The organism is Streptomyces xylophagus (genome assembly GCF_000716435.1).
GTDB lineage: Bacteria > Actinomycetota > Actinomycetes > Streptomycetales > Streptomycetaceae > Streptomyces > Streptomyces xylophagus.
This window is the reverse complement of sequence record NZ_JNWO01000007.1, coordinates 112522-340310: the sequence shown is the minus strand read 5'-3', so window position 1 is coordinate 340310 and position 227789 is coordinate 112522. Positions and strand designations below refer to the sequence as shown.

Below are 227789 nucleotides of genomic sequence, written 5' to 3'. Positions count from 1 at the left end.
CGGGAAGCGGTTCTTCCTCGACGAGTTCGGCATCGAGAACGAGGAGGCCTGGCTGCCCGACACCTTCGGCTTCGCCGCCGGGCTCCCACAGATCATCAAGGCAGCCGGCTCCAAGTGGCTGCTGACACAGAAGATCTCCTGGTCGCAGACGAACAAGTTCCCGCACCACACCTTCCGTTGGGAAGGCATCGACGGCACCCGGATCTTCACCCACTTCCCGCCCGTCGACACCTACAACTGCTCCATGCAAGGTCGCGAAATCGCCCACGCGGCACGCAACTTCAAGGACAAGGGAGTCGCCCGGCACTCCCTCGCGCCCACCGGCTGGGGTGACGGAGGCGGCGGCACGACGCGCGAGATGGTCGCCAAGGCGGCCCGCCTGCACGACCTTGAGGGTTCGGCGACCGTGGCCTGGGAGACCCCGAAGGAGTTCTTCGAGAAGGCCGAGGCGGAATACCCCGAACCCCCGGTCTGGGTCGGGGAGTTGTACCTCGAACTCCACCGCGCCACCCTCACCAGCCAGGCCAAGACCAAGCAGGGCAACCGCCGCAGCGAACACCTCCTGCGCGAGGCCGAGCTGTGGGCGGCCACGGCAGCGGTCCGGGCCGGATTCCCTTATCCGTACGAGGACTTGGACCGGATCTGGAAGACGGTGCTGCTGCACCAGTTCCACGACATCCTGCCCGGCTCGTCCATCGCCTGGGTGCACCGGGAGGCGCGGAAGACGTACGAGGGGCTGGCCGCCGAGCTGAACGGCATCATCGACGCGGCCCAGCGTGCGCTGGCGGGGGAGGGATCGCGGGAGTTGGTGTTCAACTCGGCGCCCCACACCCGCGACGGCGTCCCCGCGGGCGGCGCTCAGCTTCCGGCAGTCCAGGGCGAGACGGCACTCGCGTCACGGGTCGGCGGCGGACACGTCCTGGAGAACGGCCTGCTCCGCGTCGAGATCGATGCCCGCGGCCTCGTCGTCTCCGCCTACGACATCGAAGCCGACCGCGAGACCATCGCCCCCGGCCGGGCCGCCAACCTGCTCCAACTCCACCCGGATTTCCCCAACATGTGGGACGCCTGGGACGTCGACGAGTTCTACCGCAACACGGTCACGGACCTCACGGACGCGGAGGAGGTCGTCGCCGAGGGGACAGCGGTGCGGATCGTACGGTCCTTCGGCGCGTCTCGCGTGACCCAACTGCTGTCCCTCGCCCCAGGGGAGCGGCGGCTGCTCATCGACACCGAGGTCGACTGGCACGAGACCGAGAAGTTCCTCAAGCTCGCCTTCCCGCTGGACGTGCACGCCGAACGGTACGCGTCCGAGACCCAGTTCGGGCACTTTCACCGCCCCACCCACACCAACACCTCGTGGGAGGCGGCCAAGTTCGAGGCCTGCAACCACCGCTTCGTCCACCTGGAGGAGCCCGGCTGGGGCGTCGCCGTCGTCAACGACTCGACGTACGGCCACGACGTGACCCGTACGGTCCGTACCGACGGCGACTCCGGTACGACCACCACGGTCCGCGTCTCCCTCCTCCGCGCCCCGCGCTTCCCGGACCCCGAGACCGACCAGGGCGTCCACCGCTTCCGGCACGCACTGGTACCGGGTGCGGGCATCGGCGACGCGGTGCGCGAGGGCTGGCGGATCAACCTGCCGGAGCGACGGGTCACGGGCGGGCAGGAGGTCGCCCCGCTCGTGAGCGTGGACCGGGACGCGGTCGTGGTCACCGCGGTGAAGTTGGCGGACGACGGGAGCGGGGATGTCGTGGTCCGGTTCCACGAGGCCCATGGGGGACGGGCCAGGGCGACGCTGACGATGGGTTTCCCCTTCGACTCCGTGGAGGTCACCGACCTGCTGGAACGTCCGTCGGCCGATGCCAAGGAGGTGACTCGCGAGGGCGAGCAACTCGCCCTGCGGCTGCGGCCGTTCGAGCTGGTGACGCTGCGGCTCCGACGTTCCTGACCCGGTACGGCTTTCGCCGGCGGCCGTGATCGCCCGATGATGTGGCGATGAGACGAAGAACGGCCGTCGGTCAGGCCTGGGCCTCGCAACCGGATCCGCTACTGGCGCTCGCCCGCCAGGAGTTGGAGTTCTACGCGGGGGCGTGCGACCGGGCGAGGTGGTTGCACTACACGACGGAACTCGGTGCCCTCGCCGCCACGTCCGCGACGGTCGTGGCGGCGGGCCTGCACGCGCCCGCCTGGCTTACCGCCCTCATCGCAGGCGGCGCCGTCTTCTTCACCGGCATGCGCCAACTCTTCAGCCCGGGTTCGCGTTGGGTCCTGGCGGCACAGGCGCGGGAGTCGCTGCGACGGGCGATCGACCACTACCTGTTGCTCCCGCAGGCCGAGCGCGACGCGGATGCGCGGGCCGCGCTGCACCGGGCGGTCGACGAGGTGGGCACCAGCGAACTGCGGGGATGGGCGGAGGTTCAGGGGCAGAGGGGGGAACCGCCGCGGCCTGCCTCCGGCGGTTGAGGGCTGGGGCAGGGCGGATTTCCGCTGCGGGTGTGTGGGGGCTGGTCGCGCCCGCGCGGCGGAGCCGCATATCGATGCAGCCCCGCGCCCCTGGAGGACTCGCCCCTTCGAGGCTCAGTCCTCCAGGGGCGAGTGTTCGCCGTGGGACCGTCACGCCCAGCACGGCCGTATGCCAGGGCGACTGAACCCCGCTCCTAGGGCGCGAGTTGCGCCCGCAGCCACTCCTCGACCTCGCCTACATGCGAAGCCGCCGCCGCCCGTGCCGCCTCCGGGTCGCGTGCCACCAACGCCCGGTGGATGGCGGCGTGTTCGCGGCGGGTGCGGGCGAAGGCGCCCTCCTCCTGGTAGCCGCGCCAGACGCGGGCGCGGAACGTCCTGGACGAGAGGCCCTCCAGGATCGCGGCCATGGTCTCGTTACCGGCCGCGGCCGCGATCTCGCGGTGGAAGGCGAGGTCGTGGGCGAGGATCTCCTCGGGGTCGTCGGTGGCGTTCATCGCCGTGAGGTGCTTCTCGACCTCGGCCAGTTGGTCCGGCGTGATGCGCGCAGCGGCCAGTGCCGTCGCCGTCGACTCCAGGATGCGGCGGACCTCCAGCAGCTCCACCAGACCCGGGCCGCGTGAGAGGTCGGCGACGACACCGAAGGTCTCCAGCAGGTCGCCGGCCTCCAACTGCGTGACGTAGATGCCCGAACCGTGCCGGGCCTCCAGTACGCCCAGCACCGTGAGCGCGCGGATCGCCTCGCGCATCGAGCTGCGGGAGATGCCCAGTTGGGCCGCGAGATCGCGTTCGGTCGGCAGGCGCTGGCCCGGCTCCAGGCGGCCCTCGCCGATCAGCGCCTTGATCGAGTCGATGGCGCGCTGCGTCACCGTGCCCTTCGGCGGAGCGGCCACCGGGTCCGTCTCACTCGGCAGGGTCTCGTCCACGCCACTCCTCCTGTCGCCGGTCCGCGCAGTCTAGTCACGGATGTGGTCGGACCACTACGGCCCGAAACTGCGAATTTTTGGCTCCTGAGGGTGTTGCAGCCCCGAAGTGGTCTGATAAATATTCCGGCAACTGCTCGAACACGCTCGATGAGGAGCCCGACAGATGGCCGGCAGCACAGTGCGGAACGGACGGCAAGGCAGACGACTGACCGCGTGGGCGGTGCGTGCGACGGCAGCGGCCGCGTGCGGCACCCTCGCGCTCACGGCATGCGGCAGCACCAAGGACACCGGTGCCTCCAGCGCCGGCGGCAGCAGTGGTACCGGCAAGGTGGGGGTGATCCTGCCCCTGCTGACCTCGCCGTTCTGGCAGTCGTACAACGACTACGTGCCGAAGATGGCGAAGTCCGAAGGCGTCGACGCGCTCAAGACGGTCAACTCCAACAGCGACCCCTCGCAGCAGATCACCGACATCAACAACGAGCTGAACCAGGGCGTCAAGGGCCTGGTCGTCGCCCCGCTGGACAGTGCCGCCATCGAAGCCGGCCTCGACCAGGCCGAACGCAAGGGTGTCCCGGTCGTCGCGGTCGACGTGGCGCCCGACAAGGGCAAGGTCGCGATGGTCGTACGCGCCGACAACGTCGCGTACGGCGAGAAGGCCTGCGAATACCTCGGGGCGCACATCACCAGCGGCAAGGTCGTGCAGATCATGGGCGATCTGGCGTCCGTCAACGGCCGTGACCGGTCGGAGGCGTTCAGGGCCTGCGTCAAGGAAAAGTACCCGAAGCTCAAGGTCCTGGAGATCCCCGCCAAGTGGGAGTCCGACACCGCGGCCTCCAAGCTCGACACGCTCCTCAACGCCAACCCCGACATCAAGGGCATCTACATGCAGGCGGGCGGCGTCTACCTCGCGCCCACCCTCCAGACCCTCAAGTCCAAGGGCATGCTGAAGACGGCGGGCAAGGCCGGGCACATCGTGATCGTCTCGAACGACGGCATTCCGCAGGAGTTCGACGCGATCCGCAAGGGCGAGATCGACGCCACCGTGTCCCAACCGGCCGACGCCTACGCCAAGTACGGCATGTACTACATCAAGGCCGCGATGGCGGGGAAGACCTTCAAGCCCGGCCCCACCGACCACGACTCCACGATCGTCAAGCTGCCCAGCGGCATCCTCGAGGACCAGTTGCCCGCGCCCCTGGTCACCAAGGACAACGTCGACGATCCCAAGCTCTGGGGCAACACGGTCAAATGAGCAGCCCACTGACCACTCCGCTGGTGGAGGCGACGGGAATCGTCAAGCGGTACGGCCCCACCGTCGCCCTCGCCGACGGTCAACTGACCGTGCTGCCGGGCGAGTCCCACGCCCTCGTCGGCCGCAACGGCGCCGGCAAGTCCACCCTCGTCACCGTCCTCACCGGACTACAGGCCCCCGACGAGGGCACGGTTCGTTTCGACGGCGAGCCGGCGCCCCCGCTCACCGACCGCGACGCCTGGCGCAGCAAGGTCGCCTGCGTCTATCAAAAGCCCACCGTGGTCCCCGAGTTGACGGTCGCCGAGAACCTCTTCATAAACCGTCAGCCGACCTCCCGCGGCGGAATCATCAGCTGGCGCAGGCTCCGCACCGAGGCCGCCGAACTCCTCGACACCTGGGACGTGCACGTCGACCCGGAGGCGCGCACCGCCGACCTCAAGGTCGAGGACCGCCAAATGGTCGAGATAGCAAGGGCGTTGAGCTTCGGTGCCCGGTTTATCGTCCTCGACGAACCGACCGCCCAGCTCGACAACCGGGAGATCGAGCGCCTCTTCACCCGCATGCGCGCACTCCAGGAGTCGGGCGTCACCTTCCTGTTCATCTCGCACCACCTCCAGGAGGTGTACGAGGTGTGCCAGACCGTGACCGTGCTGCGCGACGCCCGTTGGATCACGACCGCACCGGTCGCCGACCTTCCGCGCCAGGCCCTCGTGGAGGCCATGGCGGGGGAGTCGATCGCTGAACTGGAGGTGCAGCTCAGGGAGTTGGACGACGCGGCACCCGTTCTCCTCGACGCACGAGGGCTCACCTCCGAGTCGTACGAGAACGTCGACCTCACCGTCCGTCGCGGCGAGGTGGTCGGACTCGCCGGGTCCAGTGGCAGCGGCAAGGTCGAGCTGGCCGAGTCCTTCACGGGGCTGTACACGCCGACCGCCGGAACTGCCCAACTCGACGGCGAGAAGCTGCCGTTCGGGGATGTGCAGGCCGCGCTCAAGGCCGGTGTCGGGTGCGTACCGCGTGACCGGCACGGGCAGGGGCTGGTCTTCGGCATGTCCATCGGGGACAACGCCACCATGACGGTCCTGGACCGGCTCGGCCGTTTCGGGTTCGTCGGCACCGAGCGCAAGCGCGCGTTCGCCACCGAGCTGATCGACCGCCTCGACATCCACACCGAGGGCCCCGAACAGCCCGTCTCCGACCTGTCCGGCGGCAACGCGCAGAAGGTCGTCATGGCCCGCGCGCTCGCCTCCGACCCGAGGCTGCTGGTCCTCATCAACCCCACCGCGGGCGTCGACGTGAAGTCCAAGGAGTCACTGCTCGCCCGTATGGACAGCGCCCGCGACGACGGCACCGCCGTGCTCGTCGTCTCCGACGAACTCGACGACCTGCGGCGCTGCGACCGCGTCCTCGTCCTCTTCCACGGCCGTGTCGTCGCCGAGCACCCGGCGGGCTGGCGCGACCACGAGCTGATCGCCTCCATCGAAGGAGTGGACCATGGCTGACACCAAGGCGGCCCCGCCGCTCGCCGCCCCCCGCGCCACCGGGGCGGGCTCGGCCCGCACGGTCCTGCTCCGCCGGGCCCGCGAACTCGCCCTCGTACCAGCCCTGTTGGTGCTCCTGGTGCTGGGCGCGATCGTCAACGACTCGTTCCTCACCGAACGGAACCTGATCTCCATCCTGGGCGCCTCCGCCGCGCTCGCGATGGTGGTCCTCGCCGAGTCGCTGATCCTCATCACCGGCAAGATCGACCTGTCGCTGGAGTCGGTGGTCGGCATCGCGCCCGCCATCGGCGCCCTGCTGGTCCTGCCGACGGCCGAGTCCGGCTGGGGCACGGAATGGTCGGCGCCGCTCGCCCTCGTCGCGATCCTCGTCGTGGGCGGGATCATCGGCGCCTTCAACGGCATCCTCGTGGTGAAGTTCAAGCTCAACGCCTTCATCGTCACCCTCGCGATGCTGATCGTGCTGCGGGGTCTACTGGTCGGCGCCACCAAGGGCAAGACGCTGTTCGGGATGCCGGACTCCTTCTTCACCCTGGCCACCAGCACCTTCCTCAACGTCCCGATGTCGGTGTGGCTGGCCGCCGTCTGCTTCGCGGTCGCCGGGTTCGTACTGAAGTACCACCGCGTCGGCCGCGCCCTGTACGCGATCGGCGGCAACCAGGAGGCGGCCCGCGCGGCCGGTATCCGCGTCGACCGGATGCTCCTCGGGGTCTCCGTCGTCGCCGGCGTCCTCGCCTCGGTCGGCGGCATCATGCAGACCGGTTACGTCGGCGCGATCAGCGCCAACCAGGGCAACAACATGATCTTCACCGTCATGGCGGCCGCGGTCATCGGCGGCATCAGCCTCGACGGCGGCAAGGGCACGATGTTCGGCGCGCTAACGGGCGTACTCCTCCTGGGAGTTGTCCAGAACCTCCTCACCCTCGCCCAGGTCCCGTCCTTCTGGATCCAGGCCATCTACGGCGGGATCATCCTGGTCGCCCTCATGATCGCCCGCGTGACGACAGGCCGAGCCCAGGACTAGGACCCCCTCCGGCACCCGCACGGCACCGGATCCCTGTACCCGACCGAAAGGCCTTCCGTGTCCCCGACCCCCGCCCGCGTCATCGCGGTCGACACCTACGACATCCGTTTCCCCACCTCGCGCGAGCTCGATGGCTCCGACGCGATGAACCCGGACCCCGACTACTCGGCCGCGTACGTCGTGCTGCGCACCGACGCGGCCGACGGGCACGAGGGGCACGGGTTCTCCTTCACCATCGGGCGGGGCAATGATGTCCAGGTCGCCGCGATCGGCGCGCTGCGGGACCATGTGATCGGCCGGTCGGTCGACGAACTCTGCGCGGATCCCGGGTCGTTGAACCGCGAGCTGATCGGCGACAGCCAACTCCGCTGGCTGGGGCCCGAGAAGGGCGTGATGCACATGGCGATCGGCGCCGTGATGAACGCGGCCTGGGACCTCACCGCCAAGCGCGCCGGCAAGCCCCTGTGGCAGCTCCTCGCCGACGCCGACCCCGAATGGCTCGTCAGTCAGATCGACTTCAGGTACATCACCGACGCGCTGACGCCCGAGGAGGCGCTGGACATCCTGCGCCGTGGCAGGGCGGGCGCGGAGGGCCGTAGGAAGATCCTGTCGGAGCGCGGCTTCCCCGCCTACACCACCTCCGCCGGCTGGCTCGGCTACGACGACGAGAAGCTCACGCGGCTCGCGGCGCAGGCCGTCGCCGACGGCTTCCGGCAGATCAAGCTGAAGGTCGGCGCCGATCTCGACGACGACATCCGCCGTTGCAGGGTGGCTCGTTCGGTGGTCGGGCCCGACATCCGGATGGCGATCGACGCCAACCAGCGCTGGGACGTGGCCGAGGCGATCCGCTGGACCAAGGCACTCGCCGAGTTCGACCCGTACTGGATCGAGGAACCCACCAGCCCCGACGACGTCCTCGGTCACGCCACGATCCGCGCGGCCGTCGCCCCGGTCAAGGTCGCCACCGGCGAACACGTCCAGAACCGCATCGTGTTCAAGCAGCTGCTCCAGGCCGGCGCCCTCGACATCCTCCAGATAGACGCGGCCCGCGTGGGCGGAGTCAACGAGAACCTCGCGATCCTGCTGCTCGCCGCGAAGTTCGGCATCCCCGTCTGCCCGCACGCGGGCGGTGTCGGACTGTGCGAACTCGTCCAGCATCTCTCGATGTTCGACTACCTCGCCGTCTCCGGCACCACCGACGACCGTGTCATCGAGTACGTCGATCATCTGCACGACCACTTCCTCGATCCGGTGGTGATCCGCGAAGGTCACTACATGGCACCCACCACACCGGGCTTCTCGGCCACCATGCGGCCCGAGTCCATCGCGCGCTACACGTTCCCCGACGGCACCTTCTGGGCCGCCGACCTCGACCGCCAGAAGGGACACGCGGCATGACCGACTTCGAGGGCCTCAAGGCCCTGGTCACCGGCGGCGCCTCCGGCATCGGCCGGGCCACCGCCGAACTCCTCGCCGAGCGCGGCGCATTGGTCGCCGTGCTCGACCTCGACCCCAGCAGCGTCGAGAAGCCGCTGCTCGGCTACCGTGCCGACGTCACCGACGACGCCTCCGTACGGCAGGCGGTGGCGTCCGCCGTCGCCGACCTCGGCGGACTCGACGTGGTGGTCAACAACGCGGGCATCGGCGCCCAGGGCACCGTCGAGGACAACGACGACGAGGAGTGGCACCGCGTCTTCAACGTGAACGTCCTCGGCATGGTCCGCGTCGCCCGGGCCGCGCTCCCGCATCTGCGCGAGTCGTCCCACGCGGCGATCGTCAACACCTGCTCCATCGCCGCCACGGCGGGACTTCCCCAACGTGCCCTCTACAGCGCCACCAAGGGTGCCGTGTACTCCCTCACCCTCGCCATGGCCGCCGACCACCTCCGCGAGGGCGTCCGCGTCAACTGCGTCAACCCCGGTACGGCGGACACTCCTTGGGTCGGCCGCCTCCTCGACTCGGCCTCCGACCCGGCCGCCGAACGCGCCGCCCTCGCCGCCCGCCAGCCCTCCGGCCGCCTTGTCTCGGCGGCCGAAGTCGCGGGCGCCATCGCCTACTTGGCGAGCCCGCTGTCCGGCGCCACCACCGGCACCTCGCTGGCCGTGGACGGCGGCATGCAGGGGCTGCGGCTGAGGCCGGTGGGCCAGTGACCACCCTCGGCGCGAGCGGTGTCGAGGTCGGCGGGCTCGGCCTCGGCGCCGCCCCTCTCGGCAACCTGTTCACCGAAGTCGACGACGAACAGGCGCACAGAGCCGTCGACACCGCCTGGCAGCAGGGCATCCGCTACTTCGACACCGCGCCCCACTACGGCATCGGCCTCTCCGAGCGCCGACTCGGAGCCGCGCTGCGCGACCGCCCGCGCGCGGAGTACACGATCTCCACCAAGGTCGGCCGCCGCCTGGAACCCGTGGACACGGTGACCGGCGACGACCTCGCCAACGGCTTCGCCGTGCCCGCCACACAGCGCCGCGTCTGGGACTTCAGCGCGGACGGGATACGCCGCACACTGGACGCCAGCCTGGAACGGCTCGGCCTCGACCGCGTCGACATCGTCTACCTCCACGACCCCGACGACCATGCCGAACAGGCCTTCCACGAGGGCTATCCCGCCCTGGAGAAGCTCCGCGCGGAGGGCGTCGTCGGCGCGATCGGCGCGGGCATGAACCAGACCGGCATGCTCACCCGCTTCGTCCAGGACACGGACGTGGATGTCGTGCTGTGCGCCGGGCGGTACACCCTGCTCGACCAGAGCGCGCTCACCGAACTGCTCCCGTCCGCCGTCGCACGCGGCAAGTCGGTCGTCGTCGGCGGTGCCTTCAACTCCGGCCTGCTGGCGGACCCGAAACCGGACGCGACATACAACTACGCCCAGGCACCGGCCGAGTTGCTGGACCGAGCCCTGCGCATGAAAGCCGCAGCCGAGCGGCACGGCACGACCCTGCGCGCCGCCGCCCTGGCCTTCTGTGCCGCGCACCCGGCCGTGGCGAGCGTCCTGGTAGGTGCCCGTTCGGAGGCTGAAGTACGGGACTGCGCCGAGCAGTTCGCGGCCCCCGTGCCCGCCGCGTTCTGGCAGGAGCTGCGGGACACGGGCCTCCTGTCGACCGACGCCCCTGTTCCCGATCTCGCCGAGAGACCCTCGGAGGAGCCGTCATGAGAGTCGCCCTGCACACCAAGGTCCGCGCCGACCGCATCGCCGAGTACGAGAGCGCCCATCTCGACGTCCCGAAGGAACTCACCGCCGCGATCCGCGCCGCCGGCGCCACCTCCTGGACGATCTGGCGCAGCGGCACCGACCTCTTCCACGTCCTGGAATGCGACGACTACGCCCGCCTGCTCGCAGAGTTGGACCAGCTCCCGGTGAACGTCGCCTGGCAGGCCCGCATGGCCCAGCTCCTGAACGTGGTGCACGACTACTCCAGCCAGGGCGCCGACGCCGGCCTGCCCGTCGTATGGGAGCTGCCATGACGGTCGACGCCCACCACCACGTCTGGGACCTCTCGGTCCGCGACCAGGACTGGATCACCGGCCCCGAACTCCAGCCCCTGCGCCGGGACTTCACCGTCACCGACCTCGCACCCGAGGCCCGGGCGGCCGGCGTCGACCGGACCGTCCTCGTCCAGACGATCACCGTCGCCGAGGAGACCCCCGAGTTCCTGGCCCTCGCCGACACGCACGACCTGATCGCCGGAGTCGTCGGCTGGACCGACCTCACCCGCCCGGACATCGCCGACGAACTGGCCCGCCTGCGCGAACTCCCCGGCGGGCGTTACCTGAAGGGCATCCGCCACCAGGTGCAGGGCGAGCCCGACCCGAACTGGCTGCTGCGCCCGGACGTACGCCAGGGTCTCGCTGCAGTGGCCCACGCAGGGCTCGTCTACGACCTGCTCGTCCTGCCCCAACAGTTCCCGGCCGCCGTCGAGGTGGCCGCCTCCCTGCCCCAATTGACGTTCGTCCTCGACCACTTGGGCAAGCCACCCATCGCCTCGGGACAACTGGAACCCTGGGCGACATCCCTGCGCTCCCTCGCCGCGCTCCCCAACACGTACTGCAAACTGTCCGGCATGGTCACTGAGGCCGACTGGAAGACCTGGAGCACGGAGGATCTGCACCCCTACGCGGACACCGCACTCGACGCCTTCGGTCCGAGCCGCCTGATGTTCGGCACCGACTGGCCGGTGTGCACCCTGGCGGCAACCTACGGCGAAGTCACCGACACGGCAGGCGAGTTGACCGACGACCTCAGCGCTGCCGAACGCGCCGATGTCTTCGAGGGCACGGCCACCCGCGTCTACGACCTCTGAGTCGCCGTCGCCAACCGCGTGGGCGGCAGATACTCCCGCACGAACGTCCGCTCCCAGCACGCGCCCGTCTCCCGCAACTCCCGCCAACTCGTGTAGCGGTAGCGGAAGAGACGGGCGCGGACATAGTGCGGCGGTTCGTCGGGCGGGAACGGCGAGCGCCGCAGGAGTCGTAGCGTGTCGCGGTCGTTGTCCAGGAGCCGCTCCACCAGGGCGCCGAACCACGGGTCGGCATAACCGGGGGAGAGCGCCGCGAACCACATCATCCAGTCGAGCCGCAGATGGTACGGCGCGAACTGGCGTGGCCAGCGCCGTGGATCGCCGGGCTTGCCCTTGAACTCGTACTCCCGCCAGTCGGAGTCCTCGCGGGGTACGGCGTCGGTCGTGCCCTCGATCACCACCTCGTGGCGGATACGGCTGACGTTGCCGAACGCGCCGTAGGAGTTGACCAGATGGAGGGGGTCGAAGGAGCGGTTCATGATCTGGCGCCGGGAGACCATGTTGCGGACCGGGCGGTGGCTGAGCCACAGCAGCAGGGCGGCGACGGCGAGGACCACGGCCTCGTACCAGAGGGGCGGGCCGGGGACCGGCGGCGGTGTGTGCGGGAACCTGATCGCGGACAGGGCCAGCACGATGGTGATCCAGTTCAGCCAGGAGAAGTTGCCGGACAGGACCAGCCACAGCTGGGTGGCGATCATCAGGGACGCGGCGGCCGTCGCGATCGGCTGAGGGGTGAACAGCAGGACGGGCACGACGAGTTGGGTGAGGTGGTTGGCGGCGACCTCGACCCGGTGCAGCGGCCGGGGGAGGTGGTGGAAGAACCAGCTCAGCGGACCCGGCATCGGCTGCGTCTCGTGGTGGAAGTCCAGGCAGGTCAGCTTCCGCCAGCACGCGTCGCCGCGCAGCTTGATGAGACCCGCGCCGAACTCGACCCGGAACAGGATCCAGCGCAGCAGGAACAGCACGACGACCGGTGGTGCCACCTCGTCGTTGCCGAGGAAGACGGCCAGGAAGCCGACCTCCAGCAGCAGCGACTCCCAGCCGAACGCGTACCAGGTCTGGCCGACGTTGACGATCGACAGATACAGCGCCCACGGCAGCAGCCACAGCAACATTCCACCCCAGAGGGGGAGTTGGGAGTCGAGGCCGGCGGCCAGTGCCGTCGACACCGCGCAGCCCGTCCATGCGCAGATCGCGAAGAAGCGGTCCGTGTAGTGGAGTTGGAAGATGCTCGGGGCCCGCCTGAACGGCATGCGGGCGACGAAGCGGGGGACCGGGAGCATGCCGCGCTCGCCGATCAGCGCGCGGAACTGCAGGGCCGCCGTGAGGAACGCGACCAGATAGACACCGGCCAGCGCCCGCTGGAAGACCAGTCGGCTCAGCCAGTAGTCGGGTGCGGTGAACCACCCCACGACGAACCATCCCACGACGTGCCCTCCTCCCTCCATCGTCGTGCCCCAGTAGACCGTCACTCTCCGCGTTCCATGCCTCCGGTTGCGTAACCCAAGTGGGTGAAGCAGACAATAGTGGCGAATCACCCGGCTTGAGGCGGGAGAACCTGGTGCGCACATCCACCGGAACCATCGCCACGGCCTGCGCGCTGTCGGCGGCACTCCTCGTCGCCGGCTGCGGCGGCGACGGCGGCAAGGACACGAAGTCGAGCGGCGAGGTCTTCCTGCAGCCCGTCGCGGCACAGGGCCCCGACCCGTTCACGGACTCCACGGCCACCGCCGCGAGCGCTCCGCCACGGGTCACCCGAACGCCGCAGTCCACACCCACGCGGACCACCTCCACGCCTCCCGGCCGCATGCGCGCCGTCTCCGGCGCCACGCCCGGCCTGTACGGCGGCACCGCGCGCACCGGCAGTTGCGATGTCGAGCGGCAGATCGCGTATCTCACCGCCGACCAGGCCAAGGGGCACGCCTTCGCGCAGGCCGAGGGCATCTCGCAGGGCGCGATACCCGGCTATCTGCGCGGGCTGACCTCGGTCGTGCTGCGCGCCGACACCCAGGTCACCAACCACGGGTTCCGCGACGCGCAGGTGACCGGCTTCCAGTCGGTCCTCCAGGCCGGTACCGCCGTCCTCGTCGACAACCGGGGCGTGCCCCGGGTCCGCTGCGCCTGCGGCAACCCGCTCAAGGCGGGCGTGGCGAGCGAGGGGACCTCCGGCAAAAGTGGGGGCACCTCCGGCAACAGCGGCCGGCCCTGGTCCGGGTTCCGGCCCGCCAAGGTGGTCGTGGTGACTCCGGCGCCCCAGGTGATCACCAACATCACGATCATCAACGTCGTCGACAACACGTGGATCGAGCGGCCCCTCGGTCATCACGGGCCCCACCACGATCACGTCGTACCCCCGCCGGTCCATGTGACGCCGACACCGGTCCCGAAGCCGTCCCGCCCCTCTCCGCGACCGCACGAGAGCGAGTCCGGCACATCACCCAGCAGCAGTGCGAGCACGTCACCCGGCAGCAGCGCCAGCGCGTCCCCCAGTGACGGCCAGAGCGCCGTCCCGGAGACATCGCCCTCGGACTGCGTCACCCCGACCGTCACCGTCACCCCGGGCGCGATCAGCGCCCCGGCGGCTGCGGTTCCGTCCCCGGGCGCCACGAACTGCCCCGCCGTCACGGCCACCCCGACGACCAGCCCGCCCGGCACCACGCTCACGCCGTCACCGCGCGCCACCACCCCGGGCGCCGGGACGCCCGTACCGGAACCGTCCCAGGACCAGGACTCCCCGGACGAGATCGGCCCGCCGACCGTCCCGGAGACCCCCGACCTGCCCGACGGCGGCGGACTGGTCCCCGACGACACCACCACCGGCAGCATCTTCGACAGCCCCACGAACGTCTTCGACAGCTGATCGCGTCGGGGCGGGCCACAGCCGTCGGACAAGTCGAAGAATCGGGTAAATCCTGGCAAGGTGGGCCGCATGGTTGATCGGGGAGCGAGCGCCCTGTCACTCCCGGACGACTGGCCCGCCCACCCGGACCCGATCCTGGCGCTCAACCGCATGGGCAGCTTCGACTGGGACCTGGACAACGGCCTGTTCCACATGGACGCCCAGGCCCACGAGGTCTTCGACCTGCGCCCCGACGAATACGACGGACACCCCGAGTCCCTGGCGATCCGGGTACCGCCTCCCGAGGGCTACCGGCTCGACGGCATCGTCTCCCAGGCCATGAAGGACGGCAGCGAGAACTACGGCGCCTATTTCCGCATGCGGCTGCGCGACGGCACGCTGCGCTGGACCCACACCCAGGGCTACATCCGGCGCGACGGGACGGGCCGCCCGCGCCGGATCATCGGCATCGTGCGCGACGCCACCCGGGAACTCGCCGAGAGCGCCGCCCGCCGTGAGCAGGCCGCCCAGGACGCGGCCCGGCGCGACCAGACCAACGTCGTCCAGCTCACCACCGCGGCTCTCGCGCACGCCCGTACCGTCCAGGACGTCATCGACGTCCTCATGGACACCCACGGCCTCGTCCACCTCGGCGCGACCAGACTGGTCATGGGGCTGGTGGAGGCCGGCCGGATCCGCCTGGTCGCCGAGGGCAGCGTCGTACCCGGCAAGGAGATCCTCCGGATCGACGAGCCGTACCCGATGACGGAAGTCGTACGGACGCTCAGCCCGGCGTTCATCGAGTCGCCCGAGGAGTTCGCCGAGCGGTACCCGCTGCTGTGGCAGCACATCGCCGAACTGCACATCACCGCGGGCGCCTATCTGCCGCTGATCGCCCAGGCCCGACCGATCGGTGCGATGGGCCTGCTCTACAGCGACCGGCGTGGTTTCTCGGCGGAGGAGCGCAACGTGCTCGTCGCACTCGGCAGCAGCATCGCGCAGAGCCTCCAGCGCGCGATGTTCTACGAGCAGGAGAAGGACCTCGCCCAGGGCCTCCAGCAGGCCATGCTGCCGCGCGCCATCCCCAACGTTCCAGGCGCCGATGTCGCGGTCCGCTACCGGTCCGCCAAGATGGGCCGGGACATCGGCGGCGACTGGTACGACCTGATCCCGCTGCCGGGCGGGCGGGTCGGCGCGGTCATCGGCGACGTCCAGGGCCACGACACGCACGCGGCCGCCGTCATGGGGCAACTCCGCATCGTCCTCAAGGCGTACGCCGCCGAGGGGCACACCCCGGCCACCGTGATGGCCCGCGCCTCCGTCTTCCTCCACGAACTCGACACCGACCGCTTCGCCACCTGCCTCTACGCCGAGGCCGACCTGTCCACCGGAGTGGTCCAGATGGTCCGGGCCGGTCATATCGACCCGCTGGTGCGGCAGTTGGACAGGACGTGCCGTCGGCTGTCCGTCGTGGGTGGGCTGCCGCTCGGTCTTTCCGCCGAGTTCGGGCGGCTCGAGTACCCCGTCTCCACCATCGAACTCGACCCCGGCCAGACCCTGTTGCTGTGCACGGACGGCCTCGTCGAGCAGCCCGGTGCCGATCTCGACGAGGGCATGCAGACCCTCGCCGCGCTCATCGCCTCCGGCCCCGACGACGTGCGCGACCTCGCCGACCTGCTCATCGACGTGGCCGAGGAGCGCGGCGGCGAGGACGACGTGGCGCTGCTCCTGCTGCGCCGGCGCGGCCTCGACGCCCCGCGGTCCGGCGGCCGGCTCCAGCAGCACGTGGCCCCCGGCGACTCCGAGGCCCTCACCCAGGCCCGGCACATGATCCGGGCCGCGGTCCGCGCGTGGGGCGCCGGTGACCGTTCCGACGAGGTCGAGCTGGTCGCCGACGAGCTGATCACCAACGCGCTGATGCACACCGAGGGCGCCGCGATCGTCACCCTCAGGGTCCTCACCGCCCCCGACCGCCGGCTGCGCGTCGAGGTCGAGGACTCCTCCAGCGCCCTGCCGCGCCGCCGGGAGGCGGGCGAGGACGGTGTCTCCGGGCGGGGCCTGCTCCTCGTCGACCTGCTCACGGACGTGTGGGGCGTGGAGGCGCGCGGCAGCGGCAAGTGCGTGTGGTGCGAGTTCCTGGTCCCGAACCGGACCGAATCAAAGCCGCCCTGATCCGACCTGACCCCAGGGGCCTCTGATGGCACCCTGGACGTATGCCGGAACTCCCCGAGGTCGAAGCGCTGAAGGACTTCCTGACCGAACACCTCGTCGGCCACGAGATCGTACGGGTGCTGCCCGTAGCCATCAGCGTCCTGAAGACGTACGACCCTCCGCTCACCGCGCTGGAGGGACACGAGGTGGTGGCCGTGCATCGCCACGGCAAGTTCCTGGACGTCGAGACGGACGGAGGCCCGCACTTCGTGACCCACCTGGCCCGCGCGGGCTGGCTGCACTGGAAGGACCGCCTCCCGGACGGCCCGCCCCGCCCCGGCAAGGGCCCGCTCGCGCTCCGCGTGGCCCTGGAGACCGGCGAGGGCTTCGACCTCACGGAGGCGGGCACGCAGAAGCGCCTCGCGGTGTACGTCGTCGCCGACCCGCAGTCCGTCCCGGGCGTCGCCCGCCTCGGCCCCGACCCCTTGGCCGACGACTTCGACGAACCGCGCTTCGCCGAACTCCTCAAGAACGAACGCCGCCAACTCAAGGGCGCCCTGCGCGACCAGACCCTGATCGCCGGGGTCGGCAACGCGTACAGCGACGAGATCCTGCACGCGGCGAAGATGTCCCCGTTCAAACTCGCCTCGTCCCTGACTCCCGCCGAGACGCACACGCTCTACACGGCCCTGCGCACCACACTCGTGGACGCCGTCGAACGCTCCCGAGGCGTGGCCGCCGGCCGCCTGAAGGCGGAGAAGAAGAGCGGCCTACGCGTCCACGGCCGCACCGGCCAGCCCTGCCCGGTCTGCGGCGACACCATCCGCGAGGTCTCCTTCAGCGACTCCTCCCTCCAGTACTGCCCCACCTGCCAGACGGGCGGCAAGCCACTGGCGGACCGGAGACTGTCGCGGCTCCTCAAGTAGCTACCAAGGCACCCCCGTCCCGTCCCACGACAGGAACCGCCCCGTGGGCCCGTCCTCCGGCAGCAGCGCCAGGTCGACGGCACCCCGCGCCGCCTCCGCCGGGTCCCCGTCGCTCGCGGCGGCCCGTTCGTTGAGGTCCGTCGCGCGCAGGCCGGGAGCAAGGGCGTTGACCTTGAAGCCCTCGGGGGCGAGGGACTGGGCGTAGAAGAGGGTCAGGGCGTTGAGGGCCGACTTCGAGGAGCGGTAGGCGGCGCCCGCCCCGGCGTGGGCGGCGAACTCGCGGTCCGGGTCGGCGCTCCAGGTCAGGGAACCGGTGCCGCTGGAGACGTTCACGATGCGGGGACGCGGCGAGCGGCGCAGCGCGGGCAGGAACGCGTTGGTGACCGCCAGGACCCCGAAGACGTTCGTCTCGTACGTACGGCGGAAGCTGTCGAGGTCGGCCCCCGGCGGGGACTCCCCGCCGACCATGATGCCCGCGTTGTTGACCAGGACGTCCAGGGCGTCCACCTGTCGTGCCGCCGTCGCGATGCTGTCGGCGTCGGTGACGTCGAGGATCAACAGCCGTGCGCTGCCGCCCAGTTCCTCGACCGTCCGCTGTCCCCGGTCCGCATCGCGCGAGCCGACGTACACCGTGAGTCCCTCCGCGACGAGCAGGCGGGCGATCTCTTTGCCGATGCCCTTGTTGGCACCGGTGACCAGTGCTGTGGAATCGTTCATGGGGACGACGATTCCGCAGCCGGCGCCGTCGAACCAGGGACAACCGATCCCTGTCAGCCGGAGGGAGACACAGTGACCGGCAAACAGGAACTGGCCCGATTTCTGCGCGGGCGGCGGGAGCAACTGGTGCCCGCCGACGTGGGGTTGGCGGGTGAACCGTCCCGGCGGACCCTGGGGCTGCGCCGGGAAGAGGTCGCGGAGTTGGCCCACATGTCCGTGGACTACTACGCCCGCCTGGAACAGGCCCGCGGGCCGCGCCCTTCACCCCGCATCCTGGACGCCCTCACCGGAGTGTTCCGGCTCACCCCGGCCGAGCGGACCCACCTGTTCCGGCTGGCCGGGACCCAGGTGACACCTCTCGCGGCGCCGGTGCGGACCGTCCGCCCGCATGTGGCGGCCCTGTTGGAACGCATCCCGGATACCGCGGCCATCGTCACCGACGCCACCTACGACGTCATCGCCTGGAATCCGCTGGCGAGTGCCGTGTTCGGCGGGGATCTCGTCGCGCGGCCGAACCTGGCGCGCCGCCGCTTCCTGGGCCGGCCGCCGGAGAGTTCGAGCGCCGAGGAGTTCGGGCACATCCTGGTCGCCCGGCTGCGCCGTGCCGCCGACCGCTACCCGTACGATTCGGGACTCGCCCGTCTGCTGGCCGAACTGCGCGCCGGCAGCGAGGAGTTCACCCAGATCTGGGAGACCGGTCCGGTGCACGCTCCCGGGCACCGCACCAAGACCGTCACCCACCCGGAGGCGGGCCGGCTGCGGGTGGACTGCGACGTGCTCACCGTCCCGCACGACGACCAACAGGTCGTCTTCGTCACCGCGGACCCGGGGACGCCGTCCGCACGGGCCCTGAGGCACCTGGCCGCAGCGGGCCAGGGCCTCAGTTCGAGGTGAGCCGTACCAACTGCGCTCCGTCCGCCGTCCGCACGTCGTAGTGGTCGATCTCCGCGGGGTGCATGGCCGCGCCACCCTGCATCGTGATCATCGTCGCGTCGTGCGCGGGGACGTTCCAACTCGTCACGGTCTGCTCGGAACCGTCGCGGCCGACGACCACGAGACGACACGAGCGCGGGCCGGCGCCGTCCTTGATCTCGAGGGTCACGTCAGTGCCGTAGTTCTCGTTCGCGGCGGTGACCTGCGCCCACACGCCCGACTTCGGGTCGGTCGCGGAGAGTTGTACGGCCCCGTCGCCGTGCCCGACGAGGGTCGCGACCGCGGGGCCGCCCACGGCGAAGACCACCGAGGCGGCCACGGCGTACAGAAAGCGCCGCCGTCCCGCCCGGTGACGCGTCGCCACCTCGGCGAGCAACCGGTCGAGCATCCGGGGCCCGGGTTGTGCCATGGGGTGCACAGAGCGCGGCGTCGCCCGCCGATACAGCATCAACTGCCGTGAGGCGGGACCGAATTCGGTCACATGAGCCGCGCAGCTAGTGCACTCCATGAGGTGATCCTCGAAGCGGAAGGCCTCCGCCTCGTCCAGCACGCCGAGCGCGTACGCGCCGACGTCGCGATGCCTTTCCAGGGACCTCATGCCGAATCCTCGTGCCGTTAGGTGCGGGTGGGGTTACTCCTTGCTCCCATCGGTACGCACCAGCCCGCCGAATCACTCAAGGCACACACAGAATGGCCATCACGAATTCGTAGCGGTCGGGCCCATGGATTGGTCCCTGTTTCAAAAAAGATGGATGGCGAGATGACCGAGCGGCAGACCCAGCTGCCAGGCGGGCGTCCAGACCTTCGGCCCGTCGTCCTCACCGGTCACCGGACCGCCTCCCGGTACCGCGTCCAGATCCGGCGCGAGCAGCTCGGTCTCCTCCAGCCAGCGCCAGGCGGCCTCCGCCAGTGCCAAGTCCGGTGTGTCCGCGGCGGATTCGAGCGCCTCGGCCGTCAACTTGGACATACGTTCCTCGACCCAGTCCTGCCACGGCTGGTCGTACGCCGTGAGCGAAAGCCAGGTCTCCAACTGGGTGACCACTCGGATACCGGACAATTCGCCGTCCGTGTCGGAGAGGAAGATGGTCAGCGCCAGCGCGTCCCGTCCCGCGCGGAACTCGAAGGACGTCGGCGGCATCAGGTCGCCGGTCCGCAGCAACTCGTCGGCGATGTACTCGGCGTACAACCACGCCATGGGGACGGTGAGTTCACCGCCACCGGTGCCGTCCGTGCTCTCTTGACCTCTGTGCAGCATCCCTTCCTGCCTTCCTCCGGTGCGTGCGCGTCGCCCGGCCCTGGGCTCCGTCAGGAACCCCGAGCCCCCCAGTCCGGAACACGGATGAGGACAGCCGATTACTCAACCAGGGTCCTGAGCAAGGCGCTTTACGGAGGTTTGACTAAGGAGTTGGTTTCACCGCAGGTCGGCCGCATAGCCGGGAAGCACCCGGCGCAGGGCGCGGAGCGCGTAATAGGCACGGGACTTCACCGTACCGGGCGGAATCCCGAGGGCCGCCGCGGCCTCCGCCACACTCGCCCCCTGGAAGTACACGAGCACCAGGACTTCACGGTGCTCCGGAGTGAGAGTCTTCACAGCTTCCCGCACATCGAGCGTCGCCGCCGACCGTTCCGCGTGATCGGCACACACGCGTGCGTTCTCCAGCACCGCGTCCCCGACCTCGGGCGGTCGCGCCTGCCGGGCCCGGCGCGCGTCGATGGCGAGCCGCCGACCTACCGTGAGCAGCCACGGCCGTACGGACTCGAAGTCGTCGGCGCGCAGTGCCTCGGGGTGCTGCCAGGCCCGTACGAGGGTCTCCTGGACGAGGTCCTCGGCGCGCTGGCGGTCGCCGTCGCAGAGCCGGAGCAGCAGCGCGAAGAGCGGCCTGCCGTGCTCGCGCTGCAGTGCGGCGAGCTCGTGCTCGGCGGTCGTTCCGTTGGTGAGCGTGGGTCCGGCCGTCATGGCCGTATGGCATCGCAGGGGGCCGTCCGGGGACAGGGGGCGCACAGGGCACTGCGGCGGACGGTCGATCGCGTCGACGAACGGTGCGACGAACGGTCCGCGTCACCCGGTGTTACCCCGCCCGCGCACACCGGACGGGTCATCAGGTGCGGGAAGTCGTTTGCGGGGGCGGTGAAGTTCATACCTATTGGTGGGTAAATATGACCACAGTGGGGTGAATTGATGATCGCACGCAGACGTCAGGTGGCCGTTGCCCTGGCGGGCATTCTCACCGCGGCCGCAGCCTGCCAGTCCCAGCACCACACCGCGAAGTCCTCCGGCCGTCCGGCACCGCCCGCCGCCCGCGGCTTCACCCTCGTCGCCGCCGGCGACATCCTCCCGCACAGCGCCGTCCTCGACCGCGCCCGCTTCGACGCCGGCGGCACCGGCTACGACTTCCGCCCGATGCTCGCCGGGATCCAACCCGTCGTCTCCCGCGCCGATCTGGCGCTGTGTCACATCGAGAGCGTGTACGGCGACCGCACGGGCTCCCCGGTTTTCGACTCCCCGCCCGAGGAGGCCCAGGGCCTCGCCGCGACCGGCTACGACAGCTGCTCCACCGCGTCCGACCACAGCCTCGACGACGGCGCCGCCGGCATCCAGCGCACCCTCGACACCCTCGACGGGGCCGGCGTACGGCACGCGGGAACGGCGCGCACCGAGGCCGAGGCGCACACGGTCACCCTGCTGCGCGCCGGCCCGGCGAAGGTCGCCCACCTCGCCTACACCGCCGACACGAACCCGGCCCCGCTCCCGCAGGCCGAGCCCTGGGCCGTCAACCTCGCCGACCCCGCCCGCATCCTCGCCGACGCCCGGGCCGCCCGGCAGGCGGGCGCCGACGTGGTCGTCGTGTCCCTGCGCTGGGGCACACAGGGCCAGGACGCGCCCGATCCGCAGCAGTGGGCGCTCGCCGGGGACCTCACCGCCGCCCGCACCGACGGCCGCCCCGACATCGACCTGATCCTCGGCACCCATGCCCACACCCCGCAGGCGTACGAGAAGGTCAACGGCACCTGGGTCGTCTACGGGCTCGGCGACCAGATCGCCGGCGAGATGTACGACAACGCCGGCACCCAGGACCCCGGCGGCAACGAGAGCACCCTCGGCCGCTTCACCTTCGTACCGCCCACCCGCCCCGGCGGCCGCTGGGAGGTGACGAAGGCGGAGTTCGTCCCACAGCTGTTCGACATCGACGCGGGCCGGGTCGTCGACGTCAACCAGGCGATCGCCCAGGGCGCCGAACTGACCGGCGACCGCGACCGCATCCGCGAGGTGGTGCTCAGCAGGGGCGCGGCGAAGGACGGGCTGGTGATGGGGAAGTAGGGAGGGCTCAGTCCACGTCGACGTGGGCGAAGGTGGCGAGCATCTGCGTGAGCACCCGTGCACACGCGCGTACGTCGTCCTCCGTCAGCTCGCCGCCGACCTGCCGCATCAGATGGTGCTCGCGGCCCAGCACGGCGGTGATCGTCGACCGGCCGGTGTCGGTCAGCCGGATCAGGGAGGACCGCTGGTGCGCGGGGTTCGGCACGCTCTCGACCCAGCCGTGCGCCGCCGCGTCGTTGACCATGCGCTGCACGAACTGCCGGCTCAGCGCCTGGTCGCGGCCCATCTGAGGAACCGTCATGGGCCCGTGCAGGCGCAGCAGGTTCAGCACGGCGCGCACGCCCGCGGACACGCCCTCGACCGGTTCGGCCTGCTCCACCTTGCGCGCCGCGCGCCGGTAGAGCGGGCCGACGAGGTCGAACACCTCGGTGAGGCGGTGGCCGAGTTCGTCGGGGGAGAGGGGAGCGGGGCCCGGGGAAGCGGAGTCGTTCACGCGCTCATCATGACACCTGGGTTGCCAACCCTCCTCAAAGATGACACCTTGGTTGTCATGACAGCTGCTTCGGAACTTGCTTCGGAACTGAGCTTCTTCGCATCTGCCGACGGGGACCTTGCCTACCGTGACGTGGGCACCGGCACCCCCGTGGTCCTCCTCCACTCCGGCTTCGCCGACCATCGCGTCTTCGACGACCAGATACCGGCCCTCGCCCGCGACTTCCGCGTCATCGCGCCCGACATCCGCGGCCACGGCTTCTCCGCCAACGCGAGCGGGCCGTTCCGCTGGGCCGACGACCTCGCGGATCTGCTGCGCCACCTGGACCTCGGGCCCGCGGTCCTCGTCGGCCTGTGCATGGGCGCGGCCGTCGCCACCGACACCACGCTGGAACACCCCGAACTGGTCCGAGCGGTCGTAGTGTCGGGCGCCGGCACCAGCGCGTTCGAGTACACCGACCCGCACCTGCTGGAACACCAGGCCCGCGCCGCGCAGTTGCTGGGTGCCGGCGACATCGCGGGCTGGCTCGACCAGTTCACGCGGGGCGTGGCGGGCCCGCGGCGCACGGTGGACGAGGTCTCCCCGTCCGTTCTCCGACGCCTACGTGAACTGACCGCGCACACGCTCTCCAAGCACACACCCGGCGAGCAGGACTGGTACGTCCCCCTGGCCGACCCGTGGTCCCGCGTCCCGAAGCTGGACGTCCCCGTCCTCGCGATCCACGGTGCCCTCGACTGGCCCGACAGCATCGCCATGGCGCAACGCTTCACCGACACGGTCCCGAACGGCCGCGCGGTGACGATCGAGGGGGTCGGCCACTACCCGAACATGGAGAAGCCCGAGGAGTTCAACGAGATCCTCGGGCAGTTCCTGCGCTCCCTCTGACGGCGCCTTGCGGCTCCCGATGGCTCCTTACGGCACCACCGTCACCGGCCACCGCCCCGCCTTCACCAACCGCACCGCGACCGACCCGATGATCCGGTGGCCGGCCTGTTCGGAGGCGCCGACGACGACCGCGTCGGCCTTGAGCTGGTCGGCCGCCTTCACCAGGCCGCCGTACGGGTCGCCGCGGAACGTGTGGAACTCCCAGCGGATGTCGAATATCCCCTTGACCCGCTCGGTCTCCTGACGGATCTGGGCGACGAGGTCCTCGGCGATCTCGTCGGTCGTCTCGGCGACCGGTGCCCCCATGGCCGCGCCCGCCGCCAGCACCGGCTGCACGTACACCATGGCGAGCAGCGCGTGCTGCCGTCGGGCCAGGCCAGCGGCATATGCCGCGGCCCGGAACGAGGACTCGGAGCCGTCCACTCCGGCGACGATGACCTTCGGCCCGTCCGTGCCCCGTTCGAACTGAGTTGAGTGCTGTTCCGTCACGGCTGTGAGGCTATCGGAACCCGCAGGTCCCGGACCCTCCTGGGAGTTCTCGACGGGCGCGCGGACCGCCCTGTTCCTACAGTCGGAAGCATGACTGCCACCGTGGAGGCGCCCGGGTCCAAGGACACCAAGGCTCCGATACGACCGCCCGGCAACGGCTTCCTCAGCAGGGTGCCCGAGGGCTTCGCGACCTTCTTCGGCGCCCTCGGCCTGCTCTGCGTCCTGCTGGCCTTCATCGCCCCGCTGCGCCGCGCCCTGCGCCCCGTGGTCCGCTTCCTGGACCTCCTCATCGTCCCCGTCAGCGCCAACCTCGCCTACGCGGTCTTCCTGTTCCTGCTGGCCGCCGCTACCGGCGCCCGCAAGAAGATCGCCTGGTGGCTGGTCGTCGTCTACCTCGGCCTGCTCGTCCTGACCGACGTCCTCGGCGTGGCCCTCGGCCTCTACGCCGAGTCCCTCCCGTCCCTCGTCGTGTGCGCCCTGCTGCTGGTCCTGCTGATCGTGGCCCGCAGGCAGTTCTACGCCGCGTCCCGCCGCGCGGCCGTACGACGGGCCCTCGCCGTCCTGTTCGCCGGACTCGCCGTCGCGATCCTGGCCGGCTGGGGGCTGGTCTCCCTGTTCCCCGGCACGCTCCCCGAGAGCCAGCATCTGGGCTGGGCCGCCGACCGGGTCTGCGGCGGCCTGGTCTCCGGCCGCTCCTTCAGCGGCCGCACGCCCCGAGCCGTGTCCTTCCTGCTCGGCCTGTTCGGCGCGCTCGCCCTCCTCAACGCGGCCACCGTCCTCTTCCGCTCCCAACGCCTCGAAGCGGCCCTGCACGGCGACGAGGAGGACCGCATCCGCGCCCTCCTGAAGGCCTACGGCGGCCAGGACTCCCTCGGTTACTTCGCCACCCGGCGCGACAAGGCCGTCGTCTTCTCGCCCAGCGGCAAGGCCGCCGTCACCTACCGCGTCGAAGCCGGTGTCTGCCTCGCCAGCGGCGACCCGGTCGGCGACCGCGAGGCCTGGCCGCACGCCATCGCCGCCTGGCTCGACCTGGCCCGCCGCCACGCCTGGGCCCCCGCCGTGATGGGCGCCTCCGAGGACGGCGCCAGAGCCTTCGCCCGAGCCGGACTCGGCGCCCTCCAACTCGGCGACGAGGCCATCCTGCACGTCGCCGACTTCGACCTCGCCGGCCGCGACATGCGCGTCACCCGGCAAGCCGTGGGCCGAGTCCGGCGCGCCGGTGCCACCTGCCGCATCCGCCGCCACGCCACCCTCACCGACGCCGAGATGGAGGAGGTGGTCAACCGCGCCGACGCCTGGCGCGACACGGAGACCGAACGCGGCTTCTCCATGGCCCTGGACCGCCTCGGCGACCCGGCCGACGGCGACTGCCTCCTCGTCGAAGCCCTCGGCGAGGACGGCAAGTTGCTCGCCCTGCTCTCCCTCGTCCCCTGGGGCACCGACGGCGTCTCCCTCGACCTGATGCGCCGCGACCGCACCGCCCCCAACGGCGTCATGGAGTTCATGGTCGCCGAACTCTGCGCCACCGCACCGAAGTTGGGCGTCCACCGCATCTCCCTCAACTTCGCCGTCTTCCGCTCGGCCTTCGAGGAGGGCGCCCGCATCGGCGCGGGACCGGTCCTGCGCCTGTGGCGCCGCCTGCTGCTGTTCTTCTCCAAGTGGTGGCAACTGGAGGCCCTTTACCGCTCCAACGCCAAGTACCACCCCGAGTGGTACCCCCGCTTCATCTGCTACGGCGAGACCGCCTCCCTGGCCCGCATCAGCCTCGCCTCCGGCATCGCCGAGGGCTTCGTCTCCGTACCGTCGCTGCGCCAACTCTGGGGAAAGGGGCACCAGACGAGCGGACAGCGGCCCGCGACCACGGCGGGTCTGCCGTCCTTGTCGGCGCTCGGCCTCGACAGCGAGGACCAGGCCGACGGCCCGGACAGCGGCCTGCCCGAACAGGTCCGCGTCCGGCACCACAAGCTCGACCGCCTCCGCGCCACCGGCACCGACCCCTACCCGGTCGGCATCCCACAGCGCACCCACACCCTCGCCGAGGTCCGCGCGGGGGACCAAGTCACCGTCGCCGGGCGGGTCATGCGGGTGCGCGACCTCGGCGGCATCGTCTTCCTCACCCTGCGCGACTGGTCCGGCGACCACCAACTCGCCCTCACCCGCGCCGAGTCGGGCCCCGACCTCGACCGCTTCACCGCCGACACCGACATCGGCGACCACATCACCGCCACCGGCCGCGCGGGCACCAGCGACAAGGGCGAGCCCACCGTCTTCGTCACCTCCTGGCAGCTCACCGGCAAGTGCCTGCGCCCGCTGCCCGACAAACACCGGGGCCTCACCGACCCCGAGGCCAAGGTCCGCATGCGCTACCTCGACCTCGTCGCGAGCCCCGCCGCGCGCGATGTGGTCCGGGCCCGCTCCACCGCCGTACAGGCCCTGCGTCAGGGCCTGTTGGAGCGCGGGTACCTGGAGGTCGAGACTCCGATGCTGCAACAGATCCACGGCGGCGCCAACGCCCGTCCCTTCACGACCCACATCAACGCCTACGACCTCGACCTCTACCTGCGCATCGCCCCCGAGCTGTACCTCAAACGGCTCTGCGTCGGCGGCATGGAGAAGGTCTTCGAGATGGGCCGCACCTTCCGCAACGAGGGCGTCTCCTACAAGCACAACCCCGAGTTCACGATGCTGGAGGCCTACCAGGCGTACGCCGACTACGACGTGATGCTCGACCTCGTCCGCGAACTGATCCAGGGCGCGGCCACCGCCGCCTTCGGCTCCGCCGTCGCCCGCAAGGACGGCGAGGAGTACGACATCTCGGGCCGGTGGCCGGTCAAGACCGTCCACGGCGCGATCTCCGAGGCACTGGGCGAGGAAATCGACGCCGACACCGAACTGGCCCGCCTGCACCGGCTGTGCGACCGTGCGGGTGTGCCGTACGGCGCCGACGACGGTCGCGGGGACGTCGTACTGGAGATGTACGAGCGGCTGGTGGAGGAGCCGACCCGGCTGCCCACCTTCTACAAGGACTTCCCGACCGACGTCTCCCCGCTCACCCGCCAGCACCGCACCGATCCGCGCCTCGCCGAACGCTGGGACCTGGTCGCGTTCGGCACCGAACTCGGCACCGCCTACTCCGAGCTGACCGACCCCGTCGAACAGCGCCGCCGGCTCACCGCCCAGTCGCTGCTCGCCGCCGGGGGAGACCCCGAGGCGATGGAGCTGGACGAGGACTTCCTCGACGCCCTCGAATACGCGATGCCGCCCACCGGCGGTCTCGGCATCGGTGTCGACCGACTCGTCATGTTCCTCACCGGTCTGACGATCCGTGAGACGCTGCCGTTCCCCCTCGTCCGGCGCCGCTGAGCGCGATAACGCTGGGCCGGGCGGGTGTTTTCCTGCCGCCGCACCGGTGTTGCCGTGGGGCGGCGGTGCCCCGCCGGGCGACTGATGAGTCATGAAGAAGGATCAGTCGCTCACGCGCCGACGGGCCCTGCTCGCCGGCGCCGCTGCCGTCGGGGCGGCCGGCACCGCCGGTCTGCTGTACTCCGGACTCTCGGACGACGCCCCCGTCCGAGCCGCCGCCCCCGCCGCCGGGCCCCCACCGCGCCTCGCACGCAAACCCTCCTCCTACCGCCTCCAGCCCGTGGCCGGATACGGCGCACCCCACGCCGCCCCCGCCCACGTCCCGGTGCGGCACGAACCGTTCCTGCGCATGTCGGGACGCGGCAACACCATGGTCCTGACCTTCGACGACGGACCAGATCCCCGCTACACCCCGCACATCCTGGACACCCTCGCCGAGTACGACGTCCGCGCCACGTTCTTCGTGTGCGGCGAGATGGCCGACTGGAACCGCGACCTGCTGGCCCGCATGTCCGACGAAGGCCACGTCGTCGGCAACCACACCTGGTCGCACCCCCTGCTGACCAAGCTGACCCGTGGTCAGATCCGCTCCGAGATGGAACGGACCAGCGACGTCATCGAGGACGCCTACGGGGAACGCCCGCAGTGGTTCCGCGCCCCCTACGGCGCCTGGAACCGGGCCGCCTTCCAGCTCGGCTCCGAGCTGGGCATGGAACCCCTCGCCTGGACGGTCGACACCCTCGACTGGGACACACCCGGCACCCGCCACATCGTCAACGCGGTCGAGGACGGCGCCGCCCCCGGCGTCGTGGTGCTCTCGCACGACGCCGGGGGCGACCGTTCCCAGAGTGTGCGGGCGCTGCGTGAATATCTGCCGCACCTGCTGGACTCCGGCTACCACATGACGATTCCGCGCCGCCGGACCACCTGACGGATTTTCGCCCGCCCGGTCGGGGAAACGCTCAGCGGACCTCGACCAGGCGGGCGAAGACGACGACGTTCCCGTCGTAGCCGTTCTGCTTGGAGAAACCGCCCCCGCACGTGATGACACGCAGTTCCGGAGTTCCCTTCGAGGCGTAGACGCGGTCTCCGGGGAAGTTGCTCTTCTCGAAGACCTCGATGCCGTAGATCTCGAACACGGCCGTCTTTCCGTCCTTGCGCTCTACCTCGACGCGGTTTCCCTTCTTGAGGGCCCCGAGTCCGTAGAACACGGCGGGGCCCATTTTGTTGTCGACATGGCCGACGACGACCGCCGTGCCCTTTTCGCCGGGGGAGACGGCGCCGGTGAACCAGCCCGCCAGATTCGGGTCCTCCGGCGGCGGCGCGCCGACCCAGCCGTCCGCGTCCAGGCCCACCGGCATGATCGGGGCGTCGACCCGGATCGCGGGAATCCGCACCCGGTCGGCGACGGAGTACGGCAGCGGGGCCGGGACCTTGCCGAACGTGCTGTGGCCGGTCCGGGCGTCCGCGGCGGCGGCCGACGCCGGCTGGGGCGGCCCCACGTCGAACTCTCCCGAACCATTCCGAATGAGCGCGAGACCGGTCAGCAGAACAAGCGCTATCACTCCCCAGGGGGCGCGCTTCTTCTGCCGCTCCTCCTCTTCGGCAAGCTCGGACAGCTCGGACGCAGACATTCGCCATCCCCTCTCGACGCGGCCGTCGCCACGTCAATCGCGCATACGAGAACGCTAAGTCCCGAAGCCGGAACCGGCGACGGGGAAAGCGCGAACGGGTGGCCCGGACATCCTTATGTGCGCCATACGAGTTGACGCTCACAGGAATTTTCTGACGGTCCGTGACCTGCGGCAATATCCGATTGTGCGCTTTTCCCCCGGCGTGTCCTCTCACCAGGACGGACCATTCTCGAAATGCGGGCGCGCGCAAGGCATCTGAGGGTCTGTCTGGGAGGCGTTTTCTCGCCGATCGACCGGGGACGGGTCCCGGGGCGCCTTCCGCGGAGGATGACATGCGTACTACTCGTGCCCTGGCTGCCGCCGGTGCCGCGGTGGCCGTCCTGGGGCTCGCCGCCCCGGTGGCCGTCGCGGACGGCATGGGCGCCAGCCCCAGCAACATTCTGGCCCTGCCCAGCGTGATCGCCCGCGGCGGACAGCTCACCGTCACGGTCGACGGCTGCTTCAGCGGCGGCAACGCCATCGCCACCTCACCGGGGTTCGAACGCCCCGCCAACCTGTCCCTCCTCAACAACTCCGGTACGACGTCCAGCGGAACGGCCCGGATCAGCAGGTCGGCCACCCCCGGCGCGTACAGCATCACGGTCCGCTGCTCCAACGGTTCCTCGCTCACCCGTGACTCCGCCTACACCGTCATCGGCGGTGTCCGCGGCGGTCTCGGCGGCAGCAGCGCCACCGGGGCGACCCCGACCGACATGGCGATCGGCGGCGGCCTGGTCGCCGCGGCCGTCCTGGCCGGCGGGGTGTTCTGGATGCGCCGCCGCACCGAGCGCGGGATCTGACCTCCGCCCCCTTCGGAGATCCGACCGCACGTCCACAGGCCTTCGCCCCGGACCTTTTGGGTTCCGGGGCGAAGGCCTGTGCGGGTGGTGCTGCGGTCAGGCGCCGTCCTCTCCGGTGCGGCGGCGGGAGAAGTGGTACGCCGCTCCCACCGAGCCCGCGATGAGGGCCGCGCCGATGCCGAGTTCCTTGAGGTCGAAGCCGGCGATGCTGCCGCCCTCACCGGCCCGGACCCCTCGGGGCACCTGCTGGGCCGGCTGGAGCGGCTGGATGTTGTTGTTGTTCGTACGGCCGGAGGCGATGGTCAGACCCGTGGAGCCGCTCGCGCCGTCACACGTGAACGTCACCTGGTACACCGCGCCCGGCCTGGCGTCCCAGTCGACCATCGCCGTCGCCGAGGACTGACCCGGCGAGATCCTGACGGTGTCGAAGACTCCGGAGGAGACCGTGGCGGAGCCCTTGCAGCCGCCGCGGTCGCGATCGAGCTGCAGGGTCACCTGGCCGCCCGCCGCGATCGTCGAGGGCAGGACGGTGAAGCCGAACGGCGTGATGTTGTGGTTGCCGTCGCCGTCGCCCTTCGCGACGGCGGTCGGCACGGACAGGGCGAGGGCGCTGATGCCCAGCAGTGCGGCCGAGGCGACGCGTATCGCGCGCATGGTGATTCCTCCGGGTCCCCGAGGAGCAGCCGCGGACCTTTTCCGCTGGCGCCGTAAATGCACCTCGATGTCCGAAACGCTAGGAACATGTGTGCGCTCCCGCGATCCCAGTCGCGCGAATGGGGCAACCATGTAGGCCGCACAGGGGACGCCCGCGGCGTGGCGGGCGTCCCCCGGCAGGCGGCTCCGGTGAGGGGCCGTCAGTCCCCGATGTGCGGGACGAGGTTCACTTGATGTGCGGGAAGAGATTCAGGAACGGCTGCGCCGACGCCGTGATGCCACGGCTGTAGGGCGCGTCGAAGTCCCAGATCAGGAACAGCAGGAAGGCGATCAGCGCCGAGAACAGCCCGGCGAGGATCAGCTCCCGTGTCGTACGCCGGATCTGCAGCGCGAAGACCATGCCGATGGTGATCACGGCCCCGCCGAGCAGCCCGAACCACACCACCAGAGGCATGGTCGCCCCGGTGGAGTTCGAGCGGGCGCTGCGGGCCAGGTCCACCGCGGCGACCTGGTCGACGAGCGGCTGGTAGGCCTGCGCCTGGAAGTCGGTCTTCGGCTGGTAGTCGGTGACGTCCTGGCGGATGCGCTGGAGGAGGTCGGTGCCGTGCTGGGTGAGCTTCTGATGGTCCGCCATCGTCTTCCACTCGACGTCGACGACCTGGGTGACATAGGCCTCGACGTCGGCCCGTACGCGGTCACGTTCGGCCGGCGGATAGACCCGCACCCGCTCCGAGATCTCGTGCAGCGCCTGCGCCTCCGCCTGGACGTGGTCCTGGGCGGCGCTGCGGGCCTCCCAGACACCGGCGATCGCCAGGCCCAGGACGATGGCGTACACCACGCCGATCCACATCGTCATGTACTCGATGACGTCCGGGGTCTCGCCTGGATCCTCGTCCTCGGACGCGGTGCGTTCGCGTAGGAAGGTGATGACGACGACCACGGCACAGGCCGCCACCATCGCGATGACGAGAACAAGCCATTCCGACAAGGGGTTCCTCCGGGGATCAGCGCGGACGCAGCGCGGCGATGGCGACCACCGCGGGCATGGTGATGAGCAGGACGTAGACGACCGCCGGCGTCCGGCCGGTGGCGGGCCGCGGGCGAGGCTGTTCGTGGTACTTCGGATAACTCACCGGGGTCGCCGAGGGATGCGGGGTGGGCCTGGGCGAGGGTTTCGGGGTCGGGGTGGGTGTGGGAGTCGGCGTCGGGGTCGGCCGGGGCAGGGGAGCCGCCGGGGCCGGGCGTGGTGCCCGGGTGGGCGGCGGAGGCACGGGTTTCGGTGTGGGTCGCGGCGTAGAGGTCGGCCTGGGTGTCGGCTTCGGGGTCGGGGTGGGCTTCGGCGGGGGAGGCGGTGTCGGCTTGGGCGGTGGCGGGGTGGGCGTCGGAGAGGGGCAGGGCGGCGGCGGGGTCGGCTTCGGGCAGGCCGGAGGAGTCGGCCAGGAGCCGTCGCCGGCGATCGCCACCGCCTCCGTGCCGTCCGGCCCCGTGGAGGCGTACGCGCAGGCGTCGGCCGCTGCCACGCCCGCCGGCGCGCCCGCCAGCAGCCAGGTGAGCGTCACCAGGGCCAACACCCTTGCGGCGAGGGCGGTTCGGGTCGGTTCGGGTCCATGCACGACCGAGATCATGAGGCCTCGCGGGGCCGTGCACGCGGGAGCGCGAGGGGATTGCCCCGAAGGAGTGGAAGGAGTGATGCGACGGTTTGACGATCCGACCGTCACGCATGGCCGAATGCGCACGACCGTGCGAACCGGGACGCCCGGGTCACAGGGGTCGGAAAGAAATTTGTGCGGCCGTTGAACACTTCCGTGGTCCCCACCCGTACCTAGGACCGTGCGGCGGCACAGACGGGCGCTGCAACATCCAGGTGATTATGGGGAGTTGACGATGAAGACCTCCTGGCGGAGCGCCTCACTCGCGGCGACGGCCGTGTCCGTCATGGCGTTGACGGCGGCGTGCGGTTCGGAAAATGTGACCACACCTTCCTCTGCGGCACAGAACGTCGGTGCCACGGCTGCGGCCGGAGGTTACGGAAGCGTCGGTGCGACGGCCACTGCCAGCACCGGTGCCGGCAACGGCTACGGTGCCGACGGCCAGCAGGCCGCGGCCGCGGAGCCCGCGGGCCAGCTGTCCGTTGCCAACAACCCCGACCTCGGCAAGGTGTTGAGCGACGGTGCGGGTCTCACCCTCTACCGTTTCGACGCCGACACGGCCAATCCGCCCAAGTCGAACTGCGACGGCGACTGCGCCACCGCCTGGCCGCCGGTTCCCGCGAACGACGCCACGGCCGGCGCCGGTATCGACAAGTCCCTGCTCGGCGAGGTGACCCGTACCGACGGCACCAAGCAGCTGACCGTCGGTGGCTGGCCCGCCTACCGCTACGCCAAGGACGTCAACGCCGGTGACGTCAACGGCCAGGGCGTCGGCGGCAAGTGGTACGCGCTCGCCCCCGACGGCAAGAAGGCGACCCTCGCCTCGCTGCCCGGCCTGTCCGTCCGCAAGGACGCGAAGCTCGGCGACATCGTCGTCGACAAGAACGGCCGCACGGTCTACCGCTTCCTCAAGGACAAGGCATGGCCGAAGTCCGTCTCGAACTGCCTCGGCGCCTGCGCCGAGAAGTGGCCGGCGGTCGGCATCGTCTCGGCGAACGACACCAAGGGCGTCGAGAAGAAGGGCCTCATGGGCTTCACCCGGTCCGACGGCGTCAAGCAGATGACCGTCGACTGCTGGCCGATCTACACCTTCTCCGGTGACACAGCGGCCGGACAGACCAACGGCCAGGGCGTGGGCGGCACTTGGTACGCCGTCTCGCCCGAAGGAAAGCCGGTCGGCGCGCCCGCGAAGTAGCGAGAACACCTCCCCAGGGTTGATCGCCTCGCCCACTCGGCAACGAAACGCGGAAGGGAGGGACGCGGGCAAGCGAAGAAGAGTGCCGAACGAAACAGCAGCGCGTACGACCCCAGGTCCGCCCCCTCCGCACCGCACGGAGGGGGCGGACCCCTTTGGCGTCGACCGGGCAGCAATTCCGGCATTCTCCGCGCCTCTCCGCGTGTCCCCGCACGTCAATTCGGCACGTGCCGCAGGCAGTCACCGGGAACGGATGGTCAATTTCCGTTTCCGCTCGCTCCTTTGGCGGGCGATCAGTAGCCTCAGCTCGAACACCGGATCGCCTACGCCTTGGAGAGATACATGGAGCGTCCCGCCTGGGCACCCCGAAGCATCGACATCTCGGTGCCGAGCGTTTCGCGTATCTACGACTACTACCTGGGCGGTTCGCACAACTTCGAGGTCGACCGGGAAGCGGCCCGCAAGGCCATGGAGTTCCTCCCGGGACTTCCCAAGATCATGCAGGCGAACCGGGCGTTCATGCGCCGCGCGGTGCGATTCGCGGCCGCCGAGGGCATCACCCAGTTCCTCGACATCGGCTCCGGAATCCCCACCTTCGGAAACGTCCACGAGGTGGCCCAGGAAGCCAGCCCCGGCGCCCATGTCATGTACGTCGACCACGACCCGGTGGCGGTCGCGCACAGCCAGGCGGTCCTCGCGGGCAACGCGACCGCGGACGTCATCGCGGCCGACCTCCGCAAGCCCCAGGAGATCCTGGCGAGCCCCGAGGTCCAGCGGCTGATCGACGTGAATCGGCCAGTGGCGTTACTTCTCGTTGCCATACTGCACTTCGTGGAAGACACGGACGACCCGTACGGAGCGGTGGCACAGCTGCGCGAGGCCCTCGCGCCCGGCAGCCTGCTGATCCTCACCCATGCCTCGTACGAGGGAATCCCGTTGCCCCCGGAGCGGGCGGAGGGCGCGGTGGACGTGTACAAGGACATTCGCAACCCGCTGATCATGCGCTCGCGCGAGGAGATCGCGCGGTTCTTCGAGGGGTACGACATGGTGGAACCCGGACTGGTGCCGATGCCGGACTGGCGGCCGGACACCGCACCGGAGGACGAGGATCCGTATTCCTTCTCCGGTTTCGCCGGCGTAGGACGCGCGGCGTGATCGCGGAGCCGGACGGGCCGGAGGACAGACTGCGCAGGTTCGCGACCATCTGGAGCCGGGCGGTGTTCCCGGCGACCTCGACCTCGCTGACCCGGCCCGAGTTCGAGGAGCGACTCCTGCCGCTGGCACGGCGGTTGAGCGAGGCGCTGCGGGCCAGGAACCTCGACGCCGAGGAGGGCAAGGCGGTCGGCGCCGCCCTCATCGCCGCGCACTGCACCGACCCCGACGCCCTCAGCCGCACCCTCGAGTGCGTCGACGCCTACCTGGTGCTCTACTGCGGCGGCGACGGCCCCCAGGAGGACCTCAGGATCCGCTCGGCACGGCTCCAGCACGCCATGGCCGCCGGGTTCGCCCAGGCGCTGCGCGAGCGCACCCTGGCCGAGCAGGAGGCCATCTCCGTGGCCGCCCTCCAGGCCCAGGGCGTGGTCGCACAGGCCCTGCACGCGACCGAGGCCCGCTTCCGCGCGGTCTTCGAGGGCGCGGCCATAGGAATCGGCATGGCCGACCTCGAAGGCAACATCCTCCAGGTCAACGGCGCGCTGCTGCGCATGTTCGGCATCACCGAACAGACCATGGGCGGCCGCAACGTCCGCGAGTGGACCCACCCCGAGGACGCGCCCCAGACCTGGACGCTCTACGACGAACTCGTGCGCGGCGAGCGTGAGCACTACCACGTCGAGAAGGCGTTCTACCGACCTGACGGAACGGTCCTGTGGACCAACCTCACGGTCTCCCTGCTGCGCGACGCCGACGGCAACCCGCAGTACCAGCTCGCCCTCATGGAGGACACCACCGAGCGCCGGCTGCTCAATCTGCGGCTGCGCTACGAGGCGACCCACGACGCCCTCACCGGCCTGCCCAACCGCACCCTGTTCTTCGAACGCCTGGAGAAGGCGCTCGGCGCGGGTGACAACCAGCGCTTCGGTCTCTGCTATCTCGACCTCGACGGCTTCAAGACCATCAACGACAGCCTCGGCCACGCGGCCGGCGACCGGCTGCTCGTCGAGGTCGCCGACCGGCTGCAGTCCTGCGCGACCGCGCCCGGCGAGATGGTCGCGCGGCTCGGCGGCGACGAGTTCGTGGCGCTGACCACCGGCCCCGACACCGAGCGCGAGGTCGACGAACTCGCAGGGCGCATCATGAACGCCCTCATCACCCCCGTCAGCATCGACGGCCGTGACCTCACCGTGCGCGGCTCCATCGGCATCGTCGAGGGCCCGGCCGGTGAGCGCGGCCCGGCGGAGGTGCTGCGCAGCGCCGACATCACGATGTACCGGGCCAAGTCGGCGGGCGGCAACCGCTTCGAACTCGCCGACCCGGAGGCCGACGCCCGCGCCATCACCCGGCACGGCCTGACGACGGCACTCCCGGCCGCCCTGGACCGCAACGAGTTCTTCATCGAGTACCAGCCGCTGGTCCACCTCGGCGACGGCAGCGTGCGCGGCGCCGAGGCCCTCGTCCGCTGGCTGCACCCGCAGCACGGCGTCCTCGGCCCCGACCGCTTCATCCCGCTCGCCGAACACACCGGCCTGATCGTGCCGTTGGGCCGCTGGGTCCTCGACCAGTCGGTCCGCCAGGCCAAACAGTGGCAGGAACGACACGGAGGCAACGACGCCACCGGCCCGCTGCGCATCAACGTCAACCTCTCGCCCTGCCAGCTCAGTCACCCCGGCCTGGTGCAGGACACCGTCGACATCCTGGAGCGCGCGGGCGTCCGTCCGGACGCGCTCTGCCTGGAGGTCACCGAGTCCGCGCTCATCGGCGCCGACGACGACCTGCTCAAGCCGCTGCGCCAACTCGCCGAGATGGGCGTCGACATCGCCCTCGACGACTTCGGCACCGGCTACTCCAACCTCGCCAACCTCCGCCGCCTCCCGGTGAGCATCCTCAAACTGGACCGCTCCTTCACCCAGGGCATGCAACAGTTCCCGGCCGACCCCGTGGACCTCAAGATCGTCGAGGGCATCGTCTCCCTCGCCCACAGCCTGAACCTCGCGGTGACGGTCGAGGGCGTCGAGACGGGCGCGCAGGCCGAACAACTCCGCATACTGGGCTGCGACACCGCCCAGGGCTGGTACTACGCCCGTCCGGGCCCGCCGGACCGGCTGCACGAACTGGCGTTGGTGGACGCGACGGGGTGAGGGCGTAAGTCGGTTGCGGGAGGCCCGGGTTCGAGGGTGATCATGTGCGGGTGACTCAAGAAGCGCATGCATCGGACGACGTGAACAAGGCCATCGAGGGCGAACTGGCGCTCATGGACCCGGCCGTCCGCTCCTCCCGCAGCGAGGCCGTCCGCCTGCTGGACCCCGAGTACGTGGAGGTCGGCGACTCGGGTCGGCACTACACGTACGAGCACATGCTGGCTTGGCTGCCGGAGCACGCGGGCAGCGTGACGGACGGTCCCCGCTACCGCCCCTCGGCCATCACGGGCATCGTCCTGGCCCCCGGTCTGGTGCAGCTCAGATACGAGACCGACTTCGACGGCCGCCGTGCCCGCCGCACCTCCCTGTGGCGCAAGCGCGACGAGGAGACGGGCTGGCGGATGTTCTACCACCAGGGGACGCTGGTGCCGCCGGACATCGACTGAGACAGGCCGCGACGCGAAGGAGTCGGACTCCATGAGCACCGAACTGCAGGGCCGCACCGCCGTAGTGACAGGCGCCAGCAAGGGCATCGGACTGGCGGTCGTGCAGGCGCTGGCCGGCGCGGGCGCCACCGTCGTCGCCGGGTCGCGCACCACCACCGAGGAACTGGACGCGCTGGTCAAGGAGTTCCCGGTGACCTGGGTGCCGGTGGACCTCGCGGAGCGCGACGCGGCCGAGCGGCTGGTCGCGGCGGTCGGCGGGCGCGTCGACGTCCTGGTGAACAACGTCGGTACGGCCCCGCCCCGCACCGGCGGCTTCCTGTCCGTGACCGACGAGGACTGGCAGCGCACCCTCGACCTGAACCTCCTCACGGCGGTACGCGTCACCCGCGCCGCCCTGCCGCTGATGCTGGCCGCCGGGCGGGGCTCCGTGATCACGATCGGCTCGGTCAACGCGACCCTGCCCGACCCGCTGGTCATCGACTACAGCGCGGGCAAGGCCGCCCTGGTCGCCTTCTCCAAGGCCCTGTCCAAGGAGGTCGGCCCGAAGGGCATCCGCGTCAATACGGTCAGCCCCGGCCCGGTCGAGACGGAACTGTGGCTCGGCGGCGGGGGAGTGGCCGAGACCGTGTCGGCGGCCACCGGCCTCACACCCGCCGAGGTCGCGGCCCGAGCCGCGGGCGCCAGCGTCACCGGCCGCTTCTCCAAGCCCGCCGAGATCGCCGACGTGGTCCTCTTCCTCGCCGGCGACCGCGCGGCGAACCTGACCGGTAGCGACCTGGTGATCGACGGCGGTTTCATCCCGACCTGGTGAGCCGGCCGGGCGGCGGGGGACGATGAACTCCCTTACGGCGGCGCCCGATTGCCGCTGCTTCCACGACAGCTGCGGCAACCGGCGGTGACGCGGATGGCATCGGCACCTGCGCCCGATTGCTCCCGCCGCACCTGTTGAGACTGGCATCCGCCGCAACGCCGGGGTGAGGTGCTGCGGCGGATGGCATCCGCACCAGGGTCCGCCGAGTTCGCGCGAGGGGACTGCCTCGGGAGCACCTGCTGGACCTGGTGTCCGCACCGCGCTCGGGTGGGCCCGCGAGTCTGGCTGCTTCCGCCGCATCTGCCGCGCCGGGAATCGGCGGCAGCGCCCGGGTGAGGTGCTGCCGCTCGCCCCTCTCCCGGCCTCCGCACCAGGGCTCCGCCGAGTTCGCGGGGTTCACCGCCTCCGCAGCACTGCTGGACCTGGCGTCCGCGCCGGCGCTCGGGGTAGGCGCTGCGACTCACGGCTTCCACGGCATCCGCAGCAGGGCCCCACCGAGTTCGCGGGGGACACTGCTTCCACCGCAGCCGCCGCATCCGGCATACGCGCCCGCCCCTGCCAAGTGCGCGCAGCCCACCGTTTCCGGTGCACCCGGCATCCGCACCAGCCCCACCCGCCGACCCCGCGCAGTTCCCCGCTTCCGGTGCACCCGGCATTCGCACCAGACCCACCCGCCGCCCCCACGCAGCCCACCGCTTCCGTTGCAACCGGACTCCGCACCAGCCCCTCCTCCGACCCCGCGCAGCTCACCTCACCGCTCCAACAACATCCGCTGCAACTCCCTGGCCGCCCGAGGCGGAGCCACATCGCTGCGATGGGCGAGCGCGATCGTCCGGTGCAGCCCCGGCCGCGCCAGCGGCGTCACCCGCAGCCCGCGCCCGGACTTCGTCGCGACCATGCGCGGCACTACGGCCACGCCGAGCCCCGCCCGCACGAAGCCCAGGACGGCATCCATCTCGCCGCCCTCGACCGCGAAGTCGGGTTCGAAGCCCTCGGCGCGGCACGCGGCGACGGTCAGTTCCCGCAGGTCGTAGCCGTGCCGGAACATCACGAGGCGCTCGCCCTCCAGGTCGGAGATCCGCACTGTCCGCCCGCGGCCCGGCGCCGGCGCCTCCGGTGACGAGACGACGACCAGGTCCTCGCGCAGCAGCTCCACCGTGGTCAACGCCGGTGACGGCGTGGGCAGCGGCAGGACCACCAGGGCGAGGTCCAGGGCACCGCGAGCCAGCTCCCGTACGAGATCGTGCGAACCGCCCTCCTCGATCAGCAGCCGGATGCCCGGATAACGGTCGTGGAAGGCGCGCAGCACGTCCGGCAGCAGGCCCGTGCACAGGCTCGGCGTCGCGCCCAGGCGGATCCGGCCGCTGCGCAGCTGGACCAGTTCGAGGACCTCGTGCCGGGCCGTGTCCGCGTCCGCCAGGATCCGCCGGGCCAGCGGCAGCAGCGCCTCGCCCGCATCGGTGAGCGTGATGTTGCCCCGGGCCCGCAGGAACAGATCCGCCCCCAACTCCCGCTCCAGCGCCTTGATCTGCTGGGACAGCGACGGCTGCGCGACATGGACCAGATCGGCGGCCCGGGTGAAGTGCCGGGTCTCGGCGACGGCCACGAAGTACTGAAGCTGTTGGAACTGCATGCAGTCACGATAGTCGTAGCCTATGGAATCCAGGTGGATCATGTCTTGGACCGATCGACCTTCCGGGACCTAACGTCCGTAGACATGGCTCTGGCAACGCGGACGGACCGACGGCCGTCGATGGCGCGCACGGTGTGGGACAGCTCCGTCGGCAAGAAGACAGTGATGGCGGTCAGCGGCCTGATCATGCTGCTGTACCTGGTCGTCCACATGATCGGGAACCTGAAGATCTTCTTCGGCGCGGGGGAGTTCAACCACTACGCCCACTGGCTGCGCACCGTCGGCGAGTCCTTCATGCACTACGAGTGGACGCTCTGGCTGATCCGGATCGTCCTGGTCGTCGCCGTGGTCGCGCACGCCGTCTCCGCGTACCAGCTCAGCCGCCGCGACATCAAGGCGCGCCCCAGCAAGTACGTGCACAGGAAACCCCGGGCGACCTACGCGACCCGCACCATGCGCTGGGGCGGGATCATCCTCGCCCTGTTCATCGTCTGGCACATCCTCGACCTGACGACCGGCACCGTGCACTCCGGCGGCTTCCAGGAGGGCCACCCGTACCAGAACGTCGTGGACACCTTCTCCACCTGGTACGGCGACACCATCTACATCGTCGCGATGCTCGCTCTCGGCCTGCACGTCCGGCACGGCTTCTGGAGCGCCGCCCAGACTCTCGGCGCGGGCAGCCGCAGCCGCGACCGCGCCCTGAAGACCATCGCCAATGTCCTCGCACTGCTGCTCACGGCTGGCTTCATCGCCGTGCCCGTGGGCGTCATGACCGGAGTGGTGAGCTGAAATGGCCCTTGAATACGCGGACTTCACGACCGGGGAACCCGTCACCGACACCAAGTCCCCCACCGGCCCCATCAACGAGCGCTGGGACACCCGCCGTTTCGAGGCCAAACTCGTCAACCCCGCCAACCGGCGCAAGCACACGGTGATCGTCGTCGGCACCGGCCTCGCGGGCGGCTCCGCAGGCGCCACCCTCGCCGAACAGGGCTACCACGTCGTCCAGTTCTGCTACCAGGACTCCCCGCGCCGCGCCCACTCGATCGCCGCCCAGGGCGGCATCAACGCGGCGAAGAACTACCGCAACGACGGCGACTCCGTCCACCGCCTCTTCTACGACACCGTCAAGGGCGGCGACTTCAGGGCCCGGGAGTCCAACGTCCACCGGCTGGCCCAGATTTCGGTGGAGATCATCGACCAGTGTGTCGCGCAGGGCGTGCCGTTCGCGCGGGAGTACGGCGGCCTGCTCGACACCCGCTCCTTCGGGGGCGTGCAGGTATCCCGCACCTTCTACGCGCGCGGCCAGACAGGACAGCAACTCCTCCTCGGTGCCTACCAGGCGCTGTCCCGGCAGATCGCCGCCGGGAACATCGAGATGCACCCGCGCACCGAGATGCTCGACCTGATCGTCATCGACGGGAAGGCACGCGGGATCGTGGCGCGCGATCTCATCAGCGGCTGTATCGACACGTACTTCGCGGACGCCGTCGTTCTCGCCAGCGGTGGCTACGGCAACGTCTTCTACCTGTCGACGAACGCCATGAACTCCAACGCCACCGCCGTGTGGCGCGCGCACCGGCGTGGCGCGCTCTTTGCCAACCCGTGCTTCACACAGATCCATCCGACTTGCATCCCGCGCACCGGCGACCACCAGTCCAAACTCACCCTGATGAGCGAGTCGTTGCGCAACGACGGCCGGATCTGGGTGCCGAAGGCCACGGGCGACCAGCGTCCGCCGAACCAGATCCCCGAGGACGAGCGCGACTACTACCTGGAGCGCATCTACCCGTCCTTCGGCAACCTCGTGCCCCGCGACATCGCCTCCCGCGCCGCGAAGAACGTGTGCGACGAGGGGCGCGGTGTCGGCCCCGGCGGGCAGGGTGTCTACCTCGACTTCGCCGACGCCATCGGGCGGTTGGGGCGGAAGGCGGTCGAGGAGAAGTACGGCAACCTCTTCGACATGTACGCCCGGATCACCGCCGAGGACCCGTACACGGTGCCGATGCGGATCTATCCCGCCGTGCACTACACGATGGGCGGCCTCTGGGTCGACTACGACCTCCAGACCACCATCCCGGGCCTGTTCGCGATCGGCGAGGCCAACTTCTCAGACCACGGCGCCAACCGCCTCGGCGCCTCCGCGCTGATGCAGGGCCTCGCCGACGGCTACTTCGTGCTCCCGGCGACCATCAACGACTACCTCGCCCGGCACCCCGGACATGAGGACATCACCGCCGAACACCCCGTCGTACAGGAGGTGTTGGCCGAGACCGAGGACCGCATCAACCTGCTGCTCGCGGTGGACGGCGACCGCACCCCCGACTCCTTCCACCGCGAACTCGGCGAACTCATGTGGGAGTTCTGCGGAATGGCCCGCACCGACAGCGGACTGCGCAAGGCGCTGGAGCGCATCCCGCAGATCCGCGAGGAGTTCTGGCGGCGGATCAAGGTCCCGGGCACCGGCGAGGAGTTCAACCAGTCGCTGGAGAAGGCGAACCGCATCGTCGACTACCTGGAACTCGCCGAGCTGATGTGCCTCGACGCACTGAACCGCGCCGAGTCCTGCGGCGGCCACTTCCGCGAGGAGTCGCAGACCCCGGACGGCGAAGCGGCGCGCAGGGACGAGGAGTTCAGCTACGCGGCCGCCTGGGAGTTCACCGGCACGGGTTCATCTCCCGTGCTGCACAAGGAAGACCTGGTCTTCGAGTACGTCCACCCCACTCAGCGGAGCTACGCATGAAGCTCACCCTGCGCGTCTGGCGGCAACGCAACGCCGACGCCGAAGGTGCCATGTCCACCTACCAAGTGGACGGAATCTCCTCGGACATGTCGTTCCTGGAGATGCTCGACACGCTCAACGAGGAGCTCATCCTCAAGGGCGAGGACCCGGTCGCCTTCGACCACGACTGCCGCGAGGGCATCTGCGGCGCGTGCAGCCTGGTGATCAACGGTGACGCGCACGGCCCGGAGCGCACCACCACCTGCCAACTCCACATGCGGTCCTTCGAGGACGGCGACACGATCGACATCGAGCCCTGGCGCGCCTCGGCCTTCCCGGTCGTCAAGGACCTGGTGGTGGACCGCTCGGCCTTCGACCGGATCATCCAGGCCGGCGGTTACATCACCGCCCCGACGGGAGCCGCCCCCGAGGCCCACGCCACCGCCGTTCCCAAACCGGACGCCGACTTCGCCTTCGAGCACGCCGAGTGCATCGGCTGCGGGGCATGCGTGGCCGCGTGTCCGAACGGCGCGGCGATGCTGTTCACCTCCGCCAAGGTCAACCACCTCAATGTCCTCCCGCAGGGCGCCCCCGAGCGCGAGACGCGGGTGCTGGACATGGTGGCGCAGATGGACGACGAGGGCTTCGGCGGCTGCACGCTGGCCGGCGAGTGTGCCACCGCCTGCCCCAAGGGCATCCCCCTGGTCTCCATCACCGCCATGAACAAGGAGTGGCTGCGGGCGACGCGCAAGGTCGCCAAGCGCTGAACACCCCTACGAACTCCCTTGGGGGACAAGAACGTTCGCCGACAAGATGCGGACGGGCGGGACCGGGAGTGGTGCTCATCCCCGGTCCCGCCAGGCATCGCGCCCCTCGGTAAGCTGCGCGCATGATCTTCACAGGCAGGGGGCGGGAGCGGTTTCTGGACGCCGTGACGGGGTTCGAGACCGCCGTGCGCGAGCGGGACGGTGAGCGGGCCCAGCGCCTGCTTCAGGACATGTACGGCCGGTTCGACCAGGCGGCGGAGGACGAGCTCGTAGCCGCCGGGCCCCGTCTCGCGGCACTGCTGCATGACATGCCTGAGGGGCCGCGCGCCCTGACGGCAGTCGTGGTCGGCGCCTGTGTCGAGCGGGGCGCGGACGCGACGCTGTGCGATCTGCACGTCCTGGCCGGGCTCGCCACGGCCCTCGGCGCCGCCGGGGAGTTCTGCGAGCGCTGGGCGGCGACCGGGGGAGGAGGCCTGCCCGATCCGGACACGGGTGACCCGGAACCCGCCGTACTCGAACGGGCCGGCCAGGACGCCACCCTGGGCTGGTGGCTGCTGCCCCGCTGGGAGATGGCCACCGTGGCGATGCTGAACCGCCCCTCGGTGCGCACGGGACTCGAACCCGCCCTGCGCGCCGGCCTGTTGGACGCCCTCCGTGCCGTACAGGAGGCCTCCGGCCACGACTTCAAATGCCTGCACTACGCCCTCCTCGTCCTCGACGACGAACCTCTCCTCGCCCTCCACCGCCCCACCGGCACCGGCTACCTGCTCCGCATGACCGGCATCGGCGACAACTTCCAGCTGCACACCCTGCTCGCCGACGTCCTGATCGGCGGCGGACACGTGCCCGGGCAGGCGCCCTCCGCGCAGGAGGCGGCCGTGTGCCGGGACGCCCCGGGGCAGGTGCCGACCACTGGTTCCTTCAACCTCGTGACCCCGGGCGGCGATTGGGTGTGGAACGAGGGAACTCCCACCGACATCCCGATCGTTGAAGGCGTACGGGTGGTGGTCCTCGACCCGCCGCCGTACCAGCGCGGCTGGCCCGCGGGCCGGTTCTTCCCCGGCATGACCGGTGACCTGGTGCTGGAGCGGGTGCTGGGCGCCGACGAGACCCGGGAGTGGCTGGGGCGGTGCGCCCCGCCGAAATGAGCAGCACACCCTGAGGGCCGGGGTGTGAGGACGCCGTTCAACAACCCCACATCCCCCCTCCGGGCACAGGTCACGCGCAGGACGCCCGGCGTAGGAAGAACTGTTGCGACCGGACATACGGAACCGGCCAGCTTGTTCCTTCGCCGAACCCGGCCCGTGATCAGGGAGAGCCATGACCGGCGTTTCCACCCTCGACCGTCCTTCGCAGCCCGCCGCGCCGACCCGCTACACCGTCACGCTCGCCCGCGACGAGGACGATGTACGTGCCGCGCAGCGGCTGCGGCACGACGTCTTCGCCGGGGAGATGGGCGCCCACCTGTCCAGCCCGGAGCCCGGCCTGGACGTGGACGCCTTCGACGCCTACTGCGACCACCTCCTCGTCCGCGACACGGTCACCGGGCAGGTGGTCGGCACCTACCGGCTGCTGCCGCCCGAGCGGGCCGCGGTCGCCGGACGGCTCTACTCGGAGAGCGAGTTCGACCTCGCCCCCCTCGACTCGATCCGCCCGGGCCTCGTCGAGGTCGGCCGCTCCTGCGTCCACCCCGACCACCGCGACGGCGCGGTCATCGGCCTCATCTGGGCCGGCATAGCCCGCTACATGGTCGACCGCGGCCACGAGTGGCTCGCCGGCTGCTGCTCGATCCCGCTGGCCGACGGCGGCGCCCTCGCCGCCGGCACCTGGGACCGGGTCAGCGCCAAACACCTCGCTCCGGAGGAGTTCCGGGTACGCCCGCTGCTGCCCTGGAGCGCCGACGGCGTGACCCGCCCCACCGAGCGCGTCGAACTCCCGCCGCTGCTGCGCGGATACGTCCGCCTCGGCGCCTGGGTGTGCGGCGAGCCCGCCCACGACCCGGACTTCGGGGTCGCCGACCTGTACGTGCTGCTGTCGATGCGCCGGGTCAACCCGCGCTATCTGCGGCACTTCCTCTCGCTCGTCCCGGCCTGATGAGCGTCTGGCTGCCCAGCGCGCCCTGCACCCCCAGGTCGTGCATCGAGTCGAAGGGGTCCGTCACGGCCGTACCGCGCGCGATGCTGCGGTTCGTGGCGGTACTGATCGTGGTGGCTGTCGGGGCCGCACTCACGCCGATCGGCGGGCGCGTCCCCGCCCGCGCCGTGCGCTGGTGGTGCCGGACGATCGTCCGGGCCGCCGGCATCCGGCTCCGCATCACCGGCACCACCACGCCCACCGGCGGGCTGCTGCTGGTCGCCAACCACATCTCGTGGCTGGACATCCCGCTGATGGCCGCCGTACGCCCCGCCCGCATGCTGGCCAAGGCCGAGATCCGGCACTGGCCCGTCGCCGGCACGCTCACCGCCGGCAGCGGCGCCCTCTTCATCGACCGGGACCGGCTGCGTGCCCTCCCCGAGACGGTCGCCTCCATCGCGGGCGCCCTGCGCGACGGGGGAGCGGTCGCCGTCTTCCCCGAGGGCAGCACCTGGTGCGGCCGGGCCCAGGGACACTTCCGGCGGGCCGTCTTCCAGGCCGCGCTCGACGCCGGAGTACCCGTCCAACCCGTCGGCCTGCACTACACGACCGACGGCGGCACGGCCAGCACCGCACCCGCCTTCGTCGGCAGCGACTCCCTGCTCACCTCGGTGTGGCGGGTGGTGTCGACGCGTGGGCTCGTCGCCGAGGTCGAGGTCGGAGAGACCATCGCGCCCGGCAGCCACCCCGACCGCCGCTCCCTCGCCCACGCGGCGCAGACCGGTGTGACGGCTCGGCCCCAGCACCAGGACCACTGCACCTCGGTGGCGCAGGCCCCGCTGAAAATCCGCAGGACGGCGCGGAGGCGTCCTGTTAGCGTTGCGTCCATGAGGATCATCAGGCACACCGGCACCGCGACCGCGCGAGCGACCAGCTCGCCGGCTGCCGACGCCTGACCTCACTGACCTCTCCCGGCGGCCGGAAACGGACCGCCGGGACGTGTCGTTTCCAGCCCCTTCGCAGGCTTCCCCGCGGTTCCTTTCCGGTCCCCACCCGACCTGAAGGACTCACCGCCATGAACACCGACGACACCGTCCGCACGTTCCTCGACTTCTACCGCGAACGCGGACACGAGTTGATCACCGGCAGCACGCTCCTGCCACCGCTGTCGGACCCGGTCCTGTTCACCACCTCCGGCATGCACCCCCTCACTCCTTACCTCCAGGGCCGCCCCCATCCACAGGGGCGGCGCCTGGTCAACGTCCAGCGCTGTCTGCGTACTACGGATCTCGACGAGGTCGGCGACCTCACCCACCTGACCGTGTTCGAGATGCTGGGCTCCTGGTCGTTGGGCGACTACGACCATCCGCAGAGCCTGCGTTGGGGGTACGAGCTGCTGCGGGACGGCTTCGGTATCCCGCGCGAGAAGTTGTACGTCACGGTGTTCGGCGGCGATGAACAGGTGGGCCCCGACCTCGAATCCCTGCGCACCTGGCGGGAGTTGGGTCTGCCGGTGGAGTCGACCCGGGACGAGAACTGGTGGTCCAACGGGCCCGTCGGACCCTGTGGACCCGACTCGGAGATCTTCTTCTGGACCGGTGACGGGCCGCCGGAGGGGAGCCCTACCACCGACTCGCGCTGGGTGGAGATCTGGAATCACGTGCACATGCGGTACGAACGTGGCGATGACGGTGAGTTTGTGCCGCTGAGGCAGGTCAACGTCGACACGGGCATGGGGTTGGAGCGGCTCGTGTCTGTCCTTCAAGGGTGCCCGTCGGTCTACGAGACGGATCTGTTCGAGCCGTGGATGCGGGTTGTTCCGACGCTGTGGGTGCTGGACGAGCGCGACTTGCGGGTCGTCTGTGATCATCTGCGGTCTGGCGTGGTCGTCATCGGGGACGGGGTGCGGCCGTCCAACACCGGGCGCGGGTATGTGTTGCGGCGGTTGATTCGGCGGGTGCTCACGGTTCTGCGCCGGGACGACGACTCGCGTACGTTGTGCGATCTGCCGGGGGAGCTTCTCGGTACCGGGACTGTGCGGGGGGTGTTGCTGGACGAGGAGCGGCGGTTCGGTCAACTCCTCGAGCGCGGGCGGCGGGTGTTGTCTCGGCCGAGGTTTCGGGGGACGTTGACCGAGGAGGACTACGGGTATCTCCATGACACGCATGGGCTGCCGCGTGAAATGGTCGCCGGGTTGATGGAGGACAGGTAGTCGGTTGGGTGCGGGTGCGGGTGCGGGTGCGGGTGCGGGTGCGGGTGCGCGGGGGCTGGGCGCGGTCACGCGGCGGAGCCGCATGTCAACACCTGCCGCTGCGGCTACGACGCTTTACACATGGGTTGTTCCGCTAGGTTTGGACGAGATTGCGGAACGGTCCACCCGTCTGGAGTCAGCCATGAAGCCGAATCGCTCCATCCCCGCGTCGACGGTCATCCCTGTCCTGATCTATCCCGACGTGCGTGCGGCGGTCGCCTGGCTGGGGGCAGCCTTCGGGTTTGTCGAGCGGGTGCGGATCGGTGAGGACCACCGAGCGCAACTCGGGTTCGGTGATGGTGCCGTGATCGTCGGGGATGCGAGCAAGGACCGCCGTCCTCCACGCCCCGGCGAGGTCACGCACTCGGTGATGGTGCGCGTGGATGAGGTGCGCGCCCACTGCGAGCAGGCCCGGCGGCACGGCGCCCGCATCGTCATGGAACCGACCGACTTCGAGTACGGCGAACGGCAGTACGCCGCCGAGGACCTCGCAGGCCACCGATGGACATTCTCCGAGACCCTCGCCGATGTTGCCCCGGAAGAATGGGGCGGGACGTCCGTCACGCCCGACTGACGCCCAAGATCCACTTCTGATGCATGCTCTAGGGGGTTGCCAGCAACCTTCTCAAATAGGGTGCAGTAGCGCTGCCCGCCGCCCTGACCACCTCCCTCGGCGGGCCCGCCGCCAAGATCCGGCCCCCCTCCTTTCCTCCACCCGGCCCCAAGTCGATCACCCAGTCCGCGCCCGCCACCACCGCCATGTCGTGTTCGACCATCACCACGGTGTGGCCGGCGTCGACGAGGCCGTGGAGTTGGCGGAGCAGGACCTCGACGTCGGCGGGGTGGAGGCCGGTCGTCGGTTCGTCGAGGAGGTAGAGGGTGTGGCCGCGTCGGCCGCGCTGCAACTCGCTGGCCAATTTGATGCGTTGGGCCTCGCCGCCGGAGAGTTCGGTGGCCGGTTGGCCCAGGCGCAGGTAGCCGAGGCCGACATCCAGGAGTGTGGTGAGGCTGCGCGCCACGAGCAAGGTGTCCGCGAAGAAGTCCGCCGCGGCCTCCACCGTCAGGTCGAGGACCTCGGCGATGTTCCGTCCCCGGTACGTCACTTGGAGTGTCTCGGGGTTGTAGCGCGCCCCGCCACAGTCCGGGCAGGGCGTGTACGTGCTCGGGAGGAAGAGCAGCTCGACGCTCACGAAGCCCTCGCCCTGGCAGGTCTCGCAGCGTCCGCCCGGCACGTTGAAGGAGAACCGGCCTACGCCGTAACCCCGTTGGCGGGCCTCGTCGGTGGACGCGAACACCTTGCGGACGACGTCGAAGAGGCCGGTGTAGGTGGCCAGGTTCGAGCGGGGGGTACGACCGATCGGTTTCTGGTCGACCGACACCAGGCGTCCCACGCCGGGCAGTTCCTCGGTGATCTCGCCGATGAGCGTGGACTTGCCCGATCCTGAGACGCCGGTTACCGCAGTGAATACGCCCAGGGGGAATTCGGCCGTCACGTCGCGCAGGTTGTGCCGCGTCACCGGGCCCACCTTCAACTCGCCTCGCGGGGAACGGACTTCGCGGGCGGGCGCGGGGGAGTCGTCGAAGAGGAAGCGGGCTGTCGCCGATTCCGTCACCGCCGCCAACTCTGCCACCGGTCCGCTGTGCAGTACCCGCCCGCCGTGCTCCCCTGCCAGTGGGCCCACGTCCACCAGCCAGTCGGCGGCGCGCATGACGTCCAGGTGGTGCTCGACCACGAACACCGAGTTGCCGGCGGCCTTCAGTCGGTTCAGTACCGTGAGCAGGGCCTCGGTGTCGGCGGGGTGCAGTCCGGCGGACGGTTCGTCCAGGACGTAGACCACACCGAACAGCCCGGATCTCAACTGCGTTGCCAGGCGCAGCCGTTGGAGCTCGCCCGCCGAGAGGGTGGGGGTCGCGCGGTGCAGGCTGAGGTAGCCGAGGCCGAGTTCGAGGATGGGGGCGATGCGGGAGTTGAGATCCTCGGTGAGGACGCGGGCCGCCTCCGAGGTGCCGCCCAGCGTGTTCGTCAGTTCCGCCAGTGGTAGCGCGGCCAGGTCGGCGATCGTGCGGCCCGCGATGGTCACCGCGAGGGACTCGGCGCGCAGTCTGCTGCCTCCGCAGACCGGGCAGGGAGCGCTGGTCAGGAAGCGTTCCGCCTTGGTCCGGAGGGTGGGGCTCTTCGTGTCAGAGAAGGTCTTCATGACGTAGCGGCGGGCGCTCATGTACGTGCCCTGGTACGGGCGTTGGATGCGGTCGGCGTCCCGCACGGGATGGACTGTTACGACCGGTTGCTCGTCCGTGAAGAGGATCCACTCCCGTTGTTCGGCGGGGAGTTGGCGCCACGGTACGTCGACGTCGTAGCCGAGTGTGTCGAGGATGTCGCGCAGGTTCTTGCCCTGCCAGGCGCCCGGCCACGCGGCGATCGCGCCCTCGCGGATCGACAGGGAGGGGTCGGGGACGAGAGATGCCTCGGTCGTGCGGTGGACTCGGCCGAGGCCGTGGCACTCCGGGCATGCGCCCGCCGCCGTGTTGGGGGAGAAGGCGTCGGAGTCGAGGCGTTCGGCGCCGGGTGGGTAGTCGCCGGCGCGGGAGAACAGCATCCGGAGTGAGTTGGAGAGGTTGGTGACCGTGCCCACCGAGGAGCGGGAGGTGGGGGTCGAGCGGTTCTGCTGGAGCGAGACGGCGGGCGGCAGGCCGGTGATCACGCCGACCTTCGGCGCTCCTATCTGGTGGATCAGGCGGCGGGCGTACGGCGCCACCGACTCGAAGTAGCGACGCTGGGCCTCCGCGTAGATCGTGCCGAAGGCGAGGGACGACTTACCGGAGCCGGAGACGCCTGTGAACACGGTCAACACGTCCCGCGGGATGTCGACGTCGACGCCCTGGAGGTTGTGCTCGCGGGCGTCGCGGACACGGACGTAGGAGTCGGGGACGTACGAGGCGTAGGGGGCGCGAGGGCTGTGCATGACCCGGCGAGTCTATGCGAGCACGCCGTGTGTCGCCCGGTGACCTGCGGGGGTGCGGGGGCGTCCGCGCTGTGCCACGTTGGAAGGCACGGATGCCAGTCGCCGCCCAGTCGCCGCCCAGTCGCCGCACGGAAGGTCCGTGGTCATGAGCACTCCCGGATTCGGTTTCGGACGCAGCCCCTTCGAGGAATTCGACGAGCTGATGTCCCGGTATTTCGGCGGCTCCGGCCCGGCGGCTCCATCGCGCCGGGCGCAGCGCGTCGACATCGGCAGCCTGCTCTCCGAGCGGGCCCGCGAGCTGGTGGCCCAGGCCCGGGACATCGCCGCCGTGGAGGGCAGCGAGGAACTCGACGCCCGGCATCTGCTCGCCGCCGCCACCGAGCAGGACGCGACCCGTCGGCTGCTCAGCGAGGCGGGCGCCGACCCCGACCGGATCCGGGAGCGGCTGTCCGCCGGGGCCGACGGCGGCCCGAAGACCGAACCCACCACGCTCACCCCGGCCGCCAAGCGGGCCCTGCTCGACGCGTACCGGATCTCCCGCGCCGAGGACTCCTCCTACATCGGCCCCGAACACCTGCTGCGGGCCCTGGCCGCCAACCCCGAGTCGGCCGCCGGACAGGCCCTCGCCGGCAGCGGCTGGGAGAGCGACCGGGTGCCCACCGGTTCCGAGCCCGAGCGCAAGCGGTCCAGTAGGACGCCGACCGTCGACGAGTACGGCCGTGACCTCACCGAGGACGCCCGTGCCGGGCGGCTGGACCCGGTGATCGGGCGGGACGAGGAGGTCGAGCAGACCATCGAGGTGCTGTCCCGGCGCAGCAAGAACAACCCCGTCCTCATCGGCGACCCCGGCGTCGGCAAGACCGCCGTCGTCGAGGGCATCGCCCAGCGCATCGTCGCCGGTGACGTGCCGAAGACCCTGGCGGGCAAGCGGCTCGTGTCGCTGGACCTGGCCGGGATGGTGGCAGGAACCAAGTACCGGGGCGAGTTCGAGGAACGGCTGAAGAAGCTCCTCGACGAGGTGAGCGAGCACAGCGACGAACTGGTGCTGTTCCTCGACGAGTTGCACACCGTCGTCGGCGCGGGCGGTGGTGGCGACGGCGCCCTCGACGCCGGGAACATGCTCAAACCCGCCCTGGCGCGCGGCCAGTTGCACCTCATCGGCGCCACCACCGTCGACGAGTACCGCAGGTACATCGAGAAGGACTCCGCGCTGGAGCGCCGCTTCGCGCCCATCCTGGTCGGTGAGCCGACGGTCGACGACACCATCGAGATCCTGCGCGGCCTGCGCGACCGCTACGAGGCCCACCACCAGGTCCGTATCACCGACGAGGCCGTTGTCGCGGCGGCCGAACTCTCCGACCGTTACGTCACCGCCCGCTTCCTGCCCGACAAGGCCATCGACATCCTGGACCAGGCGGCGGCACGGGTGCGACTGCGCGCCAAGACCCCGCTGCCCGACAACCGCGAGGTCGAGGACCGGCTCGCCGCCCTGAACCGGGAGAAGGACCAGGCCGTCGCCGACGAGGAGTACGAGCGGGCCAGGGAACTCCGTGACCGCATCAAGGACACCGAGGCCGAGTTGAAGGCCGGCGGCTCCGCCGAGGAGCAGGTGCCCAAGGTCACCGCCGAGGACATCGCCGAGGTCGTCTCCCGCACCACCGGCATCCCCGTCGCCCAGCTCACCGAGGAGGAACGCGCCCGGCTGATGAAGTTGGAGGAGCACCTCCACGAGCGGGTCGTCGGCCAGGACGAGGCCATCACCGCCGTCTCCCGCGCGGTACGCCGTGCCCGGGCCGGCATGAGCGACCCGAACCGGCCCATCGGCAGCTTCCTCTTCCTCGGCCCCACCGGCGTCGGCAAGACGGAACTGGCCCGCGCCCTCGCCGCCGCCCTCTTCGGCGACGAGAGCCGCATGATCCGCCTCGACATGAGCGAGTTCCAGGAACGGCACACCGTCTCCCGACTGGTCGGCGCCCCTCCCGGATACGTCGGCCACGAGGAGGCCGGCCAGCTCACCGAGGCTGTCCGCAGGCAGCCGTACGCCGTGCTGCTGCTCGACGAGGTCGAGAAGGCGCACCCCGACGTCTTCAACACGCTGCTCCAACTGCTGGACGACGGGCGGCTCACCGACTCGCAGGGCCGCACGGTCGACTTCAAGAACACCGTCGTCATCATGACGTCGAACATCGGCGCCGACCGCATCCTCGCGGCGGGCGTCGACGACTACGCGAAGGTCCGCGAGTCGGTGATGCCGGTCCTGAACCAGCACTTCCGGCCCGAGTTCCTCAACCGCATCGACGAGATCATCGTCTTCCGGGGTCTCGAACGGGCCCAACTCCGCGAGATCGTCGACCTGTTGCTCGAACACACCCGGCGCCGGCTGCACGCCCAGGACGTCACCCTGGAGGTCAGCGACGCGGCGGCCGACCTGCTCGCGAACCTGGGCTATCAGCCCGACTTCGGTGCCCGCCCGCTGCGCCGCACCATCCAGCGCGAGGTCGACGACCGGCTCGCCGATCTGCTTCTCGCCGGTGAACTCAACGCGGGCGACCGGGCGTTGGTCGACGCGAGCGACGGCGCGATCGAGATCAGGGCAAGTCAGGCGGCCGAGCAGTGAGCCGAGCACTAATCGGGCCGTATTCGCACTCCTACTCCTCTGGGAGACAGGCATGAGCAGTTATCGAGTTGCGCAAGTCGACGCCGCCGGTGGCGAGTTCGAGGTCGTCGAGCGGGACGTGGCGCAGCCGGGACCCGGCCATGTGCGGATCGCCGTGGAGGCCTGCGGGATCTGCCACAGCGACACGTTCTTCGTGAACGCCGGAGTGCCGGGCGTGCGCTTCCCGCTGGTCACCGGGCATGAGATCGCCGGGCACATCGACGCGCTCGGTGAGGGCGCCTCGGACCAGGGCTGGCGGGTCGGCGACCGGGTGGCCGTCGGCTGGTTCGGCGGCAGCTGCGGCTACTGCACCCCGTGCAGGCAGGGCGACTTCATCGTCTGCGAGAACCTCAAGGTGCCCGGCTGGGCGTACGACGGCGGCTTCGCCGAGATGACGGTCGCGCCGGTCGACGCGCTGGCCCGCATCCCCGAGAGCCTGTCGGCCAGTGCCGCCGCGCCCATGGGCTGCGCGGGCGTGACCACGTTCAACGGGCTGCGGCGCAGTTCGGCGGGGCCGGGCGACCTGGTGGCCGTACTCGGACTCGGCGGCCTCGGTCACCTGGGTGTGCAGTACGCGGTCGCCATGGGATTTGAGACCGTGGCCATCGCGCGGGGCGCCGAAAAGGCCGATTTCGCCAAGCAGTTGGGCGCGCACCACTACGTCGACAGCACGGCGGACACCGAGGTCGCGGAGGCGCTGCGGGCCCTCGGCGGCGCCAAGGTCGTGCTGGCCACGGCGGGCAACGCCGACGCGGCCACGGCGACCGTGGAGGGGCTGAGGCCCCGCGGCGAGCTGGTGGTCGTCGGGGCGGACACCGCGCCGTTGGGGATCAGCCCGCTCCAACTGATCATGCCCGGCAAGGTGGTTCGGGGTCATCCGTCCGGCACCGCGCAGGACGTGCAGGACACCCTCGACTTCAGTGCCCTGCACGGTATCCATCCGATGGTGGAGACCGTGTCCCTGGATCAGGCGGGCGAGGCCTATGAGCGCATGCTCTCCGGTGCCGCGCGCTTCCGGATGGTGCTCACGCCATGAGCGAGGCGAGCCGACGGTAGGAGTCCAGCAGCGCTTCGCGGTCGTAGGTGCTGGTGGTGACGAGGACCTCGTCGGCCGCCGTCTCCTTCAGCACCGTCTCCAGCTCGTGGGCCACCTGTTCCTCGGTGCCCGCGAGCTGTCCGGTGAGCCCGGACTCGTAGAAGCCGAACTCCTTGTCGGTCATGGCGAGTTGTTCCACGCGCTCGGCGAGCGGCAGCGGCGGGAAGGTGCCATGGGTGCGCGAGTACGCCATGGACCAGGCTTCCGGGACGAGCAGTCGCCGGGCCGCTTCGGGGGTGGCGGCCACCGCGATCGTGCCGGAGATGACGAGGTAGGGCTGCGGGGCCCAGGCGGAGGGCTGGAACCGGGCGCGGTAGTGGTCGATGCCGCGTTGCATCTTGTCCCGGTTGCGGAGGTCGCCGATCACCATCGGCAGGCCGGCACGGGCCGCAATGTCGGCGCCCTCGCCCATCGCGAGGACGAACGGCGGGACACTGAGGCCTTCCGAGGGCCGTGCGTGCGCCCCTGTGGGGGAAGTGCCCCGGAACCAGTCGAGGAGTTCGTCGAGTTGTACGGCGAAGTCGTCGGCGTCGTCCTTGTCGCGTCCCAGCGCCTTGCGGACGCCGTCGGTGAAGCCGACCGAGCGGCCCAGGCCCATGTCGATCCGGCCGGGGAACAGCGACTCCAGGACCCCGAACTGCTCGGCCACGACCAGGGGTTGGTGGTTGGGCAGCATCACCCCGCCCGTGCCGACCCGGATGGTGCGGGTGGCCGAGGCGACGGCGGCGGCCAGCACGGTCGGCGCGGAACCGGCGACCCCGGGCACGCCGTGGTGCTCGGACACCCAGAACCGGTGATAGCCCAGCTCCTCGACCTCCCGCGCCAGCCGCACGGTGTCGCGCAGCGCCTCGGCGGGCGGGTGCCCCTCGCGGGTGCGGGAGCGGTCGAGGACGGAGAAGGGGGTCGAGGCGATCACAGAACTCACATGAACTTCAACGCCCGGGAGCCCCCGGCATTCCCGGAACCGGTCCCGGCACTCACCGCCGGGACCGGACGCGCGCGTCCCTCGGCGGGTCGATGAACTGCAGTTCCAGCGTGACGGGCGGCTCGGCGACCCCAGGCCCGCCCGCCGCCGCCCACTCCAGCACTTCCTCCGTGCAGTCGTCGTCCATCGCGAACCCGACCCAGGTCGGTCGCCCGCCGGCCCGCCGCCCCGCGGCCGACGGCTGGACCACGATCACGTTGGCCTGGTCGCAGGGGCCCAGGCAGTCCGTCGTACGGACCACGAAGCCGTGCTCGGCGGCTCCTGCGCGCAGTCGTTCCAGCTGCCAGGCGTGGTCCGTGCCGGGGTGTTTGCGCGGGTCGCCGCAGCAGCAGCCCCGGCAGACGACCAGGGTGCAGGGGCGCTCTCGGGCGGCGCCGATCAGGAACGTACGGGGGGCGGGAGCAGCGGCAGACATACAGAGAAGCATGAGGCCAGGGCCCCGGGCGGTCGCCGTCGGGGTGCGGGGGCTGTCTATGGTGGCCCGGTGACAGCTGACAACAGGCGGCCACTCGCCGTGTTCGACCTCGACAACACCCTCGCCGACACGGCCCACCGGCAGCGGTTCCTGGAGAAGAAGCCGCGCGACTGGGACGGCTTCTTCGGCGCCGCGCCGCAGGACCCGCCGTTGGCGGAGGGCATCGCGCTCGCGCTGGAGTGCGCCGAGGAGTGCGAGGTCGTCTATCTGACCGGGCGGCCCGAGCGCTGCCGGCGCGACACGCTCGCCTGGCTGGTCGCGCAGGGGCTGCCCGAGGGGCGGGTCTTCATGCGGCGCAACGACGACCGCAGACCCGCCCGGCGCACCAAGCTGGAGAAACTCAAGCAGCTCGCCCGCGACCGCGAGATCCGGGTTCTCGTGGACGACGACGAGCTGGTGTGCGACGACGCCGAACGGGCCGGGTTCAGGGTCGTACGGGCCCGCTGGACCGCCCCCTCCGCCGCGCTGGAGGCGGCACAGGAGGGGGAGGGCCGGACCTGAGGGCTGTCGTCCTTAGGGCTCTCGCCTCTACGGTGTCAGTCCTCGTCCTCGATGCGGAAGCCGACCTTCAGGCCGACCTGGAAGTGCTCGATCTGCCCGTTCTCGATCTGGCCCCTGACCTGCGTCACCTCGAACCAGTCGAGGCCGCGGAGGGTCTGCGCGGCGCGGGCGACGCCGTTGCGGATGGCCTGGTCGATGCCCTCGTGAGAGGTGCCGACGATCTCGGTGACCCGGTACGTGTGGTTGGACATGCGGGTACTCCTCTCGGCCGTGACGGGCGCGTCACGCGTCACTCCACCGTGCCCCAAGGTGCGGCGGTACGCGAGACGGCCCGTCACCCGCCGTCAGCGCACCACGCTCAGTGACAGCGCGAAGCGCCCCTCCCGGTCGGTCCACCAGTGGGCCAACTCCAGGCCCGCGGTGGAGAGTTCGGTCCGCACGCCCTCCTTGCGGAACTTCGCCGAGATCTCCGTGCGGAGTTCCTCGCCCGCCGCGAAGTCGACGGCGAGATCGAGCGCGGGGATCTTCACGGTCTGGTCCGTGCGGGAGCGCAGTCGCATCTCGATCCACTCGTTGGCGCTGTCCCAGAGGGCTACGTGGTCGAAGGCGCCGGCGTCGAAGTCGGCGCCGAGTTCGCGGTCGACCACGGTCAGGACGTTCTTGTTGAACGCGGCCGTCACCCCGGCCGCGTCGTCGTACGCCCTGACCAGGACCTGCTCGTCCTTGACCAGGTCAGTGCCGAGCAGCAGCGCGTCGCCGGGGGAGAGCAGGGCGCGGAGGCCGGCGAAGAACGTGGCGCGTTCCGCAGGGAGCAGGTTGCCGATGGTGCCGCCGAGGAACGCCAGGAGGCGCGGGCCCGGTGTCTCCGGGAGGGCCAGGGCGCCGGTGAAGTCGGCGATCAGGGCGTGCACGTTCAGGCCCGGGCGCTCCTCGATGAGGGCGTGCCCGGCCTGGGTGAGCGCGCTCTCGCTGACGTCGACCGGGACGTACACGGCCAGGTCGGTGAGCGCGTCGAGCAGGTGGCGCGTCTTGTCCGAGGAGCCGGAGCCCAGTTCGACGAGGGTGCGGGCGCCGGTCGCGGCGGCGATCTCGCCTGCCCGGTCGACGAGGATCTCGCGCTCGGCGCGGGTGGGGTAGTACTCGGGCAACTCGGTGATCTGCTCGAAGAGTTCGCTGCCGTGGGCGTCGTAGAACCACTTCGGCGGGAGTGTCTTCGGGGTGCGGGTGAGGCCCTCCAGGACGTCGGCGCGCAGGGCCGCGTCGGTGGCGTCCTCGGGCAGGGTGCGGGTGAGAAGGAACGGGCTCACGTGCGGGGCTCCTTCGGTGGTGCGAGGTCTTTCAGGGGGGTGAGGAGGACCTCGGTGCGGGTCGCGGTGAGCAGAGTGCGGTCGGGGGCCTCCTGCCAGTGCGGGTCGTCGTCGTAGGGCTCGGAGGCCACGACCGTGCGGCGGCCGGGCTCCGAGAGGTACCAGAGGGTGTCGCCCCAGGCGGTCGCGGCGATCGTCTCGCCGTTGGTGAGAAGGAGGTTGAGGCGGGAGCCGGGGGCCGCATGGGCGACCTCCGTCACCGTGTCGGCCAGTGCCTGGCCCTCCTCGTCGCCCGCCCGGAGCCGGTTGAGGACCAGCGCCCAGACGAACGCCGAGTCGCAGCGGGCCTCCAGGGACAACAGGTCCACCGGTGGCAGGCGTTGGGCCAGGGCCGCGAGCGTGCGGGGCCAGCCGGTGACCGCGCCGTTGTGGCTGAACAGCCAGGGGCCCGTGGCGAACGGCGCCGCCGCGGCCTCCCCGTCCGCACCCGCGAACGTCGCGTCCCGTACGGCGGCCAGCAGCGCGCCCGAGCGGACCACGCGTGCCAGATCGGCGAAGGACTGGTCGCCCCAGATGGGCACGGCCCGCCGGTAGCGGCCCGGCACCGGGTCGCCCTCGGCGTACCAACCCACCCCGAAACCATCGGCGTTGACCGTCCCGTGCTTCTGCCGCCGGGGCTCCCAGGACTGGCGGTACAGGCTGTGCTCAGGGTCCACGAGGAGCCGGCCGAGCGGCTCCTCGGGTCCCAGGTACGCCAGATGACGACACATCAGACGGCCCCCGAGCGGGCCGTGCGGAACCCGGAGAAGATCTGCCGCCGGATCGGATAGTCCCAGTTGCGGAACGTGCCCCGGCAGGCCACCTCGTCCACCGCGAACGAACCGCCCCGCAGCACCTTGTACTCCGGGCCGAAGAACACCTCCGAGTACTCCTTGTACGGGAACGCCTTGAACCCCGGGTAGGGGAGGAAGTCGCTGGACGTCCACTCCCACACGTCACCTATCAACTGGCGTACGCCGAGCGGCGATTCACCCGCCGGATAGCTGCCGGCGGGTGCCGGGCGCAGGTGGCGCTGGCCGAGGTTGGCGTGCTCCGGGGCCGGGTCGGCGTCGCCCCACGGGTAGCGCATGGAGCGGTCGTTGGTCGGGTCGTGGCGGGCCGCTTTCTCCCACTCGGCCTCCGTGGGCAGCCGGCGTCCGGCCCAGCGGGCATAGGCGTCGGCCTCGTACCAGCAGACGTGCACGACCGGCTCGTCGAGCGGTACGACCTCCGTGACGCCGAACCGGCGGCGCAGCCACTGGCCCGCCTCCCGGCGCCAGAACCCCGGTGCCGTAAGGGAGTTGCGGCGGACGTGGGCCCAGCCCTCCTTCGTCCACCAGCGCGGATCGTCGTAGCCGCCGTCCTCGATGAACGCCAGATACGCGCCGTTCGTCACCGGGGTCGTGTCGATGTAGAAGGGGGCCACCTCGCGCCGGTGCGCGGGCTTCTCGTTGTCCAGGGCCCACGGTTCGGTGGAGGTGCCCATCGTGAACGGGCCGCCGGGGACGAGGACTTCGGGCGGACCGGTGTACAGCGGGACCGGCTCCGGGTCCGGAGCGGTCAACGCCTGCGGGCCCGTGCGGAGCTGATGGGTGATCAACATCGTTTCGTCGTGCTGCTGTTCGTGCTGGGCGACCATCCCGAAGGCGAAGCCCAGCTCGGTCAGCCGTGTCCCGCGGAAGGCGTGGCTCTCCAGTACGTCCGTCACCCGGCCGCGCACCTCGGCCGCGTACTGCCGGGCCTCCGCGGGCGGCAGCAGCGGCAGCGAGGGGCGTTCGGAACGCGGGTGCTCGAACGCGTCGTAGAGGCCGTCGATGTCGGGCCGCATCGCGTCCCGGCCGGCCACGGCCCGCAGCAGCCACAGCTCTTCCTGGTTGCCGATGTGTGCGAGGTCCCAGACCAGCGGGGACATCAACGGCGAGACCTGCGCGGTGAGTTCGGGCTCGTCCACGCAGCTCGTCAGGAGCGTGGTGCGGTCCCGGGCCGTGGTGAGGGTGGTCAACGCCCGTTCGCGGAGTGCCTCGATATCGATGTCATCAACGGTGGTGTCGGCGTCGGTCATGTGCGGATGTCCTTCCCGTGCGGGCGGCTGTCCGTGCCCCGCACGCGGTCGAGCAGATCGTCGGCGGGACAGCGGCCCCGGACGACATAGCGGTCGAAGTACGCGCGGACGGCGTCCGTGACCACGGCGGTGGCGCCGAGCCGGGGCAGGGCCTCCAGGGCCGCCGCGAAGCAGACGAGGGCGACCTCGTGCAGCTCCGGGTCGGACAGGCCGTAGCGGGCCGCGTCGATCCACAGCGGATTGTGCGGGGCGGGCAGCCCCTGGGCCCGCTCGGCCAGCGGCTTCACGGCCCGGTAGGCGGTCTCGGCGGCCTCGGGGTCGTCGAACAGCGCCGTCGTCACGGCCAGCGGCACGATCCAGCCGTCGTCTCCGGGCTGCGCGTCGATCATGCGCAGTTCGAGATGGCCACGCGGTCTGACCGGCGGGAACAGCGTCGTGACGTGGTAGTCGAGGTCCTCACGGGTCGGCGGCCTGGGCGCCCCCGACCTGATCCACTCCCGGAAGGTCAGCTCCTCCGGGACGTCCCACGGGCCGGTGTCCTGCCGGATGCACATCACCGGCGAGTCCAGGACGTGGTCGGTCCAGGCGTCGCGCGGTGCCGCGTCCAGTGTCGGTCCGCCCGCCCGGCCGGGGCCGATCTCCATCCAGATCAGCTGCCGGGTGGAGCGCCAGCCGGTGGGGCTGCGGCCGACCAGCGGGGAGTTCGCGAACGCGGCCACCAGGACCGCGCCCAGCTGGTGGGCGAGCCACCAGCGCCGCCCGAGGCCGAGCGGACCCGGCTCCTCGTAGCCGGCGTCCAGACATACCTGCACGGACGCCGAGGTGCACATCATGCGGCGGCCCGCGGTGCCGGTGCGGTCGAGGCAGCGCTCCATCGCGTCGTAGCGCGGCTCGTGCAGGAAGCGGCGCGGCGGGTGCCAGGGATCGTGGCCGATGCCGACCAGTCCCAGGCCGTCGCGGCGCAGCACCGCGCGGACGGTGTCGAGATCCTGGGAGACGGAACCGATGCACTCCATCAGGGAGGTGGCGGGCGACGAGCTGAGTTCCAGCTGGCCGCCGGGCTCGACGGTGAGCGCCGACCTCAGAGGCACGGTCTTCAACGCGGCGTAGGCCGCTTCGAGTCGTTCGGGTGTCACGGGGAGCTGCGGCAGGCGCAGCTCGTGGACGAGCCATTCCACTTCGACCCCGAGCGTGCGGGGCGGACCGGTCTTGAAGCAGATGCCCCTGACCAGGGCCTCCACCTCGGGTTCGGTGACCGCGGTACGGGGCTCCGTACAGTCGCTACAGTCACTTGCCGTATCGGACATGTCGGGATCCTCCTGAGATTCCACCATGCCACCGGCCCGGTCTCGGTTGGGCCCGGGTCGGCACACTCGTACCACCCAAGACCCTCGCGTCGCGTCGCACAAGGGTGCGTATCGGCACGTTCGGGATCGGTAATCTCCGGTTCGCCGGGCGTTCGCGGAGCCCGGAAACTCCGTTGCACCGCACGACCAGCATCGCGCACGATGCCTGTATGAGCACGACGGGGGAGAACACGGGGGAGATCGCGGGGCGCGCGCTCATGGCGTACACGGGGGTTATGCCATGAGCGCGCGCCTGCGCGGCATCGCGCAGCAGACCGAGCAGATCGTCGCGGCCGGCACCTACCGCGCGACGGACGGACGCGAGGTGTCCATCGCCGCGGAGACCGAGGCGGCCCGCGCGGGCACGCGCCTCTTCGGACCGGAACCGGTGCAGATACCACCGTTCCCGCCCGTGGAGACGTTCATCGAGGTCACGGGCGAGAGCAGCCTGGAGGCCGCCCGCCGGCTCACCGGCCCGGTCGCCGTGCTGAACTTCGCCTCGGCCCGCAACCCCGGCGGCGGCTTCCTCAACGGCGCACAGGCCCAGGAGGAGGCCCTGTGCCGCGCCTCCGCGCTGTACACGTGCCTGCTTCAGGCCCGCGGCTTCTACGACCACCACCGCGCCCACCGCGAACCGTTCTACACGGACCGGGTCATCCACTCACCGGCCGTCCCCGTCTTCCGCGACGACAAGGGCCGCCTGCTGGACGAGCCGTACACCGCCGGATTCCTGACCGCCGCCGCACCGAATGCGGGGGTCGTGCTGCGCACGGCACCGGAGCGCGCGGCCGAGCTGCCGGGCGCCGTCGCCGTACGGGCGGAGCGGGTGCTGGAGACGGCCGTGGCGCACGGCTACCGGCGGCTGGTCCTGGGTGCCTGGGGCTGCGGAGTGTTCCAGAACGACCCGGCCCAGGTCGCGGGCGCCTTCCGCACGCTGCTCGGGCCGGACGGACGGTTCGCCGCGGCCTTCGAGCACGTGGTGTTCGGAGTCCTGGACCGCACGCCGGGCGCCACGGTCCGGGACGCCTTCCTACGAGCGTTTCCGGAGCGCCAGCTCCAGAGCTAGCCGCTCAGGTCCGGCAGTACCGGCCGCTCAGGTCCAGCCGTAGCGCTCGTGCAGCCGGTGCCGGACGAGGTTGAAGCGCATCTGGTCGATCGCGCACGCCTCCCTGCGCATGCCCTCCTCGTGCAGGCGCAGGACGCGGTCCACGTCGACCCACGAGTCGCGCCCCGACTTGTCCCACGGGCCGCTGCCGATCGCCACCCACTCGCGGTCGCCGTCGTGCCGCTTGCTGGACAACTGGACGGCGAGCAGGGTCCCGCCGGGCTCACGGGCCACGACGAGCACCGGGCGGTCCTTGCCCCGGCCGTCGTTCTCCTCGAACGGCACCCAGGTCCAGACGATCTCACCGGGGTCCGGGTCGCCGTCGTGCGCGGGGGAGTACTCGGTACGCACCTTGCCGACCTCACGGGGGTCGGCCTCGGTGGTGGCGGAGGGGCCGAAGCGGCCCGGAACGTTCTCATCGGTATACGCGGTCACGGAGGCACCTTAGAACGTGCCCCCGTGACCGCGGACGCCGGGCGCCCGTCAGACGATCACTTCTCGTCCGTCTCCACCGGCACCTTCTGCGACGGCGGTTGCACAGCTCCGTTGAGGGCCGAAGTCCCGCTGGGGGTCTGCCCGTTCTCGTTCATCGAGGCCAGCAGCTGGCGGGCCAGACCGAGTCCCGCACCGCCCATGGTGAGCGCCTTGGCGAGCATCTCCGCCATGCCGTCGGCCCCGTTGAGGACCACCATGTTGTCGACGCTGCCGAACGCGGACGCGCCGGCCTTCACGATCTCCGGCCAGTTCTCGGCGAGTTGCTGCGCGACCACGGCCTCCTGGTTCTCGGCGAGAGCCGCGGCCCGCGCCTTGATGGCCTCCGCCTCCGCGAGCCCCTTGGCCTTGGTGGCCTCGGCCGCCGCGAGCCCCTTCGCCCGCACGGCGGCGGCCTCGGCCTCACCGGTCGCCCTGACCCGGGTCGCCTCGGCGGCGGCAGCCAACTCGGTCTCCCTGGCCCTGGCCTGCGCTCCCGAGATCAGGGCGTCGCGCTCACCCTCGGCGAGGGTGCGCTTCTCGTAGGCCTGGGCGTCCGCCGGCTTGCGGACGTCCACCTGGAGTTGCTGTTCCCGGCGCTGCGCCTCGAGTTCGGCGACCCGGGTCTCCTGGACCACGACCTCCTGCCGGGCCGCCGCGTCCGCGAGCGGACCGGCCTGCTGCGCCTCCGCCGCCGCCTTGTCCCGCTCGGCCTGATAGCCGGCCTGGAGGATCTCGCTGTCCCGGGTGGCCTCCGCCATCCGCGCGAACGAGGCCTGTTCCGCCTCGGTGGCGCGCCGGTTCGCCTCCGCCTGCGCGATCCGCGCGTCCCGCTGCACGGCCGCCGCGTGCGGCATCGCCAGGTTCTTGATGTACCCCGTCGGGTCCTCGATCTCGTGGATCTGCAGCGAGTCCACGATCAGGCCCAGCTTCTCCATCTCGGAGCCGCAGGCGGCCCGGGTCTGTCCCGTGAGCTTGTCCCGGTCGCGGATCATGTCCTCGACGGTCAACCCGCCCACGATGGACCGGACATGACCGGCGAAGACGTTGTGCACCCGCTCCGCCATCAACTTCTGCTGGTCGAGAAAACGCCGGCCCGCGTTGGCGATCGACACGAAGTCGTCGCCGACCTTGAAGATGACCACGCCCCGCACCCTGAGCGGAATCCCCTGGGTGGTCACGCAGTCCACATGCAGTTCTGTCTCGTTGAGGTCGAGGGAGAGCTTGCGCACCGCCTGCACGCCGGGCAGCACCAGCGTGCCGCGTCCCGTGACGATACGGAATCCCATGCCCGGCTCAAGGCCTTCGGTACGGTGTTTGGAGCCCGAGATGATGAGTGCCTCGTTCGGTTCCGCGACCCGCCACATCGACTTGAACAGACCGACCAGTACGAGAACGGCGGCAACCGCCAGCCCCACTACGACGCCGACAACCATCGGCATTCGCCCCCTTGTGATGGTGCCCTTACAGCACCGAACGAAGGGAGTGTGCTCCTGCGCGACACAGGGGTACAGACGCTGACGGATCCTTGTTGCAGTCTTGACGCGAAGAGCCTTGAAACGGCTCTCACCTGCGGGGGAGCATGCTCAACTGTCGTACGCCTCTGTTACGTAGATGGTGCGTGGAGGTAGGTATTCCACCACCATCACCACGGTGCCCCGCTCGATCCGGCCCGTGCCGGTGGCGGCGTACGCGAGGAAGTGTTCGGCGCCCCCGCGCACCCGGACGATCACCTCGCCGACGAGCCCGGGCCCGACCGTCCCGGTGACCCGCCCCATCAGCCCGACCATCGGCACATCGTCCATGGTCACAGAGTACGGGCCCGACTCGGCTATGCCGCTGGAGAATCCGTGACGGCGGGCTCGGGCCACCGCTCGTGCCAGCGCAGGTCCGCCTCCAACTGCGCGGCGAGCGACAGCAGGAGCGGCTCGCTGTTCGCCGGGCCCAACAGCTGGGCGCCGACCGGGAGTCCGCCCGCCACGAAGCCCGCCGGGACGTTGACGCCGGGCCAGCCGAGGATGTTCCACGGCCACGCGTAGGGGCACGCGGCGATCATCGCGCGGTCGGTGGCCAGGCCGCTCAGATCGAGCATCGCGCCAACGAGGGGCGGGGGAGCGGCAGTTGTCGGCGCGAGGACCAGGTCGTACCTCCCGAAGAACGCGCCGAACCGGTCGTGCAGGACCGCCTCCGCGCGCCGGGCCGCCCGCAGCGGGGCCCCGCCGAGCCGTCGGCCCAGACGGGCGGCGTCCAGCGTGCGGCGGTCGAGGAGTTCGGGGTGCGGAGCCTCGCGGACCCGCTCGGCGAGACCGACGGTGGCGCGCGGAATGAAGGTCAACCCGATCTGACCGTACGGCGGATCGTCTTCTACGACCGTGTGCCCCAACTGGTCCAGTTTCTCGGCGAGTTCGAGGACCCTGGCCCGCACCTCCGGTTGGAGCCTGGCGGGCAGCGCGGTGAACGGCGGCTTCAGGGAGAGCGCGATGCGAAGGCGCCCGGGATCGCGGCCCACCGCGTCCGCGAGGGTGAGCGCGGGCGGGCGGTGCGGGTCCTGTGCGTGGTTGCCGCTGGCCGCGTCCAGAAGGAGGGCCGCGTCCGCGACCGTACGGGCGAGGACGCCGTTGACCGTGATGCCCTGGAAGGACTCGCCGCGCGGCCAGGTCGAGATACGGCCGCGCTGTGGCTTGACGCCGATGAGGTGGGTCCAGGAGGCGGGGATACGGACGGACCCGGCGCCGTCCGAGCCGAGCGCGGCCGGTACCAGACCCGCGGCGACGGCCGCCGCCGAGCCGCCCGACGAACCCCCGGGCGTATGACGGGAGTTCCACGGATTACGGGTCTCCCCGAACGCCGGCCCCTCGGTGAACGGCCACTGCCCGAACTCGCAGGTGTTGGTCTTCCCGACGATGACGGCCCCGGCCGCGCGCAGCCGCCGTACCGCCTCGCCGTCCTCCGCCACCGGCGGGAACTCGCCCCGGCAGCCGAACGAGGTCGGCTCGCCCGCCACATCCGTGTCGTCCTTGACGGCGACCGGCACTCCGAGCAGCGGCTTGCGGACTCCGGCTGCCAGTTCCTTGTCCGCCGCGTCGGCCTCGGCGAGCGCCGCCTTCGTCCGTACGACCCGAAAGGCGTTCAGGGAGGCCTGAGTCGACTCGATCCGCGCGAGGGCCTGCTTGACCAGTGCCCGTGCCGTCACCTCCCCGTCGGCCAGCGCGCGGGCGGACTCGGCCAGGCCTGGGGAACGGTCGGGCGTCATGGCGGCACCTCCGGAAGCGCGTTGTCTACCGAACGGTAACGTCCGGGTGCCCGGTGTGGTGCGGATGCGGCAACTTCCGCCGGGGCGTGGGTGGTTCGGCCTGCGCCACAGACGTCCCACAGAGATCGTCCAGCATTGTGCAAACCATTGACGTGCTCCTGCCCCACCCCTACCTTCTGACCGAATTCACGAACTGCGTTCGACATGACGAACGTCCGAGTCTCCGGGAGAGCCGCCCGTGACCACACGTCCCCCCACGCCGTCCCGCCGCGCCCTGCTGCGCGCGATGGCCGTGCTGCCCGCCTCGGCACTCGTCCTGGGCGAGGCCCCCGGACTGCTCGGCACGGCCCTGGCCGCCGCCCCGTCGAGCGGCTACGCCACCCGGTACACCATCGTCCCGTTCCTCAACAGCGACGACGGCACCGTCAACGTCTACCAGTCGGACGACGCCACCGACTTCCGGCTCGTCCAGGCCTCCGCGTACACCCCGCCCAGCAACCGCATCCGCGACGCCAGCGTGTTCAAGCACACCGACGGCTACTACTACCTGACGTACACCACCCACACCTGGGAGGACGTCAGCACCACCATCGGCTTCGCGCGCAGCGCCGACCGGGTCAACTGGACGTTCCTGTACGACTACACGGTCCCGATCACGAACCTGTCCCGCGCGTGGGCGCCCGAGTGGTTCGTCGACAGCGACGGCAGCGTGAACGTCATCGTGTCCTGCTCGACCACCGACGACGAGTGGATCTTCACGCCGTACCGGCTGAAGGCGACCAACTCCGCGCTGACGGCCTGGAGTTCACCGGTCGCACTGTCCGGTATCGGCTCCAACCACATCGACACCTACATCGTGCGGATCGGCTCGACCTACCACGCCTTCACCAAGAACGAGACGGCGAAGTACATCGAGTACGGCACCGCCACCAGCCTCACCGGCCCCTACACGATCTCCAAGACCGGCGACTGGGCCGGCTGGGGCAGCTACCGCGAGGGCCCCTCGGTCGTCCAGCTCGACAACGGCGGCTGGCGGATCTTCTTCGACGGCTACGGCGACGGCAACTACTACTACAGCGACAGCTACGACACCTTCGCCACCTGGTCCGCGCCGACCGCGCTGACCACCCTCTCCGGTACGGCACGCCACTTCACGGTCATCAAGGAGACGGTGTCCGGCGGCCCGAGCCTCGCGACCGGCGTCACCCGCTCCTTCCAGTCCGCCAACTACACGACCCGCTACTGGCAGGAGGTGTCCTCGCTGCTCAACCTGCCGGTGGTGACCAGCTCCAGCACCACCGCCCTGAAGCAGGCGTCCACGTTCACCGTCGTCGCCGGCCTGGCCGACGCGACCGGCTTCTCCTTCCGGGACTCCGCCGGCAACTACCTGCGCCACTACGACTTCCGGGGCCGCTTCGACGCGAACGACGGCACGGCGACCTTCGCCGGGGACGCCACGTTCTACGCCCGGACCGGCACCACCACAGGTGCGATCCGCTTCGAGTCGTACAACTACCCCGGCTACTACCTCCGCCACTACAACTACCAACTCCGGGTGGACCCGACGGACGGCACGGACCTCTTCCGGACGGACAGTTCGTTCGTGCCCGTGACGGCCTGGGCCTGAGAAGGGACTGCGGTTCGCGGAAACGGGGCAGGATGCCTGAGAAATTGAACGGCCATGGCCTGGAGGCGCTGGGCGCATGAGTGGTACGCCAGGAACCCGCATCCGCGAACTGATCGTCACTCCGATCGCCTTCCGTGACCCGCCCCTCCTCAACGCGAACGGCGTCCATGAACCGCTCGCTCTGCGGTGCGTCCTCCAACTCGTGCTGGAGGACGGCACGGTGGGCCTCGGCGAGTCCACGGGCGGTGCCGTCAGGCTGGAGCGACTTGAGGCTGCGGCGAAGATTGTCGCGGGGAGGGACGTCTTCGACACGACGGCCCTCGTCACCGCGATCGACGACGCCCTGCTGCCGACCGTCTCGAGCGCCCACGAACGCGGCTGGACCACCTCGGCGGTCGAGGTGGCCTGCCTCGACGCACAGGGCAGACTGCTCGGACGGCCGGTCAGCGACCTGCTCGGCGGGAAGGTCCGCGACGCCGTGCCCTTCGCCGCGTACCTCTTCTACAAATGGGCCGAACACCCCGCCCTCGACGGCCGCCCCGCGGTGGGCGACGACTGGGGCGAGGCGCTGGACCCCGCCGGGATCGTCGCCCAGGCCCGGCTGATGCAACAGCGGTACGGCTTCCGCTCGTTCAAGCTCAAGGGCGGCGTCTTCCCGCCCGACGAGGAGATCGCCGCGATCAGAGCACTGGCCGTGGCCTTCCCGGGGCAGCCGCTGCGCCTGGACCCCAACACGGCCTGGACGGTGGAGACATCGACGTACGTGGCCCGTCAACTGGACGGAGTGCTCGAGTACTTGGAGGACCCGACCGCCGGCATTCCCGGCATGGCGCAGGTCGCCAAGGAGTCGCCGCTACCGCTGGCCACCAACATGTGCGTGATCGCCTGGGAACATCTGAAGCCCGCGATCGAGCAGCGCGCCGTCCAGGTCCTCCTCACCGACCACCACTACTGGGGCGGGCTGCGCCGGACCCGTGAACTGGGCGCCGTCTGCGAGGTGTTCGGGCTCGGCCTGTCCATGCACTCCAACTCGCACCTGGGCATCAGCCTCGCCGCCATGACCCATGTCGCGGCGACCATCCCCAACCTCGACCACTCCTGCGACACCCACTACCCGTGGAACTCGGCCGACGACATCGTCGTCCCCGGAGTGCTGGAACTGCGCGACGGCGCGGTCGAGGTCCCCACCGGTCCCGGCCTCGGCGTGGAACTCGACCACGACGCCCTCGACCGGCTGCACCGGCTGTACCTGGACTCGGGTGTACGGGGACGCGACGACACCGCGTACATGCGGAAGGTCCGGCCCGACTACGAGCCGGGACTCCCCAGGTGGTGAACTCGCTGTCCCTAGACGCTGGTTGAGGCAGCGCGGCGTCGGGTCTCCGTGAGGTGGATGTCGACCCACCGGGCCATGATCACACCGCTCTGCGGGTCGTCGGCCGGCATGCCGAAGCGCCGGAACAGGCTGATCCCGTCCAGTGCGACGCCCTCGCGGGCAAGGACGAAGACCAGGGTGAGGAACGCGGAGCGGGCGTTGCCGTCGTCGAAGGGATGGAAGAAGCACACGTCGAGAAAGGCGCGGGCGGCACGTGCGGTCAGCGGGAGATGGTGGGCCGGGTCCGGCGCGCTCTCGGCCAGGCAGGCGTCGAGGCGTTCGCGGGTGTCCGGGCCGATGCCGTAGCGCTCCCTGCCCTGCTTGGCGAAGGCCGGCAGGGTCCGGAACGACGGTGGGCGCGGTGTGTTCAGCACATGCTGCTGCCAGCCGCGCAGCAGGTCGAAGTCGAGCGGGGCGCCGCGCGCCGCGTCGGCCCGCACCAGGTCCAGGGCGGTGAGCAGACCCTCCCCGCGAGCGGTGTCCAAGGGGATGTCGAAGGCGCGTATGTATTCCGCCGCGCCGTCGCGCGCCGGGATCACCGGCCCGTCCCCACCGCCGTCCGGCGCCTCCTCCCACGGCACGGTGTCGCGCACCGCGAGCCAGCTCCGCAGATGGTCCGGTACGGGTCCGGGGGCGGGCGGCCGTACGGCGTCGTCGGGGTGCAGTGACCGGGCGAGGCGCTCCGCGACGTCGTCGACCAGCACCCGGTCGGGGCCGGTCCAGCTCTGGAACCGTCCGCCGATCGCCTCGTCGACCAGCTCCAGCGCGACCTCGGGGTCGACGCGCCAGCGGCTGAGGTACCAGCCGAGCACCTGACGGCAGTGCCCGTACCAGCCGCTGCCCGAACCGGTGCGGTCGAGTGCCTGGAAGATCAGGTTCCGGGCGCCGCACTCCCACAGAATCCGCTGGTCGGCCACGGCGGCCAGGTCCAGCGGGTACGCCTCGAACCGGTCGGCGAGCCGCTCCAGCCACTCGCGCCACTCGCACAGCCCGGCGACCACCCGGTCGAGGGTCTCCTCCGGCGCGTGGTGCGAGTGCACGGCACAGCACCAGCTGCCGACCGGTCCGCCGTCGAAGTCCCCCTCGTCGTGCGCCCAGCGCCAGCCCACGGCCCAGCCGCCGAAGCGCTCGGCGAGGGCGTACGACATGGCGTCCGCCCAGGGCCTCGCCACGTCCCAACTCCAGCGGGACAGCACGGGATCGCCGTAGGGGACATCGGGGCGGGCCGGTACCCGCAGGGCCGGTCCGAGCGAGCGCACCACCTGCGCCGCCGACCCGCTGTCGAAGGGAAAACGCGCGGGATCCACCTCGTCCCAGCTCAGCACACCAGGGATCAGTTCCGTCGACACGGCGCAAGCCTGCACATCCGACCGGCGTGCGTTCAACCGAATTACGGCAGGGCGGCGCCCGTCAACGCGGCGGTGTCGACGGCTCGTTCGGGAACATGGCTTGCTGCTTTCGGTCGGCGGTCGCGCGCAGCGTGGGTTCGTTGCGCAGCCGTACGAAGGTGATGAGGAGCGCGACCGCCTGGACGGCGGCGCAACACAGGACGGCCGTGCCCAGGTGCGCCGGCGGGGTGACCGCGACGAGGATGCCGGCGAGCGGGAAGGGCAGCAGGAGAAGCAGCATGGTCAGCGAGAGCGTGGTGCCGAAGGCCGTGGCCGGGATGACCAGCGAGCGCAGGGTGCGCAGCACGACCGTGAGGCCGCCGTCGCCCGCCATGAACAGCGCGATGAGGACCGTGTAGGCGGCGTAGGACGGGGCGTTGGGGAGGGCCAGGCAGGCCGCGGACGCGAACGTCGCGCACACGACGCCCACGCCCCACAGGTCGACGCGGGTCAGGGCGAGCCGGCAGAGCGTGACCGCCAGCAGGGTCGCGGCGGCGGCGCCGGACCACAGGGTGCCGACGTCCGCGGAGGAGCGGCCGAAGTTCTCGACGACGATGATCGGGCTGGCCGACTGGAGCAGGCCGAGGGCGAGATTGGAACAGGCCAGGCCCGCCACCAGCCAGCGCAGGGCGGGCAGTCGGTGCAGCATGCGCAGCCCGGTGCGCAGACCGCCGGGTGTGGGCTCGCCGTCGGGGCGTGCGGAACGCAGCGGGGTGGGCGGGGTCTGGAGTCCGAGTACGGCCGCCAGCAGGGACAGGGCGGTCAGGCATCCCAGCATCCAACCCGGTCCCACCAGCAGCAGGAAGCCCGCGAGCAGCGGGCCGACGAGCATGGCGGTCTGGTCGATGCCGATGAGCACCGACTGCACTCCGTGGGGGCGGTGTTGGGCGCGCCGGGTGACGATCGCCCCCACGGCCTCGTTCGCGACGAAGCTGAACTGGGTGAGGGTGCCGGTCACCGCGGCCAGCACCAGCACGGTCACCGTCTCCGCGGTGCCGCGCGGCAGCATGGCCAGCGCGACGGCCGCCGCCGCCAGCACCACGGACCGCAGCAGTGAGGCGAGGAAACACACGATCGCCGCCCCGCGCCGGTCGACCACCTTGCCGGCGAGTACGAACGCGGCGATCCGCGGCGTCCACTCCAGGGCGAACGCCAGACCCGTCAGCGTCGAGGACCGGGTGATGGCCAGGACCAGCAGCGGCATGGCGTACGTCGACATCGAGAACGCCAGGGCGTCACTGGTGCGAGGCGCGTAGATCCGTCGGAAGAGACTGCCGGACGGAACGGCTGCATGGCGACCGGCCGGCGGCCGGTCCTCGTGCAGGGTGATGGCCACGGAATGAGGGGCTTTCGGTGAGACGTATCGCGGAGGTGGATACAGGTGGTGCCGGCCCGGGACGAAAGGAATTCGGCGGAGGCGAGGGAGAGGGGAAAACGCCTGCGGGCAAAGACAGTTGAGGCGTGAAATATAGCGCAGTCGTGCCATGCGGCATATCCAGCACGCACATCTCCTCAGGGTCTGCGCAAGGGATTCGCGGCATTTCCGATGCCGAAATCGGAAGTGTCCGCAGATTCGTGATGCCGGGACCGGGAGGGGGAGTGGCCCCTCACATCTTCGTCGCCCCCGCCGCCAGGTCCCGCAGGAAGTGCCGGGCGCCGATGAGGAACACGACGATCAGTGGGATCACGCTCATGAGGGCGCCGGCCATCACCACCGCGTAGTCGGTGTTGTAGGCCACGTTGAGGTTGGCCAGCGCGACCTGGAGGGTGAGCCGATCGGGGTTGACCAGGACGACCAGCGGCCAGATGTAGTCGTTCCAGAGGTTGATGAACGTGAAGATTCCGAGGATGGCGAGCGCCGGCCGGAACAGCGGCAACGCCACCTGCCAGTACAGGCGGAAGAAACCGGCCCCGTCGATCCGTCCGGCGTCCAGGAGTTCGTCGGGGAGTGAGTTCTGGGCGTACTGCCGCATCCAGAAGATGCCGAACGCGTTGGCCGCGCCGGGTATGACAAGGGCCTTGAGGGAACCGGCCCAGCCGAACTCGGCCATCGTGACGAACTGCGGCACGAGCGACAGTTGGCCCGGAATCATATATGTCGCCAACAGGACGCCGAACAACAACTTCCGGGCCGGGAACTCGTACTTGGCGAAGGCGAACGCGGCAAGAGAGTCGAGGAACAGCACCAGCGCCGTACCCACCACCGAGACGACGACCGTGTTGAACAGCGAGCCGAAGAAATCGATCCGGTGGATCACCTGCCGCATGTTGTCCAGGAGATGGGTGCCCGGCACCAGCCGGGGCGGGAAGCGCAGGATCTCCTGGGTGGTGATCGAGGCCATCACCACGAGCCAGTAGAAGGGGAACAGCGAGACCAGCACACCGCACAGCAGCAGCACCCGCACACCGACACGGGAGAACCTGCTGCCGGAGCCGATGGCGAGCCCCGCACTGACGCCGGTCGTCCGGTCAGCGGCCATTGCGGGCTCCCTTGCGCCAGGAGATACGGGGACGGTCGTCGCGCTCGGAGCCGGACACCAGCCGCCAGTTGATGATCGCGAAGAGTGCGATGAGAGCGAACAGGGACCAGCCGATCGCCGCGCCGTAGCCGAACTGGTGGTCGTTGAAGGCCTTTTGCCAGAGATAGAGCACGATGGTGAGACCTTCCTGGCCCGGTCCGCCGGTGGTGCCGGGGTCGTCCGAGTAGAAGAGCACCTGCGACTCGGTGAAGATCTGCAGGCCGTTGATGGTGGACGTGATGACCGCGAAGAGGATCACCGGCCGCAACTGCGGTACCAGGACCCGGAACAGGGTCTGCCTGCTGCTCGCCCCGTCGACCCGCGCCGCCTCGAACAGCTCGGTGGGCACGGCCTGCAGGCCCGCGAGGAAGATCAGCGCGTTGTAGCCGACCCACCGCCAGATGATCATGAGCGAGATCGCCGACTTGATCCCGAGCGAGGACGTCAGCCAGCCGACACCGTCCGCCCCGACCGCCTTCAACAGGGAGTTGGCCAGGCCCGCTTGGGCGAAGACCGACCCGAAGACGATGGTCATGGCGACCATCGAGGTCACGTTCGGGATGAAGTACGCGACCCGGTAGGCGGTGGCGTGGCGCACCTGCGCGTTCAGCAGGAACGCGATGACCAACGCCAGGAACAGCATCGGCACCGTCGACATGAACCAGATCTCGAAGGTGTTGAGGATCGAGTGCCAGAACACCGAGTCGCGCAGCAGCCAGCGGTACTGCTGGAGCCCGACGAAGCGCATGTCACCGATGCCGTCCCAGTCCTGGAAGGACAGATACAGCGAGAACCCCACCGGGAACGCGCCGAACACCGCGAAGAGCACGTAGTACGGCGAGACGGCGAGATATGGCGGCACGTGCCGCCGCCAACGCCCGCGCGGCGCACCGGTGTTGACGCGGTGGGTCGCCTCGGCCGCGGACGCCTGCGCCGCTCCCGCCACGGTCGCCAACTCAGCTCACCCCCTGCTGGGACAGCGCGGTCTCGCAGGCGTTCATGGCGTCCCGCCACGCCTTGTCCGGGTCCTTGCCGAGCGTCTCCACGTTTGTCAGCTCCTGGAAGACAGGGGTGTTGGCGATGCTCTCGTAGGGGCTGAAGAAGATGACCGGGGCCTTCTCCGCGGCCGGCCCGAAGACGTCGACGGGTGTCTGACCGCCGAAGAAGGGGTCGGGCCTGCGCATCGCCGGCTTGCTGTAGGCGGCCGGGGTGGTGGGGAACAGAGCCATCTCCTGATAGCTCTTCAGCTGGTTCTCCGGACCGAGCATCCACTTCAGATAGGCGAAGGCGCCTTCGGGGTCACGGCAGTAGCGGGTGATGGTCACGTACGAGCCGCCGTAGTTCGTCGGGCCGTCGGGCAGCGCGGTCAACCGCCAGGCCCCGGAGGTCTTCGGGGCCACGTCCTTGAGGCCGCCGACGGCCCACACCGCCGTGATCATCGAGGCGACCCGGCCCCGGCTCATGGCCGCGTTGTAGTCGGGCGTGCTGTCCAGCACCCGGGCGCTGAGCCCCTGTTGGTAAGTCTCCACCGCCAAGTCCCAGGCGCGTCTTACGTGTTGCTGGTCGCCGATGAAGCGGTTGTCGGCGTCCACGAACTGCTTCGGGCTCTGGTACAGGGCCATCCGGAAGACGTAGCTGATCTGGGAGACCAGGAACGGCTTCTCGGGCGCCTTGGACTTGAGCGTCCGGCCGAGCGCGAGGTACTTGTCCCAGGTGGCGGTCGCCTCCGCGACATCCGCCGGTTCGGTGGGCAGGCCCGCCTTCTCGAAGAGGTCCCGGCGGTAGAAGAGCGCGGTCGGGCCGGCGTCCAGCGGGAAGCCGATCATCCGGCCGGTCGGGCTGATGCCGCTCTTCCACTTCCAGTCCAGGTACTGGTCCTCCAGGGCACCGGCGCCGAGCTTCTTCAGGTCCAGGAACTCCTCCTCGTCGGGGAAGAACACCGAGACGTCGGAGTTCGCGCAGGCCAGGTCGGGCACGTAGGCCCGGGCCGACATGCTGGTGCGCAGCTTCGACTTGTAGTCACCGGCGATCGGCGAGCCCTTCACCTTCAGGCCGGGGACGCCGGGCACACCGCGGGCGGAGACGGCGAGGAGCTTGTAGCTCAGGGCGCCGTTCCAGTACCAGATGCTCAGGTGGTCGGTACCGGCGGAGACGGAGCCGTGGTCGCTCCCGCACCCCGACAGTCCCCACAGGGCGGCACCCGCGCCGCCGAGGGAGGCCCCAAGCAGTCGTCTGCGGGAGATCGTTCGCGTTTCCATGGGGGCGCACTCGCTTTCCGGACATGCTGCGGCCGGGAGAGGAGGAGGGGGGAAGGCGCGGGGGTCGTGAACGTTCACGTGAACGTTGCCGTCGAGTATCGAGGCGGCCGAAAACCAGTGTCAAGACACGTGCACGGAAGTCGTGTTGGCGCTTTCTACGACTGCTTCTACGGCTGCGGAGAGCGGTGCCGGCGTCACGCCGAGGCCCGCACCACCAGTTCGGGAATCACCCAGGCGTCGGCACCGGTCAACGGCTCCTGGCCCGCGCTCAACCGGGCGACCTGCTCGACGGCCAGCCGGCCCAGGCGCCGCTTGTCGATGTGCAGGGTGCTCAGGGCGGGCTCCACCAACTCGCCCAGGGACAACCCGTCGAAGCCCAGGACGGCCAGATCGTCGGGCACCCGCAGACCACGGCGCGCGGCGGCCCGCATCGCGCCGACGGCGATCAGATCGTTGAAACCGAAGACGGCCGTCAACTCGGGCCGGGCGTCGAACAGTTGGGCCATGGCCGCCTCGCCGCCCGCCACGCTGTGCTCGGGACTGGGCACGACCCAACTCCGGTCGACTGCCAGCCCGTGCTGCCGTACGGCGGCCAGAAAGGCCTCGCGGCGGGGTCCCGGAGCGTCGGACCGGTCACCGTCGAGCATGCCGATCCTGCGGTGTCCCGCCCGCACCAGATGGGCCACGCCCTGCTCGACACCGGCGGCGGCGTCGATGCCGACGGCCCCGAACCGGGTCTGGTGCGGCCCGCGTTCGAGCACCACCGTGGGTACGCCGCCGAGGTGCCGGGCGAGTACGTCGTCCGGGTTCTTGAAGTAGCCGACGACCGCGTCCGCCTGATGGGAGAACTTGTCGAGCGCCTGCAACTCCCGGTTCTCGTCGGTGCGGGAGTCCCACACCACGACCTGCCAACCCCGTTCCTCGGCCGCCTCCAGCACACCGGCGGCGACCTCGGGGAAGAACGGGTTCATCAGATCCGGGATCACCAGCCCCGCCGTCACCGCGCCCTTGCGCACGAGCCCCCGCGCGAACCGGCTCGGCCGGTACTCCAAGAGGCGTGCCACCTCCAGGACACGCTCCTTGGTGGCGGGGTCGATCTCACCCTTGTCATTGACCGCCCGGGACACCGTCTGCCGGGACACTCCGGCGAGTTGCGCGACATCGTGGATCGTGGCCCGCCGCCGGGTCCCCTCGGGTCGCGGGGTCCGTTCGCCACGCGGGTCGTGCTCCTGGTTGTCCGCCCACACGCTGTGCACTGTAGCCGGGGTGGGCGGATGCCCGGCAGGGAACGGTACGCGGCCGGCGGTCACCGTCACCACGTCGGTGACCGCCGCTGCATGTCCCCTAGTAGTCGTGTCCGGCCTTCTTGACCTTCCGGGAGACGGTGAAGCGGTCGACCTCGGCGCCGGTCGCGGCCAGCGCCCGTACCGTGAGGGTCGTCGTACGGCCCGGTGCGGCGGGTGCGACGTCGACGCGGATGAACGAGTAGCCGGTGTAACGGACCCTGGACCAGTCGACGTTCTCGGTGACCTTGCCGTCCTTGCCCGTCCAGTACGTCGGCACCGAGTCGACCGCGTCCTCGTGGCCCTCGTAGCTGTCGGCGACCGGGAAGCTGTACACGCTCTCGCCGCCCGCGCCCGCCGTCACGTACACCACACCGCCACGGGCCGGCTCGTGGGTGCCGCCGATCGGCAGGGTCCGTACGGCCCTGTCCTGGACGACCGGGTCGGTGCGCTCGTAGACGTGGTTGTGGCCGTTGACGACGAGGTCCACCTGGTGCTTCTCGTACAGCGGCACCCACTGCTCGCGCACCCCGCCCTCGGAGGCGTGCGAGCTGGTGGTCGAGAAGGCGCAGTGGTGGTGGAAGACGACGATGAAGTCGACGTCCGTGCGGGACCGCAGCTCGCCGAGGCGCTTGTCGAGCCAGGCGGTCTGCTTGCCGCCGGTGTAGCCGATGTTGGCGGGGATCTCGTACGACACGTCGTTCGCGTCGACCGACACCACACCCACGTTGCCGTGGACGAAGGAGTAGACGCCGGGAGCTGACGTGGCGTCAAAACCGTTGCCGGGAAGGGTGAACCGGGCCTCGTTGCCGCCGTATCCGTTCGGGGAGTACCAGGACTCCATGTCGTGGTTGCCGAACGCCACCATCCACGGCACCCGGCTCGACAGCGGCTCGATCTGCGCCAGGAACGAATCCCACTGGCGGGCGTCGTAGTTGCTCGCGTCCCCGGGCAGCCCGTGGCCGGTCTCCTCGGCGTAGCAGATGTCGCCCGCGTGCAGATGGAACGCCGGATTCTGCGCCTGCACAAGGGAGTTGAGCCCGATCGACGTGTAACTCGGGTTCTGGTCACCGAAAGCGGTGAAGGTGAAGGGCCGCGTGCTGTGCGTCCGGGGAGCGGTGGTGAAGGAGTAGATGGTGTGCGCGGCGCCCGCGTCGGCGGGGTCGAAGCCCTCGTGGCCGACGCCGTAGTAGTACGTCGTGTCGGGGCTCAGATTGTCCAGCGCCGCGTGCACGTAGTACTGGTCGATGTCGGCGCTCTTGCCGATCCCGGCGGGCGTGAACAGGTCGCGCACCTCCGCCGGTATGCGGTGGCTCAGGTCGAGGGGACTTCTGCCGATCCGCAGGAACGGCTTGTTCACCGGCAGCGGTACCTGCCACGACACCCGCATCTGCGTCCGCGGATCGGCACCGTAGGCGAGGTGCCGGCCGAACGGCGCCACCAGCGAACCGTGCACGGAGGACGCGGCGGAACCCGTCACCAGCGTGGGCGTCGCCGCCGCCGCGACACCACCGGCGCCCGCGAGGGCGACCCCCGTGGCGGCGACCGCACCACCGCGCAGCAACCCGCGCCGGGAGAAGGCACGGCGGAGGTACTCGTGTTGCTCGGGCATGCTCAGGGTGTCGGCGAGCCGGTCGGGAAGGCCCATACGAGGAGTGTTCATGGGCGCGACGCTGGCAGCGCCGGTTGAACGACCGATTGCCGCCTGCCCATGGACTGGCCATATCCCGCCCATCGCCTGGCTTGTCTCCTACGCCTCGGATGTCCCCGGCGGCCGCGTGAAGTGGTGGGCAGCGGTGAGGACGAGCATCGCGAGCGCGGCCGGTATCGCGTACGCGACCCGGAACTCGCCGGTGGAACCGAGGAGTCCGCTCACCGCGCCGCCGGTGACGACACCCGTGTAGTTGAAGAGGTTCAGCCGGGCCAGGACCGTCTCCGAGGCGGCGGGCCGCAACCGCGCGGCGGAGGCCAGGCACAGCGGACCGAGCACCGACGCTCCCAGCCCCACCACCCCCGCCGCGAGCACGGCGAACGGCCAGTTCGGAGCCGCGGCCACGCCCGCCAGCGCGCCCGCGACCAACAGCGCGGCCGTGCGGACGACGGCGACGGTACCGACCCGCTGCACCAGCCGGTCCACGGCCGCCCGGCCGACGACCGTACCGGCCTGGTACGCCGCGTACGCCATCGGCGCCACCGTGAGCGACGCGCCGAGCGTCTGCCGCAGATACACCGCCGACCAGGCGGACACGGTCGAGTCCACGACGTAGACGACGAGAAGCACCAGCCCGAAGGGGAGCAGCCGCAGCCACAGCCGGCGCCCCAACGGCGGCTGCGCCGACGGTTCCACGGAAGCCGGCAGGTCGTGCGTGCGCAGGCAGACGGCGACGACCAACAGGATGCCCGCCTGCACGGCCAGCCCGTCGCCCACCGGCCGCCCCAGCCGGGCCGCCCCTGCGGTGAGCAGGGCCGCGTACACGCCACCCACGCTCCACGCGGTGTAGAAGGACCCGAAGACGCTACGGCCATAGGCGCGTTCGATCGCGGCGGCCCGGGTGTTGATCCCGACGTCGAGACCGCCGATCGCGAGGCCGAAGAGGACGTACGCGCAGACGGCGGTCTGCGGGCCGGGAGCCCAGCCGATCAGCGTGAGCGCGACGGCCGCCGTCAGCAGGGCGCCGCGCATCGTGGCGACGGGACCGGCGACACGGACCGCGGCCAGCCCCAGGAAGCTGCCGACCCCGGCCGTCAGCGCCACCGCGACCAGCGTGCCGGTCGTCACGAGAGGAGACAGCCGCAGGTGTTCGGTGACGGCGGGGACGGTCGTGTACACGGCGGCGACGGACACGCCCTGCGCGGCGAACGCGAGGGTCGCCACTCTTCTGGCGGCGGGGTGCCCGACCTGCGCCCGGCCCGGAGTACTGACTGACATGCACGGACCGTAGTCAGCGGTCGTGGGACGGATGGAGGACGCCGGGGGCCGTTGAGGGGACCTCGGCGGCCACCCTTCGCGACCGCTGCCGTCCGGATGCTTACGGTGGTGGCCCACGAGGAGGTGAGTGCGATGTTCCCTGCCCCCGCCCCGGCGGACCCGCCCGGGACCAGCCGCAGCACGTCGGCGACGATCCAGCCGAACATCCTGCGCTATCTCGTCGTCGTCGCCGAGGAACGCGGTGTCGATCTACGGCCCCTGCTGGGCCAGGTCGGCCTGGACGAGACGCTGATGCGGTCCGCCGCGCTACGGGTGTCGTACCGGCAGGGCAGTGCGGTGATCCGGCGCGCGGTGGAGCTCACCGGGGACGAACGGCTGGGCCTGAAGGTCGGCGCCGCGCAGCACCTGACCGCGTGGGGCCTGCTCGGCTTCGCGCTGCTGGCCGCCGACACCCTGCGGCACGCCATCGAGACCGGTGTGAGGTACCAGAACCTCTCCGGCGCGATGACCGTGTGGTCGACGTGCGTGGACGAGGACGGCGCCTTCGTCCTGCGCGCCGACCTCCCCGACCCCGCCGTCGACCCGAGCGTGGCCTCCTTCCTCATCGAGGAGGGGCTCGCCTCCGTGGTCACCCTGTCCCGGCTGGCCGTCGGCCCCGACTTCGCCCCGCGCGTGGTGGAGTTCTCCTCGCCTCCACCCCGCCAACGCGACCTCTACGGCGCCCTGTTCGGCTGCCCGGTCCGCTTCCGCGCCCCGGCCGACCGCATCGTCATCGACCCCGCGTGGGCCCGCACCCGGATGCCCGGCCGGGACCCGGTGACGTTCGCCTCGACCCTGGAGACCCTGGACGCCCAACTGGCCTCCCGCACCGACCAGCAGGACCTCCTCGAAGTGCTGGAGGTGTCCGTGGCGCAGAGCCTCCCGGTGATCCCGTCCTTCGGCGAGCAGGCACGACGGCACGCGACGAGCGAACGGACACTGCGCCGCCGGCTCGCCGACTGCGGCACGACGTACGAGGCACTGGCCGAGGGAGTACGCCGGGAGCGGGTCGAACAGCTGCTGCTGCGACCGGAGTTGACGTTGCGTGAGATCGCCCGCCGGGCGGGATTCTCCGACGAACGGGCCCTGCGCCGCGCGGTACGCCGCTGGCACGGCACCTCACCGGTCCAGTTGCGGGAGCAGTTGCTCCGGGCAGCGGCGCACCGCGAGTGATCCGGTCAACGGGTGCGGATCCAGACCGTCTTCTCCCGCGTCCACTGGTCGAAGGCGTTCGTCGACCTCTCCGCGCCGCCGAACCCGGACTGCTTCCAGCCGCCGAAGGGGGTCGTGATGTCCCCCTCGCTGTAGGAGTTGACGGAGACCACGCCCGCCTCGATGCCACGGGCCAAGCGCAGTGCGGTGTCGAGGTCGTGGGTCCAGACGGAGGCGGCGAGCCCGTACTCGGTGGCGTTGGCCATCCGCACCGCCTCGTCCTCCGAGCCGAAGGTCTCGACGGTGACCACCGGACCGAACAACTCCCTTGTGAGTACGGCGCTTTCGGCGGGGGCGCGGGTGATCACCGTGGGCGGGTAGTAGGCGCCGCGCGGAGGCAGCCCGTGGGGGAGTCCCGCGGTGTGGATCTGGGCCCCGGCCGCGCGGGCGGCATCGACGGCGTTCGCGACCCGGTCGAAGGCGGCGCGGTCGATCAGCGGCCCCTGCTGGGTGCGCGGGTCGGCCGGATCGCCGATGACGAGATCCCTCGCGGCGGCCGTGAAGCGCTCGACGACCTCCTCGGCGATGTCGCGGTGCACCAACACCCTTGATCCGGCGGTGCAGTTCTGCCCCATCGTGAGGAACGCGGCCTCGATCATGTCGCCGATGAGCTCGTCGCCGTAGGAGAGCGCGTCGGGCATCAGGATCTGGGGGCTCTTGCCGCCCATCTCCAGGGAGACGCGCTTGAAGTTGCTGTCGGCGGCGGCCTTGAGGATGCGGCGGCCGGTCGCGGTGGAGCCGGTGAAGGAGAGTGCCCGGACGAGGGGGTCGCGGGCGAGGGCCGCGCCGGCTTCCTCGCCGTAGCCCGGGAGGACCGTGAGGACGCCGTCGGGCAGGCCGGCCTCGGTGGCGAGTGCGGACAGGTGCAGGGTTGAACGCGGGGTCGCCTCGGCCGGTTTGACCAGCAGGCAGTTTCCGGCGGCGAGGGCGGGGCCGATCTTCCAACTGGCCATCGCCAGGGGGTAGTTCCACGGGAGGATCGCCGCGCCGACACCGACCGGTTCGCGGGTGACGAGACCGAGGCCGTCGGGTCCGGCCGGTGCGATCCGGCCGAAGACCTTGTCGGCCGCCTCGGCGAACCAGCGGATCGACTCGATCGCGCCCGGCACGTCCCCCGTACGGCACTCCGTGATCGGCTTGCCCGCGTCCTCGCTGTCCAGCCGGGCGAGGATCTCGGCGTCGCGCTGCATCAGGTCGGCGAGGCGGAGCAGTACGGCGGCGCGTTCCCGGACGGGCAGACGCGACCAAGTCCCGGTGTCGTAGGTGAGTTGGGCCTGCTCGGCGGCCTTGGTGACGTCGTCGGCGCTCGCGGCGGGGAGGGTGATGATCGGTTCGCCGGTGGCGGGGTTGACGACGGTCAGCGTCTCGTTCGCGGTCATGCCTCCTCCACCAACTCCCAGCGCCCGTCGGTCTGTCGGGCCAGTCCGCGGCTGCGGAGTTCCTCCAGATAGCGGGCCATGCCCCGGTCACCGCGCTTACGGAACAGCGGGAAGATCCTGGGCAGCAGGTTCGGTACCAGCATCGCGCACCGCACCAGCCGAGACTCGCCGGACCGGGGGTAGGCCTCAAGACGTGGCTTGTCGAGGAGACTCACCACAGCCGCGACGACGTTCGCGGGCTGTTGCGGCTGGTCCTGGAACTGCAGGGAGTTGCCGCCGTCCACGGCCTCCTGGCGCAGCATCCGGGTGTCGGTCGCCGAGGGCAGCACCGACCCGGCCAGGATGCCCTTGCTCCGCAGATCGAGGCCGATGGCGAGCATCGCGCCGCGCAGCCCGAACTTGGACGCCGTGTAGATCGGGGTCTCGCCCAGCGGGAAGATCCCGCCGAGGGAGACCGTGGTGACCACACGGGCGTCCCGGGATGCCTTCAGCAGCGGGATCGCGATCCGGGTGGCGACCAGCGGGGAGGTCAGGTTGAGGGTGATCTCCCGCTCGATGCTCTCCACGCTGCGGACGTCGAAGCGCTCCGAACTGGTCATGCCCACGTTGTTCACCAGCACGTCGAGACGGCCGTGGACATCGGCGACCCGCTCGAACAGCCGCTCCAACTCGGCGCGTTGCATCAGATCGCAGCCGATACCCGTGTGTCCGACGCCGGGCAGTTCCGCGGCGACCTTCTCCGCACGGACCTCGTCGATGTCCACGACGACACAGCGCGCGCCGCCCGCGGCGAAGCGGTGGCACAGCGCACTGCCGATGCCGCCCGCGCCGCCGGTCACCAGCATGACCTTGTCGGTGAAGTCGTACCGCCTCATGCCGTCGCCTCCACGCGTCGCGGGGACCGCACCGGCGGCGCCTGGCCCTCGGTGCGCCAGCCCATCCGCCGTGCGACCTTGCCGATGTACTTCACGAACGCCCCGCTGTCGACATAGCCGGTGTGACGGGGCGAGGCGACGAACGTCAGCCCGCCGGACAGATCGGGGCGGTCGGCACGGATCATCTGCGTGAACCGCTCGGCGTTGGGCAGCCCGTTACGCGCGTCGTTCAAATACCCGGCGATCAACTGCGCCTGCGTGTCGAAGAGTTGGTACGCGCCGGAGTTGGTCTCCACGAACCCGATCCCGAACAGGCCCAGATGCTCGCGCGAGAACGACGACAGATACAGGTCGGGATGCTGCTCGTCGCCGAAGTACCGCTGCGCGACCGGGACTTTGTGGACGTAGCCCGTGGCCAGCAGGATCAGATCGAAGTCGTCGCTCGTGCCGTCCGTGAAGTGCACGGTACTGCCCTCGGCGCGGGCGATGCCGGGCCTGGCGGTGATGTCGCCGTGCTGGAGATGGTGGATCAGCATCGAGTTGATCGCCGGGTGGGTCTCGAAGAGCTTGTGGTCCGGCTTCTGCAGCCCCAGGCGTGTCGGATCGCCGTTGACGATCCGCAGCAGTCCACCGAAGACGCGCTGCGCCAGCCACATCGGCAGATGCGGACCGCTGTTGGCGATGGTGTCCACCGGCCGCCCGAAGAGATGCTTCGGAATGAACCAGTAACCGCGCCGCATGCTGATCACCGCGCGGTCCGCCGTCCGGGCCGCGTCGCACGCGATGTCACACCCGGAGTTCCCCGCACCCACGACCAGCACGCGCTTGCCCCGCAGTTCCTCGGCGCTGCGATAGCCGACGGTATGCCGGACCTCACCGCCGAACTTTCCAGGAATGTCAGGGGTGTTGGGGTGCCACTGCGAGCCCGTGCACACCACGACCTGCCCGTGCAGGCTCTCCCGCCCGTCGGCCCGGACGACCGTCCAGGTGCCGTCCGCGTTCTTCTCGACGCTCTCGACCCCGACACCGAACTCGATCCGGTCCGTGAGCCCGTAGGCGTCGGCGAAGGAGCGCAGGTACGACAGGATCTGCCGGTGCGGCGGGTAGTCCGCGAAGTGGTCCGGCATCGGGAAACCGCCGAAGCCCGACAGGGTCCTGCTGGAGATGAAGTGGGCCGACTCGTACATCGGGGTGCCGGGATTCTCGATGTCCCAGATACCGCCGGGCCCGGTGTGCCGCTCCAGATGCGTGTACGGCAGGTTCCGCTCCGCCAGGGCTCGGGCGACGGCCAGCCCGGCAGGCCCCGCCCCGATCACACACGTGTCCAACTGGCTTTCCGTCACGAGCCTGCCTCCTCTTTCGTCCCGTTCCACGGGTGGTGCAGGAAACGTACGTACTTGCTGAGCTGCGGGAACTGACCCGCGCGGCCAGGGACCGGACCTCAGCGGCCGGGGGCGTCGGGGCCGCGCCGGTTGAAGGTGGGGCAGGTGGAGCGGATGGGAACTCCGGGAAGTGACGGACCGTTACGCGGAGACAGAGCCTTGGGGTGGAGTTGACGAACGCTTCACCCGAGCCACAGGGCCGACCAGTCACCAAGTCACCAAGTCACTGAGTCACCGAGTCCGCCCCACCGCCCGCCCCGCCCCCGCTCACCCCACTTGTCCCCGGAGGCCCGAACGATGACCCGGATCCACCCCCACGCACACCCCCATCCCACCCGGCGTGCCCTGCTCGGCGGCGCCGCCCTGACCGCCCTCGCCGTGACGGTCGGCACCGGCACGGCAAGCGCCAACTCGTCCACAGGCGAGGCGAGTTGGCCGACCGAGTTCGCACTGCCCAACGGCTTCCTCCCCGAGGGCATAGCCATCGGCAGTCGGCCGTACGCCTACATGGGCTCCCGTGCCAACGGCGCCATCTACCGCACCGACCTGCGCACCGGCGAGGGCAAGATCCTGTCCGAGGGCGCCACCGGCCTGGTCTCCGTCGGGCTGAAGCTGGACCACGACGGCCTGTTGTACGTCGCGGGCAGCACCGGAGCCGCGAGGGTCGTGGACTCCCGCACCGGTGAGGTGCTGACGACCTATCAACTCACAGCCGCCACCGGGCACTTCATCAACGACGTCACCCTGCTCGGCGACCGCGCCTGGTTCACCGACTCCCTCGACGCGGTGCTCTACGGCGTGCCCCGAGGCCGTACGGGCGAGGTCGCCGCCCTGCCGCTCACCGGCGACTGGGTGCAGACACCCGGCGTGAACAACGCGAACGGCATCGTCGGCACCCCCGACGGGCACAGCCTCATCGTCGTCAGCAGCACACCCGGCAAGCTCTACCGCGTGTCCCTCAAGACGGGCCACGCCACCGAGATCGCCCTGAGCGGCGCATCGGACGTGGCCAACGGGGACGGTCTGTTCCGGATCGGCCGCACGCTGTACGTCGTCCAGAACCGGCTGAACCGGATCAGTGTGTTCGACCTCGACTCCGAGGTCACCACGGCGACCCTGCGCAGTACGATCACCGACCCGCGCTTCGACGTCCCGACGACCGCCGCCCGTTTCGGGAACCGGCTGTATCTCGTCAACGCCCGCTTCACCAGCCCGCAGACGCCGGACACGACGTTCACCGCCGTCGCCGTCTCCATCTGATGTGACGGGGGGCGGGTCTCCGAGAGGGGCGTGCAAGGTGCCCCTTCGGAGTCCCGCCCGTGGGTGGTTCAGCGGTTCGGCGTCGGATCACCCGCCGTTACGACGGCCGCCGTCGCGGCCTCGGCGGTGTTCCCGCCGGCCACCGCAGCTGTCGTAGACGAAGACGCCTGTCGTGGGCGGAGCAGCAGTACGCACACCAGGGCGGCGAGGAGCGTCAGCGACCCGGCCACGAACAGGCACAGGCGCATGCCGTCGAGGAACGAGTCGCCCAACGCACCCAGCGCGCGCCCGGTGTTCGCGCCGAGGTTCATGTGGGCGACGGCGCCCAGACCGCCGGCGTCGGCGGTGGAGACGATGCCGCGCTGTGTCGCGCCCGTCACCCCGGCGTCGGTGAGGTGGCCGGGCAGGGTGTCGAGCGCCCTGGTGGTGAGCAGGGCGCCCAGGACGGCCGGGCCGAGCGCGCCGCCGACCTGCCGGAACGCGTTGTTGCCGGCCGCGGCCATTCCCGCCTGCTGATACGGCACGGAGGCCACGGCGGTCGCGGTCATCGGCGTCAGGACGGTCCCGATGCCCAGGCCCAGGAGCGCCAGCCGCCAGGCGATGGACGCGAACGAGGTGCCGACGTCGACGCCGGTCAGCGAGAACAGCGCGCCGGAGATCACGAGCAGCCCACCGGTGATCAGGATGCGCGGGGACACCCGGTGCATGAGCCGCCCCACCGGCTGGCCGACCACGATCGCCGCCGCGGTGACCATGAGCAGCCGCCAGGCCGCCTGCAGTGTGTCGAGCTGCTGCACCAGACCGAAGTACAGGCTGAGCAGGAAGAAGAAGCCGATCAGCGCCAGGAAGGTGATCATCGCGACCAGCGTGGTGGCGGTGAACGCCGGGCTGCGGAACAGCGTCAGATCCAGCATCGGGCTGTCGCTGCGCCGTTCGGCGAGCACGAACGCGATCCCTCCGGCCACCGCCGTGAACAGCGCCACCATGACCTTGACGTCCGTGAAGGAACCGGCGCCGCCCTCGATCACGCCGTAGACGAGTGCGGTGATGGAGAGGGTGGCGGTGAGCTGGCCGGGCCAGTCCAGCCTGCGGCCGTGCGGGGCGCGTGAGTCGGGGAGCAGTCGGGCGGCGAAGCCCAACGCGATGAGCGGGACGGGGACGGACAGCAGGTAGATCCAGCGCCAGGAGGTGTGGTCGAGGATGACTCCGGCGATCAGCGGGCCGACGGCCAGCGCGGCCATGAGAGCGGTCGCCCACAGGCCGATGAACTTGCCGCGCTCCCGGTGATCCGGCACCGCGTGGCTGATCAGCGCCAGGGTGGTGGGCAGCAGGGTCGCCGCGCCGAGACCGGCGAGGGCCTGGCCGATCCACAGGACCTGCACCGACTGCGCGGACAGCGCCACGGCGGCACCGGCGGCGGCGAACAGCAGGCCCGCCTGGAACACCTTCTTGCGTCCGTGTACATCGCCGAAGACGCCGGCGGTCAGGATGAACGCGGCCATGGGCAGGACGAACGCGTCCTGGACCCAGGACAGTTGGGCGGTCGACGCGTTCAGCGCCGCCTGGATCGCGGGCAGGCTCACGGCGACCGTGGTCACCGGCAAGTAGGCGACGAAGACGCCGAGGCAGGCCATGACGAGGGTGGCCGCCCGCCGCTCGGGCCGCCCGCTCGCCGGGGTCGTGACGTTCACGGGGAACTCTCCTTCTGGAATGCGCTGCCCTCGAACGGGCATGCGCCCCAGGATCAGCTCCGCCATGGACAATCACCAACGCACGACCGGGAAGCGGCCAGAAACCTCTATCGGTGACACTCTGGATGTCAGACTTCCCTCATGACAGACGAAGTCGACGGGAAAATCCTCCGCGCACTGCAGTGCGCACCGCGCGCCTCGTTCCGGCTGATCGGCGAGGTGGCCGGGGTCTCGGAGCAGACCGCCGCCCGCCGCTTCCACGCCCTGCGCCGGGCCGGAGTGATGCGGGTCGTCGGCTTGGTCGACCCCGCCGTCCACGGCGACGCGCGCTGGGTGGCCCGGATCCGCTGCCGCCCCGACCGGGTCGGCCCGCTCGCCGACGCGCTCACCCGACGGCCCGACATCGCCTACGCGGGCCTCGCGTCCGGCGGTTCGGAGATCATCTGTGTCATCAGCGCGCCGGTGCACGTGCCGCGCGACGACGTCCTGCTCCGCCAACTGCCCAGATCGGCATCGGTGTTGGACGTGAGCATCGACCTGCTCATCCATCCCTTCGGCGCGCACGGCAGAAGCGACTGGACGGGCTACGGCGGCAACCTCACGCCCGATCAGGTACGACACGTCGTGGGCGACCGGCCTGCCGCTCCCACCGGACCACCCGTGCGCCTCACCGACGAGGACACCCCGCTGCTCGGCGCGCTCGCGGAGGACGGGCGCGCCACCCACACCCAACTCGCCGACGTCACCGGCTGGTCCACGGCCCGCGTGGCCCGCCGCCTCGACGCCCTGGAGAGCTCGGGTGCCCTCATCTACGACGTCGAACTGCTCGCCGCGCGCCTCGGGTTCGCGCTCAACACGACCCTGTGGCTGCGCGTCGCCCCGGCCCGCCTCGAAGGTGTCGGCGAGGAACTCGCGGGCCACGACGAGGTCGCCTTCGCCGCCGCCATCAGCGGCGACTCCAACGTGATGGCCGTCGTCATCTGCCGCGACACGGAGGACCTGTACCGCTATCTGACCACCAAGGTCGCCACTGTCCCCGGCATCGACGGCTACGGCGTGAGCATCCACGTCCACCGTTTGAAGCAGGCCACCTCGCTCATCTCACGCGGGCGGCTGGTGCCCCCGGCCTTTGCCTAGGCCGGACGCACCAGGCCGGACCACACGCGAGGGCATGTGATCCGGCCGTAGGTCATGCGGTGCTTGTACGGCGGTGCGTCAGCGCTTCGTGTAGATGAAGCCGACCTTGTCCACCTCGTCGCCGGAACGTCCGTGGAAGCCGGCGATCTGCCAGCCGGACGGGGCGGTGCGGGTCACGCAGTCCGAGGTGGTGGTGCCACCGGCCAGGGTGTTGCCCAGGTTGGTGGTGAACTTGGCGTAGAAGATCCGCGTGGTGTCGTTGTACTTGCTCTCGCACAGGTACGCCGTCGTCACGTACTCGCCGCTGCCCAGCGTCAGCGAGGACGCGGTGCCGCCGGTCCCGCCGTGGGTGAGCGTGGTTCCGTTGGCGAGGGTGATGCCGACCTGGTCGACACGGGAGCCGGAGCGCAGCGAGATCTTGGTGGCGCGGGCGGCGGCCGGGACGCTGTCGATGTCCTGGTAGTAGTCGCCGTGCGGGCCGCCGAACTGCTCGCTGAGCTGGAAGTCCGCGTTCTGCGACCAGGTGAAGCCGACCGTGATCGGGTCGTGGTCGGAGAGCATCAGCCCGTCCGAGGTGAGGAACTTCGCGTGCTCGTTGTTGTACGACGTCGCGTTGAGCGTCACCAGCTTGCTGCTGCGGTAGAGGACCTTGTCCACGACCTCGCAGGTGTTGGGCACGGTGGCCCCGGTCTGGTCGCACACCAGCGCGTCGCTGCCCTTGACCGGCGCCACGCCGCCGCGGATCAGCTTGACCCAGGCGTCGGTGAGCCCGTTGGCCGAGGCGAACTCCGCGATCGTGTCGGCGGAGCGGGTGTAGCGGGTGTTCGTGTCACCCATGACCACGACGGCGTTGCCCGCCGAGTGGGTGCTGATGAACGAGGTCAGCTGGCTCAGGTTGTCCGCGCGGGAGGCCTCGTCGCCGTCGTTCGTACCCGCGTTGGTGTGCAGGTTGTAGAAGTCGACGTACACGCCCTCGGAGAGACGCTCGCGCATGAACGTGAAGCCCTTGGGGGTCAGGCAGTCGCCCGAGTCGATCTGGCAGGAGTTCCAGCCGACCCGCTCGAAGTCGTCGCCGTCCCAGGCGTAGTTGGAGACCGTGTTGAGCCCGCTGCCGATACCGGCGCCGCCGCTGGTCGCGGTGCGGTAGGGGTGGGTGTCGGTGGAGTACAGGTAGGCGTGGTAGTTGAAGTCCTCCTGCACGTTCACGATGTCGTACGGGGCGATGCGCGTGCCGATCGCGGTGGTGCTCGTGTCCCGCGGCGTCGAGGCGCTGGACAACGACTCCGGCAGCCCGGCGACGTTGTACGTGAGCACGCTGAAGCTGCCCGACGTTGCGGCGGCGGCCGGCGTCGCGGCGGCCACCGTGATCCCGCCCAGGGCCGCGGCAGCGGCCGCCAGACAGGCGAGAAGTCTGCGCATGGGGAAGTGCCTCCTGCGGAGTGACAGAGGGGGAGGGTGATGCGGCGGTCATGTCAAAATGTAGCGACAAGCGCTTGCTATGACTCCCCTCCGGCCGCACCGAATCAGGAATTCCGTGTGACGCGGAGATGGCCAAGTCCCGTTGCCCGCCCGTTTGTTGACGGTGCGGGGGGATACGGTCCACAGGAATGGGGGCAGGGGGCATCCACCCCGCCGGCCGGCCCCGCTACGGCCGCGCCAGATGCCGCATCGTCAGCGCCAGTTGCAGCCGCAGCCGGCCCTGCGGGGTGCGTACCGGCCAGCCCAGCAGGGACTCCGCGTGGGTCAACCGGTCCTGGAGGGTGGAGTGGTGGACGTTGATCTCCGCGGCCGCCGCGCGCAGGCTCGTGGTGGCGGCGACGGCGTTCAGAGTGGCCAGCAGCCAGGGCGCGTTCGCCGCCGCCGCTTCCAAGTCGTGGACGTCGGACGGCGGTTCGGCACCCGGTGCGACCAGTTCGGCGAGGAGGGCGATGCCGCCGAGTTCGTCGGCGTGCACGACACGTGGGCCGGGGTCCTGCGCGGTTCCGTCGGCGGTGAAGCGGAGGGCGGTGCGGGCGGCGGCCCAGGAGCGGGGCAGGTCCAGTACCGGGACGGCGGGGCCGACGCCCAGCCGTCCGACGGGCGGTTCGTCGCCGAGGTGAACCGGGGCCGTGTGCACCGGAGTTGTCTGCGGATCGCCGTCCGGGTGCTGGGCGGGTGACACGTGCCGCCCGCTCCCGGACGTACCGGTGTCCCGGGGGGCGACGACTATCCGGGGTGACCCGTCGAGCGGGACGACGACACGGGCCCGGGTAGCGGGGTCGGCCGTGTCGAGGCCGAGGCGGCGGGCCGCGTGCAGCCGGGCCGTCTCGGGGGCCGTGGCGTCGAGCAGCGTCTCGACCAGCTCCGGGTCGTGGGCGGGAACCCGGCCCCGGGTGCGGTCGAGCACGAGTCGTACGGCACCGGCCGCGCGCTCCAGGATCACCGCGTCGACGACACTGGGCGCCGCCTCCGCCGTTCGCTCCAGCCACAGCGCCGAAGCCCCGCCCGGGGTCAGTGCGGCGGACGGCCAGGCGGGATCCGGCGGCGACTCGCTGTCCCTGCGCGTACCGTCCGCCTCGACCCGCACCCGCACCCGCCGCTCGGCGTCGACCAGCCGCGCCGCACACCCGGCCAGCACCGCCGCCCCGCGCACCAGCGCCTCGAGCCCGGCCCGCGACTCGGCGAGCCGATCGAAGTACCCGATGACCCGCACGGCGGCACCGGCGTCCGGATCCAGCGCGGTCAGGCGCCCGGCCAGCTCTTTCATATGCCCATGGTGCGCCATGGAACGGGTGTGCAGGAGCCTGCGGACAAGGTTCCGTCGACGGCGCGGGACGCGGGGGCCGGGCGAGGACGTGCTGAGGCGGCGCGTGGAGGCTCCCGGACGGAACACGCCCTCCCGTTCCCGGACACCGAGCAACGCGAGCCACCGGCGCGGAGGGGAACGTCCGGCCGCGGTACGTGTGCAGGTGGCGGACTCCGATCGTTCTTGCCCGTGGGGCCTCGGCTTCGTGGGGAAGCGGTCTGAACGGCTTGTGCCCGTGCGATCGAGGGCGCTGTACGCGAGGGTGGGGCGGGGGCGCCCTGCACTGCAGCACGGCCAACCGGCCGGTGCCGACGGGGACGACCCGACACGGTACGCGTGCATGGAGCGGGTCCCGGTCGTCCCTGCCTCCGGGGTCCCGGCATCGCGGGGAAGCGGCCTGAACCGTTGTGCTGTACGCGGGGCGGGGCTGGGCCGGAACCGCCGCAGGGCGAATCGCCGGCGCCGGCGGAGACGACCCGCCACCCCGCCCGCGCGCCGACAGCAGACACCGGTCGCACTCGCCCGCCCCGGCGGCCCCCCGGCATCGTACGGAAGCCGCCCCCCTTACGCCGCCAACAACCGCCGCAACCAGCTCACATGCGCAGCCCGCGCCGCCTGCGAAACAGCCGCCTGCGGGGCGAAGCCGTCGAAGCCGTGGAAGCCGCCGGGCCAGACGTGGAGTTCGGCGATGCCGCCCGCCTGCCAGAGGCGGGACGCATAGGTGACGACCTCGTCGCGGAAGGTCTCCGCCGAGCCGACGTCGAGGAAGGCCGGGGGCAGGCCGGTCAGGTCCTGCGCGCGGGCCGGTGCGGCGTAGGGCGACACGTCGGGGCCGCCGCGGCGGTCGCCGAGGAGGGCGGTCCAGCCGGTCTCGTTGGCCGTGCGGTCCCAGACGCCGATGCCGACCATCTGATGTGCGGACGGGGTGTCGTTGCGGTCGTCGAGCATCGGGCACAGGAGGAGCTGTCCGATGGGTCGCGGGCCGCCCCGGTCCCGGGTGAGCAGAGCCAGCGCGGCGGACAGTCCGCCGCCGGCGCTCGCGCCCATGATGACGATCCGCTCCGCGTCGCCGCCGATCTCCTTCGCGTGCTCCGCCGTCCACAGCAGACCGGCGTACACGTCCTCGATCGGCGCGGGATGCGGATGCTCGGGCGCCAGCCGGTACTCCACCGACACCACCACCGCGTCCAGCTCCCGCGCGTACTCCAGTGCCCCGCTCACGCCGACCCGGTTGTCGCCGAGCACCATGCCGCCGCCGTGCACGTGATAAATGACGGGGAGTGGTCCGGCCGTCGCGGGTGCGGTCGGGCGGCAGATCAGCAGGGAGATGTCGGGATCGCCGACCGGTCCCGCCACCTCCCGGTCCTCGATGGAGAAGGCGCCGTCCAGGGTCAGATCCACCTCGGCCAACTGCGTGATCCCCGGGCCCCGGCGGATCTCCTCGATGTCCTCCAGCGACATCCCGGGCGAGATGAACTCCTTGATCAACTCCAGTGCGGCGGCGAGTTCGGGGTCGAACGGGGGCGGGGCGGAAGTCATGCGCTTCTCCTGACGCTGGGCGCGGCGGCTCGTACGGCCATACTCCGCGCGCCTACCCCCGATCCGCCCACCGCCGTACGGCGGAACCTCTCCGCCGTACGGCGGGTGCCTTGTCGGGCCGTTACCTGTTGTTCACTCGCGGGACGTGGAAGGGATCTCCCGCGCAGACAACGATGTCAGAACCCTTGCCGAGCACCGCCTGTATCACCTCATGTGCCAATTCATGTACCAGGAGCACCACCCGTGAACATCTCCCTGACCACCTGGCTGCTGACGATCGCCGCCCTGTGCGCCCTCGTCGGCGTCGACTTCCTCGTCGGTCGCAAGCCCCATGACGTGTCCATCAAGGAAGCCGGCATCTGGACCGTGGTCTGGGTCGTGCTGGCCTGTCTGTTCGGGCTGGGGCTGCTTCTCTACGGCGGGAGCGGGCCGACCGGGGAGTTCTTCGCCGGGTACATCACGGAGAAGTCGCTCAGCGTCGACAACCTCTTCGTCTTCGTGCTGATCATGGGCAAGTTCGCGGTGCCCTCCCAGTACCAGCAGCGGGTCCTGATGGTCGGCGTGCTCGTCGCCCTGGTGCTGCGCGCGGGCTTCATCGCGGCCGGTGCCGCCATCATCTCGACGTTCTCCTGGGTGTTCTACCTCTTCGGCGCCTTCCTGATCTGGACCGCCTGGAAGCTGGTCCAGGACGCCCGCAAGGGCGGACACGAGGAGGAGTACGAGGAGAACAAGCTGCTCAAGATCGCCGAGCGCCGCTTCGGCGTGGCCGACCGCTACCACGGCACCAAGCTGTTCATCACGGAGAACGGCAAGCGCATGATGACCCCGATGCTGGTCGTGATGCTCGCCATCGGCTCCACCGACGTGCTCTTCGCCCTCGACTCCATCCCCGCGATCTACGGCCTCACCCAGGACCCGTACATCGTTTTCACCGCCAACGCCTTCGCGCTGATGGGCCTGCGCCAGCTGTACTTCCTCATCGGCGGCCTGCTGAAGAAGCTGGTCCACCTCAGCTACGGCCTGTCGATCATCCTCGGCTTCATCGGCGTCAAACTGGTGCTGCACGCCCTGCACGAGTCCGGTGTGCACGTCCCGGAGATCTCCATCCCCTTCTCCCTCGGCTTCATCGTGCTGGTCCTGGCGGTGACCACGTTCACCAGCCTGTGGGCGACGAGGGCGGCCGACGAGGAGACCGCCGTCAAGTCGTAGGCGCGGAGGTTGACTTCGAGAGCGCTCGAAGACCTACCGTCACGAGGGACGATGAAGGTCCGGGCGAACTGTGAAACGGAGTCGGACATGCGGGTCGGCGTGCACATCAACCGGTTCAACCATCCCGGAGGGCCGGCGGCGGTCGGGCCCGAGCTGGCCTCGGCGGGCGCCGCGGCCGAGGCGGCGGGCGTCAGCTGGCTCTCGGTGATGGACCACTACTTCCAGATGGAGTTCAACGGCGGCGCCGAGGACGCCATGCTGGAGGCCTACACGACGCTCGGCTTCCTGGCCGGCAACACCTCCACGGTCCGGCTCGGCGCGCTGGTGACCGGGGTGACGTACCGGAATCCGGGCCTGCTCGCGAAGATCGCCACGACGCTCGACGTGCTCTCCGGCGGCCGGGCCACGCTCGGCATCGGGGCGGCCTGGTACGACCGTGAGCACCACGGTCTCGGTGTGGCCTACCCGCCGGTCGCGGAGCGTTTCGAGCGGCTGGAGGAGACCCTGCGGATCTGTCTGCAGATGTGGAACCCGGAGGCGAACGGCCCCTTCGAGGGCAAGCACTACCGGCTCGCCGAGACCCTGTGCGTGCCCGCGCCGGTCAGTAGCCCGCACCCCGAGATCATGATCGGCGGCGGTGGCGAGAAGAAGACGCTGCGCCTGGTCGCCCAGTACGCCGACGCCTGCAACCTGATCGTGTCGTCGCCGGACGAGCTGCGGCACAAGCTCGACGTGCTGCGCGGGCACTGCGACAGGCTGGGGCGCGACTACGACCGTATCCGCAAGACGATCGTCCACACCGGCGAGTCCGTCACCACGGGGGACACCGACGCCTTCCTGCGGGAGATCACCGGCTTCACGAAGCTGGGCATCGACACGGTGATCCTGGGCCCGCGCACCGGCGAACCGGCCGAGTGGATCGAGCGGTTCGTGGCGCCGGCGGTACCGCGCCTGGCCGAACTGGACTGACGCGAAAGGGCCGGAGTCCCTGTGGACTCCGGCCCCTTGTGCGTACGGGTGCCTGGATCAGGCGGCGACGGCCTCGCCCGCGTGGCCCTTCAGCTGGGAGAGGACCTCGGTCAGCTGGGCGACGACCTCGGCGTCGTCGGACGGGTGGGTCTCGGCGAAGCGGACCACGGAGCTGGGGATCGAGAGCTTGAGCTCCTCGATCACCTTGCCGCCGGCGATGCCCACGGCCTTGCGGGCCTCGTCCTGCGCCCACACGCCGCCGAACTGGCCGTAAGCGGTGCCGACCACGACGACCGGCTTGCCGCCGAAGCCGCTGGCGCCGTAGGGGCGGGACAGCCAGTCGATGGCGTTCTTCAGGACGGCCGGGATGGTGCCGTTGTACTCGGGGGAGAAGAAGAGGAACCCGTCCGCGGCACCGGCGGCGGCACGCAGCTTGGCGGCGGCGGCCGGGACGTTGCCCTCGACGTCGATGTCCTCGTTGTAGAACGGGATGTCGGCGAGACCCTCGAAGATCTCGATGTCGGCGCCCTCGGGCGCGAACTTCACGGCGGCCTCGGCGAGCTGGCGGTTGTGCGAGCCGGCACGCAGGCTGCCGACGAGCGCGAGGATACGAACAGACATGGGGGACTCCAAGAGGGGGGCTGAAACACTGCCGTTACGATCCGGACCGAGGTCCGTTTAAAAGTTGTACCAGCCTAAGCGGACCGCGGTCCAGTTTTGTTCCCGGTGCTTTACGCTGTCTTCATGTCCAGCGCGCTGCCGCCCTTTCCGAAGCCCGAGGAGTCCATAAGCGAACCCCGGTTGCTGGAGGTCCGCTCCTTCACCGACGAGCCGTGCCTGCGCGCCGACGCGGCCCGCAACCGCGCGAAGCTGCTGGAGGCCGCCGCCCGGCTGATCGCGGAGCACGGGGTGGCCGGCGTCACCATGGAGGCGGTGGCCGCCGCCGCCGAGGTCGGCAAAGGGACCGTCTTCCGCCGCTTCGGCGACCGCACCGGCCTGCTGATGGCGCTGCTCGACCACTCCGCGCAGACGCTCCAGGCCGACTTCCTCGGCGGCCCCCCGCCGCTGGGCCCCGGAGCCCCGCCGGTCGAGCGGCTGCGGGCGTTCGGTGTGGCGGTCCTGTACCGCTCGGCGGAGCAGCTGGACCTGCAACTGGCCGCACAGCCGGAGCCCACCCGACGGTTCGCCCACTCCGCGCTCCAGGCGCTGCGCACCCACGTCATGGTGCTGCTCCGGCAGATCCTGCCGGACGCCGACTGCGAACTGCTCTCCCAGACGCTCATGGCGTATCTCGACCCTGCCCTGATCAACCATCTGACCAGGCAGTGTGGGATGCCCATGGAGCGGCTGGAGGCCGGCTGGGTCGACCTCGTGGCCCGCGTGACCCGTACGCCGTCGCCCTGCTGAGTTCCGCTCAGCCGAAGGAGGCGAACATGTCGAGCATGCCCTGCGGGGCGTCTTCACGGAACATCAGGACCCCGTTCGCCGCCGAGTCCGCGGCCGACTCCTCGCTGCGCGGGAACAGCTTCTCCTCGTAGGCGGCCAGCGCGGCCTCGGTGTCGCCGGGGTGCGCGGCCAGCGCCAGGCCCAGTTCCGCCCCGTCGAACATCGCCAGGTTGGCGCCCACGCCCGCGAACGGCGACATCAGATGGGCCGCGTCGCCCAGCAGTGTGACCCCGGGCACCCGCTCCCAGCGGTGCCCGATCGGCAGGGCGTGGATCTGCCGCGGGACCAACGGCCCGTCCGCGTCGCCGAGCAGCGACCGCAGGCTCTTGTCCCAGTCGGAGAAGTGCCCGAGGGTGTACGCCTTCGCCGCCTCGGTGTCCGTGAAGTCGACGCCGTCGAACTCGTCCTCGGGGACGGCGAGCGCCACGTAGATGTGCAGGCTCCCGTCGGTCTCCCGGTGACCCAGGAAGCCCTTGCCCGCGCCGAGCGCCATCAGCATGCCGTCGCCGACGACCTCGGCGCTGACGGGATGCCGCAGGTCGGCGTCCGGCAGGTCCACCTCGACGAACGAGATGCCGGTGTACGCGGGCTTCGCGTCCGAGAGCAGAGGCCGCACCTTGGACCAGGCGCCGTCGGCGCCGATCAGCAGATCGGTGGTGAAGGAGGTGCCGTCCGCGAGTGTCACCTCGTGGCGGCCGCCGTCCAGCGGGCGGGCGCCGGTCACCTTCGCACCCCAGCGGACGGTGCCCTCGGGCAGGGAGCCGAGCAGCAGATCGCGCAGTTGACCGCGGTCGACCTCGGGACGCGCGCCGGTGCCGTCGTCGGGATCGTCCAGCAGGACCGTGCCGGCCTTGTCGAGGACGCGGGTGGCCTCGCCGCCCGGGTTGACCAGCGCGCGGAACTCCTCGTAGAGGCCGGCCGCACGCAGTGCCGGCTGGCCCGAGTCCTCGTGGATGTCGAGCATGCCGCCCTGGGTGCGGGCTGCGGGGGAGGCGTCCAGGTCGAAGACGGCGGCCTCGATGCCGTTCACGTGCAGGACCCGGGCGAGTGTGAGCCCGCCGAGTCCGCCGCCGATGATCGCGAGGGGGTGGTGGGTGGTGGTCATGGTGAACCTCCTTGAAAGGGACGGGAGTTGGGGTGTCAGTCGGGTACGGCGGTGCGCTCGATCCCGGTGATCAGTGCCTGGAATCGCCAGGACAGGCGGGCCATGGGCGCCCCCGAGAGCAGGTCGTCGGAGCGTGCGGCGATGTGCGGGTGGGTCCGGTCGGAGACGTTGCGCAGGGCGTCGGTGAGGGCGTCCCAGTCGTCCTGGGTGTCCCCGGCCGAGTGTTCGGCGGCCGTCGCCGTGGCCTGCTGGAGCAGCAGGTCCACGCCCCACGCGGCCTGCGCGGGTGGGACGCCTCCCTCGTCGAGCAGGGCCAGCAGGTTCTCGATCAGGTTCAGGTAGTGCGGGCCGCTGGGCCAGGCCGTCAGTGCCGAACGGGCGAGGCTCGGGTGCTCGAAGAGCATCGCGGTGTACGCGGTGAGCACCTGCTCCAGCCGTTCGCGCCAGGAGCCCTCGGCCGGGACGGGCCCGATCGTGCCGAGCAGCTCGTCCAGGACCGCCGCGTGCAGCTCCGCGGTGTTGCGCACGTACACGTACAGCGAGGCCGGACCGGTGTCGAGCTCCTGGGCCAGGCGCCGCATGGTGACCTTCTGCAGACCTTCGGCGCGCAGTACCGCCACCGCGGCGGCGACGATTCCCTCCCTGCTCAGGGCGGGTTTGGCCGGTCGTTCACGGCGGCTGCGCGGGGTGTCGGGGCGAGCTGTCATGTCTCTATGATAGCGAACATGTTCGCTCCGAGCAAGTTCGTGACGAACACGTTCGTGAAATTCTGGACCATGTTGTGTCATCGTGACGACCGTTCCCCCGCCGCACTGACCACCCCCGGCTTCTGCCAAGATGCCGTACGTCATGGTGCAGATACCGAAAACGCCCGCAGCCCCGTCGCCCGCACCGCGCTCCGTGCCCACGAGCGCCGATGTGGCCCGCCTTGCCGGCGTCTCACGCGCGACCGTCTCCTACGTCCTCAACAACACCAGCGCTGTACGGATCAGCGAGCCCACGCGTCGCCGTGTCCACGAGGCCGCCAAGGAGCTCGGGTACGTCCCGCACGCGGCTGCCCGCAGCCTGCGCGCCGGGCACAGCCGGATGGTGCTGATGCCGGCGCCGACCGTCCCGGTCGGGCTGCTCTACAGCCAGTTCATCCACGAACTCCAGTGGGCGCTCAGTCGCCTCGACTACACGGTCGTGCAGCACGGTTCCATGGGTTTGCAGGGTGACGAGGCCGCCCGCGCCTGGGCCGAACTCCGCCCGGTGGCCGTCCTGGTGCCCGGCGCCGGGCTCGGTCCGCAGGGCGTCGCCGTCCTCAAACGCTCCGGCGCGCGGGCCGTTCTCACCATCGGCCCCGAGCGGATCGAGGGCGCCCACGCCCTGCTCATGGACCACGAGGGCGTCGGCCACTGCGCGGGCACGCATCTCCACGGCCGCGGCCGGCGCCGGATCGGCGTGGTCGTGCCCGAGGAACCCGGCCTGGAGACCTTCTCCCGCCCCCGCCTCGACGGCGTGCGCCGCGCCCTGCTCGACACGGACGCCACGGTCACCGAACTCCCGCTCGCGTACAGCGAGGAGAGCGCCGCCAAGCTCGCCTCGCGCTGGCGCGCCCTCGGCCTCGACGCCGTGTTCGCGTACAACGACGAGTACGCGATGCTGCTGATGCGTGCCCTCCAGGACGAAGGCATCCGCATCCCCGAGGACACGGCCGTGATCGGCGCCGACGACCTGATGATCGGCCGGCTGCTACGACCCCGCCTGAGCACCGTCCACATCCAGCTCCCGTCCGGCCGCGACCTCGCCGACCTGGTCGACAGCGCGGTACGCGAACCCGGCGCGCTGCCCGGCACGCACGAACTGCTCGCGGCGTCGGTGATCCACCGCGATTCCAGCTGAACGGGGCCTGAGGGCGGTGGAGTTGTGCCCCGCGCCGGGACGGCGGAGCAGGGCACGGTCGACACCGGGCGCGCCCGCGGCCCCGCCGATCGGTTCGACGCCGGGGCGGGACCGAGAGCGTGCTGGACCCGGCCGGGGTCCACCGCGCTTCGCGATCGACACCGACCGGGCCCTGTCGTGCGGACCGGTTCGCGCCAATACCGTTGCCCCGACGCGGAGTTGCGTCCCTGAGCCGATGAGCCACAGGGCTCGCTCTCGCCGGGTTCCGACGTTCGCGCCCTGCTCCGGGCCCTCGCCGACCGGCATCGCACCGGCGCCGTGCAACTCCTGTACCAGTGCCCGGAGTTGCCGCTCCCGCCCGTTGTAGGCAGCGCATTTCCCTCCTGGCACGACTAGGATGTTGCACGCTCAACCAGACGGGGATGCGTTCGACCACGGATGCAGTTCGGACGTCTGCGCCGGATCACCGCATCCCGTCACGCGAACGACACGGGACTCCCGCTGCCCCTGCGAGTCCCGCCGGTGACGGAACGGAGAGCCGCCATGCCTTTGCTCGACCCCAAGATCTGGCAGTCCCGCCCCCTGTCGGGCCCCGAGTACCCGGTCACCGAGCCCGCCACGGGCGACACCCTCGGTACCGTCACACTCGCCGCCGCCGAGGACATACGCCCCGCCGCGCAGGCGGCCCGTACCGCGCAGGCAGAGTGGGCACGCGTCCCGCACTTCGTCCGCGCCGGCGTGCTGCGCAAGGCCGGCGACCTGTTCGCCGCGCACGCCGAGGAACTGCGCGAGTGGATCGTCAGGGAGTCCGGATCGATCCCCGGCAAGGCGGACTTCGAACTGCACGTCGCCGCCCAGGAGTGCTACGAGGCAGCCGCGCTCGCCTCCCGCCCTGCCGGACAGGTCCTCCCCTCCGAGGCGCCCAGGCTGTCGTACACCCGGCGCATCCCGGTCGGAGTCGTCGGCGTGATCGCGCCGTTCAACGCTCCGCTGATCCTCTCCATCCGCTCGGTCGCCCCGGCGCTCGCGCTCGGCAACGGGGTGGTCCTCAAGCCGGATCCGCGCACGGCGGTGTGCGGGGGACTGGCCCTTGCGGCGGTCTTCGCGGAGGCGGGCCTGCCCGACGAACTCCTCCAAGTCCTGCCCGGCGGCCCCGAGGTGGGAGCGGCACTGGTCGCCGACCCGCAGGTGCCCGTCATCTCCTTCACCGGCTCAACTGCCGCCGGACGCGCGGTCGGTGAGGCGGCGGGGCGCCATCTCAAGCGCGCGCACCTGGAGTTGGGCGGGAACTCGGCCCTGATCGTGCTGGCGGACGCCGACCTGGACGCGGTGATCTCCACGGCGGCCTGGGGCTCGTTCTTCCACCAGGGCCAGATCTGCATGACGACCGGCCGCCATCTCGTCCACGAGTCGCTCTACGACGAGTACGTCGAACGTCTCGCCGCCAAGGCCGACTCCCTGGCCGTCGGCGACCCGCACCGCGCACAGGTGCACCTCGGCCCGATCATCGACGGCGCCCAACTGGCCAAGATCCACGGCCTGGTGGAGGCAAGTACGTCAAGTGGCGCCAGGCTGGCGGCCGGTGGCACCCACGAGGATCTCTTCTACCGGCCGACCGTCATCGCCGGCGTCGACGACAACACCCCCGCCTATGCGGAGGAGGTCTTCGGCCCGGTGGCGCCGGTACGGTCCTTCGCCACCGTCGACGAGGCGGCGGCGCTGGCCACCACCGGACCGTACGGACTCTCGCTCGGCATCGTCACGCGCGACAGCGCCCGCGGCCTGGATCTGGCGGAACGCATCCCGACCGGGATCGTCCACATCAACGACCAGACCGTGAACGACGAGGCCGTGGCGCCCTTCGGCGGGATCGCCGCGTCCGGCACCGGCGCCCGCTTCGGCGGCGAGGCCAACCTGGAGGCCTTCACCGACGTGCGCTGGACGACGGTGCGCGGAGACGTGGCGACGTACCCGTTCTAGGGATTCTTCGACCGGCGGTGCTTACTGACCGCTCTGCTCTGCCTGTGCCTGCTGCTCGGCGACCGACTTGCGGACCTCGTCCATGTCGAGCTTGCGGGCCTGGCCGATGACGTCCGTCAGGGCGGCCTCCGGCAGCGCGCCGGGCTGGGCGAACACGGCGACGCGGTCGCGGACGATCATCAGCGTGGGGATCGACTGGATGCCGAAGGCCTGTGCCAGCTCGGGCTGGGCCTCGGTGTCGATCTTGCCGAAGACGAGGTCCGGGTTGTCCTCGGCGGCCTTCTCGTAGACCGGGGCGAACTGACGGCACGGCCCGCACCAGGACGCCCAGAAGTCGATCAGGACGAAGTCGTTGTCCGTGACCGTCTGGTCGAAGTTCTCCTTGGTGAGCTCCACGGTGCTGCTGCTCATGACGTGATTCCCTACTTCCTCGATGTGGGGGCGAAGCCGTCCCGGACAACACGGCCGTCCGGGCCCGTATTCCGCGCCCCTACCCGTGTGGCCTCCGCGCACACCACCCAGCAGACTGGCCCCATGACGGAAACGGAATCCATCGAGTACGACGTCGTGGTGGTCGGGGCCGGGCCCGTGGGGGAGAACGTCGCCGACCGCACCCGTGCGGCCGGTCTCTCCACCGCGATCGTGGAGAGCGAACTCATCGGCGGCGAGTGTTCGTACTGGGCCTGTATGCCCAGCAAGGCCCTGCTGCGCCCGGTGATAGCCCGCGCCGACGCCCGCCGCGTGCCCGGCCTCGGCCATCTCGTCCAGGGCCCGCTCGACACCGCCGCGGTCCTCGCCCACCGCGACTACGAGGCCTCGGGCTGGAAGGACGACGGCCAGGTCCGCTGGCTCGACGGCATCGGCGCCGACCTCTACCGCGGCCAGGGCCGCCTCGACGGCCCCCGCAAGGTGACGGTGACGGGCCCCGACGGCGTACGGCACGTCCTCACGGCCCGGCACGCGGTCGCGGTCTGCACCGGCACCCGCGCCCTCCTCCCCGACCTGCCCGCACTCGCCGACGTGAAGCCCTGGACCAGCCGCGAGGCCACCAGCGCCAAGGCCGCGCCCGGCCGGCTGATCGTGGTCGGCGGCGGGGTCGTCGCCGTCGAAATGGCCACCGCCTGGCAGGCGTTGGGCTCCCGGGTCACCCTCCTCGTCCGCGGCAAGGGCCTGCTGCCCCGCATGGAGCCCTTCGCCGGCGAACTCGTCGCCGACGCGCTCAGCGAGGCCGGCGTCGACCTCCGCACCGGCACGTCCGTTACGTCGGTGACCCGCGAGAACGGCACGGTCGTCGCCGTCACCGACAGCGGCGACCGCATCGAGGCCGACGAGATCCTCTTCGCCACCGGACGCGCTCCGCAGACCGACGACATCGGCCTCGACACGATCGGCCTGGAACCGGGCTCCTGGCTGACGGTGGACGACACCCTGCGCGTCCCCCACAACGACTGGCTGTACGCGGTCGGCGACGTCAACCACCGCGCCCTCCTCACCCACCAGGGCAAGTACCAGGCACGCATCGCGGGTGCCGCGATCGCCGCCCGCGCCGAAGGCGTCCCGCTCCTGGAGACCGACCCGTGGGGCGCCCACGCGGCCACCGCCGACCACGACGCCGTACCCCAGGTCGTCTTCACCGACCCCGAGGCAGCCGCCGTCGGCCTCTCCCTCGCAGAGGCGGAACAGGCCGGCCACCGCGTCCGCGCCGTCGACGTCGAGTTCTCCTCGGTCGCAGGCGCCGGCCTCTACGCCGACGGCTACCGTGGCCGCGCCCGCATGATCGTCGACCTCGACGAGGAGATCCTGCGCGGAGTCACCTTCGTCGGCCCCGGCGTGGGCGAACTGATCCACTCGGCGACCATCGCGGTCGCCGGCCAGGTCCCCATCAACCGCCTCTGGCACGCGGTCCCGTCGTACCCGACGATCAGCGAGGTCTGGCTCCGCCTGCTGGAGGCCTACCGGGGCTGAACACCCCTGCCGCCCTACGGCAGTTGGCAGCCGATTCCCTACGGCAGCTCGAAGCCGAGCGCGGCCGATGCCTCGTCCGGCGTCGGCTGCGCCCAGCGCTCCGCCATCGCCTCGTTCGAGGACAGGGAGCGCAGTTCCGCCCGGTCGAGATAGAGCAGCCCGTCGAGGTGGTCCGTCTCGTGCTGCACGATCCGCGCGGGCCACCCGGTGAACACCTCGTCCACCGCCCGCCCGTGCTCGTCCTGCCCGGTCAGCCGCACCGAGGCGTGCCGCGCGACCACCGCCTGCCAGCCCGGCACGCTCAGGCAGCCCTCGAAGAACGCGGCCCGCCCCTCACCGACCGGCTCGTACGCCGGATTGACCAGCACCCGGAACGGCTGCGGCACCCGCCCGCGCACCACCCGCACCTCGTCCGGCACCGGCGCCGGATCCTCGATCACCGCGATCCGCAGCTCCACCCCGACCTGTGGGGCCGCGACGCCCACGCCCGGTGCCGCGTGCATGGTCGCGCGCAGCGCTTCGACGAACCGCGCCAGCAGCGCCGGCTCCAACTGGCCCTCGAACGGCTCGGTACCGCGCCGCAACACCGGGTCACCGGCCGAGACGATGGGCAACGGACCGCCGGCGGCGAGGAGTTCCTCGACCCGTTCGGCCAAGGGCGCGTGATCACTGGGAAGTGCCATCGCGCCAGGATGCCATGGCCTTCGGCCCGACCAGGAGTGACGCACGCCACTCGAACCCACGGGAACTCGGTGCCTTCACCCGCCGACTACTGGACCACTACGGCTACGACACCTCACCCGCCCGCGTCCTTGCCCCGCATCGTCCCCTCGTCCCCGCCCCCTGCCTCCCGGAGAAGCCCGCCCATGTCCACCGCTCCCTCGACCGCTCCGGCCGAGGTCCCGCAGGAGTCCAACCCGGCACCGTCCCCCAGCCGTTGGGCCCCGCTGCGCCCCCTCGTCCTGCGTCTGCACTTCTACGCCGGAGTGCTCGTCGCCCCGTTCCTGCTCGTCGCCGCCGTCACCGGCTTCCTGTACGCCGGCGCCTTCCAGGCCGAACGGATCGTGTACGCCCACGAGTTGACCGTGCCCGTCGGTGACCGTGAACTGCCGATCTCGCAGCAGGTGACCGCCGCCCGCAAGGCCCACCCCGAGGGCGCCGTCTCCGCCGTCCGCCCCTCCCCGGAGGACGACGCCACCACCCGCGTCATGCTCTCCGGCGTCAAGGGCATCGCCGCCGACCACACCCTCGCGGTGTTCGTCGACCCGTACACCGGGAAGGTCCGGGGCGCGCTCGAACAGTACGGCTCGACCGGCGCGCTCCCGCTGCGCACCTGGATCGACGAACTCCACCGCGATCTCCACCTAGGTGAAACCGGCCGCCTGTACAGCGAGTTCGCCGCGAGCTGGCTGTGGGTCATAGCGGGCGGTGGCCTGGTCCTGTGGTTCTCCCGGCGCCGTGCCCTGCGCAAGGTACGTGGCACGAGCGGACGGCGCCGTACCCTCGGCCTGCACGGCACGGTGGGTGTCTGGGCCGCGGCCGGGTTCATCTTCCTCTCGGCGACCGGACTGACCTGGTCGACGTACGCCGGCGCCAACATCGACGAACTCCGCACCTCCCTCGGCCAGGCCACCCCCTCCGTGTCCGCCGCGGCGAGCGGTGAGCACGCGGGCCACGGCGGCTCCACCGCGACCGGCGACGCCGAGCACGGCGTGGGCCTCGACAAGATCCTCGCCGCCGCGCGTGCCGAGGGCCTCGGCAACCCCGTCGAGATCGTCCCGCCCGCCGACGCGAACTCGGCGTACGTCGTCAAACAGGTCCAGCGCAGCTGGCCCGAGAAACAGGACGCGGTCGCCGTCGACCCCGCCACCGGCAAGGTGACCGACGAACTCCGGTTCGCCGACTACCCGTTGCTCGCCAAAATGACCCGCTGGGGCATCGACCTGCACACCGGTGTCCTCTTTGGCCTGGCCAACCAGATAGCCCTGATGCTGCTCGCCGGGTCCCTGGTCCTGCTGATCGTGTGGGGCTACCGCATGTGGTGGCAACGCGGCCGAGGTTCCTCCTTCGGCCGTCCGATCCCGCGCGGCGCCTGGGCGCAGGTACCCCCGCTGCTCCTCGTCCCGTGCCTCGCGGTGATCGCCGTACTTGGCTATTTCGTCCCGCTGTTGGGCATCCCGCTGGCCGCGTTCATCGCCGTGGACGTGGTGCTGGGGGAGATGGCCCACCGCCGGGGAGCACGGGCGTACGCGAAGTAGCGACGCACACAAAGGGGCCCGGTTCCGTGCCGGAACCGGGCCCCTTTGTGATGGTGCCGTGTCTCAGACCTGCTCGAAGTCACCCGCGAGCGCCGAGGCGATCCGCAGATGTGAACCCGCCTCCTTGTGCCGCCCCTGGCGCTCCAGCGTGCGGCCCAGCATCAGCCGCGCGTAGTGCTCCACCGGGTCACGCTCCACGAGGACCCGCAACTCGGTCTCGGCGCGCCGCAGTTGGGCCGAGTGGTAGTAGGCGCGCGCCAACAGCAGGCGCGGTCCGGTCTGCTCGGGCACCTCCTCGACCAGCCCGCCCAACACCCGCGCCGCCGCGGCGTAGTCCTTGGCGTCGAAGAACAACTGCGCGCGCTCCCAACGCTCCGCCGGTGTTCCGTGGTCGTAGTACGTCATGTCCACTTGACCTCCTTCGACCGACACAACGGACCCTGTTGGTTGAATATTCCACTACCGATTTTCGCTACTCCGCCACGGCGGCCAGCGCGGCGTTGGCCCGCTCGGTGATCAGGGTCAGCACCCGGCCGGCGGTCTCCAGATCCTGCGCCGGAATGTCCGCGTAGACCCGGGCGGTGTAGACACCGGTCTCGCTGCTGACCCGGTCGAACCGCTCGCGGCCGGCGTCCGTCAGCCGTATCTCGGACCCGTCGGCTTCGACCAGCCGCGCCGCGATCAGCTGCTCCACGACGCCGCGCACGGTGGCCTCGTCGACCTTCAGGGAGGTGACGACCTCCTCGACGAGCCTGTCGTGGTCGACGGGTCCGTCGGCGACGGCGACGAGCCGGAGGGTGATCTGCTGCTGGAAGTCGAGGCCGTGCCGGGTCAGGACGCTCTCCAGGACCGCGCGTCCGGCGTAGTGCGCGAGACCGATGACGCGGGGGTCGAGGCGGGGTGCGGTGGTGGTGGTCATGACTGCTCCTTCTCGTGCTCACTCACGTGGTCAAGGGGTGTGTCGAGCAGGGTCGCGAGGTCCCGGGTGAACTCCTTGGTCCGCGCGCTGTCGAGACCGCCGAGCGGCGCCAGCAGCTGTTGCAGAAGTCCGTGGACGACCTTGATCGCCCGCCGGGTCACGTCACGGCCCTCCTCGGTGAGGGCCAGCTGGACCGCGCGTGGATCGCGGGGGTCTCGGGTGCGCTCGACGAGGCCCGCCGACTCCAGAGCGCGGGCCAGCTTCGACACATAGAGGGCCTCGAGTCCGGTGTGGTCGGCGAGGTACCGCTGACTGGGACGCAGCCCGGAGCGCTGCATGCCGTACAGCGACGCCACCAGGGAGTACTGCGCATGGGTCAACCCCAGGGGTGCCACCGCGCGGTCGACCGCCACGCGCCACTTCATCGACAGTCGCCAGACCAGGAAACCGGGCGTCGCGCCCTCGGATGCCGTACTCATGACCAATAGAGTACATGGCTACTATGTCCATGGCTACTATTTTTCGACGAGGGACGGGCAGGGGGCGACGGGGAAGGCGGCACCGGCGAGGGGTTGACGGACTGACGGAATCGCCTTGACGGGACTAGGTTGTCGCCATGAGCAATCTTGATCGCGAAGCGGTTCCGGCCCTGTGCGGCGGCCGCGGTTTCGTGGTGGCGGAGCCCGTCCGCGAACTCCTCAGCCCGCGCCGGGTCCAGCTCGGCGAGTCCACCGAAGTCCGCCGACTGCTGCCCAACCTGGGCCGCCGCATGGTCGGAGCCTGGTGCTTCGTGGATCACTACGGCCCCGACGACATCGCCGACGAGCCCGGCATGCAGGTGCCCCCGCACCCCCACATGGGCCTGCAGACGGTGAGCTGGCTGCACGAGGGCGAGGTGCTGCACCGCGACTCGACCGGCAGCGTCGCGACGATCCGCCCGCGCGAACTCGGCCTGATGACCTCGGGCCGCGCGATCAGCCACGCAGAGCAGAGCCCCAAGACGCACGCCCGCTTCCTGCACGGCGCGCAGCTCTGGGTCGCCCTCCCCGACAGCCACCGGAACGTCGACCCGCACTTCGAGCACCACGCGGAACTGCCGGTCGTCACGGCGCCGGGACTGCGCGCCACGATCGTCCTCGGCGACGTCGACGGCGCGGCCTCGCCCGGCACGACGTACACCCCGATCGTCGGCGCGGACCTGGCCCTCGCCGCCGGCGCGGACGTACGCCTGCCGCTGGAACCGGACTTCGAGTACGCGGTCCTCGCCATGTCCGGCGAGGCCCACGTCGACGGCGTCCCGGTCCTCCCGGGCTCGATGCTCTACCTCGGCTGCGGCCGCACCGAACTCCCGCTGCGCGCCGCGTCGGACGCGGGCCTGATGCTGCTGGGAGGCGAGCCGTTCGACGAGGAGCTGATCATGTTCTGGAACTGGATCGGCCGCACCCAGGAGGATATCCAGCAGGCCCGCACCGACTGGATGACCGGTTCGCGCTTCGGCGAGGTGAAGGGGTACGACGGGGCGCCGCTGCCGGCTCCCGAACTGCCTCCGGTGGCGTTGAAGCCGCGGGGGAGAGTGCGTTGACCTGCTGGGACGTGCCACAGACTTGCCTGGGACGGGCGTGCGTGGACTTCCGTATGGTGTGTCAGTCGTTGGCCGCAGCTTGTGGGCGGAGTTCGATGGCGTCTTGTGCCGTGAGTCGCCATCTCGGTGCCGACGCGTCGAGGGTCTTTTCGGGGTACCGATGGTTGGTCCGATCGGGGATGGTGCCTGGTCGTCTCGCGATTGGCGGGTACTGACAAGACGCGAGAACAGTGATGCCTTGGCTTGGTAGTCCTTGGTGCCTGCTTCGGAGTTGTGGCCGCTGTCCGTGGACGGCCTCCTGCGCTCCTGGCCACGGTCGGCCTGCTGAAGCCCACGACGCCCCACACGCGCCGGGCGCGAGGTGCGGTGTGGGCGGCTTTCTTGTTGGGGATCGTGGTCTCGCCGGAGGCGAATATCGCGGCGGCGCCGGCTCTGGAGTGGCAGCCGGTCCTTGTCGCTGGGTGGCCTCCCGTCGCGTTGCTGTTGTCGGTGGAACTCCTTGTGCATCGCCCGGTTGACCAGCTGGATGTGACGACGGGGCAAATGGGAGAGGGGGACACTCCCGCGAAGAGTGAGCGGCAGCAGAAGGACGGTGTTCCGTTGCTGCCGCGCGCTCGCATGGTCGACGCCCGACACCGGGAGCTGCACCAGCGACCGCCTCAGCCGAGACTTTGCGGAAGGAGTTGCGCATCGGAGCGCGCCGCGTTGTCATACGAGTTTGCGACGGAACCGTCCGACGCGGAGGCGCCAATGTCCGGAAACCGGTCCGCGTATCGAATGGACATATATCGAGAATCTCTGTCCGGAGCTGGCACGCATCGCGATACAGGAGAGGAACTGCGGCCTCCTGTCCCAACATGAACGAGTTACCGCTGATCGGGAGCATCCATCAATCGACGGTGGAGTTCTGTGGGCATGGCATGGATCGCCCGAGTCAATGCGGTGTTCGTCTTGAGCTTCAATTCTTGCTCGACGAAGTCGTGATCAGCTCTTGCCTGCTGGAAGGGCGTCGGCGAACTTTGGACGTCGTCCTCGAAGGACTTCTCTTGGTGGAGCCGATGTGTGCAGACCGACGTGCCGCGTCCGGCGTGTGATGTCCACGGCTTGCGGCCGCTTCTGTCGAGAACTTGATCTCGCCTCGTATTAGGGCCGGTTGGCCCCCCGCGCGGTCCTTCGGCCCACAGCGCGACGACGGCCGGGGCGGGACATTGAAGAGGTCACCGCACTCGCGGTGACGGTGTCAGGAGGACGGGATCGCTATGGCAGTTCACGATCATTCGAGCGGGCGAGCGGGAATCCGGTTCCCCTCGCGCCGCAGGGCATCGACCTCGGCGACATCTGTGGCGGCGCGTGACACCACCCGGTCCACCGCGTTCGCGATGGTCTTCGCGGGTGTGCGGATCCTGACCGGGTTCGTCTTCCTCTGGGCTTTCCTCGACAAGACGTTCGGGTGGGGCTACGCGACCGCCTCGGGCAAGGGCTGGGTCGATGGCGGTTCACCGACCAAGGGCTTCCTGAGCGGAGTCGCCGCGGGACCGTTCCAGTCGACCTTCCACAGCATGGCCGGGGATGCCTGGGTGAACTGGCTGTTCATGCTGGGGCTGTTGGCCATCGGCGTGGCCGTGATGTCGGGCGTGGCGCTGCGGTTCGCCGCGGTCGCGGGCACCGTGATGATGGCGATGATGTGGGCGGCCGAGTGGCCGCCGGCGCAGCGCCTTTCGACCGGTGCGCCGAGCATGTCGTCGAACCCTCTGGTCGACTACCACGTCCTGTACGCCGCGATTCTCATCGCGCTTGCGCTGGGCCATGCCGGTCGTGTGTGGGGCCTGGGCCGTGGCTGGGAAAGCATGGCGATCGTGCGTGACAACCGCTGGTTGAGTTGAGAGGACGGCGGTCATGCGGCACAGCAAGATCGGCTCAGTGATGACGGGCGGCGTCGTATGCGTCGAGTTCGGCACTCCGTTCAAGGAGGTCGCCCGTCTCCTTGCCCACCACAGGGTCAGTGGCCTGCCCGTCGTGGACGGCGACGAGCGGGTGATCGGGGTCGTCTCCGGCACGGACCTCATGCTCGACCAGGCACGCACAGTGGCCTCGCCGCAGCCACGGCCGCGCCTGCGCTTCCTGCGCAAGGGGCGGGGTGCCGGGGACGACGATGTCAGGGTCCGGGCACATTCGGCCGGCCAACTGATGTCGAAGCCGGCCGTCACGGTGCATGCCGAGGACACCGTCGCCGTAGGCGCGCGGATGATGGCGCAGCACGGGGTCGAACGGCTGCCGGTCGTCGACGAGGAGGACCGCCTGGTCGGCATCGTGACCCGGCGGGACCTGTTGCAGCTCTTCCTGCGGCCGGACGCGCACCTGCACCGCGAGGTCGTGGAGCAGATCCTGGGCGGGGCCCTGCGCTTGCCGCCCACAGCGGTTGCTGTCGACGTCCGCGACGGGGTGGTCACTCTCACGGGCGAGGTGGAGCGGCGCATCGAGGCCACGGTCGCGCAGCGGATGATCCAGCAGGTCGACGGTGTGATCGATGTCGTCTCCGAGCTGACCTGGCGTATCGACGACAGTGTGGGCGAGGCGGTGGAGGAGGACCTGAAGGACGTCGCGGACGCCTGGATCCACAAGCTCTGAGAGGGAGGATCGGCCATGGCACGGCAAGCACTCGTCGCGTACGGGACCAAGAACGGTTCGACACAGGGGATAGCCGAGGCCGTCGCAGACGCCTTGCGCACGCACGGCGTCGAGACCGAGGTGTATCCCGCCTCCGAGGTCAGTGACGTGAGCCCGTACGACGTGGTGGTTCTCGGCGGCGCGCTGTACGCGGGCCGCTGGCACGGGGACGCGGTGCGGTTCGCGCGCCGGCACCGTGCCGCGCTGCTGGATCGGGCGGTGTGGCTGTTCAGCAGTGGCCCGCTCGACGCGTCGGCCGAAAAGCGGGACATCCCGCCGGTACGGGGCGCCCGGCGCGCGGCGATGCGCCTCGACGCCCGGCAGCACGTGACGTTCGGCGGCCGGCTCGAAGCCGGGGCGCGCGGCCGCATGGCACGGATGATCGTCGAGTCCGGACGCGGCGGGGACTTCCGGGACTTCGACCGGATCTCCTCGTGGGCCACCGGTATCGCACAGGAGAGTGCCGCGGAGGCGCAGGTGCGATGACACGCGCCGGAGCCGTCATGTGGCGGTGGCGGAGCAATCCGCTGCGCAGGACCTCGGACACCGTCGAGGCGTGGACCCGGCTCCTGCTGGGAGTGCTCCCACGGAGAACCTGTACACGGGACGGTAATCACGATCTGGGTCGATCGCGCAATCGGGTCATATCGTCACCGCTTGATCACGGTGCCGTCGTGGCGCGGTCCGCGGGCGCGGGTGTCGCCGCGTTCGCGGGCGTCATCGTCTCGGTGCTCGGTGTCCGGCTGGTTGTCGGACGTATCGGCTTTCGCCGGCGGTTGACCGAGTGGGATCGGGCCTGGGCCGAGGTCGAGCCTCAATGGGTTCATCGGGCCTGAGGCGCCAGTACGCGAGGAGGGCAACGTTTGTCCGGCACGGTTCGGTCGCTCTCGACATGCGTGTTCCCGGGCGGCATCCCGCGGTCATCGAGACGCTGAGGCCAGGTCAACTCGTGGGGTGGCTATGGCTGTTCGCTCCCTGTGTGGCAGTCAGGCTCGCCGGAAGCGGGCCGACACGATCGGCGGGGACAACCGAAGCCCGGAGGGCGATGTGAGCCAGGAACGCGTTTTCACACCGGAGTCACCGATCCGGGTCTTCCTCCTCGACGATCACGAGGTCGTACGACGCGGGGTGCATGACCTGCTCGATCTGGAACCGGACATCACGGTCGTCGGCGAGGCGAGTACCAGCGCGCAGGCGTTGGTCTGCGGTCCGGCGCTGCGTCCGGACGTCGCGATCCTGGACATTCGCCTCCCGGACAGTGACGGCATCACCGTCTGCCGTGAACTGCGGGACCGGATGCCGGAGTTGGCCTGCCTGATGCTGACGTCGTTCGACGATGACGACGCCCTGCTGGACGCGATCATGGCCGGGGCGGCCGGCTACGTCCTGAGACAGATCAAGGGCTCCGATCTGGTCACGGCGGTGCGGACGGTGGCATCCGGGCAGTCGATGCTGGACCCCGCGACCACCGGACGGCTGATGAGCAGTCTGCGCGCGCCCTCCGGGCAACCTGCTTCAGAGGCAGGACAGTTGGACGCTCTGACCGTGCGCGAACGCGAGATCCTGGATCTGATCGGTGAGGGTCTCACCGATCGGCAGATCGGCAAGCGCATCTACCTGTCGGAGAAGACCGTGAAGAACCACATCTCGCGGCTTCTGGCGAAACTCGGGGTCGAGCGCCGCGTCCAGGCGGCGGTCCTGGCGGTCCGGCTCGCACCGCTGTCCCACAAGGACGCGTGATCCCGCAGAACCGCGTTAGCGCCGATCAGGTAGCGGTACGCCCCAGCACAGAAGGGTGCCGCTCTCGGGCGGTGCGGCCAGGGTGAGTTCACCCCCCAGGTTCCGCGCTCGCTCGCTGAGATTGCGCAGCCCGCTGCGGTGTCCGCCTTCGCCGATTCCGACGCCGTCGTCGGTGACGGTCAGCGTGAGCCGCTCTTTGCGGACGACCAGCGCGATCTCCGCGGACGAGGCGTGTGCGTGCCGGGCGATGTTCGACAGTGCTTCGCTCAGTACCGCAACGACTTCGTCCGCCATGGTGTGCGGGACATCGGTGTCGAGCAGGCCCTCCATGAGCAGGGAGGGAGTGAACCCCAGCGCGGGAACGGCTTCCTCGGCGGTCTTGGAAGCACGGGCCCGCAGGCCGTGGCCGGTCGCGGTGCTGTCGTGGGCCCGCAGACCGAAGATCGTGGACCGGATGATTTTGATGGTGGTGTCGAGGTCGTCGACCGCCCGGCCGATTCGCTCGGTCGCTTCAGGGTGCTCGACGAAGCGATTCGCGCTCTGCAGTGTCATTCCCGTGGCGAACAGCCTTTGGATGGCCAGGTCGTGGAGGTCGCGGGCAATGCGGTCGCGGTCCTCCAGCAGGCTCACCTGCTCGGCGGCCCTGCGCCGGTCGGCGAGTTCCAGCGCGAGGGCGGCCTGGCCGGCGAAGCCGGGCAGCGGCGCGATCTCCGCCTGGGTGAAGGGCGCGCATCCGGCGGTGCGCGCGAGTACGAGGACCCCGCGATCTCCGTCACTGGTACTCATGGGAACCGCGACTGCGGGCCCCAGCCCTGTCCAGCGTTCGGGGCAGTAGGTGATCCGCGGGTCGTTTCCCACATCCGAGGTGACGATCAATTGCTCTGCGGCCAGGGCCGCCCCGCTCAGAGTCCCCTCGCGCGGCAGTCTCACATCACGATGGAGCTCGGCACCTTCCCCGAGCGCGAGTACCCCGCGCAGTTCCCGCGTTCCGACGGTGACCAGGTCGACCACGCCGAGATCGGCCGAGGTGATGTCCTGCGCCCGGTTCAGCATCAGCTCCAGCACCTTCGTCTCCGGGGTTCCGGAGAGCAGACCGCGGGTGAGCTCGGCGCCGGCCGCCATCCAGCGTTCTCTGACCTGTGCCTCCGCGTACAGGCGGGCGTTGTCGATCGCCACCCCTGCGGCCACGGCCAGGGTCGACAGGACGGCTTCGTCCTCGCTGTCGAACTGAGCACCACCGCGCTTCTCGGTGAGATAGAGGTTGCCGAACACTTCTCCCCGGACACTGACGGGCACACCCAGGAAGGAGTGCATCGCCGGGTGGTGCGGGGGGAAGCCGTGCGAGGCCGGGTGTTCCGACAGCTCTGTCAGCCGCAGCGGTTCCGGATGGCTGATCAGCTCGCCGAGTACCCCGTGTCCGGCGGGCAGAGCCCCGATCCGTGCCTGCTCGGCCTCGCTGACCCCGACCGTGATGAACTGGGTGAGGCGCTGATCGGGACCTATGACACCAAGTGCGCCGTATTCGGCATCGACCAGAACCACCGCGGCCTCGGTGATGTGGCGCAGCACCTGGGAGAGATCGAGCTCGCGGCCCACCGACAGGATCGCCTGGAGCAGTCCGTGGAGGCGCCCTCGGGTGCTGCGGACCACGCGGATCTGGGCCTGGAGTTGTTCGAGCAGCTCGTCCAGACGTAGTTGCGGCACCATCTCGGACCGTGCGTGTTCCTCGACGTTCACTTGCTGCCTCCGGTCACTCGGTCGTCCCGGGCTGCCTGCCGTTGCCGGTGCCCGGTGGGTGGCGCGGCCAGGTCAGAACTGGTGCTCCGCGTCATGACAGGTGAGGCACGTGATGCGGCGAGCGGGTTCCTTGAGGGTGGTCACACCCATGCCTTCTGCTCGCTCCAGATGCTGTGGGTTGACCTTGATGTGATCGGGGCAGAGGGCGGCTCCGCAGTTCCGGCAGACGGCGACGGCAGCGGTGGTCGTCCCGGACTGGTGACACTGGTAGCAGTTCATGCTTCGTTCTCCTCTCCGAGGGGTCGACGGGTGCGACGGGTGCGACGGGGTGCGCGGGCACGCCCGTTTGAGCCGAGTCCTGAAGCAGGCGCACACTTCAGCGGCGTATGAGCTGTGTGGTCCCGTTCTGCGCCTTGACTGTCGTCCGCAGCAGGGCACGTCGGCGCGTGGACCTCGCAGTGGAGCGTCTTACCGGCCAGTGCGCTTCTACGCCCCCGATGAGCGGGCGGTGGTCAACGGCTGACATCTCGGCAAGCGCAGAGGGGCGAAGGGACACGACCACCGACGCCGCAGGGAGCCCTTCGGTCTGCTGAGGTGGGAGGCAGTCTTCCCACCAGGACAGCGCGATCATCGTGCCGAGCAGGGCGAGCGGGAGCACCGCCGGGAGGAGCAGTACGTACATGAGCACCGCCTGGGCTTCGATGGCCTGTCGAGGAGGGCGGGGCAGAGGGAGATGCCTCGCTGGACGCATCGGGTTGCCCAGGAGCACCGTGTGCAGGGAATCAAACACCGGCCCTGCGATGGGTGAGTGGAGTGCCCCGGTGCGACATCGCGGTGGAAGCGGCGCGGCCGGGGGCCAGGGCGGCACCATTCACACTAGTCCCCGGATTCGGTCCTGGACAGGGACAGGCGCGCGGGGACGCCGGGATCGGACCGGGTCGGGGACAGGGATCCGACAGTCAGGAACGAGCTTCACCCGAGCCGCTCAGTAGCGCCGACTACGTGACGATGAGCAGAACGATCCACATGACGGCGGCGAGAATCGGAAGTGCGCAGGCGATGGCCCGGTTGTAGCGGTGATATCGGTGTCCCACGTATGCCCGGATGGCGGTGAGAGCGAGCCCGAAGCCGGCCAGGACACGTGCTGCCGCTTGAGTGGTGCCCGATGTGGGGGAACAGTCGACCCCGGCAAGGCTCACAGCAGCACCCCCCCGGCGTGAACCTTGCCGAGGGACTCCCTCGGAGATGCGTCGGCCGGGCCATGACCCGGCAACGAGACCGGCTCCGGGCATCCGCAAGGAACTTCGCCCAAGCCGCTGAGCTGCGCCCGCGCGCATCGTCCGCCTCCCGCCGGGGCCATGGGGCGTAGCGTGAAGTCGTCGCCCCGGCCCCTGGTGGGTGTTTCATCCACCGTCGTCGACGCGCCTGTTGGGTGCGCGGCCTTGAGAAGGGCGCCGCTCCCGTGCGAACCGGTCTGGAACAGCCCGCCTCTGGCCAACCTGTTGTCGGGGCGATGACCTGATCTCATGGCTTGAGCGGGGCCTTTTCTCCTGTCTGGGGACTTCCCGAAGGCTCGTCAAGCGTTTCCCGGCGACAACTGGGCCTTGGTACTGCGCGGCGAGGCCGGCTCCTCGGGGCCGTACCCGAGACGGATCACCATCTGCGCGTGTGAGAGGCGGGCGTCCGCCGGTGTCATGAGTTGTTCGCGCAGGTCGGGCCATTCCAGTGCCTGGTGCAGGAGTGATGCTCTGACACCGTGGGTGGTCGCGATCAGCAGGACTCGTTCGAGGGCTTGGCCCGCGCGGAGCCAGTCGGTCCGGCGGTCGTGAGTGGTGGACAGCACGGCGATCGAGGACCGCCGTTCGAAGGGGCGGGCGGTGAGCGTCTCCCCATGGCGGTGGGCGTCGAAGTCCCGCATCGGGATGCGGTCCCGGAAGTCCTGGGGGCCGAGAACCTCGGGTGGCATACCCAGGGCGGAGTCGCCCGTCTTGACCATCCAGTGGCGGCTCTCCGCAGCTCGGTCCGGATCGCCGGCGTTGCGGTGCTCCGCGTTCCCGGTGAGCCGCAGCACACGGTCGGTCTGACCTTGCGGGAGATGGCGCAGTCGGGCCCCTTCCGCGTGTGCCGCTTCGGCCAGTTCGGTGAGCAGGGCGGTGGGCAACGGTCGTTCCGAGAAGGGGAATCGGCTGCTGTGCCGGCGCCACACGGCGTCGTACAGAGAAGTGCGGGAGGACGCCCTGGCGGTGCCCCCGAGGCGAACGGTGGCGAGCAGGTCCGGCTCGTCGGGGCGTGGGAGCAGCCGGGGCACCGGTTCCCAGCCGAAGTGCTCGACCGCGACTCGGAGGTTGAGTACGGCGCAGCCGACGGAGAGGTGCAGGGCGCGGCCGGTCGGGTCGGTGTGGCGCAGGCCGCGGTGCGTGGCCGCGCGGATCTCCAACGTGAGGGTCTCCGAGTCCAGGCGGAAGCGCCAGGGCTGGGTGTTGTGGATCGACGGGGCGGCTACGGCCGCGGAGAGCAGCCTCTCCAGAGTCGTCCCGTCGAGGGCTGCGGTACGCATAGGGGTCTCCTGGCCGCCCTGCGCCAAGGGAGGCAGTCGGGCTTTTCGGTGACCGGACCGGCGTGGCGTCGGACATCGGGGGAGGGGCAGGGGCCGACCGGCCCGGATGGGTCCTGGTCGGCTCGGTCGGAGCTCACTTCGCGGGGCGGTCGCCGGCGTGCGGCTGCTCCAGCTGGGAGGCCAGGACCGCTGCCTGGACACGGCGATGGACACCGAGTTTGGCCAGCAGCCTGGAGATGTGGTTCTTGACGGTCTTCTCCGACAGGTAGAGCTTCTTGCCGATCTCGCGGTTGGTCAGCCCGTCCCCGATCAGGGTGAGGATGTCCCGCTCGCGGGGCGACAGGCTCGCCAGTTCGGGGGTGAGGGCGGGCGTCTCGGCGGGTTCGGCGCGCAGCGAGCGCATCAGGCGGGCCGTGGTCGCGGGGTCCAGCATCGACTGGCCCGAGGCGACCGTCCGTACCGCCGAGACCAGGTCGGAGCCCTTGATCTGCTTGAGGACGTAGCCGGAGGCCCCGGCCATGATGGCGTCGAGGAGGGCGTCCTCGTCGTCGAACGACGTCAGCATCAGACAGGCCAACTCCGGCATCTGGCTGCGCAGTTCCCGGCAGACCGTGATGCCGTCGCCGTCCGGGAGACGTATGTCGAGCACGGCGACGTGCGGGCGCAGCGCCATGCAGCGGACGAGGGCGCGCTCGGCGGTGTCCGCGTCACCGACGACCGAGATGTCCGGTTCGGAGTCCAGGAGGTCGGTGATGCCGCGTCGTACGACCTCGTGGTCGTCCAGCAGGAAGACACGGATCGGGTTCTGCTCCGTGACGGTACCTGTCTCGGTCATGACAACACCCTGTTCCCCGGTGGCGGACGGTCTGCGAGCTGCCCGTGAGGACGATCATTGCTCGCCGGGCGCGGATGCACTAGGGCCGACCGGCCCCAGTCGGCTTCGGGATAGACCCTGGCCGGCCCAACGGACAGGGGCCCGGCGCCCCCCCCGGCGGGCTCGCTCAGACCCGGCTGCCGGCGCCGTACGGGGCGTAGAGGTCCAGCAGCCGGGTCCGGGCGGAGCGGAGGCGGTGGGCGAGTACGTCACCGACCCATTGGGCGACGGTGCTGCCGATGGCCGGGTCTTCCCGGCACATCAGGCGGACGGCCGTGGCGTCGAACTCGTAAGCCCGCACCGGGGTCGTCGCCTCGGCGCCCAGGTGCCAGGAGTGCGGGGTGAACAGCCAGGACCAGCCGACGAGTTCGTTGTGCCGGAGGGTCTCGATGACGGCCGCACGGCGGCCCGGCACATGCATGTCGAGCTGGACCGTGCCCGTGCGGATGATCCAGAACCGGTCGGCCCGGCTGCCCTCCTCGAACAGGCGCGTCCCTTGCGGGAAGGAGACCTCGTGGGCGAAGCCCATGAGCCGCTGCCGGTGCTCGGCCGGCAGCGCGCGCGGCATGCTGGTCGTGGGGGTGGTGATCATGGCGTGCCTCCCGACGAGACGGGGAACTGTCCTGACCAGCGTGTGCCCGACGCCCGGCGGCCGACCATGGGCCACCCGGTCCACCGGCCGGGCCACTCGGCTCTGACCAGGGGACTTCCGGCATGCTGTGGCGCCACCGCCTCGGCTGTTCCATGAGTACGTGAGGCGCCCGTCGCTACCGGAAACCCCGACGTCGAGTTCACGCACCGCCTCGCGGTCCTGCCCGAACCCGAAGTCACCGACAAGGTGTTCTCCTCACCCGCGTCGATCGTCTCGACCCGCCGGAGAACCGGCCGCACACCATCAAGGCCGTACCCGCCCCTCTGGAGGACCGAGCCATGCGCATCGTCATCGCCCTGGGCGGCAACGCCCTGCTGCGCCGCGGCGAACACCCCGACGCGGCCGTCCAGGAAGCGAACATCGACCGGGTGACCACCGCCATCGCCGCCCTGGCCCACGACCACGAGATCGTCGTCACCCACGGCAACGGCCCCCAGATCGGCCTGCTCGCCGTCGAGAGCGCTGCCGATCCCGCCCTGAGCGCCCCCTACCCGCTGGACCTGCTCGGCGCCCAGACCCAGGGCATGATCGGTTCCCTGCTGGTCCGCACCCTGTACGACGCCCTGCCCGGACGCCGTATCGCCGCGCTGGTCACCCACACCCTCGTCCGGGCCGACGACCCGGCCTTCGAGCACCCCACGAAGTTCGTCGGCCAGGTGTACTCCCACGACATCGCGTCCGCGCTCGCCGGCAAACGCGGCTGGCGCATCGCCGCCGACACCACCGGCTGGCGCCGCGTGGTCCCCTCCCCGACACCCGTACGCGTCCTGGAGACCGACACCGTCCACGACCTGCTGGCAGGCGGCACGCTCGTCATCTGCGCGGGCGGCGGAGGCGTCCCCGTCACCGCCGACCACGACACCGGCGCGCTCACCGGGGAGGAGGCCGTCGTCGACAAGGACCTCACGGCAGCCCTGCTCGCCGAGCACCTCAAGGCAGACTTCCTGCTCATCCTCACCGACGTGCCCTGCGTCTACACCGACTACGGAACCCCAGACCAGCAGCCCGTCCTCGGCGCCACGCCCGCCGATCTGCGCCGGGGTGGCTTTCCCGAGGGCTCGATGGGTCCCAAGGCCGAGGCCGCCGCCCGGTTCGTCGAACGCACCGGGGGACTGGCCGCGATAGGGGCCCTGGACGCGGCGTACGAGATCGTCCACGGCAGGTCCGGCACGCTCGTCCGCCCGGACCTGCCCGCCGGGTGACGGTCGCCGACCGGAGGGCCGTCCGGCCCAGGCAGGAGGGGGCCGGACGGCCGAGTCCACGCCCCTGCCCGGCCCTCCCGACGACCAGCACGTCGCACGGAGCATGGAGTCAGGGAGACATCCCCGTGCGGAGCAAGGGAGAGAACCGGCGATGACAGCGACAGTGACAACGGGAACGCGCGCAACCGAGGCATGGCACGGCTTCGCCGGCACGCCGTGGCGCGAGCGAAGCGAGATGGGGGTCCCCCCGGCCGAAGGCTGGGGGAGCGTCGACGTGCGCGGCTTCATCCAGGCCAACTACACGCCGTACGAGGGCGACGCGTCCTTCCTGACCGGTCCCACCGATCGGACGCGAGCCGTGTGGGAGAAGGTCAGCGCCCTGTTCCCGGAGGAGCGCAGCCGGGGCGTCCTCGACATCGACACCAAGACCCCCTCCACGATCACCTCGCACGCGCCCGGATACATCGACCGCGAACGGGAGTTGATCGTCGGCCTACAGACCGACGCCCCGCTGAAGCGCGCGATCATGCCGAACGGCGGCCTGCGCATGGTCGAGAACAGCCTGAAGGCATACGGCTACGAACCCGACCCCTTCGTCACGCGCGTCTTCGGCACCTACCGCAAGACCCACAACGACGGTGTCTTCGACGCGTACACCCCCGAAATGCGGGCGGCCCGCAAGGCGGGCATCATCACCGGTCTGCCCGACGCCTACGGCCGCGGCCGGATCATCGGCGACTATCGGCGCGTGGCCTTGTACGGCACGGACCGGCTGATCGAGGCCAAGAAGGCCGAGCGGGCCCTGCTCGACGCCTGTGCGTCCTCCACCGAGGTCATCCGGGACCGGGAGGAACTCGCCGAGCAGACACGGGCGTTGGGCGAGCTGACGCGGATGGCGACCTCCTACGGCTGCGACGTCTCCCGGCCCGCCGCCACCGCCCACGAGGCCGTGCAGTGGCTCTACCTCGGCTACCTCGCCGCCGTTAAGGAGCAGAACGGCGCCGCGATGTCGCTCGGCCGCACCTCCACCTTCCTTGACGTCTACCTCCAACGGGACCTGGACGAAGGCGTGTTGGACGAGTCGCGTGCCCAGGAGCTGATCGACGACTTCGTGATCAAGCTGCGGATCGTACGGTTCCTGCGCACCCCCGAGTACGACGCCCTGTTCTCCGGCGACCCGACCTGGGTGACGGAGTCCATCGGCGGCATGGGTGAGGACGGGCGCACGCTGGTCACCCGCACCTCCTTCCGCTTCCTGCAGACGCTGTACAACCTCGGCCCGGCGCCCGAGCCGAACCTGACGGTCCTGTGGTCGCCCCAACTGCCCTGCGCCTTCAAGGAGTTCTGCACTCAGGTCTCCATCGACACCAGCGCCGTCCAGTACGAGTCCGACGACCTGATGCGCCCGCGCACCGGCGACGACACCGCGATCGCCTGCTGCGTGTCGGCGATGCAGGTCGGCCGGCAGATGCAGTTCTTCGGCGCCCGCGTCAACCTCGCCAAGGCGCTGCTGTACGCGGTCAACGGCGGCCGGGACGAGATGACCGGCGAACAGGTCGCACCCGAGATGCCCGCGCTCACCGGGGAGTACCTGGACTACGACGAGTTGGCGGCGGCGTACGACCGCGTCCTTGACTGGCTGGCCCGGACGTACGTCAACGCGCTCAACGTCATCCACTACATGCACGACAAGTACGCCTACGAGCGCATCGAGATGGCGCTGCACGACTATCCGGTGCACCGGTTCATGGCCTGCGGCATCGCCGGTCTGTCGGTCGCCTCGGACAGCCTGTCCGCCGTCAAGTACGCACGGGTGAAGGTGTTCCGGGACGCCACCGGCCTCGCCGTCGACTTCCGCACCGAGGGCGACTTCCCCGCCTACGGCAACAACGACGACCGCGCCGACAGCATTGCCGTAGGACTCGTCGAGTCCTTCATGGCGAAGGTGCGCCAGTACCCCACCTACCGGAACGCCGAACACACCCAGTCGGTGCTGACGATCACCTCGAACGTCGTCTACGGCAAGCACACCGGCAACACTCCCGACGGCCGACGCACCGGAGTGCCCTTCGCTCCGGGCGCCAACCCGATGAACGGTCGCGACCGGCACGGGGTCGCCGCCTCCATGCTCTCGGTCGCCAAGCTGCCGTACGAACAGGCCCGTGACGGCATCTCGCTGACGACGAACATCACCCCGGAGGGACTCGGCCACCGCCCCGAGGAACGCGCCGGGCATTTGGTCGGCATCCTCGACGCCTACATGGCGGCGGGCGGCTTCCACATGAACGTGAACGTACTTGACCGCTCCACGCTGCAGGACGCCATGGAACACCCGGACAAGTACCCGGACTTGACCATCCGCGTCTCCGGTTACGCCGTCAACTTCGTCCGCCTGACCCGTGAGCAGCAGCTCGACGTGATCAGCCGTACCTTCCACGGATCGCTGTGAGCACCGTCCGGGCCGTGACGACCGGCCGGATCCACTCCTGGGACCTGTCCACCGGCGTGGACGGCCCCGGGACCCGGTTCGTCCTCTTCGTCTCCGGTTGCCCGCTGCGGTGCCTGTACTGCGCCAACCCCGACACCTGGCACATGCGTGACGGGCGGGAGGCGACGGTCGACGAGGTGATGGCGGAGATCGAGAAGTACCGCGCCTTCATCACCATCGCCGGCGGCGGCGTGACCCTCACGGGCGGCGAGCCGCTGCTCCAGTCCGCCTTCAGCAGCGAGATCCTGCGCCGCTGCAAGGAGGCCGGACTGCACACCGCCCTCGACACCTCGGGCTTCCTCGGTGCCCGCGCCACCGACGAACTCCTCGCCGACACCGACCTGGTGCTCCTGGACATCAAGTCCTTCGACCTCACGACCTACCGCCACCTGACAGGCGGCGCACTCGCCCCCACCCTGAACTTCGCGACCCGCCTCGACCGGCTCGGCGTCCGCATGTGGATCAGGTACGTCCTGGTACCCGGCTGGACGGACGACGCGGAATCCGTGGACGGCCTTGCCGACTTCGTCGCGGGACTCGGCTCGGTCGACCGCGTGGACATCCTGCCGTTCCACAAGCTGGGCGCCGCGAAGTACGAGGCCCTCGGCGTACCGTTCCCGCTGCGCGACAGTCCCGTCCCCACTCCCGAACTGGTCGAACGTGTCCGTCAACAGTTCCGGGCGCACGGTCTGTCGGCCTACTGATCGCGACACCAGGGTGGTGTAGCGCCCGAGGGCACTGAGACCTGCGGCCCCAGGTACGCGGCCCCGGTGACGCCGGCCGGCAGGTTGCCCCGCAGCCGAGGAGGGCGACGGCTCCGGGCACCAGGCCGTGACAGGTGAGGTGTGTCCGAGGCGCCGGATGCCGGGCACGCACCCCAACAGTCCCTGGAGACAGGGCCGTTCAGCCCCGCGGCCACGGACCTTCGGCATCCGGCGCCGGCCGCCCCGCGAGACAAGAGTGAGGAACGTCGGACACCGACCGGACGACAGTCCCACTCTCCCCGAAGGGATCACCACCATGGCCGTTCACGAGACCCCTCACCCCAGCCAGGGCTTCCACCTGCCGTCCTCGCGCAGCAACCGGACCGCCCCCGCCGCCGTCTCCGAGCCCACCGTGTCGGCACACAGCGACACCCACGTCGCCCGGGCCTATGCCTTCGCGTCCCTGCGCCTGCTCACCGGGTTCGTCTTCCTGTGGGCCTTCCTCGACAAGACCTTCGGCCTCGGCTACGCCACCCCCTCCGGCAAGGGCTGGACCGACGGCGGCTCGCCGACGAAAGGCTTCCTGAGCGGCGTGGCCGCCGGTCCGATGGAGTCCACGTTCCACTCCTGGGCCGGTGCCGGCTGGGTCGACTGGCTGTTCATGCTCGGTCTGCTCGGGGTCGGGGCCGCGCTCGTCGCCGGTGTCGCACTGCGCTTCGCGGCCGTCGCGGGCACTTTGATGATGGCGTTCATGTGGCTGGCCGAATGGCCGCCCGCCCAGCACCTCTCGGACGGCTCGCCGAGCATGTCGCCGAACCCGTTCGTGGACTACCACCTCATCTACGCCGTCGCCCTGATCGCCCTGGCCGCTGTCTCCGCCAGCGACACCCTCGGCCTCGGCAGGCTCTGGGCCAAGCTCCCGCTGGTCCGCCGTAGCCACTGGCTGCGCTGATCGCGGGAGGGGCGGCGGGCTCGTCGGTGAGCCCGCCGCGCCGAACACCGGCCAGGGCCGTTCGGTCCCATGCAGGGACCTGCGGCCCATGCCGGGCGCCTCATCCGAGGACCAAGCTCGAATCAGGACCCCGATCCAGAAGGTGGACACCATGACCCGCACCGTCACCGTCGGCCTCGACGGCTCCGCCGAGAGCCGGGCGGCGGTCGAGTGGGCCGCCCGCGAGGCACGGCTGCTCGGCCTGCCGCTGAAGCTCGTTCAGGTCTGGGAGCCCGTACCGGCGCCCATGGCGCAGGCACCGCTGCTCGGCGCCGAGAGGCAGCAGTACTGGACCGAGCGGATTCCCCGCGAGACGGCGGAAGGCATCCGGCTGCGCCATCCCGGCGTTGAGGTGACCGCTGAACAGCTTTCCGGCCGGCCCGCCGACGTACTGGTGAGCGCCGCGAAGGACGCGGAGCTGCTCGTTCTCGGCTCCCGTGGACTGGGCGGGGTCGGCGGGTTCATGGTCGGCTCGGTCGGGCTGTCCGTCGTGGCTCATGCCGACCGGCCGGTCGTGTTCGTCCGTGCGGGGGAGCAGGCCGCCGACGAACACGAGACGGACCCGGTCGGCATCCGGTCCGCGGCGATTCCGTTCCGGCCCGTAGTCCTCGGCCTCGACATCGAGAGCCCCGACGACGAACTCATCGGGTTCGCGTTCGCCGCGGCCGCCCGCCGCAGCACCTCACTTCGCGTCGTCCACGGCTGGAACCCACCCGCCTACTACGCCTACGGCCTGCCCGTGGACCTCGAAGTGCAGGATGCCCTGGCACTGCGCGAATCCACCGCCCTCACCGAGGTCCTGCGCCCGTGGACGGAGAAGTTCCCGGAGACCGAGGTCACCGAGGAGTGCCCCTACGGCACCCCCGGCAACCACCTCGTCGACGCCTCCCGTGAGGCATCTCTGGTCGTCGTCGGCCGCCGCGTCCGGCGCGGCCCGCTCGGTGCCCACATCGGCTCCGTCACCCACGCCGTCCTGCACCACTCCACGGCCCCCGTCGCCGTCGTCCCGCACGACTGACCCACACCTGAGGAGCAGCAACCATGAAGGCAGCGGTCGTACGAGCCTTCGGCGAACCCCTGGTCATCGAGGACCGCCCCGACCCCGAACCCGGCCCCGGCCAGGTCCGCGTGCGCGTCGAGGCCTCCGGGCTGTGCCACACCGACATCCATGCCGCCCACGGCGACTGGCCCGTCAAGCCGATCCCGCCGTTCGTCCCCGGCCACGAAGGCGTCGGCCTCGTCGAGAAGCTCGGCGACGGCGTCACCCACCTGTCCGTCGGGCAGCGGGTGGCCGTGCCGTGGCTCGGCTGGGCCTGCGGACGGTGCGAGCACTGCCTGTCCGGCTGGGAGACGCTGTGCGAGCAGCAGATCAACACCGGCTACGGCTGCGACGGCGGGTACGCCGAGAAGATGCTGGCCTGGGCCGACTTCGCCCAGCCGGTGCCCGACGGCGTGACCGCCGTGGACGCCGCCCCGCTGGCCTGCGCCGGCGTGACCACGTACAAGGCGCTCAAGGTCGCGGGTGTCCGGCCCGCGCAGCTCGTCGCGATCTCCGGTGTCGGCGGACTCGGACACCTGGCGGTGCAGTACGCGAAGATCGCCGGGGCCACCGTCGCCGCGATCGACGTCACCGACGAGAAGCTCGAACTCGCCACCGCGCTCGGCGCGGACCTCGTCATCGACGCCCGCAAGGACGACGTAGGAGAGGTCCTCAAGCGGCACGGCGGTGCGCACGCGGCGATCGCCCTGTCCGTGAACGAGGCCGCGTTCGCCGCCGTCAACTCAGGTCTGCGGCGCGGCGGGAAGCTCGTCATGGTCGCCCTGCCCGCACACGGCACGATCCAGGTCCCGATCTTCGACACCGTGCTGAACGGCACGTCGGTGATCGGCTCGATCGTCGGCACCCGGCAGGACCTCGCCGAGGTCTTCCAACTGCACGCGGCCGGCCGGACCAAGGTCATCTGCGAGACCCGCCCGCTGGACACCGTCAACGAATCCATCGCCGACGTGCTGCGCGGCGACGTCAGGGCCCGGATCGTCTTCGACCTCGGTAAGGGACGGTGAGGACGATGGACCTCCCGATCATCGTCGGCGTCGACGGCTCCGAGCCCAGCCTGCGAGCCGTCGACTGGGCTGCCGACGAGGCCGTACTGCGCGGGATCCCGCTGCGGGTGGTCTACGCCTCGCTGTGGGAACGGTACGAGGGCACCTCGCTCGCCACGGACCTGAACAAGCCGTCCGAGCAGGTGCGGGCCGAGGACATCGTCGATACGGCAGCCCGACGCGCTCGCCACCGACAGCCCGACGTGAAGGTCTCCACCGACGTGCTGCCCGAGGAACCCGAGTACGCGCTGGTGCGGGAGAGCAGGACCGCCTCGCTGCTGGTGACGGGCACTCGTGGTCGCAGCGGGCTCGCCGAGGCGCTGCTGGGTTCCGTGAGCCTGGTCGTGGCCGGGCACGCGCAGTGTCCGATGGTCGTCGTGCGCGGCAACCACGACAACCAGGCCCGGACCGGAACACACGGCCGTGTGGTCGTGGGTGTCGGAGAGAAGCCGGCAGGTTCGGCGGCGGTGCGCTTCGCCTTCGAGGAGGCGCGGCGGCGTGGGGTGCCGGTGGACGCCGTACGGGCCTGGCGGTGGCCCGCGCGCGAGAGCACCGATCTTCCACTGCTCGCCGGAGAACCCGCCCGACTGCACGAGCAGCAGGCGGTGGAAGCCCTGGAAGCGGCGCTCCAGGACGCTCCCGCCGATGTCGCGTCACACCGCCGTACGGTCGAAGGCCGCACCCGGACCGTGCTCGTGGACGCCTCGCGGGACGCCGACCTCCTGGTTGTCGGAGCCAAGCGCCGCGCTGGGCACTACGGGCTCCAACTGGGCCGGGTGGCCCACGGGGTACTGCACCACTCCACCTGCCCGGTCGTGATCGTGCCCGAGCGGGTGTGACCGCCGGAGGGTCCGGGGCACGGCGGCTTCTCGCACCCGGACCCGGCCTCGTCGACCAGGTTCTCGACAAGTGTCCAGAGGCCGTACGCACCACCTGGCGTCACTGCGTCGATCTGCCCGAGGTCGTGGACCAGCTCTGGAACGCCTCAACCGACCACTCACCAAAAGGAGTTCACCGTCATGACCGTACGAGTCGGCATCAACGGCTTCGGCCGCATAGGCCGCACCTATCTGCGCGCTGCCCTCGACCGCGCCGAGGCGGGCACCCAGGACATCGAGGTGGTCGCGATCAACGACATCGCCTCACCCGCCACCCTGGCCCACCTGTTGGAGTACGACTCCACGTTCGGCCGCATCGGACGCGAGGTGAGCCACGACGACAGCTCGATCACGGTCGACGACCGGCGCATCGCCGTCAGCGCCGAACGCGACCCGGCCGCCCTGCACTGGTCCGACTACGGCGTCGGCGTCGTCGTCGAGTCCACCGGCCGCTTCCGCGACCGCGACTCCGCCGCCCTGCACCTGAAGGCCGGTGCGCACACCGTGCTGCTGTCCGCGCCCGGCAAGAACGTGGACGCCACCATCGTGATGGGAGTCAACGACGCGACGTACGACCGTCACCGCGACCGGATCGTCTCCGCCGCCTCCTGCACCACCAACTGCGTCGCCCCGATGATGAAAGTGCTCCACGACGCCTTCGGTGTCGAGCGCGGCATGATGACCACCATCCACGCCTACACCAACGACCAGTCCCTCCTCGACGGCCCGCACAAGGACCTGCGCCGGGCCCGCTCGGCCGCACTGAACATCATCCCGACCAGCACCGGAGCCGCCCGCGCGGTCGGCCTCGTCATACCGGAGCTGGCGGGGGCGCTGGACGGTATCGCCGTCCGAGTCCCTGTCGAGGACGGCTCGCTCACCGACCTCGCCGTGGTCCTGAACCGGGAGGTGACCGCGGACGAGGTCAACGAGGCGTTCACCGTGGCCGCCGAGGGGCAGCTCCAGGGAATTCTCCGGGTGTCGAAGGCCCCCATCGTGTCCCGTGACGTCATCGGCGACCCCGCCTCCTGCATCTTCGACCCGGCCCTCACCCAGGCCAACGGCACGCTCGTCAAGGTCTTCGGCTGGTACGACAACGAGTGGGGCTACACCAACCGGCTCCTCGACCTCACGGCTCTCGTCGCCGACGACTGACATGCCCCGGAGGGGACCGGCGCCATGGGACGCCGGTCCCCTCCGCATGTCACGGACGACCGGCGGAAAGGGTTGGGCCGACCGGCCCCCGATACACCCCGGACAGCCCACGGGCCCCCTCGCTGATCCGCTGGATGCTCGAAGTGCCGAGACAAAGCCCTGGAGGAGACGCCTGATGACGGACGACGTACTCAACCGATCCCCGGTCCACGCGCTGCTGGCGGCCGGCGCCCAGACCCACCCGGGCTATCGCGCCCTGCTGGCCGAGACCCAGGGCCGGGTCATCGGCCTCGCCGAATACGACACGGGAGGCGACGACAAGGACTCCGCGGAGACATCCATCGCCGTCTCCGACGGCCTGCACCACCGTGGTGTCGGCACCCTGCTCGTCGAGCACCTGGTCTCCGCGGCCCGCGCCGAGGGCATCGTCACCTTCACCGCCGACGCACTCAGCGAGAACCACGAGGTGCTCTGCCTCTTCGCCGACCTCGGGCTGCGCACGGAGCGCCGCTTCGACGGCACCCGCGCACCTGCGCCGACCTCCTGTCCTGCTACGGCATCCCGCAGATCCCGTGGGCCTGGGCCGAGACCGAGAACGACGCCGCCCTGGCCGCGGAGCGGCTGCGCGGCTTCGACGGACGCGTGGTCATGAAGGCCCACTGGCCCGGCCTCGTGCACAAGACGCAGCAACACGCACTCCACCTCGACCTGCGGGGCGACTCCCAAGTACGCGCCGCCTTCCGGGACTTGGAGACACGGTTCGCGGGACTGATGACCGGGGTGGTCATACAGCCGCTCGCCGCCCGCGGCACCGAACTGTTCGTCGGCGTCGTCCAGGACGGGGTCTTCGGACCGCTCGTCCTGTTCGGACTCGGCGGTACGGCACCCGAGGTACTAGCCGACCAGGCGGCGCGGCTCGCCCCGCTCACCGACCACGACGTGCACGACCTGATCACGCCCCGCTGCTGTTCTGCGCGGACGGCAGCGGCCCCGTAGACCTACAAGCCCTGGAACAACTGCTGCTGCGCCTGTCCCGCATGGCGAGCGACCTGCCGCAGCTCGCCGAGGCCGACTTCAACCCGGTCCTCGCGGCACCGGACCAGGTCACCGTGCTCGACGCATACGTCCGCCTGCTGCAGCGCCCGCCCCACGACCCCTACCCGCGCCGACTCCGCTGAGGAGGAACAGCCATGAAGCACAACAAGGTCGGCTCCGTGATGACCAGTGACGTCGTCCGAGCCGAATACGGCACCCCGTTCAAGGAGGTGGCGCGACTGCTCGCCGCCCACCGGATCAGCGGACTGCCCGTCGTCGACGAGGACGACAAGGTGATCGGCGTCATCTCCGAAACGGACCTCATGGTCCGCCGGGCGACGACCCCCGACCCCTACGAACCCCCGCGCCGTCGGCGGTTCGCCGCGCTGACCCGCGGCGGCCGGCAGCAGGCCGCGAAGCCCGAAGCCCGTACGGCTGGGCGGCTGATGACCGAGCCGCCGGTCACCGTGCACGCCGACGACACCGTCGTCGAGGCCGCCCGGACCATGGCCCGGCATCGCGTCGAGCGGCTGCCGATTCTCGACGAGGCGGACCGGCTCGTCGGCATCGTCACCCGACGGGACCTGCTCCAGGTCTTCCTGCGGCCCGACGCGGAGATCCATGACGAGGTTGTCCAGGACGTGCTGGGGCGCACCCTGTGGGTGCCGCCCCACGGCATCGACGTCTCCGTGACGGAAGGAGTCGTCACCCTCACCGGCCGGTTGGAGCGCAGGAGCGAGACGGACATCGCCGTCTCGATGACCCGCCAGATCGACGGCGTGGTCGCCGTGGTCGACAAACTCACCCACCGGCTGGACGACGCACGGGTGCGGTCCGACGAACAGGAACAGGCACTGCACAGCGTGAGCGACGACCGGCTGCGCCGGCTGTGAGCCGAGGCGGACCATCATGACCGGCAAGGCGCGGGTGGCAAACGGGACGACCAACGGATCGACCGCGCGGATGGCCGGCTGCACACGAGAGTTGAAGTCGTTTTGAACAGACTGTGGGAGTCACTGCGTGACCGAGTTTGCGAAGTCGGTTCGCTGTCCGGCGGGCCCCGGACGGGCAGGGCCGGAGCCACGGAAGAGGCAGCGGCGCAAGGAGTCCAGGCTCGATCCGTGGAAGCGGTTGATCGACGGGAACTGCGGGCGGACCTGAATACTCCGTCCAAGCAGCGGCCCACGGCACAGCGGATCTTCGACCGGCTGGTCGAGGAGCATGAGGAGGACGGCTTCTCATGTCCCGTCGTCCGTGTCCACGTGAAGGGGCGTCGCAGGGAGATCCGTTGACAGGCCGGAGTGGGGACGGAGGCGATGTTCGTGCCGCAAACGCATCTGCCGGGCCCTGGCCATCGTGCGCGACCCCGGGTTCAACGTCGGCGACGCATGCGCTGATCTTGGTGTGTGAAGTGTGGCAAAGGTTCATCAGTGAGCCCCCGCCAACTGGCGTTGGGAACATCTGGTCTCGTTGCCTTGAATCCGCTGCGCCAGTTGATCAGTGCACCTACCACGAGTTCGATGTAGTCGAGCATCTCGCGAACCATCGCGTCGGTGTCGACGGAAGCTACATCTCCCGGGTCCGAGGAAGCCTGCTTGCGCATGACCCCGAGGGCCTCGAACACCAAGTTGTAGGTATCAGCTACAGCCATGCGGAGTTTGGGTTCAGAGAGCCCCGAAAACCGGACAATGCACATGTCGCCGAACTTGTCCGCCGCCTGCCATAACGTGGACCAGTCACCGCGAGGCGGCTGCCACGGTTGTGGGTTGAAGGCGGCGTGGACTTCGAGTAGCCCCGCGGCAAGATCCTCAGCAGCTCCAAACGCCAGCTGTTCGCGTGCGGATTTCCTCTCGTGCCATCTCGTTGCGTAAAACGTGCCGACGGCGAGCGTGCCAGACAGCAGTGAACCCAGCAGCGCGGAGCCGCTGCCGTCCCAGAAGCCATCTGCGAGATCCACATCCCTCCCAGGAACGCAACTACGGCAAGTTTCAAGTGTCCCTCTGTACCCCGGAGTTCGTCACCACTTCGTCCCAGTCCCTGTTGTCGCCTCGCCGGCCGAGTCGAATGAACTTGTCGATGAGTGGGACGTGGCCGACGAGGAGCGCCGGTTGTGTTCGCGGGCCCCGCACGGGCGGCGAGTACTTCGCGCAGGAACAGTCGCCCATGCGGCCGCGGTCGCGTGAGGTGTTCGAGACGGGCCGGTGGTTCACCCCGCAGGTCACCTGCTCAGGGCAGGTCGCCGTCCGCAGCGACGCCTACTCCGTGCCGTTCTGTCTGCCCCGCCCTGGCGCCCTACCGAGCCTTCCGTCCCTGACGGGCACGCTCGCGTCAACGATCAGCTCGTTCTGCCCGGTACGCAACGCAGCCTGAACCGGACCGGTCTATCGCCCCAGCGCAAGCCTCATTCACTCGAAGGGATGACTCGCCAGGATCTGACCGTCTCGCATCTCCCCTTGCTTCTAGGGTGGTTGAGCGTTGCCCGAGCCCCCGGTGACCGTCCCACGATCCACTCCCGGACTCTGAGGGTCTCGCATGAGGAACCGCCATGGGCATCAACGACGGGCACCCGGACTCCACCCAGCCCCGAAGCAACTCACTGGCGGGGCTCCTTCCGCCCCCGTGCCGACACGCGAGAAGTTACCTTGACCGCGGTGTCACCGTGATAAAGCTCCGCGGAGCCATCGACCTGAGCAACATCCCTGAGATCCAGGCGCATACCGACGCCGTTACTGCCCGGCACGGTGTCCGCGTGATCGTGGATCTGCGACCCGTGGAGTTCCTCGACTGTGCGACCCTCGGTCTGCTCTGCAGAACCCGATGCAGGGTCCTGGAACGTGACGGCCACTTGGCGCTGGTGTGTGTCCGTGCCTGGCACCTGCGGATCTTCAAAGTCGCCGGACTCCACACGCTCTTCGAGCCTCTCGCCACCCTGGAAGACGCCCTGAACCACAGACGGTGAACCCACCAACAGCCCTTAGCCGGCAGGGAATTTCAAGCAATGCCGACGAGTCGCATCACGATCGCGGACCGGCCCGCCGCCGGCATCGGCCGAATCACGTCCTGCCGCCATTACCCCGCCCTGATATGCGCTCCCTGGGCAGGGCCTTCGTCTTCTTGCGGGCCCACATCTTTCGCCCCCTGCCCCCGGGTCGCAGTGACTGTCCGACCACTGTGAGCGGCAGGAGCCGCATCGCCGACAACGCAGCTCCGGGCGGGCGGTGAGGACGGGGCGAGTGCGAGCCGGTGATGGGAAGACATCCTGAGCCTCGCACACACCGCTCAGCCCTCGTGCTCGGGAGTCCCGCGAACCAACTTGATACGCCGCACGGTCCACACCCACTTCGGCTCCACGGTCCTCACACCTTGAACGGCGTCAGCGAGGACGAGCTCGGCCAGGGCGCCTGGGAAGCCCGCTAGGGCGGCTTCCTTTGCGGGATTCGGCGGTACGGCGGACCCGCGCCGGGATCTTGTCACCCGAAGTTCAGTGGGCTCGCTGCGCGCGCGGACCCGGTTCCGGGTCCGGCACAGGACACTGAGCCCGGAGCAGTCGATGAAGGACACGGACCGCAGGCCGAGCGCCGGATCGGGGTGTGGGCCCGAGGTCAGGGCGTCGAGGTGGGACGTCGGCGGGATCGCCGTCACGAGGTCGATCCCGCCGTGCCACGTCATGGCGGTCGCCCCGTCGATGCTGCGTACGGTGCGCGACGGTGCGGACCTCGTGTGGTTTTCGGGCATGGTGAGATCGAAGCCTCAGTGGAAGTCCGTGCGGAAGTGCCTATCGGTCCCTGGAGGTTGGGCCAGGTAGGCCCCGGTACATGCCGCGCTCAGCAGGGCCCGTCCGGTCGGGACGATGGCCCGACCGGCCCAAGCGGTCCGCCTCGCACTCAGGTCAAGCTGGACGTGCGGGGTGAACCCGGCGCGAGCGGGACGCCGGACTCGTACTGGCAGCCGAGATTCCGCCCCTGACCATCAGCAAGCCGAGGGACGTGATGACCATGCCCGAACAGACACGGACCAACACCGATACGTCGGCGGAACGACCCTTGGGCGACCTGGGGCGCCGCCTCGCCACCCGGCGCGCACAACTGGGCCTGACCCTCCCGGAGGCGGCCACCCGGGCGGGCATGGCGACCAGCTACCTCAAGTACCTGGAGGAGCACCCCGGCGCCGCACCGAGCAGGGATGCGCTCCTCGGCCTGGCCGACGTCCTGGAGACCACGGTGTCGGAACTCGCGGGCGCAGCCGTCGATCTGCCGCCCGGGCTTGAACAGGCCGCTCGCAGCCCCGAGTTCACGGAGCTGAGCACGGGCGAGTGCAGGTTCCTGCTCGGCACACACGGGGTCGGGAGGATCGCGGTGTCAACCGGTTCGGGACCTGTCGTCGTGCCGGTCAACTACAGCGTCGTCAATGGCGCGATCGTGTTCCGGACGGCCTCCGGCGCGACGCCTTCGCTGGCCGTCGGCCGTCGGGTGGCCTTCGAAGTCGACCGCATCGACGACGCGTTCAGCCGGGGCTGGAGTGTCCTCGTGCGGGGGCGTGGGCGAGCGGTGACGGACCCCGCCGAGGCACGCCGGCTCGAGGACGGTGCCCACAGCAGGCCGTGGGCGGGAGGCGAGCGCGAACTGTGGGTGCGGGTCGAACCGCAGGTGGTCACGGGACGCCGGATCACCGTGTGAGGGAGACGTCGTCGTCCGGCACGGTCCGGGCGGGCGGCACTCCCGCCTCCCCACGTCGCAAGCCGAACGGCCCTGTTCCAAGGGGCCGTTCGGCGTTCTGACGAGTACTCATGGCTCCTGCCCCGTCGGTCGGCGGGCGACGAACATCGTCGGTGGAGGCACTCCGGCCCGGATCGTCGGGCGGCGCCCCTGGTCCGCCGCGGACCCGCCTTCGGCGCCTCCTGCCCCAGGCACACGTCCTGGGCACACCCTGAGCGCGCAGAAGGGAAGCAGGCTCATGACTGTCCCACACGTGGTCGTCGGAGTAGACGGCTCACTGGTCTCCGTACGGGCGTTGGACCAGGCCGCGGAGGAAGCGGCACGGCGCGGCATCGCGCTGCGCGTGGTGTACGCGGTGCCCGACCGCGACGAAGCCGGCCCGGTTCTCGCGTCCTCCGGCTCGCGCGTGCGGGAGCGGCACCCCGGTGTGTCCGTGGAGACCAAGGCCGTAGCCGACGGCGTCGTGCGGGCGCTGGTCCGCGAGAGCGCGGACGCGGTGCTCACGGTCGTCGGCCCACGGGGACTCGGTGGACTGGCCAACCTCGTGTGCGGAGCGGTGAGTTCACGGCTGGCCGCGCAGGCGCACGGTCCGCTGCTGGTCGTACGCGGGGAATGCCCGCACGACGATCGCCGCGATGTGCTGCTCGGCCTGGCGAGCGACACCAGCACAGAGGCGGCCCTTTACGCCCTTGAGGAGGCGGAACTGCGCGGCGCGCGCCTGCGTGTCCTGCAATCCTCGACGCATCGGCACACGAGTCCCGAACTGCCCTTGCTGATACCGGCGATGAGCCCGGGACAGCGGAGCCGCCCGAGGGTGGCGGTGGAGAGTCGGACGGTCCACACCGCCCCGGCGCACGCCTTGGTCGAGGCCACCCGGGATGCCGTCGTCGTGGTCATCGGATCGCACCGGCCGGGCAGCGGACGCGGCGGACACCTGGGGCCGGTCGCGCGCACTCTCCTGCACCACTCGCACTGCCCCGTGGTCGTCGTCCCCACCGGATGCCGGTGACCACGTCAGGGCGGACACGGATCGTCTGCTCGTTCCACAGTCGTTGCCACCCAGGCCGCAACAACGCCTGACAGCGGGCCAGTTCACCGGGATCGGCCATGAGCTGGACGGACCCCTCGTGGATACGGATGACGATGTCCCGTAGTACAGAACATGGTTGACCAGGCGCTCGGTCGACAACGCGCGCCGGGTGAAGACGATGGTCCCCCACGACACGCTGCCCAACAGCCGCGGCGCCTCGGTGCTTTCGCGCTCCACACGCCGACGAGGGCCTGCGGCGACCGGACGGAACGGGGTGGCGGGGCCGGACGGCGCGCTTCAGGGACCCATCCGGCCCTGTCGGGGGTGTGGCGCCGAGCGCGAGTCTTGAGGCCTGGGAAGCAAGACCGGGGCTGCCGAGCCCGACGCCGCAAGGTCGCGGACCAGGCGGCACGCGGTGCCCGTCGGCGAACCGCTGAGCGAGGCGCCCAGGTTCTGAGACTGCGCGAGGGAAAGGGAGGACCGTCATGAGCGGCCCGGTCGTGGTAGGAGTCGATGGCTCGCAGTCGGGAATGGCGGCGGTGGAGGCCGCGGCGCACGAGGCCGAACGGATCGGGGTGGAGCTCCGGTTGGCGCACGCGTTTGAGTGGTCGTCGGCCCATGTGCCGTCCGGCGTTCCACCCTGGGATCGAGGTGGGGCCGGGGCGTGCCGTGAGGTGAGGGGCGCGTTGACCGAGGCCGAGGGATGGGCCCTTCGTGCCGCGCCCCATGTCCGTGTGACGCACGAGGTCCTCCTGGGTTCCCCCGTGACGGTGCTGGAATCCGGATCCCGTGAGGCGTCGCTCGTCGTGGTCGGCAGCCGTCTGCCGGGTAGGTCCGGCTCACTGCGAGCCGGCTCGGTGGCTGGGCAGTTGGCAGCCCATGGACGTTCTCCGGTACTGGTGGTGCGAGGCAGGCCCGACCCGGCCGGCGCCGTCGTGCTGGCCGGCGGCCACACGCAGGAGGCCTGGGCAGCGGCGGAGTTCGCCTACGCCGAGGCGTCGGCCCGTGGCGCGAACCTGGTCGTGCTGGACAGGACGACCACGTGGAACAGCCGGTCGCACCACGGCTTCGCCGACGCTCTGTCCGTGCTGAGCGAGAAGTACCCGGACGTCACCATGCACCGTGCCCGTGTCCGAGGCAGCCTCTGCCGGGCGCTCGTCGAGGCGAGCACCCGAGCACAACTCGTCGTGGTCGGCTCGCGAAACCGGGACCGCCTCGCGGGTGCACTGCTGGGCCCGGTCAGCCGGGCGGCACTGCACCACGCGGACTGCCCCGTTGCCGTGATCCGCTCGAAGAAGGGGTGACCGGGCGGCGACGTTGCCGCCTGACCCCGTCTCATGTACTGACCAGCGATCCAGGATGTGCCGGTCTGGATCGCAGAACAGCAGCGTCGGGCAGCAGGTACGGAGTCGGGCGTACGGCTCGGGGAGTACCGGCGCCGAAGCGCGACGCTTGACCGGTCCATCTTCGTGTTGTCGCACCGGGCGTGCTGCACGATGCGCCGATCGACCGTGGGGTGTTGTGACGAGTGCCGGTGCCGGAGAGAAGGCATGCGGCGACGAGTTGACCGCAGCGGGAAGCCCCAGCGCCTGAAACTGACAGTTACGGGCAAATTGCGCCCATGGGTGACGGTTCGGATGCTGACGGTGATCCGCTGCCGGCTCCCGAACTGCCGCCGGTGGCGTTGAAGCCGCGGGGGAGAGTGCGTTGACCTGCTGAGACGCACCGATGGGGTGGGCCGGGGCGGGGGTGCGTGCACTTCCGTCTCCGGCGCCCGTGCTGCGCCGCAGGTTACGCGAGAGCCGGGGATTGAGGGGTCCGCGCAGGCGAGGCGTCGATTCCGTTGGCCTGCCTCACATCGAGAACTCGCGTATCACCGTGTTGCGGAACACCGCGCTGCCGCCGATCGTGAACAGCGCGAGCCGGGTGTCCAGCAGGTACGGGAACACCTGGCTGGTGTGCACATAGCGGCCGTCGTCGACGAACATCTCCACCGACGTGCGGTCCACCAGGATGCGCAGCTTCACGGTGCCGGCGGACGGGTCGAACGGGGTGTGGCTCTCCTGCCACTTGCCGGACGTGTCGGCGTTCACCGTGTTGCGTCGGTTGAGGAAGGCGTAGTCGGCGTAGATCCCGGCGTCGATGTGCCGACCGCCGTCGGGTGAACGCCTCAACTGGAGGCCGGCGCCGGTGAGTTGGGACCACGTGAGCTCGGTCGTCACCTCGTAGGAGATACCGGTGTAGTCGAGCACCTTCGTGCCGTCCACGGTCACGTCGCCCAGGTTCACGGTGCGGGAGACATGAGAGTCGAGGCCGGCGACGGGCTGGGAGGCGAGGTAGTAGGTGTTGTCGGACGCCTTCTCCAGGGTGATCTCGCGGACGATGGAGTCGGTGCCGTTGAAGCCGTCGCAGTCGATGGTGGGGGTGGTGTTGGCGTAGTCCCAGTTGTTCACCCATCCGATCGCGTACCGGGCTGCCGCGTCCACCGCGCCGCTCGCGTTCCGCTTCTCGAAGGTGACGGCGCCGTACCAGTCCCAGCCGTGGTCGAGCCACTGCGGGTCACTCGCGTCGGCGGTGAACGCGCTGCCGTCGAAGGAACCCGTCCAGTAGGCGTACGTGTTGGGCAGCCCCGAGCCCTTCCCGTTGGCGCTCGCGCCGAGCACCCACTTCACGGTGCCGTCGCCGGCGGTGATGCGGAACAGGTCGGGGCACTCCAGTACGCCGATGCCGTCGTGGACGAAACCGCCCACGTACGTCCAGGACTTGAGGTTGTCGGAGTGGTAGAAACCGATCTTGTCGTTCTCGGCGAGGGCCATCACCCAGCGGCCCCGGTCCTCGTCCCGGATCACCTTGGGGTCGCGGAAGTCGGCGACGCCGGGGTTGGGCAGGACGGGGGCGGTCCCGTAGTTGGTGAAGGTGAGACCGCCGTCGGTCGAGTAGTACAGGAACTGCTCCTGGTCGTCGGTGCCGCCGCCGGGGGACATGGTGACGATGACGACGACCGCGCCCGCGCCGAATCCGGCCGTGTTGCCGGTGTCGACCACCGCCGAACCCGACCAGAGATCGCCGTTGGGCGTGGTGTCCTTGGGCACGGCGACCCCGCGGTCGGTGAAGGAGACCAGGTCCGTGGTGGTGGCCAGGCGCCACGCGGTGCCGACGACACCGGTGAAGTAGTCGGCGTTGTAGAGGTAGTAGTAGCGGTACTCGCCGTCGATCCAGACGGGCCGCTGCGGGTCGTTCTTCCAGTGGTCCGGGACCGTGAAGTGGTACGCGGCACGGTAACTCGCCCCGGTCACCGCGGACTTGGCGGCGCCCTCGGCCTTGGGCCTGGGCTTCGGGGCGGCAGTGGCCGTTCCGGTGGGCAGCAGTGCGACGGCGGTACCCGCCGCCGATCCTGCGAACAGTGATCTCCTGGAAATCCCCGATGTTCCGGGCATGACGCATCGTTCCTCTCGTGGCGGCTCACGGAGTAGAGCAGAGCAAGGGCGTGGAAAATCGGCTCCTGCGAACGAGGACTGTAGACCTAACTCGTTAAAGGTCAAGCGTTCCCGACCCTTGACAGGGCTGCTGCCCGGTTTCCATCATCTGGGGCATCACCCCTGAACTAACACGAGTTAGGCCCGTTGATGACTGACTCGCACATCCCCCGCCGCACGCTGCTGCGGTACGGCGCGTACGGGGCCGGAGCAGCCGCCCTGGCCGGGACCGCCGCGAGCTGGGACCGGCTCACGGGAGCCGACATCCCCGGCCGTGACGACGGCTCCCTCGTCGTCGCCACCCTCGGCGCCGCCTTCGACCCGGCCACCATCGACGCCCTCACCAAGGGCTTCCACCGGCTCCACCCCGACATCCCGCTGCGGGTGAACGCGGTGCAGGCCGTCGACTGGTCGGACTTCTTCGCGAAGATCCTCACCCAGATCGCCGCGGGTACCGCCCCCGACCTGGTGTATGTGGCCACCGAGGGCGTGCAGTTGTTCGCCCAGAAGCTCGGCGTGGCCCTGGACCACTGGGTGCGGCGGGACGCGGCGGAACTGCGTGAGTACTTCGCCGACGTCCACCCCTCGCTGGTCGAGTCGATGATGTACGAGGGGCACCTCTACCAACTCCCCATGGAGTTCAACGCCGCCGACATCTACCTCAACAAACAGGTGCTGAAGCGGGCGGGCGCGGGCTTCCCGGCGGCCGACTGGAGCCGCGACGACTTCACCGCGCTGCTGCGGGAGATGAAACGCACCGGCGGTGCGCACTTCACGCCGTACTTCTGGACCAACCGGCTGTGGGGCGGCGTGGTGCCCTGGCTCTTCGCGAACGGCACGAACCTGTTGAAGGAGTCGAAGGCGCCCGGCGGCTCCTGGCTGTGGGACAGCTTCTACCCGGCCGCCGACCGCAAGGGACGCGGCGGCGGCTTCCGCTGGAGCACCCCGCAGGCCACCGCCGACCGGGTCGAGGAGGCGTACGACTATCTCGCCTCCCTCGTCCAGGAGGACCTGTGCACCCGGCCCGAGGGCGGCAACGGCAGCAATCTGGTCGGCGTGTTCTCCACCGGCCGCGTCGGCGTCACACCGGCGGGCGGCTTCTGGGCGGGCGGCCTGCAGCAGGCCGGCATGCGGGCCGACGGCTACGACGTGCAGTACTTCCCGCGCTGGCGCACCCAGCGCCACCAGTTCGGCGCGGCGGGCTACGCGCTGCTGCGCACCTCGAAGAAGCAGGAAGCCGCCTGGGAGTTCATCAAGTACGCGGCCCGCAAGGACACCATGACCATGCTGTTCAAGAGCAACCAGACCACCCCGGCCCGGCGTTCGATGCTGAACGCCGCACGCTACGCCGAGAGCGGCCCGGCGCACTGGCGGGTCTTCTACGACACCCTCGACCGGTTCCCCGACACCGGCCCGATCCCCGCGCCGCCGCAGGTCGCCGAGGTGACCGACGTCCTGCTCAAGTACACCGGCACCGCGCTGGCCTCGCCGCGTGCGGTGGGTCCCGCGCTGCGCAGGATGCAGGGCGACCTGGAGCGGGCCATGGAGCGTGAGATATGACGAACACTCAGATCCCCAACTCCCAGGTAACTGCCGCACGTTCGCGGCCCGCCGCGCCAACCGCCGCCGTACGGCCGTCCGTCCGCGACCGCGGCTCCCGGCTGCTGGCCGCGCTGTTCCTGGCGCCCACGGTCGTCGGCATCGTCGTCTTCACGGTGGTGCCGATCATCGGGTCGATCGTGCTGAGCCTGTTCCACTGGAACGTGATCGACCCGCCCCGTTTCGCCGGCGGCGCCAACTACCGCACCACCTTCACGGATTCGACCGTCCTGGTCTCCTTCCGCAACACGCTCCTCTTCATGGTCCTCGCGGTCGCGCTGCAACTGCTGATCGCACTGTCGCTGGCGCTCGCGCTGAACGGGCGGATGCCGGGGTGGCTGCGGTCGCTGTTCCGTTCGGCGTTCTTCTTCCCGCTGGTGCTGTCCGCCGCTTCGATCTCGGTGGTGATGAAGTACCTGTTCAACCAGGACTTCGGGGTGGTGAACTGGCTGATCGGCCTGGTCGGCATCGCGCCCGTGCCCTGGCTGACCTCGGAGCACGCGGCGATGGCCACGGTGGTCCTGGTCTACGTATGGCAGCAATTCGGTTTCTCGTTCCTGCTGTTCGTCGGCGGTCTGAACAACATCCCCAAGGAGATCCACGAGGCCGCCGCCCTCGACGGCGCGACCGGCCTGCGCAAGCACCTCGGCATCACCCTGCCGCTGCTGTCGCCGACACTGCTCGTCGCGTCGGTGGTCGGCATCATCAACGCCCTCCAGGTCTTCGAACAGCCCTACGTCCTCACCGACGGCGGACCCGGCGACGCCACCCGCACCGTGGTGATGGTGATCTACGAGAGGGCCTTCGAGCAGCTCGACTTCGGCGAGGCATCCGCGGTGGGCGTGCTGCTCTTCGCGCTGATCATGGCGGTCACCGCCGTCCAGTTCCGGCTCAGCCGGCGTTTCGTCCACTACCAGTGAGCCGGTGAGCCGCATGAGCGCTATGAGCCAAGCAACCCCGACCCTGAAGGCAACCCCGACCCTGAGCCGCGTACGACACTCCCTCGCCCCCTGGACCCGGATCGCCGTACTGACCGTGTGCGCCCTGCTGACGCTGGGCCCGGTCATCTGGACCGTCTCCACCTCGCTGCGCACTCCGGCCCAGTCCTTCGACCTGCCCCCGCAGATCATCCCGACGCACCCGACGACCGCCGCCTACCGCGGGGTCTTCGATCAGATCGACGTATGGCTGCTCGCCCTGAACTCCACTCTCGTGACGGCACTGATCGCCGTCGGCCAGATGATCACGGCGGGCCTGGCCGGATACGCCTTCGCGCGCCTGGAGTTCCGTTTCAAGAAGCCGCTCTTCGGCCTGGTCCTGGCGACCATGATGGTGCCGTTGCAGGTCACCATCGTGCCGGTGTTCCTGGTGCTGAAGTCGATGGGCCTCACCGACACGCTCCTCGGCCTGATCATCCCGGCCTTCCCGACGGCCTTCGGCACGTTCCTGATGCGCCAGTACTTCCTCGGTATGCCGAAGGACCTGGGCGAGGCGGCCATGCTGGACGGCGCGGGGACCTGGCGGATCTTCCGCTCGGTGTACGCGCCGCTGGCCGCGCCCGGCCTGGCGATCGTCGGCGTGCTGGCCTTCAACTACCACTGGAACGAGTTCTTCCGCCCGCTGATCCTGGAGACCTCCAGCCAGAACTACACGCTTCCGCTGGGTCTGGTCTCCCTGCAGGGCAACCTCGGCACCGGGTCGATCTCGGTGGTCCTGGCCGGGGTCGTGCTCTCGATGCTCCCCGCCCTCGCCGTGTTCGTCGTCGGCCAGCGCCCTCTCCGCGAGGGCATCACCTCGGCAGGAGTCAACCGTTGAGCAATGACCCCAACGCGCCGCGTTTCAGGGTCCGTCCGCCCGCCGGCTGGATCAACGACCCCAATGGGCCGTTCCGTTGGCGGGACCGCTACCACCTCTTCTACCAGCACAACCCCGACGCACCGGTGCACGCGAACGTCCACTGGGGTCACGCCTCCAGCGCCGACCTCGCGCGCTGGGAGCACCACCCGATCGCGCTGACTCCGACGCCGGGCGGCCCCGACGAGGCCGGCTGCTGGTCGGGCTGCGTGACCGACGACGCCGGCACACCGACCGCCGTATACACGGGAGTTGACCATGCCCACACCGGACTCGGCACCATCTGCCTGGCACGGGCGGCGGACCCGGACGACGAGCGGCTGACTGAGTGGAAGCCGCTGCCGACACCGGTGGTGGCCGGGCCGCCGCCGGGCCTGGACGTCGTGATGTTCCGCGACCCGTTCGTCTTCCGCCACGCGGACAGGCGCTGGGCGCTCGTCGGCGCCGGGCACGCCGACGGCACGCCGTCGGTCCTGCTCTACGACTGCGACGACCTCACCGACTGGCGGTTCGCCGGTGTGCTGCTGGACGGCAAGGACCCGGTGGCCGCGGGCGTGTTCGGCGACAAGTCGGTGGGCTGGGAGTGCCCGCACCTGTACCGGACGGCGGGCGGCGAGTACGTACTTCTGGTCTCCTTGTGGGACGGAGATCCCTGCTCCACGGGATATCTGACGGGCAGTCTGGAGGCTGATGGCAAGGGCGAGTTGAGGTTTGAGCCACGCACCGGCGGCCGACTCGACCAGGGACGGGACTTTTACGCCCCCGCCGTGCTCCAGGAGCCGGACCGCGCACTGCTGTGGGGCTGGTCGTGGGAGTCCCGCCCGCAGGAGGAGATAGACCGGGCCGGATGGGCGGGCGTACTCACGGCACCCCGGGTGGTCGACGTCCACCCCGACGGTTCACTGCGGGTGAGTCCGGCACCGGAACTCGAACTGCTGCGCCCGGCCGAGCCGTTCGTCACCGAGCCGGGCCGGGTTCCGCTTCCGCACACGTACGACCTGACGGTCACCGCCTGCGAACCGACCACGTTGAGCCTGCTCCGGGACGCGGTGGGCCGGGAGTTGACCGTCCGGGCGGACCCCGCCTCGGGGACGGTCGTCCTCGACCGCAGCGCCTGGCCCCGGACCGGCAGGGAAGGCTCCGCCCCGATCACCGTGCACGTGCCGAAGGCGCCGGAACTCGTACTCCGGCTGCTCGTCGACGGCTCGCTCCTCGAACTCTTCGTCGCGGACCGGGCCATGGTCACCGAGCGCGTCTCCCGGCGCCCCGGCGACATCGCCGAGCTGGTCGTCGACGGGCCGGGGGCCCGGGTCACGGGGTGGGCGCCGGACGCAGGGGGGCGCGGTTGACCGTGGGCCGGGGCAGGCGCGGGTCGGGTGCGCGGGTTACGGGGTGGGCATCGGGCCTACGGAGGCGCGGTTGGCTATGGGCCGGGGCGGGCGCGGGCCGGGTGTCCGGGTTACGGGGTGGGCGCCGGACGCACGGAGCCGGGGCTGGCCATGGGCCGGGGCGGGCGTGGGCCGGGTGCCCAGGTCACCGGGCGGCCGGCTGGACCCACGGAGTCGCGGCTGACCAGAGTGCAGGCCACACGCGGACCGGGCGCCCGGGGCACCGGATGGGCGCCGCACCCACGAAAGCACGACTGACCATGCACGGGCCGGGTGCCCCGGTCATCGGCTGGGCGCCGGACCCACCGAGGCGCGGCTGACCACAGGGCAGGCCAGGCGCCGGACGGTCGCGGGCGGCGTACGGCCGGCTTCGATGGCGTCCAGGAGCAGACGGGTTGCCGCCTCGCCCATCGCCCGGTGCGGCAGCGCGACCGAGGTGAGCGGCGGGGTGAGGAACGCGGCCATGTGCTCCTGGTCGTCGTAACCGACCACCGACAGATCGGCGGGCACGTCGATCCCGAGCCGGGTCGCGGCGTGCAGGACGCCTGCCGCGACCCGGTCGTTGTAGCACAGGACGCCAGTGGGGCGTCGGCCCGGCTCGACCCCGTCGAGCAGGCGCAGCGCCCCCGCGTAGCCTGCGGAGATCTCCCCGCCGCCGCGCACGATCCACTCCGCGGGCACGGTGACGCCCTCGGCGCGCAGCGCGTCCCGGAAGCCGCGGGTGCGTTCCACGGAGGCGATGTCGTCCAGACCGCCGATCAGGGCGAGCCGGCGGTGGCCCGCGCCGAGCAGCAGCCGGGCCGCGGTACGGCCACCGGCGCGCTCGGCGGGGACCACGGCGGGCAGGGAGTCGTCCTCGGGCAGGCAGTTGGCCAGGACGGAGTGGGTGCGGTGCAGGCCCTCGGGGACGCGGACCCGGCGCAGTGACATGGCCGCGTAGATGATGCCGTCCACGCGCCGGTCGAGCAGCTCCGCGACAGCCGCGTCCTCCTTGGCCGGGTCACCGCCGGAGTCGACGGTGAGGACGAGATGGTCCCTGTCCCAGGCGGTCTCCATGGCGCCGCGCAGCAGCCGACCGGCGAACGGCGAGGACGCGATCTCATCGGTGACCAGCCCGATCACAGCCGTACGGCGACGGCGCAGACCGCGGGCCACCGGGTCGGGGCGGTAGCTCAGCTGGGCCGCGGCCTGCCGGATGCGCTCCTGAGTGGCGGGCGAGAGGTTGCCCTCGGCCCGGCCGTTGAACACGAAGGACACCGCGGTGTGCGACACACCGGCGAGCCGGGCGACGTCCCGTGACGTCGGGCGCCCGGTGCCCGCGCTCCCGCTCTCCTCGGCACCGCCCACGCCGCCCGCCGCCCTCACCCAGCCCGTCCCTGTCGATCACCGTCCACCCTATCGGCGGGGAGCGCCACGGCACACAGGAGAACCTCAGGGCGCGGCAGAGTGGGCATCCGATTTGATCACCGGATTTCCCGGAGGGTGGGGACCGTTTGGGACTGGACGTACGCACGTCGTCCGCCGGCGATGCCGACCCGCTGGCCCGGTGGCCGGGCCGCGATCTTCTTCGCGGTGGCGGGCATCGCGGACAAGGCCATCGCGAGTCAGACGGGGCTCAGTCGGCGCACGATCAAGCGCCACATCCAGCGGATGACGACCCTCGCCGGTGCTACGGCCCGTATGCGGCTCGCCTGGCAGGCGGCTCGCCGCGACCGACTCTGAACGGCTGCCGCCGGTGCCTCACCCGGCGCCGATCGTGCCGCACATCAGGTTGCCGGGTTCGGCAGGGTCGTCGCTGGTCCAGAACTGGGTCCACAGCGCGGCGAACTCAGGGCGGCTGAGGTAGCCGTCGGCGTCCTGGTCGAGCCGGTCGAAGGCACCGCCGGTCTCCACGGGCCGCCCGTGCCAGGTGTCGACGAGACGCTGGTGCTCGCCGCGTGAGATGCGCCCGTCGCCGTTCTCGTCGACCGCGTCGAAGATGGTGTCGGCGGTGGCGGTGACGGCCTCCGGGATGGTCGGCAGCAGGTCCACCATGGCGAGGAGGTCGTCCATGTCGATCCGGCCGTCCCGGTCCGTGTCCACGGTCTCCGACAGATGCTGCCACCAGCCCTTCAGTACGCCGTCCACGCGCGCGGCCAGTTCCGATGCCTCTCTCACTCGCGGCAGTCGGCCCCAGCGGTCCGCCAGGGCCACGAAGTCCGCCTCCTCCAGGTAGCCGTTGCCGTCCGCGTCGAACGCCTCGAACATGGCCTGGAGCTTGGCCCGCTGGAACTCGCTGGACATCACATGTCTCCTCACTCGCAGTACTGAGGACATGCTTTCCGCGGCCGGCCGCCCCGCAACGGCGCTCGCGCTCACCGCGGCGGGTACCCGCGCGCCCACGAGCCCGCCCGGTGCGCCGGGCGCCGGTTTGCCCGCGTCGGACGGAGGACCGTTCCCCCGCAACCGTCCACGCCCGCCGAGGGTCGCCGCCGATTCCGTACCCTGGCGGCATGCGCATGCGCCCCACCCTGAGCTGGACCCCCGCGGCGACGGACCTGCTGCCGGGCACCACCGACCTGGAGCCGGTCGTCGACGCGCTGAGCGCCGGCGGTGTGCTGGTGCTCAGCGGGGCGGGCCTCTCCACGGAGTCCGGCATCCCCGACTACCGGGGCGAGGGCGGGAGCCTGAGCCGGCACACCCCGATGACCTACCAGGACTTCACCGGGAGCGCGCACGCGCGGCGCCGGTACTGGGCGCGCAGCCACCTCGGATGGCGCACCTTCGGGCGGGCCCGCCCCAACGCGGGACACTTGGCGGTGGCCGCCTTCGCCCGGGACGCCCGCGTCTCGGGCGTGATCACCCAGAACGTCGACGGCCTGCACCAGGCCGCCGGCAGCGAGGGAGTCGTGGAGCTCCACGGCAGCCTGGACCGGGTCGTGTGCCTCTCCTGCCGCGCCATCAGCCCGCGCCGCGAACTCGCCCGGCGCCTGGAGGCCGAGAACCCGGGCTTCGACCCGGTCGCCGCCGGGATCAACCCGGACGGTGACGCGGACCTCACCGACGCGCAGGTCGGGGACTTCCGCGTCGTGCCGTGCGCCGACTGCGGGGGCGTCCTCAAACCGGACGTGGTCTTCTTCGGCGAGGCGGTTCCGCCGCAGCGCGTCGAGCACTGTCGGCGGCTGGTCCGCGAGTCGACCGCGCTGCTGGTCCTCGGCTCGTCGCTGACGGTGATGTCCGGGCTGCGGTTCGTCCGCCAGGCGTCCCAGGAGGGCAAGCCGGTGCTGATCGTCAACCGCGACCCCACCCGGGGCGACCCGCACGCCCGCACCCGGATCGCGCTGCCGCTGGGAACGGCCCTGACGACCGTCGCCGACCGACTCGGCATCCCGGTCGGCGGGCCGGCGGACTGAGGAAACAAAAGGGGAGGCTGCTGGGTGCTTACGCTGACGGAGATCGCTGAGGACCCCCTTCGCCTGACGAGCCGTCTGCAACCTCATGGCGGTCCGGATGTCGTCCTCCGCCCGCTGACGCACGCCGACACGGGGCAACTGGCCGAGTTCCTCGGTGCCCTGTCCTCCGAATCGAGGCGCTTCAGTACGTTCGACGGGTACGGCCTCGCGACCGCCCGGGAGCTGTGTGACGCGATCGCGCGCTACGACAAGCTCAGGCTGGTGCTCGAGGAAGTGCCGTCCGGCAGGATCGTCGGCCTTCTCGAATTCAGCCTCGCTCTGACCCCCGCGGACATCGCGCGCTACCAGGACGCGGGCATCCGCCTCACCGAGACGACCGACTGCCGCTTCGGCCCCACTCTGGCTGACGACTACCAGGACCGAGGCGTCGGGACACTCGCCTTCCCGCTGGTCACGGAGGTCGCACGACTGCTCGGCAAGACGAGGATCATCCTGTGGGGCGGCGTCCGCGCCGACAACCCCCGCGCCATCCGCTACTACGAGAAGAACGGCTTCCAGCCGGTCGGCTTCTTCACCGGGGCAGACGGGTCCCTGTCGCTCGACATGATGCGGGACCTGCACCCAGCACCGGATCCTGCAGAGCCCTCGACCCGACGCAGTCACCCGTAGCAGCGCCGGCGGACCTTTCGTGGTCTGACCGGCGACGCGCAACAGCAGCCGCCGGGCGGACTGCTCCTTCTCCGCGCGTCGTGTCATCCGTCCTCCCCGCAACCCGCCGCACGCTCCCGGCCAGAGCATTCACAGCAGCGTGAACGTTCGCGCAGGTCGGATGCCGTGTACCGCCGTACACCACCGGAAGGTCACCCCCGCGGCGAGCAGCTGTCGTACGCGTTAGACGCTCAACGGCTCCTGGAACCGGGCGTTGAGCTGCAGGGAGTGACCGGTGAACACCGGTACCCGGACGCAGGTGCCGGAGACCTTGAGCTCCGGGATTCCCAGGATCTTGCGGCTCTCGTTGCGCAGTTTCTGCTCCCCGTTGATCTCGTCGAGCCCGCCATCGACCAGGGAGCCGGCCAGAGGCCGCAGCACCGGCATGATCGACATCGTCGTACAGTTCGAGTTGGCCACGATTCCCTTGGGCCGGTCGGCCAGGGCGTGCGGGTTGACCTTGGACATCTTCTACCAGGTAATTTTGGTGTCCCCAGGTCAGGGTGCGGCCGGCTGAGCGGGCGGAGGCGAAGACGCGCAATTCATCGACGGGTCGCTCTTTGATGATATCGGGCAATACCGTTCCGGCGTTCCCTGTGGCGCCAATGATTCCGATTCGCATATGGTCGTCCCCATTTCCTTGCAGATCAACCAATGGAAGAGAAGAGTTCTGTTCGATGGCGGAGACCAGATCCCTACGGCGGCCCCGACCTCGTCCGGAGGCCGAGATCCAGCTTCTCTGCCTCCCGCATGCCGGTGGCTCGCACAGTCTCTACGCGACGTGGGCTGAATTGCTCCCACCTGAAGTGGAACTGATTCTCGCGTGTTATCCCGGCCGTCTCGATCGGATCGGCGATCCATGGCCGACCGGAATCCCCGAACTGGCCGAAGGAATTGCCGCGGAACTCGACGGTATGCTGGACCGACCATGGGCGGCTTTCGGGCACAGTATGGGAGCAGTCGTCGGTTATGAAGTCGGTCTGCATATGCAGACCGCTGGGAAGTCTTCCCCCAGTAGATTCTTCGCGTCCGCTCGCGAGGCACCGGACCGCCCGCCCGTGCGCGACCTTCATCTGAGGACGGACGACGAGCTGTGCGCCGAGTTGATCGAACTCGGTGGGACGGCCCCGGAGCTCTTGCGGATGCCGGAGATGAGGGAGTTCATCCTTCCTGTGGTTCGGGGCGACTACCGATTGCTGGCGGAGTACGGACCTCGCGCGGACGGGCGTCTGGCGTGTCCCGTCACCGCGTTCATCGGCACGACGGACCACGGTGTGTCCCTCAAGGGCGTCGAGTGCTGGAGCGACTGGACGACCGGCTCGCTCGACGTGGTGCAGTTCCCCGGTGGCCACTTCTATCTCTCCGAGAACCCTGCCCGACTGATCCGCGACGTGATCGACAGGCTGCCGATCCGGGAGTGAACCGGCTGCCCCGCTCGCGCCGTTCGTTGGCGGCGGCCCGGTCCGCCCAGGTCCCACGATGTTGGCACAGCCGGAGGACCGAGCGGTGCGGGTGCACCGGCCGGGTCCGCGGCGTACGCGGTGGCCGGGCTCCCGCAGCCGTCAGTACGCCCGCGCCTCAACTCAGTCGGTGGGCAGCGGGTTTTGGTGGGAGCGTTCGGCGCCGTCGCGGGCTGATTCACGGACCGCGGCGAAGCCGTACGCGGTCATGTCAGCCTCGTACTTGCGCAGTTCGGGGATGAGGGGTGCCCCGGTGGCGGCCTGGGCGAGGGCTTCGGTGAGGGCTGCGGCGTCACGCAGGGCGGTGTTGGCGCCGGCGCCGCCGGCCGGGCTCATCGTGTGGATGGCGTCGCCGAGGAGGGTGACCGGGGTGGTGGGCCAGGCGGGGATCGGGATGCTGGTGCGCAGGGTGAGGGGGAAGACGGCGTCGGGGAGCCAGTGTTCGATGATGGCGCGCAGCCCGGGGTGCCAGTCCTTCGTCATGTTCAGGGCCAGCTGGTGCAGTTCCCGGCTGGTCAGTGAGCGCAGGTCGTCGTGGGGGAAGCGTTCGACGCGGGCGCCAAAGTAGCAGGCCATGTAGGCGCCGCTGTCGTGCAGTTCGGCGCCGGGAGTGAGACGGGCGGCGGCTTGCGCGACGGGCTCGTCGGGCTGGTGCGGGCCGATGCCCATGTAGCGCTCGCGGGTGCCGACGAGAGGGGTGAAGACGTTGAACATGACGTCGCGGAAGAGGCCGCGGGTGTGGTCGTCGAGCGGGACCTTGCCGTAGATCTGGCGGACGCCGCTGTCCATGATCCGGGCGTGCGGTAGATACTGCCGGCGTACGGCGGAGTTGACGCCGTCCGCGGCGATCAGGACGTCGCCGGTGGCGGTGGTGCCGTCGGCGAAGTGTGCGGTGACCGGGCCGTCGCCGGTGGCGGAGGTGTCGTAGCGGACGAGCTTCTTGCCGAAGGCCACGTGGTCGGCCAGGCCCTCGAAGAGGATCTGGCGCAGGGTGAGGCGGTCGACGGAGATCGGGGTCTCGTCGGGGTCGTCCTCCAGGACGCGGGTCTCGTTGACCTGGTCGTCGAGCTTGACGATGCGCAGGGGCGGGTAGCCGGCGGTGGCGCGGAAGAGGTCGTACAGCTCGGCGGGCAGTGACTCGCGCAGGACGCGGTCGCCGGTGGGGTCGATGTAGAGGCGGTAGCCCTGGTTGCGTACGAGCAGGGCGTCGTCGCGCTCGTAGACGGTGACGTCGACGCCGCGGCGGCGAAGTCCCTGGGCCAGGCAGAGGCCGCCCAGGCCGGCGCCGATGACCATGACACGCAAACGGGTTTCAGACATGACAGTCCCTTCCTCAATGCCGATGAGAGAAAGGGACGCACAGGGCACTACCGGCAAGAAGCCGGTGTGCTGAGAGCGCGAGCTCCGCCCGGACTTACCACTAACCGGGAACCGTTCTTTCGCGCGTCCACTGCCCACCACGCTAACAGACAATTGGGCCGAATGAGCTCAGACCGCTACGGGGGCGGACTACGGGTGCCGCACCGCAGGGAACCCCGCAGCCACCAGGTGCAGGGCGCCGCCCCCCCCGTGCGTAGGGCGTTGGCCGGGTGCGCCGCCCGTGCGCCCTGTACGCCCCGGCCACCCGCTCGCACATTGGGACGGCGCAGGGCCGTTTCGTCATGTGCGCGTCATTTACGGGAGGGGATCCCATGCACGGAAGAACCTCGCTCGGTACCGCCTTACGGATGCGGCGGCTGGTGCGGTGGCTGGTGTTACCCGCCGCACTCGCGGTCTCCGCGGCCGTCATGTCACCCGCTCAGGCGGTCGGCAACACCATCACCACCATCGCGTCCAGCCGCAGTCGAACTCCTCCAGCACCAGCCATCCGCCCGGCCGCAGGGCTGCCGCGAGCTTCTCGAGCACCGCCAACCGCTCCGGCAGGTGGCGCAGTACGAGACGGGCGTGGACGAGGTCGTAGTCCGTGCCCGGCAGCGGATCATTGACGATGTCGTGGCGCAACAGCCGTACGTGACGTGGGCGGTGTCGTGAAGCGGCCCAGCGCGGTTCGAGCTCGGTGACCGTCACCTCGCCCTCCGGCCCCACCTGTTCTCCGAGCCAGTCGCCCAACGAAGCCCTAGCGCCGCCGACTTCCAGGCAACGCCAGTGGGTGCCTGCGTTCTCCGTCGCCGGCCCGGCGCTGCCAGGTCACCCAGGTCGGGAGCCGTCGGCTCACCACTCGGCCGGGCGGCCCTTGAGTTGCTGCCAGTACCGGCGGTGGGCGTGGCGCGCCTGGTCGCTTGTCATTCCGGTGGGGAGTTCGGTGTCGAGCGGGTCGGCGAGTTCGGCGATGTCGCGCAGGGCGGCGGCCTGGCAGGCCCGCTTGGTGAACGCGTACTGCTCGACGCAGTCCTCGGGTGTCTGTTCGGCGACGGCGATCGCCCGCTCCAGCAGATCCTCGGCAGGCACCAACTCGTGCACCATGCCCAGCGCGTGCGCCTGATCCGGGGTGAAGATCTCCCCGCGCAGGCAGGTGCGTGCGGCGACCGGGTCGCCCCAGGCGTGGGCGAGCATGCGGACGTAGACGGCGGGCATCGGGATGCCGATGGGCACCTCGTTGAGTCCGAACCGTGCCGATCCGTCGGCGACGGCCACCCGGTAGTCGCAGACGGCGGCGGTGATCAGGCCGCCGGCGAAGGCGTGGCCGTTGACCGCGGCGACGGTCGGGCGCGGGTACGTGAACAGGCGCATGTTGGTCGCCCGGTAGTCCTGGAACCAGGTGGCGACGGCCGCCGGGGCGCCGGCGAAGAGGGGGAAGTGTTCGCCGAGGTCGAGGCCGGCGGAGAAGCGGGCGCCGGTGCCGGTCAGGACGACGGGGGACTGCGCGTGGTCGTGCTCGAGCCGGTCGAACGCCTCGTGCAGGTCGGCGAAGAAGGCGCGGTTCTGCGCGTTGACCGGGTTGGTCGTCATCGTCACGACGGCAACACGGCCCCGGCGCTCGATCATCCAGCTCATGTGTCGTCCTCCGTGGGGGGAGTGAGGGCGCCGGGTGGTGCGGCGGCCTCTGTCCTGGCATCGAGCGCGTGCAGTACGGCCACCATGTCCTCGCCGCCGTGGCCCCGCGCGACGGTCTCGTCGTAGAGGGCATGGCAGATGTCGAGGAGAGGGGAGGCCAGACCGGCCTTGCGGGCGGCTTCCGCGATCAGTTGGTTGTTCTTCAGTACGTCCGCTGCCGCCGCCTGGACGGCGAAGTCGCGGGACACCAGTTTGGGTGCCTTGACGCGGGAGACGGCGCTGGCCATCGGGCCGGCGTCCAGGACGTTCCGGAGCAGGTTCTGGTCGAGCCCGTGCCGGTCGGCGAAGTGGAACGCCTCGGTCAGTCCGGTGACCAGCGTGATCAGGAACAGGTTCACCGAGAACTTCATCAGCAGGGCACCCGGGACCGCACCGCAGCCGAACGTCTCCTGGCAGACCGGGGCGAGCAGGGGTCGTACGGCCTCCACGGCATCGGTGTCCCCCGCCAGCATTCCCACCAACTGCCCCTGTTCGGCCGGGAGTCGGGAGCCGGAGACCGGGGCCTCGACATACCTCCCGCCCGCCGACCGGATGTCGTCCTGGAGGCTGCCCGAGTACTCGGCCGAGGTCGTGCCCATGTGGACGACGGTGTGTCCGGCGACCCGCGCGGCGAAGTCGGGAGTGCCACGGCCCAGCACGGAGTCCATGGCCGTTTCGTCGGCCAGCATGAGGAACACGACGTCGTCGGCCCGGTCGAAGACCTCGGCAGGGCTTCCCGCGACCTTGGCGCCGGCGGCATACAGGGGCTCGCATCGGGTGGGCGTGCGGTTCCAGACCACTAGGGGAGTTCCCGCACGGGCGAGGTTGAGCGCCATGGGCTGGCCCATGACCCCGAGGCCGACGAAACCCACGTACGCCACGCTGTACCGCCGTTTCCGTCCCGCGGCGTAGCCGGACGTCTCCGCCGCCGCTGATCATGACAGCGGTCATAGTATTCCACTCTATGACGGCGGTCATAGAGTGGGTCCTGAAGCCTGCGGAACGGTGAAGGAGGTCTCGGATGGCGGCGACAGAGGTGCCCGGACGCGGGCCGCGCGAGCGGATGGTCTACAGCGCGGCGCAGCTCATCCGTCGGGACGGGGTCGCGTCGACCGGGATGCGGGAGGTCGCCGTCCACGCACAGGCGCCGCGCGGCTCACTCCAGCACTACTTCCCGGGCGGCAAGGAGCAGTTGGTGAACGAGGCGGTGGGCTGGGCCGGCCGATACGCGGGCAATCGCGTCACCCGTTTCCTCGCCGCGCTGCCCGAGCCGACGCCGAGCGGGCTGTTCGCCGAGATGGTGCGTCAGTGGACCGACGAGTACGCGGCCGTCGGGTTCGCGGGCGGCTGCCCGGTGGCCGCCGCCACGGTGGACTGCGCGGAGTCCGTGGTCGCGACGCGCGAAGCCGCTTCCGCCGCTTTTGCCACGTGGAGCGGCTCCATCGCCCATGCCCTCGGCGAGATGGGCGTGCCGGAGCAACGTGCCGAAGCGATGGCCACGCTCATGATCAGCGCCTTGGAGGGGGCGATCCTCATCGCCAGGGCCGAGCAGGACGTTCGTGCCCTGGCGACCGTGGCACGGGAACTCGGGCCTCTTCTGGACGCCGCGGTGCGCGAGGGCGACCGCCGCGGCTCGTGGGGTTCCCCTGCCGAAAGGCCGTAGACCGGCTGCTCGCTTTCAGTGCCCTTCCGTCGGTGCGTAGCGGTTGCGCATCGCGTCGCTCGCGGCGGGGCCCGCCGCGAAGACGTACGCGCTGCTGTCGTCGAGTCGGCGACCGGTTCCGGCGTCGACGACGACGGGCTCGACCTCCTCGCCGGTGTGCGCGTCGACGAGGATCATGCTGCGTTCCGCCGGTGCGAGGCGGGAGTTGCCCCATGCGGCGAGGGCGACGATCACCGGTCGGAGGGAGTGGCCGAGTTCGGTCAGCACGTACTCGTGGCGGACGGGGTTGGTCCGGTAGGGCCTGCGCTCCAACAGCCCGTCCTCGACGAGAGTCTTCAGTCGCGTGGTGAGCATGCTGGAGGAGATGCCGAGGCTCTCCTGGAACTGGTCGAAGCGCGTGTAGCCGTCGAAGGCGTCATGGAGCAGGAGCAACGTCCACCACTCGCCGACGTGCTGCACCGTCGTGGACAGCGGGCACTCCCGGTCCTCCAGCCTGATCCGGCTTGCCACGGCGGCCGTCCCTTCGGTTACTGCTAAAGTCGAAGTCAGTTACTTCTATTTTAGCAGTCATCTCGGAGGTGGCCGTCAGACCTGCCTGAGCGGCCGTCAACAGGAGGAGCGTCATGCACGACGACCAGTCACGGACCATCGCCCCGGACGCCCTGCCGGAGGTGGTCATCCGCTACTTGAAGGCGCACGCGGCCCACGACACCGCCGTCGCGGTCTCGGTGTTCACCGGTGATGCCACAGTGATCGACGACGGCAACACGTACGAGGGCACCGCGGCGATCGTGGACTGGCTGGGCCGATCCGCCACCGAATTCACCTACACCACCCGGCTCACTGACGCTCAGCGGTCCGACGCGACCCACTGTGTCGCCACGCAGCGTCTCGAAGGCGACTTCCCCGGCGGAGTCGTCGATCTGCACTACCGGTTCACCCTCCGCGACGACCTCGTCGAACGCCTCGTCATCGAGCCCTGAGGTGTCGAGGCGTCGGCATGTCCCGTCGTCAGCTTCGGACGGCGGTCAGCGCGGTGTCGAGGAGTTCGCCGATCGGCTTGGTGCCGTCTGTTCGCGCCCACTCGTCGACGGCGACGTTCAGGCAGGCCAGGGCGGAGGAGACGATCGCGCGGGCCCGTAGTTCCCGGGTGCGGGTCGGTCCCCGGAGGCGTCGGGTGATGTCCGGGAGCAGGGTGTCCGCCCAGCGTGCTCGCTTGTTCAGCAACGACGGCCGCAGCGCGGGAGTCGCGTCGAGCATCCTCGCCACGGCGATGTTGGTGTCGGCGTCGGCGGTGAGTTCGTCGAGGTGGGGTTGCATGGCGTGGCGCAGCGCGGTCCAGGAGTCCTCGTCGAGGGGGCGTGCCGCCAGGGCTTCGGCGAGTCTGTCGCCGATCTCGTCCATGTGGCCGACGACCATGTCCTCCTTGGTCGGGAAGTAGCGGAACACGCTGCGTCCCGACATGCCGACCGCGCCGGCGATCTGCTCGACGGTCGTCTGCTCGAAACCGTTCGCCACGAACAGCGTCATCGCGGTCTCGGCGATCTGCGTCCGCACCATGCGGCGGGTCATCTCCCGCAGCCCCGACTTCGCCCTCGCTGTGTTGGCCATGCGACCAGAATAGCGGTCACCGCCGAACCTGTCAGTCAGTGACAATCTCGTCTATCGTTGACGCATGCGTCGGCGTCGACCGAGCCCACGCATGACGCGATCGATGATCTTGAGGAGTGGGTGCGTCATGAAGGTGATCGTTGTCGGAACCGGGACGATCGGGGCGGCCGTGCGTGACACGCTCGGCGCCCATGGACACGAGGTCCTGTCGGTGGGCCGTAGCTCCGGCGACCTCCGGGCGGACATCACGGACATGGCGAGCCTGCGGGCTCTCTTCGCCGAGGTGGCCGAGGCCGGCGGCTTCGACGCCGTGGCCAGCGCGGCCGGGGACGTGTTCCCGGCGCCGCTGGAGCAGGCCACGGACCAGCAGTGGGCCGACTCCGTCGCGGCCAAGGGAATGGGGCAGATCAACCTCGTACGGGCCGCTCTGCCCCACATCGCCGACCGGGGCTCGTTCACGCTGGTCTCCGGCGTGCTCGCGGACGAGTTCACGCAGGCCGCCACGATCGGCGCGACGGTGAATCACATGGTGGAGGGCTTCGTGAAGGCGTCCGCGACGGAGCTGCCACGCGGTGTGCGCATCAACTGCGTCAGCCCCACGGTTCTGACGGAGTCCGTGGCCTACCACCCATACTTCCCCGGATTCCCCCCGGTACCGGCCGCCGAGGTCGCCCTCGCCTATCTCCGCGCCCTCTCGAATCCGTTCACCGGCCGCGTCCTCAAGCTGCACAGGACCGACAGCTGATCCCCACTGCGACGACGGTGGACGGGCCCGGTCGGCCGGGCCCGTCCCGTACTGCGTCGGGGTGTTCGGGTCAGACGGCGGCCGCGGCCGCGTGCAGGTTCTTCGCGGCCAGGGCGAGCCCCTCGGTCTGCGAGTACGCGGCGTCCTCGTGCTCGATGTTCACGGCCATGTCCGGGTCGACCTCGGCGAGGGCGCGCAGGAACTCCGTCCAGTACGCGACGTCATGGCCGACGCCGACGGCGACGAACTTCCACGCCGGGTTCTCGGGCCAGGAGTTGCACCAGAAGCCGTAGCCGGTGGGCACCTTGTCCGGTGCGTCGGCGGGCACGCGGGTGAACGACGTGTCCAGCACACCGCGGATGTCGGCGCCGGGGCACAGCATCGCGTCCTTCGCGGCGGCGTGGAACACCAGCGGGCCCAGCCACTTGATGGAGGCGACGATGTCCATGCCCTGCCACATCAGGTGCGAAGGGTCCATCTCCGCACCGACGTTGGTCGCGCCGGTCGCGTCGACGAGCCGCTTCAGGGTGACGGGGGAGAAGACGAGGTTGTGCGGGTGCATCTCGATGGCGACCCGGACGTCGTTCTCCCGGGCGAGCGCGTCGATCTCCTTCCAGAACTCGACCGCCACACCCCACTGGTAGTCCAGGACGTCCATGTAGACGCCGTCCCACGGATTCACCACCCAGGACGGGTACTTGGCGTCCGGGTCGGAGCCCGGCGTGCCCGACATGGTGACCACGTGCCGCACTCCGAGCAGGCCCGCGAGGCGGATCGTACGGCGCAGGTCGTCGGCGTGCTTCGGGCCGACCCCGGGGAGCGGGTTGAGGGGATTGCCGTTGCAGTTGAGGCCGGTCAGCTCCATCCCGCGCTCGGCGAAGGTCGCCAGGTACTCCTCGCGGGCGGTCGCCGAGGACAGCAGCAGGTCGACCGGGCAGTGCGGGGAGGGGATGAACCCGCCGGTGTTGACCTCGACGGAGGTCAGGCCGTTCTCCTTGAGGATGTCGAGGGCCTCGGCCAGCGGGCGGTCGTGCAGACAGGCGGTGTAGGCGCCGAGCTTGAGGGACATGCGGGTGCTCCTTGGATGTGTGCGGGTGGTCAGACGGCGGGCGGGACCGTGACGGCGGCGCCGCCGGTCTGCGAGGACTCGACGATCGCGCGGATGATCTCCATGGTCCGCAGTCCCTCGGCGAACGAGGCGCAGGCCGGGAGCGGTTCGGCGACCCTCGCCACCTGGTCGAGGAACGCCCGTGCCTGATAGGTGAAGTTGTCGGCGTTGCTCGCGCCCACGCCCGGTGCCTCCATCGGCACCCCGCCCGCGAAGTACGGCAGTTGGGGCCCGGCGATGATCTGCCGGGCGCCGCGGGTACGGGCGTCGGGCTGGGCGTCGTCGAAGAGGTACTCGGCCGGCCGGTGCTGGTCGAACGCGGCCCGGCCGCCGACCCCGAGCACGTCGAACGCGAGCCCGTTGGGCAGCCCGAAACCGGTGCGGGTGACGGAGAAGGTGCCGACGAGCCCGGACTCGAAGCGGGCCGTGAAGGACGCGGTGTCCTCGTTCTCCACCTCCCCGAACTCGTCCGACACGGGAGCGGCGTTGTGGCCGACGACCGCGCCCAGCGGCAGCGGACGCTTGGGGATCTGCGTGGACAGCGTGGCACCGGAGACCGAGGCGATGGGTCCGGCGACGTACTCGGCGGCGTCGATGACGTGCGAGCCGACGTCCCCGAGCGCGCCGGAACCGGCACCTCCCTTGAAGCGCCAACTCAGCGGCCCCTTGGGGTCGGTGGCGTAGTCGCACCAGTAACGTCCGCTGAACAGGGTGAGGTCACCCAGCTCCCCGCGCCGCACGTGGTCGCGGATCGCGGCGATGCCGGGGGAGCGGCGGAAGGTGTAGCCGACGGCGGTGACGACATCGGCGGACCGCTCCAACTCGGCCATCGCACGGGCGTCTTCGAGCGAACCGGCCAGCGGCTTCTCGCACAGCACGTGCTTCCCGGCGGCGACCAGTGCCTCGGCGATCGGCCGGTGCAGCGCGTTTCCTACGACGATGCTGACCGCGTCGATCGTCGGGTCCTCGGCGACGGCCTCCCAGCTCGGCAGCGCCTTGTCGAAGCCGTAGCGGCGGGCGGCGTCCTCGGCGAGCGCGGTGTTGGCATCGGCTATCGCGGCCAGCCGGACCGGCGGCAGGCCCGCCCCGAACACGGTGTTGACGTTGCGGTATCCGGCGGCATGACTGCGGCCGGCCATACCGGCTCCGATCACCGCGACGGACAAGGGCTTGGCGGAGGAGGTCATGAGGTGTCCTTCGAGACGTGATGTCAGCTGGAGGTGGGGAAGTTGAAGCCGGCGGAGACCTGCTGGGCGGGCTGCGGCCAGCGGGTGGTGACGACCTTGGGGCGGGTGTAGAAGCGGATGCCCTCGGGGCCGTGGATGGGGGAGTCGCCGATGAGGGAGTCCTTCCAACCGCCGAAGGAGTAGTACGACATCGGCACGGGCACCGGCACGTTGACGCCGATCATCCCGACCTCGACCTTGCGCTGGAAGCGGCGCGCGGCCTCGCCGGAGGCGGTGAACAGGGCTGTTCCGTTGCCGTACGGGTTGGCGTTGATGACGGCGATGGCTTCGTCGAGGGTGTCGACGCGGACGATCGCGAGGACCGGGCCGAAGAGTTCGTCCCGGTAGGCGTCCATCTTGGCGGTGACATGGTCGAGGAGGGAGGGGCCGGTGAAGAAGCCGTCCTCGTGGCCCTCTACCTTGAGGCCGCGGCCGTCCACGACGACGGTCGCGCCCTGCGTGGCAGCAATGCCGACGGCGTTCTCGACGCGTTCCTGCGCGACCTTGGTGATCAGCGGTCCCATCTCCACGCCGGGGACGTGGCCGGGGCCGACCTTCACCTCGCGGGCCTTGCGGGCCAGCACCTCCACCAGGCCGTCCGCCGCGTCACCCACGGCTACGGCGACGGAGACGGCCATGCAGCGCTCGCCGGCCGAACCGTAGGCGCCGGCCGTGATGTGGTTGGCGGCGAACTCGAGGTCGGCGTCGGGGAGGACGACGGCGTGGTTCTTGGCTCCGCCGAGCGCCTGGACGCGCTTGCCGTGCGAAGTGGCCTGCTCGTGCACGTACTTGGCGATCGGCGTCGACCCGACGAAGGAGACCGCCGCGATGCCGGGGTGGGCGAGGATCGCGTCGACGGCGTCCTTGCCGCCGTGCACGACGTTGAACACACCGTCGGGGAGCCCGGCGCGGCGGTACAGCTCGGCCACGAAGTTCGCGGCGGACGGGTCCCGCTCGCTGGGCTTGAGGATGAACGTGTTGCCGGTCGCGATGGCGATCGGGTGCATCCAAAGAGGCACCATGGCGGGGAAGTTGAAGGGCGTGATGCCCGCGACGACACCGAGCGGCTGACGGAAGTTGTGTACGTCCACGTCCCGCGAGACCTGGTCGGAGAACGACCCCTTCAGGACGTCCCCGAGACCACAGGCGAACTCCACGACCTCACGCCCGCGGGTGATCTCGCCCCGCGCGTCGGCCACGGTCTTGCCGTGCTCCGCGGAGATGATTCGCCCCAGCTCCTCCTCGTGCTCGACGAGCAACTGCCGGAAGGCGAACATCACTTGGGTGCGCTGCGACAGCGACGACTCCGACCAGGACTCGAAGGCACGCTCGGCGGCGACGAAGGCGGTGTTCACGACATCGGGCCCGCCCAGGACCACCCGGGCCTGCTCCTGGCCGGTGGCCGGGTCGAACACCGCGGCGGTGTCCGTGCCGGGCACGGCCGAACCGTCGATCCAGTGCTGAATGGTATTCACGGCAAGGTGTCCTTACAGGTAGTGGCGCTGGGCGTGCTTGTGGGCGGCGTACGTCTCGTACGCGCTACGGGTGGACTCCAGGGCGGAGACCTGGCTGACGGGTACGTCCCACCAGCCGTGCGCGGGCGGGTTGGGCCCGTACAGGTCGGTCTCGACGTGGACGACGGTGGTGCGGCTCGCGGCCTTTGCCTTCTCCATCGCCGTACGGAACTCGTCGACGGAGGCGGCCTGCAGGACGTCCGCGCCCAGGGACGAGGCGTTGGCGGCGAGGTCGACGGGGAGGACGTCTCCGTCGAGCTGGCCCGAAGTGCCGTTGCGGTAGCGGTACTTGGTGCCGAACCGCTGGGAGCCGAGCGACTCGGACAGGGCGCCGATGGAGGCGAATCCGTGGTTCTGGACGAGGACCAGGATGACCTTCAGGCCTTCGGAGACCATGGTCACGATCTCCTGAGCCATCATCAGATACGAGCCGTCGCCGACGAGTACGACGACCTCGCGCGAGGGATCGGCCATCTTGACGCCGACGCCGGCGGCGATCTCGTAGCCCATGCAGGAGTACGCGTACTCGACGTGGTAGGCCTTCGGATCCCTTGCCCGCCACAGCTGTTGGAGATCGCCGGGCATGGATCCGGCTGCGTTGATGACGACGTCACGGTCGCCGAGCACGTCGTTGAGGGCGCCCAGGATCTCCGTCTGTGCGGGCAGTGGGCCGTGGCCCACCGTGAAGCAGCCGTCCTCGATCTCCCTTGTACGGGCGATGAGTTGGCGGGTTCGCGCACGGTACTCCGGGGTGACCTCCCAGTCGGTCAGTGCTTCGGCTAGGGCCTCGATGCCGAGCCGGGCGTCGGCCACCAGGGGTTCCGCGGAGTGCTTGACCGCGTCCAGGCGGGCCACGTTGAGGTTGACGAAGGAGACGTCCGGGTTGGCGAAGACGGTGTGGCTCGCGGTGGTGAAGTCGCTGTAGCGGGTGCCGATACCGAGGACGACATCGGCTTCCTTCGCCAGTTCGTCGGCCGCGTACGAGCCGGTCGAGCCGATGCCGCCGACCGCGCAGGGGTGGTCCCAGGGGACCGCGCCCTTGCCGGCGTGGGTGTCGGCGACCGGGATGCCGGTGGCCTCGGCGAAGGCTCGGAGCTGGGTCTCGGCGCCGGAGTACACGGCACCGCCGCCCGCGACGATCAGCGGCTTGCGTGCCTTGCGCAGCAGCCGTGCGGCCCGCTCCACGGCGGCCGGCTCCGGCACCGGGCGGCCCACGTGCCAGACCCGGCGCCGGAAGAAGGCGACCGGCCAGTCGTACGCCTCCGCCTGTACGTCCTGCGGCAGGGTGAGGGTCACGGCGCCGGTCTCCACCGGGTCGGTCAGCACCCGCATCGCGGCCAGCGCGGCGGGGATCAGCTGTTCGGGCCGGGAGATCCGGTCGAAGTACTTCGATACGGCCCGGAACGCGTCGTTGACCGTGACGTCCCCGCCCCGGGTGTCCTCCAGTTGCTGGAGGACGGGATCGGCGGCGCGGGTGGCGAACATGTCGCTGGGCAGTAGCAGGACCGGTATGCGGTTGGTCGTCGCGAGGGCCGCGCCGGTGATCATGTTGGTGGAGCCGGGGCCGGTGGAGGCGGTGCAGGCGAAGGTGGCCAGCCGGTCGCGCATCTTCGCGTAGGCCACCGACGCGTGGACCATGCCCTGTTCGTTGCGGGCCAAGTAGTAGGGCAGGTCGGCCTCTTGGGTGACGGCGGCCTGGAGCAGCGCCTGGCCGATGCCGGCCACGTTGCCGTGTCCGAAGATGCCCCAGACTCCGGGGATCAGCCGCTGCTCCTGGCCGTCGCGCTCGCTGTACTGGTGGGCGAGGAAGCGGACCAGGGCCTGAGCGGTGGTGAGTCGTACGGTGGTCATCGCTGCGTGAGTCCTTCGAAGGGCAGGCGGTCGTCGACGTCCTGGGACCGCCAGGTCTCCCGCACACATCCGTGGGCGGGGTCGTCGCAGATCAGCCAGGCGCGGTCCTGGCCCGGTCCTGCCATGACGTTGAGGTAGTAGAGGTCGTAGCCGGGCGCCGCGATCGACGGGCCGTGCCAGCCGTGCGGGATCAGCACGGTGTCGCCGGAGCGGACCTCGGCCAGCACCTCGATGGGCCGCTCGGGAGTGCCGTAGACCCGCTGGTAACCGAAGCCGTCGCCTGCGACCTCGAAGTAGTAGATCTCCTCAAGCTCGGACTCGACTCCCGGCCGAGCTTCGTCGTGCTTGTGCGGCGGGTAGGAGGACCAGTTGCCGCCGGGGGTGAGGACCTCGCACACCAGCAGTTGCTCGGCGTCGAAGGTGCCCGGCAGGCAGTAGTTGTTGACCTGGCGGGAGCATGCTCCCGCGCCGCGCAGCTCGACGGGCACGTTCTTCTGGGACCCGTACCGAGCGGAGAGTGAGCTCCGCTCGGTACGGGCGTTGGGCAGTGCGAACGTCCCGCCGTCCGCACTGCTGATCAGGGCCTCCGACTCGCGGGGGAGGTAGGCGAAGTCGGTGGCGGAGGCGAACACGCCTGTCCGGCCGGTGAGTTCGAAGGCCGTGCCGTCCGTGGTGACGGTGCAGGAACCCGTCAGCGGCAGGACCAGGAACTCGGAATCCCCGGTGGACAGGGCGTGTGCCTCGCCCGGCTTCAGGGTCAGGATCCTGAGGCCGGAGTATCCCCAGCCCGCCGACTCGGGCGTGACCAGGAGGTCGTAGGGGCCGTCGGCCGAAGTCCCGCTGGGCAGGTGGTACTTGCTCGTGTCGCTCACAGCAGGCTCACCGCCTTGTCGACCGCGCCGGCGACATCACCGTTCGACGGGTAGAGCAGGGAGCGGCCGACCACCAGGCCCTGTGCGGTGGGGAGTTGGAGGGCCTTGCCCCAGGAGGCGAAGGCCGCTTCGGCGTCCTTGACCTCGCCGCCGAGGAGGAGCGCGGGGAGGGTTGAGGAGGCCAGGACGCGTTCCATGCCGTCCACGACCGGGAGCTTCAGCCAGGTGTAGGCGCTGCGGCGGCCCAGGCCCGAAGCGATGGTGATCGACTTGACCACGGCGTCCGTCGAGAGGTCGTTGCGTATCCTCCCGTCCTGCCAGGAGGAGAGGAACGGCTCCACCATGGCGATGAGTTGACGGTCGTTCAGCTCGTTGACGGCGCGGGCGGTGTTCTCCAGGACGGAGGGGGTCGCCGGGTCGTCGAGGGCTATACGGGTGAGCATCTTGCCGCCGTCGAAGCCCATCGCGGCGATCGTCTCGGCGTCGTACCCGGTGAAGCGGTCGTCGATCTCGAAGGCGGAACCCGCGAGCCCGGCCCGGTTCATGGAACCGAAGACGCTCTTGCCGTCCAGGACGCCGAGCAGCAGCAGGTCCTCCAGGATGTCGGCGGTGGCCAATACCCCGGTGACACCGGGCCGTTCGAGCGCGGTGCACAGGCGGTCGAGGAGTTCGAAGCGGTCGGCCATCGCGTGGGGGTTCGCGCCGACGCCGTTGGCGCCGCGTGCGGGATGGTCCGCCGCGATGATCATCGCCCGGCCGTGTTCGCCGAGCGGCGAGGTGGCCTTGACCCGGCGCGCGGCGGCGACCGCGACGGCACCGGGGTCGCCCACCCGGGCGGACACGATCCGGCTCACGTTGTCGGACAGCACGTCGTCACGCCCTTCGTTCGATGGTGGGGGAGGTGGCGGCGAGGGACGCCTCGCGGAGCTTGGCGTCGACCTCGGCCTCGGTGGGCATCGCGTCGGAGCAGGAGAGCCGGCCCGCGACGACGGCCCCGGCCGCGTTGGCGAAGGCGACCGTGCGGCGGGTGTCCCAGCCGGACAGCAGACCGTGGCAGAGCGCGCCGCCGAACGCGTCACCGGCGCCGAGTCCGTTGACCACCTCCACCGGGACCGGCGGTATCTCCACCGCCGACCCCGTGCGGTCGACGGCCAGGACACCCTTCGGCCCCTGCTTCACCACGGCCAGCTCCACCCCGGCGGCGAGCAGTGCCTTCGCGGCGGCGTACGGCTCGCGCTCGCCCGTCGCCACCTCGCACTCGTCGAGGTTGCCGACGGCCACCGTGGTGTGGCGCAGGGCCTCGGCGTAGTACGAACGCGCCTGACCGGCGTCCTTCCAGAACATGGGCCGCCAGTCCAGGTCGAACACCGTCGTCCCCGACTTCGCCCGGTGCGCGAGCGCCGCGAGCGTGGCCGAGCGGCTCGGTTCCTCGCTCAGCCCGGTGCCGGTGACCCACAGGATCGCGGCCTCGCGTACGGCGTCCAGGTCCAGCTCCTCCGGACGCAGGTCCAGGTCGGGAGCCTTGGGCAGCCGGTAGAAGTAGAGCGGGAAGTCGTCCGGCGGGAAGATCTCGCAGAACGTCACCGGGGTCGGCGCGATGTCCGACGTACCGGGTGTCGACGCCGTAGCCCGCCAGCGCGGTACGGACGAAGTCGCCGAACGGGTCGCGGCCCGTCTTGGTGACCACGGCCGAGGAGTGCCCGTACCGGGCGGCGGCGACGGCGACGTTGGTGGGGCTGCCGCCGAGGTACTTGCCGAACGTGGTGACCTCGGCCAGGCCCACGCCGGTCTGGAGCGGATACACGTCCACCCCGACACGGCCCATGGTCAGCACTTCCAACGGCATCGGATCGGTTTCCTTTCGATGGTCTTAAAGCGCTTTAAAGAGAGGGTGTGATTCTCCGCGCTCGACTGTCGTGCGGAGGGGCTGCCGCTGTCAGGCGGCGAGATATCCGGCGATCTTCTCGCGCATGAAGACGGACGACTCCTTGGCCCGTTCCTCCCAGGCGAACACGCAGGCCGTCAGGGTGCCGTCGAAGCCGTTCGCACGGAGCTCCCGGAACAGCTCGTCGAAGTCGACCTCGCCCTCGCCGATGTCGAGGTGCTGATGGATGCGCGCGGTGGTGCCCGGCGGGTTGAGGATGTACCGGTTGCCGGAGGACGCGGTGTGGTCGAAGGCGTCGGCGAGGTGGACGTGGGTGAGCAGGTCGCCCGCGTACTTGACGATGCCGGGGGCGTCGTTCCCGATGTGGAAGGTGTGCGGGGCGCAGTAGAGGAAGCTGACGTTGGGGTGGTTGATACCCCGGATCAGGTTGACCGCGTCGTAGCCGTTCTCGATGAAGTCGTCCGGGTGGGGTTCCAGGGCGAGTTTGATGCCCTCACGCTCGAAGAGCGGGAGCAGTTCGTCCATCGAGTTCCAGAACTGGGCCTCGCTGCGGTCCGCTTCCTCGGGCCGGCCGTTGAACTCGGAGATCATGCTGTCCACGCCCAACTCGGAGGCGATCTGGATCGACCGCTTCCAGTAGCGCACGGCGGCCTGCCGGGCGTCCTCGTCGGGGCCGGACCAGCGGAACAGCGGCAGCAGGGAGGAGATCCCGACGCCGGCCGCGTCCAGCGCCTTGCGGAACTTGCGCACGGTGGCGTCGTCCACGCGGGGGTGCCGGAAGAACGGGATGAAGTCCTCGCGGGGCGACAGCTCGATCCACTCGTAGCCCAACTCGGCCACCACACCGGGCAGTTCGAGCAGTGGGACATGACGGATCATGTACGGGTCGAGGGCGATCTTCATGAGGGAATGCCTTCGGGTATAGGGGAGCGGGGGTGCGGGGAGAGGGAGTTGGCGTGCGGGGCGCGTCCGGTGAACCCGTCCTCCCGCGCGGGGTAGGGCAGTTGTCCTGGCCTGGCCGTCAGTCGGCCGCTCCGGCCGAAGCCGTGACGTCCTCGTCCTCCGGCAGCTCGTTGACGTCGACGCCGCGGACCTGGGACAACTCGTGCTTGAGTGCGGCGAGTTCGGTGCCGCCGGCCATGTGGTTGGTCAGCTCTTCGAGGGTGATCTCGCTGCGTTCTGCGGAGAGTTCCATGGTGCCCAGGCGCAGGACGCTGAAGTGGTCGCCGACCATGTAGGCGTGGTGGGGGTTGTGGGTGATGAAGATGACGCCGAGGCCGCGTTCGCGGGCCGCGGCCACGTACTTGAGCACCACACCGGACTGCTTGACACCGAGGGCGGCGGTCGGCTCGTCCAGGATCAGCACCCGGGCGCCGAAGTAGACGGCGCGGGCGATGGCGACGCACTGGCGCTGGCCGCCGGAGAGGGTGCCGATGGGCTGGTCGAGGTTGTCCAGGACGATGCCCATGTTGCGCAGTTCCTCGTCGGCGGTCTTCTTCATCTTCTCGATGTCGAGACGGCGCACGGGCCAGGGGCCCTTGGTCATCTCCGAGCCGAGGAAGAAGTTGCGCCACACCGGCATCAACGGCACGACGGCCAGGTCCTGGTAGACCGTCGCGATACCGCGGTCCAACGCCTGACGCGGGGTGGTGAAGTGCACGGGCTCGCCGTCGACGAGGAATTCGCCCTCGGTGTGCTGGTGCAGGCCTGAGATGATTTTGATCAGGGTCGACTTGCCGGCGCCGTTGTCGCCGAGGACGCAGGTGACCTGGCCGGGGCGGACGGCGAGGTCGACGCCGTGCAGGGCGCGGACATTGCCGTAGGACTTGCCGGTGTTCTGCAGCTCAACTACCGGGGCGCCGTGAACGCCTTGAACCAGTCGGGGTTCCAGCCGGCGTAGACGATGCCCTGCTGCACCATGCCGAACATGAACGCGCCGAAGACGGGACCGATCGCCGAGCCCGCGCCGCCGGTCAGCAGACAGCCGCCGATGACGGCCGCCGCGATATAGATCAGTTCCTGTCCCACTCCCTCACCCGACTGCACGGTGTTGAAGGAGAACAGCTGGTGCATGCCGATGAACCAGGCACCGAAACCGACCAGCATGAACAGGGAGATCTTGGTGAAGTTCACCGGGACACCGACGGCGCGGGCGGATTCCTTGTTGCCGCCGACCGCGAAGATCCAGTTGCCGTACTTGGTGCGCAGCAGGACCCAGGTGGCGATGGCCGCGAAGACCAGCCACCACACCACGGTGATCTTGACTTCCACGCCGCCGACCTCGAACGAGGACGCGAAGACCTTCTTGGCCTGGCTGAACCCGTCCATAGTGCTGATGTCGTCGGTGGCGACGTTCCCGGTGACCAGCTTCGTCACCGCGAGGTTGACGCCCTGGAGGATCAGGAAGGTGCCCAGGGTGATGAGGAAGCTGGGCAGGCCGGTCTTGACCAGGAGCCAGCCGTTGAGGAATCCGATGCCCAGGGACACCGCCAGGGCGACGATCACACCGACCCATACGTTCATGGTCAGTTGGTAGCTGAGCATGCTCGCGCTCAGTGCCGACGTGATGACCGCGACACCGGCGGAGAGGTCGAACTCCCCGCCGATCATCAGCAGGGCGACCGGCAGCGCCATGATGCCGATCGTCGACGACTGGTACAGGATGTTCGCCATCGAGGCGCCGTCCCGCACCGGCGGGGCCGTGATCAGGAAGAACACGAACACGGCGGCGGCGCCGAGGAAGACGCCTATCTCGGGACGCGCCAACAGCCGTATCGCCAGGGGCCGTTCAACGGTCCGGCCGTCGGTCTCCTGCGGGCCGGAGGCCGGCGGTGAGGTCACCGCCGGCTCGGCGTGCTGGGTCGTGCTCATCACCGGGTGCCCTTCGCGGCGAACTTGGCGACGGTGTCGACGTTGGTCTTGTCGACGAAGGCGGGACCGGTCAGGACGGGCTGCTCACCGCCGCCGCTGTAGTTGCCGTTCGTCTTGTACAGCCACAGGGAGTCGACCGCCAAGTAGCCCTGGAGGTAGGGCTGTTGGTCGACTGCGAACTGGATGGTGCCCTTCTCGATGGCCGAGATGAGGTCCTTGTTGAGGTCGAAGGTGGCGACCTTCGCCTTGCTGCCCGCGTCCGACACCGACTGCACGGCCGTCAGCGCGAAGGGGGCGCCGAGGGTGACCACGTCGTCGATCGACTTGTCCTGGGTGAGCTTGGCGGTGATCGTCGACTTCACCGACGGCATGTCCGTGCCGTTGACGTAGAGGATGTCGGTCTTGCCGCTGAAGGTCTTCTTCACGCCGGCGCAGCGCTGCTCGAGGTTGACGTCGCCCTGGGCCTGGATCACGCACAACGTGTGCTTGACACCGGTGGAGTTGAGCTTGGTGCCGAGCGCCTGGCCGGAGACGGACTCGTCCTGGCCGAAGAAGGACAGCAGGCCCTGCTTCTTCCACTCGCTCAGGCCGGCGTTGAAGCCGACGACCGGGATGCCGGCCTGCTCGGCCTTGGCGACGACGGCCTTCATGGCGTCGGGCTTGGCGAGGGTGACGGCGATGCCGTCGACCTTCTGGTCGATCGCGTTCTGCACCAGGTTGGCCTGGTCGGCGGCCGTCTCGTCGTTCGAGTAGATGAGCTTGACGTTGTCCTTGGCTGCGGCGGCCTCGGCGCCCTTGCGGATGGTGTCCCAGAAGGTGTCGCCGGAGGGCGCGTGGGTGACCATCGCGATCGTCATGCGCGGAGTGGTGGCCTTGCCCGCCGAGGCGTTGCCGGTCGACTCCTCGGACTTCTTGCCGCCGGAGTTGCTGGAGCAGCCCGCGAGAGCGAGGGCGGCCACGGTGGCGGCGGCCACGACGGGGAGGACTCTGCGGGAGCGGGGAAGGGATGTACGGCTCATGGTTCGTGCACCTCGCTGTGCGACTGAAAGAGGTAGCAGGGCGGTGGGTCCGCGGCTGCTTGATGGGCCGGTGCCGGGGTCTGGACGGAGGATCGGAGTCGGCTCACAGGGAGCTGTGGCGGCCGGATGTGCCGGCCGCGACCGCTTGGTCCGCCTTGTGGGCGGCGTCGACGGTGAGCGGGTGTCCCCGCCGATCGCGGGCGATGCACCAACGACCTTCGTTGGAACATCAGGACAATTTAAAGCGCTTTAATTCCTGGTACTATCGACTCGTTTCAAGAGCGTGTCAAGGGCGTTGCGCGAGAAGATTGCGGCCGGGAGGCACAAGTGGAGGACGTCGGGGCGGAACGTCGCCGGGCAGCCGCGAAGAAGCGCCCACGACTCGAGGACGTGGCCGCACGCGTGGGTGTCTCCACCGCGTCCGTGTCCCTCGTGCTGCGCGGTGTGGCGGGCCCCAGCGAACGCACCCGGCAGCGAGTCCTCAAGGCTGCCGCCGACCTCGGCTACCAGGTGGACCGCACCGCCAGCCTGCTGGCCAGCAGGCGCACACGGATGCTCGGCGTCATGGTCGACGTCCACAGCCCCTTCCACGCGGACCTGGTCGAGTACCTGCACTCGGCTGCCGAGGAGGTCGGCTACGACCTCGTCCTGAGCACCCAGACCCGCACCCGTGACGAGCGCACCGCCGTCGAGACACTGCTGGCCTTCCGCAGCGAGGCGCTGATCCTGCTCGGTCCGACCGCCCCCGTCGACACGCTCGCCGCGCTCGACGGCAAAGCCCCCGTCATCGTTGTGGGCCGGCGGATCGAGGAAGGCCAACTGGACGTGGTGCGCACCGCGGACGACGACGGCGTGGGGCAGATCGTCGACCGGCTGGTGGCGCTCGGACACCGCGAGATCACGTACGTCGACGGCGGCAAGGGCGTGATCGCCACCGACCGGCGCCGCGGATACCGCACCGCCATGCGGCGCCACGGTCTGGACGCGCACATCAAGGTGCTGCGCGGCGACAACACCGAGGCGGCCGGCGAGCGTGCCGCCCGCCACCTCCTCGACGCGGGCGAACTGCCCACCGCGGTGGTCGCGTTCAACGACCAGAGCGCGATCGGCGTCCTGGCCGGCCTGGCCCGTGCCGGTGTCTCCGTCCCCGGCGAGGTGTCCGTCGCGGGATACGACGACGACAGACTCTCCCGCCTGAGCTGCTTCGACCTGACCACGGTCAGCCAGGGGGCCGAGGCGCAGGCGCGCTACGCGGTGGCCGCCGCCGTGGAACGCCTCGACGAGGGTCGTACCGAGCCCCGCGAGGTCGTCCTCGCCCCGCACCTCGTCGTGCGGCGCACCATAGCCGGGCCGCGCTGAGCATCACGCGTCGCCGGAGGGCCTTCGGCCTCGCGGGGTGCTGTGTTGCCGGCTGTCGACGCGGTCGGCATCTGCCGCGCCGACAGCCGCGTTTTTGACGCACCCGCCATGGCTTTCCCTGTACGGCTGACCCTGGGGCCGCGAGATCAGCGGCCGGGTCGCCGTGGTGGGCGCCGGGCCGGGCCATGGCGGTGGTCGGTCTTCGCCGGGCTCAAAGGCTTCCCGGCGCGACTCTGCGGGGCGTTGCCCGAGCGTTGACGAGTGACTGGATTCTGGACTGTGGGTATAGTGCTTGGACGTACAGTCTGAGTCGGCGAGGTGGGAATGGCGCACGGCAATCCGGCCCTGGACGCCGAACGGGACGCGCTCATCGGCGCGTTGAGGCCCGTCGTCGACGGGATCGCGGCGACGTTCGGCCCGGTGTGCGAGGTGGTGCTGCACGACTACCGGCACCCGGAGAAGTCCGTGGTCGCCGTCGCCGGAGCCCTGACCGGGCGCTCGGTGGGCGGGGCGATGAGCGAGATCGGGCTACGGGTGCTGGCGCGCGGGGACGAGGCCGCCGACGAGCTGAACTACCTGACCCGGACCAAGGGCGGCCAACTGCTCAAGTCGTCCACGATGGTGCTGCGCGACTCCACGGGCGCGGTGTTCGGTGCGCTCTGCGTCAACGTCGACGTCACCGCCGTACAGCAGGCGCAGGCACTGCTGGCCGGCATCGGCGGGGGCGGTGCGAGCGAGGCGTCGGCCACCACCACCTTCGGCAACGACATCGACTCCGTCGTCGAGGCCATCGTCGACGCCCATCAGCTGCGGCGCAGCAGGACCTGGGTCCAACTCGACCGCGCCCAGCGGCTGGAGCTGTTCCGCAGTCTCGACGAGCACGGGGTCTTCGCCGTGCGCCGGGCGATCGAGCAGGTCGCCGTCCGGCTCGGCATCTCCCGTGCCTCCGCCTACAGCTACCTCTCCCAGGCGCGGGCCGCGACCGGCACCCCCGCCCCTTCCGATCCCGCTTCCGATGGAGGAGCCGAGTGACGACCACCACCCCGCCCATCACCCTCGACGACGTCCGTGACGCCGCCGCGCAGATCAAGGGCGTCGCCCACCGCACCCCGGTGCTGCGCTCCCGCACCCTCGACGAACTCGTCGGCGCCGAGGTGTTCCTGAAGTGCGAGAACTTCCAGCGGATCGGCGCCTTCAAGTTCCGCGGCGCCTACAACGCGGCCTCCCGGCTCACGCCGGAGCAACTGGCCCGGGGCATCGCCGCCTACTCGTCTGGCAACCACGCCCAGGCCGTCGCCCTCGCCGCCCGCGAACTCGGCACCACCGCGGTGATCGTCATGCCCGAGGACACTCCCGCCTCGAAGCTGGCCGCGACTGCGGGGTACGGCGCCGAGATCGTCACGTACGACCGCTACCACGGCGACCGGGTGGCCATCGGGGAGGCCCTGGCCGCCGAGCGCGGGCTCAGTCTCATCCCGCCCTACGAGCATCCGCACGTCATGGCGGGACAGGGCACGGCGGCACTCGAACTCGTCGAGGAAGTGGGGGAGTTGGACGCCGTGCTGACGCCCGTGGGCGGCGGCGGACTGATCGCCGGGACGGCCACCGCCGTCAAGGGACTGAACCCGGGCACCCGCGTGATCGGCGTCGAACCGGAGGCCGGCGACGACACCAAACGGTCCCTGGAAGCGGGCCGGCGTGTGTCCATCCCCGTGCCGCGCACCATCGCCGACGGGCAGGCCGCCGACATCCCCGGCGAGCTGACCTTCTCCGTGAACCGACGGCTGGTCGACGAGATCGCGCTCGTCGGCGACGAGGAGATCAAGGACGCGATGCGGTTCGCCTTCGAGCGGCTGAAGATCGTCGTCGAGCCCAGTGGCGCCACCCCGTTGGCCGCGCTGCTCGCGGGGCGCGCGGGCCCGCTGTCGGGCCGGGTGGGGATGATCGTCTCGGGCGGCAACATCGACAGCGAGCGGTTCGCCCTGTTGTGCGCGAAGGGTTCGTGACTACGGCGCCCACGCCGGCGTCCCCCCGAATGGCGCTCCCGGGTGGACAGGAAGACGATGGAGTGGTGGGGCGCGGCCCCCGCCGGAGCGCCGGTGCCGTTCAAGGATGCCGGGAGACGGAGACCGGCCCCGGCCGTGCTGTGCGCGGCCGGAATGGAGGCAGCCGTCATGCTGGAAGTGAAGACGGTCGAGAAGCCGGACGAGCGACGTGACTTCCCCCGCGGCCACCTCGAAGCCGTCCACCTCAGCGGACTCGACTTCGCCGTGGGCACCTTCGAACCGGGCTGGCGCTGGTCCGAGTCCGTGGCACCGATCGCGGGAACCAAGAGTTGCGAGATCCACCACAACGGTTATGTCGTCCAGGGACGCATGCACCTCCGCATGGACGATGGCGGCGAGAGCGAAGTGGGCCCGGGCGACGTCTTCGTGTGCTCGCCAGGACACGACGCGTGGGTCGTCGGCGACGAACAGGTGATCGTGTACGACTTCGCGGGCGCCATGGCCAAGGACTACGCGAAGGCTCCGTAGCCGACTTGCATGTACGCGCCTTGCGGCACCACACCCGCCGGGCGCGTACGTCATTCCTGGTACGCGACGACCTGCCCCTCGGCGTACGTGACAGCCTCCGCGTGTCCGAACAGGCCGGGCAGCCCGCCCGTGTGCACGAACACGGTCCGCTCGCCCGGCCTGATGTCACCGTCCCGGACGGCCGCGATCAGACCGGCCATGGCCCGTCCCGTGTACGTCGGGTCGAGGACGAGCCCGGCGGTGCGGGCGGCGAGGGTGAGGGCGTTGGCGGTGGGTGCGGTGAGCGTGGCGTAGCCGCTGCCGATCTGATCGCGTCGTACCCGCAGTCCTTCCGGTGAGGTCAGCCCGGCGAACTCGCTTACGGCGGCGGCCGGTTCGGGCAGCGCGCCGACGTCGACCCCGAGTACCGCTTCGGTCCCGAGCGAGACCACCAGCCCCGCCATCGTGCCGCCCGAACCGAGCGCGACGACCGCGGTACGGAGATCGGGGAGCTGCCGGCGCAACTCCTCGCCGCAGCGCGCATAACCGCGTGCGCCGAGCGCGCTGGAACCGCCGAACGGGATCAGCGCGGGCTCGGCACCTCCCTTGCGCAGCTGCTCGCACACCTCGGCAGCCGCTCGGTCCAGCCCGGCCTGGTCGACGTCGCCCGCCCAGGCGATCCGGGCGCCGAACAGCCCGTCTAGGGCGAGGTTCCCCGAGCGCGACACACCCGGCGATCCGCGCAGCACCAGCACCACGTCCAGGCCCAGCCGGGCTCCGGCGGCGGCCGTCAGGCGGGCGTGGTTGCTCTGCGGGGCGCCCGTGGTGACGAGGGTGTCCGCGCCCTCGGCGAGCGCCGCGCCCACGGTCCACTCCAGCTTGCGGATCTTGTTGCCGCCGCCTCCGAGACCGGTCAGATCGTCGCGCTTGATCCACAGGTCGTCCGGTCCGAGCCCGATCGCGGCGGCCAGGCGGGGCGCCGGCTCGACGGGGGTGGGGAAGGTGGCCAGGTCCACGCGGGGGTCGCTCATGCCGTACATCATCGCGCGCTCCGGCCGTCGGCCCGGCTGCGGGTGGGTTCGCGAAACTGCCCGCGGGGTTGCCCGTGGAAACCGATCGGTTTACTGTGGTCGACGTGCGAGGAAACCGATCGGTTTCCATCTTGTTCCGGGTGTCCTACGGCATCCCCCACCTCGGGAGTTCTCCATGACGAACATCGAAGGTTCCGTCGTCCTCGTCACCGGCGGCAGCCGTGGCATCGGCCGCGCACTGGTGACAGCCCTGTACGAGCGCGGCGCCAAGAAGGTGTACGCCACCGCCCGCGACCCGAAGACCGTCACCCACCCCGACGCGGTACCGCTGGCGCTGGAGGTCAGCGACCCCGCGTCCGTCGCCGCGGCGGCCGAACAGGCGCAGGACGTCACGATCGTGATCAACAACGCGGGCGCGGCCGTGAACGCGAACTTCCTGGACTCACCCGTCGAGGACGTCCGCCGCGAGTTCGAGACCAACTTCTACGGCCCCCTGCTCGTCACCCGCGCATTCGTGCCGATCATCGAGCGCAACGGCGGCGGCCACATCCTCAACGTCCACTCGGTCCTGTCCTGGCTCGGCGTCCTGGGCTCCTACAGCGCCTCCAAGGCGGCCCTCTGGTCCCAGACCAACTCCCTGCGCCTGGACCTGAAGCCGCGCGGCATCGACGTCACCGGACTGCACGTCGGCTACGTCGACACGGACATGGCCGCGCAAGTCGACGCGCCCAAGTCCACTCCCGAGAGCGTGGCGGCACAGGCCCTCGACGGCATCGAGTCCGGCGCCTTCGAGGTACTGGCCGACGACCTGACCCGGCAGGTGAAGGCAGGCCTCTCCGCCGAAGGCGGCGCGCTGTACCCGCAGTTGACGGCGGCCTGAGGCCCGATGCGCCGGACGGGCCCCGTCAGATCGGCAGCAACCGGCCGACCAGCGCGCTGAGTTGCTGCGCGTTCCGGCACTCGTGCATCTCGACCAGCTCCGCGTAATCGGGTGCGGCCGAGTCGCCCGTGCCCCATTGGGAGCGCTGCTCGGGGTTCAACCAGTAGACGCGGCGGGCCCGTTGGGCGATGTGCCGGACGGCAGGGAGATTCGGGTCGCTCATGTTGGTGCGGGCGTCACCGAGCACGAACACGGTCGTACGCGGGCCGACCGCGTCGCCGTAACGCTCCGCGAACTCGCCCAGGGCGACGCCGTAGTCGCTGCTCCCGTGCCAGCCGGTGAGGGTGGCCTCGTCGCGGATCCGGGTGCCGAGGCCCTCGGGGTCGGCCGTGCCGTGCGTGAGCAGCGGGGTCACCTCGTCGAGGCGGTTGACGAAGGCGAACACACGCACCTTGCTGAACTGGTCGTGCAGCGCCTGCACCAGCAGCATCGTGAAGTCGGAGAAGCCCGACACCGAGCCCGACACATCGCACAGCAGCACCAGTTCGGGCCGGACCGGCCGGCGCCGGCGCAGCACCGGCCGCATCGGCACCCCGCCCGTGGACAGCGAACCGCGCAGGGTGCGGCGGAGGTCGATCGTGCCCCGGGACGCACGGCGCCGACGTGCGGCGAGGCGGGTGGCCAGCTTCCGGGCGAGAGGCTGAACTGCCCTCCGCAACTCGGCCAGTTGGGCGCGTCCGGCGAACAGGAAGTCGACGCGGTCCGCCGTCGGCGCCACCGCCCGCCGGGCGATCTCGTCCCGGCCGCGCCGCTCGGCGACCCGGCGTCGCGCCTCCGCGGCGACCTGCCGCCGGAAGCCCTCGATGCGCTGCCGGATCTCGTCCTCGAGCAGCCGGTCGGTGAACCCGGCGTTCCCGCCCTGCGCGCGGATGCTCGTCCGCACCCGGGCCAGCAGCGTCTGCGGTCGCAGCCACTCCAGGGTCTGGTGTGACGACCAGCCGTCCGACGTGGGGGAGTTGCCGTAGCCGCCGAAACCGTCGACGGCCTCCGCCGCCAACTGCCCCATCTGCGCCCGGTCGTTGGCGGTCAGCGCCGCCGCCAGCCGGTCGCGGAGGTCCTCGCGGTTGGTGGGCTGGCCCTGCGGTGCTCCGACACCGCGCGGGAAGTAGAGGTCGAAGACCGGGTCGAACACCGGGCGTTGGGCCGTGCCGTGCAGCAGCGTCGCGGCCAGCCCCTCGCGCAACAGCTCACGGTCCGCGAACCCGAGCGCCTCCATGGCCTGCGCCGCGTCCACGGTCTCACCGGTGCCGATCCGCAGACCGTGCGCGCGCAGCGCCCCGACGAGGCCGGTGAGTCGCTCGGCGACACCGACGGCGGTCACACGGCGTCCAGGTCGAGCTTGGCCGCCGCCCTGAGGATGTCGTCCTGGTGCTTGAGGAGTACGCCGAGGGTGTCCCGTACGACCGTCTCGTCGAGGGTGTCGGCGCCGAGCGCCAGCAGGGTGCGGGCCCAGTCGATGGTCTCGGCCACCGACGGCACCTTCCGCAGCTCCATCTCGCGCAGCGCCCCGACCACCCGGACTACCGACTCGGCCAGCGCCTGGCTGAGCCCCGGCACCTTGAGCCGTACGATCCGGCGCTCCAACTCCTCGTCGGGGAAGCCGATATGGAGGAACAGGCAGCGGCGGCGCAGGGCCTCGGACAGTTCGCGGCTCGCGTTCGAGGTGAGGACCACGAAGGGGCGGCGGGTCGCGGTGATCGTGCCCAACTCCGGGACGGTGACCTGGAAGTCGCTGAGTATTTCCAGCAGCAGGCCCTCCACCTCGACGTCCGCCTTGTCGGTCTCGTCGATCAGCAGGACCTTCGGGTCGTCGCCGCGGATCGCCGTCAGCAGCGGGCGGGGGAGCAGGAACTCCTCGCTGAAGATGTCGGTGCGGGTCTCGTCCCAGCTCTCGTCGCGGCCGGCGCTGATGCGCAGCAGCTGCTTGGCGTGGTTCCACTCGTACAGGGCCCGGGACTCGTCGACGCCCTCGTAGCACTGGAGCCGGACCAGCCGGGCCCCGGCGACCTCGGCGACGGCCTTGGCCAGTTCCGTCTTGCCGACACCGGCCGGGCCCTCGACGAGGAGCGGCTTGCCGAGGCGGTCGGCGAGGAAGACGGTCGTGGCGACGGCGGGCGAGGCCAGATAGCCGGCCTCGGCGAGGCGGGCGGCGACTTCGTCGACGGAACGGAACACGGGGCCTCCGGCGGTTCGCGGGTAGTGCATCGGCGCAGCAACATATCTAAGCGCTTGTTCACCCTCACTGTCACCCGGGATAAGGCGCCTGCGCAAGCTTGTACACCGATCGGTTTCCTCTTGGCTTCCGGCGCGGTAACCTCGCAGTATGGCTACGACGGACAAGGCGTCACCCCGTGAACGACTGCTCGACGCGGCGACCGAGCTCTTCTACCGCGACGGCGTTTCCATCGGCGTGGAGGCCCTGTGCAAGTCCGCCGGCGTCTCGAAGCGATCGATGTATCAGCTTTTCGACAGCAAGGACGAGGTCCTGGCCGCGAGCCTGGAGCGACGCGCCTCCGGCTACGCGGCGCGGATCGCGGCCGGTGTGGACGACGCCGGTACGCCGCGCGAGCGCATCCTGTACATCTTCGAGCAGGTGGAGAAGGTCTCGGTTGAGCCCGGGTTCATGGGCTGTCCGTTTCTTGCCGCGCTGGTCGAGCTGAAGGACCCCGAGCACCCGGCGAGCGTGGTCGCTCGCGCGGCGAAGGAGCGGATGCAGGACGCGTTCCGGGTGCAGGGCGAGTTGGGGGGCGCGCGTGAACCGGAGTTGTTGGCGCGGCAGTTGATGCTGGTCTTTGATGGTGCGAATGCTCGGGCCGGTGCGAAGTTGGAGACGTTGGACGGGCTCACTCTGGAGACGGTGACGACGCTGCTGGATGCGGGCGGGGTTGCCTGAACGCCGGGTTCTGTTGTGGGTTGTCTGCGGCGCCGTTGTGGCTGGGCGCGCTCACGCGGCGGAGCCGCATATTGATACCGCCCCGCGCCCCTATAGGGCGACGCCGTACCGTGGCGCATTTGGCTGGCCTGCGTAGACACGAGGAAGGGGCAGACGTCCGTAACGCCTGCCCCCAACCGCAATGCCCTCGTACTCACGCCGCCAGCCCCACCGACTCCACCGCCGGTGTCCGCAGCACCCGCCGTGCCGTCACCACGCTCGTCCCCAGCGTTACCGTCGTCGCCACCGCGACGACCGTCAGCCAGATCCCGAGGCCCTGGTGCGGGAGGACCGAGTCGGTGCGGACCATGGTGAAGGGGACGATCCCGGCCAGTGCGGCCACCGTGCCGGACAGTACCCCGGTGACCGTGAGGACGGCCGTCTCGGTGCCCACCGTGCGCAGTACCTGACCCGGAGTCGCGCCCGCCAGGCGCTGTCCGCCGAACTCCCGGGCGCGGTAAGTCGTCGCCGCGTACAGGGAGTTGACCAGCATCACGCAGACGAAGACCACGATGATGCCGACGACCGTGAAGTTGAGGGTCTCCAGGTTCTTCGCGTCCACCGACTTCGTCAGGCCCGACGCCTTGACCGCGTCGCTCTCCACCGCCTGCATGTACAGGGTCGCCGTGGACACCGCCGTGAACATGATCAGCGACATCAGGATGCCGGCGAGTTGGTCGGCCCGTTCCCGCAGATTGCGTACGGCCAACCAGCCGCTCGTGCCCGGCAGTTGGAGCCGGTCGAGCATGCCCTTCAGTAGCCGTGGTGCCAGCAGAGCCAAGCCGACCGAGAGCAGGGTCGCCCCGTACGCCGGTGCCGCCATCAACGCCGCGTCCGTGGCGGAGAAGGCGAAGGTCGCCGTCACCGACACCACACCCGCGACCAGCGCGGCGTAGGCGAAGAACGTCCGCGCCCGGCCCCGCTGTCGCCGTCCGCGTGTTGCCCGCCGTACGGCCAGGAACGCGGCGCCCGCCGAGGCCAACAGCGTGATGCCCAGGCCCGATTGGAGGGCGAACGGGCCGAAGGAGTAGTCGACGGACCGGGCGACCTGGCCGCTGTCCTGGAACACCCCGAGCAGTGCCCTCCCGCCGAGCATCGCCGGACCGATGGCGAGGACCGCGCCCACCAGGGCGACGGCCACCGCCTCGCCCACGACCATCCGCTTGAGCTGCGCCGGTGTCGCCCCCGAGCAGCGCAGGGTCTCCAACTCCCTTGTGCGCTGGCGGACGTTGACCGTCAGGGTGGAGGCGACGGCGAAGAAGACCAGCAGGGTGCCGTAGCCGCCGACGACGCTCGCCGACGTGGACAGCGTCTCGGCGCTGACCGCGTCGATGCCGTGCTGCGCCGCCGTGTCGTGCAGCGAGTTGAACGTCATGATGATCGCCGCGCCCAGGAACGCGGCCAGCAGCGTCGCCAGGAACCGGCCCGGCCGCTGCCGGATCGAACGCATCGCGAGGACGAACATCGCTCACACCCCCACCGGTACGTCGTCGCCCAGGTGCGCCAGCCGCTCGGCGACCGCATCGACGGTCGGCGCGTGCATCCGGCCGGCGAGCCGGCCGTCCGCGAGGAACACGACCGAGTCGGCGTACGACGCGGCGACCGGGTCGTGCGTCACCATCACCACGGTCCGGCCGTGTACTCGTACCGCCTCCCGCAACAGCAGCAGCACCTCCCGGGCGCTGCGTGTGTCCAGGGCACCGGTCGGTTCGTCCGCGAAGATCACCCGGGGTTCGGTGACCAGCGCGCGGGCGATGGCGACCCGCTGCCGCTGACCGCCGGACAGCTGGTCGGGGCGGTGGCCGAGCCGGTCGCCGAGGCCGACGGCGGTCAGGATCTCCCGGGCGCGGTCACGGTCGACGCGTCGGCCCGCGAGCTTCAGCGGCAGCACGGTGTTCTGCGCGACGGTGAGCGTGTCCAGGAGGTTGTACTGCTGGAACACGAACCCGATCCGACCGCGCCGGAACCTCGTCAGCTCGGCCTCGCTTCCGCCCGTCATCTCGGTGCCGTCGACCATCACGATCCCGCTGTCCGGCCGGTCAAGACCCGCCGCGCACTGCAAGAGTGTGGACTTGCCTGACCCGGAAGGACCCATCACCGCGGTGAAGGTGCCGCGTTCCAGGCTCAGCGTGACCCCGTCCAACGCGGTCACGGCGCTGTCGTCACAGCCGTAGGTCTTGCTCACCTTGACCAGCCGCAGTGCCTCGGCGGCGGGTCCTTCGTCGTGCGTCCGTCGTGCGGTGCGAAACATCGCCCTCACCCTCCGTGCGGCACGCCCTGTGCCTCGTCGAAGACGCTACGGAGACGGCGTCCGGCACACATTGGGCGCAGAACCCGTATCCGGGGGTGTACTCAGCGACACCCCGTACGGGTCACCAGAACGAGCCGACCCCCTGGCCCACCCGATGCAATGGACCCGTGACCGCGCCCCCGGACGACTGCCTCGCCCGCAACGAGTGGATCTGCGGCGAGTACCTGAGCACCCGCCGCCACATCCTCGTCGACGCGGTCGGCCAGCATCTCCAGCTGACCGCGATCTCGGTGCTCATCGGCCTGGCCATCGCGCTTCCACTCGCGGTGGTGGCCCGCCGCTGGGGCTGGGCGGCGGGACCGGTGCTCGCGGTGACGACGATCCTCTACACGATCCCGTCCCTGGCGATGTTCTCCCTGCTCCTGCCCGTGTACGGCCTCTCCGCCACCCTCGTCGTCGCCGGGCTCGTCCTCTACTCGCTCACCCTGCTGGTGAGGAACATCCTCGCGGGGCTGCGCGCCGTACCCGAAGAGACCCGACAGGCCGCACGCGGCATGGGCTACGGCCCGATCCGCCTCCTGCTCACCGTGGAACTGCCCCTCGCGCTGCCCGCCGCGATGGCCGGACTGCGCATCGCCACCGTCTCGGCGGTCTCGCTGGTGACGGTCGGCGCGATCGTCGGCTTCGGCGGGCTGGGCAACCTCATCTACGCGGGCATGAACACCTACTTCAAGGCACAGGTGCTCACCGCGTCCGTGCTGTGTGTGGTGATCGCGATCGTGGCCGACCTGCTCCTCCTGCTCGTGCAACGCCTGATCACCCCCTGGACGCGGGCGGTGCGCGGATGAACACCCTGACCGATGCCTGGCACTGGCTCACCGACTCCGCCCACTGGAGCGGGGACGACGGCATCTGGCACCGGCTCGCGCAGCACCTCGTCCTCACGGTCGTCTGCCTGGTCATCAGCTGCCTGATCGCCCTGCCTGTCGCGCTGGTCCTCGGCCATCTCGGCAAGGGCGGCGCGCTTGCCGTCAACATCTCCAACATCGGCCGCGCTGTGCCCACCTTCGCCGTACTGGTCCTGCTGCTCCTGACCCCGATCGGCAAGTGGGGCGAGGGGCCCACGGTCGTCGCCCTCGTCCTGTTCGCCGTACCGCCCCTGCTCACCAACGCCTACGTCGGTATGCGCGAGGTCGACCGCGATGTGGTGCGGGCCGCGCGCGGGATGGGGATGACCGGGTCGCAGATGCTGTTCCGCGTCGAACTGCCGCTCTCCCTCCCGCTGTTGATGAACGGCGTACGGATCGCGGCCGTCCAGCTCGTCGCGACCGCCACGATCGCCGCGCTGGCCGGCGGTGGCGGACTCGGTCGCATCATCACCGCCGGCTTCAACCTCGCCAACACCGCCCAGGTGGTCGCCGGGGCCGTCCTCGTCGCGGTGTTCGCGCTGCTCGTCGAGGGCGTCTTCGAGGTCGCCGAACGGCTGGCGCCCCGGTGGGCGAGGGGAGTGCGATGAGGCGGCACATCGTCGCGGCCGTGCTGCTCCTCGCGGTCACCGGCTGCTCGACCGGACCCTCCCTGGAGAACCAGGGCGCCGTCACCGCACCACCCGGCGACAGCCACCACCTCACCATCGGCTCGGCCGGATTCACCGAGAGCGACCTGCTCGCCCAGATGTACGCCCTCCTGCTCAAGCAGGCCGGTTACAAGACGTCCCTGCTCACCGTCGCCAACCGCGAACTCTACGAACCCGCCCTGGAATCAGGGCAGATCGACGTCGTACCCGAGTACGCGGCCACCTTCGCCGACTGGCTCAACGCCAAGACCAACGGCCCCGACGCACCCGCCGTCGGCTCACCCGACCTCGCCACCACGATGAGGGCACTGCGCCAACTGGCCACGCCCCGCGGCCTCACGGTCCTCGACCCCGGGAAGGCCGTCGACCAGAACGCCTTCGCGGTGGCCCGCTCGTATGCCGAGAAGCACCACCTTAAGACCCTCAGCAACCTCGGCGCCTCGGGACTGAAAGTGCGGCTGGCGGCGGGCGACGAGTGCGTGCAACGGCCGTACTGCGAACCGGGGTTGAAGAAGACCTACGGCATCGACATCACCGCCGTCGACCCGAAGGGCGTCGGCACCACGCAGGCGAAGAGCGCGGTGCAGAACGGGCAGGACCAGATGGTGCTGACCACCACGACCGACGCCACCCTCGACGAGTTCGGCCTGGTCCTCCTCACCGACGACAAGCACCTCCAGAACGCCGACTACGTCGTCCCGGTCGTCAACCGTTCCCGGGCAGGGAGCTCCGGTGTGACCAAGGCGCTGGGGAAACTCAACGACGTCCTCACCACGGCCGACCTGGCATCGATGAATCAACAGGTCGACAGCTGGCGGCGGTTGGCGCAGGACGTGGCACGGACGTATCTGAAGGACAAGGGGCTGTTGAAGTGAGGTTCGGGCCGTTGTCAGTGGCGGGTTGTAGCTTTCGGGCATGGGTGTCTATCTGATCGATGTCGGTGTTGGAGAGTGGCTGCGTGAGGACACGGGGGAAGGGGGAATGGGGGCGATCGCCAAGGGGCTCGACGCGGAATTGGCCCGACGCGGGCTGCCGCTCTATGCAGCTGCGCCGGAGCGGGAGGGGGCCTTGGGCTTCGAGGAGAAACTGAGCCCGTCCATGAAGGGTTTCGACGCGCTCTGCCGTGCTCAACTGACGCCTGAGGAGCGTGAGTTGATCGGCGACTGGACGGTCCTGGTGCCGGTCTCGCTGGACGCGGAGATACGGCTGCCGATCGGCTCCGCGTACGCGGACGAGACGGTGATCGCGGGAGCGCCCCAGGTGCTCGCCCTGGCCGAACGCCTGGCGGCGGCCCTGGAGCTGCCCGCCGAGGTACCGGAGGCGACCGAGAACCTCGCGCTCACCTTCTGGTTCCTGGAAGGTGAGGCGGAGGAACTGGCCGCTGCCCGCCCCGGCCGCTGGAGCGAGGATCTGGACACGGCCTTCTACGTGGCCCTGTACCTGCGAGCCGCCCAGCACTCGCTGCGACAGGGCTGTCCCATCACCTACTCCTGAGCCCTTCTGGGCCGGGAACCGACCCTCACGCGTCCGCCACCGAGTCGAAGTCCACCTGTCCGCGCGGCACTCCGAGGGCGTCCGCGTCCACGGAGCGCCGCAACGCCTCGTGCAGTTTCGCCGGGGTCAGCACGCCGAGGAAGCGGGCTCCGTCCAGTACGGCGACCCACCCGGCGTCGTGCTGGAGCATCACGCCGAACGCCTGCTTCAAGGGGGCGCCGACCGGGACCCAGGCGTTCATCCGGTGGGCGCGTTCGCCGACCGTGCCGTCGGCCGTGAGTTCGTCGGCCTTGACCCAGCCCTGCAGTTCACCCTGCTCGTCGAGGACCACCGCCCACCGCGCGCCCTCCGTCCGCAACCGGTCGGCGGCCCGCTGAGCAGGCTCGTCGAGACGGGCGACCGGTGGCTGTTCGAGGTCGTCGGGCTCGATCGCCGTGACCGACAGCCGCTTCAGACCCCGGTCCGCGCCCACGAACGACGCGACATACGGCGTCGCCGGAGTGCCGAGCACCGCGCCGGGTGTGTCGTACTGCTCGATCCGCCCCTGCCCGTACACGGCGATCCGGTCGCCGAGCCGTACCGCCTCCTCGATGTCGTGCGTGACCAGCAGCACCGTCTTGCGCACGGTGGCCTGCATCCGCAGGAACTCGTCCTGCAACTGCTCCCGCACCACGGGGTCGACCGCGCCGAACGGTTCGTCCATCAGCAGCACCGGCGGATCGGCGGCCAGCGCCCGCGCCACCCCGACGCGCTGCCGCTGTCCGCCCGACAACTGGTCCGGATAACGCGGGCCGTACGTCTTCGGGTCCAGGCCCACCAGATCGAGCAGCTCGGCGGCCCGGGCCCGCGCCTTCGTCCGCTTCCAGCCGACCAGGGACGGCACGGTCGCCGTGTTGTCGAGGACCGTGCGGTGCGGGAAGAGGCCCACCTGCTGGATGACGTATCCGATACGGCGGCGCAGCCGCACCGGGTCGACGCCGGCGATGTCCTCGCCGTTCACGAGGATCCGCCCGGACGTGGGTTCGATGAGCCGGTTGACCATCATCATGGTCGTCGTCTTGCCGCACCCGGACGGGCCCACGAGCGTGACGAGTTCACCCTCGTTCACCTCGAAGGACAGTCCGTCCACGGCCGTCGTACCGTCCGGATACCGCTTGCTGACCTGCTCGAACCGGATCATGTCCTCACGCTAACGGCACCGGTCCGGCACCGCCCTTCAACGGCGTCCCACCGGTTGGTGACGCGCGCATGCCGACCCTGAAATGATGCGACGCACCTCTCGACCTCACCGATGCAACTCCACCTCTCGGACGGCCCGTACGACAGCCGAAGGGACAGCGGCATGAACGACGGAGTCGACGCAGCGGCCCGCGCCGCAAGGCTGCGCCGCCGCACGTTGCTCACCACGGCGGCCCTGAGCGTCGTCCCCGCGGCGATGGCGGGAGCGAACGACGCCGGAGGAACGACATCGGCCCGCACCACGGTGTCGGGCCTGACCGTGGAACACCGCACCGACCCCCTCGGCACGGACGCGGCACACCCGCGATTCGGCTGGCGCATGGCGTCCGCCGCGCGGGGCCGACGCCAGACGGCGTACCGGATCCGGATCGCCTCCTCGCCCCAGCACCTGGCCCACGGCCGGGCCGACGTCTGGGACAGCGGCCGTGTCGACTCGGCGGACTCGGTCGCGGTGCGGTACTCCGGCCCCGAACTGCGCGCCTCGACCCGCTACCACTGGACGGTGACGGTGTGGGACGAGCACGGCCGAGCCGTCCACGCCGACCCGACCGCCTTCTTCGAGACCGGCCTGCTCAGCACCGACGGAGTCACCGGCTGGGACGGCGCCCAGTGGATCGCCATGGCAGGCAAGCGGCCGAACACCCCCGGCGCACCCCTCCTGCGCCACCAGACACCACTCACGGGCGACCAGGTGACCGAGGCCCGCCTGTATGTGTCCGCACTCGGCGTGTACGACGCCTACGTCAACGGCCGGCGTGTCTCCGTGCCGCAGGGCAACGGCATGACCTACGAGTTGCTGACCCCCGGCTGGACCAACTACGACACCACCGTCAACTACTTCACCTACGACGTTACGGACCTGCTCGCGGACCCGTCACAGGTCACCCTCGCGGCCGTGCTCGGCAATGGCTGGTACAACAGCCGCATCTCCGAGAACAGCGCCTACTGGTCGGAGGAGGGCAACTCCCTCGCCCTCAAGGCGAAACTCCTGATCCGGTACGCCGACGGCTCCACGCAGACGATCGTCACCGCTCCCGGCGACGACTGGCGAGCCACCGACACCGGTCCCTACCGCGCCGACGACATCTACGACGGCCAGTTCTACGACGCCCGCAGGGAACTCCCCGGCTGGACGGCGAACGGCTACGACGCCTCGGCCTGGTCTGCCGTCGAGGCACAAGACCCGTTCCCCGACGCCCAGTTGGTGGCCTACCCCGGCGAGAGCGCCCGCCTGGTGCCCGAGTGGGACCGCCGGCCGCAGTCCGTCACCGTCTACACGGGAGTAGCGGACCAGGAGAGCAGCGCGAACGGCAGGGGCCGTATCGTCGTCGACCCCGTCCGCACGGTGACCGATCCCGAGCGGGCGGCCACCGTCTCCGTCACCCTGCACCCCGGCGACACCGCCGTCATCGACCTCGGCCAGAACCTGGTCGGCGTGCCCCGCTACACCCTGCGCGGCACGCCGGGCGCCCAAGTCGCCTTCAAACCGGGGGAGATACTCAACGACGACAGCGCGGGCGCCGACGGACCCGCCGGCTCGGTCTACCGCGCGAACCTGCGCACCGCCGAGGCCACCAGCACCTACGTCCTCAAGGGCGACCCCGCCGGCGAGACCCACCAGGACTCGCTGACCTTCTACGGCTTCCGGTACGTCTCCGTCACCACGACCGGGACCGTGACCCTCGTCGACCTCACGGGCCGCATGGCCACCTCCGCCCTCCGCGACATCGGCGCCGTCACCACCGACGACACCGCCGTCAACCAGCTGATCAGCAACGTCCGTTGGGGCCAGCGCGGCAACTACCTGTGGATCCCCACCGACTGCCCCCAGCGCGACGAACGCCTCGGCTGGACCGGCGACACCCAGCTCTTCTCCCACACCGGCCTGTACAACACCGATTCGGTCTCCTTCCTCAGCCACTTCCAGGACACCCTGATCGACTCGCAGCACAACTACGGCGCTGGGGAAGCGCAGTTCCCCTGGGTCGCCCCCGGCCACCGCTACGGCCAGCCGCTTCCCGCGAGCGGCTGGGCGGACTGCGGGGTGGTCGTGCCGTGGACGGTGTGGCAGATGTCCGGCGACACCACGATCATCGACCGCAGTTGGGCGGCGATGACCAAGTACCTCGACTGGATCCGACAGCACTCCGGCGACACCTACGCCGGCCAGGGCGCGGTCTTCGGCGACTGGCTCGCCTTCCAGATCACCAGCACCCAGCTCATCAGCGACGTCTACTACGGCTACACCGCCCGCCTCATGGCCGACATGGCCCGCGCCACCGGCCGCACCGCCGAAACAGCCACCTACGAGCGGCTGTTCACCCACATCAAACGAGCCTTCCTCACCAAGTACCTCGCCACCGACGCCCTCACCGGACAACTGACGGTCCGCTCGAGCCTCGGCGACCCACCACCCCACACCCCCGGCAACACCACGGGCAAGACCGAGGACGACACCCAGACCGCCCTGCTCTGGATCCTCAAACTCGGCTTCTACGACACGGAGTTCCAGCATCGCCACCTGGTCACCCTGCTCGCCGACAACATCGGCAACAGCCCGGCCTACAAGGCGGCCCACCCCGACAGCACCCGCGTGGAGTACGCGGAGAACACCCTCTCCGTGGGCTTCCTCGGCGTGAACGTCATCGCCCCCGTCCTCACCGACGAGGGCCGCGTCGACCTCGCGTACCGGCTCCTCCACCAGAACGCGATGCCGTCCTGGCTGTACTCGGTGGCCAACGGCGCCACCACGGTCTGGGAGCGCTGGAACTCGTACTCGACAGAGCACGGTTTCGGGCCGGTCGACATGAACTCCTTCAACCATTACGCATACGGCGCGATCATGGAGTGGATGTACGAGAGCATGGCCGGCATCGCCAAGGACCCCGACCACCCGGGCTTCAAGCACTTCTTCCTCCGGCCGCACGTCGACCCGACCGGAAGGATCACGCACGTGCGCGGCTCGCACGTCTCGCCCTACGGTGAGATCGTCAGCGAATGGACCGCGCGGGACGGGAAGTTGACGTACCGGGCGGTGGTCCCCGCGAACAGCACGGCGACCCTGCGCGTCCCCGCCACCGACCCGTCCACCGTCCACGAGGACGGAAGACCACTCGCCGAGGCGCCGGGCGTCGAACTCCTCGGCTGCGCGGACGGCACCGCGTCCTTCGAACTCTCCTCGGGGAGTTACGAGTTGACCGCCCCGCTCGCCTGATCGCTCACCAGCACCACCTCCAGGGTGCGTGGACCGTGCACCCCCTCGACCCGGTCCAGCTCGATGTCACTGGTCGCCGACGGACCCGAGATCCAGGTCAACGGCCGTGCGGGATCGAGGCGTTGGAGGGCCTGGGGCACGGAGGACACCACCTGGTCCGGCACCCGCACGACACAGATGTGGTGGTCGGGGACGAGCGTGATCCGGCGACGGCCCTGGTCCGGGCCACCGTCCAGGACGATGGTCCCGGTCTCGGCGGCGGCCACCGCGCACGCCGTGACCACACTGTCGACCCGGTCCAGCTCGTGCGGGGTGTTCTCGGCCCGGTCCGCGATCTGCTCCACGTCGGTCGCGGCCAGCCAGGAAGGCTCAAGACCCGGCGGTACGACGACCGACCTGGAACCCCGCTCGGCGAGCAACCCGGCGATCACAGCGGCCAGTTCGGCCTCCGTGCACCGGTGCACGAGCGCTCGATAGTCCGCCAGGTTCTCGGCGAGCAGGTCCACCGTCTCGGCGGCACTCCGGTTCCCGTGCTCGCGCAGATAGTCGCGCTGGACTGCCTGCTCGTAAGGCGTGTCGTCCTGCGGCACGTCCGCGAGCGCGCGCTCCACGCGGCCCAGAATCCGTTCCCTGCTGCTCACTTCGCGCCGTCCTTTCCGCCGTGCGTGCGCTGCCACCAGTCGCGGAAAGGCTCCGCAGGAACGGTCGGCAGATCCCTGGTGCCGCTCCACGCCTTGCCGGGGCCGGGCAGTGTCCGTGGGTGGAAGCGCCGGGTGCGTGAGGCGAGTCGTTGGCCGGTGCGCAGGGCGCCCGGGTGGGTGAACGTCCAGCGGGCCGCTCGCATCGCCGCCCGCTCGGCCGCATGCCCCTTGGCGGGTTGCAGGACGACCTTGTTGCCCTCACGGGTCACCGGCCCGCCCTCCACCACCCGCTCCCGCAGATGCACCAGCACCTCGGGGATGTCGATGGCGACCGGGCACACCTCGTAGCAGGCACCGCACAGCGACGAGGCGTACGGCAGCGAGGCGTCGATCTCGCTTGCGGTGCCCCGGAGTTGGGGGCTGAGGATGGCGCCGATCGGGCCCGGGTAGACCGAGCCATAGGCGTGGCCGCCGGCCCGCTCGTACACCGGGCAGACGTTCAGGCAGGCCGAGCAGCGGATGCAGCGCAGGGCCTGGCGGCCGACCTCGTCGGCGAGGGTGTCGGTGCGGCCGTTGTCGAGCAGGACCAGGTGGAATGCGCGCGGGCCGTCGCCGTCGGTGGTGCCGGTCCAGGTGGAGGTGTACGGGTTCATGCGCTCGGCCGTCGAGGAGCGGGGGAGGGTCTGCAGGAACACCTCCAGGTCCTGCCAGGTCGGCACGATCTTCTCGATGCCCACGACCGAGATCAGCGTCTCGGGGAGGGTGAGGCACATCCGGCCGTTGCCCTCCGACTCGACGACGACGAGGGTGCCGGTGTCGGCGACCATGAAGTTGGCGCCGGAGACGCCGACCTTGGCGCGCAGGAACTTCTCGCGCAGGTGCAGACGAGCGGCCTCGGCGAGTTCGGCGGGCGTGTCGGTCAGCCCGTCCGGTGCCGGGCGGCCCCACTCGCTCATCTCGCGGGCGAAGATCTCGCGGATCTCGCCGCGGTTGCGGTGGATCGCGGGGACCAGGATGTGCGAGGGGCGGTCCTTGCCCAACTGCACGATCAGCTCGGCGAGATCGGTCTCGTAGGCGCGGATGCCCGCCGCCTCCAGGGCCTCGTTGAGCCCGATCTCCTGTGTGGCCATCGACTTGACCTTGACGACCTCCGACTCGCCCGTCTCCTTGACGAGTTGAGTGACGATCAGGTTGGCCTCGTCCGCGTCGGCGGCCCAGTGGACGATGCCGCCGGCCGCCGTCACCGACTCCTCCAACTGGAGGAGATACCGGTCGAGATGGCGGAGGGTGTGGTCCTTGATCTGCTTGCCGGCCTCGCGGAGGGCGGCCCAGTCGGACAGTTCCGCCACGGCCTTGGCCCGCTTGGCGCGGATCGTGTGGGTGGCGTGGCGCAGATTTCCGCGCAGGGTCTGGTCGTTGACGGCCTCGTGCGCGGCCACCGGGAAGGCCGGGAACGCGGGCATTCCGACGAACGTGCCGCTCATGCGCTCGGCTCCTCTTCGGTGGAGACTTCGGCGGAGGCTTCCGTGGCGGCCAGGATCTCCGCGATGTGCACCGGCCGCATCTCGGTGTGGAGCCGCGTCATCGTGCCCCCGATGTGCATCAGGCAGGAGTTGTCCGCCGCGCACAGCACTTCGGCGCCCGTCGACTCGGCGTTGCGCACCTTGTCGGTACCCATCGCCGCGGAGACATCGGCGTTCTTCACGGCGAACGTCCCGCCGAACCCACAGCACTCGTCGGCGCCGGGCAACTCGACCAACTCCAGCCCCTTGACTGCCTGGAGGAGCTTCAGGGGCCGGTCGCCGAGCCCGAGACTGCGCAGCCCGTGGCAGGTGGGGTGATAGGTCACCTTGTGCGGATAGTAGGCACCGACATCCGTCACCCCGAGCACGTCCACGAGGAACTCGGTGAGCTCGTACGTCTTCGGCACCACCGGAGCCAGCGTGGCCGCGAGAGTGTCCCCGCGCCCCTCGGCTCGCGCCCGTTCCCCCATCCGCGGATACAGCTCCCGCACCATCGCCCCGCACGACCCGGACGGCGTGACGATCGCCTCGTACTCCCCGAAGACATCGGAGAAATGCCGGGCCAGCGGCTCGGCCTCATGGCGGTAGCCGGTGTTGTAGTGCGCCTGTCCACAGCATGTCTGGGCCATCGGGAAATCGACCTCGACGCCCAGTCTGGTCAGCAGTTTCACCACGGCGCGCCCGGTGTCGGGATAGAGCGTGTCGTTGACGCAAGTCAGGAACAGGGCGACACGCATCGCGGCTCCTTAGTGGTCGATCATCGGATGAGTGCAGCGTAGCCGGAGGGCAAGCTCTGGGGGAGCCCCCGGCTCACCGCGCGGCGAGCCGAGCCTCCACCGCCCGCCACCGGGCGGTGTCGCCCTGCGGTTCATAGCGGGTGGACGGTTGCGTACGGGCGAGGAGTCCTCGCATACCGGCCAGGTCACCGACGAGCCCGTGGGCCCGGGCCTGGACGAGCACATTACCGAGGGCGGCGGCCTCTGTCGGACCCGCCACCACCGGCAACCCACAGGCGTCGGCGGTGAGTTGGCACAGCAGCGCGTTGCGGGTACCGCCCCCGACGATGTGCACGACGTCGACCGGATGGTCGGCGAGAGCCTGGGCGTCGACGACCGCACGCCGATGGGCGAGCGCGAGCGAGTCGAGAATGCACCGCGTGATCTCCGCCCGGGACTCCGGCACCGGCTGCCCGGAACGACGACACGCGTCGGCGATCCGCTCCGGCATCCGCCCCGGCGCCAGAAACGCCGCGTCACCCGTATCCACGACCGACCGCAGCGCCGGCACCCGGGCCGCCCCGCGCAGCAGGTCACCCAACTCGGGCTCCCCCCAGGCCCGTACACACTCCTGAAGCAGCCACAGCCCCATGATGTTCCGCAGATAGCGGACCGTACCGTCGAGCCCCAACTCATTGGTGAAGTTGGCACCCCGGCTCGCCTCGCTGAGCACAGGAGCAGCCAGCTCCACACCGGCCAGGGACCACGTACCGGTGCAGATATAGGCGAACCGCTCCGCCACGGCCGGGACGGCGGCGACAGCGGACGCGGTGTCGTGCGACCCGACCACGGTGACCGCCACGGGCCCCCGCAGCCCGGTCTCCTCCACCACCTCGGCCCGCAGCACCCCCGCCGGATCACCCGGCTGCCGCAAGGGCGCGAACAGCCCGAGGTCGATGCCGAGCCGCGAGGCGATGTCGTACGACCAGTCGCGCGTCCGGGGCTCGATGAGTTGGGTGGTGGAGGCGTTCGTCAGCTCGGTGCCCTGCAAGCCCGTGAGCCAGTACGACAGCAGATCGGGAACGAGCAAAAGCCGCTCGGCATGCGCCAGTTGGGCCGAATCACGGGCCGCCGCGAGCTGGTACAACGTGTTGAAGGGCGCGTACTGCAACCCGGTCGACGCGTACAACTCGGCCGCGGGGACGGTCGCCCACACCTTCTCGGCGACCCCCTCCGTGCGGGCGTCCCGATAGTGCACGGGATTGCCCAGCAGTGCCCCGTCCGCGTCCAACAGGCCGTAGTCCACGGCCCAACTGTCGATGCCGACGGAATCGAGGTGCCCGTCAGTGGCCGCGCCCGCAGCCCGGAGCCCGTCGAGGACCCCCGCGTACAGCGCGAGGATGTCCCAACGCAGCCCCTCGGGAGTGCGGACGGGCCGGTTGGGGAAGCGATGGGCCTCCGTCAACTCCAGGGAGTCCGGCCCGACACGGCCGACCATGACACGCCCACTGGACGCGCCGAGGTCGACCGCGGCGTACGTCTTCACGTCGGCGCTCACCGAAGGAAGGCGGCCGCAACGCCGGCGTCGACCGGGACGTGCAGCCCGGTGGTGTGCGTCAAGTCCCCACCGGTGAGGGCGAAGACGGCATTGGCGACATGCTCCGGCAGCACCTCACGCTTGAGGATGGTCCGCTGGGCGTAGAACTCGCCGAGCTTCTCCTCCTCGATCCCGTAGGTCGCCGCCCGCTGCGCACCCCAGCCGCCCGCGAAGATGCCCGAGCCCCGCACGACACCGTCCGGGTTGATCCCGTTGACCCGGATACCGTGCTCACCCAACTCGGCGGCGAGCAGCCGTACTTGATGGGCCTGGTCGGCTTTGGTGGCGGAGTAGGCGATGTTGTTGGGCCCGGCGAACACGGCGTTCTTGGACGCGATGTACAGGATGTCGCCACCGAGCCCCTGCGCGATCATCGCCCGCGCCGCCTCACGCGAGACGAGGAACGACCCGCGGGCCATGATGTCGTGCTGCAGATCCCAGTCCCGCGCCGAAGTCTCCAACAGGGGCTTGGAGATGGAGATCCCGGCGTTGTTGACGACGAGATCGACTCCGCCGAAGGCGAGCAGCGCAGCCTTGAAGGCATCGGCGATCTGCTCTTCGTCCGTCACGTCGACGGTGACGGCGACGGCCTTGTCGGGCCCGCCCAGTTCCTCGGCGACGGAGGCCGCGTTCTCCGCGTTGAGATCGGCGATCACGACGCACGCGCCCTCGTCGACGAGTCGCCGGGCGATGGCCCTTCCGATCCCGCTGCCGGCCCCGGTGACGAGCGCGACCCGCGTGGCGAGCGGCTTGGGCTTCGGCATCCGCTGGAGCTTGGCCTCTTCCAGGGCCCAGTACTCGATACGGAACTTCTCCGACTCCTCGATCGGCGCGTAGGCCGACACGGCCTCGGCGCCGCGCATCACGTTGATGGCGTTGACGTAGAACTCGCCGGCCACGCGCGCCGTCTGCTTGTCCTTGCCGAAGGAGAACATGCCCACGCCCGGGATCAGCACGATCGCCGGATCGGCACCACGCATCGCGGGGGAGTCGGAGACGGCATGCCGCTGGTAGTAGGCGGCGTACTCCTCGCGATAGGCGGCGTGCAACTCCTTGAGCCGCGCGATCACCTCGTCCAGCGGAGCGGCAGGCAGCAGATCGAGAACGAGCGGCCTGACCTTCGTCCGCAGAAAATGGTCGGGGCAGGAGGTACCGAGCGCGGCCAGCCGGGGATGCTCGGCCCGAGCGAGGAAGTCGAGCACGACCGCGGAATCGGTGAAGTGCCCGACCTGCGGCCGGTCCTGAGAGGCGACAGCACGGACGTACGGCGCGAGGGCGGCAGCCCGTTCCCGTCGCTCGCCGTCGCCCAGCGCACCGTATCCCTCGACGACGGGCCCGAAGGGCTCCGGCCTCCCCCGCTCGGCGAGGAACGCTTCGGCGGTCCGGATGATGTGCAGCGAGTTGCGCTCGCACTCCTCGGACGTGTCACCCCACGCCGTGATCCCATGCCCCCCGAGCACACACCCGATGGCCTGCGGATTGGCTTCCTTCACAGCGGCGATGTCCAGCCCCAACTGAAACCCGGGCCGCCGCCAGGGCACCCACACCACCGTGTCCCCGAAGCACTCGCCGGTCAACTTCTCCCCATCGGCGGCACAGGCCAGCGCGATCCCCGAGTCGGGATGCAGATGATCGACATGCGCGGCCTCCACGAGACCGTGCATCGCGGTGTCGATCGAGGGCGCCGCACCCCCCTTCCCATGCAGGCAGTAGTCGAACGCGGCCACCATCTCGTCCTCGCGCTCAACCCCCGGATACACATCGACAAGCGCCCGCATCCGATCGAGCCGCAACACCGCGAGCCCACTTTCGGTGAGCGTCCCGAGGTCACCCCCGGACCCCTTCACCCACATCAACTCGACATCACCACCGGTGACGGGGTCCGTGTCAGTGCCCTTGGCGGAAGCGTTCCCGCCGGCGTAGTTGGTGTTGCGCGGATCAGCGCCAAGCCGATGAGAGCGGCTGAGGAGAGAGGCGGCTTCGGGGTGCGGTGCCATGAACTCGGGTCCTTACGTGAGAGAGGGGACTATCAGGGGCGCGGGGAACTGCGCGACCAGCCACATACGGCCCGCACCCCGCAATCAAACAGATCCAGGCAAACGCTCACGCCCCCCAACCGGCCTGCCGCCCCCCAACCCGCTCAGCAACAATCCGCTCCTGCCACCCGCTGGAGCGATACGCAGCGATCGGGTCAGGGGCAAGCCCCTGCTCCTCACGCAACTCCCGCAGCAGCGGCCGCACATCCGTGTTGTACGCGTCCATCAACACGGCATTGGCCTCCAACACATCCCCAGCCCGCTGCGCAGCAGCCAACGCCACCGGATCCACAAGCAACGCCTTCGCCGTCGCCTCCTGCACATTCATCACCGACCGAATGATCGCCGGAATCTTCGCCTCGATGTTGTGACACTGATCGAGCATGAAGGCGACATCGGCGGTGAACCCCCCACCCCGAATCACCTCGTACATGATCCGGAACAACTGGAAGGGATCAGCCGCCCCCACCATCAGATCGTCGTCCGCGTAGAACCGCGAGTTGAAGTCGAACGCCCCGAGCTTCCCCTCCCGCAGCAACGTCGCGACGATGAACTCGATATTGGTGCCGGGAGCGTGATGCCCGGTGTCGACCACGACCTGCGCCTTGGGCCCGAGCTTCAGACAATGCGCGTACGCAGTACCCCAGTCCGGCACGTCCGTCGCATAAAAGGCCGGCTCGAAGAACTTGTACTCCAGCAGCATCCGCTGCCCGTCCCCCAGCCGCGCGTACACCGCCGCGAGCGCCTCAGCCAACCGGTCCTGCCGCGCAGCGAGGTCGTCCTGCCCCGGATAGTTCGTCCCGTCGGCGAACCAGAGCTTCAGATCCGCGGAGCCCGTCGCATCCATGATGTCGACGCACTCCAGCAGATGATCGAGCGCCTTGCGCCGCACCGCCGCCTCGGGATGACACACGCTGCCGAGCCGGTAGTCGTCGTCCTGGAACGTGTTGGAGTTGATCGCGCCGAGCTTCAGCCCGTGGTCGTCCGCGAACTTGGCCAGCGCCCCGAAGTCGTCGACCCGGTCCCAGGGGATGTGCAGGGCCACCGTCGGCGCCACGCCGGTGAACTCGTGGACCTTGGCGGCGTCCTCCAGTTTCTCCTGCGGAGTCCGCGGAACGCCCTCCTGGGCGAAGACCTTGAAGCGGGTCCCCGAGTTCCCGTACGCCCACGACGGCGTCTCGACTGCCTGGGTCCTGAGAGCGGCCTTCACCGCGGCGAGATCGGTCACTTGAGGGCTCCTGTGACGTGCGACGAAACGGCGTGTGTATGAAACGATTCAGGAGGCGAAGTTATGAGCCTCCCGAAGGGGTGTCAAGCCCTACGGCGAAGCCTGTGCTCCGTGACTCCAACGTGACCTTTGGCTATCGAAAGTTTTTCGATGCGGACCCATTGACGTGACAAGGCTGGCGCGCCTAACGTCCCGGCAACCAAGTTGAAACCTTTCACGACGCTGTGAGGGCCCACCCGCCGGCGTCGTCGAGGAGCCCCTCATGACCCACCCGTCAGAAGCGGGTCCGGCCCCGGTGCTCGCGCTCAAGGGCATCTCCAAGTCCTTCGGCGCGGTGCGCGCCCTGCGGGACGTGTCCCTCGAACTCTTCCCCGGTGAGGTGCACGCACTCGCCGGTGAGAACGGCGCGGGCAAGTCCACTCTCATCAAGACCCTCGCCGGTGTGCACCGGCCCGACGCCGGCCAGGTGCTCCTCGACGGCGCGCCCGTCCTCTTCCACGGCCCCGGTGACGCCCGCGACGCGGGTATCGCCGTGATCTACCAGGAACCGACCCTCTTCCCCGACCTGTCGATCGCCGAGAACATCTTCATGGGCCGCCAGCCCCGCCGCGCCCTCGGCCGTATCGACCACAAGGCCACCTACGCGGCGACCGCAGGCCTGATGAAGCGGCTCGGTGTCGAGCTCGACCCCGAGCGCCCGGCACGCGGACTGTCCATCGCCGACCAGCAGATCGTCGAGATAGCCAAGGCGCTCTCCTTCGACGCCCGCGTCCTCATCATGGACGAGCCGACAGCCGCCCTCACCGGCAGCGAGGTGGCCCGCCTCTTCGGCGTGGTCCGCACCCTCCGCGAACAGGGAGCCGCCGTCCTGTTCATCTCGCACCGCCTGGAGGAGATCTTCCAGATCTGCCAACGCGTCACCACCCTGCGCGACGGCGCCCTGATCTCCAGCGAACCGATCGAGGGAATGACCGAGGATGATCTCGTACGACGCATGGTCGGCCGCGACCTCGACGAGCTCTACCCCAAGCAGGACGTCGAACCTGGCGAAGTCGCCCTGAGCGTCAAGCGGTTGACCCGCGAGGGCGTCTTCACCGATGTGTCCTTCGACGTACGGCGCGGCGAGATCGTCGGTCTCGCCGGGCTCGTCGGCGCGGGGCGTACCGAGGTGGCGCGGGCGGTCTTCGGTATCGACCGGTGGGACGCCGGCGGGGTCGAGGTCGACGGCAGGTCGCTGACGAACGGCGCCCCTTCGACCGCGATGGCGGCGGGCCTCGCCCTGGTCCCCGAGGACCGGCGGGCCCAGGGCCTGGTGATGAACATGTCGATCGAGCGCAACATCGGCCTGACCGGACTCCGTACGACCGTCAAGGCCGGCCTGGTCGACCGGGGCGCCGAGCGCAGCCGTTCCCTCGACTGGGCGGTGAAGCTGCACGTCAAGTACGCGCGGATCGCCGACACCGTCAACACCCTCTCGGGCGGCAACCAGCAGAAGGTCGTCCTCGCCAAGTGGCTTGCCACCGGCCCCAAGGTGCTGATCGTCGACGAGCCGACCCGCGGCATCGATGTCGGCACCAAGGCCGAAGTGCACCGGCTGCTCAGCCAGTTGGCCGCCGACGGGGTCGCCGTCCTGATGATCTCCTCCGATCTGCCCGAGATCCTCGGCATGGCCGACCGCGTGCTGGTGATGCACGAGGGCCGGCTCACCGCCGAGATCCCCCGTTCCGAAGCCACCGAGGAAACCGTGATGGCCGCAGCCACCGGGAGGGCCGCCGCATGAACAGGGCCTTCATGACGATCGCTGTTTCCGGGAGGGCCGCCGCATGACGGTTACGGCTCCCAATCCCGCGCCCGCCGCCGAGGTGCCCGAGTCGAGCAGCACGCGGCTGGTCGACCGGGTGTTCAAGATGCGCGAACTCGCCATCCTGGTCGTCTTTTTGGTGATGATCGGCATCACCCAGGCGGGCAACAGCGAGTTCCTGTCCGAGCAGGGCATCAAGGACCTGCTCCTCAACGCGACCATCCTGGTGCTGGTCGCCACCGGTCAGTCGCTGGTCGTCATCACCCGCAACGTCGACCTGTCGGTCGGCTCGACGCTCGGGATCACGGCCTTCGCCACCGGAACCTACCTCCAGGGCGGTGGCAACGCTGTCATCGCGATCCTGCTGGCGGTGCTGCTCGGGGTCGGACTCGGCCTGGTGAACGGGCTGTTGGTCAGTCTGGGGCAGGTGCCCGCACTGGTCGTCACCCTCGGCACGCTGTACATCATCCGGGGCGTCGACTCCATCTGGGTCGGCTCACGGCAGATCACCGCCGCCGATCTCCCGGGCGGATTCGTGGACTTCGGCTCAGGCGGCCTCTCGGCGGTGCCCTGGCTGGCGCTGATCGCGCTCGCCGTGCTGATCGTCACCGCCTACTACCTCAAACACTTCGGCAGCGGACGGGAGTTGTACGCGCTCGGCTCCAACCCCGAGGCCGCAAGGCTCGCCGGTATCCCCGTCCGCAAGCGGACCCTCGCCGCGTACACCTTCTGCGGCGGACTCGCCGGACTCGCCGGCGCGATGTACCTCGCCCGCTTCGGCAACGTCGACTCCGGCACCGGCACCGGCTACGAACTCACCGTCGTCAGCGCGGTGGTTGTCGGCGGAGTGGTCTTCACCGGCGGCTCCGGCAGCGTGTACGGCGCAGCCCTCGGCGCACTCCTGCTGACCTCCATCAACAGTGTGCTGCCCGCCCTCGGCGTCAGTTCCGTCTGGGTGCTCGCCATCAACGGCATCCTGCTCATCCTCGCCATCGCCGTCGACCGGATCGTCGCGCTGCGCGTGGCCACCGCACTGAAGAAGAGGAACGCCCGCCATGCCTGAGTCGTTGACGCGCGCGATCCGCTGGGACACGGTGGTTGGCGCCCTACTGATCGTCCTGCTGCTGTTCTCCTTCTCCTTCGTGGACGGCTTCGGCAACGCGCTGAACCTGTCGTTCCTGATCGGCAACACGCTGCCCATCGCGCTGATCGCCCTCCCGATGACCCTGTTGGTCGTCGCCGGCGAGATCGATCTGTCGGTGGCCTCCACGGCGGGTCTGTCGGGCGCGGTGATGGGCAAGTTGTGGAACGACGGCATGGCGATCGAGACGATCATCCCGATCTGCCTGCTGCTGGGCGTGGCCTGCGGGTTGGTCAACGGGCTGTTGGTGACCCGGCTGGGGCTGCCGTCGCTCGCCGTCACCATCGGCACCCTCGCCGCGTATCGGGGTATCGCGCAGATCGTGCTCGGTTCGGACGCGGTGACCGATTTCCCCACGCAGTATCTGGACTTCGCGTCTGGGCGGCTTGGAGGCACCTTCCTGCCGCAGGCTTTCCTGCCTTTCCTCGTGTTGCTCGCGATCGCTGTGGTCGTGCTGCATGCCACGCCGTTCGGGCGGTCGTTGTTCGCGATCGGGGCGAATGTGGAGGCGGCGCGGTTCGCTGGTATTCGGGTTCGGCGGCAGAAGTTGATTCTGTTCACGGTGACGGGGTTGATGGCTTCTCTCACCGGCATCTTCTGGGCGCTGCACTACGCCAGTGCTCGGTATGACAACGCGACCGGGCTCGAACTGTCCGTTGTGGCGGCGGTGTTGCTCGGCGGGATCGATTTCGACGGTGGAAAGGGGACGTTGGGAGGTGCGATCGCCGGTGTCTTTCTGCTCGGGGCGTTGCAGAACGTGATGAGCCTGCTGAATGTCTCGGCGCAGTCGCAGATTGTTGTCACCGGTGTGCTGCTTGTTGTTTCGGTGCTTGGCCCTCGGGTCGCGCGTCAGATTTCCATCGCCCGGGCCGCTGCGCGCGCCGTTGGATAGGTCGTTCGAAGGCTGCGGGCCGGATGTGGCTGGTCGCGCAGTTCCCCGCGCCCCTGAAGGGGCGCTCCTCCTCACCCTCGTAACAAAGGAACCCTTGCCATGCGCAAAACATCCCTTCGTCGTGCCCTTGCGGCCCTCGTCGCCGTCACTTCTCTCACCCTCGTCGCCACCGCCTGCGGTGGTACCACCAAGAAGGACGTCAAGGACGAGAACACCGGGTCGGCCGTCACCGGTGGCAAGGCGGACCCGAACGCCGCCCTCAAGAAGGGGCTCACCGTCGGGTTCCTGCCCAAGGCGGTCAACAACCCGTACTTCACCACGTCCGACAAGGGCGGCGAGAAGGCGCTCACCGAACTGGGCGAGAAGTACAAGGAGGTGGGCACGACCAGTGCCACCGACACCGCCGGCCAGGTGAGTTACGTCAACACGCTCACCCAGCAGCAGGTGAACGCGATCGCCGTCTCCGCGCAGGACCCGGGCGCCCTGTGCACCGCGCTCAAGCAGGCGATGAGCAACAAGATCAAGGTCGTCACCTACGACTCCGACACCAACCCCGAGTGCCGCAACGCGTTCGTGTCGCAGGCCAGTTCCGAGGACCTCGGCCGCACCGAGGTGCAGTTGCTCGCCCAGCAGATCGGCTACAAGGGCGAGATCGCGATCCTGTCGGCCGCGCAGACCGCGACGAATCAGAACACCTGGATCGGCTTCATGAAGGAGGAGTTGAAGGACCCGAAGTACAAGAACATCAAGCTGGTCAAGGTCGCCTACGGCAACGACGACGCCCAGCAGTCCTTCCAGCAGACCCAGGGTCTCCTCCAGGAGCACCCGAACCTGAAGGGGATCATCTCCCCGACCACCGTCGGCATCAAGGCCGCCGCCCAGTACCTGTCCGGCTCCAAGTACAAGGGCAAGGTCAAGCTGACCGGCCTCGGCACCCCGAACGACATGCGCAAGTACGTCAAGAACGGCACCGTCGAGGGCTTCGAGCTGTGGGACCCGGCGAAGCTCGGCGCCCTCGCCGCGCAGACGGCGGTGGCGCTGGTGTCGGGGCAGATCACCGGCAAGGAGGGCGAGACCTTCAAGGCCGGCGGGACGTCGTACACCATCGGCAAGGACGGCGTGATCAGCCTGGGCAAGCCGACCGTGTTCGACGCGAAGAACATCGACCAGTTCAACTTCTAGTCCCCGAAGTCCCAGGAGTCCCCGAAGTCCCTTTTCCCTAAGGGGTGTTGATGCAGCGCGTGTGTTTCCTGCTGAAGGTCCGGGCGGACCGCCTCGACGAGTACCGCGAGCGGCACGCCGCCGTGTGGCCCGAGATGCTCGACGCACTCTCGGCCACCGGCTGGCACAACTACTCGCTCTTCCTGCGTGAAGACGGCCTGCTGGTCGGCTACTTGGAGACCGAGGACTTCGCCGCCGCCCAGGCCGGCATGGAAGCCACCGACATCAACTCCCGCTGGCAGGCGGAGATGGCGCCGTTCTTCGAGTCCCTGGACGGCGCCCGTCCCGACGAAGCGATGAAGCCCCTCACCGAGGTCTTCCACCTCGCGTGATCCCCCCACAGGAGCCGCTCACATGAAAAGACGCGCCGTGCTCACGACCGCCATACTTGCGGCCGTGGCAACGCCGGGCATCGCACGGGCGGCCGACCCCGGCCCGTCCGTCACAAGGAAGAACACCACCCAACTCGACGCCCAGGCCGTCTACTTCGTCTCCTACGACGGCCTGGTCAACAACAACTCGTTCCAGAAGAACGGCCTGTTGACCTACAAGGGCTATCAGTACGCGGCCTGGTACACGTCCACCAAGAACGCCGTCGTCGCCCGCCGGGTCCTCGGCGGCACCACCTGGTCGAAGATCACCCTCTCCCACACCCTGAAGAGCGACGACTCCCACAACGTCATCTCCATGGGTGTGTCCCGTGCAGACGGCCGTCTTCACCTCAACATGGACTCCCACAGCGACGGCTTCTTCTACGTCAAGTCGATCGCCGGTCTCCTCGACAACCCGGCGTCCATCGCCTGGACTTCGGCCGTCCTCGGCGCCGTACAGACCTCGCTGGACGGAGTAGCCCTCACCACCCAGTTCACCTACCCCCAGTTCATCGCCACCCCCGAAGGCAGGCTGCAGCTCAGCTACCGCGTCGGGATCTCCGGCAACGGCCGCAACGCCCTTGCGGAGTACGACGGTTCGACCTGGACCGCGCTGGGGGAGTGGACCAGCTCCACCGGTACCTACACCAGCACCCACGGCTCCAGCACCGCCCGCAACATGTACCTCCACGGCATCGACTACGACGTCAACGGCCGCCTGCACTCCTTCTTCACCTGGCGCGAGCAGTCCGCCGCCGTGATGTGCAACAGCGGCGGTATCACCAACCACGACACCGGCTATGTCTACTCGACCGACCGGGGCCGCAGTTGGCGCAACGACGCCGGAACTGTCGTAGGGACGACAGGCAGTTCGGACACGGTGGCGGTCACGGACGCCGGACTGGTCGTCGACTCCCTCAATCCCGAACACTCCCTGATGAACCAGGAGAGCCAGACCACCGACTCCACCGGGCTCCCGCACGCGATCATCAGCTACGTCCCCGGCCGCTTCGGCCAGTGCACCACCAACTACGTCACGGACCGCACGACCAACGGCCGCGCCTTCCACGTCCGCAAGAACGCGTCGGGCACCTGGCAGAAGACCGAGATCCCCATCGCCCTGAACTCCAGCCAGCGCACCAAGCTGGTCCTGGACAAGTACGACAACGCCTACGCGGTCCTGCCCTACGGCCGTATCGCCGCCGCCTCGAAGTCCTCCGGGTACTCCGACTGGGCGCTGCTGTACGACGGGAGCGACCTGAACGCGTTCGGCGAGGTCGTCATCGACGAGCTGCGGGTGAAGGCGGACAACGTGCTGTCGTTCATGTACCAGGAGAAGTCGAGCGGTACGACCCCCTCGGCACTCCACGTCGTCGACTTCGCCCTGCCCGCGTGACCGGCACGGTCGCCGGAGTCGGCAAAGGTCATGACGGTAATGTGAAGACCTTCCCGCCGTCCCACGTCACCCTGGAGGTCTCCGCCTGATGGCCCAGCCGGTGGGTATCAAGGACGTCGCCCGTGCCGCCGGAGTCTCCGTCGGCACGGTCTCGAACGTCATCAACCGCCCGGACACCGTCGCCACGGAGACCCGGGCCCGGGTGCTGTCCGCGATCGACCGGCTCGGCTATGTGCGCAGCGAGTCGGCGCGTCAGCTGCGCGCGGGCCGGAGCCGGATCATGGGACTGCTCGTTCTCGACATGGGCAACCCGTTCTTCGTGGACGTGGCCCGCGGCGCCGAGCGCGCCGCACGCGAGTCCGGGCTCGGCGTGATGGTCTGCAACAGCGCGCAGAGCCCCGGCGAGGAGGCCGAGTATCTGTCGCTCTTCGCCGAACAGCGGGTCCGGGGCGTGCTGTTGACCCCGGCCGACGCGACCGGGCGGAACATCGAGTCGTTCCGCCGGCACGGCATCCCCTTCGTGCTTGTCGACCGGGTCGCCGAGGGCACCACCGAGTGCTCGGTCTCCGTCGACGACGTCGCCGGCGGCGCGCTCGCCGTGCGGCACCTGGTCGACGCCGGGCACCGCTCCATCGCGTACGTCAGCGGTCCGCCCGGCTTCAACCAGGTGCGGGACCGCCGTACGGGCGCCAAGAACGCGCTCGCGGAGGCCGGTCTCGACCCCGACTCGCTGCGCGAGCTGCCCACCGACCGGCTCGACGTGGCCGCCGGGCGGGACGCCGGCGCGCGGCTGCTCGGCCTCGCCGACCGCCCCACGGCCGTCTTCTGCGCCAACGACCTCCTCGCCCTCGGCGTGCTCCAGGCCATGTACGCGGCCGGGGTCGGCGTCCCCGACGACCTCGCGATCGTCGGCTACGACGACATCGAGTTCGCCGCCGCGGCCGCCGTACCGCTCACCTCGGTCCGCCAGCCCGCCGTCACCATGGGCGCGCTGGCCGCCGAACTGCTCCTGGAGGAGACCGAGGCGGAGACCGCCGCCCGTCCGCACGAACACCGGCGGGTCGTGCTCCAGCCGGAACTGGTGGTGCGCCGCTCCAGTCTCGCCGCACGCTGATCGTCCGGTCAGTAGGATTTCATGATCCAGGGGGTCGGATATCGGACGCACATGTGCTGAACTGTGACGCGGCCCGTCATCCCGTCCGTCCCAGGAGCACCGTTGTCCGTCAGCTACCGCCAGCCCGGCGTCGTCCTCACCGACCGCCACTTCACCGTGCCCCTCGACCACGAGGACCCCACGGGCGAGACCATCGAGCTCTACGCCCGTGAGGTCGTCGCGAGTGACAAGGCGGACCGGGAGGACCTGCCGTGGCTGGTCTACCTCCAGGGCGGACCAGGTTTCGGGGCGAATCGTTTCGTCGGTAGACAGGCCTGGCTCGGCCGGGCTCTGGACGAATACCGGGTGCTCCTCCTCGACCAGCGCGGCACCGGCCACTCCACCCCGCTCACCCGGCAGACGCTCCCGCTGCGCGGCGGCCCCGCCGAGCAGGCCGACCACCTCACGCACTTCCGCGCCGACTCCATCGTCCGGGACTGCGAGACGATCCGGTCGGCCGTCACCGGCGGTGCCCCCTGGACCGTCCTCGGCCAGAGCTTCGGTGGCTTCTGTACGGTGAACTACCTCTCCACCGCCCCCGAAGGCCTGTGCGCCGCCGTCCTCACCGGCGGCCTGCCGTCCCTCGACGCCCACGCCGACGACGTCTACCGGGCCGCCTACCCGCGCATCGAGCGCAAGGTCACCGCCCACTACGACCGCTACCCGCAGGACGTGGACCGGGCCCGCCGCATCGCCGAGTACGTGATGCAGCACGAGCCGGTCCTCCCCAACGGCTACCGGCTCACCGTCGAAGCCTTCCAGTCCCTCGGCATCATGCTTGGCGGCAGCGAGGGCAGCCACCGCCTCCACTTCCTCCTCGAGCACGCCTTCGTCCGCACCCCACAGGGCCACGAACTCTCCGACGCGTTCCAGGAAGAGGTCCAGAACTCCCTCTCCTACGCCGGCCACCCCCTCTACGCCCTCGTCCACGAGGCGACCTACGGCCAGGACAGCCGCCCCACCGCCTGGTCGGCCGAGCGCGTCCGCGCCGAGTTCCCGCAGTTCGACGCGGCCAAGACCCTCGCGGGCGACAGCCCTCTCCTCTTCACCGGCGAGTCCATCCACCCCTGGATGTTCGACTGCGACCCCGCCCTGCGCCCGCTCCGCGACACCGCCGAACTCCTCGCCGCCCGCACCGACTGGCAGCCCCTCTACGACCCGGCGCGCCTCGCCGCCAACGAGGTTCCGGTCGCCGCGGCCGTCTACCACGACGACATGTACGTCGACGCGACCCACTCCCTCCAGACCGCCCGCTCGATCCGCGGCCTGCGCACCTGGGTCACCGACGAGTTCGAACACGACGGCGTACGGGCCGGCGGCCCGCGCGTCCTGGACCGACTGCTCGCCCTCACGCGCGACGAGGCGTGAGAGCGGCGGCGACGGGATGTGAGACCGGCGGCGACGAGATGTGACATCGAAATTTCCGACATAAGGTTCATTTCGATGAATACCAAGTCACTCCGCCGGGCCCGCCCGGCCGCCCTGGTCCTCGCCGTCGTCGCGGCGAGCACGGTCGCGCTGGTCTCGTGCGGCGACGACAACAACAGCTCCGGCAGCAGCTCGCAGGTGTCGACACCGGACACGGCCTCCTTCTCGGGCATGACACCGTCGGCCCTGAAGTCGGCCGCCTCCTCGGCGATCGCATCGGCCCAGGCCCGGGCCTCCGCCGCCGCATCCTCCGCCTCGGCCGCCGCATCCTCCTTCGAGGCCTCCGTGTCGGCCGAGGTGGCCCGTGCGAGCAAGGACGCCCAGAACGAACTCAAGGACGTCAAGGGCCAGGGCAACGCGATGTCCGAGGTCGCCATGACCGGCAAACCGCGCGCCCAGACCGGCGGACTGCTCGCCGTCGTCGTCACCATCACCGACAAGACCGACAAGAAGGCGTCCTACGCCGTCCAGGTCGACTTCCTCGACTCCTCGGGGAAGGTGGTGGAGACCCGCTACGTCGGCGCCGAGAACCTCGCCCCCGGCGCGAAGGCCCAGCCGATCGCCATCAGCACCAAGCCGCCGGAGCCGGTGCTCACCCCGAAGTTGGCGAAGGCGCAGCGCTATTGAGCAACGGGTCGCCTAACGCTGGGAGTTGAGCTCGTCCACGGCTGATCCCGCGTCCCCGATCGTCGTGTAGTCGACGGCGACGAAGTTCACCGGCCGACCGCGTTCCCGCTCGCAGCGGTGGACGCGGTCGAGCACGTACTGGCGGGCGTTGACCTTGCCCGCGTCCAGCCGGCTGCCGCCGTCGATGGTGACGAAGTGGTTGAGCAGGAACAGGCGCTTGTCGGTGCCACCGCGATGCGGTACGCAACTCATCGCGTCCGGCGTGCGGAACGCGAACGGGGTCTCCATCCCGTAGTCGTAGAAGTTCCGGTACCAGGGCGCCGGACCGTCGGCCCGCTCGGCGAAGACGACGAGCCGACGCCCGCTGTCGATCATGTCGCCGAGGGATGGCCAGGGCTTCGCGGGATCGGGGTCAGGGGTGTGGACCAGGTCGGTCAACCCGGCCTGCGCGAAGGCCTGTTGGGTGTCCTCGCCGCTGATCGCGTCCTGCACGATCAGCGTGACGACCTCGGTCGGATGGGCGCGCATCCAGTCACCGATCTCGCGCAGCGCGGGCACCAGCGCGATCGCCCCCGCCCGGCACACGGAGTGGCACAGCCACAGCCCCTCACGCGGCGGGTTGAACCTGTCCACGGCCGCGGCGATGAACTTCCGCTGTTCCGGGGTGAAGTCGGACTCGGCGAGCCGCTGGGTGATCTCGTCCGGCAGCTCCCACCGGTAGGTGTCGATCTGCAGGGCACGCACCCCGTCGTCCAACTGGGCGGAGATGCCCGGGTCCTGGAGCGGGCCGATGAACCGGTCGACGGTCGTCGACATCGCGTTGTGCGAGGTGAGGTAGGCGACCTCGTCGTAGGACCGGTCGCACAGTTGCGCACTGCCCTCGCAGGTGCGGGACGCGGCTGGCGTGACGGCGTACGGCACCAGCAGGACGCCGGCGACGGCGGCGCCGCCCGTGGCCAGAGCGAGCCACCGGATGCGCGGCAGCGCGGGGACGTGCGGCCGGACCTGGAGGGCCCAGCCCACACCGGTCAGGAGGGCACCGGCCAGCACGGGCACCAGGGCCGTCGTCAGGGCGGTGGTCGTGAGCCGGTCCAGGGCCGTGCGCTGCACATCGTCGACCAGCCGGGCCAGACTCGGCGGCCAGGAACCCGGCGGATCGATCACCCGCCCACCGCTGACCAGCCGGAACAGGAGGGCGATGAGCGCGGCCAGCACCCCACCGGCCGCGAGCGACCACCCCAGGGGGAGCAGCCGACGGCCTGGAGGCGCCGAGCCTCCGCCGACCCACAGCACCACCAGCGCGACGAGGAGAAGCGCCGAGGCGAGGGCCTCCGCGAGACCGAGTCCGACGGCGGTGTAGGTGCGGGCGCGATGGAGGGGCGCCAGGTCGTTGCCGGACGCGGCGAGGGTGTCGGTGAGATTCCAGGTGCCGCCGACGGTCGCCCGCAGTTGGGCGGCGGCCGTACGGGTCCGGTCCGACACGACGGCGGGGGCCACGGTCGCGAGCGCGGTAGCGACATCCCCGTCCCGCAGCGCCGCCTCGACCGCCGGACGCAGGGCGTCCCGCTCCGCTACGGGCAGACCGCTCACCAGCGTCCCGGCAGCCTGCTCCGCCTGCGCTCCGGTCAGCGGAAGAGCGGGCAGCCCGCCGGGCACATGCCCCGCGACGACGGCACCCAGGGCGGTGGACAGGTCGGTCGAGAAGCGCTCGAAGTCCGGCTCGGGCCGGTCCTGGACGGAGGCGACGAGATCGCCGAAGTAGATCTGGGCCAGGTCGTTGAGGTTGGCCAGCACCGGCCGTAGATCGACCGTGAGGTCCAGCGAGTCGCGCTTGCCGCCCAGATAGCCCACCACGGCGTTGATCTGCTGCTGGGTGAGATCCCGGACCGTCTCCGGCGGCAGCACCAGCTTGAGATTGGAGGTGACCTGCGCTTCCGGAACAGGCAGCCGGGCCAGCAGCCCCCGGGTGACCGCCGCCGTCTTCGGATCGACCAGCACCTGGTTGTACAGCCGGTCGTAGACCTTCTGCTCGTCCAGCACGGACCGGTAGAACCCTGGTGAGACCACGGTGGAGCGGGCCGTGGCCGCAGTCGTGAGGACTGCCGTGGCGAGGACGGCCAGCACCAGGGCCGCGATACGCGACAACCTGCGGGACGCGACGCCGACCGGGTCCATGACTCACCATCGTCGTCCTGCCCCAGCCGCCCCGCAAACGGACCGACCCGGACCGGCCGGCCCACCTCGACGTCAGCGCCCTGGGACAGTGAGCGCTGCCTCGTGCAACGAGGCCAGCAGGTCCAGCGGCCGCCGGTCCGGGAACTCCGCGCGGGTCAGGTTCATCGTGTACGAGAAACCGATCCGCTCGCCGGGCCAGGCACCGTGCCGGGAGCCTCCCGCGCCGGCATGGCCGAAGGTCTCCGGCGGCGGGCCGAACAGGCCCAGTTCCGTGCGGAGTTCGAAACCGGCGCCGTACGCCATCGGGGTGCCCCACAACGGCGAGACGCCCCGGCGCAGTTCCCGCCGCCCGAGCCGTACGGTGGCCTTGTCGAGCACCCGGACGCCGTCCCACTCGCCGCCCTGGGCGAGGCAGGCGTAGAAGCGGGCCATCGAACGGGCCGTCACATGTGCGCCCACCGCCGGGAGTTGGGCCCGGCGGAAAGCGGGGGAGTTCCACAGAGCGGGTGCGTCGGGAGCCAGTAGGGGATTGCGGGTCAGGATCTGCAAGGCGTCCCCCTCCTCCTCCTCATCCTCCGGCCGCAGCACGCCCGGCCCTGCGATCGTCGTCGCGACCCGGTGGTGCTCCGTGTCCGGCAGCCCCAGCCAGATGTCCAGGTCGAGCGGGCCCGCGAACTCGTCGGCGAACAGAGCGCCCACGGTGCGGCCGTCCACCCGGCGCACCAACTCCCCGGTCAGCCAGCCCCACGTCAGCGCGTGGTAGAGGAACGCGGCCCGCGGATCGGTCGACGGAGCCTGTGCGGCGAGGAGCTTCGCCATGTGCTCCGGGTTCAGCAACTCCTCGGTGTCGACGGGCTGTTGTACGCCCGGGAGCCGTGCCTGGTGGGACAGGATCTCGGCGACCGTGATCCGCTCCTTGCCGGCCGCGGCGGACTCCGGCCAGTAGCGGGCGGCCGGGGCGTCCAGTTCCAGCAGGCCACGCTCGACCAGCAGCAACACGCACGCGGTCGTCAGGCCCTTGGCTCCGGAGAAGACGAGTTGGAGCGTGTCCGCCTGCCAGGGGTGCCCTGTTCCGGGGTCGGTCACCCCGGCCCACAGGTCCACGACGGGTTCGCCGTCCCGGTACGCGGCGAAGGCGGCGCCCACCTCGCCGTACCGCTCGAAGTTGGCGGCGAAGACCTCCGCGACCTTCTCGAAGCCGGGCGCCGTACGGCCCTGGACGTCCATCACGCCCCCTGCGACGACAGCAGGGCGAGGGCCGCCTGCTTGGCGTCCTCGGCGGCCCGGTCGTGCGGGTCGTGGTGGTCGGCCACGACTGTGGCGCCCTCCAGCAGGATCAGCAACTGCCGTCCCAGGAGGGCCGGTTCGCGGGCACCGGCGCGTTCGGCGATGCCGGTGAGCAGTGCGCCGTAGCGGGACAGATGGCGGTCTGCCAGCGTGCGGGCGGGCGGAGTGTGCCGCTGTGTCGCCGCGTTGACGATCGCGCAGCCCCGGAAGCCGGGCTGTCGGTACCAGTCAGCCAACACGTCGAAGAGTGCGGTGAGTTGGGCGCGCGGGTCGGGGCCGGCCGCCTCCACCGCCTCCGTGAGCCAGTGCACCACCCGGTCGCTCCGGGCCTCCAGCACCGCCTCGACCAGGCCGTCCTTCGAACCGAAGTGGCGGTACAGCGTCTCCTTGGAGGCACCGACCGCCCGGCACAGCTCGGCCACGCCGACGCCGTCCAGTCCGCGTGCGTAGAGGATCTCGGTCGCGGAGGCGAGGAGTGTCGCGCGGGTGCGGTCGGGGTCCAGGGCCGTTCCTTTGGGTACGGGCATGGGGGAGATGGTACCGATCGGTTCGATGTGGGTCCATGGTGTTGCCGGCAGATCAGTAGGCTGGACGTCATGGAAGATCACATAGCGGCCCTGGCCGACCTGCGCGGCGACTGCGAGCGGTGTTTCGGGCTGTGCTGTGTGGCGCTGCCCTTCACCGCCGCGACGGACTTCGCGATCGACAAGGCCGCGGGGACACCGTGCCCGAATCTCCAGAGCGATCACCGCTGTGGAATCCACGCCAAGCTCCGGCCGAAGGGTTTCACCGGCTGCACTGTCTACGACTGCTTCGGGGCCGGGCAGAAGGTCTCGCAGCTCACCTTCGGTGGTCAGGACTGGCGTACGGTCCCGCGCGCGGAGTCGCGTCGGACGTTCGACGTGTTTCCTGTCGTACGGCAGCTTCACGAGCTGCTGTGGTACCTGACCGAGGCGCTCGACCTTCCCGCAGCCGAGTCGATCCATGGCGAGTTGCGTCGTGCGCTGGAAACCACCGACGCGCTCACACGCGGGACGCCCGAAGCGCTGGGCGTGTTGGACGTGGGCGCGCATCGGCAGGAGGTCAACGTGTTGCTGTTGCGGACCAGCGAGTTGATGCGGGCCGGGGTGAAGGGGAAGAAGAAGGACCGGCGCGGTGCCGATCTCATGGGTGCCCGGCTCAAGGGCGCCGATCTGAACCGGGCCAACCTGCGCGGCGCCTATCTCATTGCCGCGGATCTCACCGGAGCCGATCTGCGGGGTGCGGATCTGATCGGTGCGGATCTGCGCGATGCCGACCTCACGGACGCCGATCTGACCGGCGCGTTCTTCCTCACCCAGCCCCAGGTCAACGCGGCCCGGGGCAGCGCCGGGACCAGGCTGCCGGGGTCAGTCGTCCGTCCCGTGCACTGGGCAGCGGGCCTCTGAGGGGCGGCCTTCGTCCGGGACCGCAGCCGCAGGCCCGGACGCCGTGCGCCGGTCCAGGTGCAGCCGTAGACCCTCCGGCATCAGCGTCAGGCGCTCGGTCACCCGCAATTGGTACGCCGGGTCGGGGCGCAGCTCGTAGCGGCGCAGCAGCAGGCCCAGGACCAGGGTCGCCTCGTGGAGGGCGAACTGGCGGCCGATGCAGGCCCGCGCCCCCGTCCCGAACGGCTTGAAGGTGTGCGGGGCGCGGGAGCGGACGGCCTTGGCGTCGAAGCGGTCCGGGTCGAACCGTTCCGCGTCCGCGCCCCACACCTCGGGGTCGCGGTGCAGCATCGGCGTCAGGATCAGCGCCCAGGCGCCCCGCCGCATCGGGTGGATCCCGGCGAGTTCGGTGTCCCGGGTGGCCTCGCGGGCGTACGCGGGGGCCGTCGGCCACAGCCGCAGCGACTCGTCGAGCACCCGGCGGACGTAGCGCAGCTTGGCGACCTGGTCGTAGCCCGGGACCTCCGTGTCGCCCCAGACGCGGTCGACCTCGGCGCGGGCGCGGGCCGCGATGTCGGGGTGGCGGGCGAGGTAGTGCAGCGCGAAGGACAGGGAACCCGAGGTCGTCTCGTGGCCGGCGACCAGGAAGGTGATGACCTGGCGGCGGACGTTCTCGGGGGAGAGGCGCTCGCCGGTCTCCGGGTGGGTCGTGTCCAGCATCCGGTCGAGCAGGTCGCCGTCACCGCTCGCCGTACGGCGGGTCCGCACGAGAGCGTCGACCGTGCGGTTGAGGTAGGCGATGTCGGCCTCGTTGCGGCGGGTCGCGGTGCGCAGCAGGAGCGGGGCGAGCGGCGCGGGCACGGAGTTGAGGCGCTGCGCGTAGCTGAGCGTGCCCACCATCGACGTCACGAAGGGGTGCGGGCGGTCACGTTCGAACGAGCCGAAGTCGTGGCCGAAGCCGGTGCGCGCGATCGTCTCCAGGGTCAGCTTGGTCATGTCGCCGGGGACGTCCACCGACCGTCCGGCGGTCAGTTCGCGGTCCCAGTGGTCCGTCAGACGTTCGGCCACAGCCAGCATCATCGGGTGGTAGCCCTCCATGGCCTCGCGGCTGAAGCCGGGGGCCAGGACGTCGTGCGCCAGCTGCCAGTTGGGCTCGTGGTTGTACGCCGTGAACAGCCCGTCCCCGGCGACCGGCCGCAGATTCGCGACCCCGAGGCCCACGTGCTTGGCGAACCGTGACTCGTCCGCCATGTCGGCGACCAGGTCGGCGCCCCACACGAACACGAACTCCTTGCCGAAGGCCTTCCGGCGGAAGATCGGGCCGAGTTGGCCGGCGTAGCGCAGTGAGTCCTGCAGGGGCGTGCGGCGGTCCGCGCCGATGATGTCACCGAGGAACGGGACCCGGCGCGGGGGATGCGGGAGGCGGTCGAGGTGGGGCCAGCCCTGCTCGGCGTCCCGGAATCCCTTCGGCAGCGCGGTCGGCGTCGCCGTCGTCGTCTCCGCCATGACGCGATCTCCCTTGAGTCAGCGGCAGGTTGAGCCTGTTGTACGTGGGTTCAATAGCGGGTTCAAGTCTGATCCCGTTGTTGAACCGACGTCAAGTAAAGTGCGGGAATGGCCGCGAACCAGGGTGAGCGCACGCGCCGCCGGCTCAGTACCGAGGAGCGCAAGGAGCAACTCCTCACGGTGGGCGCGCGGTTGTTCTCGGAGAACCCCTATGACGAGGTGTGGATCGAGCAGGTCGCCGAGATCGCCGGGGTCTCCCGCGGGCTGCTCTACCACTACTTCCCGACCAAGCGGGACTTCTTCGCGGCCGTGGTGGAGCGCGAGAGCGAGCGGATGCTGCGGATGACGGCAGCTGTGCCCGGAGTGCCTGCTCGCGAACAACTCGCCGTCGCCCTCGACACGTATCTGGAGTACGTGCACACCCACGCGCACGGCTACCGCGCCTTCCACCGCGCCGACGCGGCGGGGGACCAGACTGTACGGCGGGTCTACCAGCGGGCGTTGGCGGCGCAGGAGCGGCAGATCCTGGTCGCGCTGGCGGCGGACCCCGAGTTCGGGCCGGCCCTGGGGGAACGGGCCGATGTGAAACTCGCGGTGCGCGGCTGGCTGGCTTTCACCACCGCCGTCTGTCTGGAGTGGTTGCGTGGCCCGGAGTTGAGCCGGGAGCAGGTGCGCGATCTGTGCGCGCGGGCGCTGTTGGGCGTCATCGCGCCCTGAACTCGTCCAGGACGACTTGGTGGAGAGATTGCGTGGCGTGGTTGGCGTGCGCTCCGATCTTCGGTAAGTTAGGCAAGGCTTACCTAAGGAGGTTCAGGGATGGGTGACAGCCAATCGTGGACGGCCGTGCCTGCCGCGGCCGAGCGGGCCCGCTCGGTGCTCGCCGCCGCATGGTCCTGCGCGGTGACCGCGGAGGGCGGTCGCGAGGAGTTCGTCGGCGCGCACAGCGTCGACGACGACGGCCGGGTGCTCCTCCAAGTGCCCGAGGACAGCGCCCTGTTGGCCGCCGCGATCTGCGCGCCGCGCGGGGAGCCGTCCGCCGTCCTGGAGTTCGCGGACGTCGCACCGGTCCCTGTGCGCAACCGTATCCGGGCCAGGCTGTGGCTCGCCGGCTGGTTCGTGCCCGAGGACGACCAACTCGCCTTTCGCCCCACGCGCGTGGTGCTGCGCCCGGCGTCCGGCGCGGTGGTCATCGACCTCGACGAGTTCGCCGCCGCCGAACCCGACCCGCTGGCCCTCGCCGAGGCCCAGCTGCTGACCCACCTCGCCGACTGCCACTCCGACGCGGTCGAGCGGCTCACCCGGCTCGTCGAACCCGACAGCCTGCACGGCGCGGTCCGCGTCCAGCCCCTCGCCGTCGACCGGCACGGGCTGACCCTGCGCATCGAACGCGCCCGCACCCACGGCGACGTACGCCTGCCGTTCCACGCGCCCGCCGATTCCGTCGCCCACCTCACCGAGCGCATGCACGTACTGCTCACCCAGGCCAGCGCCGCGTCCTGCCCGCGCCCCCTACAGCGGCAGCGCACAGACGGCGACCGGTGACGCGAACGGCTCGCCCGTGAGCCGCAGTTGACCGGTCGTGCCGTCCACCTGGAACACGCTCACCGTGCTCGACCTCTGGTTCGCCGCGAACAGCAGCGTCCCGTCCGGCGAGAACGCGATCTGCCGCGGGAAGTCACCGCTCACCGGCACGGTGTCGAGCAGCCTGAGCCGGGCGCCGTCCGCCTCGACGGCGTACCGCGCAAGGGAGTTGTCGCCACGGTTGGCGAGATAGGCGTACGCGCCGTTCGACGTCACCAGGATCTGCGCCGGGTAGTTGGTGGTGCTGCCGGCGCTGCCGCTGGACTGCGGGTCGCCGATCTTCAGGCCGCCCGTGGCCGGGTCGTAGGCGCAGACCGCGATCGTGTCGTCGACCTCGTTGGCCAGGTAGGCGTACCGGCCGCCGGGGTGGAACGCCAGGCTGCGCGGGCCCGCACCCGCGCGGGTGTGCGCCTGCGAGACCTCGGCGAGCGTGCCCTTCGTGGTGTCCAGGCGGTAGGTGTAGACCGTGTCGGTGCCCAGGTCGACGGCGAGGACATGGCCGCCGTCGGGACCGGTGACGAACTGGTGCGCGTGCGGGCCGTCCTGGCCCGGGCCAGGCTGCGGACTGGAGTGCTTGACCAGAGCGGTGCGCGCGCCGAGCGCGCCCGAGCTGTCGATCGGGTGCACGGCCACGCTGCCGGACGTGTAGTTGGCGCTCAGCAGCCAGCGTCCGGTGGGGTGCACGGACAGATGACAGGGGCCCGCGCCGCCGGTGCTCCGCGTGCCGAGGACCTTGCGGTCCGCCAGGCGTACGGCGGTCACCGCGCCGGCCGTCTGCTCGTCGACCGCGTACAGGGTGCGGCCGTCGGGATGCACGGCGAGGTACGACGGGTCGGCGACTCCGGTGAGCGTTCCCGCGCCCGTGATCCGACCCGTCGCAGGGTCGTAGGTCGCCAGGCCGATGCCCGTGCCGCCGCCGTCGACCGAGGTGTACGTGCCGAGGTAGAGGGGGCGAGGGCCTGCGGCCTTGCCGGTGGGGGACGGTGCGGCGGCGGGTGCCGGCGCCTGGGCGGCCGTAGGAGCGGATTCGGGGTCTGCCGGTGCCGAGGCCGGTGCCGGGACCGCGACCACCGCCGCGGTTCCCGCCAGGGCGCCGATGAAGCGGCGCCTGCTCCAGCCTTCGCGTGACGCGTCCGCACCACTGCTCATGCTCACACCCTCAGGTCGTCGCTCGCCCCGGTCGTCACAGCAACCTTGGCGTGGAGGGGCTGTCGAGCGCAAGACCGGCAACGCGCGTTGCGGAGGGTGCAATGGGTGTGGGGTGTGTGGTTGTGTGGTTTACCAGTCGCCGTCCTCCACCGGCTTGCCCTGTGCGTCCTTGAGGGGCTGCACCTGGCCGGGCGTGGGCTGCTGCCAGGGTTCGTGGTCGTCGCCCAGCCAGTCGCCGACCGGCTTCACCGTCTCCAGGGTGTCGGTGGGGGCGAGATCCTCGGCGTCCTGGTCGTAGTAGTCGAACCAGGGGAGTCCCGCTTGGGTGTAGGCGGCGCGGTCCACCGGTGACGGCGGCGGTTCCTCGCCGGTGATGCGGCGCCACTCCGGAGGCGTCACGAGGTGCACGAAGACCCGACCGGCGGGTTCCTCGGCCCAGGCGGTCAGCGGGCGGTCGTCCTCGTAGACCTCCTGGCGCATCGAACCGCCGACACCGAGGCCCATGGCGGCGGCCCTGGGCGCACGCGCCGACGCACCGGGTGTGGGGGCGGCCTGTGCGGCCATCGGCATGGCGGGCATGCCGTAGCCCCCGCCGCCCGGCATCGTGATCGCGCGCGCCCGCTCCGACCGCCGGCGCTCCGCCTCGCGCCACTTGGTCAACTCCCGCTCGGTGAGCGGGAAGGACTGGAGTTGTACGCCTCCCCACACCTCCTCGCCCGTGACCTGGCCCTCGACCGTCGCACCGAGGCCGAGCGGGACCGCCACGAACTGACGGACCGTCCCCTTGCCGGAGTTGATGCCGTCGAGCCACGGCTGGCGGGGCAGCACCACGTAGTTCTGCGGGTTCCGCGACAGTCGGTCGCTCCACGGTTTCCCCGAGACCGCGCACACCTTGCCCACCCCGACCTGGAGAGCGGCCGGCTCCCGCGTGCCCCCGAAGCTCAGCCACATCGCCTCGCGCAGATACACCGGCAGCATCACCCCGCCCCGCGCCCGCCACTGCTCGGGCACCGTGTCCGGGAAGTCCGCCACCCGCCGGACCGGGAACTCGCCCAGCCCCGGCGGCAACGGATGCGTGCCCGTCTCGGGCAGGCGCAGAGTGCGGACGAACCGCACCGCAGCCCCGCCGGGCAGCCGCAGAGTGTTCCCGTCGATCCGTACGCCGCTGTCGGTCATGTGCCCGCCCCCATAGCTCCGCAGTTCCGCTGTGCCGTAGGGGACGGCCCGTCCCCTCGCCGTGCTGCCGAAGGCGCCCCGCCCCCAGGTGACTCCGTCACCTAGAACGATCGGTGCCCGTGCCCCGGTTCCTGCGCAGCCGCTCCGGCACACCCACCCGCTCCCGCAGCCAGGTCAGCCACGGCAGGCGCTCACGCTGCTCACGGCTGACGCGGTCCAGCTCCTCCATCAGGCGGCGCGAGCGGTGCTCGGTGTCCAGCTCGTCCAGCATGCGGTTGACCTCGGTCAGCATGGCACCCAGCAGCTGCCACTGGGCCGCGTCGCGCTGGACCTCCTCCAGGAGCAGCTGCGCCAGCTTGTCGCGGGTCGCGGCGGCCGTGTGCAGCTCGGCGGTGAGCCGCGACTCCGCGGACTCGGCGCTCACCGTCACGTCGGTGGTCACCAGCACCGCGAAACTGACCACGGCGTCGCCGATCTCGGACAGCAGCTGTTCTACGGCCGCACCCGTCGGGGGCGCGAACAGCGGCTCGGGGTCGCGCTGTTTCGCCAGGTCGGTGAAGGTGCGGGCGAGGACGCGGAGCACGACCGTGCAGATCTCCAGCGTGTCCAGGCCGGTCCGCAGTACGACCCGGTGCAGCAGTCCCTCCCGGACGCGCGGATTGAGCCGCAGGCTGTCCTCAGCCTGTCTGAGGGCCGCGTCCACCTCGACGATGTCGTGGTCGAGCCGGCGCGCCTCGTGCAGCCGCGCGGTGGCGTGGTCGACGGGAGTGCGGCCTGCCGCCTCCTCGCCCATGCGCCGCATCAGCCGCCGTAGCCGACGGGCCAGCCCCTCGATCGACTCGCCCGCCTCGTCCACCCACACCGGGGGAGCCAGCAGGAAATTGCAGGCGAGCCCCACGACCGCGCCGATCAGCGTCTCCACCACCCGTGCCCAGGCGGTATTCCCGACCGTGGTGACGCCGAGGACCAGCATCGCGCTGATCGCCACCTCGGGCACGTACTCGTCGACCTTCACCAGCCGTCCGACGACGAGCGCGGCCACGATCAGCAGGGCCAGGCTCCACCAGGTCAGACCGACCAGCAGGCTGAAGGCGATCGCTACGAGGACGCCCGCGACCACGGCGTTCACCCGGCGGATGCCGTTGGTGAGCGTGGCGTAGAGAGTGACCTGGACGACGAGGAGCGCGGTCAGGGGAGCGGTCAGCGGCGCGGGCTCGGGGCTCAGCCGCAGCGCGACGACATACGCGACCGTCGCGGCGGTCGCCGACCGCAGCGTCTGCACGACCACCGGGTCCCGGTGCCGCCCCACGAACCGCACCAGCGGCGCCGTCCACTCGCGGACATCTCGCATCCTTGGCCTATTCCCTCTCACGGGTGCGCTGAACGTGCTCATTGAGGACCGTAGCTGTCCGCAAGGCCTCCTAGATTGTCCTCACCGGACGGAACGAACGGGAGGGGACTTTCATGACGAACAACCAGGCCATCGAGGTGCTGGTCCGCTCGCACGACTATCTGCGCGAGGTGGTCGCCGCCGTGCCCGGGACGGCCTGGACCGCGCCCACGCCGTGCTCCGAGTGGACGGTACGCCAGGTCCTCAACCACGCGCGCATCGACCAGCAGGCCTACGGCCTCGTCCTCACCGGCGACCGCCCCGACTCCGACCCCTTCCACCCCGTGGACACCCTGGCCGGGGACCCCGTCGCCGAACTCGACAAGGTGCTCCGCGCGGTGGCCGACGGCTACGCCCAACTGCCCGCCGACGCCGACCAGGTGCCGACGCCGCTGGGTCCGATGCCCCTCCCGTTCGCCGCGGCGACGGCCGCCATGGACGCGGCCGTGCACGCCTGGGACATCGCGGCGGCCACCGGCCAGAACCGGCCACTGGAGGCGGACCTGGCCGAGGGGATCTGGCCGGCCGCGGACCGGCTCGTCGATCAACTCCGGGACTCGTACCGGGTGTTCGCGCCGGCGCTCGAGGTGACGGACGACTACGACCGGGCCGAGGCACTCCTCGCCTTCCTCGGCCGCGACCCGCACTGGACGCCCGCCGCGCCCTGAGGGAACACCCGGGGCTCTGTCTCTATGACGTGGATGCCGCCCGGCTGCGCGACCGATAGCCCGCGATCTTCGCGAGATTGCCGCAGCGGTCCATCGAGCACCAACGGCGGCGCCGGGCCTGGGAGTCGTCCAGGAACAGCAGCGAACACTCCGGGTTCTCGCACTCCTTGACCCGCTCCAGCAGCGGACTGCCCACCAGTAGAACGGCATCCCGGGCCACCGTCGCCAGCGCCGCGCGCGCCGGATGCGCCGACTTCCAGCGCTGTTCGCCCAGTTGGGGGGCGAGATCCGGGCGCGCGGCGGCCTCGTTGACCCGCTCGACGTCGGCTGCCGCCGGTTCCCGCCCGGCCATCGCCTCCCGTACGACACGGTAGAGCGCCTCGCGCAGGGTGCGGGCGTCCGTCAGTTCGCGGGCAGTGACCCGCACCGACTCGGTACCCGCCGACAGCTCCGCCTCCGTGATCCAGGTGGCCAGGGCCGCCGGATCGGGGAGCCGCTCGACGGGGGTGCCGTGCCGTTTGCCGAGGGTCGCCGCGAAGTTCAGGCACGGGCGTCCGCCGATGAACGGAAAGGACAGCGGGACGGTCATGGCAGCGAGCTTACCTCGCGTACACCGGTTCATGCGGTGTACGTGAGGGTGGCCGACTTCGACCGGCGACCCTTGACACCGGTTCATCGGGTGTCGCATGGTGACACCAGTTCAACAGGTGTCGGCCGGATTCGGTGGCCGCGACAGGGAGTGGGTACGGTATGCGCGCAGTGCGGATCGACGAGTTCGGCGGGCCCGAGGTGCTGGTGCCGGTCGAGGTGCCCGACCCGGTCGCGGGTCCCGGACAGGTGCTGGTGCGGGTCGCGGCTGCCGGGGTGAACCGCGCGGACGCCCTGATCAGGTCCGGCAACTACCACCGGGCCGGCAAGCCGCCGCTGATCCCGGGAGTGGAAGGCGCCGGTATCGTCGCCGCGCTGGGGGAGGGCGTCACCGGATTCACGGTCGGGCAACGGGTTGTGGCCCTTGACGGCGTGAACTCACCAGGTTTCTACGTCGAGTTGGCGGCCGTCCCCGCCACCCAGGTCACCGCCCTGCCCGACGGGATCGACCTCGCGGACGCCGCCGCGCTGCCCGTCGCCTGGCTGTCGGCCTGGTACTGCCTGCGGCACCTCGCCCGGGTCACCAAGGAGGACACCGTCGTCGTGAAGGCCGCCGCGAGCGGGGTCGGCACCGCGGCCGTACAGATCGCCGCCGAGACCGGCGCCCGGGTCATCGCCCTCGCCGGATCACCCGAAAAGGCCGCCTGGGCAGGGGAGTTCGGCGCCCACGCCACCCTCGACACCTCGGCGCACCCGGACGACGCGGAGGTCGACGAGGTGTTGCGGCTCACCGACGGCAAGGGTGCGGACGTCGTCCTCGACACCGTCGGCGGCCGGGCCTTCGGACGCAGCCTGCGCGAGATCGCCCACGGCGGCCGGGTCGTCGCCCTCGCCAACGTCGCCCTGGAGCCCAGCACCGTGGACACCCGCGACTTCTACCCGAAGAACGCGTCGATCCTCGGCTTCCAGCTCACCAACCTCCAGGTCCACGGCGGTTACGACCCCCGCCCCGACCTGCGGGAACTCGCCGAGCGGGTCGCCGCGGGCACGTACCGCGTGCCGATCGAGACCGTCGTACCCCTCGCCGAGGCGCGCGCCGCCCATGAGCGGCTGGAGCGCCGCGACAACCGGGGCAAGATCGTGATCGCGGTGCCGGGGAACTGACGTCAGACGTACAGCTTGTCGAGGAACGAGGTCAGGTTGCCCACCGTCCGGTCGATCTGCTGCTCCACGGTCAGGCTCTCCTCGATACGGATGCCCGACTCGGGGATCTTCCTGCCGCGCACGTAGAGGGAGCAGGCGAGGTCGGTGCACATGTACAGGCCGACCGAGTTGCCGTCGCGACCCGCCGGTCCTGCCTTGCGCGCGGTCATCAGGGAGACGCCGCCGCCAGGGCGGGTCGTCACACACAGCGAACACATGCTGCGATGCAGAAAGCCGCGCTGGGCGGACGGAAACCGCAGCGTGACCCCGACCAGCCCGTCCGCCCGCTCGGTGACCAGATAGCTGCGGTCGGGCGCCCCGGGATCGCGCCAGCCCAGGAAGTCCAGGTCGTCCCAGGGGCGGGTGTCGAGATCGCGGGGGATCGCCAGCCGCTTGGCCTCGCCCTTCGAGCAGTTCACAAATGAGTTGCGGATGTCGTGCTCGGTGAGTGATCTCATGGGAGGGGACTCCTGGGGCGATGCCTGTTTCCTGAACCTAGGGGGTCTAGGTTTTGATCCAGGGTAGTAAGGCGAGCGGCTGGGGAGCCAATGGATTTCGGAGGCGTCGGGAGCTTCGGGACGCGCCAGGCACGGGCGTTGCGACTTGTGGCGGAACGCTCCTCGGGCCCGGCCATCGATCCAGGGCTGCGCATCACGCTGAACTTCCACCCCGACCGTACGGCGGCCGGTCGCCCGATCCTCGACGCGCTGGCTGAGGACGGGACGTACCACTCGCAGTTCGTCACCGGCACCAGCAACGGCGGCCTCACCGCCCACCCCGGCGGCGACCGCTGGCGCTGGGAGAGCCGGATCTTCGCGGGTGCCTACGACGACGCGCCCGCGGCCGAGCGACCGGTGTACGGCGCGTTGGACTTCCGACGCCAAGTGGTCGGCGCGGCCCCGCGGTTCGGCTCCTCGCATCTCCGGCTCGGCGCCGGGACGCTGGCCCGTGCCACCTTCTGCTACCCCGACAGCGCGGCCGAACCGACCGACTTCGGCGTCGCCGCCGGCATGTCCCTCATCGCCCTCGCCGAGGCCGACGAACAGGACGCCCTGAACGACTACATCGAGACACAGGTGCACGGCGGAGTCGTCCTCGCCCGGGACGTGGAGGCCCTCGTCCTGGACGCGAGCTACCGCGGCACCCCCGTCGAGACCGCCGCCCGACGCCTGCCCTTCCCCGTTGAGTGGCACCCCGGCTACCGGCTCACCGTGACGGAGCTGCGGCGGCACGCGGACTACCGGGGCGAGGAGTTCGCCGACCTCGGCGCCCGGATCGCCGAGCGCGGTGTCGTCGACCCGAGGGGCATCGGCGACGCGGCCCGCACCGGCCGCTACGAACTCCAGGACCTGAAGATGGTGTGGCACACGCTCGCCCGCTTCGGGGCGCCGGAGGGAGCAGGGACGGCCTACATCGAGTCGGCGACCGGGGCAGGTGTCGGCGGCCACACCCCGGGAGCGAGCACTCCAACTGCGTAGGCGCGGGCCACCAGTTCCGTACGGTTCGCCGCGTTCCACCGGGCCGAGAGGCGCCGTAGGTGATAGGTCACGCCGTCCGTCGAGAGGCCGGTCTCGCGGGCCGCGTGGGCGGTGGTGGCGCCGCCGGCGAGCAGGGCCAGGATGCGGGCCTCGATCGGTGTGACCTGCGCGGGGGTGTCCTCGCCCGGCCTGTCGCCGCGGGGCTCGCCCTCGCCCTGTACGCGCAGCATGACCAGCAGCGCCGGTGTGTCCTCCACGGTGTCGCTGACCGGGTCGGCCGTCAGCTCCCCGTACCGCTCGGCGCCGTCCGGGGCCCGCCACCGCACCGACACCTGGTACCGCGACCGGTGCCGCAGTCGCAGTGCCTGCGCGATCCGCTCCACCTGTATCGACTCCTGCGGCTGGAACAGGTCGAGCACGTCCTGGCCGCGCAGCCGCCCCGGTGTCGTACCGCACTCCGCCGCCATCGCGGGATTGGCGACCTGCACCGAGCCGTACACATCACACACCGCGACCGGCACCGACACCCGGTCGAAGAGCATCAGGGCACGGTTGCGCCACACCACGCCCTCCCGACGGTCCCAGTCCACCGGCCCTACACAACCACGCGAGGTGATCAGAGCGAAACGGCCGGGACGGGGCGGTTCAGTCGCAGGTCCCGCTGCCGCTGTAACAGGGCGAGTAGCCGGCGCGCGGCGTGGGCGCGGGGGCGGGATGAGCGCGGTCGTAGTCGTGCTGTGCGCTCACGAGCAGCACGGCGACGATGCCGGCGACGACGAGCTGCGACACCACCGTCCAGGGCGCGCGGGACAGCAGCGCGAGCGCGGCGAAGGCGAGCAGGACGCAGAGGAAGCCTTCCATCCAGGCGATGTCCGCGAGCCTCGCCGCGTCGAGCCCGGCCGGGCCCCCCTGTGCGGCCCATCCCTCCAGGCCGTAGGTGAACGTCATCCCCATGTAGACGGCGGCCTCGCCGATGAACAGGAAGACGGCGACGACGATGTCCGCGCCGCGGGACGTCCTGCTGGACCATGGCCGTCCGCGGCGCAGAGGCGGATGTTCGGGAAACGCGTCCGTCATGACCACACCCTGCCGGACCGGTCACGAGGTGCGCATGAGTACGCGCACTCATTAGCCGGACGGAGTTCTCGGCGCAAGACGCCATCGGTGCTTTTCACTACACGATCGTGTAGTCGCGCGGCGCGGGCCGCCGGGGTGGGGCGAGCACGCTGGAACGCAGTACTTCCGTACCGCGAAAGGCAGTTGTCGCGCCATGCCCCCCACCGCGCCGCACCCCACTCTCCCCGACGTTCCTGTCGTCGACATCACCGCGATCGGTCCCGGTCGCACCCCGATGCAGCAGATCATGGATCTGATGCGTCGTCACGGACCGGTGTTCGTGCGGCGGTTGCACGGGCGGGACACGCTGTTCGTCAGTGATCTGGACCTGGTGACCGACCTCGCCGACGAGCGGCGGTTCGCCAAGCACGTCGGGCCCGCCCTGGAGAACGTGCGGGCCTTCGCCGCCGACGGACTCTTCACGGCGTACAACGACGAGCCCAACTGGGCCAAGGCGCACGACATTCTGATGCCCGCCTTCGCGCTCGGCTCGATGCGCACCTACCACCCCGTGATGCTGAAGGTGGCCCGCAGGCTCATCGAGGCCTGGGACCGCGGCGCCCGCGACGGGCAGGCCGTCAACGTGCCCGACGACATGACCCGGATGACCCTCGACACCATCGGACTCGCCGGATTCGACTACGACTTCGGGTCGTTCGAGCGGGCCGAGCCGCACCCCTTCGTCGAGTCCATGGTCCGCTGCCTGGAGTGGAGCATGACCCGGCTGGCCCGCGTGCCGGGCCAGGACCATTCGGCGGCCGACGCGGCGTTCCGGGCCGACGCCGACCACCTCGCCCAGGTCGTCGACGACGTCATCGCCACCCGCACCGGTACCGACCAGACCGACACCGGGGACCTCCTCGGGCTCATGCTCAGCGCCGAGCACCCGGCCGACGGCACGACCCTCGACACCGCCAATATCCGCAACCAGGTGATCACCTTCCTGATCGCCGGCCACGAGACGACCTCCGGCGCCATGTCGTTCGCGCTGTACTACCTGGCCAAGCACCCGGCGGTGCTCCAACTCGTCCAGCGCGAGGTGGACTTGCTGTGGGGCGACACGGCGGACCCGGAGCCGACGTACGACGAGGTCGGCCGGCTCACCTACACGCGCCAAGTACTCAACGAGGCGCTACGACTGTGGCCCACCGCCGCCGCGTTCAGCCGGCACGCGCTGGAGGACACCCTGCTCGGCGGACGCATCCCGCTCAGCGCCGGGCAGGCCGTCACCGTGGTCGCCCCGATGCTGCACCGGCAGCCCGGCTGGGGCGACAACCCCGAGCTGTTCGACCCCTCGCGCTTCACCCCGGAGGCGGAAGCCGCGCGCTCCGTGCACGCCTTCAAGCCGTTCGGCACCGGTGAACGCGCCTGTATCGGACGGCAGTTCGCGCTGCACGAGGCGACCATGCTGCTCGCGATGCTCGTCCACCGCTACCGGCTCCACGACCACGCGGACTACCAACTCACGGTGAAGGAGACCCTCACCCTCAAGCCCGACGGCTTCACGCTCACCGTCACCCCGCGCACCCCCGCCGACCGTGTGCACAGTCCGCTGCCGGGCGCCGTGGAGGCCACCGCGACTCCTACGGCCGACACGGCCACCCTGCCCGCCCGCGTCCGCCCCGGCACCCACGCCCTCTTCCTGCACGGCAGCAATTACGGCACCTGCCGCGAGTTCGCCGCCCAACTTGCCGATGAGGCAGGTGTGTTGGGGTGCTCGGTGGAAGTGGCGCCGCTGGACGCGTACGCCGACGGACTGCCCACCGACCGACCCGTCGTCATCACCGCCGCCTCCTACAACGGCCGTCCCACCGACGACGCCCTCGCCTTCGCCGCCTGGCTGGAGGAGGCACACGACCTCGACGGCGTGACGTACGCCGTCCTCGGCGTCGGCGACCGCAACTGGGCCGCCACCTATCAGCACATGCCGACCCGCGTCGACGCCCGCCTCGCCGAACTCGGTGCCACCCGCCTGACCGACCGCGCCGCCGCCGACGCCTCCGGCGATCTCACGGGCGCGGTAAGGGAGTTCACGATCCGGCTGCGCACGGCGCTGTTGGAGACGTACGGCGATCCCGACGCCACGGACGCCGAACCCGTCGAGCCGGCCACCGCCTACGAGGTCCGCACCCTGACCGGCGGTCACCTGGACGCCCTCGCTGAACGGCACGGCCTCGTCCCCATGACCGTCACCGAGGCGTACGACCTCACCGCGCCCGGACACCCGCGCCGCAAGCGCTTCGTCCGCGTCGCCCTGCCGGATGGGACCGGTTACCGCACGGCCGACCACCTCACCGTGCTGCCCGCGAACGCCCCGGCTCTCGTGGAACGCGCCGCCACCGCCCTCGGCGTGGACCTCGACACGGTCCTCGACATCCGCCCGGCCCGCCCCCGCCGCGACGGTCTCGCCGTCGACCGTCCTGTGACCGTACGCCAACTGCTCACCCACTACGTCGAGTTGCAGGACCGCCCGACCGCCGGCCAACTGGTCGCGCTCGCCGCCGCCAACCCCTGCCCGCCCGAGCGCACCGCCCTGGCCGCCCTCACCGACGACCCGCGCACCTTCGTCGAACTCGTCGAGGACCACCCGGCCCTGCGCGGCGCCCTGGACTGGCCCACGCTCCTCGACCTGCTCACCCCGCTGCGCCCCCGGCACTACTCGATCTCGTCCTCACCCGCCGTCGACCCCGGCCACGCGGACCTGATGGTCTCCCTGCTGGAGGCCCCGGCCCGCTCGGGCAAGGGCGTCTACCGGGGGACCGGTTCCGGCCACCTCGCCACCCTCGCCCCGAGCGACAGGCTGTACGCCCGCGTCCAGCCGTGCCGCGAGGTCTTCCGGATCGACGACTCCACCCCGGTCGTGATGATCGCGGCCGGTACCGGTCTCGCCCCCTTCCGCGGAACCATCGCCGACCGAACGGCCGCCCTCGCCGCCGGCGCCGAACTCGCCCCGGCCCTCTGCTACTTCGGCTGCGACGCCCCCGACGCCGACTACCTGCACGCCGACGAACTCCGCGCCGCCGAGAACGCAGGAGCCGTCTCGCTCCGACCCGCCTTCAGCGCGGCCCCGGAGGGCGGAGTGACCTTCGTCCAGCACCGCGTCGCCGCCGAGGCCGACGAGGTGTGGGCCCTGCTGGACTCGGGCGCCCGGGTGTACGTCTGCGGCGACGGCTCACGGATGGCACCGGGCGTGCGCGAGGCGTTCCGTACCCTGTACCGGGACCGCACGCCCGGCGCCGACGCCACGGCCGCCGAGCGGTGGCTCAACGCACTGATGGCGGACGGGCGTTACGTCGAGGACGTGTACGCCGCCGGCTGACCGAAAGGGAGAGGTGGGCGCACGGTGACGGACTCCTCGGAGCGAGCCCGACAGGTACTCGGCGCGGCGGGCATCCCGCCCGGCGACCTCGCCCACCTCCGCCCCCTGGGCGGCGGCACCTACAACACCGTCGAGGAACTCACCCTCAGCGACGGCACCCGCTACGTCCTGAAGACCGCGCCCACCGCCCCCGGCCTCGCACACGAGCGCCAACTCCTCATCTCCGAGGCCGACTTCTACGGCGCCGCCGCCAAGGCCGGGGTGGCGGCGCCGCGCGTCGTGGTCCTGGACGGCGACACCCTCCTGATGACGCTCTGCCCGGGCGAACCCTGGGACGACTCCCTCACGGACACCGAAGTGACCGCCCTGCGCACGGAGTTGGGCCGCCAACTCGCCCGCCTGCACGAGATCACCGGCCCCGGCTTCGGCTACCCCTCCGGCGCCCTCGGCCTGCTCGCCCCCGACTGGCGCACCGCGTTCACCACGCTGTACGACGCCGTCCTCGACGACGCCCGCCGCTACGGGGCCTGGCTGCCACTCCCCGCCGACGACATCGCCCGTACGGCCCGCGCCGCCTACGACGCCCTGGACGAGGTCACCGTCCCCAGCGCCGTCCACTTCGACCTGTGGCAGGGCAACATCCTGGTCGACCGCACGACCGGAACGCCCCGCATCGGCGGGCTCATCGACGGTGAGCGCATGTTCTGGGGCGACCCCCTCGCCGACTTCGTCTCCCTGGCGCTGCTCGGAGACATCAGGAAGGACGATTCGTTCCTCGCGGGCTATCACGAGGCGGGCGGGCGAGCCGAGTTCGACCGGTCGGCCCGCCTCCGGTATGCCCTGTACCGCAGCTATCTCTACCTGATCATGCTCGCCGAAGCGGTTCCCAGGGAGTTCGGCGCGGAAGAGAACCGTTGGCGCCGGGAGAAGGTCGGCCCCGAACTGCTCGCCGCCCTGGGAGAGATCGACGAGACGGCCTCCACCCCGTAGTGTGCACTCCACCGCCCCTTAGTTCAGACCGTGAATTAAGAGGGAGGGGAAAGTCGCGCCCGGCGGGACCGCAGGAGTATCTTGCAGGTCGGGCAGGGTTCGGAGGGAGCCACATGGCGGGGCGGAACGGGCGCACGGTACGCGACCTCAGGCGGGCCAACCGCACGGCCGTGCTGCAACGGCTGTACTTCGACGGACCTCTCAGCCGCTTCGAACTCGGCCCGGCCACCGGGCTCAGCTCCGGCTCGGTGAGCAACGTCGTCGCGGACCTCGTCGCCGACGGCCTGGTCGAGGAGGCCGGCAGCGTCGACTCCGACGGCGGCCGCCCCCGCACCCTGCTCCGAGTCGCCCCGCACAGCGGCCACATGATCGGCGTCGACGTCGGCGAGACCCGCGTCCGCGTCGAGCTGTTCGACCTCACCCTCACCGAACTCGCCCGCGCCGAACGCCCGTTGGAGCAGCAGCGCTACGAGGTCGAGGTCATCGTCGGCCACATCCGCGAAGGTATAGCCGAGGTTCTCGCCACCGCCGACATCGCCCCGGAACAGCTCCTCGGCGTCGGCATCGGTGTGCCCGGCATAGTCGAGCACACCCCGGACCATGGTGCCGTCGTGCACGGCCAGACGATCGGCTGGGACGCGGTTCCCCTCGAGGAGCTGCTCCGCTCCACCTCCCAACTCCCCGATGCCGTCCCGTACTTCATCGACAACGGCGCCAAGACCCTCGGCCAGGCCGAGATGTGGTTCGGGGGCGGTCGTGGGGCGCGCAACGCGATCGTCGTCCTCTTCGGCTCCGGCGTCGGCGCCTGCCTCGTCACCCCGGAAGTCGAGAACGGGCGGGCCGTCGAATGGGGGCATCTGACCGTACGGGTCAGGGGGCGCCGCTGCCGCTGCGGAGCCCTCGGCTGCCTGGAGGCGTACGCGGGCGCCGAGTCGCTGCTCGACCGCTGGCGCGAGGAGGGCGGCCGTCCGCCCGAGGGCACCGACGAGGAGACCGCGATGACCGCGCTGCTGGTCGCCGCCTACCCGCCCGAGGGCACCGAGGCCGACCCCGTCGCGCTCGCCGTCCTGGAGGAGACCGCCGAATACCTCGGCGCGGGCCTGTCCGACCTGATCAACCTCTTCCAGCCCGAGCGCATCCTCATCGGCGGCTGGGCCGGACTCCAGCTCGGCTCCCGCTTCCTGCCCGCCGTACGCCACCACGCCACCGCGTACGCGCTGTGGCACCCCGCAGGACGCGTGACCATCGACCTGGGCCTGCTCGGCCCCGATGCCGTCACCGTCGGCGCCGCGATCCTCCCGCTCGCCGACTTCTTCGCCCGCGGCGGCCGTCGCGCCGAGCCCGAACCGGAAGGCCCGCCGCCCGCCTGGCGCACGGCACTGGAGGAGAGGGCACCGCACTGAGGGGACGGGCAGTTGGGGGATGATCAACCCCATGAGTGAGATCATCCTGATGTCCGACGCCCGGGTCGCCGCCATCCCCGTGGAGGAGTGCGGGGAGCGGCTCGTCGACGTGAGCGGCGTACTGCTGGTCGACGACCGCAAGAACAAGGACTCCGACGGCGGCGCCGAACTCCACCTGCGCCAGGGCGTGTTGGACCGGCTCCTCGAAGCGGAAGCCCTGTTGCCGGACGGCCTGCGGCTGCTCTTCGTCGAGGGATACCGGCCACCGACCCTCCAGCGCCGCTACTTCGAGGGCTACGGCGACGAGTTGCGCGCCGCCCACCCCGACTGGTCCGCGGACCGGATCCGGTCCGCCGCCAGCCGCTATGTGTCCCCGCCCGAGATCGCCCCGCACACCGCCGGCGCGGCCGTGGACCTCACCCTCGCCGACGCCGACGGGCGCGAACTCGACCTGGGCACACCGATGAACGCCAACCCGGAACAGAGCGACGGCGCCTGCTACACCGGCGCCGACAACATCACCGCCGAGGCCAGGGCCCACCGCGCCGTGCTCGGCAAGGCACTCGGCGCGGCAGGCCTGGTCAACTACCCGACGGAGTGGTGGCATTGGTCGTACGGGGACCGCTACTGGGCCCTCGCGACCGGTGCGCCGGCCGCCCTGTACGGGCCCAGGGAACTCTCGTAGCGGCTCACGCGAACGCGTTCACACCCGTCAGCTCGGCCGACAACTCCCACAGTCGCGCCGCCTGCTCGGGGTCGGTCGCCCAGGACTTGACGCCGACGCGCATGTCGGCGTCGGCCTCGGCAGGGGCGGGCTCGGCGATGTCGCAGTCCTCCAGATAGACGCCGCCCATGCCGTTCAGCTGGGGCGAGGTCGCCGCCCACACCTCGGTGGCCGCGCCCTGCTCCGGGGTCTTGAAGCCCTCCGGGTTGAGCGGGTTGCCCTGCTCGTCGATCCAGCCGCGCTCGACCATCTCCTCCTTGGGAAGGTGGCGCTGCAGCGGGGTGATGATGCCGCCCGGGTGGAGCGAGAACGCGCGGACACCGCGGTCGGCGGCGAGCTTGTCGAGGTGGACGGCGAACAGGACGTTCGCCGTCTTCGCCTGGCCGTATGCCTCCCACTTGTCGTAGCCGCGGTTCCACTGGACGTCGTCCCAGCGCATCCCGGAGAAGTGGTGGGCACGCGAGGACACCGAGACGACGCGGGCGCCGCCCGGCTCGATGGCCGGCCACAGGCGGTTGACGAGGGCGAAGTGGCCGAGGTGGTTGGTGGCGAACTGCGCCTCCCAGCCGGGCCCGACCCGGGTCTCCGGGCAGGCCATGATCCCGGCGTTGTCGATCATGTAGTCGACGGTGCGGCCGGAGGCGAGGAACCGCTCGGCGAAGCCGCGCACGCTCTCCAGGTCGGCGAGGTCCAGCTCGTC

At 70.3% G+C, this 227789-nt stretch carries 206 protein-coding genes and 6 pseudogenes (2 of these 212 only partly in view); 112 read left to right on the top strand and 100 right to left on the bottom strand.

The window, feature by feature from the left end:
* Together OO70_RS16590 and OO70_RS16585 are read left to right on the top strand one after the other, a co-directional pair.
* Positions 1–1954: the 3' portion of an alpha-mannosidase gene (locus OO70_RS16590; RefSeq protein WP_043670850.1), read on the top strand. The gene continues 1061 nt to the left of window position 1, outside the view; 1954 of the gene's 3015 nt are visible here — the last part of the coding sequence; its start codon lies off the left edge, out of view; the stop codon is at positions 1952–1954.
* A 47-nt stretch (positions 1955–2001) separates the two neighbouring features.
* A complete protein-coding gene (locus OO70_RS16585; RefSeq protein ID WP_051741293.1) occupies positions 2002–2469 on the top strand; it encodes a DUF4231 domain-containing protein in 468 nt (155 codons plus the stop codon).
* A gap of 194 nt (positions 2470–2663) precedes the next feature.
* Here the strand turns inward: OO70_RS16585 and OO70_RS16580 are convergent, their stop codons facing one another.
* On the bottom strand, positions 2664–3392 hold the full coding sequence (locus OO70_RS16580) for a FadR/GntR family transcriptional regulator (protein WP_199827327.1): 729 nt from the start codon (positions 3390–3392) through the stop codon (positions 2664–2666).
* 163 nt (positions 3393–3555) lie between these two features.
* Between OO70_RS16580 and OO70_RS16575 the strand changes: the two genes are divergently transcribed.
* Genes OO70_RS16575 through OO70_RS16540 form a run of 8 tightly spaced genes read left to right on the top strand, consistent with a single transcriptional unit; the run spans position 3556 to position 11468 of the window.
* Positions 3556–4644: a sugar ABC transporter substrate-binding protein gene (locus tag OO70_RS16575; RefSeq protein ID WP_043670848.1), complete on the top strand. Its 1089-nt coding sequence runs from the start codon at positions 3556–3558 to the stop codon at positions 4642–4644.
* A complete protein-coding gene (locus tag OO70_RS16570) occupies positions 4641–6146 on the top strand; it encodes a sugar ABC transporter ATP-binding protein (RefSeq protein WP_043670846.1) in 1506 nt (501 codons plus the stop codon). Before OO70_RS16575 ends, OO70_RS16570 begins: the two co-directional genes overlap by 4 nt.
* Entirely contained in the window at positions 6139–7167 is a 1029-nt protein-coding gene (locus OO70_RS16565; RefSeq protein WP_043670843.1) for an ABC transporter permease, read from the top strand. The genes OO70_RS16570 and OO70_RS16565 overlap by 8 nt, the downstream gene beginning before the upstream one ends.
* Positions 7168–7224: 57 nt before the next feature.
* Entirely contained in the window at positions 7225–8565 is a 1341-nt protein-coding gene (locus OO70_RS16560) for an L-fuconate dehydratase (protein ID WP_043670840.1), read from the top strand.
* Entirely contained in the window at positions 8562–9317 is a 756-nt protein-coding gene (locus OO70_RS16555; RefSeq protein ID WP_043670833.1) for an SDR family NAD(P)-dependent oxidoreductase, read from the top strand. Before OO70_RS16560 ends, OO70_RS16555 begins: the two co-directional genes overlap by 4 nt.
* Positions 9314–10321 (top strand): aldo/keto reductase, encoded by a 1008-nt coding sequence (locus OO70_RS16550; RefSeq protein WP_043670830.1) that lies wholly within the window; start codon positions 9314–9316, stop codon positions 10319–10321. Before OO70_RS16555 ends, OO70_RS16550 begins: the two co-directional genes overlap by 4 nt.
* Positions 10318–10632, top strand: a complete 315-nt coding sequence (locus OO70_RS16545; RefSeq protein ID WP_043670827.1) for an L-rhamnose mutarotase — start codon at positions 10318–10320, stop codon at positions 10630–10632. The genes OO70_RS16550 and OO70_RS16545 overlap by 4 nt, the downstream gene beginning before the upstream one ends.
* Positions 10629–11468 (top strand): amidohydrolase family protein, encoded by an 840-nt coding sequence (locus OO70_RS16540; RefSeq protein ID WP_043670823.1) that lies wholly within the window; start codon positions 10629–10631, stop codon positions 11466–11468. Before OO70_RS16545 ends, OO70_RS16540 begins: the two co-directional genes overlap by 4 nt.
* On the opposite strand, the gene OO70_RS16535 is transcribed toward OO70_RS16540, so the two are convergent.
* The gene (locus tag OO70_RS16535) at positions 11456–12877 is read right to left on the bottom strand and encodes a lipase maturation factor family protein (protein ID WP_043672574.1); all 1422 of its coding nucleotides are present in this window, start codon (positions 12875–12877) and stop codon (positions 11456–11458) included. The two genes, OO70_RS16540 and OO70_RS16535, sit on opposite strands and share 13 nt — an antisense overlap.
* A 149-nt stretch (positions 12878–13026) precedes the next feature.
* Between OO70_RS16535 and OO70_RS16530 the strand changes: the two genes are divergently transcribed.
* From OO70_RS16530 to OO70_RS16520, 3 genes are all read left to right on the top strand, one after another.
* Positions 13027–14325 carry a DUF6777 domain-containing protein gene (locus tag OO70_RS16530; RefSeq protein WP_051741291.1) on the top strand — a complete coding sequence of 433 codons (1299 nt, stop codon included), beginning with the start codon at positions 13027–13029 and terminating at the stop codon, positions 14323–14325.
* 69 nt (positions 14326–14394) lie between these two features.
* Positions 14395–16476, top strand: coding sequence for a SpoIIE family protein phosphatase (locus OO70_RS16525; RefSeq protein ID WP_043670820.1), 2082 nt, complete (start codon positions 14395–14397; stop codon positions 16474–16476).
* Between the two features lie 41 nt (positions 16477–16517).
* Positions 16518–17381, top strand: a complete 864-nt coding sequence (locus OO70_RS16520; protein ID WP_043670816.1) for an Fpg/Nei family DNA glycosylase — start codon at positions 16518–16520, stop codon at positions 17379–17381.
* On the opposite strand, the gene OO70_RS16515 is transcribed toward OO70_RS16520, so the two are convergent.
* Positions 17382–18098 carry an SDR family oxidoreductase gene (locus OO70_RS16515; protein WP_043670813.1) on the bottom strand — a complete coding sequence of 239 codons (717 nt, stop codon included), beginning with the start codon at positions 18096–18098 and terminating at the stop codon, positions 17382–17384.
* 72 nt (positions 18099–18170) lie between these two features.
* On the opposite strand from OO70_RS16515, the gene OO70_RS16510 reads away from it, so the two are divergent.
* Positions 18171–18992 (top strand): helix-turn-helix transcriptional regulator, encoded by an 822-nt coding sequence (locus OO70_RS16510; RefSeq protein ID WP_043670811.1) that lies wholly within the window; start codon positions 18171–18173, stop codon positions 18990–18992.
* Here OO70_RS16510 and OO70_RS16505 read toward each other — a convergent pair.
* The 3 genes from OO70_RS16505 to OO70_RS16495 all read right to left on the bottom strand — a co-directional run bounded on the left by OO70_RS16505 (position 18979) and on the right by OO70_RS16495 (position 20988).
* Positions 18979–19629 (bottom strand): zf-HC2 domain-containing protein, encoded by a 651-nt coding sequence (locus OO70_RS16505; RefSeq protein ID WP_043670808.1) that lies wholly within the window; start codon positions 19627–19629, stop codon positions 18979–18981. The genes OO70_RS16510 and OO70_RS16505 overlap by 14 nt on opposite strands.
* A 141-nt stretch (positions 19630–19770) precedes the next feature.
* Positions 19771–20286 carry a hypothetical protein gene (locus tag OO70_RS16500; protein WP_043670805.1) on the bottom strand — a complete coding sequence of 172 codons (516 nt, stop codon included), beginning with the start codon at positions 20284–20286 and terminating at the stop codon, positions 19771–19773.
* A 156-nt stretch (positions 20287–20442) separates the two neighbouring features.
* Complete coding sequence (locus tag OO70_RS16495; RefSeq protein ID WP_043670802.1) at positions 20443–20988, bottom strand: sigma-70 family RNA polymerase sigma factor; 546 nt, start codon at positions 20986–20988, stop codon at positions 20443–20445.
* 222 nt (positions 20989–21210) lie between these two features.
* Here OO70_RS16495 and OO70_RS16490 point away from each other — a divergent pair, with 222 nt between their 5' ends.
* A complete protein-coding gene (locus OO70_RS16490; RefSeq protein WP_043670799.1) occupies positions 21211–22350 on the top strand; it encodes a CapA family protein in 1140 nt (379 codons plus the stop codon).
* Between the two features lie 7 nt (positions 22351–22357).
* Here the strand turns inward: OO70_RS16490 and OO70_RS16485 are convergent, their stop codons facing one another.
* Positions 22358–22843 carry a MarR family winged helix-turn-helix transcriptional regulator gene (locus tag OO70_RS16485; protein ID WP_043670797.1) on the bottom strand — a complete coding sequence of 162 codons (486 nt, stop codon included), beginning with the start codon at positions 22841–22843 and terminating at the stop codon, positions 22358–22360.
* Positions 22844–22900: 57 nt separating this feature from the next.
* On the opposite strand from OO70_RS16485, the gene OO70_RS16480 reads away from it, so the two are divergent.
* Positions 22901–23728, top strand: coding sequence for an alpha/beta fold hydrolase (locus tag OO70_RS16480; protein ID WP_043670795.1), 828 nt, complete (start codon positions 22901–22903; stop codon positions 23726–23728).
* A gap of 27 nt (positions 23729–23755) precedes the next feature.
* Here the strand turns inward: OO70_RS16480 and OO70_RS16475 are convergent, their stop codons facing one another.
* Positions 23756–24217 carry a universal stress protein gene (locus tag OO70_RS16475; RefSeq protein WP_043670793.1) on the bottom strand — a complete coding sequence of 154 codons (462 nt, stop codon included), beginning with the start codon at positions 24215–24217 and terminating at the stop codon, positions 23756–23758.
* Between the two features lie 90 nt (positions 24218–24307).
* Here OO70_RS16475 and lysX point away from each other — a divergent pair, with 90 nt between their 5' ends.
* Both lysX and OO70_RS16465 read left to right on the top strand, forming a co-directional pair.
* Positions 24308–27580 carry a bifunctional lysylphosphatidylglycerol synthetase/lysine--tRNA ligase LysX gene (gene lysX / locus OO70_RS16470; protein WP_043670791.1) on the top strand — a complete coding sequence of 1091 codons (3273 nt, stop codon included), beginning with the start codon at positions 24308–24310 and terminating at the stop codon, positions 27578–27580.
* Positions 27581–27671: 91 nt separating this feature from the next.
* Complete coding sequence (locus tag OO70_RS16465; RefSeq protein WP_043670789.1) at positions 27672–28511, top strand: polysaccharide deacetylase family protein; 840 nt, start codon at positions 27672–27674, stop codon at positions 28509–28511.
* 31 nt (positions 28512–28542) lie between these two features.
* Here OO70_RS16465 and OO70_RS16460 read toward each other — a convergent pair whose 3' ends face one another.
* The gene (locus OO70_RS16460) at positions 28543–29214 is read right to left on the bottom strand and encodes a class F sortase (RefSeq protein WP_043670787.1); all 672 of its coding nucleotides are present in this window, start codon (positions 29212–29214) and stop codon (positions 28543–28545) included.
* A 332-nt stretch (positions 29215–29546) separates the two neighbouring features.
* On the opposite strand from OO70_RS16460, the gene OO70_RS16455 reads away from it, so the two are divergent.
* Positions 29547–30053: a putative Ig domain-containing protein gene (locus tag OO70_RS16455; protein WP_043670784.1), complete on the top strand. Its 507-nt coding sequence runs from the start codon at positions 29547–29549 to the stop codon at positions 30051–30053.
* A gap of 96 nt (positions 30054–30149) precedes the next feature.
* Here OO70_RS16455 and OO70_RS16450 read toward each other — a convergent pair whose 3' ends face one another.
* From OO70_RS16450 to OO70_RS53765, 3 genes are all read right to left on the bottom strand, one after another.
* Positions 30150–30707, bottom strand: a complete 558-nt coding sequence (locus OO70_RS16450) for a hypothetical protein (protein ID WP_043670781.1) — start codon at positions 30705–30707, stop codon at positions 30150–30152.
* Positions 30708–30933: 226 nt separating this feature from the next.
* Complete coding sequence (locus OO70_RS16445) at positions 30934–31695, bottom strand: bestrophin-like domain (protein WP_234336852.1); 762 nt, start codon at positions 31693–31695, stop codon at positions 30934–30936.
* Between the two features lie 16 nt (positions 31696–31711).
* Positions 31712–32320: a hypothetical protein gene (locus OO70_RS53765; RefSeq protein ID WP_199827353.1), complete on the bottom strand. Its 609-nt coding sequence runs from the start codon at positions 32318–32320 to the stop codon at positions 31712–31714.
* A gap of 271 nt (positions 32321–32591) precedes the next feature.
* Between OO70_RS53765 and OO70_RS16440 the strand changes: the two genes are divergently transcribed.
* The 5 genes from OO70_RS16440 (at position 32592) to OO70_RS16420 (ending at position 38104) form a co-directional block, all read left to right on the top strand.
* Positions 32592–33551, top strand: a complete 960-nt coding sequence (locus OO70_RS16440) for an SCO0930 family lipoprotein (RefSeq protein ID WP_043670775.1) — start codon at positions 32592–32594, stop codon at positions 33549–33551.
* 342 nt (positions 33552–33893) lie between these two features.
* Positions 33894–34706, top strand: coding sequence for an SAM-dependent methyltransferase (locus tag OO70_RS16435; RefSeq protein ID WP_043670772.1), 813 nt, complete (start codon positions 33894–33896; stop codon positions 34704–34706).
* Positions 34703–36847: a putative bifunctional diguanylate cyclase/phosphodiesterase gene (locus OO70_RS16430; protein WP_043670769.1), complete on the top strand. Its 2145-nt coding sequence runs from the start codon at positions 34703–34705 to the stop codon at positions 36845–36847. The genes OO70_RS16435 and OO70_RS16430 overlap by 4 nt, the downstream gene beginning before the upstream one ends.
* Positions 36848–36960: 113 nt before the next feature.
* Positions 36961–37293 carry a DUF4440 domain-containing protein gene (locus tag OO70_RS16425; RefSeq protein ID WP_051741395.1) on the top strand — a complete coding sequence of 111 codons (333 nt, stop codon included), beginning with the start codon at positions 36961–36963 and terminating at the stop codon, positions 37291–37293.
* Between the two features lie 31 nt (positions 37294–37324).
* Complete coding sequence (locus OO70_RS16420; protein WP_043670764.1) at positions 37325–38104, top strand: SDR family NAD(P)-dependent oxidoreductase; 780 nt, start codon at positions 37325–37327, stop codon at positions 38102–38104.
* A 751-nt stretch (positions 38105–38855) separates the two neighbouring features.
* Here the strand turns inward: OO70_RS16420 and OO70_RS16415 are convergent.
* The gene (locus OO70_RS16415; protein WP_043672571.1) at positions 38856–39737 is read right to left on the bottom strand and encodes a LysR family transcriptional regulator; all 882 of its coding nucleotides are present in this window, start codon (positions 39735–39737) and stop codon (positions 38856–38858) included.
* Between the two features lie 120 nt (positions 39738–39857).
* Between OO70_RS16415 and OO70_RS16410 the strand changes: the two genes are divergently transcribed.
* The 8 genes from OO70_RS16410 to OO70_RS16375 all read left to right on the top strand — a co-directional run bounded on the left by OO70_RS16410 (position 39858) and on the right by OO70_RS16375 (position 48127).
* Positions 39858–40529 (top strand): succinate dehydrogenase, encoded by a 672-nt coding sequence (locus tag OO70_RS16410; protein ID WP_043670760.1) that lies wholly within the window; start codon positions 39858–39860, stop codon positions 40527–40529.
* Position 40530: 1 nt separating this feature from the next.
* The gene (locus tag OO70_RS16405) at positions 40531–42483 is read left to right on the top strand and encodes a fumarate reductase/succinate dehydrogenase flavoprotein subunit (RefSeq protein WP_043670756.1); all 1953 of its coding nucleotides are present in this window, start codon (positions 40531–40533) and stop codon (positions 42481–42483) included.
* Positions 42480–43229 carry a succinate dehydrogenase/fumarate reductase iron-sulfur subunit gene (locus tag OO70_RS16400; RefSeq protein WP_043670753.1) on the top strand — a complete coding sequence of 250 codons (750 nt, stop codon included), beginning with the start codon at positions 42480–42482 and terminating at the stop codon, positions 43227–43229. The genes OO70_RS16405 and OO70_RS16400 overlap by 4 nt, the downstream gene beginning before the upstream one ends.
* Positions 43230–43351: 122 nt before the next feature.
* Positions 43352–44377, top strand: a complete 1026-nt coding sequence (locus OO70_RS16395) for a hypothetical protein (RefSeq protein ID WP_043670750.1) — start codon at positions 43352–43354, stop codon at positions 44375–44377.
* 172 nt (positions 44378–44549) lie between these two features.
* Positions 44550–45323: a GNAT family N-acetyltransferase gene (locus OO70_RS16390; RefSeq protein WP_043670748.1), complete on the top strand. Its 774-nt coding sequence runs from the start codon at positions 44550–44552 to the stop codon at positions 45321–45323.
* Positions 45323–46258 (top strand): lysophospholipid acyltransferase family protein, encoded by a 936-nt coding sequence (locus OO70_RS16385; protein WP_043670746.1) that lies wholly within the window; start codon positions 45323–45325, stop codon positions 46256–46258. The genes OO70_RS16390 and OO70_RS16385 overlap by 1 nt, the downstream gene beginning before the upstream one ends.
* A 119-nt stretch (positions 46259–46377) precedes the next feature.
* Positions 46378–47514, top strand: coding sequence for an alanine--tRNA ligase-related protein (locus tag OO70_RS16380; RefSeq protein WP_043670742.1), 1137 nt, complete (start codon positions 46378–46380; stop codon positions 47512–47514).
* Positions 47515–47695: 181 nt separating this feature from the next.
* Entirely contained in the window at positions 47696–48127 is a 432-nt protein-coding gene (locus OO70_RS16375) for a VOC family protein (RefSeq protein ID WP_043670739.1), read from the top strand.
* Positions 48128–48155: 28 nt separating this feature from the next.
* Here OO70_RS16375 and OO70_RS16370 read toward each other — a convergent pair whose 3' ends face one another.
* A complete protein-coding gene (locus OO70_RS16370) occupies positions 48156–50516 on the bottom strand; it encodes an ATP-binding cassette domain-containing protein (protein ID WP_043670737.1) in 2361 nt (786 codons plus the stop codon).
* 145 nt (positions 50517–50661) lie between these two features.
* Here OO70_RS16370 and OO70_RS16365 point away from each other — a divergent pair, with 145 nt between their 5' ends.
* Together OO70_RS16365 and OO70_RS16360 are read left to right on the top strand one after the other, a co-directional pair.
* A complete protein-coding gene (locus OO70_RS16365) occupies positions 50662–53133 on the top strand; it encodes an ATP-dependent Clp protease ATP-binding subunit (RefSeq protein ID WP_043672570.1) in 2472 nt (823 codons plus the stop codon).
* Positions 53134–53185: 52 nt separating this feature from the next.
* On the top strand, positions 53186–54208 hold the full coding sequence (locus OO70_RS16360) for an alcohol dehydrogenase (protein WP_043670734.1): 1023 nt from the start codon (positions 53186–53188) through the stop codon (positions 54206–54208).
* Here OO70_RS16360 and OO70_RS16355 read toward each other — a convergent pair.
* The gene (locus OO70_RS16355) at positions 54198–55193 is read right to left on the bottom strand and encodes an LLM class flavin-dependent oxidoreductase (RefSeq protein WP_043670731.1); all 996 of its coding nucleotides are present in this window, start codon (positions 55191–55193) and stop codon (positions 54198–54200) included. The genes OO70_RS16360 and OO70_RS16355 overlap by 11 nt on opposite strands.
* 52 nt (positions 55194–55245) lie before the next feature.
* Positions 55246–55668 carry a hypothetical protein gene (locus OO70_RS16350; RefSeq protein WP_043670727.1) on the bottom strand — a complete coding sequence of 141 codons (423 nt, stop codon included), beginning with the start codon at positions 55666–55668 and terminating at the stop codon, positions 55246–55248.
* Between the two features lie 69 nt (positions 55669–55737).
* Between OO70_RS16350 and OO70_RS16345 the strand changes: the two genes are divergently transcribed.
* On the top strand, positions 55738–56229 hold the full coding sequence (locus OO70_RS16345; RefSeq protein ID WP_043670723.1) for a phosphatase domain-containing protein: 492 nt from the start codon (positions 55738–55740) through the stop codon (positions 56227–56229).
* Between the two features lie 35 nt (positions 56230–56264).
* Here OO70_RS16345 and OO70_RS16340 read toward each other — a convergent pair whose 3' ends face one another.
* The 5 genes from OO70_RS16340 to egtA all read right to left on the bottom strand — a co-directional run bounded on the left by OO70_RS16340 (position 56265) and on the right by egtA (position 60944).
* Positions 56265–56480, bottom strand: coding sequence for a dodecin (locus OO70_RS16340; protein ID WP_043670721.1), 216 nt, complete (start codon positions 56478–56480; stop codon positions 56265–56267).
* 93 nt (positions 56481–56573) lie between these two features.
* A complete protein-coding gene (gene egtD / locus OO70_RS16335; protein WP_043670718.1) occupies positions 56574–57536 on the bottom strand; it encodes an L-histidine N(alpha)-methyltransferase in 963 nt (320 codons plus the stop codon).
* Positions 57533–58306 (bottom strand): ergothioneine biosynthesis protein EgtC, encoded by a 774-nt coding sequence (gene egtC, locus OO70_RS16330; protein WP_043670715.1) that lies wholly within the window; start codon positions 58304–58306, stop codon positions 57533–57535. The genes egtD and egtC overlap by 4 nt, the downstream gene beginning before the upstream one ends.
* Positions 58306–59637: an ergothioneine biosynthesis protein EgtB gene (egtB, locus tag OO70_RS16325; protein ID WP_051741288.1), complete on the bottom strand. Its 1332-nt coding sequence runs from the start codon at positions 59635–59637 to the stop codon at positions 58306–58308. The genes egtC and egtB overlap by 1 nt, the downstream gene beginning before the upstream one ends.
* Entirely contained in the window at positions 59634–60944 is a 1311-nt protein-coding gene (egtA, locus tag OO70_RS16320) for an ergothioneine biosynthesis glutamate--cysteine ligase EgtA (protein WP_043670712.1), read from the bottom strand. The genes egtB and egtA overlap by 4 nt, the downstream gene beginning before the upstream one ends.
* 280 nt (positions 60945–61224) lie before the next feature.
* Here egtA and OO70_RS16315 point away from each other — a divergent pair, with 280 nt between their 5' ends.
* Positions 61225–62049 (top strand): TIGR02452 family protein, encoded by an 825-nt coding sequence (locus OO70_RS16315; RefSeq protein WP_043670709.1) that lies wholly within the window; start codon positions 61225–61227, stop codon positions 62047–62049.
* Between the two features lie 27 nt (positions 62050–62076).
* Here OO70_RS16315 and OO70_RS16310 read toward each other — a convergent pair whose 3' ends face one another.
* The 4 genes from OO70_RS16310 to OO70_RS16295 form a co-directional block, all read right to left on the bottom strand.
* Positions 62077–62523, bottom strand: coding sequence for a type II toxin-antitoxin system PemK/MazF family toxin (locus tag OO70_RS16310; RefSeq protein WP_043670706.1), 447 nt, complete (start codon positions 62521–62523; stop codon positions 62077–62079).
* Between the two features lie 56 nt (positions 62524–62579).
* On the bottom strand, positions 62580–64001 hold the full coding sequence (locus tag OO70_RS16305) for a flotillin family protein (protein ID WP_043670703.1): 1422 nt from the start codon (positions 63999–64001) through the stop codon (positions 62580–62582).
* 144 nt (positions 64002–64145) lie between these two features.
* The gene (locus OO70_RS16300) at positions 64146–64364 is read right to left on the bottom strand and encodes a hypothetical protein (protein WP_234336851.1); all 219 of its coding nucleotides are present in this window, start codon (positions 64362–64364) and stop codon (positions 64146–64148) included.
* Between the two features lie 26 nt (positions 64365–64390).
* Positions 64391–65812 (bottom strand): amidase, encoded by a 1422-nt coding sequence (locus OO70_RS16295; RefSeq protein WP_043670697.1) that lies wholly within the window; start codon positions 65810–65812, stop codon positions 64391–64393.
* Positions 65813–66050: 238 nt separating this feature from the next.
* On the opposite strand from OO70_RS16295, the gene OO70_RS16290 reads away from it, so the two are divergent.
* The gene (locus OO70_RS16290) at positions 66051–67439 is read left to right on the top strand and encodes a glycoside hydrolase family 43 protein (protein WP_043670693.1); all 1389 of its coding nucleotides are present in this window, start codon (positions 66051–66053) and stop codon (positions 67437–67439) included.
* 76 nt (positions 67440–67515) lie between these two features.
* Positions 67516–68775, top strand: a complete 1260-nt coding sequence (locus OO70_RS16285) for a glucarate dehydratase family protein (RefSeq protein WP_043670690.1) — start codon at positions 67516–67518, stop codon at positions 68773–68775.
* A gap of 11 nt (positions 68776–68786) precedes the next feature.
* Here OO70_RS16285 and OO70_RS16280 read toward each other — a convergent pair whose 3' ends face one another.
* The 8 genes from OO70_RS16280 to OO70_RS16245 all read right to left on the bottom strand — a co-directional run bounded on the left by OO70_RS16280 (position 68787) and on the right by OO70_RS16245 (position 79191).
* Positions 68787–70163, bottom strand: a complete 1377-nt coding sequence (locus OO70_RS16280; protein WP_043670687.1) for a Fic family protein — start codon at positions 70161–70163, stop codon at positions 68787–68789.
* A 61-nt stretch (positions 70164–70224) separates the two neighbouring features.
* Positions 70225–71538, bottom strand: coding sequence for an MFS transporter (locus OO70_RS16275; RefSeq protein ID WP_043670685.1), 1314 nt, complete (start codon positions 71536–71538; stop codon positions 70225–70227).
* Positions 71539–71809: 271 nt separating this feature from the next.
* A complete protein-coding gene (locus tag OO70_RS16270; protein WP_078651429.1) occupies positions 71810–72682 on the bottom strand; it encodes a carbohydrate ABC transporter permease in 873 nt (290 codons plus the stop codon).
* Entirely contained in the window at positions 72672–73676 is a 1005-nt protein-coding gene (locus tag OO70_RS16265; RefSeq protein WP_043670682.1) for a carbohydrate ABC transporter permease, read from the bottom strand. The genes OO70_RS16270 and OO70_RS16265 overlap by 11 nt, the downstream gene beginning before the upstream one ends.
* A 1-nt stretch (position 73677) precedes the next feature.
* Entirely contained in the window at positions 73678–74979 is a 1302-nt protein-coding gene (locus tag OO70_RS16260) for an ABC transporter substrate-binding protein (RefSeq protein WP_043670679.1), read from the bottom strand.
* A gap of 194 nt (positions 74980–75173) precedes the next feature.
* Positions 75174–76226: a LacI family DNA-binding transcriptional regulator gene (locus tag OO70_RS16255; protein ID WP_078651459.1), complete on the bottom strand. Its 1053-nt coding sequence runs from the start codon at positions 76224–76226 to the stop codon at positions 75174–75176.
* 97 nt (positions 76227–76323) lie between these two features.
* Positions 76324–77910: a purple acid phosphatase family protein gene (locus OO70_RS16250; RefSeq protein WP_078651428.1), complete on the bottom strand. Its 1587-nt coding sequence runs from the start codon at positions 77908–77910 to the stop codon at positions 76324–76326.
* A gap of 102 nt (positions 77911–78012) precedes the next feature.
* Positions 78013–79191: an MFS transporter gene (locus OO70_RS16245; RefSeq protein ID WP_078651427.1), complete on the bottom strand. Its 1179-nt coding sequence runs from the start codon at positions 79189–79191 to the stop codon at positions 78013–78015.
* Positions 79192–79323: 132 nt separating this feature from the next.
* Here OO70_RS16245 and OO70_RS16240 point away from each other — a divergent pair, with 132 nt between their 5' ends.
* Positions 79324–80403: an AraC family transcriptional regulator gene (locus OO70_RS16240; RefSeq protein WP_043670668.1), complete on the top strand. Its 1080-nt coding sequence runs from the start codon at positions 79324–79326 to the stop codon at positions 80401–80403.
* A 5-nt stretch (positions 80404–80408) separates the two neighbouring features.
* Here OO70_RS16240 and OO70_RS16235 read toward each other — a convergent pair whose 3' ends face one another.
* The 3 genes from OO70_RS16235 to OO70_RS16225 are packed head-to-tail and all read right to left on the bottom strand — an operon-like array spanning position 80409 to position 84039.
* On the bottom strand, positions 80409–81821 hold the full coding sequence (locus OO70_RS16235) for an aldehyde dehydrogenase family protein (protein ID WP_051741284.1): 1413 nt from the start codon (positions 81819–81821) through the stop codon (positions 80409–80411).
* On the bottom strand, positions 81818–82696 hold the full coding sequence (locus tag OO70_RS16230; protein ID WP_043670665.1) for an SDR family NAD(P)-dependent oxidoreductase: 879 nt from the start codon (positions 82694–82696) through the stop codon (positions 81818–81820). Before OO70_RS16230 ends, OO70_RS16235 begins: the two co-directional genes overlap by 4 nt.
* Positions 82693–84039, bottom strand: coding sequence for a flavin-containing monooxygenase (locus OO70_RS16225; RefSeq protein ID WP_199827326.1), 1347 nt, complete (start codon positions 84037–84039; stop codon positions 82693–82695). Before OO70_RS16225 ends, OO70_RS16230 begins: the two co-directional genes overlap by 4 nt.
* Before the next feature lie 336 nt (positions 84040–84375).
* On the opposite strand from OO70_RS16225, the gene OO70_RS16220 reads away from it, so the two are divergent.
* On the top strand, positions 84376–85338 hold the full coding sequence (locus OO70_RS16220; protein WP_051741282.1) for an SMP-30/gluconolactonase/LRE family protein: 963 nt from the start codon (positions 84376–84378) through the stop codon (positions 85336–85338).
* Positions 85339–85406: 68 nt separating this feature from the next.
* Here OO70_RS16220 and OO70_RS16215 read toward each other — a convergent pair whose 3' ends face one another.
* Complete coding sequence (locus OO70_RS16215; protein WP_051741280.1) at positions 85407–87029, bottom strand: MFS transporter; 1623 nt, start codon at positions 87027–87029, stop codon at positions 85407–85409.
* A 141-nt stretch (positions 87030–87170) separates the two neighbouring features.
* Between OO70_RS16215 and OO70_RS16210 the strand changes: the two genes are divergently transcribed.
* Positions 87171–88166, top strand: a complete 996-nt coding sequence (locus OO70_RS16210) for an Lrp/AsnC family transcriptional regulator (RefSeq protein ID WP_043670663.1) — start codon at positions 87171–87173, stop codon at positions 88164–88166.
* Positions 88167–88244: 78 nt separating this feature from the next.
* Here the strand turns inward: OO70_RS16210 and OO70_RS16205 are convergent, their stop codons facing one another.
* The 3 genes from OO70_RS16205 to OO70_RS16195 form a co-directional block, all read right to left on the bottom strand.
* A complete protein-coding gene (locus OO70_RS16205; protein WP_043670660.1) occupies positions 88245–89585 on the bottom strand; it encodes a jacalin-like lectin in 1341 nt (446 codons plus the stop codon).
* Between the two features lie 226 nt (positions 89586–89811).
* Complete coding sequence (locus OO70_RS16200) at positions 89812–90912, bottom strand: helix-turn-helix domain-containing protein (RefSeq protein WP_043670657.1); 1101 nt, start codon at positions 90910–90912, stop codon at positions 89812–89814.
* A gap of 603 nt (positions 90913–91515) precedes the next feature.
* Positions 91516–92490, bottom strand: coding sequence for an alpha/beta hydrolase (locus OO70_RS16195; protein ID WP_043670654.1), 975 nt, complete (start codon positions 92488–92490; stop codon positions 91516–91518).
* Between the two features lie 243 nt (positions 92491–92733).
* Between OO70_RS16195 and OO70_RS16190 the strand changes: the two genes are divergently transcribed.
* Positions 92734–93699: a TerC family protein gene (locus tag OO70_RS16190; protein ID WP_043670652.1), complete on the top strand. Its 966-nt coding sequence runs from the start codon at positions 92734–92736 to the stop codon at positions 93697–93699.
* Between the two features lie 87 nt (positions 93700–93786).
* On the top strand, positions 93787–94668 hold the full coding sequence (locus OO70_RS16185) for an LLM class F420-dependent oxidoreductase (protein WP_043672555.1): 882 nt from the start codon (positions 93787–93789) through the stop codon (positions 94666–94668).
* A gap of 57 nt (positions 94669–94725) precedes the next feature.
* On the opposite strand, the gene OO70_RS16180 is transcribed toward OO70_RS16185, so the two are convergent.
* Entirely contained in the window at positions 94726–95289 is a 564-nt protein-coding gene (locus OO70_RS16180; protein WP_043670647.1) for an NAD(P)H-dependent oxidoreductase, read from the bottom strand.
* A gap of 105 nt (positions 95290–95394) precedes the next feature.
* Between OO70_RS16180 and OO70_RS16175 the strand changes: the two genes are divergently transcribed.
* Positions 95395–96075, top strand: coding sequence for a TetR/AcrR family transcriptional regulator (locus tag OO70_RS16175; protein ID WP_199827325.1), 681 nt, complete (start codon positions 95395–95397; stop codon positions 96073–96075).
* A gap of 7 nt (positions 96076–96082) precedes the next feature.
* On the opposite strand, the gene OO70_RS16170 is transcribed toward OO70_RS16175, so the two are convergent.
* Both OO70_RS16170 and OO70_RS16165 read right to left on the bottom strand, forming a co-directional pair.
* Positions 96083–97219, bottom strand: coding sequence for an FAD-dependent oxidoreductase (locus tag OO70_RS16170; RefSeq protein ID WP_043670642.1), 1137 nt, complete (start codon positions 97217–97219; stop codon positions 96083–96085).
* A 35-nt stretch (positions 97220–97254) separates the two neighbouring features.
* Positions 97255–97926: a TetR/AcrR family transcriptional regulator gene (locus tag OO70_RS16165; protein WP_043670639.1), complete on the bottom strand. Its 672-nt coding sequence runs from the start codon at positions 97924–97926 to the stop codon at positions 97255–97257.
* A gap of 142 nt (positions 97927–98068) precedes the next feature.
* On the opposite strand from OO70_RS16165, the gene OO70_RS16160 reads away from it, so the two are divergent.
* Positions 98069–99103 (top strand): LacI family DNA-binding transcriptional regulator, encoded by a 1035-nt coding sequence (locus tag OO70_RS16160; RefSeq protein WP_078651458.1) that lies wholly within the window; start codon positions 98069–98071, stop codon positions 99101–99103.
* Between the two features lie 543 nt (positions 99104–99646).
* On the top strand, positions 99647–101083 hold the full coding sequence (locus OO70_RS16155) for a benzaldehyde dehydrogenase (RefSeq protein ID WP_043672553.1): 1437 nt from the start codon (positions 99647–99649) through the stop codon (positions 101081–101083).
* Positions 101084–101104: 21 nt separating this feature from the next.
* Here OO70_RS16155 and trxA read toward each other — a convergent pair whose 3' ends face one another.
* Entirely contained in the window at positions 101105–101494 is a 390-nt protein-coding gene (gene trxA, locus OO70_RS16150) for a thioredoxin (RefSeq protein WP_043670632.1), read from the bottom strand.
* Positions 101495–101617: 123 nt separating this feature from the next.
* Between trxA and OO70_RS16145 the strand changes: the two genes are divergently transcribed.
* Positions 101618–103048, top strand: a complete 1431-nt coding sequence (locus tag OO70_RS16145; protein ID WP_043670629.1) for a dihydrolipoyl dehydrogenase family protein — start codon at positions 101618–101620, stop codon at positions 103046–103048.
* Positions 103049–103086: 38 nt separating this feature from the next.
* Here the strand turns inward: OO70_RS16145 and OO70_RS16140 are convergent, their stop codons facing one another.
* The gene (locus OO70_RS16140; RefSeq protein WP_043670626.1) at positions 103087–103731 is read right to left on the bottom strand and encodes a peptide deformylase; all 645 of its coding nucleotides are present in this window, start codon (positions 103729–103731) and stop codon (positions 103087–103089) included.
* Positions 103732–103914: 183 nt separating this feature from the next.
* Here OO70_RS16140 and OO70_RS16135 point away from each other — a divergent pair, with 183 nt between their 5' ends.
* Positions 103915–105306: a PepSY-associated TM helix domain-containing protein gene (locus OO70_RS16135; RefSeq protein ID WP_043670622.1), complete on the top strand. Its 1392-nt coding sequence runs from the start codon at positions 103915–103917 to the stop codon at positions 105304–105306.
* A 63-nt stretch (positions 105307–105369) separates the two neighbouring features.
* Here the strand turns inward: OO70_RS16135 and OO70_RS16130 are convergent, their stop codons facing one another.
* From OO70_RS16130 to OO70_RS16120, 3 genes are all read right to left on the bottom strand, one after another.
* Complete coding sequence (locus tag OO70_RS16130) at positions 105370–105717, bottom strand: tetratricopeptide repeat protein (RefSeq protein WP_043670619.1); 348 nt, start codon at positions 105715–105717, stop codon at positions 105370–105372.
* 61 nt (positions 105718–105778) lie between these two features.
* On the bottom strand, positions 105779–106225 hold the full coding sequence (locus OO70_RS16125) for a winged helix DNA-binding protein (RefSeq protein WP_043670616.1): 447 nt from the start codon (positions 106223–106225) through the stop codon (positions 105779–105781).
* A complete protein-coding gene (locus OO70_RS16120) occupies positions 106222–106704 on the bottom strand; it encodes a MarR family winged helix-turn-helix transcriptional regulator (protein ID WP_043670613.1) in 483 nt (160 codons plus the stop codon). Before OO70_RS16120 ends, OO70_RS16125 begins: the two co-directional genes overlap by 4 nt.
* A gap of 137 nt (positions 106705–106841) precedes the next feature.
* On the opposite strand from OO70_RS16120, the gene OO70_RS16115 reads away from it, so the two are divergent.
* The 7 genes and pseudogenes from OO70_RS16115 to OO70_RS16095 all read left to right on the top strand — a co-directional run bounded on the left by OO70_RS16115 (position 106842) and on the right by OO70_RS16095 (position 112214).
* Positions 106842–107807 (top strand): pirin family protein, encoded by a 966-nt coding sequence (locus tag OO70_RS16115; RefSeq protein ID WP_043670610.1) that lies wholly within the window; start codon positions 106842–106844, stop codon positions 107805–107807.
* A 1259-nt stretch (positions 107808–109066) separates the two neighbouring features.
* Positions 109067–109690: a membrane protein gene (locus OO70_RS16110; RefSeq protein WP_043670607.1), complete on the top strand. Its 624-nt coding sequence runs from the start codon at positions 109067–109069 to the stop codon at positions 109688–109690.
* Between the two features lie 13 nt (positions 109691–109703).
* Positions 109704–110435 carry a CBS domain-containing protein gene (locus tag OO70_RS16105; RefSeq protein ID WP_043670604.1) on the top strand — a complete coding sequence of 244 codons (732 nt, stop codon included), beginning with the start codon at positions 109704–109706 and terminating at the stop codon, positions 110433–110435.
* A gap of 15 nt (positions 110436–110450) precedes the next feature.
* Complete coding sequence (locus tag OO70_RS16100) at positions 110451–110960, top strand: flavodoxin domain-containing protein (protein WP_043670602.1); 510 nt, start codon at positions 110451–110453, stop codon at positions 110958–110960.
* A 188-nt stretch (positions 110961–111148) separates the two neighbouring features.
* Positions 111149–111310 (top strand): hypothetical protein, encoded by a 162-nt coding sequence (locus OO70_RS56020; RefSeq protein ID WP_234336884.1) that lies wholly within the window; start codon positions 111149–111151, stop codon positions 111308–111310.
* A 32-nt stretch (positions 111311–111342) separates the two neighbouring features.
* Positions 111343–111450, top strand: a pseudogene (locus OO70_RS56015) (regulator); the annotation flags it as partial.
* Between the two features lie 71 nt (positions 111451–111521).
* Complete coding sequence (locus OO70_RS16095) at positions 111522–112214, top strand: response regulator (RefSeq protein ID WP_043670600.1); 693 nt, start codon at positions 111522–111524, stop codon at positions 112212–112214.
* A 15-nt stretch (positions 112215–112229) separates the two neighbouring features.
* Here OO70_RS16095 and OO70_RS16090 read toward each other — a convergent pair whose 3' ends face one another.
* The 5 genes from OO70_RS16090 to OO70_RS16060 all read right to left on the bottom strand — a co-directional run bounded on the left by OO70_RS16090 (position 112230) and on the right by OO70_RS16060 (position 117974).
* Positions 112230–113921, bottom strand: coding sequence for a sensor histidine kinase (locus OO70_RS16090; protein ID WP_043672551.1), 1692 nt, complete (start codon positions 113919–113921; stop codon positions 112230–112232).
* A gap of 102 nt (positions 113922–114023) precedes the next feature.
* Positions 114024–114230, bottom strand: a complete 207-nt coding sequence (locus OO70_RS16085) for a DUF2180 family protein (protein WP_043670597.1) — start codon at positions 114228–114230, stop codon at positions 114024–114026.
* A gap of 1297 nt (positions 114231–115527) precedes the next feature.
* Entirely contained in the window at positions 115528–116508 is a 981-nt protein-coding gene (locus OO70_RS16070) for an Acg family FMN-binding oxidoreductase (protein WP_043670586.1), read from the bottom strand.
* A gap of 133 nt (positions 116509–116641) precedes the next feature.
* A complete protein-coding gene (locus OO70_RS16065) occupies positions 116642–117343 on the bottom strand; it encodes a response regulator (RefSeq protein WP_043670583.1) in 702 nt (233 codons plus the stop codon).
* Positions 117344–117509: 166 nt separating this feature from the next.
* The gene (locus OO70_RS16060; protein ID WP_043670579.1) at positions 117510–117974 is read right to left on the bottom strand and encodes a Crp/Fnr family transcriptional regulator; all 465 of its coding nucleotides are present in this window, start codon (positions 117972–117974) and stop codon (positions 117510–117512) included.
* Between the two features lie 338 nt (positions 117975–118312).
* On the opposite strand from OO70_RS16060, the gene OO70_RS16055 reads away from it, so the two are divergent.
* From OO70_RS16055 to OO70_RS16005, 11 genes and pseudogenes are all read left to right on the top strand, one after another.
* Entirely contained in the window at positions 118313–119236 is a 924-nt protein-coding gene (locus tag OO70_RS16055) for a carbamate kinase (RefSeq protein WP_043670576.1), read from the top strand.
* A 151-nt stretch (positions 119237–119387) separates the two neighbouring features.
* Positions 119388–121685 carry a formate C-acetyltransferase gene (pflB, locus tag OO70_RS16050; RefSeq protein WP_043670573.1) on the top strand — a complete coding sequence of 766 codons (2298 nt, stop codon included), beginning with the start codon at positions 119388–119390 and terminating at the stop codon, positions 121683–121685.
* Positions 121682–122428, top strand: coding sequence for a pyruvate formate-lyase-activating protein (gene pflA, locus OO70_RS16045; RefSeq protein WP_043670572.1), 747 nt, complete (start codon positions 121682–121684; stop codon positions 122426–122428). Before pflB ends, pflA begins: the two co-directional genes overlap by 4 nt.
* Before the next feature lie 316 nt (positions 122429–122744).
* On the top strand, positions 122745–123380 hold the full coding sequence (locus OO70_RS16040) for a DoxX family membrane protein (protein WP_043670569.1): 636 nt from the start codon (positions 122745–122747) through the stop codon (positions 123378–123380).
* A gap of 151 nt (positions 123381–123531) precedes the next feature.
* The gene (locus OO70_RS16035; RefSeq protein ID WP_043672548.1) at positions 123532–124437 is read left to right on the top strand and encodes a universal stress protein; all 906 of its coding nucleotides are present in this window, start codon (positions 123532–123534) and stop codon (positions 124435–124437) included.
* 23 nt (positions 124438–124460) lie between these two features.
* Positions 124461–125483, top strand: coding sequence for a zinc-dependent alcohol dehydrogenase (locus tag OO70_RS16030; protein WP_043670566.1), 1023 nt, complete (start codon positions 124461–124463; stop codon positions 125481–125483).
* 5 nt (positions 125484–125488) lie between these two features.
* Positions 125489–126361, top strand: a complete 873-nt coding sequence (locus tag OO70_RS16025) for a universal stress protein (RefSeq protein WP_043670563.1) — start codon at positions 125489–125491, stop codon at positions 126359–126361.
* A gap of 180 nt (positions 126362–126541) precedes the next feature.
* Complete coding sequence (gene gap, locus OO70_RS16020; RefSeq protein ID WP_043670560.1) at positions 126542–127555, top strand: type I glyceraldehyde-3-phosphate dehydrogenase; 1014 nt, start codon at positions 126542–126544, stop codon at positions 127553–127555.
* A gap of 1 nt (position 127556) precedes the next feature.
* Positions 127557–127976, top strand: a pseudogene (locus OO70_RS56845) (N-acetyltransferase family protein); the annotation flags it as partial.
* A gap of 101 nt (positions 127977–128077) precedes the next feature.
* A pseudogene (locus OO70_RS52435) lies at positions 128078–128733 on the top strand (acetate--CoA ligase family protein); the annotation flags it as partial.
* Between the two features lie 12 nt (positions 128734–128745).
* Positions 128746–129483, top strand: coding sequence for a CBS domain-containing protein (locus tag OO70_RS16005; RefSeq protein WP_043670554.1), 738 nt, complete (start codon positions 128746–128748; stop codon positions 129481–129483).
* Positions 129484–129962: 479 nt separating this feature from the next.
* On the opposite strand, the gene OO70_RS54610 is transcribed toward OO70_RS16005, so the two are convergent.
* Complete coding sequence (locus tag OO70_RS54610) at positions 129963–130547, bottom strand: hypothetical protein (RefSeq protein ID WP_158711480.1); 585 nt, start codon at positions 130545–130547, stop codon at positions 129963–129965.
* A 588-nt stretch (positions 130548–131135) separates the two neighbouring features.
* Between OO70_RS54610 and OO70_RS15995 the strand changes: the two genes are divergently transcribed.
* Entirely contained in the window at positions 131136–131549 is a 414-nt protein-coding gene (locus tag OO70_RS15995) for an STAS domain-containing protein (protein WP_078651425.1), read from the top strand.
* Positions 131550–131869: 320 nt separating this feature from the next.
* Here the strand turns inward: OO70_RS15995 and OO70_RS55355 are convergent, their stop codons facing one another.
* The gene (locus OO70_RS55355; protein WP_051741278.1) at positions 131870–132325 is read right to left on the bottom strand and encodes an STAS domain-containing protein; all 456 of its coding nucleotides are present in this window, start codon (positions 132323–132325) and stop codon (positions 131870–131872) included.
* Between the two features lie 260 nt (positions 132326–132585).
* Here OO70_RS55355 and OO70_RS15985 point away from each other — a divergent pair, with 260 nt between their 5' ends.
* The 4 genes and pseudogenes from OO70_RS15985 to OO70_RS56000 all read left to right on the top strand — a co-directional run bounded on the left by OO70_RS15985 (position 132586) and on the right by OO70_RS56000 (position 135639).
* Positions 132586–133266 carry a helix-turn-helix domain-containing protein gene (locus OO70_RS15985; protein ID WP_043672525.1) on the top strand — a complete coding sequence of 227 codons (681 nt, stop codon included), beginning with the start codon at positions 132586–132588 and terminating at the stop codon, positions 133264–133266.
* A 277-nt stretch (positions 133267–133543) separates the two neighbouring features.
* Entirely contained in the window at positions 133544–134314 is a 771-nt protein-coding gene (locus tag OO70_RS15980; RefSeq protein WP_199827323.1) for a universal stress protein, read from the top strand.
* Between the two features lie 506 nt (positions 134315–134820).
* A pseudogene (locus OO70_RS56005) lies at positions 134821–135231 on the top strand (universal stress protein); the annotation flags it as partial.
* A gap of 6 nt (positions 135232–135237) precedes the next feature.
* The gene (locus OO70_RS56000; protein ID WP_234336875.1) at positions 135238–135639 is read left to right on the top strand and encodes a universal stress protein; all 402 of its coding nucleotides are present in this window, start codon (positions 135238–135240) and stop codon (positions 135637–135639) included.
* 549 nt (positions 135640–136188) lie between these two features.
* Here OO70_RS56000 and OO70_RS15970 read toward each other — a convergent pair.
* A complete protein-coding gene (locus OO70_RS15970) occupies positions 136189–137772 on the bottom strand; it encodes a glycoside hydrolase family 32 protein (protein ID WP_043670544.1) in 1584 nt (527 codons plus the stop codon).
* A 189-nt stretch (positions 137773–137961) separates the two neighbouring features.
* On the opposite strand from OO70_RS15970, the gene OO70_RS15965 reads away from it, so the two are divergent.
* From OO70_RS15965 to OO70_RS15950, 4 genes are read left to right on the top strand one after another with little or no spacing between them, the layout of a single operon-like run.
* Positions 137962–139371 carry an extracellular solute-binding protein gene (locus OO70_RS15965; RefSeq protein ID WP_043670541.1) on the top strand — a complete coding sequence of 470 codons (1410 nt, stop codon included), beginning with the start codon at positions 137962–137964 and terminating at the stop codon, positions 139369–139371.
* Positions 139368–140330, top strand: coding sequence for a carbohydrate ABC transporter permease (locus tag OO70_RS15960; protein WP_043670538.1), 963 nt, complete (start codon positions 139368–139370; stop codon positions 140328–140330). Before OO70_RS15965 ends, OO70_RS15960 begins: the two co-directional genes overlap by 4 nt.
* Before the next feature lie 22 nt (positions 140331–140352).
* Positions 140353–141225, top strand: coding sequence for a carbohydrate ABC transporter permease (locus OO70_RS15955; protein ID WP_043670535.1), 873 nt, complete (start codon positions 140353–140355; stop codon positions 141223–141225).
* A complete protein-coding gene (locus OO70_RS15950; protein ID WP_043670531.1) occupies positions 141222–142613 on the top strand; it encodes a glycoside hydrolase family 32 protein in 1392 nt (463 codons plus the stop codon). The genes OO70_RS15955 and OO70_RS15950 overlap by 4 nt, the downstream gene beginning before the upstream one ends.
* 321 nt (positions 142614–142934) lie before the next feature.
* Here OO70_RS15950 and OO70_RS15945 read toward each other — a convergent pair whose 3' ends face one another.
* Positions 142935–143999 (bottom strand): LacI family DNA-binding transcriptional regulator, encoded by a 1065-nt coding sequence (locus tag OO70_RS15945; RefSeq protein WP_051741273.1) that lies wholly within the window; start codon positions 143997–143999, stop codon positions 142935–142937.
* Between the two features lie 180 nt (positions 144000–144179).
* On the opposite strand from OO70_RS15945, the gene OO70_RS55995 reads away from it, so the two are divergent.
* A complete protein-coding gene (locus OO70_RS55995) occupies positions 144180–144374 on the top strand; it encodes a hypothetical protein (protein ID WP_043670525.1) in 195 nt (64 codons plus the stop codon).
* A gap of 18 nt (positions 144375–144392) precedes the next feature.
* Here OO70_RS55995 and OO70_RS15935 read toward each other — a convergent pair whose 3' ends face one another.
* Positions 144393–144935, bottom strand: coding sequence for an EF-hand domain-containing protein (locus OO70_RS15935; RefSeq protein ID WP_043670522.1), 543 nt, complete (start codon positions 144933–144935; stop codon positions 144393–144395).
* A gap of 209 nt (positions 144936–145144) precedes the next feature.
* Here OO70_RS15935 and OO70_RS15930 point away from each other — a divergent pair, with 209 nt between their 5' ends.
* Complete coding sequence (locus OO70_RS15930) at positions 145145–146044, top strand: NAD-dependent protein deacetylase (RefSeq protein WP_043670517.1); 900 nt, start codon at positions 145145–145147, stop codon at positions 146042–146044.
* 24 nt (positions 146045–146068) lie between these two features.
* Positions 146069–146713, top strand: coding sequence for a GNAT family N-acetyltransferase (locus tag OO70_RS15925; RefSeq protein ID WP_051741272.1), 645 nt, complete (start codon positions 146069–146071; stop codon positions 146711–146713).
* A gap of 225 nt (positions 146714–146938) precedes the next feature.
* Here the strand turns inward: OO70_RS15925 and OO70_RS52430 are convergent.
* Positions 146939–147374: pseudogene (locus tag OO70_RS52430) on the bottom strand (Asd/ArgC dimerization domain-containing protein); the annotation flags it as partial.
* On the opposite strand from OO70_RS52430, the gene OO70_RS15915 reads away from it, so the two are divergent.
* The gene (locus tag OO70_RS15915) at positions 147316–148173 is read left to right on the top strand and encodes a thioesterase II family protein (protein WP_324604857.1); all 858 of its coding nucleotides are present in this window, start codon (positions 147316–147318) and stop codon (positions 148171–148173) included. The pseudogene OO70_RS52430 and the gene OO70_RS15915 sit on opposite strands and share 59 nt — an antisense overlap.
* Positions 148174–148335: 162 nt before the next feature.
* Here OO70_RS15915 and OO70_RS15910 read toward each other — a convergent pair whose 3' ends face one another.
* The 4 genes from OO70_RS15910 to OO70_RS15895 form a co-directional block, all read right to left on the bottom strand.
* A complete protein-coding gene (locus tag OO70_RS15910; RefSeq protein WP_043670507.1) occupies positions 148336–149532 on the bottom strand; it encodes an FAD-dependent oxidoreductase in 1197 nt (398 codons plus the stop codon).
* Between the two features lie 498 nt (positions 149533–150030).
* Complete coding sequence (locus OO70_RS15905; protein WP_078651424.1) at positions 150031–150348, bottom strand: class I SAM-dependent methyltransferase; 318 nt, start codon at positions 150346–150348, stop codon at positions 150031–150033.
* Positions 150349–150423: 75 nt separating this feature from the next.
* On the bottom strand, positions 150424–151206 hold the full coding sequence (locus OO70_RS15900) for an enoyl-CoA hydratase/isomerase family protein (protein ID WP_043670505.1): 783 nt from the start codon (positions 151204–151206) through the stop codon (positions 150424–150426).
* Positions 151203–152126 carry an NAD(P)-dependent oxidoreductase gene (locus tag OO70_RS15895; protein WP_078651423.1) on the bottom strand — a complete coding sequence of 308 codons (924 nt, stop codon included), beginning with the start codon at positions 152124–152126 and terminating at the stop codon, positions 151203–151205. Before OO70_RS15895 ends, OO70_RS15900 begins: the two co-directional genes overlap by 4 nt.
* A 140-nt stretch (positions 152127–152266) precedes the next feature.
* Between OO70_RS15895 and OO70_RS15890 the strand changes: the two genes are divergently transcribed.
* Complete coding sequence (locus tag OO70_RS15890) at positions 152267–152908, top strand: TetR/AcrR family transcriptional regulator (RefSeq protein WP_051741267.1); 642 nt, start codon at positions 152267–152269, stop codon at positions 152906–152908.
* A 15-nt stretch (positions 152909–152923) separates the two neighbouring features.
* On the opposite strand, the gene OO70_RS15885 is transcribed toward OO70_RS15890, so the two are convergent.
* Positions 152924–153418, bottom strand: coding sequence for a winged helix-turn-helix transcriptional regulator (locus OO70_RS15885; protein ID WP_199827321.1), 495 nt, complete (start codon positions 153416–153418; stop codon positions 152924–152926).
* Between the two features lie 113 nt (positions 153419–153531).
* On the opposite strand from OO70_RS15885, the gene OO70_RS15880 reads away from it, so the two are divergent.
* The gene (locus OO70_RS15880) at positions 153532–153891 is read left to right on the top strand and encodes a nuclear transport factor 2-like protein (protein WP_043670502.1); all 360 of its coding nucleotides are present in this window, start codon (positions 153532–153534) and stop codon (positions 153889–153891) included.
* Between the two features lie 28 nt (positions 153892–153919).
* Here the strand turns inward: OO70_RS15880 and OO70_RS15875 are convergent, their stop codons facing one another.
* Positions 153920–154519, bottom strand: a complete 600-nt coding sequence (locus tag OO70_RS15875) for a TetR/AcrR family transcriptional regulator (protein ID WP_043670499.1) — start codon at positions 154517–154519, stop codon at positions 153920–153922.
* A gap of 127 nt (positions 154520–154646) precedes the next feature.
* Here OO70_RS15875 and OO70_RS15870 point away from each other — a divergent pair, with 127 nt between their 5' ends.
* Complete coding sequence (locus OO70_RS15870; RefSeq protein ID WP_043670496.1) at positions 154647–155264, top strand: short chain dehydrogenase; 618 nt, start codon at positions 154647–154649, stop codon at positions 155262–155264.
* A 70-nt stretch (positions 155265–155334) separates the two neighbouring features.
* On the opposite strand, the gene OO70_RS15865 is transcribed toward OO70_RS15870, so the two are convergent.
* The 11 genes and pseudogenes from OO70_RS15865 to OO70_RS15815 all read right to left on the bottom strand — a co-directional run bounded on the left by OO70_RS15865 (position 155335) and on the right by OO70_RS15815 (position 167610).
* Positions 155335–156333 carry a sugar phosphate isomerase/epimerase family protein gene (locus tag OO70_RS15865; RefSeq protein ID WP_043670492.1) on the bottom strand — a complete coding sequence of 333 codons (999 nt, stop codon included), beginning with the start codon at positions 156331–156333 and terminating at the stop codon, positions 155335–155337.
* 29 nt (positions 156334–156362) lie between these two features.
* Positions 156363–157559 carry a Gfo/Idh/MocA family protein gene (locus tag OO70_RS15860; RefSeq protein ID WP_043670489.1) on the bottom strand — a complete coding sequence of 399 codons (1197 nt, stop codon included), beginning with the start codon at positions 157557–157559 and terminating at the stop codon, positions 156363–156365.
* A gap of 23 nt (positions 157560–157582) precedes the next feature.
* The gene (locus OO70_RS15855) at positions 157583–159073 is read right to left on the bottom strand and encodes a CoA-acylating methylmalonate-semialdehyde dehydrogenase (protein WP_043670486.1); all 1491 of its coding nucleotides are present in this window, start codon (positions 159071–159073) and stop codon (positions 157583–157585) included.
* A 12-nt stretch (positions 159074–159085) separates the two neighbouring features.
* A complete protein-coding gene (iolD, locus tag OO70_RS15850; RefSeq protein ID WP_043670482.1) occupies positions 159086–160963 on the bottom strand; it encodes a 3D-(3,5/4)-trihydroxycyclohexane-1,2-dione acylhydrolase (decyclizing) in 1878 nt (625 codons plus the stop codon).
* Entirely contained in the window at positions 160960–161835 is an 876-nt protein-coding gene (gene iolB / locus OO70_RS15845) for a 5-deoxy-glucuronate isomerase (RefSeq protein WP_043670479.1), read from the bottom strand. Before iolB ends, iolD begins: the two co-directional genes overlap by 4 nt.
* A complete protein-coding gene (locus OO70_RS15840; protein ID WP_043670476.1) occupies positions 161832–162704 on the bottom strand; it encodes a Cgl0159 family (beta/alpha)8-fold protein in 873 nt (290 codons plus the stop codon). Before OO70_RS15840 ends, iolB begins: the two co-directional genes overlap by 4 nt.
* Positions 162705–162708: 4 nt before the next feature.
* Positions 162709–163681, bottom strand: a pseudogene (gene iolC / locus OO70_RS15835) (5-dehydro-2-deoxygluconokinase).
* A gap of 90 nt (positions 163682–163771) precedes the next feature.
* Complete coding sequence (locus OO70_RS15830) at positions 163772–164623, bottom strand: sugar phosphate isomerase/epimerase family protein (RefSeq protein ID WP_043670473.1); 852 nt, start codon at positions 164621–164623, stop codon at positions 163772–163774.
* Positions 164624–164741: 118 nt separating this feature from the next.
* Entirely contained in the window at positions 164742–165611 is an 870-nt protein-coding gene (locus tag OO70_RS15825; protein WP_043670470.1) for an ATP-binding cassette domain-containing protein, read from the bottom strand.
* Complete coding sequence (locus OO70_RS15820; protein WP_051741265.1) at positions 165569–166591, bottom strand: ABC transporter permease; 1023 nt, start codon at positions 166589–166591, stop codon at positions 165569–165571. Before OO70_RS15820 ends, OO70_RS15825 begins: the two co-directional genes overlap by 43 nt.
* Positions 166591–167610, bottom strand: a complete 1020-nt coding sequence (locus OO70_RS15815) for a sugar ABC transporter substrate-binding protein (protein WP_043670466.1) — start codon at positions 167608–167610, stop codon at positions 166591–166593. The genes OO70_RS15820 and OO70_RS15815 overlap by 1 nt, the downstream gene beginning before the upstream one ends.
* 327 nt (positions 167611–167937) lie before the next feature.
* On the opposite strand from OO70_RS15815, the gene OO70_RS15810 reads away from it, so the two are divergent.
* The 4 genes from OO70_RS15810 to OO70_RS15795 all read left to right on the top strand — a co-directional run bounded on the left by OO70_RS15810 (position 167938) and on the right by OO70_RS15795 (position 171503).
* Positions 167938–168969: a LacI family DNA-binding transcriptional regulator gene (locus tag OO70_RS15810; RefSeq protein ID WP_043670462.1), complete on the top strand. Its 1032-nt coding sequence runs from the start codon at positions 167938–167940 to the stop codon at positions 168967–168969.
* 324 nt (positions 168970–169293) lie between these two features.
* A complete protein-coding gene (locus tag OO70_RS15805) occupies positions 169294–170001 on the top strand; it encodes a helix-turn-helix transcriptional regulator (protein ID WP_043670458.1) in 708 nt (235 codons plus the stop codon).
* Complete coding sequence (locus tag OO70_RS15800; RefSeq protein ID WP_043670456.1) at positions 169998–170975, top strand: pyridoxal-phosphate dependent enzyme; 978 nt, start codon at positions 169998–170000, stop codon at positions 170973–170975. The genes OO70_RS15805 and OO70_RS15800 overlap by 4 nt, the downstream gene beginning before the upstream one ends.
* A gap of 168 nt (positions 170976–171143) precedes the next feature.
* A complete protein-coding gene (locus tag OO70_RS15795; protein ID WP_043672507.1) occupies positions 171144–171503 on the top strand; it encodes a cupin domain-containing protein in 360 nt (119 codons plus the stop codon).
* Positions 171504–171553: 50 nt separating this feature from the next.
* On the opposite strand, the gene OO70_RS15790 is transcribed toward OO70_RS15795, so the two are convergent.
* On the bottom strand, positions 171554–172513 hold the full coding sequence (locus OO70_RS15790) for a D-cysteine desulfhydrase family protein (RefSeq protein WP_043672506.1): 960 nt from the start codon (positions 172511–172513) through the stop codon (positions 171554–171556).
* A 175-nt stretch (positions 172514–172688) separates the two neighbouring features.
* Between OO70_RS15790 and OO70_RS15785 the strand changes: the two genes are divergently transcribed.
* Positions 172689–173393, top strand: coding sequence for an SDR family oxidoreductase (locus tag OO70_RS15785; RefSeq protein ID WP_043670454.1), 705 nt, complete (start codon positions 172689–172691; stop codon positions 173391–173393).
* A 25-nt stretch (positions 173394–173418) separates the two neighbouring features.
* Here the strand turns inward: OO70_RS15785 and OO70_RS15780 are convergent, their stop codons facing one another.
* Positions 173419–174774, bottom strand: a complete 1356-nt coding sequence (locus OO70_RS15780; protein WP_043670451.1) for a vWA domain-containing protein — start codon at positions 174772–174774, stop codon at positions 173419–173421.
* Positions 174771–175628: an AAA family ATPase gene (locus OO70_RS15775; RefSeq protein WP_043672504.1), complete on the bottom strand. Its 858-nt coding sequence runs from the start codon at positions 175626–175628 to the stop codon at positions 174771–174773. The genes OO70_RS15780 and OO70_RS15775 overlap by 4 nt, the downstream gene beginning before the upstream one ends.
* A gap of 148 nt (positions 175629–175776) precedes the next feature.
* Here OO70_RS15775 and OO70_RS15770 point away from each other — a divergent pair, with 148 nt between their 5' ends.
* A complete protein-coding gene (locus tag OO70_RS15770) occupies positions 175777–176346 on the top strand; it encodes a TetR/AcrR family transcriptional regulator (protein ID WP_043670450.1) in 570 nt (189 codons plus the stop codon).
* Positions 176347–176539: 193 nt separating this feature from the next.
* Here the strand turns inward: OO70_RS15770 and OO70_RS15765 are convergent, their stop codons facing one another.
* Together OO70_RS15765 and OO70_RS15760 are read right to left on the bottom strand one after the other, a co-directional pair.
* Positions 176540–177850: an FtsX-like permease family protein gene (locus OO70_RS15765; RefSeq protein WP_043670448.1), complete on the bottom strand. Its 1311-nt coding sequence runs from the start codon at positions 177848–177850 to the stop codon at positions 176540–176542.
* Between the two features lie 3 nt (positions 177851–177853).
* A complete protein-coding gene (locus OO70_RS15760) occupies positions 177854–178636 on the bottom strand; it encodes an ABC transporter ATP-binding protein (protein ID WP_043670446.1) in 783 nt (260 codons plus the stop codon).
* Between the two features lie 167 nt (positions 178637–178803).
* Here OO70_RS15760 and OO70_RS15755 point away from each other — a divergent pair, with 167 nt between their 5' ends.
* From OO70_RS15755 to OO70_RS15740, 4 genes are read left to right on the top strand one after another with little or no spacing between them, the layout of a single operon-like run.
* Positions 178804–179484: an ABC transporter permease gene (locus tag OO70_RS15755; RefSeq protein ID WP_043670444.1), complete on the top strand. Its 681-nt coding sequence runs from the start codon at positions 178804–178806 to the stop codon at positions 179482–179484.
* Positions 179481–180152, top strand: coding sequence for an ABC transporter permease (locus OO70_RS15750; protein ID WP_043670441.1), 672 nt, complete (start codon positions 179481–179483; stop codon positions 180150–180152). The genes OO70_RS15755 and OO70_RS15750 overlap by 4 nt, the downstream gene beginning before the upstream one ends.
* A complete protein-coding gene (locus OO70_RS15745) occupies positions 180149–181087 on the top strand; it encodes an ABC transporter substrate-binding protein (protein WP_199827319.1) in 939 nt (312 codons plus the stop codon). The genes OO70_RS15750 and OO70_RS15745 overlap by 4 nt, the downstream gene beginning before the upstream one ends.
* A 40-nt stretch (positions 181088–181127) precedes the next feature.
* Entirely contained in the window at positions 181128–181706 is a 579-nt protein-coding gene (locus OO70_RS15740) for a hypothetical protein (protein ID WP_043670438.1), read from the top strand.
* Positions 181707–181731: 25 nt separating this feature from the next.
* On the opposite strand, the gene OO70_RS15735 is transcribed toward OO70_RS15740, so the two are convergent.
* Positions 181732–182886, bottom strand: a complete 1155-nt coding sequence (locus tag OO70_RS15735; RefSeq protein WP_043670434.1) for a betaine/proline/choline family ABC transporter ATP-binding protein — start codon at positions 182884–182886, stop codon at positions 181732–181734.
* Between the two features lie 162 nt (positions 182887–183048).
* Here OO70_RS15735 and OO70_RS15730 point away from each other — a divergent pair, with 162 nt between their 5' ends.
* Positions 183049–186159 (top strand): alpha-L-rhamnosidase, encoded by a 3111-nt coding sequence (locus tag OO70_RS15730; protein ID WP_043672500.1) that lies wholly within the window; start codon positions 183049–183051, stop codon positions 186157–186159.
* Here OO70_RS15730 and OO70_RS15725 read toward each other — a convergent pair.
* From OO70_RS15725 to rhaI, 6 genes are all read right to left on the bottom strand, one after another.
* On the bottom strand, positions 186132–186800 hold the full coding sequence (locus OO70_RS15725; RefSeq protein ID WP_043670432.1) for a LutC/YkgG family protein: 669 nt from the start codon (positions 186798–186800) through the stop codon (positions 186132–186134). The genes OO70_RS15730 and OO70_RS15725 overlap by 28 nt on opposite strands.
* A complete protein-coding gene (locus OO70_RS15720) occupies positions 186797–188284 on the bottom strand; it encodes a LutB/LldF family L-lactate oxidation iron-sulfur protein (RefSeq protein WP_043670430.1) in 1488 nt (495 codons plus the stop codon). Before OO70_RS15720 ends, OO70_RS15725 begins: the two co-directional genes overlap by 4 nt.
* Positions 188281–189060 (bottom strand): (Fe-S)-binding protein, encoded by a 780-nt coding sequence (locus OO70_RS15715; protein WP_043670428.1) that lies wholly within the window; start codon positions 189058–189060, stop codon positions 188281–188283. Before OO70_RS15715 ends, OO70_RS15720 begins: the two co-directional genes overlap by 4 nt.
* A 73-nt stretch (positions 189061–189133) precedes the next feature.
* Positions 189134–190585 (bottom strand): rhamnulokinase, encoded by a 1452-nt coding sequence (locus tag OO70_RS15710; protein WP_043670425.1) that lies wholly within the window; start codon positions 190583–190585, stop codon positions 189134–189136.
* 8 nt (positions 190586–190593) lie between these two features.
* A complete protein-coding gene (locus OO70_RS15705; protein WP_043670423.1) occupies positions 190594–192633 on the bottom strand; it encodes a bifunctional rhamnulose-1-phosphate aldolase/short-chain dehydrogenase in 2040 nt (679 codons plus the stop codon).
* 106 nt (positions 192634–192739) lie between these two features.
* The gene (gene rhaI, locus OO70_RS15700) at positions 192740–193900 is read right to left on the bottom strand and encodes an L-rhamnose isomerase (RefSeq protein WP_043670421.1); all 1161 of its coding nucleotides are present in this window, start codon (positions 193898–193900) and stop codon (positions 192740–192742) included.
* 262 nt (positions 193901–194162) lie between these two features.
* Here rhaI and OO70_RS15695 point away from each other — a divergent pair, with 262 nt between their 5' ends.
* The 9 genes from OO70_RS15695 to OO70_RS15655 all read left to right on the top strand — a co-directional run bounded on the left by OO70_RS15695 (position 194163) and on the right by OO70_RS15655 (position 203930).
* A complete protein-coding gene (locus tag OO70_RS15695) occupies positions 194163–195680 on the top strand; it encodes a sugar ABC transporter ATP-binding protein (protein WP_043670418.1) in 1518 nt (505 codons plus the stop codon).
* A 43-nt stretch (positions 195681–195723) separates the two neighbouring features.
* Positions 195724–196764 carry an ABC transporter permease gene (locus OO70_RS15690; protein ID WP_043670415.1) on the top strand — a complete coding sequence of 347 codons (1041 nt, stop codon included), beginning with the start codon at positions 195724–195726 and terminating at the stop codon, positions 196762–196764.
* Positions 196757–197734 carry an ABC transporter permease gene (locus OO70_RS15685; protein ID WP_043670412.1) on the top strand — a complete coding sequence of 326 codons (978 nt, stop codon included), beginning with the start codon at positions 196757–196759 and terminating at the stop codon, positions 197732–197734. The genes OO70_RS15690 and OO70_RS15685 overlap by 8 nt, the downstream gene beginning before the upstream one ends.
* A gap of 99 nt (positions 197735–197833) precedes the next feature.
* Entirely contained in the window at positions 197834–198916 is a 1083-nt protein-coding gene (gene rhaS, locus OO70_RS15680; protein WP_043670409.1) for a rhamnose ABC transporter substrate-binding protein, read from the top strand.
* A gap of 50 nt (positions 198917–198966) precedes the next feature.
* Positions 198967–199287: an L-rhamnose mutarotase gene (locus tag OO70_RS15675; protein ID WP_033278944.1), complete on the top strand. Its 321-nt coding sequence runs from the start codon at positions 198967–198969 to the stop codon at positions 199285–199287.
* A 22-nt stretch (positions 199288–199309) separates the two neighbouring features.
* Entirely contained in the window at positions 199310–200722 is a 1413-nt protein-coding gene (locus tag OO70_RS15670) for a BNR repeat-containing protein (protein WP_043670405.1), read from the top strand.
* A gap of 88 nt (positions 200723–200810) precedes the next feature.
* Complete coding sequence (locus OO70_RS15665) at positions 200811–201836, top strand: LacI family DNA-binding transcriptional regulator (RefSeq protein WP_043670402.1); 1026 nt, start codon at positions 200811–200813, stop codon at positions 201834–201836.
* Positions 201837–201938: 102 nt separating this feature from the next.
* Positions 201939–203243, top strand: coding sequence for an alpha/beta fold hydrolase (locus OO70_RS15660; protein ID WP_043670398.1), 1305 nt, complete (start codon positions 201939–201941; stop codon positions 203241–203243).
* Positions 203244–203318: 75 nt separating this feature from the next.
* Entirely contained in the window at positions 203319–203930 is a 612-nt protein-coding gene (locus OO70_RS15655) for a hypothetical protein (RefSeq protein WP_043670395.1), read from the top strand.
* A 12-nt stretch (positions 203931–203942) separates the two neighbouring features.
* Here OO70_RS15655 and OO70_RS15650 read toward each other — a convergent pair whose 3' ends face one another.
* The 3 genes from OO70_RS15650 to OO70_RS15640 form a co-directional block, all read right to left on the bottom strand.
* Positions 203943–206105 carry a PI-PLC domain-containing protein gene (locus OO70_RS15650; protein WP_043670391.1) on the bottom strand — a complete coding sequence of 721 codons (2163 nt, stop codon included), beginning with the start codon at positions 206103–206105 and terminating at the stop codon, positions 203943–203945.
* Positions 206106–206177: 72 nt separating this feature from the next.
* Positions 206178–207332 (bottom strand): serine hydrolase domain-containing protein, encoded by a 1155-nt coding sequence (locus OO70_RS15645; RefSeq protein ID WP_043670389.1) that lies wholly within the window; start codon positions 207330–207332, stop codon positions 206178–206180.
* Positions 207332–207919 carry a TetR/AcrR family transcriptional regulator gene (locus OO70_RS15640; protein ID WP_043670386.1) on the bottom strand — a complete coding sequence of 196 codons (588 nt, stop codon included), beginning with the start codon at positions 207917–207919 and terminating at the stop codon, positions 207332–207334. The genes OO70_RS15645 and OO70_RS15640 overlap by 1 nt, the downstream gene beginning before the upstream one ends.
* Before the next feature lie 69 nt (positions 207920–207988).
* On the opposite strand from OO70_RS15640, the gene OO70_RS15635 reads away from it, so the two are divergent.
* On the top strand, positions 207989–208819 hold the full coding sequence (locus tag OO70_RS15635; protein ID WP_043670384.1) for a pentapeptide repeat-containing protein: 831 nt from the start codon (positions 207989–207991) through the stop codon (positions 208817–208819).
* On the opposite strand, the gene OO70_RS15630 is transcribed toward OO70_RS15635, so the two are convergent.
* Entirely contained in the window at positions 208781–210304 is a 1524-nt protein-coding gene (locus OO70_RS15630; protein ID WP_043670381.1) for a cytochrome P450, read from the bottom strand. The two genes, OO70_RS15635 and OO70_RS15630, sit on opposite strands and share 39 nt — an antisense overlap.
* Positions 210305–210412: 108 nt before the next feature.
* On the opposite strand from OO70_RS15630, the gene OO70_RS15625 reads away from it, so the two are divergent.
* Together OO70_RS15625 and OO70_RS15620 are read left to right on the top strand one after the other, a co-directional pair.
* Positions 210413–211021, top strand: coding sequence for a TetR/AcrR family transcriptional regulator (locus OO70_RS15625; RefSeq protein ID WP_043670378.1), 609 nt, complete (start codon positions 210413–210415; stop codon positions 211019–211021).
* A gap of 99 nt (positions 211022–211120) precedes the next feature.
* A complete protein-coding gene (locus tag OO70_RS15620; RefSeq protein ID WP_043670374.1) occupies positions 211121–211846 on the top strand; it encodes a DUF2470 domain-containing protein in 726 nt (241 codons plus the stop codon).
* Here the strand turns inward: OO70_RS15620 and OO70_RS15615 are convergent.
* From OO70_RS15615 to OO70_RS15605, 3 genes are all read right to left on the bottom strand, one after another.
* Positions 211814–213034 (bottom strand): lactonase family protein, encoded by a 1221-nt coding sequence (locus OO70_RS15615; RefSeq protein ID WP_199827318.1) that lies wholly within the window; start codon positions 213032–213034, stop codon positions 211814–211816. The genes OO70_RS15620 and OO70_RS15615 overlap by 33 nt on opposite strands.
* 129 nt (positions 213035–213163) lie before the next feature.
* Positions 213164–214210 carry a hypothetical protein gene (locus OO70_RS15610; RefSeq protein WP_043670370.1) on the bottom strand — a complete coding sequence of 349 codons (1047 nt, stop codon included), beginning with the start codon at positions 214208–214210 and terminating at the stop codon, positions 213164–213166.
* Positions 214211–214307: 97 nt separating this feature from the next.
* Complete coding sequence (locus OO70_RS15605; RefSeq protein ID WP_043670367.1) at positions 214308–215561, bottom strand: FUSC family protein; 1254 nt, start codon at positions 215559–215561, stop codon at positions 214308–214310.
* A 113-nt stretch (positions 215562–215674) separates the two neighbouring features.
* Here OO70_RS15605 and OO70_RS15600 point away from each other — a divergent pair, with 113 nt between their 5' ends.
* The gene (locus tag OO70_RS15600) at positions 215675–216268 is read left to right on the top strand and encodes a TIGR03086 family metal-binding protein (RefSeq protein ID WP_043670364.1); all 594 of its coding nucleotides are present in this window, start codon (positions 215675–215677) and stop codon (positions 216266–216268) included.
* Between the two features lie 22 nt (positions 216269–216290).
* Here the strand turns inward: OO70_RS15600 and OO70_RS15595 are convergent, their stop codons facing one another.
* Complete coding sequence (locus OO70_RS15595; RefSeq protein ID WP_043670361.1) at positions 216291–216857, bottom strand: CGNR zinc finger domain-containing protein; 567 nt, start codon at positions 216855–216857, stop codon at positions 216291–216293.
* Positions 216858–217018: 161 nt separating this feature from the next.
* On the opposite strand from OO70_RS15595, the gene OO70_RS15590 reads away from it, so the two are divergent.
* Positions 217019–218020: a quinone oxidoreductase family protein gene (locus OO70_RS15590; RefSeq protein ID WP_043670357.1), complete on the top strand. Its 1002-nt coding sequence runs from the start codon at positions 217019–217021 to the stop codon at positions 218018–218020.
* A 2-nt stretch (positions 218021–218022) separates the two neighbouring features.
* Here OO70_RS15590 and OO70_RS15585 read toward each other — a convergent pair whose 3' ends face one another.
* Positions 218023–218517 (bottom strand): FBP domain-containing protein, encoded by a 495-nt coding sequence (locus OO70_RS15585; RefSeq protein ID WP_043670354.1) that lies wholly within the window; start codon positions 218515–218517, stop codon positions 218023–218025.
* 90 nt (positions 218518–218607) lie between these two features.
* Between OO70_RS15585 and OO70_RS15580 the strand changes: the two genes are divergently transcribed.
* The gene (locus OO70_RS15580) at positions 218608–219537 is read left to right on the top strand and encodes a DUF3626 domain-containing protein (protein ID WP_043670351.1); all 930 of its coding nucleotides are present in this window, start codon (positions 218608–218610) and stop codon (positions 219535–219537) included.
* Here the strand turns inward: OO70_RS15580 and OO70_RS15575 are convergent.
* Together OO70_RS15575 and OO70_RS15570 are read right to left on the bottom strand one after the other, a co-directional pair.
* The gene (locus tag OO70_RS15575) at positions 219468–220079 is read right to left on the bottom strand and encodes a PAS domain S-box protein (RefSeq protein WP_407702813.1); all 612 of its coding nucleotides are present in this window, start codon (positions 220077–220079) and stop codon (positions 219468–219470) included. The two genes, OO70_RS15580 and OO70_RS15575, sit on opposite strands and share 70 nt — an antisense overlap.
* A gap of 103 nt (positions 220080–220182) precedes the next feature.
* On the bottom strand, positions 220183–220614 hold the full coding sequence (locus OO70_RS15570) for a DUF6234 family protein (protein ID WP_043670344.1): 432 nt from the start codon (positions 220612–220614) through the stop codon (positions 220183–220185).
* 193 nt (positions 220615–220807) lie between these two features.
* Here OO70_RS15570 and OO70_RS15565 point away from each other — a divergent pair, with 193 nt between their 5' ends.
* The 4 genes from OO70_RS15565 (at position 220808) to OO70_RS15550 (ending at position 227050) form a co-directional block, all read left to right on the top strand.
* The gene (locus tag OO70_RS15565; protein WP_043670341.1) at positions 220808–223972 is read left to right on the top strand and encodes a cytochrome P450; all 3165 of its coding nucleotides are present in this window, start codon (positions 220808–220810) and stop codon (positions 223970–223972) included.
* Between the two features lie 24 nt (positions 223973–223996).
* Positions 223997–224962: a phosphotransferase family protein gene (locus OO70_RS15560; RefSeq protein ID WP_043670338.1), complete on the top strand. Its 966-nt coding sequence runs from the start codon at positions 223997–223999 to the stop codon at positions 224960–224962.
* 113 nt (positions 224963–225075) lie between these two features.
* A complete protein-coding gene (locus OO70_RS15555; protein WP_043670335.1) occupies positions 225076–226365 on the top strand; it encodes an ROK family transcriptional regulator in 1290 nt (429 codons plus the stop codon).
* Between the two features lie 31 nt (positions 226366–226396).
* Positions 226397–227050: a M15 family metallopeptidase gene (locus OO70_RS15550; RefSeq protein ID WP_043672495.1), complete on the top strand. Its 654-nt coding sequence runs from the start codon at positions 226397–226399 to the stop codon at positions 227048–227050.
* A 4-nt stretch (positions 227051–227054) separates the two neighbouring features.
* On the opposite strand, the gene OO70_RS15545 is transcribed toward OO70_RS15550, so the two are convergent.
* Positions 227055–227789, bottom strand: partial view of an SDR family NAD(P)-dependent oxidoreductase gene (locus OO70_RS15545; protein WP_043670332.1) — the 3' portion only. 234 nt of this gene lie beyond the right edge of the window; 735 of the gene's 969 nt are visible here — the last part of the coding sequence; its start codon lies off the right edge, out of view; its stop codon occupies positions 227055–227057.

Excerpts from the sequence above, each read along its gene's own strand:
- OO70_RS16350 (WP_043670727.1), bottom strand. The coding sequence starts at position 55,668 with ATGTCTGCCGCTGCTCCCGCCCCCCGTACGTTCCTGATCGGCGCCGCC.
- OO70_RS16170 (WP_043670642.1), bottom strand. The coding sequence starts at position 97,219 with ATGACCACCACCCACCACCCCCTCGCGATCATCGGCGGCGGACTCGGC.
- OO70_RS16465 (WP_043670789.1), top strand. The coding sequence starts at position 27,672 with ATGAAGAAGGATCAGTCGCTCACGCGCCGACGGGCCCTGCTCGCCGGC.
- OO70_RS15880 (WP_043670502.1), top strand. The coding sequence starts at position 153,532 with ATGCACGACGACCAGTCACGGACCATCGCCCCGGACGCCCTGCCGGAG.
- OO70_RS15620 (WP_043670374.1), top strand. The coding sequence starts at position 211,121 with ATGGGTGACAGCCAATCGTGGACGGCCGTGCCTGCCGCGGCCGAGCGG.
- OO70_RS16195 (WP_043670654.1), bottom strand. The coding sequence starts at position 92,490 with ATGACTTCCGCCCCGCCCCCGTTCGACCCCGAACTCGCCGCCGCACTG.
- OO70_RS16120 (WP_043670613.1), bottom strand. The coding sequence starts at position 106,704 with ATGAGTACGGCATCCGAGGGCGCGACGCCCGGTTTCCTGGTCTGGCGA.
- OO70_RS16420 (WP_043670764.1), top strand. The coding sequence starts at position 37,325 with ATGAGCACCGAACTGCAGGGCCGCACCGCCGTAGTGACAGGCGCCAGC.
- OO70_RS16540 (WP_043670823.1), top strand. The coding sequence starts at position 10,629 with ATGACGGTCGACGCCCACCACCACGTCTGGGACCTCTCGGTCCGCGAC.
- OO70_RS15665 (WP_043670402.1), top strand. The coding sequence starts at position 200,811 with ATGGCCCAGCCGGTGGGTATCAAGGACGTCGCCCGTGCCGCCGGAGTC.
- OO70_RS15550 (WP_043672495.1), top strand. The coding sequence starts at position 226,397 with ATGAGTGAGATCATCCTGATGTCCGACGCCCGGGTCGCCGCCATCCCC.
- OO70_RS15910 (WP_043670507.1), bottom strand. The coding sequence starts at position 149,532 with ATGTCTGAAACCCGTTTGCGTGTCATGGTCATCGGCGCCGGCCTGGGC.
- OO70_RS16525 (WP_043670820.1), top strand. The coding sequence starts at position 14,395 with ATGGTTGATCGGGGAGCGAGCGCCCTGTCACTCCCGGACGACTGGCCC.
- OO70_RS16210 (WP_043670663.1), top strand. The coding sequence starts at position 87,171 with ATGACAGACGAAGTCGACGGGAAAATCCTCCGCGCACTGCAGTGCGCA.
- OO70_RS16205 (WP_043670660.1), bottom strand. The coding sequence starts at position 89,585 with ATGCGCAGACTTCTCGCCTGTCTGGCGGCCGCTGCCGCGGCCCTGGGC.
- OO70_RS16315 (WP_043670709.1), top strand. The coding sequence starts at position 61,225 with ATGAGCGCGCGCCTGCGCGGCATCGCGCAGCAGACCGAGCAGATCGTC.
- OO70_RS15715 (WP_043670428.1), bottom strand. The coding sequence starts at position 189,060 with ATGCGTGTCGCCCTGTTCCTGACTTGCGTCAACGACACGCTCTATCCC.
- OO70_RS16065 (WP_043670583.1), bottom strand. The coding sequence starts at position 117,343 with ATGACCGAGACAGGTACCGTCACGGAGCAGAACCCGATCCGTGTCTTC.
- OO70_RS15915 (WP_324604857.1), top strand. The coding sequence starts at position 147,316 with ATGATATCGGGCAATACCGTTCCGGCGTTCCCTGTGGCGCCAATGATT.
- OO70_RS15685 (WP_043670412.1), top strand. The coding sequence starts at position 196,757 with ATGCCTGAGTCGTTGACGCGCGCGATCCGCTGGGACACGGTGGTTGGC.
- OO70_RS16520 (WP_043670816.1), top strand. The coding sequence starts at position 16,518 with ATGCCGGAACTCCCCGAGGTCGAAGCGCTGAAGGACTTCCTGACCGAA.
- OO70_RS16360 (WP_043670734.1), top strand. The coding sequence starts at position 53,186 with ATGAGCAGTTATCGAGTTGCGCAAGTCGACGCCGCCGGTGGCGAGTTC.
- OO70_RS16575 (WP_043670848.1), top strand. The coding sequence starts at position 3,556 with ATGGCCGGCAGCACAGTGCGGAACGGACGGCAAGGCAGACGACTGACC.
- OO70_RS15580 (WP_043670351.1), top strand. The coding sequence starts at position 218,608 with ATGGATTTCGGAGGCGTCGGGAGCTTCGGGACGCGCCAGGCACGGGCG.
- OO70_RS16400 (WP_043670753.1), top strand. The coding sequence starts at position 42,480 with ATGAAGCTCACCCTGCGCGTCTGGCGGCAACGCAACGCCGACGCCGAA.
- OO70_RS16030 (WP_043670566.1), top strand. The coding sequence starts at position 124,461 with ATGAAGGCAGCGGTCGTACGAGCCTTCGGCGAACCCCTGGTCATCGAG.
- OO70_RS15645 (WP_043670389.1), bottom strand. The coding sequence starts at position 207,332 with ATGGACGTCCAGGGCCGTACGGCGCCCGGCTTCGAGAAGGTCGCGGAG.
- OO70_RS16545 (WP_043670827.1), top strand. The coding sequence starts at position 10,318 with ATGAGAGTCGCCCTGCACACCAAGGTCCGCGCCGACCGCATCGCCGAG.
- OO70_RS15935 (WP_043670522.1), bottom strand. The coding sequence starts at position 144,935 with ATGTCCAGCGAGTTCCAGCGGGCCAAGCTCCAGGCCATGTTCGAGGCG.
- OO70_RS16040 (WP_043670569.1), top strand. The coding sequence starts at position 122,745 with ATGGCCGTTCACGAGACCCCTCACCCCAGCCAGGGCTTCCACCTGCCG.
- OO70_RS16425 (WP_051741395.1), top strand. The coding sequence starts at position 36,961 with ATGGACCCGGCCGTCCGCTCCTCCCGCAGCGAGGCCGTCCGCCTGCTG.
- OO70_RS15980 (WP_199827323.1), top strand. The coding sequence starts at position 133,544 with ATGACTGTCCCACACGTGGTCGTCGGAGTAGACGGCTCACTGGTCTCC.
- OO70_RS15785 (WP_043670454.1), top strand. The coding sequence starts at position 172,689 with ATGACGAACATCGAAGGTTCCGTCGTCCTCGTCACCGGCGGCAGCCGT.
- OO70_RS16060 (WP_043670579.1), bottom strand. The coding sequence starts at position 117,974 with ATGATCACCACCCCCACGACCAGCATGCCGCGCGCGCTGCCGGCCGAG.
- OO70_RS15830 (WP_043670473.1), bottom strand. The coding sequence starts at position 164,623 with ATGAAGATCGCCCTCGACCCGTACATGATCCGTCATGTCCCACTGCTC.
- OO70_RS16005 (WP_043670554.1), top strand. The coding sequence starts at position 128,746 with ATGAAGCACAACAAGGTCGGCTCCGTGATGACCAGTGACGTCGTCCGA.
- OO70_RS15795 (WP_043672507.1), top strand. The coding sequence starts at position 171,144 with ATGCTGGAAGTGAAGACGGTCGAGAAGCCGGACGAGCGACGTGACTTC.
- OO70_RS16100 (WP_043670602.1), top strand. The coding sequence starts at position 110,451 with ATGGCACGGCAAGCACTCGTCGCGTACGGGACCAAGAACGGTTCGACA.
- OO70_RS15995 (WP_078651425.1), top strand. The coding sequence starts at position 131,136 with ATGGGCATCAACGACGGGCACCCGGACTCCACCCAGCCCCGAAGCAAC.
- OO70_RS15605 (WP_043670367.1), bottom strand. The coding sequence starts at position 215,561 with ATGCGAGATGTCCGCGAGTGGACGGCGCCGCTGGTGCGGTTCGTGGGG.
- OO70_RS16230 (WP_043670665.1), bottom strand. The coding sequence starts at position 82,696 with ATGAGGCGGTACGACTTCACCGACAAGGTCATGCTGGTGACCGGCGGC.
- OO70_RS16125 (WP_043670616.1), bottom strand. The coding sequence starts at position 106,225 with ATGACCACCACCACCGCACCCCGCCTCGACCCCCGCGTCATCGGTCTC.
- OO70_RS16390 (WP_043670748.1), top strand. The coding sequence starts at position 44,550 with ATGACCGGCGTTTCCACCCTCGACCGTCCTTCGCAGCCCGCCGCGCCG.
- OO70_RS15735 (WP_043670434.1), bottom strand. The coding sequence starts at position 182,886 with ATGATCCGGTTCGAGCAGGTCAGCAAGCGGTATCCGGACGGTACGACG.
- OO70_RS15865 (WP_043670492.1), bottom strand. The coding sequence starts at position 156,333 with ATGTCCCTCAAGCTCGGCGCCTACACCGCCTGTCTGCACGACCGCCCG.
- OO70_RS16145 (WP_043670629.1), top strand. The coding sequence starts at position 101,618 with ATGACGGAAACGGAATCCATCGAGTACGACGTCGTGGTGGTCGGGGCC.
- OO70_RS15875 (WP_043670499.1), bottom strand. The coding sequence starts at position 154,519 with ATGGCCAACACAGCGAGGGCGAAGTCGGGGCTGCGGGAGATGACCCGC.
- OO70_RS16440 (WP_043670775.1), top strand. The coding sequence starts at position 32,592 with ATGAAGACCTCCTGGCGGAGCGCCTCACTCGCGGCGACGGCCGTGTCC.
- OO70_RS15575 (WP_407702813.1), bottom strand. The coding sequence starts at position 220,079 with ATGCTCTTCGACCGGGTGTCGGTGCCGGTCGCGGTGTGTGATGTGTAC.
- OO70_RS15765 (WP_043670448.1), bottom strand. The coding sequence starts at position 177,850 with ATGTTCGTCCTCGCGATGCGTTCGATCCGGCAGCGGCCGGGCCGGTTC.
- OO70_RS16165 (WP_043670639.1), bottom strand. The coding sequence starts at position 97,926 with ATGACAGCTCGCCCCGACACCCCGCGCAGCCGCCGTGAACGACCGGCC.
- OO70_RS16300 (WP_234336851.1), bottom strand. The coding sequence starts at position 64,364 with ATGGACGATGTGCCGATGGTCGGGCTGATGGGGCGGGTCACCGGGACG.
- OO70_RS16085 (WP_043670597.1), bottom strand. The coding sequence starts at position 114,230 with ATGAACTGCTACCAGTGTCACCAGTCCGGGACGACCACCGCTGCCGTC.
- OO70_RS16155 (WP_043672553.1), top strand. The coding sequence starts at position 99,647 with ATGCCTTTGCTCGACCCCAAGATCTGGCAGTCCCGCCCCCTGTCGGGC.
- OO70_RS15790 (WP_043672506.1), bottom strand. The coding sequence starts at position 172,513 with ATGAGCGACCCCCGCGTGGACCTGGCCACCTTCCCCACCCCCGTCGAG.
- OO70_RS16435 (WP_043670772.1), top strand. The coding sequence starts at position 33,894 with ATGGAGCGTCCCGCCTGGGCACCCCGAAGCATCGACATCTCGGTGCCG.
- trxA (WP_043670632.1), bottom strand. The coding sequence starts at position 101,494 with ATGAGCAGCAGCACCGTGGAGCTCACCAAGGAGAACTTCGACCAGACG.
- OO70_RS15730 (WP_043672500.1), top strand. The coding sequence starts at position 183,049 with ATGAACGACGGAGTCGACGCAGCGGCCCGCGCCGCAAGGCTGCGCCGC.
- OO70_RS16340 (WP_043670721.1), bottom strand. The coding sequence starts at position 56,480 with ATGTCCAACCACACGTACCGGGTCACCGAGATCGTCGGCACCTCTCAC.
- OO70_RS15670 (WP_043670405.1), top strand. The coding sequence starts at position 199,310 with ATGAAAAGACGCGCCGTGCTCACGACCGCCATACTTGCGGCCGTGGCA.
- OO70_RS15900 (WP_043670505.1), bottom strand. The coding sequence starts at position 151,206 with ATGAGCTGGATGATCGAGCGCCGGGGCCGTGTTGCCGTCGTGACGATG.
- OO70_RS16500 (WP_043670805.1), bottom strand. The coding sequence starts at position 20,286 with ATGCTGCACAGAGGTCAAGAGAGCACGGACGGCACCGGTGGCGGTGAA.
- OO70_RS16055 (WP_043670576.1), top strand. The coding sequence starts at position 118,313 with ATGCGCATCGTCATCGCCCTGGGCGGCAACGCCCTGCTGCGCCGCGGC.
- OO70_RS16385 (WP_043670746.1), top strand. The coding sequence starts at position 45,323 with ATGAGCGTCTGGCTGCCCAGCGCGCCCTGCACCCCCAGGTCGTGCATC.
- OO70_RS15965 (WP_043670541.1), top strand. The coding sequence starts at position 137,962 with ATGACTGACTCGCACATCCCCCGCCGCACGCTGCTGCGGTACGGCGCG.
- OO70_RS15970 (WP_043670544.1), bottom strand. The coding sequence starts at position 137,772 with ATGCCCGGAACATCGGGGATTTCCAGGAGATCACTGTTCGCAGGATCG.
- OO70_RS15760 (WP_043670446.1), bottom strand. The coding sequence starts at position 178,636 with ATGTTTCGCACCGCACGACGGACGCACGACGAAGGACCCGCCGCCGAG.
- OO70_RS15650 (WP_043670391.1), bottom strand. The coding sequence starts at position 206,105 with ATGGACCCGGTCGGCGTCGCGTCCCGCAGGTTGTCGCGTATCGCGGCC.
- egtA (WP_043670712.1), bottom strand. The coding sequence starts at position 60,944 with ATGTCCGATACGGCAAGTGACTGTAGCGACTGTACGGAGCCCCGTACC.
- OO70_RS15805 (WP_043670458.1), top strand. The coding sequence starts at position 169,294 with ATGGCGCACGGCAATCCGGCCCTGGACGCCGAACGGGACGCGCTCATC.
- OO70_RS16240 (WP_043670668.1), top strand. The coding sequence starts at position 79,324 with ATGTTCCCTGCCCCCGCCCCGGCGGACCCGCCCGGGACCAGCCGCAGC.
- OO70_RS16460 (WP_043670787.1), bottom strand. The coding sequence starts at position 29,214 with ATGTCTGCGTCCGAGCTGTCCGAGCTTGCCGAAGAGGAGGAGCGGCAG.
- OO70_RS16110 (WP_043670607.1), top strand. The coding sequence starts at position 109,067 with ATGGCAGTTCACGATCATTCGAGCGGGCGAGCGGGAATCCGGTTCCCC.
- OO70_RS15930 (WP_043670517.1), top strand. The coding sequence starts at position 145,145 with ATGCGCATGCGCCCCACCCTGAGCTGGACCCCCGCGGCGACGGACCTG.
- OO70_RS16515 (WP_043670813.1), bottom strand. The coding sequence starts at position 18,098 with ATGAACGATTCCACAGCACTGGTCACCGGTGCCAACAAGGGCATCGGC.
- OO70_RS16220 (WP_051741282.1), top strand. The coding sequence starts at position 84,376 with ATGACCCGGATCCACCCCCACGCACACCCCCATCCCACCCGGCGTGCC.
- OO70_RS16415 (WP_043672571.1), bottom strand. The coding sequence starts at position 39,737 with ATGCAGTTCCAACAGCTTCAGTACTTCGTGGCCGTCGCCGAGACCCGG.
- gap (WP_043670560.1), top strand. The coding sequence starts at position 126,542 with ATGACCGTACGAGTCGGCATCAACGGCTTCGGCCGCATAGGCCGCACC.
- OO70_RS16410 (WP_043670760.1), top strand. The coding sequence starts at position 39,858 with ATGGCGCGCACGGTGTGGGACAGCTCCGTCGGCAAGAAGACAGTGATG.
- OO70_RS16370 (WP_043670737.1), bottom strand. The coding sequence starts at position 50,516 with ATGCACAGCCCTCGCGCCCCCTACGCCTCGTACGTCCCCGACTCCTAC.
- egtB (WP_051741288.1), bottom strand. The coding sequence starts at position 59,637 with ATGACCGACGCCGACACCACCGTTGATGACATCGATATCGAGGCACTC.
- OO70_RS55355 (WP_051741278.1), bottom strand. The coding sequence starts at position 132,325 with ATGCCCGAAAACCACACGAGGTCCGCACCGTCGCGCACCGTACGCAGC.
- OO70_RS15655 (WP_043670395.1), top strand. The coding sequence starts at position 203,319 with ATGAATACCAAGTCACTCCGCCGGGCCCGCCCGGCCGCCCTGGTCCTC.
- OO70_RS16115 (WP_043670610.1), top strand. The coding sequence starts at position 106,842 with ATGAGCAATCTTGATCGCGAAGCGGTTCCGGCCCTGTGCGGCGGCCGC.
- OO70_RS15565 (WP_043670341.1), top strand. The coding sequence starts at position 220,808 with ATGCCCCCCACCGCGCCGCACCCCACTCTCCCCGACGTTCCTGTCGTC.
- OO70_RS16105 (WP_043670604.1), top strand. The coding sequence starts at position 109,704 with ATGCGGCACAGCAAGATCGGCTCAGTGATGACGGGCGGCGTCGTATGC.
- OO70_RS55995 (WP_043670525.1), top strand. The coding sequence starts at position 144,180 with ATGCCGACCCGCTGGCCCGGTGGCCGGGCCGCGATCTTCTTCGCGGTG.
- OO70_RS16365 (WP_043672570.1), top strand. The coding sequence starts at position 50,662 with ATGAGCACTCCCGGATTCGGTTTCGGACGCAGCCCCTTCGAGGAATTC.
- OO70_RS16555 (WP_043670833.1), top strand. The coding sequence starts at position 8,562 with ATGACCGACTTCGAGGGCCTCAAGGCCCTGGTCACCGGCGGCGCCTCC.
- OO70_RS16090 (WP_043672551.1), bottom strand. The coding sequence starts at position 113,921 with ATGGTGCCGCAACTACGTCTGGACGAGCTGCTCGAACAACTCCAGGCC.
- OO70_RS15675 (WP_033278944.1), top strand. The coding sequence starts at position 198,967 with ATGCAGCGCGTGTGTTTCCTGCTGAAGGTCCGGGCGGACCGCCTCGAC.
- OO70_RS16270 (WP_078651429.1), bottom strand. The coding sequence starts at position 72,682 with ATGGCCGCTGACCGGACGACCGGCGTCAGTGCGGGGCTCGCCATCGGC.
- OO70_RS15630 (WP_043670381.1), bottom strand. The coding sequence starts at position 210,304 with ATGGCGGAGACGACGACGGCGACGCCGACCGCGCTGCCGAAGGGATTC.
- OO70_RS15595 (WP_043670361.1), bottom strand. The coding sequence starts at position 216,857 with ATGACCGTCCCGCTGTCCTTTCCGTTCATCGGCGGACGCCCGTGCCTG.
- OO70_RS16295 (WP_043670697.1), bottom strand. The coding sequence starts at position 65,812 with ATGACGCCCGACCGTTCCCCAGGCCTGGCCGAGTCCGCCCGCGCGCTG.
- OO70_RS16135 (WP_043670622.1), top strand. The coding sequence starts at position 103,915 with ATGTCCACCGCTCCCTCGACCGCTCCGGCCGAGGTCCCGCAGGAGTCC.
- OO70_RS16585 (WP_051741293.1), top strand. The coding sequence starts at position 2,002 with ATGAGACGAAGAACGGCCGTCGGTCAGGCCTGGGCCTCGCAACCGGAT.
- OO70_RS16455 (WP_043670784.1), top strand. The coding sequence starts at position 29,547 with ATGCGTACTACTCGTGCCCTGGCTGCCGCCGGTGCCGCGGTGGCCGTC.
- OO70_RS15585 (WP_043670354.1), bottom strand. The coding sequence starts at position 218,517 with ATGAGATCACTCACCGAGCACGACATCCGCAACTCATTTGTGAACTGC.
- OO70_RS16480 (WP_043670795.1), top strand. The coding sequence starts at position 22,901 with ATGACAGCTGCTTCGGAACTTGCTTCGGAACTGAGCTTCTTCGCATCT.
- OO70_RS15590 (WP_043670357.1), top strand. The coding sequence starts at position 217,019 with ATGCGCGCAGTGCGGATCGACGAGTTCGGCGGGCCCGAGGTGCTGGTG.
- OO70_RS15820 (WP_051741265.1), bottom strand. The coding sequence starts at position 166,591 with ATGAGCACGACCCAGCACGCCGAGCCGGCGGTGACCTCACCGCCGGCC.
- OO70_RS15770 (WP_043670450.1), top strand. The coding sequence starts at position 175,777 with ATGGCTACGACGGACAAGGCGTCACCCCGTGAACGACTGCTCGACGCG.
- OO70_RS16185 (WP_043672555.1), top strand. The coding sequence starts at position 93,787 with ATGCGGGTCGGCGTGCACATCAACCGGTTCAACCATCCCGGAGGGCCG.
- OO70_RS16570 (WP_043670846.1), top strand. The coding sequence starts at position 4,641 with ATGAGCAGCCCACTGACCACTCCGCTGGTGGAGGCGACGGGAATCGTC.
- OO70_RS15720 (WP_043670430.1), bottom strand. The coding sequence starts at position 188,284 with ATGAGCGGCACGTTCGTCGGAATGCCCGCGTTCCCGGCCTTCCCGGTG.
- OO70_RS16495 (WP_043670802.1), bottom strand. The coding sequence starts at position 20,988 with ATGACGGCCGGACCCACGCTCACCAACGGAACGACCGCCGAGCACGAG.
- OO70_RS16200 (WP_043670657.1), bottom strand. The coding sequence starts at position 90,912 with ATGAAAGAGCTGGCCGGGCGCCTGACCGCGCTGGATCCGGACGCCGGT.
- OO70_RS16180 (WP_043670647.1), bottom strand. The coding sequence starts at position 95,289 with ATGTCTGTTCGTATCCTCGCGCTCGTCGGCAGCCTGCGTGCCGGCTCG.
- OO70_RS15640 (WP_043670386.1), bottom strand. The coding sequence starts at position 207,919 with ATGCCCGTACCCAAAGGAACGGCCCTGGACCCCGACCGCACCCGCGCG.
- OO70_RS16140 (WP_043670626.1), bottom strand. The coding sequence starts at position 103,731 with ATGGCACTTCCCAGTGATCACGCGCCCTTGGCCGAACGGGTCGAGGAA.
- pflB (WP_043670573.1), top strand. The coding sequence starts at position 119,388 with ATGACAGCGACAGTGACAACGGGAACGCGCGCAACCGAGGCATGGCAC.
- OO70_RS16245 (WP_078651427.1), bottom strand. The coding sequence starts at position 79,191 with ATGTCAGTCAGTACTCCGGGCCGGGCGCAGGTCGGGCACCCCGCCGCC.
- OO70_RS15870 (WP_043670496.1), top strand. The coding sequence starts at position 154,647 with ATGAAGGTGATCGTTGTCGGAACCGGGACGATCGGGGCGGCCGTGCGT.
- OO70_RS16285 (WP_043670690.1), top strand. The coding sequence starts at position 67,516 with ATGAGTGGTACGCCAGGAACCCGCATCCGCGAACTGATCGTCACTCCG.
- egtC (WP_043670715.1), bottom strand. The coding sequence starts at position 58,306 with ATGTGTCGTCATCTGGCGTACCTGGGACCCGAGGAGCCGCTCGGCCGG.
- OO70_RS15860 (WP_043670489.1), bottom strand. The coding sequence starts at position 157,559 with ATGACCTCCTCCGCCAAGCCCTTGTCCGTCGCGGTGATCGGAGCCGGT.
- OO70_RS15890 (WP_051741267.1), top strand. The coding sequence starts at position 152,267 with ATGGCGGCGACAGAGGTGCCCGGACGCGGGCCGCGCGAGCGGATGGTC.
- rhaS (WP_043670409.1), top strand. The coding sequence starts at position 197,834 with ATGCGCAAAACATCCCTTCGTCGTGCCCTTGCGGCCCTCGTCGCCGTC.
- OO70_RS16160 (WP_078651458.1), top strand. The coding sequence starts at position 98,069 with ATGGTGCAGATACCGAAAACGCCCGCAGCCCCGTCGCCCGCACCGCGC.
- OO70_RS16235 (WP_051741284.1), bottom strand. The coding sequence starts at position 81,821 with ATGACCGCGAACGAGACGCTGACCGTCGTCAACCCCGCCACCGGCGAA.
- OO70_RS15740 (WP_043670438.1), top strand. The coding sequence starts at position 181,128 with ATGGGTGTCTATCTGATCGATGTCGGTGTTGGAGAGTGGCTGCGTGAG.
- OO70_RS16375 (WP_043670739.1), top strand. The coding sequence starts at position 47,696 with ATGAAGCCGAATCGCTCCATCCCCGCGTCGACGGTCATCCCTGTCCTG.
- OO70_RS16025 (WP_043670563.1), top strand. The coding sequence starts at position 125,489 with ATGGACCTCCCGATCATCGTCGGCGTCGACGGCTCCGAGCCCAGCCTG.
- OO70_RS15625 (WP_043670378.1), top strand. The coding sequence starts at position 210,413 with ATGGCCGCGAACCAGGGTGAGCGCACGCGCCGCCGGCTCAGTACCGAG.
- OO70_RS15985 (WP_043672525.1), top strand. The coding sequence starts at position 132,586 with ATGCCCGAACAGACACGGACCAACACCGATACGTCGGCGGAACGACCC.
- OO70_RS15615 (WP_199827318.1), bottom strand. The coding sequence starts at position 213,034 with ATGAGCAGTGGTGCGGACGCGTCACGCGAAGGCTGGAGCAGGCGCCGC.
- OO70_RS15815 (WP_043670466.1), bottom strand. The coding sequence starts at position 167,610 with ATGAGCCGTACATCCCTTCCCCGCTCCCGCAGAGTCCTCCCCGTCGTG.
- OO70_RS16380 (WP_043670742.1), top strand. The coding sequence starts at position 46,378 with ATGAACACCGACGACACCGTCCGCACGTTCCTCGACTTCTACCGCGAA.
- OO70_RS15570 (WP_043670344.1), bottom strand. The coding sequence starts at position 220,614 with ATGACGGACGCGTTTCCCGAACATCCGCCTCTGCGCCGCGGACGGCCA.
- OO70_RS16250 (WP_078651428.1), bottom strand. The coding sequence starts at position 77,910 with ATGGGCCTTCCCGACCGGCTCGCCGACACCCTGAGCATGCCCGAGCAA.
- OO70_RS16395 (WP_043670750.1), top strand. The coding sequence starts at position 43,352 with ATGATCTTCACAGGCAGGGGGCGGGAGCGGTTTCTGGACGCCGTGACG.
- OO70_RS15955 (WP_043670535.1), top strand. The coding sequence starts at position 140,353 with ATGAGCCAAGCAACCCCGACCCTGAAGGCAACCCCGACCCTGAGCCGC.
- OO70_RS15705 (WP_043670423.1), bottom strand. The coding sequence starts at position 192,633 with ATGGCACCGCACCCCGAAGCCGCCTCTCTCCTCAGCCGCTCTCATCGG.
- OO70_RS15690 (WP_043670415.1), top strand. The coding sequence starts at position 195,724 with ATGACGGTTACGGCTCCCAATCCCGCGCCCGCCGCCGAGGTGCCCGAG.
- OO70_RS15555 (WP_043670335.1), top strand. The coding sequence starts at position 225,076 with ATGGCGGGGCGGAACGGGCGCACGGTACGCGACCTCAGGCGGGCCAAC.
- OO70_RS16450 (WP_043670781.1), bottom strand. The coding sequence starts at position 30,707 with ATGCGCGCGATACGCGTCGCCTCGGCCGCACTGCTGGGCATCAGCGCC.
- OO70_RS15610 (WP_043670370.1), bottom strand. The coding sequence starts at position 214,210 with ATGACCGACAGCGGCGTACGGATCGACGGGAACACTCTGCGGCTGCCC.
- OO70_RS15600 (WP_043670364.1), top strand. The coding sequence starts at position 215,675 with ATGACGAACAACCAGGCCATCGAGGTGCTGGTCCGCTCGCACGACTAT.
- lysX (WP_043670791.1), top strand. The coding sequence starts at position 24,308 with ATGACTGCCACCGTGGAGGCGCCCGGGTCCAAGGACACCAAGGCTCCG.
- OO70_RS16565 (WP_043670843.1), top strand. The coding sequence starts at position 6,139 with ATGGCTGACACCAAGGCGGCCCCGCCGCTCGCCGCCCCCCGCGCCACC.
- OO70_RS15750 (WP_043670441.1), top strand. The coding sequence starts at position 179,481 with ATGAACACCCTGACCGATGCCTGGCACTGGCTCACCGACTCCGCCCAC.
- OO70_RS16405 (WP_043670756.1), top strand. The coding sequence starts at position 40,531 with ATGGCCCTTGAATACGCGGACTTCACGACCGGGGAACCCGTCACCGAC.
- OO70_RS16505 (WP_043670808.1), bottom strand. The coding sequence starts at position 19,629 with ATGAGGTCCCTGGAAAGGCATCGCGACGTCGGCGCGTACGCGCTCGGC.
- OO70_RS15695 (WP_043670418.1), top strand. The coding sequence starts at position 194,163 with ATGACCCACCCGTCAGAAGCGGGTCCGGCCCCGGTGCTCGCGCTCAAG.
- OO70_RS15635 (WP_043670384.1), top strand. The coding sequence starts at position 207,989 with ATGGAAGATCACATAGCGGCCCTGGCCGACCTGCGCGGCGACTGCGAG.
- OO70_RS16070 (WP_043670586.1), bottom strand. The coding sequence starts at position 116,508 with ATGCGTACCGCAGCCCTCGACGGGACGACTCTGGAGAGGCTGCTCTCC.
- OO70_RS16260 (WP_043670679.1), bottom strand. The coding sequence starts at position 74,979 with ATGGAAACGCGAACGATCTCCCGCAGACGACTGCTTGGGGCCTCCCTC.
- OO70_RS16490 (WP_043670799.1), top strand. The coding sequence starts at position 21,211 with ATGATCGCACGCAGACGTCAGGTGGCCGTTGCCCTGGCGGGCATTCTC.
- OO70_RS15960 (WP_043670538.1), top strand. The coding sequence starts at position 139,368 with ATGACGAACACTCAGATCCCCAACTCCCAGGTAACTGCCGCACGTTCG.
- OO70_RS15745 (WP_199827319.1), top strand. The coding sequence starts at position 180,149 with ATGAGGCGGCACATCGTCGCGGCCGTGCTGCTCCTCGCGGTCACCGGC.
- OO70_RS16305 (WP_043670703.1), bottom strand. The coding sequence starts at position 64,001 with ATGCCGATGGTTGTCGGCGTCGTAGTGGGGCTGGCGGTTGCCGCCGTT.
- OO70_RS16035 (WP_043672548.1), top strand. The coding sequence starts at position 123,532 with ATGACCCGCACCGTCACCGTCGGCCTCGACGGCTCCGCCGAGAGCCGG.
- iolD (WP_043670482.1), bottom strand. The coding sequence starts at position 160,963 with ATGACCACCGTACGACTCACCACCGCTCAGGCCCTGGTCCGCTTCCTC.